The organism is Halomonas chromatireducens, from assembly GCF_001545155.1.
GTDB lineage: Bacteria > Pseudomonadota > Gammaproteobacteria > Pseudomonadales > Halomonadaceae > Halomonas > Halomonas chromatireducens.
The window spans coordinates 3,143,001-3,371,067 of the sequence record NZ_CP014226.1 but is presented as its reverse complement, the minus strand read 5'-3'; the positions used below and the strand labels follow the sequence as shown (position 1 = coordinate 3,371,067).

General features: G+C 63.9%; 205 protein-coding genes, 2 tRNA genes, 8 pseudogenes and 1 riboswitch (2 of these 216 only partly in view). Of the genes and pseudogenes, 117 read left to right on the top strand and 98 right to left on the bottom strand.

The genetic code is table 11. The features are described from left to right. Positions 1 to 658 carry the 5' portion of a galactonate dehydratase gene (gene dgoD / locus LOKO_RS15570; protein WP_066451427.1) on the bottom strand. 491 nt of this gene lie to the left of the window's left edge, so 658 of the gene's 1,149 nt are visible here — the first part of the coding sequence; its start codon is at positions 656 to 658; its stop codon lies off the left edge, out of view. Between the two features lie 163 nt (positions 659 to 821). Here dgoD and LOKO_RS15565 point away from each other — a divergent pair, with 163 nt between their 5' ends. Continuing rightward, entirely contained in the window at positions 822 to 1,592 is a 771-nt protein-coding gene (locus LOKO_RS15565; protein ID WP_066451424.1) for an aldolase/citrate lyase family protein, read from the top strand. Positions 1,593 to 1,644: 52 nt separating this feature from the next. Here LOKO_RS15565 and LOKO_RS15560 read toward each other — a convergent pair whose 3' ends face one another. Continuing rightward, positions 1,645 to 3,078, bottom strand: a complete 1,434-nt coding sequence (locus LOKO_RS15560) for an FAD-binding oxidoreductase (protein ID WP_066451422.1) — start codon at positions 3,076 to 3,078, stop codon at positions 1,645 to 1,647. A 1-nt stretch (position 3,079) separates the two neighbouring features. After that, complete coding sequence (locus LOKO_RS15555; protein ID WP_066451419.1) at positions 3,080 to 4,381, bottom strand: L-fuconate dehydratase; 1,302 nt, start codon at positions 4,379 to 4,381, stop codon at positions 3,080 to 3,082. Positions 4,382 to 4,623: 242 nt separating this feature from the next. Between LOKO_RS15555 and LOKO_RS15550 the strand changes: the two genes are divergently transcribed. Both LOKO_RS15550 and nanR read left to right on the top strand, forming a co-directional pair. Continuing rightward, positions 4,624 to 5,496, top strand: coding sequence for an Ldh family oxidoreductase (locus LOKO_RS15550; protein ID WP_235588885.1), 873 nt, complete (start codon positions 4,624 to 4,626; stop codon positions 5,494 to 5,496). Between the two features lie 65 nt (positions 5,497 to 5,561). After that, on the top strand, positions 5,562 to 6,284 hold the full coding sequence (gene nanR / locus LOKO_RS15545) for a transcriptional regulator NanR (RefSeq protein WP_066451417.1): 723 nt from the start codon (positions 5,562 to 5,564) through the stop codon (positions 6,282 to 6,284). Positions 6,285 to 6,365: 81 nt separating this feature from the next. On the opposite strand, the gene LOKO_RS15540 is transcribed toward nanR, so the two are convergent. From LOKO_RS15540 to LOKO_RS15495, 10 genes and pseudogenes are all read right to left on the bottom strand, one after another. After that, positions 6,366 to 7,442, bottom strand: coding sequence for a hypothetical protein (locus tag LOKO_RS15540; RefSeq protein ID WP_417935373.1), 1,077 nt, complete (start codon positions 7,440 to 7,442; stop codon positions 6,366 to 6,368). Between the two features lie 97 nt (positions 7,443 to 7,539). Then, positions 7,540 to 8,847, bottom strand: a pseudogene (locus tag LOKO_RS15535) (TonB-dependent receptor domain-containing protein); the annotation flags it as partial. 206 nt (positions 8,848 to 9,053) lie between these two features. Further along, positions 9,054 to 9,296, bottom strand: a riboswitch (cobalamin riboswitch). Next, positions 9,296 to 9,790 carry a bifunctional adenosylcobinamide kinase/adenosylcobinamide-phosphate guanylyltransferase gene (locus tag LOKO_RS15530; protein ID WP_066451415.1) on the bottom strand — a complete coding sequence of 165 codons (495 nt, stop codon included), beginning with the start codon at positions 9,788 to 9,790 and terminating at the stop codon, positions 9,296 to 9,298. Its footprint overlaps the riboswitch before it by 1 nt. Next, positions 9,742 to 10,383, bottom strand: a complete 642-nt coding sequence (locus LOKO_RS15525) for a histidine phosphatase family protein (RefSeq protein WP_066451412.1) — start codon at positions 10,381 to 10,383, stop codon at positions 9,742 to 9,744. The genes LOKO_RS15530 and LOKO_RS15525 overlap by 49 nt, the downstream gene beginning before the upstream one ends. A gap of 19 nt (positions 10,384 to 10,402) precedes the next feature. Continuing rightward, positions 10,403 to 11,179 carry an adenosylcobinamide-GDP ribazoletransferase gene (cobS, locus tag LOKO_RS15520; RefSeq protein ID WP_066451408.1) on the bottom strand — a complete coding sequence of 259 codons (777 nt, stop codon included), beginning with the start codon at positions 11,177 to 11,179 and terminating at the stop codon, positions 10,403 to 10,405. After that, positions 11,176 to 11,721 (bottom strand): bifunctional adenosylcobinamide kinase/adenosylcobinamide-phosphate guanylyltransferase, encoded by a 546-nt coding sequence (locus tag LOKO_RS15515; RefSeq protein ID WP_066451405.1) that lies wholly within the window; start codon positions 11,719 to 11,721, stop codon positions 11,176 to 11,178. Before LOKO_RS15515 ends, cobS begins: the two co-directional genes overlap by 4 nt. Further along, positions 11,718 to 12,809: a threonine-phosphate decarboxylase CobD gene (gene cobD / locus LOKO_RS15510; RefSeq protein WP_066451401.1), complete on the bottom strand. Its 1,092-nt coding sequence runs from the start codon at positions 12,807 to 12,809 to the stop codon at positions 11,718 to 11,720. Before cobD ends, LOKO_RS15515 begins: the two co-directional genes overlap by 4 nt. Further along, positions 12,806 to 13,786: an adenosylcobinamide-phosphate synthase CbiB gene (gene cbiB, locus LOKO_RS15505; protein ID WP_066451398.1), complete on the bottom strand. Its 981-nt coding sequence runs from the start codon at positions 13,784 to 13,786 to the stop codon at positions 12,806 to 12,808. The genes cobD and cbiB overlap by 4 nt, the downstream gene beginning before the upstream one ends. Further along, positions 13,783 to 14,859 carry a nicotinate-nucleotide--dimethylbenzimidazole phosphoribosyltransferase gene (gene cobT, locus LOKO_RS15500; RefSeq protein ID WP_066451395.1) on the bottom strand — a complete coding sequence of 359 codons (1,077 nt, stop codon included), beginning with the start codon at positions 14,857 to 14,859 and terminating at the stop codon, positions 13,783 to 13,785. Before cobT ends, cbiB begins: the two co-directional genes overlap by 4 nt. 83 nt (positions 14,860 to 14,942) lie before the next feature. Further along, the gene (locus LOKO_RS15495) at positions 14,943 to 17,225 is read right to left on the bottom strand and encodes a heavy metal translocating P-type ATPase (RefSeq protein ID WP_083517620.1); all 2,283 of its coding nucleotides are present in this window, start codon (positions 17,223 to 17,225) and stop codon (positions 14,943 to 14,945) included. Between the two features lie 98 nt (positions 17,226 to 17,323). On the opposite strand from LOKO_RS15495, the gene LOKO_RS15490 reads away from it, so the two are divergent. Beyond that, positions 17,324 to 18,406: a PA0069 family radical SAM protein gene (locus LOKO_RS15490; protein ID WP_066451386.1), complete on the top strand. Its 1,083-nt coding sequence runs from the start codon at positions 17,324 to 17,326 to the stop codon at positions 18,404 to 18,406. A gap of 2 nt (positions 18,407 to 18,408) precedes the next feature. On the opposite strand, the gene LOKO_RS15485 is transcribed toward LOKO_RS15490, so the two are convergent. From LOKO_RS15485 to LOKO_RS15440, 11 genes and pseudogenes are all read right to left on the bottom strand, one after another. Next, positions 18,409 to 19,119 (bottom strand): glutathione S-transferase family protein, encoded by a 711-nt coding sequence (locus LOKO_RS15485; RefSeq protein ID WP_066451384.1) that lies wholly within the window; start codon positions 19,117 to 19,119, stop codon positions 18,409 to 18,411. Positions 19,120 to 19,188: 69 nt separating this feature from the next. Then, entirely contained in the window at positions 19,189 to 20,052 is an 864-nt protein-coding gene (locus LOKO_RS15480) for a DUF2797 domain-containing protein (RefSeq protein ID WP_066451381.1), read from the bottom strand. After that, positions 20,036 to 20,320, bottom strand: a complete 285-nt coding sequence (locus tag LOKO_RS15475) for a YeaC family protein (RefSeq protein ID WP_066451378.1) — start codon at positions 20,318 to 20,320, stop codon at positions 20,036 to 20,038. Before LOKO_RS15475 ends, LOKO_RS15480 begins: the two co-directional genes overlap by 17 nt. Positions 20,321 to 20,335: 15 nt before the next feature. Further along, complete coding sequence (locus LOKO_RS15470) at positions 20,336 to 21,181, bottom strand: rhomboid family intramembrane serine protease (RefSeq protein ID WP_066451374.1); 846 nt, start codon at positions 21,179 to 21,181, stop codon at positions 20,336 to 20,338. A 263-nt stretch (positions 21,182 to 21,444) separates the two neighbouring features. After that, positions 21,445 to 22,431, bottom strand: coding sequence for a metallophosphoesterase (locus LOKO_RS15465; RefSeq protein WP_066452399.1), 987 nt, complete (start codon positions 22,429 to 22,431; stop codon positions 21,445 to 21,447). A gap of 19 nt (positions 22,432 to 22,450) precedes the next feature. After that, positions 22,451 to 23,332 (bottom strand): NAD(+) kinase, encoded by an 882-nt coding sequence (locus tag LOKO_RS15460; protein WP_144439680.1) that lies wholly within the window; start codon positions 23,330 to 23,332, stop codon positions 22,451 to 22,453. Between the two features lie 59 nt (positions 23,333 to 23,391). Further along, positions 23,392 to 24,261 carry a carboxylate/amino acid/amine transporter gene (locus LOKO_RS15455; RefSeq protein ID WP_066451368.1) on the bottom strand — a complete coding sequence of 290 codons (870 nt, stop codon included), beginning with the start codon at positions 24,259 to 24,261 and terminating at the stop codon, positions 23,392 to 23,394. A gap of 131 nt (positions 24,262 to 24,392) precedes the next feature. After that, positions 24,393 to 26,033, bottom strand: a complete 1,641-nt coding sequence (locus tag LOKO_RS15450) for a glycerol-3-phosphate dehydrogenase/oxidase (protein ID WP_066451366.1) — start codon at positions 26,031 to 26,033, stop codon at positions 24,393 to 24,395. 197 nt (positions 26,034 to 26,230) lie between these two features. Then, positions 26,231 to 27,736: pseudogene (locus tag LOKO_RS15445) on the bottom strand (ABC transporter substrate-binding protein); the annotation flags it as partial. After that, a pseudogene (locus tag LOKO_RS18970) lies at positions 27,721 to 28,380 on the bottom strand (FGGY family carbohydrate kinase); the annotation flags it as partial. The pseudogenes LOKO_RS15445 and LOKO_RS18970, both read right to left, overlap by 16 nt. Before the next feature lie 369 nt (positions 28,381 to 28,749). After that, positions 28,750 to 29,259, bottom strand: coding sequence for a YqaE/Pmp3 family membrane protein (locus LOKO_RS15440; RefSeq protein ID WP_066451364.1), 510 nt, complete (start codon positions 29,257 to 29,259; stop codon positions 28,750 to 28,752). A 210-nt stretch (positions 29,260 to 29,469) separates the two neighbouring features. Here LOKO_RS15440 and LOKO_RS15435 point away from each other — a divergent pair, with 210 nt between their 5' ends. Beyond that, complete coding sequence (locus LOKO_RS15435) at positions 29,470 to 29,877, top strand: CBS domain-containing protein (protein WP_066451362.1); 408 nt, start codon at positions 29,470 to 29,472, stop codon at positions 29,875 to 29,877. A 437-nt stretch (positions 29,878 to 30,314) separates the two neighbouring features. Beyond that, positions 30,315 to 30,388: transfer RNA gene (locus LOKO_RS15430), tRNA-Gly, on the top strand. Here LOKO_RS15430 and LOKO_RS19700 read toward each other — a convergent pair. After that, complete coding sequence (locus tag LOKO_RS19700; protein WP_158509952.1) at positions 30,354 to 30,491, bottom strand: hypothetical protein; 138 nt, start codon at positions 30,489 to 30,491, stop codon at positions 30,354 to 30,356. The genes LOKO_RS15430 and LOKO_RS19700 overlap by 35 nt on opposite strands. On the opposite strand from LOKO_RS19700, the gene LOKO_RS15425 reads away from it, so the two are divergent. The 4 genes from LOKO_RS15425 to putP all read left to right on the top strand — a co-directional run bounded on the left by LOKO_RS15425 (position 30,490) and on the right by putP (position 36,642). Beyond that, the gene (locus tag LOKO_RS15425; RefSeq protein ID WP_066451359.1) at positions 30,490 to 30,870 is read left to right on the top strand and encodes a hypothetical protein; all 381 of its coding nucleotides are present in this window, start codon (positions 30,490 to 30,492) and stop codon (positions 30,868 to 30,870) included. The two genes, LOKO_RS19700 and LOKO_RS15425, sit on opposite strands and share 2 nt — an antisense overlap. A gap of 56 nt (positions 30,871 to 30,926) precedes the next feature. After that, on the top strand, positions 30,927 to 31,745 hold the full coding sequence (locus LOKO_RS15420) for a helix-turn-helix transcriptional regulator (RefSeq protein ID WP_066451356.1): 819 nt from the start codon (positions 30,927 to 30,929) through the stop codon (positions 31,743 to 31,745). Positions 31,746 to 31,926: 181 nt separating this feature from the next. Further along, positions 31,927 to 35,118 (top strand): bifunctional proline dehydrogenase/L-glutamate gamma-semialdehyde dehydrogenase PutA, encoded by a 3,192-nt coding sequence (gene putA / locus LOKO_RS15415; RefSeq protein WP_066451354.1) that lies wholly within the window; start codon positions 31,927 to 31,929, stop codon positions 35,116 to 35,118. A gap of 45 nt (positions 35,119 to 35,163) precedes the next feature. Further along, on the top strand, positions 35,164 to 36,642 hold the full coding sequence (gene putP, locus LOKO_RS15410; RefSeq protein ID WP_066451352.1) for a sodium/proline symporter PutP: 1,479 nt from the start codon (positions 35,164 to 35,166) through the stop codon (positions 36,640 to 36,642). Between the two features lie 124 nt (positions 36,643 to 36,766). Here the strand turns inward: putP and LOKO_RS15405 are convergent, their stop codons facing one another. Further along, a complete protein-coding gene (locus tag LOKO_RS15405; RefSeq protein WP_066451349.1) occupies positions 36,767 to 37,063 on the bottom strand; it encodes a hypothetical protein in 297 nt (98 codons plus the stop codon). Between the two features lie 272 nt (positions 37,064 to 37,335). Between LOKO_RS15405 and LOKO_RS15400 the strand changes: the two genes are divergently transcribed. Beyond that, positions 37,336 to 37,944, top strand: coding sequence for an OmpW/AlkL family protein (locus tag LOKO_RS15400; protein ID WP_066451347.1), 609 nt, complete (start codon positions 37,336 to 37,338; stop codon positions 37,942 to 37,944). A 220-nt stretch (positions 37,945 to 38,164) separates the two neighbouring features. Continuing rightward, positions 38,165 to 38,794, top strand: coding sequence for an OmpW/AlkL family protein (locus LOKO_RS15395; RefSeq protein WP_066451337.1), 630 nt, complete (start codon positions 38,165 to 38,167; stop codon positions 38,792 to 38,794). A 65-nt stretch (positions 38,795 to 38,859) separates the two neighbouring features. Here LOKO_RS15395 and LOKO_RS15390 read toward each other — a convergent pair whose 3' ends face one another. Both LOKO_RS15390 and LOKO_RS15385 read right to left on the bottom strand, forming a co-directional pair. Beyond that, positions 38,860 to 39,360, bottom strand: a complete 501-nt coding sequence (locus LOKO_RS15390) for a gamma-glutamylcyclotransferase family protein (protein WP_066451335.1) — start codon at positions 39,358 to 39,360, stop codon at positions 38,860 to 38,862. Between the two features lie 20 nt (positions 39,361 to 39,380). Then, positions 39,381 to 39,713 carry a YqcC family protein gene (locus tag LOKO_RS15385; RefSeq protein WP_066452398.1) on the bottom strand — a complete coding sequence of 111 codons (333 nt, stop codon included), beginning with the start codon at positions 39,711 to 39,713 and terminating at the stop codon, positions 39,381 to 39,383. Between the two features lie 258 nt (positions 39,714 to 39,971). On the opposite strand from LOKO_RS15385, the gene LOKO_RS15380 reads away from it, so the two are divergent. The 4 genes from LOKO_RS15380 to LOKO_RS15365 all read left to right on the top strand — a co-directional run bounded on the left by LOKO_RS15380 (position 39,972) and on the right by LOKO_RS15365 (position 42,923). Continuing rightward, positions 39,972 to 40,994, top strand: coding sequence for a DUF3549 family protein (locus LOKO_RS15380; protein WP_066451332.1), 1,023 nt, complete (start codon positions 39,972 to 39,974; stop codon positions 40,992 to 40,994). Positions 40,995 to 41,018: 24 nt separating this feature from the next. After that, the gene (locus LOKO_RS15375; RefSeq protein ID WP_066451326.1) at positions 41,019 to 41,456 is read left to right on the top strand and encodes an ATP-dependent zinc protease family protein; all 438 of its coding nucleotides are present in this window, start codon (positions 41,019 to 41,021) and stop codon (positions 41,454 to 41,456) included. 32 nt (positions 41,457 to 41,488) lie between these two features. Further along, positions 41,489 to 42,397, top strand: coding sequence for a 30S ribosomal protein S6--L-glutamate ligase (rimK, locus tag LOKO_RS15370; RefSeq protein ID WP_066451324.1), 909 nt, complete (start codon positions 41,489 to 41,491; stop codon positions 42,395 to 42,397). Positions 42,398 to 42,479: 82 nt separating this feature from the next. Further along, positions 42,480 to 42,923, top strand: a complete 444-nt coding sequence (locus LOKO_RS15365) for a hypothetical protein (protein WP_066451320.1) — start codon at positions 42,480 to 42,482, stop codon at positions 42,921 to 42,923. A 16-nt stretch (positions 42,924 to 42,939) separates the two neighbouring features. Here the strand turns inward: LOKO_RS15365 and LOKO_RS15360 are convergent, their stop codons facing one another. From LOKO_RS15360 to LOKO_RS15330, 7 genes are all read right to left on the bottom strand, one after another. Next, a complete protein-coding gene (locus LOKO_RS15360) occupies positions 42,940 to 43,680 on the bottom strand; it encodes a SanA/YdcF family protein (RefSeq protein WP_066451317.1) in 741 nt (246 codons plus the stop codon). Between the two features lie 84 nt (positions 43,681 to 43,764). Further along, positions 43,765 to 44,337, bottom strand: coding sequence for a putative Fe-S cluster assembly protein SufT (sufT, locus tag LOKO_RS15355; protein WP_066451314.1), 573 nt, complete (start codon positions 44,335 to 44,337; stop codon positions 43,765 to 43,767). Between the two features lie 2 nt (positions 44,338 to 44,339). Continuing rightward, positions 44,340 to 45,599 (bottom strand): aminotransferase class V-fold PLP-dependent enzyme, encoded by a 1,260-nt coding sequence (locus tag LOKO_RS15350; protein WP_066451312.1) that lies wholly within the window; start codon positions 45,597 to 45,599, stop codon positions 44,340 to 44,342. A 15-nt stretch (positions 45,600 to 45,614) separates the two neighbouring features. Beyond that, a complete protein-coding gene (gene sufD, locus LOKO_RS15345) occupies positions 45,615 to 46,973 on the bottom strand; it encodes a Fe-S cluster assembly protein SufD (RefSeq protein ID WP_066451310.1) in 1,359 nt (452 codons plus the stop codon). Next, the gene (gene sufC, locus LOKO_RS15340) at positions 46,970 to 47,722 is read right to left on the bottom strand and encodes a Fe-S cluster assembly ATPase SufC (protein ID WP_066452397.1); all 753 of its coding nucleotides are present in this window, start codon (positions 47,720 to 47,722) and stop codon (positions 46,970 to 46,972) included. Before sufC ends, sufD begins: the two co-directional genes overlap by 4 nt. 97 nt (positions 47,723 to 47,819) lie before the next feature. Next, positions 47,820 to 49,262 carry a Fe-S cluster assembly protein SufB gene (gene sufB, locus LOKO_RS15335; RefSeq protein WP_043512194.1) on the bottom strand — a complete coding sequence of 481 codons (1,443 nt, stop codon included), beginning with the start codon at positions 49,260 to 49,262 and terminating at the stop codon, positions 47,820 to 47,822. Positions 49,263 to 49,333: 71 nt separating this feature from the next. Then, a complete protein-coding gene (locus LOKO_RS15330) occupies positions 49,334 to 49,798 on the bottom strand; it encodes an SUF system Fe-S cluster assembly regulator (RefSeq protein ID WP_066451309.1) in 465 nt (154 codons plus the stop codon). Between the two features lie 323 nt (positions 49,799 to 50,121). On the opposite strand from LOKO_RS15330, the gene LOKO_RS15325 reads away from it, so the two are divergent. The 3 genes from LOKO_RS15325 (at position 50,122) to LOKO_RS15315 (ending at position 52,973) form a co-directional block, all read left to right on the top strand. Beyond that, on the top strand, positions 50,122 to 51,162 hold the full coding sequence (locus tag LOKO_RS15325; protein WP_083517617.1) for a TAXI family TRAP transporter solute-binding subunit: 1,041 nt from the start codon (positions 50,122 to 50,124) through the stop codon (positions 51,160 to 51,162). A 401-nt stretch (positions 51,163 to 51,563) separates the two neighbouring features. Then, positions 51,564 to 52,037, top strand: coding sequence for an Lrp/AsnC family transcriptional regulator (locus LOKO_RS15320; protein ID WP_083517746.1), 474 nt, complete (start codon positions 51,564 to 51,566; stop codon positions 52,035 to 52,037). A gap of 27 nt (positions 52,038 to 52,064) precedes the next feature. Further along, positions 52,065 to 52,973, top strand: a complete 909-nt coding sequence (locus tag LOKO_RS15315) for a complex I NDUFA9 subunit family protein (RefSeq protein WP_066451304.1) — start codon at positions 52,065 to 52,067, stop codon at positions 52,971 to 52,973. Positions 52,974 to 52,988: 15 nt separating this feature from the next. Here the strand turns inward: LOKO_RS15315 and LOKO_RS15310 are convergent, their stop codons facing one another. The 3 genes from LOKO_RS15310 to LOKO_RS15300 all read right to left on the bottom strand — a co-directional run bounded on the left by LOKO_RS15310 (position 52,989) and on the right by LOKO_RS15300 (position 55,491). Next, a complete protein-coding gene (locus LOKO_RS15310; protein WP_066451298.1) occupies positions 52,989 to 53,669 on the bottom strand; it encodes a phosphate signaling complex PhoU family protein in 681 nt (226 codons plus the stop codon). A gap of 26 nt (positions 53,670 to 53,695) precedes the next feature. Then, entirely contained in the window at positions 53,696 to 54,904 is a 1,209-nt protein-coding gene (locus LOKO_RS15305) for a Na/Pi symporter (RefSeq protein ID WP_235588884.1), read from the bottom strand. A gap of 149 nt (positions 54,905 to 55,053) precedes the next feature. Further along, positions 55,054 to 55,491 (bottom strand): nucleoside deaminase, encoded by a 438-nt coding sequence (locus tag LOKO_RS15300; RefSeq protein WP_066451295.1) that lies wholly within the window; start codon positions 55,489 to 55,491, stop codon positions 55,054 to 55,056. Between the two features lie 169 nt (positions 55,492 to 55,660). Here LOKO_RS15300 and LOKO_RS15295 point away from each other — a divergent pair, with 169 nt between their 5' ends. Beyond that, positions 55,661 to 56,254, top strand: a complete 594-nt coding sequence (locus LOKO_RS15295) for an NADPH-dependent FMN reductase (protein ID WP_066451292.1) — start codon at positions 55,661 to 55,663, stop codon at positions 56,252 to 56,254. 37 nt (positions 56,255 to 56,291) lie between these two features. On the opposite strand, the gene LOKO_RS15290 is transcribed toward LOKO_RS15295, so the two are convergent. Beyond that, positions 56,292 to 56,843, bottom strand: a complete 552-nt coding sequence (locus LOKO_RS15290; protein WP_066451289.1) for a hypothetical protein — start codon at positions 56,841 to 56,843, stop codon at positions 56,292 to 56,294. Between the two features lie 325 nt (positions 56,844 to 57,168). Between LOKO_RS15290 and LOKO_RS15285 the strand changes: the two genes are divergently transcribed. The 6 genes from LOKO_RS15285 (at position 57,169) to phoR (ending at position 65,250) form a co-directional block, all read left to right on the top strand. Beyond that, positions 57,169 to 58,122, top strand: a complete 954-nt coding sequence (locus LOKO_RS15285; RefSeq protein ID WP_066451280.1) for a PstS family phosphate ABC transporter substrate-binding protein — start codon at positions 57,169 to 57,171, stop codon at positions 58,120 to 58,122. A 139-nt stretch (positions 58,123 to 58,261) separates the two neighbouring features. Further along, on the top strand, positions 58,262 to 60,565 hold the full coding sequence (locus LOKO_RS15280; RefSeq protein WP_083517616.1) for an ABC transporter permease subunit: 2,304 nt from the start codon (positions 58,262 to 58,264) through the stop codon (positions 60,563 to 60,565). A 15-nt stretch (positions 60,566 to 60,580) separates the two neighbouring features. Continuing rightward, entirely contained in the window at positions 60,581 to 62,257 is a 1,677-nt protein-coding gene (pstA, locus tag LOKO_RS15275) for a phosphate ABC transporter permease PstA (RefSeq protein ID WP_066451279.1), read from the top strand. Positions 62,258 to 62,374: 117 nt separating this feature from the next. Then, positions 62,375 to 63,133: a phosphate ABC transporter ATP-binding protein PstB gene (pstB, locus tag LOKO_RS15270; protein WP_470303299.1), complete on the top strand. Its 759-nt coding sequence runs from the start codon at positions 62,375 to 62,377 to the stop codon at positions 63,131 to 63,133. Positions 63,134 to 63,251: 118 nt separating this feature from the next. Continuing rightward, positions 63,252 to 63,941 (top strand): phosphate regulon transcriptional regulator PhoB, encoded by a 690-nt coding sequence (gene phoB, locus LOKO_RS15265; RefSeq protein WP_066451277.1) that lies wholly within the window; start codon positions 63,252 to 63,254, stop codon positions 63,939 to 63,941. Between the two features lies 1 nt (position 63,942). Beyond that, the gene (phoR, locus tag LOKO_RS15260; protein ID WP_066451275.1) at positions 63,943 to 65,250 is read left to right on the top strand and encodes a phosphate regulon sensor histidine kinase PhoR; all 1,308 of its coding nucleotides are present in this window, start codon (positions 63,943 to 63,945) and stop codon (positions 65,248 to 65,250) included. Here phoR and phoU read toward each other — a convergent pair. The 7 genes from phoU to LOKO_RS15225 form a co-directional block, all read right to left on the bottom strand. After that, a complete protein-coding gene (phoU, locus tag LOKO_RS15255) occupies positions 65,234 to 65,962 on the bottom strand; it encodes a phosphate signaling complex protein PhoU (RefSeq protein WP_066451271.1) in 729 nt (242 codons plus the stop codon). The two genes, phoR and phoU, sit on opposite strands and share 17 nt — an antisense overlap. 19 nt (positions 65,963 to 65,981) lie before the next feature. Then, positions 65,982 to 66,839, bottom strand: coding sequence for a phosphate ABC transporter ATP-binding protein PstB (gene pstB / locus LOKO_RS15250; protein ID WP_083517614.1), 858 nt, complete (start codon positions 66,837 to 66,839; stop codon positions 65,982 to 65,984). A 19-nt stretch (positions 66,840 to 66,858) separates the two neighbouring features. Beyond that, the gene (pstA, locus tag LOKO_RS15245) at positions 66,859 to 68,442 is read right to left on the bottom strand and encodes a phosphate ABC transporter permease PstA (RefSeq protein ID WP_066451268.1); all 1,584 of its coding nucleotides are present in this window, start codon (positions 68,440 to 68,442) and stop codon (positions 66,859 to 66,861) included. Further along, the gene (locus tag LOKO_RS15240) at positions 68,439 to 69,572 is read right to left on the bottom strand and encodes an ABC transporter permease subunit (RefSeq protein WP_066452392.1); all 1,134 of its coding nucleotides are present in this window, start codon (positions 69,570 to 69,572) and stop codon (positions 68,439 to 68,441) included. Before LOKO_RS15240 ends, pstA (LOKO_RS15245) begins: the two co-directional genes overlap by 4 nt. Positions 69,573 to 69,615: 43 nt before the next feature. Next, entirely contained in the window at positions 69,616 to 70,482 is an 867-nt protein-coding gene (locus LOKO_RS15235; protein WP_083517744.1) for a PstS family phosphate ABC transporter substrate-binding protein, read from the bottom strand. A 184-nt stretch (positions 70,483 to 70,666) separates the two neighbouring features. Further along, a complete protein-coding gene (locus LOKO_RS15230) occupies positions 70,667 to 71,053 on the bottom strand; it encodes a response regulator (RefSeq protein WP_083517743.1) in 387 nt (128 codons plus the stop codon). Positions 71,054 to 71,075: 22 nt separating this feature from the next. After that, complete coding sequence (locus LOKO_RS15225) at positions 71,076 to 74,375, bottom strand: chemotaxis protein CheB (protein WP_066451264.1); 3,300 nt, start codon at positions 74,373 to 74,375, stop codon at positions 71,076 to 71,078. Positions 74,376 to 74,680: 305 nt separating this feature from the next. On the opposite strand from LOKO_RS15225, the gene LOKO_RS15220 reads away from it, so the two are divergent. Continuing rightward, a complete protein-coding gene (locus LOKO_RS15220; RefSeq protein ID WP_083517613.1) occupies positions 74,681 to 75,625 on the top strand; it encodes a 2-dehydropantoate 2-reductase in 945 nt (314 codons plus the stop codon). A gap of 124 nt (positions 75,626 to 75,749) precedes the next feature. Continuing rightward, a complete protein-coding gene (locus tag LOKO_RS15215; RefSeq protein WP_066451255.1) occupies positions 75,750 to 76,517 on the top strand; it encodes a class I SAM-dependent methyltransferase in 768 nt (255 codons plus the stop codon). A 16-nt stretch (positions 76,518 to 76,533) separates the two neighbouring features. Here LOKO_RS15215 and LOKO_RS15210 read toward each other — a convergent pair whose 3' ends face one another. The 4 genes from LOKO_RS15210 to LOKO_RS15195 all read right to left on the bottom strand — a co-directional run bounded on the left by LOKO_RS15210 (position 76,534) and on the right by LOKO_RS15195 (position 80,253). After that, on the bottom strand, positions 76,534 to 77,499 hold the full coding sequence (locus LOKO_RS15210; protein ID WP_066451254.1) for a zinc-binding metallopeptidase family protein: 966 nt from the start codon (positions 77,497 to 77,499) through the stop codon (positions 76,534 to 76,536). 273 nt (positions 77,500 to 77,772) lie between these two features. Further along, positions 77,773 to 78,417, bottom strand: coding sequence for a transglycosylase SLT domain-containing protein (locus tag LOKO_RS15205; RefSeq protein ID WP_066451253.1), 645 nt, complete (start codon positions 78,415 to 78,417; stop codon positions 77,773 to 77,775). A 201-nt stretch (positions 78,418 to 78,618) separates the two neighbouring features. After that, positions 78,619 to 79,527, bottom strand: a complete 909-nt coding sequence (gene thpD / locus LOKO_RS15200) for an ectoine hydroxylase (protein WP_066452390.1) — start codon at positions 79,525 to 79,527, stop codon at positions 78,619 to 78,621. Positions 79,528 to 79,776: 249 nt separating this feature from the next. Then, positions 79,777 to 80,253 carry a YbhB/YbcL family Raf kinase inhibitor-like protein gene (locus LOKO_RS15195; protein ID WP_066451251.1) on the bottom strand — a complete coding sequence of 159 codons (477 nt, stop codon included), beginning with the start codon at positions 80,251 to 80,253 and terminating at the stop codon, positions 79,777 to 79,779. A gap of 131 nt (positions 80,254 to 80,384) precedes the next feature. Here LOKO_RS15195 and LOKO_RS15190 point away from each other — a divergent pair, with 131 nt between their 5' ends. After that, complete coding sequence (locus LOKO_RS15190) at positions 80,385 to 80,846, top strand: flavodoxin family protein (RefSeq protein ID WP_066451249.1); 462 nt, start codon at positions 80,385 to 80,387, stop codon at positions 80,844 to 80,846. A gap of 122 nt (positions 80,847 to 80,968) precedes the next feature. On the opposite strand, the gene LOKO_RS20670 is transcribed toward LOKO_RS15190, so the two are convergent. The 3 genes from LOKO_RS20670 to fadB form a co-directional block, all read right to left on the bottom strand. Then, entirely contained in the window at positions 80,969 to 81,154 is a 186-nt protein-coding gene (locus tag LOKO_RS20670) for a CCGSCS motif protein (RefSeq protein WP_066451246.1), read from the bottom strand. A 136-nt stretch (positions 81,155 to 81,290) separates the two neighbouring features. Then, complete coding sequence (fadA, locus tag LOKO_RS15180) at positions 81,291 to 82,469, bottom strand: acetyl-CoA C-acyltransferase FadA (RefSeq protein ID WP_066451243.1); 1,179 nt, start codon at positions 82,467 to 82,469, stop codon at positions 81,291 to 81,293. Positions 82,470 to 82,497: 28 nt separating this feature from the next. Beyond that, on the bottom strand, positions 82,498 to 84,687 hold the full coding sequence (fadB, locus tag LOKO_RS15175; protein WP_066451241.1) for a fatty acid oxidation complex subunit alpha FadB: 2,190 nt from the start codon (positions 84,685 to 84,687) through the stop codon (positions 82,498 to 82,500). Positions 84,688 to 84,887: 200 nt separating this feature from the next. Between fadB and LOKO_RS15170 the strand changes: the two genes are divergently transcribed. Together LOKO_RS15170 and slyA are read left to right on the top strand one after the other, a co-directional pair. After that, complete coding sequence (locus tag LOKO_RS15170) at positions 84,888 to 86,165, top strand: DUF5924 family protein (protein ID WP_083517612.1); 1,278 nt, start codon at positions 84,888 to 84,890, stop codon at positions 86,163 to 86,165. Between the two features lie 103 nt (positions 86,166 to 86,268). Next, on the top strand, positions 86,269 to 86,712 hold the full coding sequence (slyA, locus tag LOKO_RS15165) for a transcriptional regulator SlyA (protein WP_066451238.1): 444 nt from the start codon (positions 86,269 to 86,271) through the stop codon (positions 86,710 to 86,712). Positions 86,713 to 86,720: 8 nt separating this feature from the next. On the opposite strand, the gene LOKO_RS15160 is transcribed toward slyA, so the two are convergent. After that, on the bottom strand, positions 86,721 to 87,275 hold the full coding sequence (locus LOKO_RS15160; RefSeq protein ID WP_066451236.1) for a hypothetical protein: 555 nt from the start codon (positions 87,273 to 87,275) through the stop codon (positions 86,721 to 86,723). A 106-nt stretch (positions 87,276 to 87,381) separates the two neighbouring features. On the opposite strand from LOKO_RS15160, the gene LOKO_RS15155 reads away from it, so the two are divergent. Beyond that, complete coding sequence (locus LOKO_RS15155; protein WP_066451234.1) at positions 87,382 to 87,837, top strand: universal stress protein; 456 nt, start codon at positions 87,382 to 87,384, stop codon at positions 87,835 to 87,837. A 110-nt stretch (positions 87,838 to 87,947) separates the two neighbouring features. On the opposite strand, the gene LOKO_RS15150 is transcribed toward LOKO_RS15155, so the two are convergent. Next, complete coding sequence (locus LOKO_RS15150; protein WP_066451232.1) at positions 87,948 to 89,873, bottom strand: ATP-binding cassette domain-containing protein; 1,926 nt, start codon at positions 89,871 to 89,873, stop codon at positions 87,948 to 87,950. Positions 89,874 to 89,999: 126 nt separating this feature from the next. On the opposite strand from LOKO_RS15150, the gene LOKO_RS15145 reads away from it, so the two are divergent. Both LOKO_RS15145 and LOKO_RS15140 read left to right on the top strand, forming a co-directional pair. Further along, the gene (locus LOKO_RS15145) at positions 90,000 to 90,896 is read left to right on the top strand and encodes a TatD family hydrolase (protein ID WP_066451229.1); all 897 of its coding nucleotides are present in this window, start codon (positions 90,000 to 90,002) and stop codon (positions 90,894 to 90,896) included. A gap of 1 nt (position 90,897) precedes the next feature. Further along, on the top strand, positions 90,898 to 91,377 hold the full coding sequence (locus LOKO_RS15140) for a hypothetical protein (RefSeq protein WP_066451227.1): 480 nt from the start codon (positions 90,898 to 90,900) through the stop codon (positions 91,375 to 91,377). 6 nt (positions 91,378 to 91,383) lie between these two features. Here the strand turns inward: LOKO_RS15140 and LOKO_RS15135 are convergent, their stop codons facing one another. Both LOKO_RS15135 and LOKO_RS15130 read right to left on the bottom strand, forming a co-directional pair. Further along, positions 91,384 to 92,439 (bottom strand): acyl carrier protein, encoded by a 1,056-nt coding sequence (locus LOKO_RS15135; RefSeq protein WP_066451223.1) that lies wholly within the window; start codon positions 92,437 to 92,439, stop codon positions 91,384 to 91,386. Beyond that, on the bottom strand, positions 92,436 to 94,670 hold the full coding sequence (locus tag LOKO_RS15130) for a thiamine pyrophosphate-dependent enzyme (protein ID WP_066451221.1): 2,235 nt from the start codon (positions 94,668 to 94,670) through the stop codon (positions 92,436 to 92,438). The genes LOKO_RS15135 and LOKO_RS15130 overlap by 4 nt, the downstream gene beginning before the upstream one ends. A 107-nt stretch (positions 94,671 to 94,777) precedes the next feature. Between LOKO_RS15130 and LOKO_RS15125 the strand changes: the two genes are divergently transcribed. Beyond that, positions 94,778 to 95,686: a LysR family transcriptional regulator gene (locus tag LOKO_RS15125; protein WP_083517611.1), complete on the top strand. Its 909-nt coding sequence runs from the start codon at positions 94,778 to 94,780 to the stop codon at positions 95,684 to 95,686. Here the strand turns inward: LOKO_RS15125 and LOKO_RS15120 are convergent. Then, positions 95,611 to 96,171, bottom strand: a complete 561-nt coding sequence (locus LOKO_RS15120; protein ID WP_066451219.1) for an elongation factor P hydroxylase — start codon at positions 96,169 to 96,171, stop codon at positions 95,611 to 95,613. The two genes, LOKO_RS15125 and LOKO_RS15120, sit on opposite strands and share 76 nt — an antisense overlap. Positions 96,172 to 96,324: 153 nt before the next feature. On the opposite strand from LOKO_RS15120, the gene LOKO_RS15115 reads away from it, so the two are divergent. The 3 genes from LOKO_RS15115 to LOKO_RS15105 all read left to right on the top strand — a co-directional run bounded on the left by LOKO_RS15115 (position 96,325) and on the right by LOKO_RS15105 (position 99,651). Beyond that, positions 96,325 to 97,773 (top strand): MATE family efflux transporter, encoded by a 1,449-nt coding sequence (locus LOKO_RS15115; RefSeq protein ID WP_066451211.1) that lies wholly within the window; start codon positions 96,325 to 96,327, stop codon positions 97,771 to 97,773. A 31-nt stretch (positions 97,774 to 97,804) separates the two neighbouring features. Continuing rightward, a complete protein-coding gene (locus LOKO_RS15110) occupies positions 97,805 to 98,803 on the top strand; it encodes a DUF3080 family protein (protein ID WP_235588883.1) in 999 nt (332 codons plus the stop codon). Between the two features lie 137 nt (positions 98,804 to 98,940). After that, positions 98,941 to 99,651: a hypothetical protein gene (locus tag LOKO_RS15105; protein ID WP_066451199.1), complete on the top strand. Its 711-nt coding sequence runs from the start codon at positions 98,941 to 98,943 to the stop codon at positions 99,649 to 99,651. A gap of 105 nt (positions 99,652 to 99,756) precedes the next feature. Here LOKO_RS15105 and tusA read toward each other — a convergent pair whose 3' ends face one another. After that, positions 99,757 to 100,008 carry a sulfurtransferase TusA gene (tusA, locus tag LOKO_RS15100; RefSeq protein WP_066451194.1) on the bottom strand — a complete coding sequence of 84 codons (252 nt, stop codon included), beginning with the start codon at positions 100,006 to 100,008 and terminating at the stop codon, positions 99,757 to 99,759. Positions 100,009 to 100,039: 31 nt separating this feature from the next. Here tusA and LOKO_RS15095 point away from each other — a divergent pair, with 31 nt between their 5' ends. Next, positions 100,040 to 100,327, top strand: a complete 288-nt coding sequence (locus LOKO_RS15095; protein ID WP_043512077.1) for an antibiotic biosynthesis monooxygenase family protein — start codon at positions 100,040 to 100,042, stop codon at positions 100,325 to 100,327. Between the two features lie 68 nt (positions 100,328 to 100,395). Here LOKO_RS15095 and rlmM read toward each other — a convergent pair. From rlmM to sdhC, 7 genes and pseudogenes are all read right to left on the bottom strand, one after another. After that, a pseudogene (gene rlmM, locus LOKO_RS15090) lies at positions 100,396 to 101,004 on the bottom strand (23S rRNA (cytidine(2498)-2'-O)-methyltransferase RlmM); the annotation flags it as partial. Further along, the gene (locus LOKO_RS15085; RefSeq protein WP_269465395.1) at positions 100,977 to 102,035 is read right to left on the bottom strand and encodes a sigma-54 interaction domain-containing protein; all 1,059 of its coding nucleotides are present in this window, start codon (positions 102,033 to 102,035) and stop codon (positions 100,977 to 100,979) included. The pseudogene rlmM and the gene LOKO_RS15085, both read right to left, overlap by 28 nt. Before the next feature lie 112 nt (positions 102,036 to 102,147). Beyond that, a complete protein-coding gene (locus LOKO_RS15080) occupies positions 102,148 to 105,009 on the bottom strand; it encodes a valine--tRNA ligase (RefSeq protein ID WP_066451191.1) in 2,862 nt (953 codons plus the stop codon). Positions 105,010 to 105,364: 355 nt separating this feature from the next. Further along, a complete protein-coding gene (locus tag LOKO_RS15075) occupies positions 105,365 to 105,820 on the bottom strand; it encodes a DNA polymerase III subunit chi (RefSeq protein WP_066451189.1) in 456 nt (151 codons plus the stop codon). A 223-nt stretch (positions 105,821 to 106,043) separates the two neighbouring features. Next, entirely contained in the window at positions 106,044 to 107,078 is a 1,035-nt protein-coding gene (locus tag LOKO_RS15070; RefSeq protein ID WP_235589032.1) for a branched-chain amino acid aminotransferase, read from the bottom strand. Continuing rightward, entirely contained in the window at positions 106,967 to 107,320 is a 354-nt protein-coding gene (gene sdhD, locus LOKO_RS20315; protein ID WP_235588882.1) for a succinate dehydrogenase, hydrophobic membrane anchor protein, read from the bottom strand. The genes LOKO_RS15070 and sdhD overlap by 112 nt, the downstream gene beginning before the upstream one ends. Beyond that, entirely contained in the window at positions 107,314 to 107,691 is a 378-nt protein-coding gene (sdhC, locus tag LOKO_RS15065; RefSeq protein ID WP_201025332.1) for a succinate dehydrogenase, cytochrome b556 subunit, read from the bottom strand. Before sdhC ends, sdhD begins: the two co-directional genes overlap by 7 nt. A 455-nt stretch (positions 107,692 to 108,146) precedes the next feature. Between sdhC and gltA the strand changes: the two genes are divergently transcribed. Beyond that, a complete protein-coding gene (gene gltA, locus LOKO_RS15060) occupies positions 108,147 to 109,433 on the top strand; it encodes a citrate synthase (RefSeq protein ID WP_066451181.1) in 1,287 nt (428 codons plus the stop codon). A 142-nt stretch (positions 109,434 to 109,575) separates the two neighbouring features. Then, positions 109,576 to 110,466: an NAD(P)-dependent oxidoreductase gene (locus tag LOKO_RS15055; RefSeq protein ID WP_066451179.1), complete on the top strand. Its 891-nt coding sequence runs from the start codon at positions 109,576 to 109,578 to the stop codon at positions 110,464 to 110,466. Between the two features lie 480 nt (positions 110,467 to 110,946). Here LOKO_RS15055 and LOKO_RS15050 read toward each other — a convergent pair. Then, positions 110,947 to 111,022 (bottom strand) — tRNA-Glu (locus tag LOKO_RS15050). A 196-nt stretch (positions 111,023 to 111,218) separates the two neighbouring features. Between LOKO_RS15050 and LOKO_RS15045 the strand changes: the two are divergent. The 7 genes and pseudogenes from LOKO_RS15045 to LOKO_RS15015 form a co-directional block, all read left to right on the top strand. After that, positions 111,219 to 111,518: pseudogene (locus tag LOKO_RS15045) on the top strand (TroA family protein); the annotation flags it as partial. 9 nt (positions 111,519 to 111,527) lie between these two features. Further along, on the top strand, positions 111,528 to 112,496 hold the full coding sequence (locus LOKO_RS15040) for a FecCD family ABC transporter permease (protein ID WP_066451177.1): 969 nt from the start codon (positions 111,528 to 111,530) through the stop codon (positions 112,494 to 112,496). Further along, the gene (locus LOKO_RS15035) at positions 112,496 to 113,263 is read left to right on the top strand and encodes an ABC transporter ATP-binding protein (protein ID WP_066451174.1); all 768 of its coding nucleotides are present in this window, start codon (positions 112,496 to 112,498) and stop codon (positions 113,261 to 113,263) included. The genes LOKO_RS15040 and LOKO_RS15035 overlap by 1 nt, the downstream gene beginning before the upstream one ends. Before the next feature lies 1 nt (position 113,264). Continuing rightward, complete coding sequence (locus LOKO_RS15030) at positions 113,265 to 114,590, top strand: cobyrinate a,c-diamide synthase (protein WP_066451172.1); 1,326 nt, start codon at positions 113,265 to 113,267, stop codon at positions 114,588 to 114,590. Between the two features lie 3 nt (positions 114,591 to 114,593). Then, complete coding sequence (gene cobO, locus LOKO_RS15025) at positions 114,594 to 115,205, top strand: cob(I)yrinic acid a,c-diamide adenosyltransferase (protein ID WP_066451169.1); 612 nt, start codon at positions 114,594 to 114,596, stop codon at positions 115,203 to 115,205. A gap of 4 nt (positions 115,206 to 115,209) precedes the next feature. Beyond that, positions 115,210 to 116,676 (top strand): cobyric acid synthase, encoded by a 1,467-nt coding sequence (locus LOKO_RS15020; protein ID WP_066451159.1) that lies wholly within the window; start codon positions 115,210 to 115,212, stop codon positions 116,674 to 116,676. Positions 116,677 to 117,055: 379 nt separating this feature from the next. After that, positions 117,056 to 118,477 (top strand): xanthine/uracil/vitamin C permease, encoded by a 1,422-nt coding sequence (locus LOKO_RS15015; RefSeq protein WP_066451151.1) that lies wholly within the window; start codon positions 117,056 to 117,058, stop codon positions 118,475 to 118,477. A 65-nt stretch (positions 118,478 to 118,542) separates the two neighbouring features. On the opposite strand, the gene nadE is transcribed toward LOKO_RS15015, so the two are convergent. Then, on the bottom strand, positions 118,543 to 119,883 hold the full coding sequence (gene nadE / locus LOKO_RS20525) for an ammonia-dependent NAD(+) synthetase (RefSeq protein WP_083517610.1): 1,341 nt from the start codon (positions 119,881 to 119,883) through the stop codon (positions 118,543 to 118,545). Positions 119,884 to 120,004: 121 nt separating this feature from the next. After that, positions 120,005 to 120,772: a glycerophosphoryl diester phosphodiesterase gene (locus LOKO_RS15005; protein WP_066451149.1), complete on the bottom strand. Its 768-nt coding sequence runs from the start codon at positions 120,770 to 120,772 to the stop codon at positions 120,005 to 120,007. Positions 120,773 to 120,910: 138 nt separating this feature from the next. Between LOKO_RS15005 and LOKO_RS15000 the strand changes: the two genes are divergently transcribed. Continuing rightward, positions 120,911 to 121,471 (top strand): hypothetical protein, encoded by a 561-nt coding sequence (locus LOKO_RS15000; RefSeq protein WP_066451147.1) that lies wholly within the window; start codon positions 120,911 to 120,913, stop codon positions 121,469 to 121,471. Between the two features lie 117 nt (positions 121,472 to 121,588). Beyond that, positions 121,589 to 122,566, top strand: coding sequence for an NADPH:quinone reductase (locus LOKO_RS14995; RefSeq protein WP_066451145.1), 978 nt, complete (start codon positions 121,589 to 121,591; stop codon positions 122,564 to 122,566). 78 nt (positions 122,567 to 122,644) lie between these two features. Here LOKO_RS14995 and LOKO_RS14990 read toward each other — a convergent pair whose 3' ends face one another. Further along, complete coding sequence (locus LOKO_RS14990; RefSeq protein WP_066451143.1) at positions 122,645 to 123,571, bottom strand: MurR/RpiR family transcriptional regulator; 927 nt, start codon at positions 123,569 to 123,571, stop codon at positions 122,645 to 122,647. Positions 123,572 to 123,867: 296 nt separating this feature from the next. On the opposite strand from LOKO_RS14990, the gene LOKO_RS14985 reads away from it, so the two are divergent. The 4 genes from LOKO_RS14985 (at position 123,868) to LOKO_RS14970 (ending at position 129,775) form a co-directional block, all read left to right on the top strand. Continuing rightward, positions 123,868 to 124,674: an enoyl-CoA hydratase/isomerase family protein gene (locus LOKO_RS14985; RefSeq protein ID WP_083517609.1), complete on the top strand. Its 807-nt coding sequence runs from the start codon at positions 123,868 to 123,870 to the stop codon at positions 124,672 to 124,674. 20 nt (positions 124,675 to 124,694) lie between these two features. After that, the gene (locus LOKO_RS14980; protein WP_066451141.1) at positions 124,695 to 126,899 is read left to right on the top strand and encodes an acetate--CoA ligase family protein; all 2,205 of its coding nucleotides are present in this window, start codon (positions 124,695 to 124,697) and stop codon (positions 126,897 to 126,899) included. Further along, a complete protein-coding gene (locus LOKO_RS14975) occupies positions 126,896 to 127,705 on the top strand; it encodes an enoyl-CoA hydratase-related protein (protein WP_066451140.1) in 810 nt (269 codons plus the stop codon). The genes LOKO_RS14980 and LOKO_RS14975 overlap by 4 nt, the downstream gene beginning before the upstream one ends. A gap of 138 nt (positions 127,706 to 127,843) precedes the next feature. Next, a complete protein-coding gene (locus tag LOKO_RS14970; RefSeq protein WP_066451136.1) occupies positions 127,844 to 129,775 on the top strand; it encodes an SLC13 family permease in 1,932 nt (643 codons plus the stop codon). A 65-nt stretch (positions 129,776 to 129,840) separates the two neighbouring features. Here LOKO_RS14970 and LOKO_RS14965 read toward each other — a convergent pair whose 3' ends face one another. Next, positions 129,841 to 132,288, bottom strand: a complete 2,448-nt coding sequence (locus LOKO_RS14965; protein ID WP_066451133.1) for an acyl-CoA dehydrogenase — start codon at positions 132,286 to 132,288, stop codon at positions 129,841 to 129,843. A 210-nt stretch (positions 132,289 to 132,498) separates the two neighbouring features. Next, a pseudogene (locus LOKO_RS14960) lies at positions 132,499 to 133,842 on the bottom strand (choline dehydrogenase); the annotation flags it as partial. 88 nt (positions 133,843 to 133,930) lie between these two features. Between LOKO_RS14960 and LOKO_RS20310 the strand changes: the two are divergent. The 9 genes from LOKO_RS20310 to LOKO_RS14915 all read left to right on the top strand — a co-directional run bounded on the left by LOKO_RS20310 (position 133,931) and on the right by LOKO_RS14915 (position 143,064). Then, positions 133,931 to 134,098, top strand: a complete 168-nt coding sequence (locus tag LOKO_RS20310) for a hypothetical protein (protein WP_235588881.1) — start codon at positions 133,931 to 133,933, stop codon at positions 134,096 to 134,098. Positions 134,099 to 134,229: 131 nt separating this feature from the next. Then, positions 134,230 to 134,757 carry a TRAP transporter small permease subunit gene (locus tag LOKO_RS14950; protein WP_066451126.1) on the top strand — a complete coding sequence of 176 codons (528 nt, stop codon included), beginning with the start codon at positions 134,230 to 134,232 and terminating at the stop codon, positions 134,755 to 134,757. Further along, positions 134,754 to 136,076: a TRAP transporter large permease gene (locus LOKO_RS14945; RefSeq protein WP_066451123.1), complete on the top strand. Its 1,323-nt coding sequence runs from the start codon at positions 134,754 to 134,756 to the stop codon at positions 136,074 to 136,076. The genes LOKO_RS14950 and LOKO_RS14945 overlap by 4 nt, the downstream gene beginning before the upstream one ends. 63 nt (positions 136,077 to 136,139) lie before the next feature. Further along, positions 136,140 to 137,204: a TRAP transporter substrate-binding protein gene (locus LOKO_RS14940; protein ID WP_066451120.1), complete on the top strand. Its 1,065-nt coding sequence runs from the start codon at positions 136,140 to 136,142 to the stop codon at positions 137,202 to 137,204. A gap of 104 nt (positions 137,205 to 137,308) precedes the next feature. After that, a complete protein-coding gene (locus LOKO_RS14935; RefSeq protein WP_066451117.1) occupies positions 137,309 to 138,688 on the top strand; it encodes a glutamine synthetase family protein in 1,380 nt (459 codons plus the stop codon). Positions 138,689 to 138,861: 173 nt separating this feature from the next. After that, positions 138,862 to 140,247, top strand: coding sequence for an aldehyde dehydrogenase family protein (locus LOKO_RS14930; RefSeq protein ID WP_066451114.1), 1,386 nt, complete (start codon positions 138,862 to 138,864; stop codon positions 140,245 to 140,247). Positions 140,248 to 140,274: 27 nt separating this feature from the next. Next, a complete protein-coding gene (locus tag LOKO_RS14925) occupies positions 140,275 to 141,459 on the top strand; it encodes an iron-containing alcohol dehydrogenase (RefSeq protein WP_144439678.1) in 1,185 nt (394 codons plus the stop codon). 109 nt (positions 141,460 to 141,568) lie between these two features. Next, positions 141,569 to 142,285: a glutamine amidotransferase-related protein gene (locus tag LOKO_RS14920; protein WP_066451112.1), complete on the top strand. Its 717-nt coding sequence runs from the start codon at positions 141,569 to 141,571 to the stop codon at positions 142,283 to 142,285. Between the two features lie 227 nt (positions 142,286 to 142,512). Then, the gene (locus LOKO_RS14915) at positions 142,513 to 143,064 is read left to right on the top strand and encodes a hypothetical protein (RefSeq protein ID WP_235588880.1); all 552 of its coding nucleotides are present in this window, start codon (positions 142,513 to 142,515) and stop codon (positions 143,062 to 143,064) included. On the opposite strand, the gene LOKO_RS14910 is transcribed toward LOKO_RS14915, so the two are convergent. From LOKO_RS14910 to LOKO_RS14895, 3 genes are all read right to left on the bottom strand, one after another. Next, positions 143,049 to 143,426, bottom strand: a complete 378-nt coding sequence (locus LOKO_RS14910; protein WP_417935405.1) for an amidohydrolase family protein — start codon at positions 143,424 to 143,426, stop codon at positions 143,049 to 143,051. The genes LOKO_RS14915 and LOKO_RS14910 overlap by 16 nt on opposite strands. 280 nt (positions 143,427 to 143,706) lie before the next feature. Continuing rightward, positions 143,707 to 146,322 carry a heavy metal translocating P-type ATPase gene (locus tag LOKO_RS14900; RefSeq protein WP_066451101.1) on the bottom strand — a complete coding sequence of 872 codons (2,616 nt, stop codon included), beginning with the start codon at positions 146,320 to 146,322 and terminating at the stop codon, positions 143,707 to 143,709. Then, the gene (locus tag LOKO_RS14895; protein ID WP_066451098.1) at positions 146,319 to 146,765 is read right to left on the bottom strand and encodes a MerR family transcriptional regulator; all 447 of its coding nucleotides are present in this window, start codon (positions 146,763 to 146,765) and stop codon (positions 146,319 to 146,321) included. Before LOKO_RS14895 ends, LOKO_RS14900 begins: the two co-directional genes overlap by 4 nt. Before the next feature lie 281 nt (positions 146,766 to 147,046). On the opposite strand from LOKO_RS14895, the gene LOKO_RS14890 reads away from it, so the two are divergent. The 8 genes from LOKO_RS14890 to LOKO_RS14855 all read left to right on the top strand — a co-directional run bounded on the left by LOKO_RS14890 (position 147,047) and on the right by LOKO_RS14855 (position 155,431). Next, complete coding sequence (locus tag LOKO_RS14890; protein WP_066451096.1) at positions 147,047 to 148,381, top strand: OmpP1/FadL family transporter; 1,335 nt, start codon at positions 147,047 to 147,049, stop codon at positions 148,379 to 148,381. 197 nt (positions 148,382 to 148,578) lie between these two features. Continuing rightward, positions 148,579 to 149,677, top strand: a protein-coding gene (prfB, locus tag LOKO_RS14885; protein WP_144439677.1) for a peptide chain release factor 2 whose coding sequence is annotated in 2 segments (ribosomal slippage) — positions 148,579 to 148,653 and positions 148,655 to 149,677 — 1,098 coding nt in all. Because the reading frame shifts where the segments join, the coding sequence is not laid out codon by codon here. A gap of 55 nt (positions 149,678 to 149,732) precedes the next feature. Next, positions 149,733 to 151,283, top strand: coding sequence for a lysine--tRNA ligase (gene lysS / locus LOKO_RS14880; protein WP_066451091.1), 1,551 nt, complete (start codon positions 149,733 to 149,735; stop codon positions 151,281 to 151,283). Positions 151,284 to 151,670: 387 nt separating this feature from the next. Next, complete coding sequence (locus tag LOKO_RS14875) at positions 151,671 to 152,057, top strand: hypothetical protein (protein WP_066452386.1); 387 nt, start codon at positions 151,671 to 151,673, stop codon at positions 152,055 to 152,057. A 213-nt stretch (positions 152,058 to 152,270) separates the two neighbouring features. Next, positions 152,271 to 153,680, top strand: a complete 1,410-nt coding sequence (locus tag LOKO_RS14870; RefSeq protein ID WP_066451088.1) for an MFS transporter — start codon at positions 152,271 to 152,273, stop codon at positions 153,678 to 153,680. A 35-nt stretch (positions 153,681 to 153,715) separates the two neighbouring features. Then, positions 153,716 to 154,024: a BolA family protein gene (locus tag LOKO_RS14865; protein WP_066451086.1), complete on the top strand. Its 309-nt coding sequence runs from the start codon at positions 153,716 to 153,718 to the stop codon at positions 154,022 to 154,024. Next, positions 154,021 to 154,878, top strand: a complete 858-nt coding sequence (locus LOKO_RS14860) for a hypothetical protein (RefSeq protein ID WP_066451084.1) — start codon at positions 154,021 to 154,023, stop codon at positions 154,876 to 154,878. Before LOKO_RS14865 ends, LOKO_RS14860 begins: the two co-directional genes overlap by 4 nt. Further along, on the top strand, positions 154,871 to 155,431 hold the full coding sequence (locus tag LOKO_RS14855) for a GNAT family N-acetyltransferase (protein ID WP_083517607.1): 561 nt from the start codon (positions 154,871 to 154,873) through the stop codon (positions 155,429 to 155,431). The genes LOKO_RS14860 and LOKO_RS14855 overlap by 8 nt, the downstream gene beginning before the upstream one ends. 6 nt (positions 155,432 to 155,437) lie before the next feature. Here LOKO_RS14855 and LOKO_RS14850 read toward each other — a convergent pair whose 3' ends face one another. Beyond that, the gene (locus tag LOKO_RS14850; RefSeq protein ID WP_066451081.1) at positions 155,438 to 155,629 is read right to left on the bottom strand and encodes a cell division protein ZapB; all 192 of its coding nucleotides are present in this window, start codon (positions 155,627 to 155,629) and stop codon (positions 155,438 to 155,440) included. A gap of 120 nt (positions 155,630 to 155,749) precedes the next feature. Then, the gene (gene rsmD / locus LOKO_RS14845) at positions 155,750 to 156,388 is read right to left on the bottom strand and encodes a 16S rRNA (guanine(966)-N(2))-methyltransferase RsmD (protein ID WP_066451077.1); all 639 of its coding nucleotides are present in this window, start codon (positions 156,386 to 156,388) and stop codon (positions 155,750 to 155,752) included. An 88-nt stretch (positions 156,389 to 156,476) separates the two neighbouring features. Here rsmD and ftsY point away from each other — a divergent pair, with 88 nt between their 5' ends. The 4 genes from ftsY to rpoH all read left to right on the top strand — a co-directional run bounded on the left by ftsY (position 156,477) and on the right by rpoH (position 160,573). Continuing rightward, positions 156,477 to 157,847: a signal recognition particle-docking protein FtsY gene (gene ftsY, locus LOKO_RS14840; protein ID WP_066451074.1), complete on the top strand. Its 1,371-nt coding sequence runs from the start codon at positions 156,477 to 156,479 to the stop codon at positions 157,845 to 157,847. Then, positions 157,844 to 158,512, top strand: a complete 669-nt coding sequence (gene ftsE, locus LOKO_RS14835; protein ID WP_066451071.1) for a cell division ATP-binding protein FtsE — start codon at positions 157,844 to 157,846, stop codon at positions 158,510 to 158,512. The genes ftsY and ftsE overlap by 4 nt, the downstream gene beginning before the upstream one ends. Continuing rightward, positions 158,509 to 159,492, top strand: a complete 984-nt coding sequence (ftsX, locus tag LOKO_RS14830; RefSeq protein ID WP_066451068.1) for a permease-like cell division protein FtsX — start codon at positions 158,509 to 158,511, stop codon at positions 159,490 to 159,492. Before ftsE ends, ftsX begins: the two co-directional genes overlap by 4 nt. A gap of 214 nt (positions 159,493 to 159,706) precedes the next feature. Beyond that, positions 159,707 to 160,573, top strand: a complete 867-nt coding sequence (rpoH, locus tag LOKO_RS14825) for an RNA polymerase sigma factor RpoH (protein ID WP_066452385.1) — start codon at positions 159,707 to 159,709, stop codon at positions 160,571 to 160,573. A gap of 102 nt (positions 160,574 to 160,675) precedes the next feature. On the opposite strand, the gene slmA is transcribed toward rpoH, so the two are convergent. The 5 genes from slmA to coaBC form a co-directional block, all read right to left on the bottom strand. Next, positions 160,676 to 161,287, bottom strand: coding sequence for a nucleoid occlusion factor SlmA (gene slmA, locus LOKO_RS14820; RefSeq protein ID WP_066451066.1), 612 nt, complete (start codon positions 161,285 to 161,287; stop codon positions 160,676 to 160,678). A gap of 76 nt (positions 161,288 to 161,363) precedes the next feature. Next, positions 161,364 to 162,284: an acetylglutamate kinase gene (gene argB / locus LOKO_RS14815; protein WP_066451063.1), complete on the bottom strand. Its 921-nt coding sequence runs from the start codon at positions 162,282 to 162,284 to the stop codon at positions 161,364 to 161,366. A 31-nt stretch (positions 162,285 to 162,315) separates the two neighbouring features. Then, entirely contained in the window at positions 162,316 to 163,701 is a 1,386-nt protein-coding gene (locus LOKO_RS14810; protein WP_144439676.1) for a phosphomannomutase/phosphoglucomutase, read from the bottom strand. Between the two features lie 111 nt (positions 163,702 to 163,812). After that, positions 163,813 to 164,307 carry a dUTP diphosphatase gene (gene dut / locus LOKO_RS14805; protein WP_066451058.1) on the bottom strand — a complete coding sequence of 165 codons (495 nt, stop codon included), beginning with the start codon at positions 164,305 to 164,307 and terminating at the stop codon, positions 163,813 to 163,815. A 46-nt stretch (positions 164,308 to 164,353) separates the two neighbouring features. After that, positions 164,354 to 165,625, bottom strand: a complete 1,272-nt coding sequence (gene coaBC / locus LOKO_RS14800; RefSeq protein WP_066451054.1) for a bifunctional phosphopantothenoylcysteine decarboxylase/phosphopantothenate--cysteine ligase CoaBC — start codon at positions 165,623 to 165,625, stop codon at positions 164,354 to 164,356. Between the two features lie 127 nt (positions 165,626 to 165,752). Between coaBC and radC the strand changes: the two genes are divergently transcribed. From radC to LOKO_RS14735, 12 genes and pseudogenes are all read left to right on the top strand, one after another. After that, complete coding sequence (gene radC / locus LOKO_RS14795) at positions 165,753 to 166,427, top strand: RadC family protein (RefSeq protein WP_066451051.1); 675 nt, start codon at positions 165,753 to 165,755, stop codon at positions 166,425 to 166,427. Positions 166,428 to 167,064: 637 nt separating this feature from the next. Then, complete coding sequence (rpmB, locus tag LOKO_RS14785) at positions 167,065 to 167,301, top strand: 50S ribosomal protein L28 (RefSeq protein WP_066451038.1); 237 nt, start codon at positions 167,065 to 167,067, stop codon at positions 167,299 to 167,301. 27 nt (positions 167,302 to 167,328) lie between these two features. After that, entirely contained in the window at positions 167,329 to 167,484 is a 156-nt protein-coding gene (rpmG, locus tag LOKO_RS14780) for a 50S ribosomal protein L33 (protein ID WP_066451035.1), read from the top strand. Positions 167,485 to 167,615: 131 nt separating this feature from the next. Continuing rightward, the gene (gene mutM / locus LOKO_RS14775) at positions 167,616 to 168,443 is read left to right on the top strand and encodes a bifunctional DNA-formamidopyrimidine glycosylase/DNA-(apurinic or apyrimidinic site) lyase (protein WP_066451034.1); all 828 of its coding nucleotides are present in this window, start codon (positions 167,616 to 167,618) and stop codon (positions 168,441 to 168,443) included. Between the two features lie 93 nt (positions 168,444 to 168,536). Next, positions 168,537 to 169,727, top strand: coding sequence for a class I SAM-dependent rRNA methyltransferase (locus LOKO_RS14770; RefSeq protein WP_066452384.1), 1,191 nt, complete (start codon positions 168,537 to 168,539; stop codon positions 169,725 to 169,727). 1 nt (position 169,728) lies between these two features. Next, a complete protein-coding gene (locus tag LOKO_RS14765; RefSeq protein WP_066451032.1) occupies positions 169,729 to 170,043 on the top strand; it encodes a putative signal transducing protein in 315 nt (104 codons plus the stop codon). Between the two features lie 9 nt (positions 170,044 to 170,052). After that, positions 170,053 to 170,487, top strand: coding sequence for an acyl-CoA thioesterase (locus LOKO_RS14760; RefSeq protein ID WP_066452383.1), 435 nt, complete (start codon positions 170,053 to 170,055; stop codon positions 170,485 to 170,487). Positions 170,488 to 170,658: 171 nt separating this feature from the next. Then, a complete protein-coding gene (ald, locus tag LOKO_RS14755) occupies positions 170,659 to 171,774 on the top strand; it encodes an alanine dehydrogenase (RefSeq protein ID WP_066451031.1) in 1,116 nt (371 codons plus the stop codon). Positions 171,775 to 172,101: 327 nt separating this feature from the next. Beyond that, a complete protein-coding gene (locus tag LOKO_RS14750) occupies positions 172,102 to 173,127 on the top strand; it encodes a tryptophan--tRNA ligase (protein ID WP_066451028.1) in 1,026 nt (341 codons plus the stop codon). 182 nt (positions 173,128 to 173,309) lie between these two features. Next, positions 173,310 to 174,514, top strand: a pseudogene (locus LOKO_RS14745) (YeeE/YedE family protein). A gap of 96 nt (positions 174,515 to 174,610) precedes the next feature. Then, positions 174,611 to 176,290, top strand: a complete 1,680-nt coding sequence (locus LOKO_RS14740; protein WP_066451026.1) for an NAD-dependent malic enzyme — start codon at positions 174,611 to 174,613, stop codon at positions 176,288 to 176,290. A gap of 183 nt (positions 176,291 to 176,473) precedes the next feature. Further along, positions 176,474 to 178,357 carry a sensor domain-containing phosphodiesterase gene (locus LOKO_RS14735; protein WP_066451023.1) on the top strand — a complete coding sequence of 628 codons (1,884 nt, stop codon included), beginning with the start codon at positions 176,474 to 176,476 and terminating at the stop codon, positions 178,355 to 178,357. Positions 178,358 to 178,437: 80 nt separating this feature from the next. Here the strand turns inward: LOKO_RS14735 and acnA are convergent, their stop codons facing one another. After that, positions 178,438 to 181,188 (bottom strand): aconitate hydratase AcnA, encoded by a 2,751-nt coding sequence (gene acnA, locus LOKO_RS14730; protein WP_066451021.1) that lies wholly within the window; start codon positions 181,186 to 181,188, stop codon positions 178,438 to 178,440. 175 nt (positions 181,189 to 181,363) lie between these two features. On the opposite strand from acnA, the gene LOKO_RS14725 reads away from it, so the two are divergent. Then, positions 181,364 to 181,573 carry a CPXCG motif-containing cysteine-rich protein gene (locus LOKO_RS14725; RefSeq protein ID WP_066451018.1) on the top strand — a complete coding sequence of 70 codons (210 nt, stop codon included), beginning with the start codon at positions 181,364 to 181,366 and terminating at the stop codon, positions 181,571 to 181,573. Between the two features lie 147 nt (positions 181,574 to 181,720). Then, complete coding sequence (gene trxB, locus LOKO_RS14720; protein WP_066451015.1) at positions 181,721 to 182,671, top strand: thioredoxin-disulfide reductase; 951 nt, start codon at positions 181,721 to 181,723, stop codon at positions 182,669 to 182,671. Between the two features lie 214 nt (positions 182,672 to 182,885). Here trxB and LOKO_RS14715 read toward each other — a convergent pair whose 3' ends face one another. Next, positions 182,886 to 183,164, bottom strand: coding sequence for a SlyX family protein (locus LOKO_RS14715; protein ID WP_201025331.1), 279 nt, complete (start codon positions 183,162 to 183,164; stop codon positions 182,886 to 182,888). A 118-nt stretch (positions 183,165 to 183,282) separates the two neighbouring features. On the opposite strand from LOKO_RS14715, the gene LOKO_RS20455 reads away from it, so the two are divergent. Both LOKO_RS20455 and ltrA read left to right on the top strand, forming a co-directional pair. Beyond that, positions 183,283 to 183,747 carry a cold-shock protein gene (locus tag LOKO_RS20455; protein ID WP_066451010.1) on the top strand — a complete coding sequence of 155 codons (465 nt, stop codon included), beginning with the start codon at positions 183,283 to 183,285 and terminating at the stop codon, positions 183,745 to 183,747. 654 nt (positions 183,748 to 184,401) lie between these two features. Further along, complete coding sequence (gene ltrA / locus LOKO_RS14700; RefSeq protein ID WP_083517606.1) at positions 184,402 to 185,790, top strand: group II intron reverse transcriptase/maturase; 1,389 nt, start codon at positions 184,402 to 184,404, stop codon at positions 185,788 to 185,790. Positions 185,791 to 185,864: 74 nt separating this feature from the next. Here the strand turns inward: ltrA and LOKO_RS14695 are convergent, their stop codons facing one another. From LOKO_RS14695 to map, 7 genes are all read right to left on the bottom strand, one after another. After that, the gene (locus LOKO_RS14695) at positions 185,865 to 186,251 is read right to left on the bottom strand and encodes a hypothetical protein (protein WP_066451005.1); all 387 of its coding nucleotides are present in this window, start codon (positions 186,249 to 186,251) and stop codon (positions 185,865 to 185,867) included. A gap of 8 nt (positions 186,252 to 186,259) precedes the next feature. Continuing rightward, on the bottom strand, positions 186,260 to 187,426 hold the full coding sequence (dapE, locus tag LOKO_RS14690) for a succinyl-diaminopimelate desuccinylase (RefSeq protein WP_066451004.1): 1,167 nt from the start codon (positions 187,424 to 187,426) through the stop codon (positions 186,260 to 186,262). Then, on the bottom strand, positions 187,413 to 188,438 hold the full coding sequence (dapD, locus tag LOKO_RS14685; protein ID WP_066450997.1) for a 2,3,4,5-tetrahydropyridine-2,6-dicarboxylate N-succinyltransferase: 1,026 nt from the start codon (positions 188,436 to 188,438) through the stop codon (positions 187,413 to 187,415). Before dapD ends, dapE begins: the two co-directional genes overlap by 14 nt. A 32-nt stretch (positions 188,439 to 188,470) precedes the next feature. Next, complete coding sequence (locus tag LOKO_RS14680) at positions 188,471 to 188,815, bottom strand: Spx/MgsR family RNA polymerase-binding regulatory protein (RefSeq protein ID WP_066450995.1); 345 nt, start codon at positions 188,813 to 188,815, stop codon at positions 188,471 to 188,473. Next, positions 188,815 to 190,041: a succinyldiaminopimelate transaminase gene (dapC, locus tag LOKO_RS14675; RefSeq protein WP_066450993.1), complete on the bottom strand. Its 1,227-nt coding sequence runs from the start codon at positions 190,039 to 190,041 to the stop codon at positions 188,815 to 188,817. The genes LOKO_RS14680 and dapC overlap by 1 nt, the downstream gene beginning before the upstream one ends. 154 nt (positions 190,042 to 190,195) lie before the next feature. Further along, complete coding sequence (locus LOKO_RS14670) at positions 190,196 to 192,877, bottom strand: [protein-PII] uridylyltransferase (protein WP_066450991.1); 2,682 nt, start codon at positions 192,875 to 192,877, stop codon at positions 190,196 to 190,198. Between the two features lie 11 nt (positions 192,878 to 192,888). After that, positions 192,889 to 193,680, bottom strand: a complete 792-nt coding sequence (map, locus tag LOKO_RS14665) for a type I methionyl aminopeptidase (RefSeq protein WP_066450989.1) — start codon at positions 193,678 to 193,680, stop codon at positions 192,889 to 192,891. Positions 193,681 to 193,993: 313 nt separating this feature from the next. On the opposite strand from map, the gene rpsB reads away from it, so the two are divergent. The 18 genes from rpsB to tilS all read left to right on the top strand — a co-directional run bounded on the left by rpsB (position 193,994) and on the right by tilS (position 214,913). Then, on the top strand, positions 193,994 to 194,740 hold the full coding sequence (gene rpsB / locus LOKO_RS14660) for a 30S ribosomal protein S2 (protein ID WP_066450987.1): 747 nt from the start codon (positions 193,994 to 193,996) through the stop codon (positions 194,738 to 194,740). Positions 194,741 to 194,914: 174 nt separating this feature from the next. Continuing rightward, positions 194,915 to 195,784, top strand: a complete 870-nt coding sequence (gene tsf, locus LOKO_RS14655; protein WP_066450986.1) for a translation elongation factor Ts — start codon at positions 194,915 to 194,917, stop codon at positions 195,782 to 195,784. A gap of 116 nt (positions 195,785 to 195,900) precedes the next feature. Continuing rightward, entirely contained in the window at positions 195,901 to 196,677 is a 777-nt protein-coding gene (gene pyrH / locus LOKO_RS14650; protein ID WP_235588878.1) for a UMP kinase, read from the top strand. Between the two features lie 4 nt (positions 196,678 to 196,681). Next, positions 196,682 to 197,239 (top strand): ribosome recycling factor, encoded by a 558-nt coding sequence (gene frr / locus LOKO_RS14645; protein WP_066450984.1) that lies wholly within the window; start codon positions 196,682 to 196,684, stop codon positions 197,237 to 197,239. 66 nt (positions 197,240 to 197,305) lie between these two features. After that, a complete protein-coding gene (gene uppS / locus LOKO_RS14640; RefSeq protein WP_066450982.1) occupies positions 197,306 to 198,082 on the top strand; it encodes a polyprenyl diphosphate synthase in 777 nt (258 codons plus the stop codon). After that, positions 198,075 to 198,875, top strand: a complete 801-nt coding sequence (locus tag LOKO_RS14635; protein ID WP_066450979.1) for a phosphatidate cytidylyltransferase — start codon at positions 198,075 to 198,077, stop codon at positions 198,873 to 198,875. The genes uppS and LOKO_RS14635 overlap by 8 nt, the downstream gene beginning before the upstream one ends. Beyond that, entirely contained in the window at positions 198,876 to 200,051 is a 1,176-nt protein-coding gene (gene ispC / locus LOKO_RS14630) for a 1-deoxy-D-xylulose-5-phosphate reductoisomerase (protein ID WP_066450974.1), read from the top strand. Between the two features lie 49 nt (positions 200,052 to 200,100). Beyond that, positions 200,101 to 201,459 carry a sigma E protease regulator RseP gene (gene rseP, locus LOKO_RS14625; RefSeq protein ID WP_066450971.1) on the top strand — a complete coding sequence of 453 codons (1,359 nt, stop codon included), beginning with the start codon at positions 200,101 to 200,103 and terminating at the stop codon, positions 201,457 to 201,459. A gap of 131 nt (positions 201,460 to 201,590) precedes the next feature. Beyond that, complete coding sequence (gene bamA, locus LOKO_RS14620; RefSeq protein WP_235588877.1) at positions 201,591 to 203,933, top strand: outer membrane protein assembly factor BamA; 2,343 nt, start codon at positions 201,591 to 201,593, stop codon at positions 203,931 to 203,933. 25 nt (positions 203,934 to 203,958) lie between these two features. Next, positions 203,959 to 204,459 carry an OmpH/Skp family outer membrane protein gene (locus LOKO_RS14615; protein ID WP_066450968.1) on the top strand — a complete coding sequence of 167 codons (501 nt, stop codon included), beginning with the start codon at positions 203,959 to 203,961 and terminating at the stop codon, positions 204,457 to 204,459. A gap of 47 nt (positions 204,460 to 204,506) precedes the next feature. Then, complete coding sequence (gene lpxD, locus LOKO_RS14610; RefSeq protein WP_066450966.1) at positions 204,507 to 205,547, top strand: UDP-3-O-(3-hydroxymyristoyl)glucosamine N-acyltransferase; 1,041 nt, start codon at positions 204,507 to 204,509, stop codon at positions 205,545 to 205,547. A 122-nt stretch (positions 205,548 to 205,669) separates the two neighbouring features. Next, positions 205,670 to 206,113: a 3-hydroxyacyl-ACP dehydratase FabZ gene (gene fabZ, locus LOKO_RS14605; protein ID WP_066452379.1), complete on the top strand. Its 444-nt coding sequence runs from the start codon at positions 205,670 to 205,672 to the stop codon at positions 206,111 to 206,113. Further along, the gene (lpxA, locus tag LOKO_RS14600; protein WP_066450961.1) at positions 206,110 to 206,877 is read left to right on the top strand and encodes an acyl-ACP--UDP-N-acetylglucosamine O-acyltransferase; all 768 of its coding nucleotides are present in this window, start codon (positions 206,110 to 206,112) and stop codon (positions 206,875 to 206,877) included. Before fabZ ends, lpxA begins: the two co-directional genes overlap by 4 nt. A 12-nt stretch (positions 206,878 to 206,889) precedes the next feature. Beyond that, a complete protein-coding gene (gene lpxB / locus LOKO_RS14595) occupies positions 206,890 to 208,176 on the top strand; it encodes a lipid-A-disaccharide synthase (RefSeq protein WP_083517605.1) in 1,287 nt (428 codons plus the stop codon). Continuing rightward, positions 208,173 to 208,784 (top strand): ribonuclease HII, encoded by a 612-nt coding sequence (gene rnhB, locus LOKO_RS14590; protein WP_066450959.1) that lies wholly within the window; start codon positions 208,173 to 208,175, stop codon positions 208,782 to 208,784. The genes lpxB and rnhB overlap by 4 nt, the downstream gene beginning before the upstream one ends. A 184-nt stretch (positions 208,785 to 208,968) precedes the next feature. Then, positions 208,969 to 212,469, top strand: coding sequence for a DNA polymerase III subunit alpha (gene dnaE / locus LOKO_RS14585; RefSeq protein WP_066450957.1), 3,501 nt, complete (start codon positions 208,969 to 208,971; stop codon positions 212,467 to 212,469). Between the two features lie 202 nt (positions 212,470 to 212,671). After that, positions 212,672 to 213,625 carry an acetyl-CoA carboxylase carboxyl transferase subunit alpha gene (gene accA / locus LOKO_RS14580; RefSeq protein ID WP_066450955.1) on the top strand — a complete coding sequence of 318 codons (954 nt, stop codon included), beginning with the start codon at positions 212,672 to 212,674 and terminating at the stop codon, positions 213,623 to 213,625. Then, positions 213,609 to 214,913 carry a tRNA lysidine(34) synthetase TilS gene (gene tilS, locus LOKO_RS14575; protein ID WP_066450952.1) on the top strand — a complete coding sequence of 435 codons (1,305 nt, stop codon included), beginning with the start codon at positions 213,609 to 213,611 and terminating at the stop codon, positions 214,911 to 214,913. The genes accA and tilS overlap by 17 nt, the downstream gene beginning before the upstream one ends. Before the next feature lie 34 nt (positions 214,914 to 214,947). On the opposite strand, the pseudogene ppx reads toward tilS, so the two are convergent. Further along, positions 214,948 to 215,913: pseudogene (gene ppx, locus LOKO_RS14570) on the bottom strand (exopolyphosphatase); the annotation flags it as partial. Between the two features lie 481 nt (positions 215,914 to 216,394). On the opposite strand from ppx, the gene rho reads away from it, so the two are divergent. From rho to LOKO_RS14540, 7 genes are all read left to right on the top strand, one after another. Beyond that, on the top strand, positions 216,395 to 217,654 hold the full coding sequence (rho, locus tag LOKO_RS14565) for a transcription termination factor Rho (RefSeq protein ID WP_066450947.1): 1,260 nt from the start codon (positions 216,395 to 216,397) through the stop codon (positions 217,652 to 217,654). A 365-nt stretch (positions 217,655 to 218,019) separates the two neighbouring features. Beyond that, entirely contained in the window at positions 218,020 to 219,519 is a 1,500-nt protein-coding gene (gene ubiD / locus LOKO_RS14560) for a 4-hydroxy-3-polyprenylbenzoate decarboxylase (RefSeq protein ID WP_066450945.1), read from the top strand. Continuing rightward, positions 219,516 to 220,295, top strand: coding sequence for an NAD(P)H-flavin reductase (locus LOKO_RS14555; protein WP_066450943.1), 780 nt, complete (start codon positions 219,516 to 219,518; stop codon positions 220,293 to 220,295). Before ubiD ends, LOKO_RS14555 begins: the two co-directional genes overlap by 4 nt. Then, on the top strand, positions 220,292 to 221,005 hold the full coding sequence (gene folM, locus LOKO_RS14550) for a dihydromonapterin reductase (protein WP_066450938.1): 714 nt from the start codon (positions 220,292 to 220,294) through the stop codon (positions 221,003 to 221,005). The genes LOKO_RS14555 and folM overlap by 4 nt, the downstream gene beginning before the upstream one ends. Before the next feature lie 83 nt (positions 221,006 to 221,088). Further along, entirely contained in the window at positions 221,089 to 221,211 is a 123-nt protein-coding gene (locus LOKO_RS20420; protein ID WP_256379981.1) for a hypothetical protein, read from the top strand. A gap of 531 nt (positions 221,212 to 221,742) precedes the next feature. Next, positions 221,743 to 222,834 carry a 3-deoxy-7-phosphoheptulonate synthase gene (locus LOKO_RS14545; RefSeq protein ID WP_066452378.1) on the top strand — a complete coding sequence of 364 codons (1,092 nt, stop codon included), beginning with the start codon at positions 221,743 to 221,745 and terminating at the stop codon, positions 222,832 to 222,834. A gap of 106 nt (positions 222,835 to 222,940) precedes the next feature. Further along, positions 222,941 to 223,453: a DUF3087 family protein gene (locus tag LOKO_RS14540; protein WP_066450935.1), complete on the top strand. Its 513-nt coding sequence runs from the start codon at positions 222,941 to 222,943 to the stop codon at positions 223,451 to 223,453. Here LOKO_RS14540 and hemB read toward each other — a convergent pair. Beyond that, the gene (gene hemB / locus LOKO_RS14535; protein WP_410505379.1) at positions 223,440 to 224,447 is read right to left on the bottom strand and encodes a porphobilinogen synthase; all 1,008 of its coding nucleotides are present in this window, start codon (positions 224,445 to 224,447) and stop codon (positions 223,440 to 223,442) included. The genes LOKO_RS14540 and hemB overlap by 14 nt on opposite strands. Positions 224,448 to 224,672: 225 nt before the next feature. Between hemB and elbB the strand changes: the two genes are divergently transcribed. Continuing rightward, positions 224,673 to 225,335 (top strand): isoprenoid biosynthesis glyoxalase ElbB, encoded by a 663-nt coding sequence (gene elbB / locus LOKO_RS14530; RefSeq protein ID WP_066450926.1) that lies wholly within the window; start codon positions 224,673 to 224,675, stop codon positions 225,333 to 225,335. Positions 225,336 to 225,395: 60 nt separating this feature from the next. Here the strand turns inward: elbB and tatC are convergent, their stop codons facing one another. The 5 genes in view from tatC to ubiB are tightly spaced (at most 46 nt apart) and all read right to left on the bottom strand, a layout consistent with a single transcriptional unit that may run on beyond the window. After that, positions 225,396 to 226,184, bottom strand: a complete 789-nt coding sequence (gene tatC / locus LOKO_RS14525) for a twin-arginine translocase subunit TatC (protein ID WP_066450923.1) — start codon at positions 226,182 to 226,184, stop codon at positions 225,396 to 225,398. Next, a complete protein-coding gene (gene tatB / locus LOKO_RS14520) occupies positions 226,181 to 226,636 on the bottom strand; it encodes a Sec-independent protein translocase protein TatB (RefSeq protein ID WP_066450920.1) in 456 nt (151 codons plus the stop codon). The genes tatC and tatB overlap by 4 nt, the downstream gene beginning before the upstream one ends. A 6-nt stretch (positions 226,637 to 226,642) precedes the next feature. Continuing rightward, the gene (gene tatA, locus LOKO_RS14515; protein WP_066450917.1) at positions 226,643 to 226,909 is read right to left on the bottom strand and encodes a Sec-independent protein translocase subunit TatA; all 267 of its coding nucleotides are present in this window, start codon (positions 226,907 to 226,909) and stop codon (positions 226,643 to 226,645) included. A 46-nt stretch (positions 226,910 to 226,955) separates the two neighbouring features. Then, on the bottom strand, positions 226,956 to 227,291 hold the full coding sequence (locus tag LOKO_RS14510; protein ID WP_066450914.1) for a phosphoribosyl-ATP diphosphatase: 336 nt from the start codon (positions 227,289 to 227,291) through the stop codon (positions 226,956 to 226,958). Between the two features lie 30 nt (positions 227,292 to 227,321). Next, positions 227,322 to 228,067: the 3' portion of a ubiquinone biosynthesis regulatory protein kinase UbiB gene (gene ubiB, locus LOKO_RS14505; protein WP_066450910.1), read on the bottom strand. 877 nt of this gene lie beyond the right edge of the window; only the last 746 of its 1,623 coding nucleotides appear in the window; its start codon lies beyond the right edge, outside the window — the gene reads right to left on this strand; the stop codon is at positions 227,322 to 227,324.

Below are 228,067 nucleotides of genomic sequence, written 5' to 3'. Positions count from 1 at the left end.
GGCAGGGCAGGGGCTCGGGGGCCACCGGCTCCTCGACGAACATCGGGTGGAAGGGCTCCAGCTCGCGCAGCAGGGCCTTGGCCATGGGGCGATGCACCCGGCCATGGAAGTCGATGGCGATGCCCACATCCGGACCCACCGCCTCGCGTGCCTCGGCCACCCGGGCAACGGCCCCGTCAATCCTGTGGTGGCTGTCGACGATCTGCATCTCGGCGGTACCGTTCATCTTGAAGGCAGTAAAACCCTGCTCCACCAGCGCCCTGGCGCCGGCGCCGACGTCATCGGGGCGGTCGCCGCCGGTCCAGGCGTACATGCGCATCCGGTCGCGCACCGCGCCGCCCAGCAGTTGGTGGACCGGCACGCCGAGGTCGCGACCCTTGAGGTCCCACAGCGCCTGGTCGATGCCGGCGATGGCGCTCATCAGGATGGGGCCGCCGCGGTAGAAGCCGCCGCGGTACAACAGGTTCCACAGGTGCTCGATGCGGTGAGGATCCTGGCCGACCAGATAGTCGGCCAACTCGTGGACGGCGGCTTCCACGGTGGCGGCACGGCCCTCGATGACCGGCTCGCCCCAGCCGTAGCAGCCCTCGTCGGTCTCGATCTTTAGGAACAGCCAGCGCGGCGGCACCTGCCAGGTCCTGAGTCGGGTGATCTTCATCGTATGCCTCGCGTAGAACAGGCGTCACTGATGGGTGGCTGTCCGAGTGTTGGCTGTTGTATGTCAGTCCATTTCTAGAGCATGTATGCTTGTATGACAAGTTGCGTCAGTGAAAAACCCAAGGCTCGGATCTTGTCGACTTGCCCTATACAGGAGGGTCTCCATGCACTTGGCACGAAACGATTTCAAGCGGCGACTGCTGGGCGGTGAGCCCTTGGCCGGTATCTGGCTGGGGCTGGCGAACCCCTATGTGGCAGAGCTTGCGGCCACTGCCGGCTTCGACTGGCTGCTGGTGGATGGCGAGCACGCTCCCAATGACCTCGCCAGCCTGCTCGGCCAGTTGCAGGCCATCGCGCCCTATGCCAGTGCACCCGTGGTGCGCCCACCCGAGGGCAGCGCGGCGCTGCTCAAGCAGTACCTCGATGTCGGGGTGCAGAACCTGCTGATTCCGATGGTGGAAACGGCTGATCAGGCCGCCGAGCTGGTGGCCGCTACCCGCTACCCACCGCAGGGTGTCCGTGGCATGGGCAGTGCGCTGGCCCGTGCCTCGCGCTGGGGCCAGATTGAAGATTACCTGGAGCGTGCCGATGACGAGATCTGCCTGATCCTTCAACTGGAGAGCCCCCGAGCGCTCGCCAATCTGGAGGCCATTGCCGCCGTGGACGGGGTCGACGGCCTGTTCGTGGGGCCGGCGGACCTCTCCGCAGCCATGGGCTATCGCGGTGATCCGGGGCATCCGGAGGTTCGCACGGTCATCGACGATGCCATCGTGCGTATTCGTGCCGCCGGCAAGGTGGCGGGAATCATCTCCCTGTGCGAGGAGGAGGCCCGCGGCTACCAGGCGGCAGGGTGCGGCTTTGTCGGGGTGGGGGTCGACGCCCTGCTGCTGGCCCAGGCGCTACGTGACCTGGCCGGGCGATTCCGCCCGGCCTGATGCTTTGGGCTGCTGCTGGGCCGTAGGCCGGGACAGGCGTCGAGGTGGCGCTTCAGCGGTGCGCAGGCAGGATCCGGCCTGGATTCATCAGCCCCTCAGGGTCGAACAGCGCCTTGATGCCCTCCGCCAGTTCACGCTCAACCGGCGAGAGACGTGCTAGGTAGGCGGCCTGCTTGGTACGGCCGATGCCATGCTCGGCGCTGATACTGCCGCCGAAGTCGTCGAGAATCTCGAACAGCCGCACCTCCAGCGCGTGGAGGTGCGGCTTTTTCTCCTCCTCAGGCATGTCGGTCGGCGGCAGGATGTTGAAGTGCAGGTTGCCGTCGCCCACATGGCCGTAGGCGATGATCTCGCAGTCGGGTGAGCGCTCGAGTATCGCCTGGCTGGCCTGTATCACGAAGGCGGAAATCGCCGAGATGGGTACCGAGATGTCGGTGCGCAGGTGTTCGCCACGTCGCCGCTGCCCTTCCAGCATGCTCTCGCGGAACTGCCAAAGGCGTGCGGCCTGGGCCTCGCTTCCGGCCAGGGCACCGTCCAGCACCAGCCCGGTTTCCATCCCTCGTTCCAGCAGCTGTTCGAGCATGACGTCCAGGTCCAGGGCACCGCTGGCGCTCACTTCCATCAGTACGTACCAGGGGTAGGAGGTGCCCAGAGGGTCGCTCAGCTCGGGGCTAGCCTCCATTGCCAGCTCCAGGCAGCGTCGCGGCATCAGCTCGAAGGCGCTGAGCAGGTCGCTGCACTCGCGGCGTGCCCGGCCGTAGAGGTCGACCACTGCGCCCACCGAGGGCAGTCCGAGTAGCGCCGTGCGGCTCTGTGTGGCGCGGGGCGAGAGCTTGAGCACGGCACCGGTGACGATGCCCAGCGTGCCCTCGCTGCCGAGGAACAGCTGGGACAGGGCGTAGCCGCGGTTGTCCTTGTGCAGGGCGGTCAGGCCGTTCCAGATGCGTCCGTCGGGCAGCACCACCTCCAGGCCCAGCACTAGCTGGCGCATCATGCCGTGGCGCAATACGTTGAGGCCGCCAGCGTTGGTGGCGACGTTGCCGCCAATCTGACAGCTGCCCTGGGCGCCCAGCGAGAGGGAGAAGTCGCAGTCTTGCTCGGCAGCGAGCTGCTTGACGTGTTCCAGGATGCAGCCGGCGTCCACCGTCATGGTGAAATTCACCGCATCGATCTCGCGGATTCGATCCAGGCGTTCCAGGCTGATCACCAGCTCGCCGCCGTCAGCCGCGGGCATGGCGCCGGCCACCAGGCCGCTGTGCCCCCCCTGGGGTGTCATGGCCACGCCGTGGGCATGACAGAGTCGCACTGTCTCGGCCACCTCCTGGGTGGTGGCTGGCCGAGCCACCGCCAGGGGCAGGCCAAGACGGTCACCCGCCCAGTCGCTCAGATAACGGGCCATGGCCTCGGGGTCGCGGAGCAGGCCGCGGGCCCCCAGGCGCTGGTGCAGGGCGTCGAGCAAGTCGCCGTGCGAGGTTGAACGGGACATGTCAGGCCTCCTCCTGCCAGGCGGCGCCATCCGGGTAGCGGTGCCGGACCAGGGACTCGGGGTGCATGGTGATGCTGTAGCCCGGCGCTTCGGGCACCCGGTAGCGACCGCGCTCGATCACCACAGGATCGAGAAAATGATCGTGCAGGTGGTCGACGTATTCCAGCACTCGTCCCTGGAGGCTGCCGGAGACAGCGATGTAGTCGAACAGCGAGATGTGCTGGGTGTACTCGCAAAGCCCCACGCCGCCGCCATGGGGACAGACCGGCACACCGAACTTGGCGGCCATCAGTACCACCAGGATCACCTCGTTGAGGCCGCCCAGGCGAGCGGCATCCAGCTGGCAATAGTCCAGCGCCTCGGCCTGGAAGAACTGCTTGAACATCACCTTGTTGTGGCAGTGCTCGCCGGTGGCCACGCCGATGGGCGATACGCGCTGACGAATCTCGGCATGGCCGAGGATGTCGTCGGGGCTGGTGGGTTCCTCGATCCAGAGGGGATGGAATTCGGCCAGGCGGCGCATCTTGGCTACCGTCTCGTCGACCTCCCACACTTGATTGGCATCCATCATCAATACGTTGTTCCAGCCGATCTCCTCACGCAGCAGCGCGGCCCGGCGAGCATCCTCCTCGATGTTGCCACCGATCTTCTGCTTGAAGTGGGTCCAGCCCTCGGCCAGGGATTCGCGAGCCAGCCGCCGCACCTTGTCATCGTCGTAGCCGAGCCAACCCGCCGAGGTGGTGTAGCCGGGATAGCCCTCGCGACGCATCTCCGCCTCCCGGGCGCCCTTGCCGGCAGCCTGGCGGCGGAGCAGGGCAATGGCCTCCTCGGGCGTCAGCGCATCGGTCACGAACCGGAAGTCGAGGCAGCGCACCAGGGCCTCCGGGGTCATGTCGGTCAGCAGCTTCCAGACCGGCTTGCCCTCGCACTTGGCCCACAGGTCCCACACTCCGTTGACCAGTGCGGCCGTCGCCAGGTGAATGGCACCCTTGTCGGGCCCAATCCACCGCAGCTGGCTGTCACCGGTGATCTCGCGCCAGAAAGCACCCATGTTCTCGGTGATGGAGGCCAGCGAGCGTCCTTCCACCAGTGGTGCCAGCGAGCGAACGGCGGTGACCACGATCTCATTGCCGCGGCCGATGGTGAAAGTGAGCCCGTGCCCCTCAGGGCCATCGTCATCGGTATGCAGGATCACGTAGGTGGCGGAGTAGTCAGGCGCGGCGTTCATGGCGTCAGAGCCGTCCAGCGAGAGCGAGGTGGGGAAGCGAATGTCCTGAATCTCGACGCGGGTGATGGTGGGCATGGGGGTCTCCTGTGGTGGCCCAGGCCGATGTCATCCGGCCTGGGCCCGCCGGCTTGCGGGATGGAAAGCTGGCGTCTGGTCAGCCTTGGGCTAACATGCTATTGATGTCGTCTTGTATGACAGGTATGCCATGAGCACTATAGCAACGAGTCGCGATCCTTCGATAGTCAGTCTGGCCGTCGCGTCTGCGGCTCACTGACAACACGGGATGGCCCGCATCGGGAGAGACGCATGTTCGACGAGTGGAGAGGCAAGCGGGTGCTGGTAACCGGCGCCTGCCGGCCACGGGCTTCCTGGACGCCGGTGATGGCGTTGGCCACCTGGCCGGTTACACGGCCATGGAGCATGCGGTAGCCATGGCCGGAGAGGTCGGCATGGGCGCGGTGGCGTTGGGGCGCTCTTCCCACTTCGGGGCCGCCGGCTGCTATGCACTGGCCGCCGCCGAGCGTGGCATGATCGGCCTGGCGTTTTGCAATTCGGACCCTTTCGTCCTGCTTCACAATAGCTTGGCACCCTTCCATGGCACGAATCCTATCGCCTTCGCGGCGCCGGTAACGGGACAGTCGCCCTTCCTGCTGGACATGGCCACCAGTTCGGTCCCCTGGAACCGTGTCCAGCAGTACGGTGCCATTGGACGCGAATTGCCGGACCAGGTTGCCGCCGATGGCGAGGGGCGTGTCACCCGGATACCGGCCGAGGTCGCTGCATTGCTGCCGCTGGGTGGCAGCGACTTCGGCTTCAAGGGAGCAGGACTCGGCGGCATGGTCGAGGTCCTGAGTTCGACGCTGTCCGGCATGCTCAATGGCTTCCGCCTGTTGCCCATGGGAGGGGCGGACATGTCGACCCCCCGCGGTGTCGGACACTTCTTCCTGGCGTTGAATCCGGCGGCCTTCGTCGACGAGGTGACCTTCGCGTCTTGCCTGGCCGACTACCTGGCCGATCTGCGCGCCCAGCCGGCCTCGGATGGTGGCGAGGTGCTGGCGCCGGGGGATCGCGAGTGGCGCTGCCTGGCACGGCGAGATGCCGAGGGAATCCCCCTGGATAGCGCCAACCAGGTGGCCTATGCGACGTTGGCCGAGTCATTGAGTGTCCAGCCACTGCGTCCGCTGGCCTGAGCGTGGAGGGGCCAGATTGCGGTAACATGGCTACCCAATACCGGGTCAACCAGGAGAAATAGCCCATGTCCCGATACCGGATCGAGCGAAAGACGCTCTCCGAGCAGGTCGCCGAGCAGCTCGAGGCGGACATCCTCGAGGGCCGGCTTGGCGAGAACGATCAGTTGCCCTCAGAGCGTGAACTGATGGAGCAGTTCGGCGTGGGACGCCCGGCGGTGCGAGAGGCGCTGTTCTACCTGCAGCAGCTCGGTCTGATCGCCATCAATAGCGGAACTCGGGCAAGGGTCATCCGGCCCACCGCCGAGGCGGTGATGGCACGGCTCTCCGGGGTGACCCGCCAGCTGCTTTCCAAACCCGACGGTCAGCAGTATTTCCAGGAGGCCAGGGCGCTGTTCGAGATTTCGCTGGCACGCTATGCTGCCCGCCACGCCGACGACGAGGACTTGGCTCGCCTGCGTGCGGCGTTGCAGGAGAACCGCGATGCCTTGGGTGATGAGGCGCGTTTCAAGCGCTCCGACAACGACTTCCATGGCGTGCTGGCCAGCATCGGGCAGAATCCCATCTTCGATGCCATTCACGTCGCGCTTTCCGAGTGGCTCGACGACCGCAGGGCCCAGGTATTGCAGCAGAAGGATGAGGACAAGGCGGCGCTGGCGGCCCATGTCGAGATCGTCGCGGCCATCGAATCCCGTGACCCGGACGCCGCCGAGGCGGCCATGCGCCGGCACCTCGATCGTCACTACGGCACCTATATGAAGCTCAAGAAGCGTCTCGCTACCGATGAGTGATCGGTGCCTCAGCATCGAGTACCGCCACCATGGAGAAGGCCCGCAGCCTGAGCAGCGGGCCTTCTCCATGGTGGCGCCTCACTAGAGAGACACGCCACGCTTCCAGGGAATGAAATCGTACTGGGCCAGCTCCACCGCACGCGGCCGGTAACGCCCCGATGCGGTGTCAATGCACAGCGTCAGCAACTGCTCCGCCAGATCGGCAATGCTCCTTTCCCCTCGGATGATGGGGCCGGCATCGAAGTCGATCACGTCGCTCATACGTGAGGCCAGCTCGCTGTTGCTCGAGATCTTGAGTACCGGGGTGATGGGATTGCCCGTGGGTGTACCGAGTCCAGTGGTAAAAAGGATGAGGTTGGCGCCGGAGCCAGCCAGTGCCGTGGTGGATTCCACGTCGTTACCCGGGGAGCAGAGCAGGTTGAGCCCGGTCCTGGTGAGGGGCTCGGTGTAGTCGAGGACGTCCTCCACCGGGCTGTCACCACCCTTCTTCGCCGCGCCGGCGGACTTCATGGCGTCGGTGATCAGGCCGTCACGGATGTTGCCGGGGGAGGGGTTCATGGAGAAGTCCGCGCCGACCCGGGCGGCATGACGCTGGTACGCGTCCATCAGCTCGCTGAAGCGCCGGGCGACGGCGTCGTCGCGGCAGCGGGCGATCAGCTCGTGCTCCACGCCACACAGCTCGGGGAACTCGCTGAGAATGCCGCTCCCGCCCAGCGCCACCAGGCGGTCCACCACAGCGCCCACCAGAGGATTGGCGGAGAGGCCGGAGAAACCGTCCGAGCCGCCGCACTCCACGCCCAGGGTTAGCGCCGAGAGCGGCGCCGGGGTGCGCTCGACCCGGTTCGCCTCGGCAAGGCCAGCGAAGATGGTCGTCAGTGCCTCACGGATCAGCGCCGACTCGCTGAGGCTTGCCTGCTGCTCCAGGTAGTGTACCGGGCGCAGCCCGCCGGGATCGCGATCTGCCACGGCGGACTTGAGCAGGATCTGCGCATCGACCTGTGCCCAATCCACCTCAATGGTGTCCCGTAGCATGTCTTCTACCATCACGGCACCCGTCAGGAGTCCGGACAATACGCCAAGCACGCAGAGCTGGGGCAGGGCGTCCNAGCCGGCCTCCCGCCTGCCGCGCCTGCTGCCCCGGAATGTGCCGCTGCACATCCTGCTGCCGTCGCTGGTCGTTGCTGCTGCCATGCTGGTGCCGCTGCTCTATCTGGGCCTGCGGGCCTTCGAAGCTGACAGCGCCACGCTTGTCGATCTGGTCTTGCGTCCCAAGCTCCAGCGTCTCGGAGGTTTCCGCTTCCAGGTCAGGATTGCCAAAGCCCGGAAAGTAAAGATCGTTGAAGGTCGGTGCCTTGAAGGCCGTGCCATAGCTGGCGCGCAGCGTATGGTAGCCATCTAGATCGTAGCCCAGCGCCAGGCTGCCGGTCACCTCTTCACCGTAGGCCTCGTTATCGTCGAAGCGCAGGCTGGCCTGCACCGCGAAGGGCGTAAAGTCCAGCAATCCCTGTGCGAAGACCGCGGTATTGTCGCGGCTTGTCTCAGCGTAGTCGGTGCTGCTTGTGATGCGGTCTTCGCTGAACTCGGCACCGGTGATCAGCTCATGCAATCCAAAGCCCAAGGTATTATCCCAACGCACTGCGCGTGCCTGGCTATCAAAAGTGGAAGCGCCAAAGGCCTGCACGCTGTCACTTTCATCTCTTGACTCGCTGATTGTAAGCCGGCTAGTCCAACGCTCGGTAGCCTGCAGCTCGCCGTAAATACCGGCCACCTGCTGGACGAAGTCCGTCTCGCCACCGTCGAACTCGTTGCTGCCGCGGGCGCGCAACGCCAGCACGCCCACCTCGGCGCCACTATCGAAGGTGTGTGAGACACGTGCCAGTGCCGAGGTGTTGTCGTAGCCCTTGTCCTCTCCACCACGGCGCACCGGCGTGCCGTCGGTACTGAAATGGCTGCCAGCGAAACTGTAGCGGGTGCCGCCGCTGCTGCCGGAGAGACCTGCGCTGTAACGCTGGCTGTTGAAGGAGCCACCACCAACGGAGACACGCGGATGCGGGCCGCCCTCTTCGGCCTCATGGGTGAAAAGCTGCACCACCCCGCCCACGGCGTCGGCACCGTACAAACTGCCGCGAGGGCCGCGCACGATCTCGGCGCGATGGAACATGCGCGGGTCGAGGTAGTGCCAGGCAGCACCGCCGGTGGTCGCCGAGCGCAGGCGAATGCCGTCGATCAGCAGTACATTCTGGTCGTTACCGGTGCCGCGGAGATAGACGCTGCTGTTCTTGCCGTGACTGCCGTTCGAGGTAACATCCACCCCCGGCTGGCCGCGAAGCATATCGGTCATGCTGGTGGGGTCCTGACGGCGCAGGGTGGCCTCGTCGAGCAAGGTGACGGAGGAGAGCGTCTCGTCGGCGGTGCGCGGCGCCAGGGTGGCGGTGACTACCATCGGGTTGAGCGCGACGGTATCGTCGTGCTCGGCGGTGGTGGTCTGGGCCTGGACGGCCAGCGGAAGTGCAGCCAGGCTGAAGGCAGCCAGGCCAAGAGAGGCGTTGGTTCTGGTTTTCATGGTATTCCCTTGCTCGCCGTGCCTACCCGCACGGTCTTCTCTGTGAAGCCGGGGCGACGTGAAGGGACGAGGAGAGGGAAAACGTGAAAACCATGCCTGCCCTGCCCCTGGTCGCCCACCGCAACCCGGCATAAGGGAAACGCCGCAAGAATGACTGAACGGACGAAGCGCAGTGATACGCGTCATTCCGTTCATCGACAGATGTGCGTTTCCTGAACTCTCAGGCCGGTCTCCGGGCTTACGAGCGAAGCGGCATGTAGAACAGGCCAGCTTCAGGACCATCGCCTTCCCATGCCAGTGCACAGTGGCGTAGTGATGGACCCAGACTCGATCACCGTTGCGGGGGCAGCGTCGGATTGTTCTCCGTTCATCATGAAGAGCGGAGCGATCACCGACTTCCCGATTAACCTCAGATAACGTGATGAGGCACCTGAAAGGTGGACGTAAGCTAGCAATCGCTCCGAGGGGCGTCAATCTCAATCACCCGAGTATTGACCTGGCGCAGTGGTTGAACGAGCCCGTGGCGCACGTACCACACCCGTTCCGCCAGTGACGCTGCATCTTGGGCCAGCCAACCAGCAAGATCACGCAAGCGCCTATCCCGATGCCCCATCGGCACGATTCCACGCCCTATTTCGACAAGACCCAGTATCATGGGCAGTCCGAGATCCCGCTCGGCTTCAAGGATAACCGCCAAGGCTGCGGCTAGTTCATGCCGTAGTCGGTCATCATCGGGTTCCCGAACCAGGGCCGCCTCCAGCCAGGCGAGCCAGCCCGTCACGACCAGTACTCCTCCTGGCTCCAGCAACCCTCCCGGCTCGGGTGCCTCCCGCCAGTCGGATAGGCCCGCCTGTGGATCGAGGCGATACCAGGCAGCCGTAGGAAAATGACGGACTACGGCCGCACGCTTGCCGGCGCAGGCACCGCCGATGAAGAGCTGCATGACCAGCCTCCCTGCCGATGGGTAAAGATCAGCCGGCGCCCCTGGGCCTGGCTGACGCTGCCCTCCCAGAAATCGATGGCCTCGAAGCGCCGGCGCAGTTCGCGAATCACCCCGCCATGGGTCACGGTCAGTATCCGGCGGTGCCCTTCGATCTCGGCGGCCTGGAACAGCTCCGTCAGCCAGGCGCCAAGCCGCTGACGCAGCTGTGCCGTGGATTCTCCGCCGGGCGGGGGCTGCTCACCGCGGCTGTCGATCCACTCCCGATAGAGCGGCTGATCCTTGAGGTCCGCATAGCGCATGCCTTCATAGTCACCGAAGTCGAGCTCACGCAGTCGGGCGTCGAAGCGGGGTTCGCAGGACGCCTCACCGGCACTCCACACATGTGCCAGGGTCTGTCGGCACCGGGTAAGATCACTGCAGTACACCGCTTCGAAACGCTCACCGGCCAGCTGGTCCCGAAGCCGATCCATGGCATCGAGGGCATCGGGCAGCAGCAGCGGGATATCGCGCTGCCCCTGGTAACGCTGCTCGCGGTTCCAGTCGGTGAGCCCATGCCGAACGATCACCAGTTCCAGCGTTGTCGGTTCCATCATCCTTCCTCCTTTCGAGCAGTCAGCCCGACACCCACCAGACCCAGACAATCAGCAGCAGCCATAGCTCCGCTGCCTCGATGGCGGCCCCGACGATATCGCCATTGATCCCGCCGAAGGCGCGGCTCATGAGCAGGCCATAGCCCAGCAGGAAAAGCAGCAGGCAACCCAGCAGCAGCGCAGCCAGCCCACTCGCCAGGAAAAGCCCCCCCGGCAGCAGCCAGAACACCGCCGCCAGGGGCACCAGCGAGAACGCAAGATCGCGGCGTTGCAGGTGCTGTCGCCAAGCCCAGGCCAGGCCCTCGCGCCGTGCACAGGGTGCAAGCAACAGCAACGCGACACCACCCAGGCGACCCAGGGCTGGCACCACCACCAGCACGACCAGACTCACTCCCGCCTCCAGCAAGGTCCAGAGCAGCGTCACCTTCCAGGCCAGCAGGAAGACCAGCGCCAGGATGCCGAAGCTGCCCACCTGGGGGTCCTTCATGATCTCCCAGCGCCGCTCCAGCGGCGCATTGCTGCCCAGGGCGTCGGCAACGTCCATCAGGCCATCCAGGTGCAGCCCACCGGAGAGCGCCACCCACAGACTAAGCAGCAGCAGCGCCAGCATTGGCGTGGGTAGAACACTCTGCAGCAGCGCCCCGATGCTGGCAAGGATCGCCCCGAGCAGCAATCCGACAAGCGGGTAGCAGCGCAGCGCCCAGCGGCTGGTGGCAGGCGTCCAGGGGCATGCAACCGGCACCGGCAGCCGGGTCAGGAACTGGATCGCCAGCAGCAGGCCATAGCCGGCTTCTCTCATGGTGCGGGCTCCTCATCGGTTTTCCATTCGATGGCCATGCCCGCCACCACCTCGACCACGCGATCCGCCTCCATGGCCAGCTGACGGTGCAGCCGCTGCAAGAAGGCCAGATAGCGCCAGGTCTCGGCATCCCTGGGCGGCAGGTCCTCGTTGAGGTCGTTGGATACCACCACCAGGGCGATCTGTCTTTTCCCGGCGTCGAGTAGCAGCTCCGCCAGCTCTGCGCATCCCTCTTCTTCGTCGAAGCCGGCTTCATAGAGCGCTCGGCTGGCCCAGAGCGTCAGGCAGTCGAGCAGCACGGTGGCCCCGGCCGGCACCTCCGCGAGTGCCTTGCCGAGCGCCAGCGGAACCTCCCGGGTGGTCCAGCCGCTGGCTCGTTCGCGTCGATGACGCTCGATACGAGCCGCCATCTCGCTGTCCGAAGCCGTGGCGGTGGCCAGGTAGAAACGTGGCCCACCACGCCGCTGCTGCCAGGCGAGGGTCAGCCGCTCGGCCACTGCGCTCTTGCCCGATCGGGCCCCGCCGCTGACGAAGGCGGTCATCGCGCCGCCTCCGCCGTCAGCGCCGCAAGCAGTCGATCGTTGTCGGCGCGTCCGCGCAGCGCCAACCGAACCCAGCCTCCGTCGAGGCCGGGGAAATTATGCGTATGGCGGGCCAGGATGCCGGCCTGCAACAGTCGCCGAAGCAATGCATCGCCTGTTGGCGAGCCACTGCCCTGGCGCACCAGAAAGAAATTGACCCGGCTCGGCACCACCTCGAGGCCCAGCGACAGCAGGCCCGACTGAAGGCGCGGACGCTCCTCACGCAGCCAGGCATGGGTGCAATCGAGGAAGTCGCTATCCGCCAACAGGGGCGCCACCAGGGCAGCGGAAAGGTGATTGACGCTCCAGGGGGGCTGGCCAGCCTGGAGCCGACGGATCGTCTGCGCGCCTGCCAATAGATAGCCCAGCCGCAGTCCCGGCAGGGTATACAGCTTGGTCAGGGAGCGCAGCAGGATAAGGTTGTCGAAACGTGCCAGCAGCGGAGTCAGCGCTTCCCCTGGCTCATCGACGAAATCGATGAAGGCCTCGTCCACCACCACCGTGACGCCCTGCTGCCGCGCCGAATCGAGCAGCCTCTCCATGGTATGCCATGGCAGCAGGGTGCCGGTGGGGTTGTTGGGTCGGCAGAGAAACAGCACGTCGGCCTGGCGGAGCGGGGAGGCGAGCCTGTCCGGGTCCAGGTCGAAGGCCGGCGCCGCCAGGGGAAGCGAGGTGATCTGGAGACCATGTGCCGCGCAGGCCCGGGCATACTCCGAGAAGCTTGGCTCGACGATGACCGCCTGGCCACGGGCATGCAGCCCGGCGGCCAGAAAGATCGCCTCGGCACCGCCGTTGGTCAGCAGTACCTGATTCGGGTCAACGCCTTCGTGACGGGCGATCGCCTCGCGGGGCTCTGTGTAGCTCGGGTCGGGATAGCGGGCTAGTCCCACCATCGCACCGGCAATGGCATCGCCCAGCCAGTCGGGCGGCCCCAGCGGATTGAGATTGGTACTGAAGTCCACCAGGGGCTGGATCGCCGGCAGGCCGAAGCGTTCCAGCAGGGCTGACGCCTGTCCGCCGTGACTCGGCCAGGCACTGTGTGACGTCATGCCAGCCCCTCCTTTACCACTATCATGAGCGCCATCAGCAGAACGAAGAGCAGCCAGGTTCCATGCAGGTGGCGGATCGACAGCGCGATATGACGAACCTCCAGCGCCGCGAGCGGCCGCCCCAGCGTGGCACGATGGGAAGCGACCCCGGCATAGTGGTTGGTGCCGCCCACCTGAACGCCCATCAGGTTGGCCATCATCGCCTCCGGCCAGCCGCTGTTGGGACTGGCATGGCGTGGAGCCTCGCGCCAGGTGGACGCCAGGGCACCGCGGGTACCTGTGCCGGGAATCGTGAAGGCCGCCAGCCACATCGCCAGCGCGGTGAGCCGTGCCGGCACCCAGTTGGCCGTATCGTCGAGCCGGGCCGATGCCCAGCCGAAGTCACTGTAGCGCTCGTTGCGATAGCCGACCATGGAGTCCAGGGTATTGACCGCCTTGTAGGCCAGGGCCAGGGGAGCCCCGCCGAGCAGGGCCCAGAACAGCGGCGCGGTGACACCGTCGACGCTGTTCTCGGCCACCGTCTCCACTGCCCCCCGTGTGATCTCGCTCTCGTCGAGCGTTGCCGTATCGCGCCCAACGATCATCCGCAGGGCACGGCGCGCCCCCACCAGGTCACCGGCGACCAGGGGCCGAGCCACGTCCCGTGCGGCATCCTGCAGTCCCTTGATGGCCAGCGTGGAGGCCAGCAGGCCGATCTCCGCGGCCAGCGCCAGCAGGGGGTGAAACCATGCCAGCCCCGTCAGCAGCCCCCAGGCCAGGAGATAGACGCCCATGACCACGAGAAGGGTCATGATGGCTCCCTTGCATTGGCGCGCCCGTGGCGAACCGCGGTTCCAGGCTCGCTCCAGCCGGGCGATCACCCGCCCCATGCCCACCACCGGGTGGGGCAGACAGCGTGGATCGCCAATCATCAGATCGAGCAGGATCGCCATCGCCACCAGGGCAAGCAGGGCCAGAGAGAACGGCTCTGCCGTCATGCGCCTTCGCTGCCCGCAACCCCGGCAGAGGCGAAGGTGGCCATATCAGCCAGCATGCGGGTCGCCGCTTCCAACAGCGGAAACGCCAGCGCCGCCCCGGTGCCCTCTCCCAGGCGCAGCCCGAGTTCCAGCAGCGGGTCACCGCCCAGCGCCGTCAGGGCATGCACGTGGCCCGGCTCCCGGGAACGGTGGCCAAAGACAAGGTAGTCGCGCACCTTCGGGTCGATGCGACAGGCCAGCAACGCCGCCACGGTGGCAATGAAGCCATCCACCAGCAGTGGGACACGTCGAGACGCCCCGCCCAGGTAGGCGCCGGCCATGGCGGCGATCTCGAGCCCTCCCAGCTTGGACAGGATATCCAGCGGATCCTGAGGGTCCGGCGCCCGGGCCTCGATGGCACGCTCGATGACGGCTTGCTTGTGGGCCAGCCGGCTCTCGGGAATGCCGGTGCCCTGCCCGGTCAGGTCGGCTACCGGCTCACCGGTCAGCACCGCCAGCATGGCGCTGCTTGCGGTGGTGTTGGCAATGCCCATCTCCCCCACGATCAGGCAGCGACACCCGGCGGCCACGGCCCGTTCGGCGGCCCGAATGCCCACCTCGATCGCCTGCACCGCCTCGCTTCTCTGCATGGCGTCCTGCTCGGCAAAATTGGCGGTGCCCCTGCGCACCTTGTCGTGCACCAACCCACTCTCGCCGCCCCGCGCGGCGCTGTCCCGGGAGAGTTCGCTGGCCACACCCACGTCAATGACCTCGAGCCGCGCACCGATCTGGCGGGCGAAGACATTGATGGCTGCCCCGCCGGCAACGAAATTTCCCACCATCTGGGCGGTCACCGCCTGGGGAAACGCCGAGACGCCCTCGGCGGCGACACCATGGTCGGCGGCGAATACCAGCACGCCGGGCGGGGTGATACGGGGCAGCTCCTCGCCCGTGATGGTGGCGAGGGTGATTGCCAGCGATTCCAGCCGGCCGAGACTGCCCGGCGGCTTGGTCAACTGATCGAGGTGATCGGCGACGCGGCCAGCGATGTCCCTGTCGGTGGACTGGAGGCGGGCAAGGGGATCGGCGAGCATCGTGGCATCCTGCGTGGGGGGGGGGAAAGGAACATGGCAAGGGGCACCATATTAGCAAGGGCAGGGCATGGTGCGCATGCCGCTCAGGAGACCCGCTTGGTCTCTATCGCGAACTCGCCGCCCCCTGGCCTTAACGGTTCCCCTGCCTCGCCAGGCTCGGCTGCCGGCCCCGCGCTGTCATGCCATGCCAGCCGAGCGGAGTTGCCCATGACGCTCAGCGAACTCACCACCATGGCCAGCACGGCGATCAGGGGAGGAATCGCCATGCTCGCCGCCAGCCCCAACGCCAGGGCATTGTAGAGCCCCGAGAGCACCAGGTTCTGGCGCATCACCCGCCGGGTCCGACGGGCCAACCACCATGCCGAGGCCACTCCCTCGATGCCCGGGCGCATCAACACCACGCCGGCCCCTTCCCGGGCGGCCGAACTCGCACCCAGGGGTGCAATGCCTACCGTTGCGGTCGCCAGGCCCAGCACGTCATTGATGCCGTCCCCCACGTAGAGCGAGGGCTGGGGCAGTGCACCGACGAGCCTTGCCTTGGCTTCGGGGCTCCGCTCCGGGTAGCACTCCTCGGCCGACAGGCCCAAGGTCCTGCCAAGGCTTTCGACGGCACCTCGCCGATCGCCGCTGATCAGAGCCAGGGCCAGGCCGGCTTCACGCAGCCCTGCCAGCGTCTCGCCGGTGCCGGGTAACGGCTGCTCCCCCAGGGCAAAACTCCCCAGCCAGCGGCCATCGCAGGCCAGCAGTATCTCGCTGCTCGACGCCTCGCCGTATTCAGGCGCACGAATGCCCTGCTCCGCCAGCCACGAACGACTGCCCAGCAGCAGCTCACGGCCATCATCGAGTCGAACCCGTCGCCCACGTCCGGCCAGCTCCTCCGCCCGGGTGACGCCCTCCGCCTCCGCCTTTGTCACGGTCACGCCTTCATCACGCAGATGACGTCGCAACGCCCTTGCCAGCGGATGCTGGCTATCCCGGGCCGCCTTGGCCGCGAGCGACAGCAGCGTCGCCCGTACGACATCGGGTGCCACGTTGACGCCGAGCACCCTCGGCTCCCCGGGCGTCAGGGTACCGGTCTTGTCGAACGCCGCGGCCCGGATGCCCGCCAGGCTCTCGAAGGTGCTCGGGTCGCGAAACACCACGCCCCGGGCGAGTGCCTGACCACTGCCCGCCAGCCCGGCCAGGGGCACCGCCAGGCCCACGGCGCAGGGGCAGGCCACGACCAGTACCGACAGCGCCCGCACCAGGGCTTCCTCCCCCGGCACGCCCGCCAGCAGCGCCATGCCCCAGGTGAACAGGGCCAGCGCCACGGCCAGCGGACTCAGCCAGGCGGCGAAGCGGTCGGCCAGGCGCTGTAGCTCCCCCTTGCGCGCCTGCTGCCACCACATCTGCTCACGCAGCTTGTCCAGTCGGCACTCACCGGCGACGGCCGTCACTTCCAGTATCAATGGCCCACCCAGGTTGCGACAGCCAGCTGCCACGGCGTCACCCGGCAGGCAACGACGTGGCGCACTCTCCCCGGTCAGCGGCGCAAGGTCGAGCAACGCCTCCCCCTCCCTGAGCACCCCATCCAGGGGAAGCACCTCGCCTTGATCCACACAGAGACAATCCCCCGGCGCTACGACCTCCACCGGGCAGCTCCGCCAGCGGCCCCGGTCCCGTCGTCGCACGTCAGCCGGTGGCGTATGCAGGGCATGCAGTGCACGCAGGCCGCGATGACGACAGAGGGTCTCGACCAGCCGACCCGCCAGCAGCAGCAGGATCAGCATGACCGCCGTGTCGAAGTAGACCTCTGCCGAGCCTTGATAGAGCAACCACAGCGAAACCCCTACGGCCCCCAGGGTGCCCAGCGAGACCAGCGCGTCCATGCCGGGGCGCCTGGCGCGCAGGGTTCGCCAGGCGGCACGATAGAACGGCAGCCCGGCATAGGCCACCACCGGCAGGGCAAAGGCCCCCGACACCCAGGCCAGTACCTGCTCCAGTCCGGCATCGGGCAACGCCCCCGCATAGATCAGCAGCGATGCGATCATCGTCCACATGCCGAAGGAGGCGGCGATCAGCAGCCGCAAGATGAGGTAGCGGCTCTCTTTCTCGAGGCGTGCCTCGGCATCGCCGGCCGCCTCCGGTGGTCCCAACCGATAGCCGATGCGGCGTACCGCGCTGGCCAGGACGCTCTCGTCGAGAGCCTCGGCATGGCCGCACACCAGCAGGGTCGCGCTGGGATAATGCAGGCTGGCGGACGTCACGCCGGGCAGCCGTTCCAACTGCGCCTCCACCGCAAGGGCACAGCTGGTGCACCAGAGCCCCTGCACTGAAAAGAGTGCTTCGGCGAGGTCCCGGGATTCACTGTGGGTAGATGACGTCATGCCAACAAGCGTAATGGGCTGCCGTCATTTATCCAGCATTGGCACTTCATAGGCTGGCCTCTATACTGTACATAAATACAGTTAACGGAGTCGTGACCATGCCGCCATCCGACCAGCAGCCGCCACGCAAGGGGCGCGGTGCCACCTTCAATCCGGATAACCGCTTCGCCCCCACTCACAGCGAAACCGAGGACGATGGCTGGTGGCAGGACGCGACGCCTCAGCGCCTCGCCACACTGGTACGCGACGAAACCGCCCGCAGCGCCCTGTCATGGAACCGCTCCCCGGACCTGCCCTTCGACCGCTCGCTAAACCCCTACCGGGGCTGCGAGCATGGCTGCATCTACTGCTATGCCCGGCCCAGTCACGCCTACTGGGACCTCTCGCCCGGGCTCGACTTCGAAACCCGACTGATCGCCCGCAGCGGCCTGGTGGAGCGCCTGCGGGAGGAGCTATGCCAGCCGAGCTATGTCTGTCGGCCGATCAGCCTCTCCGGCAATACCGACTGCTACCAGCCACTCGAGGCCGAGCGCGGCACCACTCGCCGGCTGCTCGAATTCCTGCTCGAGTGCCGCCATCCGGTTTCGATCATTACCAAGAGCGCCCTGATCCTGCGCGATCTCGACCTGCTGACCGCGCTGGCCGGCCACAACCTGGTTCGCGTCATGATCAGCCTGACAAGCCTGGACCGTGACCTCAAACGCACCCTGGAGCCGCGAGCCGCCTCCCCCACCGCCCGGCTGCGAACCATCGAGGGACTCGCCCAGGCCGGCGTACCGGTCGGCACCCTGATCGCCCCGGTGATTCCCGGGCTCACCGACCATGAAATGGAGCGACTGCTGGAGGCGGCCCGAAAGGCCGGCGCCGACTGCGCCGGATGGACCCTGCTGCGACTTCCCCACGAGGTTGCACCGCTGTTCGAGGAGTGGCTGCATGCCCACTACCCCGAGCGGGCCGGCAAGGTGATGAGCCTGATGCGCCAGTGTCGCGGCGGCATGACCTATGACGCCCGCTACGGCAAGCGCATGCGTGGCCAAGGGGTGTTTGCCGACCTGCTGGCCCAGCGCTTCGGTCATGCCTGCCGGCGACTGGGATTCAATGAACCGGCCGCACGCTCGGCGCAGCGGCTGGATGTCACGGCCTTCCGGCCGCCCCGCGACCAGGGCGACCTGTTCGAATAAAGTCAGTCGGCCTGTGGCGGCGATTCTTCCGTCACCTCGCGCCGATCCTCAAGCACGGTGCCGCTCCTGTGCAGCTCGGCTTCATGGTCCGCTTCGCGCCAGGGCTCGGCCAGTGCCTCGGTGTACCATTGCCGCATGGCCGGCAGTGCCAGCAGGCGCTCGGCATAGGCCAGTGATGGCTCGCTCAGCTCCAGGCCGAAGGTCTGCACGCGAAATGCCACCGGGGCGAAGAAGGCATCCACCGCCGTGAAAGCCTTCCCCGCCAGGAAGGGCCCGCCAAAGCGCTCGAGCCCCTGATGCCAGAGCTCATCGAGCCGGGCCAGGTCGCGCGCCAGCTTCGGCGACACCTCATGCAGCCGCATCCGCACCCCGCAGTTCATGGCGCACTGCCCACGCAGCGCGGAGAAGCCGGCGTGCATTTCGCTACTGGCGCAGCGGGCCCAGGCCCGGGCATCGTCGTCGGCAGGCCATACGCCGGCATGCCGCTCCGCCAGGTACTCGATGATGGCCAGCGAGTCCCAGATCGGGCGGGCGCCATCTTCCAGGCAGGGCACCAGGCCCGAGGGCGAGAAACTGCGAAACGTGGCCCAGCTGGTGCCGGGGTCGAAGGGGGTCAGGCACTCCTCGAAGGGGATCTCGAGCTGGCGCATCAGCACCCAGGGGCGCAGCGACCACGAAGAGTAGTTCTTGTTGGCGATATGCAGGCGATACATGGTCCTTCCCTGAGCTATCGGTGTCGGAAGCACAAGCATAGCCTCTTGCCGCAACACTGCGACACCGTTTCAGGCCACCGCCACCTCGTAGCCGGTGAACTTGCGCAGGTTGATCACGCCACTGTCGAGGATCAGGTACTGCCCCTTCAGGCCCAGCAGGGTGCCGGCGACGACGGGGTTCTTGTCGAAGTTGTGGGAGACGATCTTGCGGGGAAATTCCAGGACCGGGTAATCGAATGCCATCGGCGAGGCCTCGAGCACCTGAATCGCCTCGGCCCCGAAGCGCTCGTGCAGGTTGGCGAGCCCCCCTTCCAGGCGCGCCAGCAGCCGATCTCGCTCGGCGCAAAGATCCAGCGGCTCGATCTCGCCCTTGAGCATGGCACGCCAGTTGGTGCGATCGGCCACCTCCTCCTTGAACAGCATCTCGACGAAGCCCGACTGCTGTCGCGTATCGACCTGCAATACCGGCAGGGCCTGGATCGCTCCCTGGTCCAGCCAGCGGGTCGGTACCTGGGTGCCGCGGGTGATGCCGACCTTGAGGCTGGAGGAGTTGGCCAGGTAGACCACATGGGGCTGGAAGCAGTGGCGCTCCCCCCACTCCGGCTCGCGGCAGGTGCCGGCGAAGAAATGACAGGTCTCCGGCTTCATGATGCAGGTATCGCACTGGGCCAGCTTCTTGAAGCAGGGATAGCAGTGACCCTGGGCAAAGCTCTTCTTCGTCGCACGACCGCAATGGGTGCAAGCGATGGCGCCCGTCCAGGTCAGCCGCAGCGGCTCGCCCAGGCGCGCATTAAGGTCGAGACGCTGCTCGCCGGCGCGCAGGGTATAGCGTACCGGTTCGCCCTGTTCACCGGGGACGATAGCCATCTTGCTCAGGCAGCCCTGACGCGTTGTCTCGGCCTCGATCAGGCGGGCCTCAGTCACGGGTGGCATCCCGGGCCAGTCCAGCCAGCTCCGGCGGCACATCGGCACCGGAGCTGGCGCTACCGCAGGTGCGCTGCTCCAGATAGCCGACCCGCTGCGCCTCGGGCACGTTGTTCTCCCCCTCGTAGCGCATCACCGCCTCGAGACAGAGTTCGGTCTGGTCAGGGGTCAACATCCGGCCATCCGGCCATTTGCGCAGGGCCACCGCCTGCTTGAGGCTATCGTAGATGGCCGGGGTCATCTGCTGGATCATGCGCTCGAAGGTCATGTCGCTCATTGCAAACTCTCTTGATCAAAGGCGGCGGGCACGCCCGGAATAATACCACCCCATGGCCAGCCCCACGACCAGGCCGCCAAGATGCGCCTCGTTGGCCACATTGCCGAAGCCCACGGCGGCGGCGGCATCGGTCATGGTGAAAACCATCCAGCCCAGCATGAAGACCACCAGCATCTGGGGCACGAAGAAGCCGCTCTGGGGCGCTCGCCGTGACATCAGCCAGACGTAACCCAACAGGGCGAAGTCGACCCCGGACATGCCGCCGAACAGCACCGTGCCGGTGGCGTACTGCGCCAGGTTGGCGCCGATGCCGGCCACCAGCAGGATCGTCAGCATGCGCCAGGAGCCCTGCAGGGCCTCGACCTGGCGTCCGAAATACCACAGCCACAGCATGTTGAAGATCAAGTGCATCCAGCCGAAATGCAGGAAGGCTGGAGAGAGCAGCCGCCATACCTGTCCCGAGGCCATGGCATCGCCCAGACTGCCGAACATGACGCTACCGTTGACAATGCCCACAGGCACGATGGTCAATGCAGCCACCACGATATCGCCCATCACCGCCATCAGCGCGAACACCAGCAGGGAAAGAGCCAATGCGGTAGCCGTGACCGGTGCCTGGCGGAATGGCACCGCCAGCGAATTGCCGCCCGACGCCTTCCGACGCCGCTCGGTGGTGAGCCGCTCGCCCCGCTGCCAGCGCGACAACAGCTGCATCATGGCGTCGTGCTGATCGGGGTTGGCCAGCCACAATACCTGCCCCTCCTCCTCTTCGGTGAAGCGGTGGCCGATCCGGTGGGCCCAAAGCGCTCGGCGCAGCTCTCCGATCTCGGCATCATGGGGAAACAGCATGATGCGGTACATGAACACTCCCTGAAGTCATTACGGGTTCAATTCTGCTTCGCAACGGCGAGCGCCACAATGGCTTGTGCTGGAAATGATGGTTTGTACGGAAGAATCGTGCCGACGCAAAGAAAAAATCCGGCGGAGGGGGCCGCCGGATAAGAGCAAGGGATCATTCAAGGGAACACTTACTCTGATGGACATAGCAGCGGGAAGTTCAGGGCCGAGAGAAAAAATGTTGTTATTCTTTGTAATGGTATTGCCAGCCTTCCGAACGGCACCGCTCAGTCGAAATCGATCTCCCATGGCCTGGGCCTTGCCGCCTCCTCCTGAGGCCCCCGAACCCAGACGAAATGGTTGGCGTCGAGCCGCGCCTCGCCGCTCCAGCGGTAGGCGACCAGCCGCCCGAACTTCACGGCACTGTAGTCAAGGCAGGCGATGTTGGCCGTCGGCAGGGCCGGAATTCCCTCGCACCAGTAGTGACCAATGAACAGCGGCCGCTCCTCCAGACCATAGTGACTGAGCAGGGCCTGGTCTTCTTTGGTCAGGGCGCGTGCCTCCAAATCCCCCGGCAGATTATCAGGCTGAAAGATGACGTCGCCCCAGGTTCGTGGCTCCCTTGCCCAGAAGTGAGCGCGAAAACTGCGCCGGGTAAAGCCATCCCCCGAATGAATTTCGACGCCTTGCGGCAGCGGCAGATGCGTCCCGCGGGTCAGCCTGTCCAGAATTCGGAACTCCCGGGTTCCCGGTATGACCGAGGCTTCAAGGAAGGCTTCGTCGATCTGTCCATGCGGGTGGCTCTGTCTCAGCGAATCGATCAGAGGCTGGTCCCAGCAGGCATGCACCACTCGCAGGCCGGGAAGCTCCAGGAACAACGGGATTTCCAGGAACCAGGCGAGCGCCTCCTCCCACTCGGCGGGGTGATCGCGGTACTGGTCCAGCGTCTCCTTGATGATGCGATTATGTCGCGGCGAATGCTCGCGCAGCCACTCCCGGCCCAGTCGGCGGGGAGCACGGTGGCAGTAGGCCAGGGCATTGTACTCGTGGTTGCCCATGACGATATGCGCCTCGCCCTCCTCCACCATGCGTCGGGCGATGCTCACCGCCAGGCGGATGCGGGGGCCTCGGTCGATCAGGTCACCCAGGAAGATCACTCGGCGTCGCGGGTGACGGTAGACGCCACCGCGCTGGTGATAGCCAAGCTTCTCCAGCAGGGCGCCCAGGGTGGCGCCGCAGCCATGCACGTCACCGATTAGATCGTAGCCTTCGATTGCTGCCTGTCTCGTCACATCAGTCCCCCAGCCGATTGCTCCAGCCCAGCTTGCTGCGCAGGACATCGTAGAAATTGTGGCCCGGGGGATGCACCAGGTGAACCCGCTGAGGCTTGCGCTTCACGACCAGGACATCGTCGGGCTTGGCCACAGCACGGGTCTGGCCATCGCAGCTGATATGGGGGTAGGTCTGATTGGTCTCGCCGATATGCACGCGAATTTCGCTGGCGGCATCGATCACGATCGGCCGGCTGGAAAGGGTATGGGGAAACATCGGCACCAGCTCGATCACGTCCAGCTTGGGATGCATGATCGAGCCACCCCCTGAAAGGGCATAAGCGGTAGACCCGGTCGGCGTGGCAATGATCAGGCCATCGCTGCGCTGGCTGTAGACGAACTGGCCGTCGATGAACAGCTCGAACTCGATCATCCGCACCGCCTTGCCCGGATGCAGCACGACCTCGTTGAGCGCATCGCCACTGCCGACCTGGATACCATCCCGGTAGAGTTCGGCGTCAAGCAGGAACCGCTCTTCCACCTCGTACTGCCCGGCCAGTACCTGACTGACGCGCTCCTCGAGCTCGTCCGGGGAGATATCGGTCAGGAACCCCAGGCGACCACGGTTGACGCCCAGCACCAGTGTGCCGCTATGGCAGAGCGTACGAGCCGCACCCAGGAGGCTGCCATCGCCGCCCACCACGATGACCAGATCGCAGAGTTCACCAAGGGTGCGGCGACTGGCTTCCGGATGCCCATGGTCGAGCAGCACGGTAGCGGTGCGATCCTCGATGATCACATGGTAATCCCGCTCGTCGAGAAAGTGCATCAGGCGCTTGAGGGTGTCGACCACCTTGGTGCTACCCAGGCGACCGATCAGACCGATGTTCTTGAAGGTTTGCATGCCCTGGCCTCTCGGATCACGGCCGGCCATTATGGAGGCTGACAGCAGGCCGGGCAAACTCAAGCCGCAACCGTGGCCCGCCGGCGCAGCCACCACTCGTTGAGAAACAGCGAGCCGACGATAATGGCTCCGCCGACAGCCAGGCGCGGCAGGTCGGCCTCACGATTCCAGATCACCAGGTTGACCAGCAGCCCCGCGGGGATCAAGGCGTTATTCATGATCGCCAGGGCGCCGGCATCCACCCGGGTTGCCCCCAGGTTCCACAGGAAGTAGCCAACGCCGGAGGCCACCAGGCCAAGCCAGGCAAGCACGCCCCACTGCAAGCTCGTGGTGGGCATGGCAGATGTATTGCCCATCAGGGCAAAGGCCGGCAGTGCAACCAGCAATGCACCGAGATAGAACCAGGCGAAGACACTATGCCGCGGCAGCGATGCTGGCAAGGTCACCGAGAGACGGCGATAACCCACCTGGCCCAGGGCGAAACAGAGATTGGCGCCCTGGACCACCAGGAATCCGAGCCAGAAACCGCTATCGAGACCCTGATAGCGAATCACCGCCGCACCCAGCACGGCAAGGGCCGCCGTCAGCAGGTAAAACGGTGTGAAGCGGCCGAACAGCGCATCGTCCAACAACGTGACATACAAGGGCGTGAAGATGGTGAAGAGCAGGACTTCCGGCACTGACAACAGCAGAAATGACTGGTAGAAGAAGATATACATTACGCCGAGCTGCACGGCTCCCAGCGCCATCAGCGTCATGCGTTGCCGCCCCTGCAGAAGCGACGGCCGCAGGAAGGGCAGGAAAATCAGGGCCGCCAGGGCAACCCGCACCAGCACGGCGAAATAGCTGTCCACCTGTCCGGCGAGGTAGACGCCGATCAGCGAGAACGAAAAGGCCCATAGTGCGGTAACGCCAATCAGATAGCCCACGGTAAACTCCATAGAGCGAAATAGTTGACAGCGATTATACGCACAACCGAACCCGCATCAATTCCCTGTCGCTCTCTTTCCCCTCTGGCCGAGCCCCCTTTCCCCTGGCCGAGACCACCCGAGGCCTTTTCTTACTCACCGGTTGTCGGCAGGACTGCCTCTTCACCACGGCTGACAGCAAAATACTCCTCGAACCGGGCCTCGGCCTGATCACCGAACAGGATCGCACAGGCTTCTCTCAGCCCGGGCGAGTCACGTATCGCCGACTCATGCACGACGAGGGCGATCTTTGAGCGTCGACGCAGGAAATCCTCCAGACGGGTGACCATTTCGCGACGCTGCGCATGACGCAGTTCGCAACGCAGGTATTCGGTTCCCTCTATCAATACCTCAGCCTGTCGCGGGTCCTCGCGGATTTCCTCGAGCATCTCCAGGGCATGGGTGCCGTAGCGGCGCCACAGGCGGGTCGACAATGGCTCGGAGGCCTCCGGTGCCGTCATGGCATCGAGCCCCATCAGCGCGGCCTGATGCATGAACTCTTGCCGGACTTCTGCCGGCGGCTCGCCATACCAGCGGTAGCCCGGGTGAGGTATCGTCACGCCCATGTCACGAACGGCTTCGACCACTTCATCGCCGACATTGAGGCAGTCGGTGAGCTTGCCGCCGAAAATGCTCAGGTGGGCCTCCTCGGAATTGATGTCGATGGCATGCTTGCGGGAAAGCTGCAGAAAATCACGATCCCCGCCGCCGTTGGCCCGCACGGCCAGGGGGCGAACGCCGCAGCGGGTGGAGATGATATCGTCGGTGGTCAGGGGCCTATCCAGGGTAAGACGCTTGTTGATGTTGTCCAGGACGAAGCGGATGTCCTCCCCGGTGACACCGACTTCCGGCTTCTCGACCCGGGTGTCGGTGGTACCGATACAGGTTCTCGGCCCCATGGGGATGACGAAGAAGAGGCGGCCATCGTCGGCGAAGAAGGCCAGTACGCGCTGACTGTCGGTCAGTCGCGGCACGATCAGGTGAATGCCCTTGGAGTAGACGTGATGATAATCCGTCTGCTGCCCCGTCAGGGCGTTGTGCTTGTCTACCCAGGGTCCCGCCGCATTGATCATTACTCGCGAGCGCACTTCCAGCGTTCTGCCATCCATTACGTCGCGCAACTGGGTGACCCAAAGCCCGTCCTCCCGTTTTCCACCCAGTGACTCGACGTAATTGACCGCAACGCCACCATAATTGAGCGCCCCGCGCACGAAGTTGAAGACGAAGCGGGCATCGTTGTCATGCAGATAGGCATCCGAATACTCGAACCCACCGATGGCCTCTTCCACGTCAACGATCGATTCGCCCTGCTTGATTGCAGAGGGCGTCAGGAAACGGGGAATTCGGGTAAAGCCATTGCCAATCAGCCAGTAGAGCCAGCTGCCGGCCCAGAGATAGCGGGGGTGGTAGCGAAAGCCCCTGGAAATAGTGGTCAGGAAACGAATCTCCTGCACCGTCGACGGGTAGCTCTTGATCAGGTGATTACGACTCTTGCAAAGCTTGCGAACCAGGGCGAAATCACGGCTCTCCATGTACTTGATGCCGCCCCAGACCAGATTGGAGGAGTGCATGCTGGTGCTGCCGGCGAAGTCACCACGTTCGACCAATGCCACCCTGGCACCCTTTCCAGCCAGGGCCGCCGCGGCGGCTGCACCGTTGATGCCCCCACCGACGATCAGGACGTCGAAGACCTCGCCAGTCAGCTTGTTGATATTACTGCTGCGCAGTTGCATGTGCGGACCTATAGAAAAATCGGACCTTTTCGGAAACAAAACCCCGCTCGGCAAGCGCCGAACGGGGCAATAGTTGACCCGGTCAGGCTACCGGAAACACGAACAGCGGATGTCGGGCTCGGGCGCGGCAAGTCGGTACGGGCTTGCCGCGCCGGTAAAAGTGGTCTCGGTCAGGCACCACCGCCCGACAGGAGCCCTCAACGTGTACCGGCGGCCATCCACTCCTCCATCATCTGGTCATAGGGAACGGTGGTGCCCTGCGGCATCTCGTCGTCGAGCTTGGCCTTTGGCGCACCATCCTGCGACAGCCAGTACTCGGGGTCCTGCTCCTCGTTGAGCACCGGTGCATAGGCCTCGAACACATTGGCCCGGGCCAGGCGGGCCATGATGTTGTCCATCGCCTCGGCCAGATTGTCGAGACCTTCCTGGGGCGTGATCTCGCCACTGATGACCGGCGCGAGGTTCTGCCACCAGAGCGGCGCCATGCGCGGATAGTCAGGCACGTTGGTGCCGGTTGGCGTCCAGTTGGACTCGTTGGGGCTGCGATAGAACTCCACCAGGCCGCCCAGCTTCGGTGCCATCTCGGTCATCTGGTCGGAGAAGATGTCGGATTCACGGATTGGTGTGAGGCCGGCAAGCAGCTTCTCCAGGGAAACCGACTTGGCCACGGTGAACTGCCCGAACAGCCAGGCGGCGGTGCGGCGATCCTCCGGGGTGGAGTCGAAGAAGGTCCAGGAGCCCACGTCCTGATAACCCACCTTCATGCCCTCATCCCAGTACGGACCCACCGGTGACGGCGCCATGCGCCACTTGGGATTACCTTCTTCATCGGTGACCGCAACGCTTGGGTCGGTCATGTCGGCGGTGAAGGCCGTGTACCAGAAGATCTGCTGGGCGATCTGGCCCTGGGCAGGCACCGGGCCGGCCTCGCCGAAGGTCATGCCCTGGGCTTCGGGCGGCGCGTAGTCGCGGAGCCAGTCCACTGCCTTCTGCATGGCAAATACCGAGGCAGGCGCGTTGGTGCCACCGCCGCGGGTCACGCTGGCACCCACCGGGCGGCTCTCTTCATCGACACGGATACCCCAGTCGTCCACCGGGTTGCCGAACGGTACGCCCGGGCTGCCCATGCCGGCCATGGAGAGCCAGGAGTCGTGGAAGCGCCAGCCAAGCGACGGGTCACGACGGCCGTAGTCCATGTGCCCATAGACCTGCACACCGTCGATCTCGCCAACGTGCTCGGTAAAGAACTCGGCGATGTTCTCGTAGGCCGTCCAGTTGGTCGGCACGCCCAGGTCATACCCGTAGATATCGCGGAACTGCTCCTGAAGATCCTCGCGCTGGAACCAGTCGTAGCGGAACCAGTAAAGGTTGGCGAACTGCTGCGCCGGCAACTGGTAGATGCTGCCATCGGGTCCGGTGGTGTACTGGATGCCGATGAAATCATCGAGGTCCAGGGTCGGCAACGTGAAATCCGTCCACTCGTTCTCCATCGCTTCGGAAAGATTGATGGTGGTGCCATAACGTATATGAGTACCGATGGCGTCCGAGTCATTGATGAAACCGTCGTAGATATTCCGGCCGGTCTGCATCTGGGTCTGCATGTTGTCGACCAGGTCACCCTCGCCGATAATGTTGTGCGTCACGCTGATGCCCGTGAGCTCCTCGAAGGCCGGTGCCAGCACGTCGCGCTCCCAGACGTGACTTCAGGTAGCAATGCGGCGGGAATATCAAACAGTTCGAGCAGCCTTTCGTCCCACGCCTGGGTATGGATATTGAAGAGCAGAGTGCGTGACGCATTGGTCGCATCGGTGAGATGCTGCCTGCCACCGGTCAACCGCCAGATCAGGAAGGTATCAATGGTGCCGAAGGCCAGCTCACCGCGCTCTGCGCGCTCACGTGCGCCGGGGACTTCGTCGAGAATCCAGGCCAGCTTGGTGGCGGAAAAATAGGGATCGATCAATAGCCCGGTACGTGCCTGAACATCCTCGGCGTGGCCGGCAGCGTTCAGGCTCTCGCACTGCTGCACGGTCCGCCGGTCCTGCCAGACAATTACCGGGTAGATTGGCTCACCAGTGGCGCGATCCCAGACCAGCGTGGATTCGCGCTGATTGGTAATACCAACGCCAGCGAGATCACCAGCCCTGACATTGCCTTTTCTAAGCACATCACGGCAGATGAAAAGCACCGACTCCCAGATCGATGACGGATCGTGCTCAACCCATCCATCTGCAGGAAACGACTGGGCGAGTTCCTGCTGGGAGGTAGCGACAGGACGTAGATCACGATCGAAAAGAATCGCCCTGGAGCTGGTGGTGCCCTGATCGATGGAGAGAAGATAGGAAGACATACACTTCGCCCTGTTATTGTTCTGGGTCGGTTAAGCGTAAGAGGCAGCGTTCATTGCGACCAATGTTCGTTTTCAATCATTCTTGACCGAAAATGTTCGATTTCGATACCGAGACTAGCGCAGGACCCCGTCATGGGCAACGATTACGATCATCACCTGCCTTATACCTTCGTCTACATTCGAGACACTGACTGGAAAGCAACCTGACAACCAACTGATGTTAATAAAGAAATTAGCTGTCAACGCTATTGGTTTCGCACACAACCTTTCGCTTACGAACATTTCTGGCGCTTTTTTCACCGGAAATGCACATGCGTGGGCAAATATCAGAATGAGGAGGGAACTGGGGCAAGGTTTATGGCCAGAGGTTCAGCCAAGGGGGCGCCTCAGCCAAATAAAGGCATGGACCACTCCGGGGACCCAGCCCAGAAGGGTCAACGCCAGACTCACCGCAACACGCCGCCCGCCACCGTGGGAGAGCCCCACAGCCAGCGGCGGCATCAATATCGCCAACACCTTGAGGGCAACGCGAAGTTCCGCGGTGTCGGCCAAGGTCGCACCTTCAGGCCGAGGCGCGCTATCGCCGTGGGGATGATCGTGAACCTGCGGGGTAAAAGTGCGAACCGCATCGCGTGATTCCCGCTCGGATGCATGGAGGTGGGCATCATGATCGATCTTCTGTTCGATGGACTCGGCCCCTTCGGCCAAGGCGTCGTGGAAGCGCTCCCAATCCTCCCAATCATGAGGCGTTCCGGCATGCGGCTGACGATGGCCAGCGCCGCGGGCTCTCTCCCAAGCCTTCTCTTCCAGCGTAATGGGGCGCTCTTCCTCTCGCCCCTGGCCTATGCCTTTTTTGGCCAGATATTCACGGGCATCCATCGCATTCTCCTCTGGTAAGGCGACTCATCCGCAAGGCAAGCCGACCTTGAAGGTAGCGTACAGGTTTGGAGTCATGGCATGGGCACCATGTTCCCGGACAAGATCACATCAGCGTTGGAAAAAGTGTTTATGACCACTGGCCAGACCCGGGCTCCTCTCGGCTATGATGGTTACATAACCTGCCACGTGCCACCGGCCAAGGAGATGCCAATGCCCAACAAGGCTCCCACCATCGTTCGCGATATCATGTCTCGGGACTGCTACCGGGTCACCGCCACCACCTCCGTTAGCACCCTGGCTGAAGGGTTGGCCTTGCATCGACTGCCGGGTGTCCCCGTGGTCGACAAGAGCGACCGCCTGATCGGCTTCATATCCGAACAGGACGTGCTGGGAAAGATTCTCGAGAGCGCCTACCTCAACGATGAACCGCCGCTGGTCGGGGACCTGATGCGGAATGAGGTTCTTTCGGTTTCACCCAACAAGAGCATCACCGATCTTGCCCAGGAGATGCTTGGGCACAAGCCCAAGGTCTTTCCCGTCGTGGAGCAGGAGCGACTGGTAGGCATCGTTACTCGTCGCGACGTCCTGACGGCCGTTGTACGTATGCGGCACAAATAGGTCTGCGACCATTTCCCCATCAAGCCAGACAAGGCACCCGGCAATTGGCGGGTGCCTTTTTACTCTCCTTCGGCCATGGGCCAGCAGCCTCCTGGCTCGAAGGCACAGAAACGTAGTGCCGGAACAAAAGAAAGCCGCCACATGTGAACATGGGCGGCAAGATCGAAACTGCGAGCCAGAGCAACAGTGTTAGCGACTGCCATCGCGCTGCTGTCTGTACTAGATCAGACAGCGCAATCGAAAAAAGTTCTCTCCCCAAGAGATTTTTCTTGCCAACCGCTGCTTTTTTGCACTCTGCCCCAGAAGCTGCTCGCATCAACCACTGCTCGACGCTCACGCCCACAGCGATAAAACAACCACTTAGGCAAGCCGTGTCGACAAAGAAGATGGAGAACTTGCGTAACATAAGGCATTGAGTTTACTATCGAATCCGGACAGCGGGTGTAGCTCAATGGTAGAGCAGAAGCTTCCCAAGCTTAAGACGAGGGTTCGATTCCCTTCACCCGCTCCAGTTCGCCGCAGGTATACTGCCAATCGTCACCCGGCAACATCGGCCCTGCCGATGAGCCCTCTTCTGCTACGACCCTGACGTCTACCGGTGCGAGCAACTGCATGGCCCTTTTCCTTCTCATCTTCGCCGTCTGCACGCTGATCATTGGCGGCATGCTGCTGATTCTGCTGTTTTCGCGGACTGCGCGCTATCGCACCGAGCCCGAGCACCTGCTGGAGCTCTTCGACAAGGCACTGGAAAACCGCCTCAGCCAGCACGAGTGGGATACCATCATCAACTACCCGATTCGTCATGACGACTATCTGGACGGAGTGAGGCGCCGGGCGCACCGCCTGATGGAGGCCCACGGTCGAGCCTGGCGCATCCCCCAGGGCAAGCCGTTGCTGGACGCTACCGGACAGGAGGAGCTGGCCGCACTGCGTGACCATCTTGCCGCCCACACCCGACTCAGAAACCAGCGGCGTGACCAGGACGAAAGCTGACAGCTTTTCGAGTATGGTATGCTTTGAAATAATGCCAGTCAGGCCGGGAGGTTCCCATGCCCAGCGCCATACGTCAGATTCCGCTCGATACCGCCACTCAGCACCACGCCCACGACTTCCACCAGATCGTGATTGGCCTGCAGGGCAAGGCCGAGTTCGAGATCGAAGGTCTCGGCGGTGCCATCTCGGCCCTGTCCGGCTGTATCGTGCCGGCGAACCACGTGCATTACTATGTCGGCCAGGGTGAGAACCGCCAGTTGATCCTCGATCTGCCTGCCGATGCACCGTCGCTGACCGGGTATCATCATGAGCTCTCGCGCCTGTTCGATGCCCCGCGCTTCTTCTCCCTGGACGACCCACTGAAGCGCTACCTCGATTTCCTGCTCCAGGAGTTGGCGATTACCCAGGCAAGCAATAGTGTCGCTGCGCAGAGCGACCGCCTGTCGGCCACCCTACTCGGCTGTCTTCATGCCCGCCTGGGTAGCGACACGACTCCGCCAGCCGGTGGGCGCCGTCTGGATCTGCAGAAGCTCGACCAATATATCGACCAAAACCTGGCCCGCTCCCTGACGGTGGGCGCTCTGGCCAGACAAGCCTGCCTGAGCGAAGCACATTTTCGCAGCTGCTTTCGTGAGCAAACCGGTCTGTCCCCCTGGCAGTATGTTCGCCGACGTCGGCTGGAAGCAGCCCGGAGGCTGCTGGAAGAGAGTCGCCTTCCACTCTCGGAGATCGCAGCCAATACCGGCTTTGCCCATCAGAGCGCACTATCCCATGCTTTCCGAAGCACGTTTGGCTGCCCCCCAAGTCAGCTGCGACGAGCAAATAGCGAGCGAGCCAATACCGCGCTTATTGCCCAGCCTCAGCATACGACTTAAGTCGAAAATCCAGCCTTGTAACTGCGATTAGCCACGGAATCTATAAAGAAACCCGGGAAATTGGCAAGCGCCCTCTACCCTGGCCCCCTACAGTCAAAGCTATCTATCGGTACCAGGCAAGATCGCCTGGTGAAGCCGTGGATTTGCCGTTTGATGGCGGACGACACCCGGGGGACCTCTGATGCTCAATGCCAATAACATGCTGGATTCTGCCACCTGGCAGCAGGAACTCGACGCCTTGTTCACTCGGATCAGTGAGCACTATGCGGTCGATGAAGATGCTTTTGTACACGAACTCGTCCGCGTGCTGAGTGCCGATACTGATGACTTCCGGCGCATTGCTGGCAAGACCGCCGACCTCGTGCGCGAGGTGCGCGAGATGGACACCGCCGTGGATACTATCGATGAGCTGCTGCAGCAGTACAGTCTCGATACCCACGAGGGCCTGATGCTGATGTGCCTGGCTGAGGCCATGCTGCGCATTCCCGACAAGGCTACCGCCGATGCCCTGATCGAAGACAAGCTGGGCCCCGCCGACTGGCAGGCGCATATGGGACAGAGTGAGTCCTGGCTGGTCAACGCCTCAACCTGGGGCCTGTTGATGACAGGCCGCGTGGTCTCTCTAGACAAGCCACGCGAAGGCAAACCATCGAGCTTCATCAACAAGTTGGTCAATCGCATGGGCGAGCCGGTCATCCGACGCGCCATGGTTGAAGCCATGAAGATCATGGGCAAGCAGTTCGTTCTCGGCCGTGACATCGACGAAGCCCTGAAGCGCTCCAAGCCGCTGTTCAACAAGGGCTACACCTACTCCTACGACATGCTCGGCGAAGCGGCACGCACCCGGGCCGATGCCAAGCGCTACTACGCCGACTACGCCCGTGCCATCGAGCGAGTCGGCAAGACCTGTCAGTCGCTGCCCGCCGGCACTCCCTCTCCCTCGGTTTCCATCAAGCTTTCGGCACTTCACCCACGCTACGAATTCGGCCGGCGCGATCAGGTGTTGGTCGAACTGGTGGACACCGTGCGGGCACTTGCTGCCATGGCCCGAGAGCGGGATGTGGCCCTGACCATTGATGCCGAAGAAGTGGATCGCCTGGAAATCTCGCTGGAGGTCTTCCGCGCCATCTACGAAAGCGACACCTGCAAGGGCTGGGGACATTTTGGCCTGGTGGTGCAGGCCTATTCCAAGCGCGCCCTGCCGGTATTGCACTACCTTAATCGCCTGGCCGAGGGTCAGGGAGACGAGATTCCGCTGCGCCTGGTCAAGGGCGCCTACTGGGACAGCGAGATCAAGGAGTCACAGCAGCTCGGCGTCGAGGGCTATCCGGTCTTCACCCGCAAGGCAAGCACCGATGTGGCCTACCTGGTCTGTGCACGCTTCCTGCTCTCGAACCAGACCCGCGGACGAATCTTTCCCCAGTTTGCCACCCATAACGCCCACACCATCAGCACCATTCTCGAACTCTCGAACGAGGCTGGGCGCTCGTTCGAGTTTCAGCGCCTGCATGGCATGGGCGAGGCACTCTACGATGCCGCCCTGAAGCGCGCACCCGAAGGCACCTACTGCCGAATCTATGCCCCGGTTGGGGCCCATAAGGACCTCCTCCCCTATCTGGTGCGTCGACTGCTCGAGAACGGCGCCAATTCCTCCTTCGTACATCAACTGGTCGACCCCAAGGTTCCGGTGGAGTCACTTTGCGTACACCCGGTGGAAAGCCTGCGTCAGTACGCCAGCTATGCCAATCCTCGCATTCCGCTTCCCAAGGACATCTTCGGCGAAAAACGCCGCAACTCAAAAGGGGTCAACCTTAACGTGCGCAGCCATTATCAGCCCCTGATGGACGCCATGGCCGGTTTCATGGACAAGACCTACGAGGCGGTACCGCTACTTGCCTTCGAAGTACCCAGGGATGCTGCCAATACCCATGTAGTGAATAGTCCCTATGACCGCAACCGCCAAGTCGGTAGCGTTCAGTGGACCAACAAGGAACAGGCATCACGAGCGGTGGATGCCGCCTGGGCCGCCTTTCCACGCTGGGACGCTACGCCGGTCACCGAGCGGGCCGCGATCATCCGTCGCCTGGGCGACCTCATGGAGGAGAACCTGGCCGAGCTGATGACGCTCTGCTCCCGCGAAGGTGGCAAACTGCTCACCGACGGCGTCGACGAGATACGAGAAGCCGTCGACTTCTGCCACTACTATGCCATGCGAGCGGAAGAGCTGTTCGAAGCGCCAACCGTGCTGCCAGGACCCACCGGCGAATCCAACGAGCTGATGCTCAGCGGCAAGGGCGTCTTCGCCGCGATCAGCCCCTGGAATTTTCCGGTGGCAATCTTCTGCGGCCAGGTCGTTGCCGCCGCGGTGTCGGGCAACACCGTACTGGCCAAGCCTGCCGAGCAGACCTCCATCGTGGCCCATCGTGTGATAGAGCTGCTGTACCAGGCCGGCATGCCCCGTGACGTGGTGCAGCTGCTGCCCGGCGACGGCCCCACCGTGGGTAGCGTCCTGAGTGCCGACACACGAATCACCGGCGTTGTCTTCACCGGCGGCACCGATACCGCTCAGATCATAAACCGTGCCCTGGCGGCCCGAGAAAATGCACCGCTGCCCACCCTGATCGCCGAGACCGGGGGCATGAACGCCCTCATTGTCGACTCCACCGCCCTGCCCGAGCAGGTCGTGAGCGACGTGATTCAGTCAGCGTTCCAGAGTGCCGGCCAACGCTGCTCCGCTCTGCGCATACTCTACTTGCAAGACGACGTGGCCGACCGGGTGATCGAGATACTCAAGGGCGCCATGGACGAGCTCCATGTCGGCGATCCCCGGGACCTCGGCACCGATGTCGGGCCCGTTATCGACGAAGATGCCCGCAAGGGGCTAATGGCTCACATCGATCGGCTCAAGGGCGAGGGCCGGCTGCTGGCAGAGACTCGGCTTGACCCGGCGTTCACCGCACTTGGCACCTTCGTGCCGCCGGTGGCCTTCCGCATTGACAGCATCGACGCCCTGGACCGGGAACAGTTCGGCCCGGTACTGCATATCGTGCGCTACAAGGCCAATGAAATCGATCGGGTCATTGACTCCATCAACAAACGGGGATATGGACTGACATTTGGCGTCCACAGCCGCAATGAATCCTTTGCTAATGCCATTGCAGAGAAAATTCGCGTTGGCAATGTGTACATCAACCGCAATATCATCGGCGCCGTCGTAGGGGTCCAGCCCTTCGGTGGTCAGGGGCTTTCCGGCACCGGCCCCAAGGCGGGCGGGCCACACTACCTGCTGCGCTTCGCCACGGAAAAGACCGTGACCGTCAATACCGCCGCGCTGGGCGGCAATGCGTCATTGCTCGCGCTTGGAGACGAGTGAATCGCCCACTCGTCTCCACGACAACAACACTGAAGGAACCTTCAAATGGTTGACAACAATATGGCCATCGGCTTCACCTTCCTGGCGTACCTGCTGCTGATGCTCGGCGTCGGCATCGTCGCCTATCAACGAACCACGAACCTCTCCGACTATATCCTCGGCGGACGTTCACTGGGTCCTTGGACCTCGGCCATCTCCGCCGGCGCCTCCGACATGTCGGGCTGGTTGCTGCTTGGCCTGCCGGGCGCCGCCTACGTCAGCGGCATCTCGGCCAGCTGGATCGCCGTGGGCCTGCTGATCGGCACCTGGCTAAACTGGCTGGTCGTGGCGCGCCGGCTGCGCCTCTACAGCTTCAAGGTCAGCGATGCCCTGACCCTACCGGAGTATTTCGCAAACCGCTTCCAGGACAAGACGCAGCTCTTGAGGGTGATCTCTGCCATTTTCATCCTCATGTTCTTCCTGTTTTATACCAGCTCCGGGCTGGTGGCAGGTGGCCGGCTGTTCGAGACGGTCTTTGGCTACGACTACACCGTTGCCGTAACCATCGGCACCATTGCGGTCATTTCCTACACCTTCTTCGGCGGCTTCCTGGCGGTTTCCTGGACTGACCTGATCCAAGGCCTGATGATGGCAGCAGCACTTGCCATCGTGCCGGTTATCGCCTTCAGCGACCTGGGCGGTGCCAGCGGCGCAGGCGCCGCACTGGCGGCTGAGAGCGAGTACATGCTTTCCTGGTTCCGTGACGCTTCCACCGGCGAGGCGCTAACCACCATTGGCATCATCAGCTCGCTGGCCTGGGGCCTGGGCTACTTCGGCCAACCCCATATCCTGGCTCGCTTTGCCGCGATTCGCAGCGATCGCGACATCCCAGCGGCCCGTCGCATCGCCGTTTCCTGGACTGCCATCGCCCTGGTCAGCTCCATCGCCGTGGGCCTTCTCGGGGTGGGGTTCGTGCAACGCGACCTGGCAGACGGCGAAACCGTCTTCATGGTAATGGTCAACATCATCTTCCACCCGGTGATCGCCGGTATCCTGCTGGCCGCCATCCTGGCCGCCATCATGTCCACCGCCGACTCCCAGCTGCTGGTCTCTTCCTCGGCACTGACCGACGACTTCTACAAGGCAATCTTTCGCAAGGATGCCAGCCAGACAGAACTCGTCTGGGTCGGTCGCTTTGCCGTCATTGGAATCGCGGTACTCGCCTATCTGCTGGCGCTCAATCCCGATGCCACTGTTCTAGACCTGGTCGCCTATGCCTGGGCCGGCTTCGGCGCTGCGTTCGGCCCGGCCCTGATCATGTCGCTCTACTGGCGCCGTATGAACAAGTGGGGCGCGCTAGCCGGCATCGTGGTTGGCGGTGTGACCGTAGTGGTGTGGGCGGAAATTTCCGGCGGTATCTTCGATGTGTATGAGATCGTGCCGGGCGTGATCCTGGCTTATATCGCCATCGTGGTGGCAAGCCTGGCCACCGAAGAACCCAATCTGCGGGTCACCGCCGATTTCGATACCTTCGAAGAGGCCTGACGGCCTGTATCGGTGGAAGCACACCCGTCAATGACCGCAACAGGCCGCCCTTGGGCGGCCTGTTCGTTACTACGCCAGAAAATCATGCCAGCCATTTCATGCTGGCTTTTTCATTCCAACCACATCATGCCAACCACAGGGCACGCACCAACACGATCATCGTGAAAACACCCAAGGCCACCAGGCTCCAGGGCGGCGTAGTGGCACGCCTCTGCCAGTGGCGCCTCAGCTCCAGCCCCATGGGCTGCATGAAGGCAGCGCCGAGCGCCCAGACTCCCAGGCCAATGACCGGGAGACGCAGGGGCATGGGCAGGCCGCTGATCAGTTCAGGATGCAGCAACAGCCAGAGAGCAAGAACTGCGGCAAGCAGCATGGCTCCCATCGCCAACCAGACAGGCCGCTCTTTCGCCAAACTCTTCATCACCCTCTCCTTCCGATCGACTATAGACAAGGCTTAGCCCCTCACGCTCCTTCACGCCAATATTGCGCCACAGCAATACTTATACACACTATTGCCTTGAGCGTTCCATCCCAGAAGGAAAAGAGGCGCTTAATTTAGGAAAATGTCACTATGCATCCGGCCTATCGCGCTAATAACAAAATTAAACAAGACTTTTAGAAACAGTGTTTCTATACTTAACACAGTTCAATAGCCGGCCTCTTCCGGCCAGCGTCGACCAGGAGAACGCACTGATGAAAACGACTCGCTTGATTCCCGTGGCCGTGATTGCCGCCAGTTGCGCCTTCGTCAGCCAGGCGGCCCTGGCGTACAGCGCCGGCGACACCTTCGTCCGCGGTGGCTTTGCCAAGTCCGATACCCGCTCCGACAGTGGCAACATCGGTGATGCCGACTTGGGCATCAGCAGCGGAGAAACCGGCTTCACCTTTGGCGCAGGCTACCTGTTCCACGACCAGATCGGCATCGAGCTCAATAGCTCCGAGAAGATCGAGCACAGCCTCAGCGCCGACGGAGCCGATGCCGGGACCATCGATCGCATGCCGGTCAACCTGCTGGTGAACTACTATCCGCTGGGCGGGCTTGATTCCCGCGTGCAGCCCTATGCCGGTGCCGGCCTCAACTACACTCGTTTCTCCGGCGAGCCCGAGGGGATCAACGCTCGCCGCTCCTACGGCGCTGTGGGCCAAGTAGGTGTGGACCTGGCGGTCACCGACAACGTCATGCTCAACGGCTTCGCCAACTATGCCGACGTCGACTCCCGCCTCTCCAGCGAAGGCGAGCGTATCGGCACGGCCAAGGTGGACCCGGTGACCATCGGCGGCGGCGTCACCTTCCGCTTCTAACGCTGAGCAAACCGATAGCAATACAACGCCGGGCCATGTGCCCGGCGTTTTGCATCATGCGCGCGTATCAAGGCCGTGCATATAAGGAGTATTTTAAATACCCTTTAGTTGTCGGGGTCAACTATTGTCATGGGTCAATAATCCACTCCCAACCACTGAGTAGACTGGCTTCGTTCATGGCAGCCAGAGGCTGCCTCTTTGCAACGACAGGAGTCAACCCATGCGCAAGCACGCACTTCCCACCCTGCTGACCGCCGGCCTGGCCGCCACTGCCTTCTTTGCCAGCAGCCAGGCGCTCGCCTACAGCGAAGGCGATTTCATCACCCGCGTGGGCGTTGCCCATGTCGACCCCAAGAGCAACAACGGCAGCCTGGCGAATGGCACCATCGATGTGGATGTGCGTAGCGACACCAACCTCGGTTTCACCCTGGGCTACCTGTTTCACGATAATTTTGGCGTGGAACTGCTTGCGGCCCTGCCCTTCAAGCATGATATCCACCTCGATGGTGCCGATATTGCCTCCACCAAGCATCTCCCGCCGACCCTGACCGTACAGTACTACCCGCTGGGCGGTACCGGTTCGCAGGTCCAGCCCTACGCCGGCGTTGGCCTCAATTACACCAACTTCTTCAGCGAAGAGATCGAGGGCGATGCCGCTCTTGACCTGAGCAGCTCCTGGGGGCTGGCCGGCCAGCTTGGGCTCGACGTGCGTCTCGACGATAGCTGGGCTCTAAACGCCGCCGCCTGGTATATCGATATCGATACCGACGCCAGCCTCGATGGCACTGACATCGGCAAGGTAAGTATCGACCCTTGGGTGTTCATGGCCGGCATCAGCTATCGCTTCTGAGTCAGGCATGACAAATGCGTGAGGCCCGCCTGAGAGGCGAGCCTCACGCCGTTCTGCCCAGCCGTTTAACGCGGGCTGTGACGCGACAGCCCCAGAAGGTGAAGCGTAGCATCGTCAAGGCCGGAAACGACCTCCACGCGGGACAGCTGCCGGTAGTACTTGACGCTGAGAAAGGCCTCGCCAGCGAGCAGATGCGCCAGGTACTCACGGGCCGGCTTGAGTGAAGGAGAGGTGGTGCCGGGCGCAGCGATATAGACCCACGACGGAATGGCGCCCTCCTCGGTGACGACTGGTAGCCGATGGCGCTCATACTCATGTGGATAACCTTCGTAGGGATCCATCAGCTCGATCTGCTCGGGCTCTGTGAGTTCGAACAGCGCTCCCTCGACCCGCCCACCGATCGAAGGGACAACATTGGCATGGGCGATGCCGGCCACCCGCGATGCCTTGTCGAAGCGCAGGTCGTACTGATGAAGCACACCGGGCAACGACCGTCGAGTAGCCCCGATGCGCGCTGCGACCCGGGCCATATTCATATTGCTGCCATAGGCAAAATAGTAAGGCATTAGCGTCTCGCTATCCTGCGTCAGTTGTCCGTCACCAGTTGATCGATCTCTTCCACCGCCTTGCAGAGCAGCAGCCGGTCGGGAGCTCGGGTCCCCTGCTGAGTCAGGTAGGCCTCCACCGCCGGGGCCACGTCACATTTCGCCGGCATCGGGCCACCCGCCTCCACCAGGGCATCCAGCCGCGCAATAAAGACAAAACGCAGCCACTGGGGCAACGCCATGGTGTCGATGCAGAACGGCTGCTGACTGTCGAAGGCCTCGGCCTCGGGTCGCTCCAGCCGCCACATGTTGGTGGCCTTCATGGTGGCCTCCAGCCGGCGCAGAGCAACATCCAGCTCCTCATGAACGGTCATGTCGGTTACCTCGCTTGCGTTAGGTTCCATTATCTCGCTCCTGTTCCGGCCTGGCCACCCCGTCTGCGCCGCACTATGCACAGATATCCTGCAAGAGCCTGTGGATAAACTATGGAAAGCTGCTCTCGCCCCTGATGGCCAGGGAGCAGGGCACATGTGGTCAATTTTTGATCAACCTCTCTCCTGCCTGCCCGCTGCCAATGGCTGACAAGCCCCCGGGGGGCAAGGTAGAGTGCATGCTTCAAGAAGGGAGCCGACATGCAGCCGATCCATACGCTTCACGACTTTTTCGTGCGCACCGGCGCCGAAGTGCGAGCCTATCATCTTGGGCGACGGGTCGAGTCCTGTAGCCTGGAGACCCTGGCAGAATTCGAAGCCGGCGAACTCCCGTGGCCCTACCCATGGCAGAGCCAAGCCAGGATAAGTCTGGTGTTTCGCCTGGGCGACGTAAGCGACCCTTTGATCTGGTTCCTCGCCTTGCCACTGGACGAGCAGGGGCAACTTGTCCCGGCCTCTCGTGACGCTTTCCTTCAGCGGTTGCTTGAGACCCTGGGACGTAGCGTGCAGCAGGTAGGCCGCAGCGAGCCAGATGAGTCGATCGAGAACCTGATGAAGGATAATCCGCTGGCCTTCACACCTTCGCTGCACTTCCAGGCCATGCTGCATGCCAGAGCCAGCCATGATATGGGCAAGCCCGCGAGCCCTCACCTGGAGCCTGTCGAAGCGTATCTCAGCGGTCAACAGGTTCTGGACTGGCGAGCCTTGGGCCTGCAGGGGCTCGCCGACTTTGCAATACGCCTGGATGAAGAGGCGAGTCAGGAGCTCGCCGGGCAACTATCCGCGCTGCCCCACGAGGTGTTCACATCGCTATGCTACTGTCTGGAACATGTCGATATTCCCGACACCTTGGCATTGGCAATACAAGATCGGGGGGAGAGCGCCGCTGCCGATGGCGAGATCGAAGCATTCTGTGCCTGTGTTCGCGCGATAAGCGGTGCCGCCATGGCCGGGGAGTGGTTCGATACCCTGCTGGAGGACTCCAACGCCTGTGGCCCGGACCTGCTCGCTGCCATGGTCGGCCGCGGCTGGCGACATCTGGAGCATGCCGAGCGCCTGCCACGCTTTCTGACCCGATTGGCAGAGACTCCCCAGGCCGATTTTGCCGCCGTGGCTCGGGATCTCGCAGTAATACCACGCCTGCGGCTGCCAGTGCTGATGGCATTGCGCGAAGCCGCGCCCGACTCGGCGATCGGCCGGCGACTGGCGGGACTTGGCCACTGAGCATGGAAACCAGGACGTGAAACGATGAAGGAACTCCCTTATACCCCCAAGGCCGTGATCGGTCGGCGTGAGATGGTAACGCTACCGGAGATGGGCATGACGGTTTGCGCCAAGATCGACACCGGCGCTCGCACGTCAGCCCTGCATGCCGAGGATATCGAGATCGACGAGGAAGAGGGTCATCTGTGGGTCAGCTTTACCACTCGCAGCGGGGGCCAGGAGACGCCGCCCCATCACTTTCGCACACACCTGCATGACCGCCGCCGCGTGACCAGTTCCAATGGTCACAAGGAGTGGCGCTATGTGATACGCACCCCCCTGCAACTCGGCAAGCTCGAGATGATGGTGGAATTGACCCTGACCGATCGCCGTAATATGCGCCACCCAATGCTGCTGGGCCGCCGCGCCCTACGCCGCCTGCTGGTAGCGCCCGGTGTCACTTTTCTGCACGGCGAACCTTGACCCTACCCGCCAACTCGACTTCGGAGTCTTCGATGCATATCGCAATATTGTCACGCAATCGTAATCTCTACTCCACACGTCGCCTGGTGGAGGCTGCCGAACAACGTGGCCACAGCATCCGGGTCGTCGATACCCTGCGCTGCTACATGAGCATCGCTGCACACCACCCCTCGATCCACCTCAAGGGGCAGGAACTCGAACATTTCGATGCCGTGATTCCACGCATCGGTGCGTCGGTGACCTTCTACGGCTGCGCCGTGCTGCGCCAATTCGAGATGATGGGCACCTATGTAGTCAACGACTCGGTTGGCATCACCCGCTCCCGGGACAAGCTCCGCTCGCTCCAACTGCTCTCGCGCAAGGGCCTGGGGCTGCCGATCACCGGCTTTGCTCACTCGCCCGATGACATCCCCGACCTGATCACCATGGTCAAGGGCGCCCCGCTGGTGATCAAGTTGCTCGAAGGAACCCAGGGCATCGGCGTGGTGCTCGCCGAAACGAATCAGGCCGCCGAATCGGTGATCCAGGCCTTCATGGGGATGAAGGCCAACATCATGGTGCAGGAGTATATCAAGGAGGCGAAAGGCGCCGACATTCGCTGCTTCGTGATCGGCGACAAGGTGGTGGCCTCCATGAAGCGTCAGGCTGCCGAGGGTGAGTTTCGTTCCAACCTCCATCGCGGGGGTAGCGCCAGCGTGATTCGGATCACCCCCGAGGAGCGCTCCACGGCCATCCGTGCCGCCAAGGCAATGGGGTTGAGAGTTGCCGGTGTCGATCTGTTGCGTGCCAACCATGGGCCTGTGATCATGGAGGTCAATTCCTCGCCCGGATTGCAGGGCATTGAAACCGCAACCGGCAAGGACATCGCAGGCCTGATCATCGAGCATCTGGAAAAGCATGCCAGCACGCCCCGCAAGACCCCGGCCAAGCCAAAGGGTTGAATAGACAATTAATTAACCGGTGGGGGTGGCAAAAGGACGGCGAGACCCCCACAATCTGCGTCACCGGAGGAGGTGACCGCTCATGTTTCTCGACAATCGCCAAGTGGCGATGGACAGCGTTCTGGAAGCGCTGGCCGACAGCATCGATTATTTTCAGGACAACCTGGAGCGCCTGCGCCCGTCGCTGCGCGAAACCCTGAAGCCGCATTACGAGGCCAGGGTCAAGGCAATGCGCCAACTCCAGGAGCTTGCACGGCATCATCTGAAGATGTTGCCTCGAGATGCGGATGTCGAGCGCGACGACTACATGTGGCTATGGAGCCGGCTGAAAAGCTTCGTCGGTAACGAGAGTCAGGTCGTGATCGGCGAACTGCTGGAACAGGAGCGCGTGCTGATGCAGGCGCTTTCCACCCTCTTCACCCACCCCCTTCCCGATCCCCTCGAACCCATCGTCGAAGAGTGTTGGCAGCAGTGCCGCGCCCTGATCCGCGAGCTCTACCGACTCCAGAAGCAGCGCCAACGCTAACGGCAAGTCGCCTGCGCTACTCCCCCGGCTCGTCACCGTCAGACCCGACCCCGTTGAGTGTCCCGTCAATCATGATGGCATTCCATATCTGCGGTGCGATCTCCAATGGCTCGACGGGACCCAGAAAATAGGGTTCCCGGCCCCAAAGATAGAGATCCCCCACGGTCGACGCCCTGGCCAGCCACTCCCTGACCTGCAGCCGCCACAATCCGGCCACCGGTCGTTCCGGGGCTGCACAGCCAACCGCTTCAACGCCCAGCGCATCGGCAATGAACAGCGCCCGGGGAAGATGCCAGGACTGGGTTACCAGCAGGGCCTGTTCGACGCCGAAAACATCCCGCGCCCGAGCCAGGGTGTCGAAGGTGCTGAAGCCCGCATAGTCGAGCGTCATGTCCTCATGACGCACGTGCTGCCCACGTAGATCGCGCCACATGGTAACGGGCTCATTGTAGTAGCGGGTCCGGTTGTCACCGGATAACAGAAGATGCTCTACCCTGCCCAGCCGTATCAGGCGGGAAGCGGCATTGATGCGCGCATCGAAGTGGGGATTGCGCACGCCGCTACGGGTCCAGTGCGACGTGCCGAAGACGATGCCGACCTGCTCGGGCCCGCAGAGTGGCAGGGAGTGCTGTATACGGGCCTGGGTCTGAGCCAGCACCCAGGCGTTGGCTCCCAGGAACAGCAGCGACGCCAGGAGCAACGCAGCCCCCAGCGCCATCAGCAGTATCTTGAAGACCTTCCACAACAGCGCAACCATCGATATCCCCGGGACGAAAATGGGGAAGCAGAAGTATCGAACAAATTAAGCGCATGAGTACCGCAACTTTGAGTCGCGCGGTGGCTAGAACATGCCCAGCTCGAGCTTCGCCTCGTCACTCATCATCTCACGGCTCCAGGGTGGATCGAAGACGATTTCGGTATGTACTTTGCTGATCTGCGGTGCGCCGAGGATCTTGTTGCGTGCATCGGCAGCGATGACGTCACCCATGCCGCAGCCCGGTGCGGTGAGGGTCATCCGAATGGTGACGAGCCTCTCGCCGGTGATCAAGCGCTCGATGCGACAGCCGTAGACCAGCCCCAGATCGACAATATTGACCGGGATCTCCGGGTCGAAGCAGGTGCGCAATTGATCCCAGACGAACTGTTCGATCTCTTCTTCCGTGGCATCCTCATGCAGTGTGGGTCGCGGCAGTGCCTCCAGCCCCAGCGCATCGAGGTTGGCCCCTTCGATCAGGTAGAGGCGGCCCTCATAGCCGACGCTGACGGAGCTGCCCTTGGCCTGCATTACGCTGACGACGCTGTCCTCGGGCAGGGTGATGGTCTTGCCGAAGGGAATGGAAATCGCCGCCACGTCACGCTGCAAGGGCAGCGTCTGCCCCCGCTCCAACCTTGCAATCTGTTCGATATCGCTCATGCTCAGCGCACCATCCCGATGACCCGCTCCAGGGCAGCCACGAAGGCGTCGACCTCTTCCAGGGTGTTGTACACCGCAAAGGAGGCCCGGCAGGTGGCATCGACACCGAAGCGTGCCAGCAGCGGCTGGGCACAGTGGTTACCGGTGCGGATTGCCACGCCCAATTGATCGATCAGCAGCGCAATATCCTGGGAGTGGGCACCATCGACGACGAAGGAGAGCACGCCGGCCTTGTCGGGGGCGGTGCCGAGCAGGCGCAGCCCATCGATACGCGAAACCCCCGCCGTGGCGCGTGCCAGCAGCTCTGCCTCCCAGGCACCGATACGGGCTAGCCCCACGTCGCTGACCCAGTCGAGGGCCACGCCAAGCGCGATGACTTCGGCAATGGCCGGGGTACCCGCCTCGAACTTGTGGGGAATCTCGGCGAAGGTAGTCGGCACATCGAAGGAGACGCTCTTGATCATCTCGCCGCCGCCCTGCCAGGGTGGCATCGCCTCAAGTAGCTCAGCCTTGCCGTAGAGTACGCCTGCACCGGTGGGGCCGTAGACCTTGTGGCCCGAAAAGGCGTAGAAGTCGGCATCGATCTCGCGCACGTCCACCGTCTGATGCGGCGTCGCCTGGGCACCGTCGATGAGAATCCTGGCGCCATGTTCATGGGCGATGGTTGCCATTTCACGCACCGGGTTGATGGTGCCGAAGGCATTGGAAACGTGGTTGACCGCCACCAGCCGGGTACGCTCGGAAAATAGCGCCCGGTAGGCGTCGATATCAAGCACGCCACGCTCGTCCACCGGGATAACCTTGACAACGATCCCTAGCTGGCTGGCCAGAAGCTGCCAGGGCACGATGTTGGAGTGATGCTCGAGCAGCGACACCAGCACCTCGTCACCCGGCTTGAAGTTGGCCCGGCCCCAGCTGTTGGCCACCAGGTTGATCGCTTCGGTGGTTCCGCGGGTGAAGATGATCTCGCGCCGATCGGCCGCATTGAGAAAGGCCCGCACCGTTTCGCGGGTGCCCTCGTAGGCCGCCGTGGCCTCGTCGGCCAGGGTATGCAGCCCGCGGTGGATATTGGCGTTGTAGCGGCTGTAGTAGTCGCGGAAGGTATCGATGACGCACAAGGGCGTCTGGCTGGTGGCGGCGTTGTCGAAGTAGATCAGCGGCTTGCCATGCACCTGTCGCTCGAGAATCGGAAATTGCGCACGGATCCCGGCCACATCCAGGGACGGGGTCTCGAGCACGCGATCGGTGGCCAGGTGGTTCATGATTGACTCCTCGACTCAGTCGTCATGCAGCGATATGGCGGCTTCCACCAGACCGGAAAGGTTGAAGCGCTCCGGCAGCTTGCCGGCTACCGCCAGTTCGACTCGCTCGGCAACGGCCGCCAACTCCACCAGATCCATCACTTCGCCGGCGAAGGCGAGGGTCAGCAAGCCCCGGGCCGTCTGCTCGTCAATGCCACGGGTACGCAGAGCAAACACGGCCTCTTCGTCGAGCTGGCCGGTGGTGGAACCGTGTGAACACTTGACGTCGTCGGCGTAGATCTCGAGCTCGGGCTTGGTATCGATCTCGGCCCGATCGGAGAGCAGCAGATTGGCGTTGCTCTGGAAACCCTCGATCTTCTGGCTGTCGCGCTTGACCACCACCTTGCCGTTGAACACACCGCGGGCACGATCGTCCAGAATCCCCTTGTAGTTCTCGTTGGAGAAGGTGCGCGGGGCATTGTGGTTGGCCAGGGTGTGATTGTCGATGTGCTGGCGACCCTGACCGTAGAACAGCCCGTAGAAGTTGGCCTCGGCCCCTTCGCCGTTGAGTTCGCTGATCAGGTCGTTGCGCACCAGCCCACCGCCCAGGTTCAGGTTGAACGAGGTGTAGCGGCTGTCGCGGTTCTGTTCGACGTGGATGCTGGCCACGTGGAGATCGGAAAGCGGCGCCTCCTGAAGCTTGTAGTGAGTCAGGATCGCCCCGCGGTCGAGCATCAGCTCGGCCACCAGATTGGTGAAGTTGGCCGCCTCGCTCTCACCGACGTGATGCTCGATTACCGTGGCCTGGCTTCGGGCTCCGGCCTCGACCAAGACCCGCGGATGGCTCATTACCGGCTGCGCATTGGCGCGGGACAGAAACTGCAGAAGGATCGGCTTTTCCACCACGCTGCCCGGGGCCAGGCGCACCACGGCGCCCTCCTCCATGAAGGCGGTATTGAGGGCCGAGAAAGGCGAGAACTCCACCCCGGTCAAGCGCCCCAGGGGACCGCCCACGGCTTCGTGATTCTCGGCCAGCGCCCGGGACAGCGGCAGCACAGCGACCCCGGCCGGCAGCTCGCCAAGATCGGAGAGTGCCGCGGAGAATACGCCATCGACGAAGGTGAGCCGGTGCGCCGAGATGGGCAGCGTCAGCGCTGCCGCCGAGGCAGGCGAGAAATCGGCACTGTCGGTCAGGGCAAAGTCGCCCCGGGCGATGGCACGCACATCGGTATACTTCCACGCCTCGACACGACGATGGGGAAAGCCCATCGCCTCGAAGCGCGCGGCACCCGCCTGGCGCCGAGCGGCGATCCAGGTCGGCTCCGGCCCATGTACCTGGCGCCGGGCTTCGGTGCGCTCGGCCAGGCGATCGAGAAAGGTCTGAACATCGCTCATGCAGCGGACTCCTCCACCACCCAGTCATAGCCACGCGACTCGAGCTCATGGGCCAGTTCCTTGCCGCCGCTCTTGGCGATGCGGCCATCGACCAGCACATGGACATGATCGGGAATGATGTAGTCGAGCAGGCGCTGGTAGTGGGTCACCAGCAGGATACCGCGGTCGGCGGCGCGAAGACTGTTGACCCCATCGGCGACGATCCGCATGGCATCGATATCGAGGCCGGAGTCGATCTCGTCGAGCATGGCCAGCTTGGGCTGCAAGACCAGCATCTGCAGGATCTCGTTACGCTTCTTCTCCCCGCCGGAGAAGCCCTCGTTGACGGCACGCTGCAGGAAGCTGGCGTCCATCTTCATCTCGGCGATCTTCTCCTTGATCAGCTTCATGAACTCCGGTGCCGGCATGTCGCCCAGCCCGTTTGCCGCCCGCTGGGCATTGAGCGCCGCCTTGAGCAGATAGATGTTCTTGACGCCGGGGATCTCCACCGGGTACTGGAAGCCGAGCAGCATGCCGGCCAGGGCCCGCTCCTCGATCTCCATCTCGAGCACGTCCTGGCCTTCGAAGGTGATGGTACCACTGGTCACCTCATAGCCATCCTTGCCGGCTATCACTGCCGACAGGGTCGACTTGCCGGCCCCGTTGGGGCCCATGATGGCGTGAACCTCACCGGCATTGACGGTCAGGCTGAGGCCCTTGAGGATTTCCTTCCCTTCCACCGTGACGTGCAGATCCTTGACTTCGAGCATCTTGATACCTTTTCGATTCTGGCGAGCCGCCGCGGCGACCCGATAAAAGTGTCTTTCCATCGCCCTTGAAGCGCATCATGAGCGAGCGCAATAGCGCCTAGCCCACGGCGCCTTCGAGGGTCACGTTCAGCAGCGCCTCGGCCTCCACCGCGAATTCCATCGGCAGCTCCTGGAAGACGTCCTTGCAGAAGCCGTTGACGATCATGCTCACCGCATCCTCCTCGGAGATGCCCCGGCTCTGGCAGTAGAACAGCTGGTCCTCGCCGATCTTCGAGGTGGTCGCCTCGTGCTCGACGGTCGCGCTGCTGTTGCCGATCTCCTGGTAGGGGAAGGTGTGCGCCCCGCACTGGTCGCCGATCAGCAGCGAGTCGCACTGGGTGAAGTTGCGCGCACCCTTGGCCCTGGGGCCGATCTTGACCAGCCCACGGTAGGACTGGTTGCTGCGGCCGGCGGAGATGCCCTTGGAGACGATGTAGGAGCGGGTCCCCTCGCCGATATGGATCATCTTGGTGCCGGTGTCGGCCTGCTGCCGGCCATTGGTCACTGCCACCGAGTAGAACTCGCCGATGCTGTCCTTTCCACGCAGCACGCAGGAGGGATACTTCCAGGTGATGGCGGAGCCGGTCTCGACCTGGGTCCAGCTGATGCGCGAACGGTCGCCGCGGCAGTCGCCGCGCTTGGTCACGAAGTTGTAGATGCCACCCTTGCCGTCCTCGTCGCCCGGGTACCAGTTCTGCACCGTGGAGTACTTGATGTAGGCGTCCTCGAGGGCCACCAGCTCGACCACGGCGGCGTGGAGCTGGTTCTCGTCACGCTGCGGCGCGGTACAGCCTTCCAGGTAGGAGACCTGGGCGCGGCTCTCGCAGATGATCAACGTGCGCTCGAACTGGCCGGTATTGGCGGCATTGATGCGGAAATAGGTGGAGAGCTCCATCGGGCAGGTCACGCCTTCCGGCACGAAGACGAAGGAGCCGTCGGTGAAGACTGCCGAGTTGAGCGCGGCGAAGTAGTTGTCGGCCACCGGCACTACCGTGCCCAGGTACTGCTTGATCAGCTCCGGGTAGTCGCGGATCGCCTCCGAGATGGAGCAGAAGATCACGCCCGCCTCGCCCAGCTTCTCCTTGAAGGTGGTAGTCACCGACACCGAGTCGAATACCGCATCCACCGCCACGCCGGCCAGCGCTGCACGCTCGTGCAGCGGAATGCCCAGCTTCTCGTAGGTCTCCAGCAGCTTGGGGTCGACCTCATCAAGGCTCTGCGGACGGTCTTCCGGGCGCTTCGGCGCACTGAAGTAGGAGATCGCCTGGTAGTCAATGGCCGGATAGTCGAGGTGTGCCCAGGAGGGCGGCGTCATCTTCAGCCATTGATGGTAGGCCTTGAGGCGCCACTCCAGCATCCACTCCGGCTCCCCCTTCTTCTGGGAAATGAAGGCGATGGTGCCTTCATCGAGCCCCGGCGGGATAGTGTCGCTCTCGATATCCGTGACGAAGCCTTCCTTGTATTCGCGACGGACAAGCTGTTCCATTTCCTGACTTGCCATGATGGTTCCCCTCCCGGGCGGTTGGGTCGGCGAGCAGCGAGCCCGCACGGGTAAATGTTGGCTTGCGCGTCTCAGGCCGAGTCGGCGGCCAGACTGATGCTCTGTATGGGCAGCTGTACCGGCAGCTTGATTGGCGAAGAGTCGGCAAGGTGCGCGAGTGTCACGCTGTCGAGCAGGGTGCGTACCGCCAGCGAGACCCGCTGCCAGTTGTCGGACACACCACAGGTGGCGAGCAGTTCGCAGTCGCCATCCACATGGCTGCATTCGGTCATCGCCACCGGCCCCTCGATGGCAGTGATGATGTCGCGGGCAGTGATACGCGACGCCGGCCGCGCCAGGGAATAGCCGCCCTGCGCGCCGCGGCGGGATTCCAGCAGCCCGGCCCGGACCAGCATCTTCAATGTCTTGCTCACGGTCGGATGAGGCAGTTGCACCGCCTCGGCCAGCTCAGCCGCTGCGTGGGGCTGCTCCGGGTGACGGGCGATCTGCGCCATCACCACCGCGGCATAGTCGGTCAGCCGAGAAAGCTTGAGCATGCCTGACTCCTAACGATTCGCCGCCAAGCCCTGTACGAGCTTCGCATTCGATTGAGGACCATTTTAGTCCTGTATGGATTCGATGTGAAGTCCCCTCTGGCCATTTGGCCAGGGCTAGCGCCACGATACCGGCAAGATCGATGCCGATAGCACAAAAAACAACAATCATTCTCATTAAAATGAAACGCCGCAGGCGTGCTGCACCACATCATCGAAAGCAATGCGCGAGCGCATCAAGGGCTATTTCCATTCGCCTGCTAGACTCAAACAAGTACACAACAAAGATACAAAACGTCTAAGCGAGCCCCTCCAGGGAGATCCTCATGAAACCATGTGGAACAGTGACGAAATCGACCGCAGGATTGGCCAGCCTTGGCGGCGGCTTACTGGTAGTCCTGGCCCTGTCACTGCCGGCCCAGGCAGCGGAAGATCAGATCGTCATTGGAACGGCCAGCTCAACCGGCGTCTATCACGTTACGGGCCAGGCTTTTTGTCGCCTGCTTGAAGGCCCGTGTCATGCCCGCCCGTCGGAAGGATCTGTCGCCAATCTGCGCGATATCCGTCGTGGTGAAGTGCCGATCGCACTGGCCCAGTCGGACCAGCAGTACTATGCCGTGGAGGGTCGGGAAGGCTTCGCAGACGCCGGCCCGGATGACACGCTTCGCGCTCTTTTTTCAGTACATAGCGAACCCTTTACCCTGGTGGTACGCCGGGAGTCCGGCATTCAAGGCTTCGACGACCTGGAGCAGCGTGCGGTCAACATTGGCAACCCCGGTTCCGGGCAGCGGGCCACCATGCTGCAGCTGATGTCCGCCAGGGGCTGGACACTGGACAATTTCGCCCTGGTCAATGAGCTGCCCGCCGATCAGCAGTCGCTGGAACTGTGTCATGGCAATATCGATGCCATGGTCTACACCGTGGGGCATCCGGACCTGAGCATTCGCCAGGCCGTGGATCTCTGCAACGCCGCCGTGGTCGGCGTCGAGGGGGATTTCGTCGCGTCCCTGGTGGACGAGGCACCCTACTACAGCCTGGCCGAAATCCCCGCCGGACTCTACTACGACGACCAGCCGGAAGTGCAGACCTTCGGCGTCCGCGCCACCGTCGTGGCCAGCGAAGCCACCGATCCGGATCAGGTCTATACCCTGGTCGCTGCCGTGTTCGACAATTTTGAGCGTTTCACTGACTTTCATCCCGCCTATGCGATTCTCGAGCCCGAACGGATGATCAAGGATGGTCTCTCGGCACCGCTTCATGAAGGCGCCCTGCGCTACTACCGCGAGCGTGGCTGGATCGAGGAAGCGTCCAACGGCGAAGACAAGGACGCAACCGAGGAGGCGGAGACCAACGCTGCGACGGACTAGCAGCCTAGGCGTTGCCCGAAAAGTCGGCGAGCGAAGGCCAGGACCGTTCCCTACGGGCCAACGCACTTCCCACTTCTCTGTGGGTCGCAAGGCAAAATCGGCGTGAAGACGGACAGGGCTCGCGTGCGAGTTTACGGGGTGTAAATGCGTACTTTGAGCCGATTTTTAACGTCTGGCCGAGCGCAGCCAGTTTTCGGACTGAGCCTAGCGCTTATACCTTCTTGACGAACACAGACTTTCACTTCATCGATCCGATGCCATCGACCTCTAGACCACAAAGGAGTAGCCGGCGGTGTGGGCCAACTCCACTGGCGAACATGGGCAATATTACCCAGAATCAAAGGGACTATTAGCCGCCCAAGCCAAGAAATAACGGAATGTTACATTGATGAGGCATGGCCATGCGCACCTTGAAACTCGACCGCATCGACCGCCTGCTGCTGGAAGCCCTGCAGCAGGACGCCCGCCTGACTACCGCGGAGCTGGCGGAGCGTGTCAACCTATCGCCCTCCCCCTGTGCCAGACGTATTCGACGACTCGAGCAGGACAACCTGATCACACGCTACCGCGCCGAACTGGATAAGGAACGACTGGGGCTCGATCTCACCATATTCGTCCAGGTACGCCTCAGCCAACATCAAGACTCACTGGTCGAACAATTCGAAGCTGCGGTCAGCGAGATGCCAGAAATCATTAATTGTCATACCATTTCCGGGGCCTTTGATTATCTGCTTCAGGTGGTCACCGCCGACCTGCGCGGCTACGAACGCTGGGTACGGCGACTACAGAAGCTGCCCATGGTCAGCAGCGTGGACAGCAGCTTCGCCATACGCGCTGTCAAGGAGAACGGTGCGCTGCCCCTGCCAGCGGGCTGAAAGCTGCAATCTCGAAAGGAGGCAATGATGTCGTTCGGCTGTGTCACCGTCTTCGGCGGCACCGGCTTTCTCGGCAGCCACGTGGTCCGTGAGCTGGCGGACGCCGGTCGGACGGTACGCATCGCCGCCCGTCGGCCCGCCCTGCCCGACTGGGCGGAACCCGGCGATCCGCTGGAGCTCGTAAGCGTCGATATTCGCAGCAAGGCCGATATCGCCAAGGCGCTGGAAGGGGCCGATAGCGTGGTAAATGCGGTCAGTCTTTATGTGGAAAGCCGCAGCGCGCGCTTCCAGACCATTCATGTGGAGGCCGCCGGGCAACTGGCGCAGCTTGCCCATGAGGCAGGCATCCAGCGGCTGGTACAGCTTTCGGGCATCGGGGCCGACCCGGCCTCGCGCTCGGCCTATGTCCGTGCGCGAGGCCGTGGCGAAACGGCAGTGGTCACGGCGCTTCCCAAGGCAATCATCCTGCGGCCCAGCGTCATGTTCGGCCCCGATGACGCCTTCCTGTCGACCCTGGCGGGCTTGACGAGGCTGCCGGTCATTCCCCTGTTCGGCCATGGCGAGACGCGCCTGCAGCCGGTTCATGTGGTGGACGTGGCCCGCGCCATCGGCAGGCTGCTGGGCAGCGACCCGCCCGAGCGACGCCTCTTCGAACTCGGCGGCCCCGATATCATTCGCTACCGGGAAGCGGTGGAACTGGTCATGCGCGAACTGTCGCGGGAACGGCCTCTGCTTCCCATCCCCTTCCCGCTGTGGCACCTGCTGGCGCTACTGGCCTCACCCCTGCCCAATCCACCGCTGACCCGCGACCAGGTGGTCTTGATGGCCCAGGACAATGTCGCAAACGACGCCATTGGCAGCTTCGATGACCTGGGCATACTGCCACGCTCGCTACGAGACAGCCTCCCACTATGTTTAGCGGTTGATGCGGTTTGACCCTACCCTGCCCGCTCAGCCGTCGTCGTCGGCATCGGAATAGAAGTCCAGGTCTTCCAGCCGCCCCAGAACGGCCGTGGCGATGTTGGCCAGATGTGCTGCGACACGCTTGTAATGCCGCGCCAGCAGTGAGTAGGCCACCGCCTCGTGAAACGCGATATGGTGCTCGTCGCGAAACAGCTCCTCGATCAGGCGGTCACTGCGCTGACGCACTTCCACCGCCTTGGTGAGCGCCTGGCGGGCCTGCTTTTCGTCGGAATTCCGCGTCGCCTTGATCACCTTGTCGAACATGTCACCCATCTCGAGCGCCATGTTGTCGAGGGGCTCCTGGTACTTGGGCACATGGAAGCCTTCGGTGTAGAAATGCCCCACCTCGAAGACATTCTTGCAGTAGTCGCCAATGCGCTCGGCATCCTTGGCCACGCTCATCAAGGCCAGGCAAATGGCGACATCATGCCCCGGATTGACGGTCAGGTGACGCAACACCTTCCGGCGAATCGAGCGCTCCAGCTCGTTGATCGCCTGGTCACGGTCATAGAGCGGCTGACGCACCTCATCGGCCGACGCCTGACTGTGCAGCACTTCATTGGCGCGGTCGAACATCCAGGCGCCATGCTTGAGCATCTGGGTCAGATCCTCGAAGGCCAGATTGAGCGTGTTTTCCGAGGTCAGGGCGCTGTAAAGCTGTCGAAACATGGTAGAAATCTCCTGAGGCGCCGCGCTCAGCGCAGGCTCGTGAACAGTTCGGTGGCGCCGATTCCCAGCAGCGGTATCACCAGGAATACGCCGATCAGGAAGACGAAGGCGTAACGGGTCTGGCGGGCGGCCAGCCGGCCATACCAGGTGGCAATCCGCAGCGGGATATAGCGCAGCGGGTACCAGACGGCGGTGCCGGTCAGATTGAAGATGACATGAAACAGGGCCACGGTCATCGCGGCAGCCACAGGGTTCGCCGTGGCCGCCAGCACACTGGTGACCGTGGTGCCCAGGTTGGCACCCATCATGAAGGGCAACACGCGGCGCAGGCGAACGACCCCGGCGCCTGCCAGCGGCACCATCAGGCTGCTGGTGATGGTGCTGGACTGGACCAGTACAGTGGAGACCAGGCCGACACCGTAGGCACGAACGTCACTGCGAAAGAAGTAGGTGCGGAACAGGCCATCCATGTGACGTAGCAGGGCACCCCGCAGGTTCTGCACCATGAAGATCAGCGCAGCGAACATCAGCAGCATGCCAAGACCGGCCACCACCAGCCCCTGGGCAGCCGGGGTGGTCGTCAGCAAGGTGGCGACACCGTTCGCACCATCGACCACCGGCGCGGTGATCACCTTGACCGGGCTGTCAGGGCGAGCCACCTCCTCCATGCCGATCAGGTCGGCCAGCCAGCCGGCCAGCCGGGTAAAGATCCCCCTGCCAGCTTCGTGGAAGAACCCGCTGATGAACTCCAGGGGAAAGACGATCGCCACGGTCAGGATATTGAAGAAGTCATGCATTAATGCCGCCGTGAACGAGCGGCGGAAATTGCGCTTGATCCGCACGTTGGCCAACGCCACGATCACCCCGGTGACCGCCGTCCCGATATTGGCCCCCATGATGGCGAACACCGCCGTGCCCAGCGTCATCTCGCCGCTGGCGACCAGCGTCACGATCAGCGCCGAGGTGAAGGATGAGCTCTGCACGATCATGGTGACCAGAACGCCGGCCAGCAGAGCGATGAAGGGGTTCTCGCCGTAGGCGAAGAGTTGGGTCAGGAAGTCGCTGGCCCGGCCAAAGGTACCCAGCCCCGAGCCGAGTACGTTGAGTGCCGCCAGGAAAAAGTAGAGGCAGAGACCGGCATAGATGCCGCGCAGCCAGGCCGGTACCTCACGGATATCCTCGCGGGTGAGAGCCGCTCGGTTCGTGTCGGGCGAAGAGGAATCTGGTTTCGACATGAAAAGGCCGTTGAGAGGTTACACGTTCAGGATGACGGGTGTGTGACACCCACGTTACTGTCCGCGCACGGTAACCGGGACATGTGACAGTTTCATGACAGCCAGGCATATCGCCTCGCCGACATGGGTCCACCTTCCGGTACGGCGCGCTATTCCCCGATGTCTTCGTTCCAGAGGTCGGGCGATGCCTCGATGAAAGCGGACATCATGTCGATGCAGGCCTGCGACTGCAGCACCTCGACATCGACGCCCCGAGAACGCAGCTGCGCCTCCTCACCCATGAAGGTCCGATTCTCGCCAACGACCACCCGGGGAATGCCGTAGAGCAGGATGGCGCCGCTGCACATCGGGCAGGGTGACAGCGTCGTATAGAGCACGCAATCCCGATACACTGAGGCTGGCTGGCGCCCCGCATTCTCCAGAGCATCCATCTCGCCATGCAACACCGTGCTGCCCGACTGCACCCGCCGGTTATGGCCTCGCCCCAGGATGCGTCCACGGTAGACCAGTACCGAGCCGATGGGGATACCCCCTTCCGCCAGGCCCCGGCGGGCTTCGTCCAGGGCAGCTTGCATATACTTGTCCATGGAAGGCTGACTCCAAGTCCATGAGATGGGAAAACACCGGTCGCCGCGTGACCATAGCAAAACAGCGGCAACTCTGCGCGGTGACCGGCCGGCGAAGCGGGAAGCGCAAAGTGTAGCAACCTGCCGGCCGGGCTCATCCAAACGACGAAATGGCACAGGGAGATCCAAGATGTCAGACCAGACTACCGCAGCTCGAATCCTGGTATTCGCCGGAAGCACCCGGGAAGCGTCCTTCAACAAGCGGCTGGCCCGCCTGGGTGCCCGCCGCCTGGACGCGCTGGGCGCCCAGGCCACCTTCATCGACCTGCGCGACTATCCGATGCCGCTCTACCAGGGTGACCTGGAGGCCGAACATGGCCTGCCCGAAAACGCGCTGGCCCTGCGCAAGCTGCTGGCCGAGCATAGGGGCCTGCTGATCGCCTCCCCGGAGTACAACGGCTTCATTACCCCATTGATGAAGAACACCATCGACTGGATCTCGCGCCCCCATGAAGGCGAGAGCGGCCTCAAGCTGTTCGCGGGCCGGGTCGCTGCGCTGCTCGCCGCCTCGCCCGGTGGACTGGGCGGCATGCGCAGCCTGGCGCTGATGCGCCAGCTGCTGAGCAATGTCGGGGTGACGGTACTCCCGGACCAGCTGGCCGTAGCCAAGGCGGGTGACGCCTTCGATGACCGCGGCGCCCTGACCGACGAGAGCCACCAGCAGAAATTGGACGCCATCTGCCAGCGGCTCGCCGAGACAACGAAGCTGTTCGACCGGGCATGAGCGAGACCGCGCGAAGCCCTGGCAAGGCCAGCAGCAGTTACTCCCAGCGCCAGCCGTGCCGCTGCCACCACGCCAGCGCTATTTCACGGTTCTCGCGGTTGGTGCTCTCCGTCAGCACCGTACCCAGTTGGATGTAGTCGCCGCCGGTTTCCGCCATGAGCGCGGAATCCTGGGTGGCCAGCTGTAGCGCGTAGAGCACCAGCATCAACTCATAGGCATCGGTAGTGTCGATCAGGCCGAACAGCAGCGGCACCGCCGGCTCACCGATCTGTCCAAGCCGCTCCGCGGCGATGTACCAGACCCGCGGGTGCTCGTCGCCCCCATAGGTGTCGATGAAGCGCCGATCCGCCAGCCGGCTTACGTAGTAATGCGCCTCATCTACCTCGGTGGCGAACAGGGCCGGCAGCCAGTAGCGATCTTCCCTTGCCGTGCCGCTTGGCGGCGGTTCGGCTTGGGAGGAAGGCGGCGGTGCCTCCGCCTGCGGTGGCGCCGGCTCATCCGCCGGTGGCGGCTCGGAACGCCCGGCACAGCCAGCGGCCAACAGCGCGGTCAGCAAGCCCAGGCCGGCGAAAAACGTGCGAACTGACATAATGCCCCTTCTCCCTACGTTCGGCATGTCATTGCCGGTAACTTTCAAGCCGGCCACCGCCCCTCCCTGCCGGTAAAAAAGAGGGGCGGAACCAGCCGGATTCTATCGCGGTCGCGGCAAGCCGCACAGCACTTCACGGGCACTCACGAGCGCTTGCCGTTACACAGGGCTGTCCCACAAGGCTGTCACAGAAGGTTCATCAAACCCCCGGCTTTTGTCACCGAAGTGTCATCCGCTCTCCCTATAGTCGTAGCCATCGGTCATCGCGAATGTGATCGAGATTCCAAGCTGGATGCCAGCGCTGCGAAATAGTGGAGAGAGAAACATGAAACTGAAGGTAATGGCTGCTGCCGTCATCGGCGCCTCGTTCATTTCGATGCCTGTCCTGGCGGATGTCGATCCCGATCTGCCCGACTACGAGACCGTCAGCGGTATCTCCGGCAACATGACCAGCATCGGCTCCGATACCCTAAACAACCTGATGACCTTGTGGGCCGAAGAGTTCGCCGGCTACTACCCCAACGTCAACATCCAGATTCAGGGCGCCGGCTCCGGCACCGCGCCGACCGCGTTGACCGAGGGCACCGCCCAGTTCGGCCCCATGAGCCGCGAGATGCGCACTTCCGAGATCCAGTCCTTCGAGGAGCGCTTCGGTTATCCGCCGACCATGGTACCGGTGGCCATCGACGCCCTGGCGGTCTACGTCAACCAGGACAACCCGATAGAGAGCCTGACCATCCCGCAGATCGACGCGATCTTCTCCGATACCCGCCGTTGCGGCTACGACGAGGACATCACGCGCTGGGGTCAGCTGGGGCTGGACGGCGCCTGGGAGAACCGCGATTTCACCCTCTATAGCCGTAACGCCGTCTCAGGCACCTACGGTTTCTTCGCCGAAAACGCCCTTTGCGGCGGCGACTTCAAGGCCTCGATCAACGAGCAGCCGGGCTCCGCCTCGGTGGTGCAGGGCGTCAGCGAGTCGGTCAACGGCATCGGCTACTCCGGCATCGGCTACATCACCTCCCAGGTGCGTGCGGTGCCGGTAGCACGTGACGAAGGTGAAGAAGCCTTTACCGTGGACAACGAGAACTACCCGCTGGCGCGCTACCTGATGGTCTACGTCAACAAGCACCCCAATGAGGACCTGGATCCGCAGCAGGCCGAGTTCCTGCGCATGATCCTGTCGCGTCAGGGCCAGGAAGTCACCAACCGTGATGGCTATATCCCGCTGCCCGAGGCGGTTGCCAGCCGCGTGCGCGGCGAGCTGGGCCTCGACTGATCCAAATGATTCAGCTGGCCATGAAAGGGGCGCTTCGGCGCCCCTTTCGCATGCATGAGGGCAGCACTGTCATGGATCTGTCATCTACGCCCCTTACGCTTGCCCTACCTTTCGCACTCGCCGGGACTGCCAATCCATCATGAATGACATTTCCCAGTCACCACAACGTCGTCAAATCGCCCCTGGCGGGCAGCGCTCGCTGCTGCCCTCACCCGAGCAACGCGAGCGGCTGCGCAAGCGGCGCGCCTTCAAGGATCACTTTTCACGCTACGGCATCGGCATTGCCGGGATCGGCGTGGTCGCCGCCCTGGCGATGATCTTCGTCTATCTGTTCTCCGAAGTGGCGCCGCTGTTTCGTTCGGCGAGCGTCGCCCCCCAGGCCAGCTACAGCGTGCCGGGTGTCGGCGCCGACGACGAACTGGTGCACCTGACCCTGGAGCGCTATAACCAGCTGGGTACCAGCTTCTCCCAGCTTGGTAACGTCACCTTCTTCGAGACCGAGGACGGTGCGATCCGCACCCAGTTCGCGCTGCCGATCCCGGAGCAGGCGACGACCATGGCGGTGGCCACCGCCGTCGCCAATGCCAATGCGGTGGCCTACGGCTTCGATAACGGCCAGGTGTCGCTCGGGGTACTGGAGTACGCGCTTTCCTATCCCGATAACCTGCGTCATATCGAGCCCGACCTGGCGCTGCCGCTGGGCGATGAGCCGATCACCCTCGACGAGCAGGGACGTGCCATAGAGGTGCTCGGCGTGCAGGTCAGCGATCGCGGCACCTACATTGCCGCGGCCACCGAGGACGGCGAGCTGCTGCTGGCCTCGTTCGAGCGTCGCGAGAACCTGATGACCGGCGAGGTCAGTATCGAGCAGGACACGGTCACGCTGCCGGCCTTCGACGGCGAGCCGCGCCAGATCCTCATCGACGGTCGCTTCCGCCACCTCTACGTGGGCGATGACGCTGGTCGGATCCACCACTACGACATCGGCAACCTCGACAGCGTCGACTACCTGGGTGCCGTACAGGTCACCGACCAGGGCCAGGTCACCAAGATGGCCTATCTCAACGGCACGGTGTCGATCATTGCCGGGACCAGCGACGGCCAGGTGCGCCAGTACTTCCCGGTGCGCCAGAGCGGCGGGCAGCACAGCCTCGAGCACATCCGCGACTTCGCCCGCTACCAGGGCGCCATTACCCATATCGAGCCGGAGTACAACCGCCACGGGTTCCTGGTCGGCGACGATCAGGGCTACCTCGGTATTCACCACACCACCGCCGGGCAGGATGTCTTTCAGGCCCGCATGACCGAGGGGCCGCTGAGCCGGATCGCGGTCTCGCCGGTGAATACCATGGCGCTGATCGTCGATGACCAACGCCAGCTGCAGCGCGCCGAGGTGGCGAATCGCCACCCGGACATCTCGCTGTCGTCGCTGTGGGGCAAGGTCTGGTACGAAGGACGCAGCGAGCCGCGCTATATCTGGCAGTCCACCGCATCCACCGATGCCTTCGAGCCCAAGATGAGCCTGATGCCGCTCACCGTCGGCACCCTCAAGGCGGCCTTCTACGCCATGCTGTTCGCCACCCCGCTGGCGCTGATGGGAGCTGTCTATACCGCCTACTTCATGACCCCCAAGCTGCGCGGCAAGGTCAAGCCGACCATCGAGATCATGGAGGCACTGCCGACGGTGATCCTCGGGTTCCTCGCCGGCCTGTGGCTGGCGCCCTTCATCGAGGGCAGCCTGCCCGCGGTGTTCAGCGTACTGCTGCTGATGCCGCTGGCGATGCTGGCCTTCGCCTACGTCTGGAGCCGACTGCCGGAGGGTATTCGTCGGCTGGCGCCGGAGGGCTGGGAAGCGGCGCTGCTGGTGCCGGTGATCCTGCTGGTGGGCTGGTTCTGTGTGGCCATGAGCCCGCACCTGGAGATCTGGCTGTTCGACGGCAATATGCGCCAGTGGTTGACCGACATCGGCATCGTCTACGACCAGCGCAACGCCCTGGTGGTAGGCATCGCCATGGGCTTTGCGGTGATTCCGACGATCTTCTCGATCGCCGAGGACGCGGTGTTCAACGTGCCGCGCCACCTGACCCAGGGCTCGCTGGCGCTGGGCGCCACCCGCTGGCAGACGGTGCTGGGCGTGGTGCTTCCCACCGCCAGCCCCGGGATGTTCTCGGCGGTGATGATGGGCTTCGGGCGCGCCGTGGGCGAAACCATGATCGTGCTGATGGCCACCGGCAACAGCCCGATCATGAACTTCAACATCTTCGAGGGCATGCGCACCCTGTCGGCGAATATCGCCGTCGAACTGACCGAAACCGCGGTGGGCTCGAGCCACTTCCGGGTGCTGTTCCTCGCCGCCCTGGTCCTGCTGGCCATGACCTTCGTGGTCAACACCCTGGCCGAAATCATTCGTCAGCGCCTGCGCAAGCGCTACAGCAGTCTCTAATTCCAGGAGTCGATGATGAAGCAATGGTACAAGAGCGGCGCCCCCTGGATCTGGCTGAATGCCGGGGCTGTCGCGATCTCCGTGATCATGGTCGTGGGCCTGATTGGCCTGATCGCCGTGCGCGGCCTAAGCCACTTCTGGCCGGCCGAGATCGTCGAGTTTCAGGTCGGTGACCCTGAGCTGGGATTGGGCCAGATGGTGGTCGGCGAGCACGTGCGCTCCCAGACCATTCCGGTCCAGGTGGCGCGGGATGCCGGCATCGCCGTGCCGCCGGAACTGGGCGAGGGCGACCTGGTGACTCGCCACCTGATCAAGCAGGGCAACCGCGACGTCACCGGACGCGACTTTGCCTGGTACCCCGAACTGCAGATGAGCGAATGGCAGACGCCCCCCGACGCCATGGTGCTGGAGCGCCGCGAGTGGGGGGACTTCTTCGGCTATCCGCTGCGGCTGCTCGAGAATGGCGAGGTGGTCGCCGAGGGCGAGGGACTTTGGGACGCGCTGCAGGAACGCATCGCCCGTGGCAATGACCTGTTTCGCGAGATCCGTCGCATCGAGCGCCGCGACGTGGGAGTAATCAGCGAGCGCATGGAAGCGCTGCGCCTGCAGCAGCGCGGACTGCAGCGTGACCCGGATATCGCGCCGGAGGCACTCGCCGATGCGCTGGAGCGCATCGAGAGCGAAGGCGCCTCGCTGCAGGCGGAGTTCCAGGTGTTGCGCCAGGAGCTCGATGTACTGCGCCAGGCGAGCCGCCGGGACGTGCTGGTGGCCAGTGTGGCCGGTGGCGAGGAGGTCGAGATCAGCGTCGGCGAGATCGTGAGCGCGGTGCAGCCCAACAGCCTGAGCCTGAGCGCCAAGGCGGCGGCCTATGTGCAGCAGTTCTGGGCCTTCGTAAGCGGTGAGCCCCGCGAGGCGAATACCGCCGGCGGCATCTTTCCGGCGATCTTCGGCACCGTGACCATGGTGCTGCTGATGTCGCTGATCGTCAGTCCCTTCGGCGTACTGGCGGCCATCTACCTGCGCGAGTACGCCAAGCAGGGCCCGCTGCTCAAGTTGATCCGGATCTCGGTCTACAACCTCGCCGGGGTGCCCTCCATCGTCTACGGGGTGTTCGGCCTGGGCTTCTTCGTCTACACCCTGGGCGGCTCCCTCGATGAGCTGTTCTATTCCGACCGCCTGCCCTCGCCCACCTTCGGCTCGCCGGCGCTGATCTGGGCTTCGCTGACCCTGGCGCTGCTGACCCTGCCGGTGGTGATCGTCTCCACTGAGGAGGGCCTGGCGCGGATTCCCTCCTCGGTGCGCCAGGGCAGCCTGGCCCTGGGGGCGACCAAGTCCGAGACGCTGTGGAAGGTGGTGGTGCCGCTGGCCACCCCGGCGATGATGACCGGAATGATCCTGGCCATTGCCCGGGCGGCGGGCGAGGTGGCGCCGCTGATGCTGGTGGGCGTCGTCAAGCTGGCGCCGACGCTGCCGGTGGATGGCAGCTTCCCCTTCGTGCATCTGGATCGCCAGATCATGCACCTGGGCTTTCATATCTACGACGTCGGCTTCCAGAGCCCCAACGTCGAAGCCGCGCGGCCGCTGGTCTACGCCACGGCGCTGGTGCTGGTGATCCTGATCATCGTGCTCAACATGACCGCCATCAGCATCCGTAACCGGCTGCGCGAGCGCTACCGCGCCGCGTCCGATTGACGCCAACCCGACTGCATGGCGACGGCCTGGGCCGTCGCCACAACACCCAAGAGGCGAGAGATGACTACCATGACGTCAGCCATGACCACCGCCAGCCATCGCGACGCCATGCTCGGCATGGGCAAGACCACCTTCAAGGTGCGCGACCTCAACCTGTTCTACGGCAAGGACCAGGCGCTCAAGGGCATCGACCTGGATATCCCGGCCAACAAGGTGACCGCCTTTATCGGCCCCTCGGGCTGCGGCAAGTCGACCCTGCTGCGCTGCTTCAACCGCATGAACGACCTGGTCGACATCTGCCGCATCGAGGGCGAGATCCTGCTCGACGACGAGAATATCTACGCCCGCGGCGTGGATGTCGCCGAGCTGCGCCGCAAGGTGGGCATGGTGTTCCAGAAGCCCAATCCCTTTCCCAAGTCGATCTACGAGAACGTCGCCTACGGCCTGCGCCTGCAGGGCGTCAACAGCAAGTCGGTGCTCGACGAGGTGGTCGAGCGCTCGCTGCGTGGCGCGGCGCTGTGGGACGAGGTCAAGGACCGGCTCGGCGACAACGCCTTCGGCCTCTCCGGCGGCCAGCAGCAGCGCCTGGTGATCGCCCGGGCCATCGCCATCGAGCCGGAGGTGATCCTGCTCGACGAACCGGCCTCGGCGCTGGACCCGATCTCGACGCTGAAGATCGAGGAACTGATCCACGAGCTCAAGGAGCAGTACACCATCCTCATCGTCACCCACAACATGCAGCAGGCGGCCAGGGTCTCCGACTACACAGCCTTCATGTACCTGGGCGACCTCGTCGAGTTCGGCGAGACCAACACCATCTTCACCGAGCCCGAGAAGAAGCAGACCGAGGATTACATCACCGGACGCTATGGATGATGCCGGCACCCACCGTCGTCACTTCCATTGGGTCGCCGGGTGCGATAGCGCTGTCATCGAAATGACATGATATCGTGCTGTTATCGTCATCGACCCGCTACTGAGCTAGAGGCCCCGAATGACAGCCAAGACCGTTCTGATCGTCGATGATGAAGCGCCGATCCGCGAAATGATTGCCGTGGCCCTGGAAATGGCCGACTACCGTGTGCTCGAGGCCGACAACGCCCAGACCGCCCACGCCATGGTCGTCGACCACCAGCCCGACCTGCTGTTGCTCGACTGGATGATGCCCGGCACCAGCGGGATCGAACTGGCCCGTCGCCTCAAGCGCGAGACCGCCACCAGCGAGCTGCCGGTAATCCTGCTCACCGCCAAGGGCGAGGAGGACAACAAGATCCTGGGGCTCGAGGCCGGCGCCGACGACTACATCACCAAGCCCTTCTCGCCGCGGGAACTGGTGGCCCGGCTCAAGGCCGTGCTGCGCCGTTCCACCCCGAAGGGGGTGGAAGACCTTGTCGAGGTCGAGGGGCTCGAGCTCGACCCGGTCAGCCACCGGGTCAGCGCCAACGGCAAGTCGCTGGAAATAGGGCCCACCGAGTACCGCCTGCTGCAGTTCTTCATGACCCACCAGGAGCGAGCCTATACCCGCGGCCAGCTGCTGGACCAGGTGTGGGGCGGGAATGTCTATGTCGAGGAGCGCACCGTGGACGTGCATATCCGTCGCCTGCGCAAGGCCCTGGGCGATGACCACCAGCATCTGATCCAGACCGTGCGTGGCACCGGCTACCGTTTTTCCATCAAGGTCTGACATGCGCCTATGGAGCCATGAAATCTGGCGGCTAGGGCTGTTGGCCGGGGCCGGCGGCCTGATCGGCTGGTTCTTCTCGGCCTTCGGGCTCGGCCTTGCCGCCGGCATGGGCGTCTACCTTTACCGCCACCTGCGCCGGCTTCGCGCCCTTCACCGCTGGCTCACCCGCAACCCCCAGGCCGAGCCACCCGCCGCCAATGGCCTGTGGGGGGAGCTGTTCGATCGGCTCTACCGCTATCAGAAAGGCCAGCGCCATACCCAGGAGCGGCTACGTACCACGCTCAAGCGCATCCAGGAGTCCTCCGAAGCCATGCGCGACAGCGTGGTGATGCTCGACCAGCATGGCGACCTGGAGTGGTGGAACGGCGCCGCCGACCGCATGCTGGGCCTGCGCACCCACCAGGATCGCGGCCAGCACATCACAAATCTGGTACGCGATCCGCGCTTCGTCGCCTACTTCAATGCCCGCGACTACCGTGACCCCCTCACGCTGCCCTCGCCCATCGACGAGCGGATGGTCCTGCAGATCCAGATCACCCTCTACGGTGACGACGAGCGCCTGTTGATGGCGCGGGACATCACGCGCCTGCATCGCCTGGAGCAGATGCGGCGCGACTTCGTCGCCAACGTCTCTCACGAACTGAGGACCCCGCTGACCGTGCTGGCCGGCTATCTCGAGACCTACGCCGACAACGCCGACCAGCTGCCACCCCGCCTCGCCCGCAGCCTCGCCCAGATGCAGGGACAGACCACGCGCATGCAGAGCCTGGTCAACGACCTGCTGCTGCTGTCACGACTGGAGCTCGAGCAGAGCGGTGACGACCACGCGCCGCTGGACATGAGCGAGCTGCTCGAGAGCGTCCGCCACGATGCCGCAGCGCTCGCCAACGGCCAGCAGCAGATCTCGGTGGAAATCGACGAGCAGCGGCCGCTGCTCGGCAGCGAACAGGAGATACGCAGTGCGGTATCGAACCTGGCTTACAACGCCGTGCGCTACACCCCGGCAGGCAGCCAGATCGTCCTGCGCTGGAAGGCGTGCGGCCCAGGTGCCTGTATCGAGGTAGAAGACGACGGCGACGGCATCGACCCGGAGCATGTGCCCCGGCTCACCGAGCGCTTCTACCGGGTCGACAAGGGCAGGAGCACTGCCACCGGCGGCACCGGCCTGGGGCTGGCCATCGTCAAGCATGTGCTGCTGCGCCACGACGCCAACCTGGAGATCGATACGCGCCCCGGCCAGGGGGCGCTATTCCGCTGCGTCTTTCCCGAAGGGCGGCTGGTCTCACCGCGCCTCAACCACGACGCTTGAGCGCATCCTCATCGATCTGGTCCGGGTCCATGTGACGAATATCCAGCCCCTTGACCAGGTAGATGACGTACTCCGCCAGGTTGTCGGCATGATCACCGACCCGTTCCAGGGCACGCAGTATCCACATCACGCTTAGCACCGGACCGATGGCGCGGTTGTCCTCCATCATGAAGGTCATCAACGAGCGCATGGCGCTGCCGTATTCGTCGTCTACCGCCTCGTCCTCGCGCACCACCTGCAGCGCCAGCTCGGTATCGAAACGGGCGAAGGCCGTCAGCGCATCGCGCAGCATCTTGCGCACGTGCTCGCTGATGTGGCGCACTTCCACCAGTCCGCGCACGGTGGTGCCGCTCTCGATCAGGCTCAGGGCGTTGCGGGCGATCTTGCTCGCTTCGTCGCCGATCCGCTCCAGGTCCGCCGTGGCACGGATCACCGCCAGTACCAGGCGCAGGTCCGACGCCGCCGGCTGCCGGCGCGCCAGCACCCGGGTACACTCGTCGTCGATCTTGAGCTGCATGTCGTTGACCTGGCGATCTCTGTCGCGGACCTTTTCGGCCAGCCGGCTGTCGCCCTCGAGCAGGGCCCTGACCGCCTCCAGGACCTGGTTCTCGACCAGCCCCCCCATGGTCATCAGGTGGGTCTTGAGCTCCTCCAGCTCCTGATTGAACTGCCGGGAGATATGCTGGCTATGGGTGTCGCTGGTGATGTCCATGTGACTCTCCTGGTGACCGTCAGGCCATGCGGCCGGTGATGTAGTTTTCGGTGCGCGCCAGGCGCGGGTTGGTGAACAAGCTGGCCGTGGGGGCGTACTCCACCAGTTCACCGTCGTGGAGGAAGGCGGTGTAGTCCGAAACCCGCGCTGCCTGCTGCATGTTGTGGGTGACCAGCACCAGGGTCAGCTGCGACTTCAGGCTGCGAATCAGCTCCTCGATCTTCAGCGTCGAGATCGGGTCCAGCGCCGAGGCCGGCTCGTCGAGCAGCAGAACCTCGGGGCGAACGGCCAGGGTCCTGGCGATCACCAGGCGCTGCTGCTGGCCGATGGAGAGCGACCAGGCCGAGGCACGCAGGCGATCCTTCACCTCATCCCACAGCGCCGCCGCCTCCAACGCCCACTCGACGATGTCGTTCATCCGCCGCCGCGTCAGGCCGCCCTGCAGCCGGAGTCCGAAAGCCACGTTCTCGTAGATCGACATGGGAAACGGGTTGGGTGCCTGGAACACCATCCCCACCCGGCGCCGCAGCTCGTCCACCGCCACCTCGGGTGCATGGATCTCCTGTCCCTCCAGGCGGATGCTGCCCTGCCGACTCACCGCCTCGTTGAGATCGTGGAGCCGGTTCAGGGCCCGCAGCAGGGTCGACTTGCCGCAGCCGGAGGGTCCGATGAAGGCCGTGACCCGGTGCCGCGGCACCCGCAGGGTCAGGTCGCGAAGCGCCGGCTTGCCACCGTAGGCCAGGCTCAACCCCTCGACATCGAGACAACTGACGTCGGGGGCGAAGTCGATGATCGGCCCCGCTGTGTTGGGGCGATCCGAATCCAGACGAGTGGCATCCGATCGCTGGCTTGGCTGTGAGAGCGGCAGTTCGGGCATCGCTTGGCTCTATCCTCCGTCAGTGGCGCGACAGCGCACCGTGACGCGCCCTGAAATAATGGCGCAGAAATATTGCAGTCAGGTTAAGCACCACCACCACCAGAACCAGCAGCAGCGCCGTGGCATAGACCACCGGCATAGCCGCCTGGATATCGTCGCCATGGAACGCGGTATCGTAGACGTGATAGCCCAGGTGCATGAACTTGCGATCAAGATGCAGGAAGGGAAATTCGCCGTCCACCGGCACCTGTGGCGCCAGCTTGGCGACACCCACCAGCATCAGCGGCGCCACTTCACCGGCGGCACGGGCGACGGCCAGGATCACGCCGGTCAGCATGGCGGGTACGGCCATGGGCAGCACCACCCGGGTCAGCATCTCAAGACGCGTGGCTCCCAGCGCCAGCGCGCCTTCCCGCTGATGCTCGGGAATCCGGACCAGCCCCTCTTCGGTGGCCACGATCACCACCGGCAGGGTCAGCAGCGCCAGGGTCAGCGAGGCCCACAGCAGGCCCCCGGTGCCGAAGGTGGGCGACGGCAGCTCATCGCTGAAGAACCACTCATCGAGAGAGCCGCCAATCCCGTAGACGAAGACCCCGAGGCCAAACACGCCATAGACGATGGAGGGCACGCCGGCCAGGTTGCGTACCGCAATGCGTACCCAGTTCGTCAGTCGGCCCTGGTGGGCCACCTCGTTGAGGTAGACCGCCGCCAGTACGCCGAAAGGCGTGACCAGCAGCGACATCAGCATCACCATCAGCACGGTACCGAAGATTGCCGGCCATACGCCGCCGGCGGTATTCGCCGCCCGCGGCCCCTCGGAAAGAAAGCGCCACACGCCCCGCGACCAGGCGCCGATCTTTTCCGGCAGCGGCATGGCATTGGGCCGCCAGGCCCTGAGCACCTCGTCCAGGGTCAGGAGCAGTCGCCGGCCATCGGCGCTCTCCAGCACGACCACATCCCGCCGCATGCTCTCCTGAAGCTCGCGAACCCGCTCGTTGGTCTCGGCCAGCCTGCGCTGCGCCGCCCTATCGCCGGGGTCCTTCTCGAGTCGGCGCACCAGCGGCTGGATCACGCCGTGCTGGAGGTCATCGCGTTCGCCACGCAGCGCACCGACCGTGGCTAGGCGCGCCTGGAGCGCTGCCCAGGCCGCTTCGCCGCCTTCGGCTGTCCGAGCCCCTGTCTGCCCCGAGGGTCGCACGTCGACCAGGCGGCCGATGAAGTCACCATGGCGCAGACGCTCCATGACCACAAGCTCACGGGGGCGGTCGCTTTCGACGATGCGGTCGACCTCCACCCACTGCCAGACATGGCCGTCGAGATCGCGATTGCCGGTAAAGTAGAGCCGCTCCCTGCCCCCGCTTGCGCCATCCGCTGCCGGCAACGGGAGTTCGCGCACCGCACGGCCCGCGAACACCTGGCCATCGTCGAGTTCCACCAGCGACACGGATGCCGGCCAGAAGTGTGCGAGGCCGCGCACGGCGATCAGCGTCAGCAGTCCCCCGAGCAGCAGCAGCGACAGGGCCACGCTGCCGGCGGCCAGCCAGGCCCAGGCCCCCTCGCCCCGTGGCAGCCGGGCGCGCCCCGTCACCGCGGCCGGACTCATGACAGGTCTCCCAGCCGACGATAGCGGCGCCGCAGCCGGCTGCGCACCACCTCGGCCAGGGTATTGACCAGGAAGGTGAACAGGAACAGCAGCAGTGCCGCCAGGATCAGCAGCCGGTAGCTATCGCTGCCCGGTACCGCCTCGGGCAATTCGATGGCGATGCCCGCCGCCATGGAGCGCATCCCCTCCAGCGGGCTGAGGCTCATCAGCGCGGTATTACCGCTGGCCATCAGGACGATCATGGTCTCGCCCACGGCTCGGCCCGCGCCGATCATCACGGCGGCGAAAACGCCAGGCGCCGCCGCCGGCAGCACCACCTTCCACAGGGTCTGCCACCGGGTTGCCCCCATGGCCTGGGCGCCCTCGCCCAGGCTGCTCGGCACCCCCGACAGGGCGTCTTCCGCCAGGGCGTAGACACTGGGCATCACCGCAAAGCCCATGGCCAGGCCAACGATCAGGGCATTACGACTGGCATAGTCGATGCCCAGCTCGGCATCCAGCCAGCCGCGAAGGTCACCGGCGAAGAGCCGTGCCTCCAGCCAGGGGGCCAGTTCCAGCGCAGCCAGCCCCAGCATGGCCAGCCAGGGCGCCAGCCATAGCCCGGCCCAGGCTAGCGGCAGTCGCTGCCGTAGTGTAGGGCTCAGCCATCGCCAGGCACCACCCGCCATCAGGATGCCCAGCGGCATCACCAGCAGCAGGACGAAGGCCCCGGCCAGGTGGCGCTCCACCCAGGGGGCCAGCACCAGGCCCGCCACGAAGCCGATGACCACCCCGGGCAGGGCTTCCATCAGCTCCAGTGTGGGCTTGATCCGGCTGCGCAGCCGTGGAGACATATACACGGAGGAATGAATGGCCGCCCCCAGCGCCATGGGGACGGCGAATACCAGCGCCCAGAAGGCCGCCTTCAAGGTCCCCCAGGCCAGCGGCGACAGCGACAGGGTGATCTGCTCCTGGCCAAGTGCGCCGCTGAATAGTGACGGCACCACCTCGATTGCCAGGAAGGCGCCGATGGCCAGCACCGCCAGGATCACACCGATACCCCCCGCCGCGATCAGCCCCGTCGCCAGGCGATCGAGCAGATGGCGCCGCGGAGACCGGTGTGCAGGAGAAGCGGGAAAGGGCTTGGTCATGAGCAGGAGAATATAACGGCTTGATGACAATTGGATGACAAGCTCACGGCGTCAGGCCGAGGTCATGCCGCTGGCGCGAGAGTGTCTCCTCGGGCAGTGCCACAAAGCCAAGGGACGCTACCGTCTCCTGCCCCTGCGGGGAAAGCACCAGGTCGAGAAAGGCCCGCTCCGGCGCCGGCAACACGTCACCCGGGGGGAGGTTGAGGTAGAGGTAGAGCGAGCGCCCCAGCGGATAGTCACCGCGTTGCACGCTCTCGGTGTCCGGGGTATGCAGCGCTCCCTCGGCATCCACCAGGCCCAGTGCCTTGACCCCGGGGGTCAGGTGGTTGAGGCCGGCATAGCCGATGGCGTCGAGGCTCTCGGTGACCGCCGCCACTACGGCCGCCGAGCCGGGGTGCTCGTTCAGCCTACGGCGGTACTGGCCGTCGCACAGCGCACGCTGGCGGAACAGGCCATAGCTGCCCGATGCCAGGTTGCGGCCATGCAGCTCGATGCGTCGGGTAGGGAAGTCGAGGCCTAGTTGTTCCCAGCGATCAACGGCATGCTCGGCGCCACAGCGACGGGTACGCGAGAAGATCGCATCGAGCGCCTCCAGCGGGAGGACATCGAGTGGATGATGGCGATGTACCACCACCGCCAGGGCATCGCGGGCTACCTCGACCTCCAGTGGCGGATAGCCATGACGCGCCATGAACGCCTCGCGCTCCTCGTCGGTCATGGGACGCGACATGGGGCCCAGCCGGGTGGTGCCGGCGGTCAATGCGGGCGGGGCACTGGCGGAACCGCTGACCTGCAGTTGCAGGCGCACGCCGGGATAATGATGGGTGAGCTGTTCGCCCCAGCGCAGCATCAACCCGGCCAGGGTATCGGAGCCCACCGTACCCAGCGTTCCCATGGGCATATCGGGCATATCGCCACGCAGCGGAGCCTGCCCCAGTGACTGAGCCTGCACCGGCAACCAGGCAAGGCCAACCAGCAGAGCCAGCAGGCCGCGCCGCCAGCGCAGAAGCCACCGCCCAGATGCTGGCCTCACTCCTCCCTATCCAGCATCAACCGGCCATGCACCCGACTCTCAAACAAGATACCCCCTTAATTTACAAGGTTTTACTGACATAGCGCCGACCCTGCATCATCTGCCGAATGGAACCCGGCAGCTCGTCCGGGTCACCCTTGAGGATATACCCCTCGGCGCCGGCCTCGAAGGCCTGATCGACATAGTGACGCTCCCCGTGACCAGAGAGGATCGCGCACTTCATCGCCGGGTATTTCACCTTGATCGACTTGATCAGATCCAACCCATTGATTCCACCCAGGGAGAGGTCGACCAGCACCAGGTCAGGTGTCATCTCCTTGAGGCTTTCCAACGCAACCTCCCCCGACTCGACGGTCTCGCAGACCTCCAGGTCCTCCTCCTGGTCGATGAACTCTTGCAACATGTCACGCATGAAGGCGTGATCCTCGACGACAAGGACTTTTATCATGGCATCCATGCTCCCGATATAGTCAGGTTTTCGCTGTAGAAGTCCCATGGGCCTCCTGTAACCATTCCGGCCGAGCCGGTACCTTTATCAGGATAGATGTTCCCACGCCCGGCGTGGTCTCTATCTGCATGCAGCCGCCCATTAGCCGAAGGCGCTCGCGGCTGGTGACCAGCCCGAAGCCGGGGTGCGTTTGCTGCTCCGCCTCCACCATTGGCAGGTCAAATCCGCTGCCCGTATCGCTGACCCGGATGAGAATGTGCGTATTCGTCTGGTCGAGCTCGATATGTGCCCGATGCACGTCGGAGTGTTTCTTGACGTTGAACAGCAGCTCGCGAACGATCTGGAAGAGCAGTACGCGCAGATCCTTATCGGGAGTGTGGGGCGGATGCTGTATGGTCAGATCCACCGTCAGCTCGTGGAGCTCCAGCATCTGGCGCTGCAACCATTCCAGTGCTTCGGCCAGCCCCTCGGACTTGAGAATGGGGGGGCTGAGATCGACGGTGAGCTGACGTGTGGTTTCGATGGCCTGCCGAATCCATAATAGGGTGCCCGCGACCAGCTCGGTCAACTGCTGGTGCCCTGCCTCGCTGAGTTTCTTCTGAACCAGGAGCTGCTTGATCTGCAGGCCATAGAGCAGCTGCTGCAGGTCATCGTGCAGCACCTGTGACACCCTGCGCCGCTCTTCCTGCTCGGCCATGGTCAGCTTCGACGCCAGCTCGCTGTCCAGCCTGATACGCTCTTTGACCTCCACCTCCAGCGCCCGGTGGGCCTCGGACAGCTCCTCTTCGAAACGCTTGCGCTCGGTGATGTCAACGAAGGTGATCACCACGCCAGCGATCTGGTCGCTGGTGCTGCGGTAGGGGCGCACGCGGGTGAGATACCAGTTTCCTTCGATATCCTCTACCTCACGGTCGATCGGCTCCAACCTGGCGAGTACCTCCTGCGAGTCGCCGATGAGCTGGTCATAGCCGAGCCGGTGGGTCAGGTCCGATAGCGGCCGGCCGATGTCAGCCACGCGAATATTGAATAGCCGGCCCACCTGCGGGGTGAAACGCAGGATGTGAAGCTCAGGGTCGAGGAAGATCGTGGCGATCCCGGTAGCACTGAGCAGGTTCTGCAGGTCATTGGAGAGCTGGCTGAGCTCTTCCACCTTGTCGCGATTTTCCTGGCTGACCGTTGTCAGCTCCTCGTTCATCGACTGCAGCTCCTCCTTGGAGGTCTCCAGCTCCTCCATGGTAGAGCGCAGCTCCTCGTTGGCCGACTGCAGCTCCTCATTGGCCGCTCTCATATCCTCCTGACCCGACTCATAGTCTTCGATCACCGTCTGCAGTCGCTGCTTGTTGAGCTCCAGTTCCGCTTCGAGCTCCGCCGTCGATGAAGCATCCCCCGTAGGCCGCCCGGCGGCCTCTACCCTGGACTCCGTTCGCTCCTCGAAGATGACAAGAGCGAGGCCCTGCTGCTCCTGGTCCTCCTGCTCTCCGGCGGGGCGCACATGCATGATGACTTGGCGCCGCTCCCCGTCGAGACGAATTCGTATGGGCTGGGAGCGAACCGGCCTGCCCCTCTGGTTCGCCGTAGCCAGGGCTGCACGCAGCTCAAGGCGCAGCTCCTCGCGTACCAGCTTGAAGACGCTGAAGGTGGGTTCACCGCCCGGATGCACCAGAAAGCGTCCGACGTTCTCGGAAAAATGGACGACCATGCCGGCGGCATTGAGCAGAAGGCTCGGTGGTGCATAGCTTTCGACGATCTTCTGGTGCAGGGCGCCATAGGTGGCCAGAGGCTTGGTATCTGCCACCGACTGATTGTTCGCCTGGCCAGGGCGCCCCCCTGTACGGGGAAAGACCGGAAGTTTCAGGGCATGGGTGGGCACGTCTCGCTTGCGATAGACGCAATGCTGCTTATCCTCGATATGGAACAGATCGGAGCGGCTGGTTGTCTCCGAGGCACCCAGTATCAGGTAGCCGGAGGGGTTGAGGGCATAATGGAAGACCTGGATGACATCCTGCTGCACATCGCGCTGCAGGTAGATCAACACATTGCGGCAGGTGATCAGGTCGAGCCTGGAAAAGGGGGGATCGCCCATCAGGTTGTGGGACGCAAAGACCACCAGCTCCCGCACATCCTTGCGAACCCGAAAGCCGCCATCCTCCAAGGTGAAAAAGCGGCGTATTCGCTCGTCGGAGACGTCGATCTGGATATCGCCGGAGTAGAGCCCTTCTCGCCCCATTCTGAGCGAAGGCTCATGCAGATCGGAGGCGAAAACCTGCAGGCCAGGCGGGTTGTCGACGCGTGCCGCCTGCTCCATCAGCAGAATCGCCAGTGAATAGGCCTCCTCACCGGTGGCACAGCCAACCGTCCAGACACGAATCTGGTCCTCAGGCCCCTTGCCCTCGAACAGCTTGGGTATGACATCGTTTTCAAGCCCTTCGAAGACCTCACGGTCGCGGAAGAAGTTGGTAACGTTGATCAGGAACTCATCCGCCAGCGCTCGGACCTCATCCGGTTGCTCGCGCAGCAGCTCAAGATAAGGGCCCAGCTCCTCGACATGGTTCAGCTGCATTCGCCGCCGGATACGGCGCATCACCGTAGAGTGCTTGTAGCGGCTAAAGTCTCTGCCGGTACGGGCACGAATCTGAGTGAAAATCTGCTGCTGGATCTGCCGCTGCGCCTCATCGAAATCGTCGCTCTCATCGTCAGGCACCACGACGCGAGGCTGTGTGCGCGCATAGCGCATGATCTCGTCAGGAATTTCCGCCACCGGCAGCACCCGGTCGATGAGGCCAGTCGAGAGCGCACTCTGCGGCATGCCGTCGAACTCGGCCTCGTTGGGGTCCTGCACGATCGTCAAACCGTTGCGCCCCTTGATTTCCTTGATGCCCAGCGTCCCGTCCGACCCCGTACCGGTCAGAATGACCCCGACCGAGCGGCCATCGTGGGTGGATGCCAGGGTGCGAAAGAAATGATCGATTGCCGCACGGTCGCGGCGCGCCTCCTCCAGATCGGAGAGCCGCAGGTGGGTATCGACGGAATTGAGGTTGCGCCCCGGCGGGATGACATAGACCTGATCGGCTTCAAGGACGACGGTCTCGTTCACCTGGCGGACGGGAATCTTGCAGTAGGCCTGGAGGAGGTCGGCCAGCTGGCTCTCGTGATCCGGTGAAAGGTGCATCACGACGACGAAGGTCAACCCGGTCTTCTCCGGCACATTGGCAAAGAACGTCTTGAGCGCCGCCAGGCCCCCGGCCGATGCCCCGATGCCTACCACTGTCGGTTTTTCATCCCCATTCTTGACTGGGCCATCAGCCTGGTCCGATCCTTTCATCCAATCAATCCTCGTTCTGGGAGCACCCACAGCGATAAGTATCCTGTTGCAAATCAGCCGGCATTTCCAGCGCCAGCGGCGTCCATCATGGCGGAGCCGGCCAACCCTGAAGGCTGGCCTCGCACCAGGGGGAATACAGCGTGGGGTAGCAAAAGGCTAGGCCATAATCGAGCCATGCGCCGGGACACCATCGCCCTGTTGCAGGGTCGCGCTGCACCAATGGAGCCGATGGGTATAGTTTTGGCATTACCACTATCCTGATAACTCTGATGCTTATAGGAAGACGCCGAGTCGCAGGAGACAAGATGAGATTTGCAATCATGGGTAGCGGTGGTGTGGGAGGGTACTTCGGAGCCCGCCTGGCGGAAGCGGGCGAGGACGTGACCTTCATCGCCCGTGGCGAGCACCTGGCCGCCATCCGCCAGGATGGGCTGATCGTTACCAGTATCAAGGGGGACGTCTCGATCAAGCCTGCCCAGGCCACCGACGACCCGGCCAGCGTCGGCGTAGTGGACTGCGTGATCGTGGCGGTAAAGGCGTGGCAGGTGCGTGAGGCAGCGGAGGCGATCCGCCCGATGATCGGCCCGCACACCATCGTGCTGCCGCTGGAGAACGGCGTGGAAGCCGCCGACACCCTGATCGATGTGCTGGGTTCGGCGCCGGTGATCGACGGCCTGTGCGGCATCCTGGCCTGGCGCGAGGCCCCGGGGCATGTGCGCCACGCCGGGGTGGATCCCTTCGTGCGCTTCGGCGAGTGCGACAATCATGCCAGCGAACGAATCAGCCAGCTCAAGGCCGTCTTCGATGGGGCTCGGGGTGTCAGCGCAGAGATCCCCGATGACATCAAGGTCGCCCAGTGGAGCAAGTTCCTGTTCATCTGCGCCATGAGCGGCATCGGCAGCATCACCCGCGCGCCCATCGGGGTAACGCGCCAGTTGCCGGAGACACGGGCCATCATCGAGCGCATGCTCGAGGAGATCGATGCCGTCGCCCGCGCCCATGGGGTGGCCTTCCCCGAGGACGCTGCCGTCCGTGCCATGCATTTCATCGATGCCATGCCGGCGGAAAGTACCTCCTCCATGCAGCGCAATATCATGGCCGGTCAGCCCTCGGAGCTGGAATCGCAGAACGGTGCCGTGGTGCGTCTCGGCCGCGCCGTGGGCGTCGCAACACCGACCCATGAGCTGGTCCATGCCGCCCTGCTGCCCCAGGAGCAGGCCGCTCGCGACAAAGAGGCGAGCGACCGGTAGGCCGGTCCGCGATGGCAGCCTGCCCGACAAACGTTGCCCCAGTCACTGGAATGAGCGCCACGGATGGCGGGATCGCGTGAATGCGGTAATCTAGGTGAAAGAACAACCCACTCCCGGAGGCACCATGAACGACGTTCCCCACAACGCCCCCGGGCAACATTGGCAGGCCAGTGGCTATGCCCATCACGCCGACTTCGTTCCCGCCCTGGGCGAGGAAGTGGCTGCGCTGCTGGCGCCAAAGGCCGGTGAGCGCATCCTCGACCTGGGCTGCGGCGACGGCAGGCTGACCGAGGTCCTGGCCAAGTCCGGTGCCACGGTCATCGGCGTGGATGCCTCCCCCGACATGGTCGAGGCCGCCAGGGCACGCGGCCTGGACGCGCGAGTGGTGGATGCCCACCACCTACCCTTCGATCATGAGTTCGATGCAGTATTCAGCAATGCCGCGCTGCATTGGATGCTCAATCATGAGGCCGTCATCGCCAGCGTGCATCGTGCACTCAAGCCCGGGGGACGCTTCGTCGCCGAATTCGGCGGTCACGGCAACGTCGCCGCCATCTGCACCGCCTTGCTGGCCGCGCTCCAGGCTCGCGGCATCAGCGGCAAGGCGCGTTTCCCCTGGTTCTTCCCTACCGTGGAGGAGTACAGCACCAGCCTGAAGGCGGCCGGCTTCACCATTGATTCCATCGAACTGATTCCACGCCCCACCCCCCTGCCCACCGGAATGGCCGGCTGGCTGGCCACCTTCGCCAACCCCTTCCTGCATGGCCTAGAGGAAGAGGTGCGCGAAGCCATTCTCGACAACGCCGTCGACCTGCTGTCCCATAGCCTGAGCGACAGCCACGGTAACTGGACCGCCGACTATGTCCGCCTGCGTCTCAAGGCGTACCGCTGAGGGATCGAAAAAGCGCTCATAACCCCTGGGCGCCTCGACGCAGCCAGTCATGCATGAAAGCTAGCTTGCGGCGCGACACTTCGGAAAGCACGAAGGGATACAGGTCCAGCAACCCCATTGAGCGATTGATGTGATTGACCCCCATGACCAGATGAGTCGCAACATGGATCAAGCGCTCGGCATCCGCCTCCATGTAGGGATCCCACCCGTGATGCGGCAGGTCGGCAGAGGAAAGGCCTGCGGCAACAAAGCTGTCGGCGATATCCGTGAGATGCAGCAGATGGGCAGCGGTTTCTGCCCAGTCCTCATGGGGATGAGCGGAGGCATAGGTGCTGACAAAGCTCGAGCGCCAGCCCGCAGGCGGGCCTTGTCGGTAGTGCCGCTGCAGGGCCTCCGCATAATCTTCTCGCTCGTCTCCAAACATCGCCCGGAAGGCGTCGAGAAAGTCGTCTCGCAGGCTGAGTCGCCACCAGAGCATATGCGAAACCTCGTGCCGCATATGGCCGATCATGGTCCGGTATGGCTCTTCAAGCGCCTCACGCCGGGCGGTTCTCAGCACAGGGTCCGCTTCCGCCACGCTGATGGTGACCACCCCCCCTACATGCCCCATGGCAACCGGCGTTGGCCCTTCGGCCAGCAGATGGAACACCGGGGGAGCCCCGGGATCTTCCGGCCGGAACCAGTTCCACCGGCCCAGGTTATCGATCACCCAGCGCTTGGCAGCCTCGGTTTTGGCCCAGTGGGGCATGGCATTGGGTATGGAAGGGTCCGGGGCAAGTGCCGTCATCGCACAAGAGCGACAGAATCCCCCCTGCTCGGGGGCAATCCAGTTGCATCCTATCACGTCGCGATTGGCGCAGAACGGCGGCATGGTAATGAAGGCCCTGGCCTGCGGGTCATAGGCAACAGGCGTACCCGTGGCTGTAGCGAGGTTGTCAAACCACAGAGACCCGCGACCGACCGGATTGGCATAGACACGCATAGGCAATGACTCCTGGACTCCGCCAGAGCGTGCGCAGGATAAGCGCGCTGTTCGCTGGCGCAGTACTCTGGATAAGGAGCGCGGCTGAATGCCGAACTCCACCTTTCAGCCTATCACTTAAGCAGCAAGTGCCCAGGCATCTCTTGTTACCCAAAGTAAGAAGCCGCAGTCCCGGTTGGCGGTACCAACTGGCCTGAGCTGCAGAAACGCTGTCACCTCGTTGGATTACCGCGAGCTATCGGAAAGCATGGCACCATACGTCAGCATGAATCATCACGCCGAACAGAAGGGGCCGAACTGGTAAAAGCGACGGCATCGCAGCTCGGCTTCGCAGGCGGGAAGCTGTGCCTGGTAGCGGGCGGCTCGTGAACTGACCTGATTGGCGGCTTGAAGAACCTGGGGCTTGTTCTGGTAAGTACCTCGGCGATAGCCACCTTGGCCTTCATGATAGGCGAGGTAAAGATGCTCTGGATTATGCAGCGATATACCGAGCTGGTCGTGGGTGCGCCGGTTGTACCAGCCAATGAAGTCAGTGGCATGCTTCATATTGCTGCGGCGTGCCAGCGTACTGCCGGCTTCCTCCCGGTACTCGCCCCAGACAGGATCCAGGGCCTGCGCATAGCCTCGGGCCGAAGAGGGTCGGCTGCCGGGAATGAAGCCCAGGATGCGATTCCTGGGCGGGCGAGCATGGCTCCGGAAGGACGATTCCTGCTGAATGAAGGCCATCTGGGTGGCGATGGGCGTCCCCCAACGCTCTTCCGCAGCACGTGCGTGATCGTACCACCTCGGATGCTCATCAAAGATCTGGCAAATATTGGTCTGATCCTGTGGTGGCGCAGGCGCCATCATGGCACAGCCCGAAGCCAGCAGGCCGATGGCCACTACGCCTAGTCGAGGCACTATACATAATCGAGGCATTAGCCATAGCCGAGACGCTAACCACCATGAGCCGGGTCGAAGCCGCCTCTGGCGGCTCCGGTTCCTGTCTATCTGAGCCACACAGCCCTGCTTCATCGCACACCCAACGGTCAGCTTCTTCAGCCAGGGAGCCTACTGCAGAGTCGGCAGGCCGGCAAACCCGGCGGAAAGGCAGCCGTGCCGGGCTTGCCGGACCCTGTGCTACCGGACCGGCCTCAAAGGGCTCCAGTCCTTGCGGTTGGCCAGAAATTCAGGCCGTGGCCGGTTACCGCAGAAAGGGTTGAGCAAGCCGTTCTCGACGCTGTTGTAGACGAAGAACAGGTTGCTCCTGGGCCAGCAGGACATATTCATGTTGGAACCGTGCATGGTATTGCACTCGAACAGCACCAATGATCCCGGCCCCCCCTTGGGCGCCTCGATGTCCCCCTCCAGCATCAGCGTGCGCAGGCTGGCATTGTCCGGCACGCCCACGTCCTGACTCTTGAGGGACTCCTTGTAGTTGTCCTGAGGAGTCCGCCCCACACAGGGAATAAAATAATTGTGGGAACCAGGCACCAGCATCAGCGGGCCGTTGAACTCGCCGTTCTCGGTCAGGATGATCGAGCAACTCAAAGAGCGCATGCGGGGCATGCCGTCTTCGCTGTGCCAGGTCTCGAAATCGGAGTGCCAGTTGAAGCCCTTGCCCTTGAAGCCCGGTTTGTAGTTGATGCGTGACTGATGGATATAGACGTCGCTGCCCAGCAGCTGCTGGACCATCGCCAGCAGGCGCGGATCCCGGGTCAGGCGGCTGAAGCGTTCGGATATCTCATGGATACCGAAGATCGAGCGGATCTCATGGCGGCCGGGCTCGAGTACCGTACCCTCGGAAAGCTTGAGGTCTTCATCCTCCTCGTAATCGGACAACTCCTGAATAAAGGCATCCATCTCGTCCTTGTCGAAATAGTCCTCGAAGGAAAGAAAACCCTTTCGTTCGTACTCCCTCAATTGCTCCTCATTCAGCGGCCCGTCCCTGCGTTGCGCTCCCTCGCTGTGTACAACGGGGTCGAAACGCTCGAACATTCCCAGCTTACGCTCCAACCGAGTCGGAAATAGATCCTGAGCGTCATTCATTGCATGTTCCTCCTTGATCATCTTTCACCACCAATCTCCTGATTGGTAATCCCACCCTAGACAGTCAAGCAGAGCCATGCAAAGCGACTTTGTTTCACCACATTGCGACTGTAATGGCTTGGTGTATCTTCCCTTTCTTCCGTGGTGAACATGCGATGAAATCAATGCTTCGTCAATTTAACCTCTCAAGCTACCGGCCCAACTCGCGACGCTGGGCCGCGAGTGGGGAATTACCAGACGCGCCCTGCCTCAGGCGCGCTGGTAGGTTCCGATCAGTCGGTTCATGCCCAGCAGATGGGGCTCGAGCTGATTGAGCAGCTCGGACAGGCCGAGGCCTTCCGGAAGATCGGTTGGCTTGTCCAGAGCCAGTACCCAGAAATAGTAGTGATGCTGACCATGCCCCTCCGGCGGCATGGGACCGCCATAGCCCATCTTGCCGAAATCGTTCTTGCCCCGGGTGCCGTCACCGGTGTTCTCCGCCAGGGAGGTGGTCGACCCCGGCAGGTTGTAGAGCAGCCAATGAACGAACCCGTAGCCGCCGTTCTGCACCAGGGGCGCATCCGGGTCGTGGCATATGATGGCATACCCTTTCGTGCCGTCCGGGGCATCGCGCCAGCTCAGTGATGGCGAGACATCATCCCCCTCTCCGGTAAACTTTTCGGGTATGGCGCCATGGGCGTTGAAGGCGGAACTTTCCAGCTGCATATTCGAAAGTGCAAAGGCCATTGCAGTTGTCCTCCTTGGTTCCAGTGATAGTTCCTACGCTTGTTCTTACGATAGTCTCAGCAATTTCTGCAATCGAAAGAGAAAGGGCGAGGTGCCGAAACAGCGTCGGAAAAAGGCATTAGACTGTCAATATGAAACAGCTTCTGATCGTGGCCCATGCGCCCTCCCCCAATACGCAGAGACTCCGCGACGCCGCCGAACGCGGGGCGCGACACCCAGAAATCGAGGCGCTAGAAGTCATCGTCAAGCCCCCGCTGGAAGCGGAGCCCGATGACGTGCGGGCCTGTGATGCCATCCTGCTCGGCACCACCGAAAACCTGGGCTACATGAGCGGTGCCCTTAAGGATTTCTTCGACCGCTGCTACTACCCGGTGCTGGAAGAGAAACAGGGGCTTCCCTGCGCCCTCTATATCCGCGCCGGCCACGACGGCACCGGCACACGCCGGGCGGTAGAGAGCATCGTTACCGGGCTGCGCTGGAAATGGGTACAGGAGCCGCTGGTATTGCGGGGCGAATGGCAGGATGGCTTCGTCGACCAGGTCGAGGAGCTAGGCCTCTATCTGGCCGCAGGGCTCGAAGCGGGGGTGCTATAGCCCATTGGCCTTGCGCCCACCTGCCGAAGCAATTGCGGGCATGCCCGGAAGGCATGCCCGCTGTTTCTGGCCTGGCGGTGGCTATTGCGTACCCAACGGTCGCCGGCTAAGCGCTCCCCGGGTTAGTGGCAGGAACCGCAGCAAACACCAGGCTCCCCGTGCTTCGCCTGCTTTTGTACCTCGGCGCTGGCACTCTCACCTGTCGTGGCGTCGGTGCCCGGCGCTGGTGACGCCTCAGGCTCAAACGTCTGAACGGCTGGCTTGTCTTCCGTCTTGTCTTGCTTGAAAAGGTTCTTGAGACGCCCCATGGGAGTCACCTCGCAGTGGATTCAATAAAGAGTATGCAAAATGCATCTTATTGTTCATCCACCAAGGCGTCAACGGCTCAAACGAAAACGGCCCCGTACTTGTAAAGGTACGGGGCCCCAGTTCCTGCAAGAACGCTTACTTCAGTCGTTCAAATACCGTGGCAACGCCCTGCCCCATGCCAATACACATGGTGGCCAGTCCCAGCGTGGTATCGCGCTGCTGCATCACGTTGAGCAGCGTGGTGCTGATACGAGCACCGGAGCAGCCCAGCGGATGGCCCAGGGCAATGGCACCGCCATTGAGGTTGACCTTCTCATCCATGGCGTCGAGGAAGCCGAGGTCCTTGAGCACCGGGATCCCCTGGGCGGCAAAGGCCTCGTTGAGCTCGACCGTCTGGATGTCCGCAGACGAGAGACCGGCTGCCTTCAGCGCCTGCTGAGAGGCCGGCACCGGGCCATAGCCCATGATCGAGGCGTCACAGCCGGCAACGCCGGTCGACAGCACCCTGGCGATCGGCTCGAGGCCCAGCGCCTGGGCGCGTTCGTAGCTCATCACCGCCATGCCCGCGGCACCCACGGAGAGCGCAGAGGAAGTGCCTGCGGTGACAGTGCCACCCCGCGGGTCGAAGACCGGCTTGAGCTCTGCCATCTTCTCCAGGCTGGCATCGCTGCGCACGACTTCATCATGCTTGAACAGAGTCCTGAAGCCACGCTGATCGTGGCCTTCGACGCCGATGATCTCGTTGTCGAAATAGCCCTTCTCGTTGGCCGCCAGGGCGCGCTGGTGCGAACGCACGCCGAACTTGTCCTGCTCCTCGCGGGTGACACCGTGCATCTTGCCCAGCAGCTCGGCGGTGAGGCCCATCATCATGGCCGCCTTGGCGGCATACTTGCTGGCCGCCGGGTTGACGTCAACGCCGTGGGCCATGGGCACGTGCTCCATGTGCTCGACGCCGCCGATGATATAGAAATCCCCCATGCCGGCCTTGATGTTGGCAGCGGCGATATGCAGCGCGGTCATGGACGAGCCACACAGGCGATTGACGGTCTGGGCCGGCACGCTGCGGGGAATGCCGGTCATGATCGCCGCGTTACGGGCAATGTTCATGGCCTGTTCGAGGGTCTGGTTGACGCAGCCCCAGATCACGTCATCGACTTCGGACGGATCAAGGTTGGGGTTGCGATCGAACAGCGCCTGCATCACCGCGGCGGAGAGGTTCTCGGCACGCACATTGCGGAAAGCCCCGTTCTTGGCCTTCGCCATGGCAGTGCGGACGCAGTCGACCACCACGATGTCTCTCGGATTCAAACTCATATCAACTCACCTCCTGATCGTGGTGGATTCAGCTCTGGGCCTGGGTGGTATAGAAGCGTTCGCCGGCTTCGGCCATCTTGCGCAGCTTGTCGGTGGGCGCGTAGAGCGGCCCCAGCTCGTCGGCCAGGCCATCGGCCAGCTTGACGAACTCACCGATTCCCATGGCGTCGATGTAGCGCAGCGCACCGCCGCGGAACGGCGGGGAGCCGATGCCGTAGATCAACGCCATGTCCGCTTCGGCCGGTGTCTCGACGATGCCATCCTCCAGGCAGCGCACGGTCTCCAGGCACAGCGGCACCATCATGCGGGCAATGATGTCCTCGTCGGAGAACTCCTGCTCCGACTTGACCACCTGCTTGACCAGCTCATAGGCCTTGTCGTCGCTGACTTTCTTCGGCTTGCCCTTCTTGTCTTCCTCGTAGGCGTAGAAGCCCTTGTCGTTCTTCTGGCCCAGGCGCTCATTCTCATACATCACCTGGATGGCGCTCTTGCTTCCGTCACCGCCCATCTGGCCCATGCGTTCGGGGAAACCCTCGGCCATCACTTCACCAGCATGAACAGCGGTATCCATGCCAACCACGTCGAGCAGGTAGGCGGGACCCATGGGCCAGCCGAACTTCTCCATGATCTTGTCGACGCGCTGGAAATCGGCGCCCTGCTCCACCAGCAGACTGAAGCCGCCGAAATAGGGGAACAGCACCCGGTTGACCAGGAACCCGGGGCAATCGTTGACCACGATGGGGGTCTTGCCCATGGCGCGGGCATAGGCCACGGTGGCCGCCACGGCGGCGTCACCGGTCTTCTCGCCACGGATGACCTCGACCAGCGGCATGCGGTGCACCGGATTGAAGAAGTGCATGCCGCAGAAGTTCTCGGGCCGCTTGAGGTTTTCGGCCAGGCGGGTGATGGAAATGGTGGAGGTATTGGAGGTGAGGATGGTCTCCTCGCCGACCAGGCCTTCCACTTCGGTCAGCACCGCGTCCTTGACCTTGGGGTTCTCGACTACGGCTTCGACTACCAGGTCAACGTGGCCAAAGTCGCCGTAGGAGAGGGTCGGCCGGATCAGGGTCAGCTTCTCGGCCATCTGCTCGGTGGTCAGCTTCTTCCGTTCCACCTGCTTGGCGAACAGCTTGCGCGACTCCTTGAGACCTAGTTCGACAGCCTCTTCCTTGATGTCCTTCATCAGGATCGGCGTGCCCTTGGAGGCGCTCTGGTAGGCGATGCCGCCGCCCATGATGCCCGCACCCAACACGGCGGTCTGCTTGACCGGCCGGGCCTGTTTCTCGTACTTGCTGGCCTTCTTCTTGACCACCTGATCGTTGAGGAACAGCCCCACGAGGTTGAAGGCAATATCGCTCAGCGCCAGCTTGGCGAAGGCCTTGGCCTCGATGGCCTGGGCCCGCCCGCGCTCTTCGCCGGCGCCCTTCTGGATCACCTTGATCGCTTCTACCGGTGCCGGGTAGTGCGGCCCCGCCTTGCCCTTGACGTAGCCCTTGGCGGTCTCGAAGGCCATCATCTGTTCGATGGGATTGAGCTTGAGCGGCCCTGTCTTCTCGTCCCGGCGCGCCTGGTAGTCCAATTCGCCGCTGTAGGCACGCGCCAGAATATCCAGCGCGGCGTCTTCGAGGGATTCATTCGGAACCACCGCATCGACGGCACCCATCTTGAGCGCGGCATCGGCACGGTTCTCGGTACCACCGGCGATCCATTCGATGGCGTTGTCGGCCCCGATCATCCGAGGCAGGCGCACGCAGCCACCCCAGCCCGGCAGGATGCCCAGCTTGGTCTCGGGCAGGCCGATCTTGGCCTTCTCGCCCATGACACGGAAATCGGTGGTCAGCGTGACTTCACAGCCGCCGCCCAGCGCCAGGCCGTTGATGGCGGTAACCGTGGGGAACGGCAGGTCCTCGATGGCGTTGAAGATGTCGTGAACCTTGAGGTTCATCTCGACCAGATACTCCTCGCCCTTATCGAACAGGCCATGGAATTCGGTGATATCGGCACCCACGATGAAGACATCCTTGGCGCTGCCGATAACCAGCCCCTTGAGGCCGCTCTCGCTCTGGATCGCCTTGACGGCATCGCCCAGCTCGGTCACGACCGCGCTGGACAGCTTGTTGATGGACTCACCCTTCAGGTCGAAGGTGAGCATGGCGATGTCGTCGCCCCCGGTCTTGGTACCGCGTGCCACCGAGATGGCATTGCCTTGATAAATCATCCACGAATCTCCACACAGAGGTTGGCGTTGGAGGAGTGCCCAATTTCATACGGCCGTTTGATTCCTCGAAGCTTGGTGCACTACGGCCAGTACGTCAAGCCCCGGGTGCATCACCAATGGTCTAGCAGCCAGCACTTCGAATCACCGGCGATACAGGATGGCTGTTAGGATAGTCGCAATGTCCCGCCAAGGTGTCGTCCATGAATCTGCCCGATACGGCACCCTCCACGCCTCCGCCCGGCACATCGCCACGGATGCGGCGTTTCCATGATCGGGTCGAACGGCTGGTCGAGCTTGTCCATCCCTGGCGCAGGCTGTGGCCACCCCTCGCCTTTGCCGCCGGAGTCGGCAGCTTCTTTTTGGTGGATCGCCAGCAGTGGTTAGGGGCCGTACTGGCATTGAGCATGCTGCTGGCCTGGGCCCTGCTGCTCTCCGAGAGCCTGATTGCGCGCCTGCTGGCCCGCCGTGGCCACCCCAGCCTGCCCAAGGGCATCACCACCTTCATCGCCCAGATGGTGCATCAGGAGACGCTGTTCTTCTGCCTCCCCTTCGTGCTTGCCACGACTGTCTGGGCCAGCGGCCAGGGCCTGTTCGCCCTGCTGGTGCTTGGCATGGCTTTTTTCTCCATTCTCGACCCGCTCTACTACAAGCTGGCCGAGCGTGCCCGCTGGCTCTATTTCGCCTTCCATGCCCAGTGCGTATTCCTGGTTGTACTGGTGATCATGCCGCTGATGCTTCAATTGACGACAGGCCAGAGCCTGAGGCTCGCCCTGGCGTGCATGCTGATAGTCAGCGTGCCCAGCCTGCTGCAGCTCTTGCGACCGATGACCCTCCAGCGCTGGGCCATCGCATTGGCCATGCTGCCGCTCTTGACACTGCTGGCATGGACCGGACGCGCCTGGGTTCCGCCTGCCAACCTCTGGATATCGGCCAGCGCCCTGTCACCGGCCTTCGATGTCGCACAGCGAAGTCCTCAAGGCAGCGCCCTGCTGACGCCCGACACCCTCCGCAGCCAGGGACTCTATGCCTACACGGCCATTCGCGCCCCTCGGGGCCTGCGGGAAGAGGTCTTGCACGAGTGGCGGCATGAAGGCGAGCTGGTCGACCGCATTCCGCTGACCATCAACGGGGGGCGCCAGGAGGGCTACCGGGCATGGACCCACAAGATGAACTTTCCCGAGGACCCCACCGGAAAGTGGCGCATCGATGTGATGACGGACAGCGGGCAGCGCATCGGGGTGCTGCGCTTTCAGGTAGCGCAGGATGCATCGGAGGCCACCCTGGCCGATGGGCAGGCCTCGCCGCCGCCGGGGCTGCCTGGACTCGACCTGCAGCGTCTGGTTCCGGGAAATCGCCACAGCCAGAGCGAACGACCCGCTGAGCGGAATACACCAGTTGAATCCGCCTCTCATCCCCGGGAAGGTAACGAATCCGACGCGGGTGACACGGAGACACTGGAGGCAGAGACAGACTTCTAGCGCCTGCTTGATAGTCACTGTCTCCTGTCGCCTGTCGCTTGGAGTTGCATTACACGCTGCGGGTCCGGACAATTCGGCAAATTCAACGCAATTGCGGAGTCCCATGCACCAGAACATCGGTTTCCGGCTCTCCCGCCTGCCCCGGCTGTGGCGGGCCATCATCGACGAGCGACTGGCGCCCCTGGGCCTGACTCAGACGCGCTGGATCACCCTCTACCATCTCTGGCGTCTAGGCGATGGGCAGCCCCAGTGCGACCTGGCCCGCGCCATCGGCGTGGAAGCGCCATCGCTGGTACGTACCCTCGACCAGCTCTCGGAACAGGGACTGATCGAGCGGCGGCCCTGCGAACAGGACCGCCGCACCAAACGGGTCTTCCTTACCTCAGAGGCAACCCCACTGCTGGAGCAGATCGACGAGGTAGTGACCCAGGCGCGTCGCGAGATGCTGACAGGCCTCAGTGACGATGACGTCAAGCAACTGGATGCCCTGCTGGCCCATATCGAAAACAACGGCCTGGCAATCCAGGCCCGCGAAAGCGGCGTCTGACCCTCCCGCTAAAGGTCAGGCTTTGGAGGGATTGCGCCTTCTCCCTCGCCAAAGGCACGGGTGGCCGGCGGCCGGTCGGCATGGCCGGCCAGGGCATCGCGCAGGCGGCGAAAGTCGGCCACGTAGGTTAGAAAACGCTCGGCGCCCTGGGACTCCCACCACCAGAGCGTGATGCCAAGCTCGCTGGACTCGACCACCAGGGCATCCTGGGGCAAACGCATGAGCAGAGCCTCGAGCGGCTCCCGGGCATCGTCCGGCAGGGCGCGGAGAGGCTCGATACGCCAGCGCCAGCCTGCCAGAAAGGGCTTTAGTGCGTTGCTGGCGTCACTGTCACGCACCAGCAGGAACCGGGGACCGGGTGACTCGACCGGATAGGACCAGCGATAGCCAGGCATGGCCGTACCGATGCCATGCAGCGGCGGTGTCTCCAGCTTCACCTTGACCCCGGCTTTCGCTGCGGCATTGCGCAGTGGTGCAATACGGCGCTGCCTCGGGCTGGGCTTGAGCCACATCACTGGTGCGACCATCAACAGCAGCACCCCGATTATCATTGCCCAAACCATCGGCTTCTCCTGAATGAATCTTGACGCAAGTCGTTGTCTTGGCTCGGCAGTCGTCCTAGAGTGTTGGCATGACACCAATGACCATGCCGTTTCGCAGGAGCCTGCCATGAGCAATGAATACCGCCACATCCTGGTCGCCGTCGACCTGACCAAGGATTCCCACAAGGTCCTCGAGCGTGCCATGCAGATCGCCGAACGCAACCAGGCGAAGCTTTCCATCATGCATACCCTGGAACCGCTGGGCTTCGCCTACGGTGGCGATATCCCCATGGACCTCACCAGCATCCAGGATCAGCTCGACGAGCACGCCAAGCAGCGCCTGGCCGAGATTGCCGACCCTCACGTCGCCAAGGAGAACCAGCACGTGGTGGTGGGCATGCCCGATACAGAGATCCACCGCTTCGCGGATGAACATACCGTCGACCTGATCGTGGTGGGCTCCCATGGCCGACATGGCTTCGCCCTGCTGCTGGGATCCACCTCTACCGGGGTGCTGCACGGCGCCCAGTGTGACGTTCTTGCCGTGCGTGTCGGCAAAAAGGGGGAAAAGAGCGCCGAATAACCAAACTCCTGCTCCCGCCCAACAACCTTTTTCGGCTTGTGGAAACGCAGGCGTCGCGTCACTAGCGAAAAGGCGTTGGTCGCCGCCGGCACGTAGTAGCGAATCATCGCTTACTCACCGGCGGCCAGCGCCTCCAATTCCATCCAGCGCTCCATGGCCATCTCCAGCTCGGCCTGCTTGTCGTTCAGCGCCTGCAGAGTGGCGGTGACGCTGTCGGCGTCCTGCTGGTAGAAGCCAGGATCACCCACTCGAGACTCGAAGTCAGCCACTTCGGCCTCCAGGGTCTCGATCCGTGACGGCAGCGTATCCAGCTCGCGCTGCAGCTTGTAGGAGAGCTTGACCGCTTTCTTTGCCGCTTCGGGCTGGGATGTTTTCTTGTCCTCGGCCGGCTCGGCCGCCTGGCGGGTGGGTTCGACCCCCTGGCGGGCGGCGCCTTCCCAGGGCGCCGGCGGCAGGCTGCCGCCCTGGCGCACCCAGTCGGTATAGCCACCCACGTATTCGCGAACTTGGCCGTCGCCCTCGAAGGCCAGTACACCGGTTACCACGTTATCCATGAAGGCACGGTCGTGGGAGACCAGCAGCAGCGTGCCCTCGAAGTTGAGCAGCAGTTCCTCCAGGAGCTCCAGCGTCTCGACATCGAGGTCGTTGGTCGGCTCGTCGAGCACCAGCACGTTGGCCGGCTGGGTGAACAGCTTGGCCAGCAACAGGCGGTTGGATTCACCCCCCGAAAGCGCCTTGACCGGCTGGCGGGCACGCTCGGGGGTGAACAGGAAGTCCTGCAGGTAGCTGATGACATGCTTGTCCTTGCCGCCCACGGTGACCCGATCGCTGCCCTGCGCCACGTTGTCGTAGACGGTCTTTTCCGGCTCCAGGCCGGCGCGCAGCTGGTCGAAATAGGCCACCTGCAGGTTGGTGCCGAGCCGCACCTCTCCTTCGCTCGGCTCCAGTTGTCCGAGCAGTATCTTGAGCAGTGTGGTCTTGCCGGCACCGTTGCGACCGATCAGGCCAATACGGTCGCCGCGCTGTATCTCCAGGCTGAGGTCGCGGATCACCACCTCGTCGCCGAAGCGCTGGGTGACATGCTTGAGCTCGACGACCCGCTTGCCGCTGCGCTCGCCGCTGTCCACGCTGAGGTTGGCCTTGCCCTGGCGCTCGCGGCGCTGGCTGCGGTCGCGACGCAGCTGCTCCAGGGCACGTACCCGGCCCTCGTTGCGGGTGCGACGAGCCTTGATGCCCTGGCGAATCCATGCCTCCTCCTGGGCGAGCTTCTTGTCGAACTCGGCGTGCTCCCGGGCCTCGACCTCCAGCTCGTGGTTCTTCTGCTCCTGGTACTTGGCATAGTCGCCGGGGTAGCGCCCCAGGCGGCCGCGGTCGAGCTCCAGGATTGCCGTGGCCAGCTTCGACAGGAAGGCCCGGTCGTGGGTGATGAACAGCACCGATCCGGGGAAGGCGGCGAGCTGCTCCTCCAGCCAGGCGATGGTATCCAGGTCCAGGTGGTTGGTGGGCTCGTCGAGGAGCAGCAAGTCCGGCTCGGCAACCAGCGCCCGGGCCAGTGCCACGCGCCGGCGCCAGCCACCCGAGAGCGAGGCCATCTCGTCGTCGGCGGGTAGCCCGAGACGGGTCAGCACCACGTCGATGCGCTGGTGGAAGGACCAGCCGTCGATGGCCTCCAGCCGGGTCTGGAGCTGGGCCATGCGGTTCATGTCCGGGTCGGGATCCTGGATCAGATGATGGTATTCGGCGAGCAGCTTGCCGGCCTGGGGCAGCCCTTCGGCCACCACATCGAAGATGGTCTCGCCGGAAGCCGCCGGCAGGTCCTGGGCCAGCACGCCTATCTTGAGTCCCGGCGCCCGCCAGATGCTGCCACCATCCGGCAGGATCTCACCGGCAATCAGCTTGAGCAGCGTCGACTTGCCGGTGCCGTTGCGGCCCACCAGCGACAGCCGCTCGCCCCTCTCCAGCACCAGGTCGGCGCCGTCGAGCAGCACATGATTGCCATAGGCCAGTTGCAGCCGTTCCAGACGTAGCAGGGTCACTCGCACACCTCATCCAGTCATCGAGGCGGCTAGTGTAACGCATGGCCGGCTCGGCGTGGTCCTGTACAATACGATGCATTCCGGAGGCACTCGCCCCGATGCCCTGACGACAGTAGGAGTTCTGCCTTGGTTGACCCGACCGAGACCAGCGATGATTTTCTGCCCGAGGCCCTGCGGTTCCGCTCACCTGCTCCGCTGGTGGATATCGGCGCCAACCTGACCCATGAGAGCTTCGCCCGCGATCTCGACGCGGTGATCGCCCGCGCCAGGGCGGCCAACGTCACCGGCCTGATCCTGACCGGCACCGACCGTGAGCATGCCGAGCAGGCCGTAGCGCTGGCACGATGCCATGCGGGGCTTTATGCCACCGCCGGTGTCCATCCCCACGATGCCAGCCGCTGGGACGCCTCACTGCAGCAGGCGATGCGCGAGCTGCACCGGCAACCCGAAGTGGTGGCGGTGGGCGAGTGCGGGCTGGACTTCAATCGCAACTTCTCGACACCTGCAGAACAGGAGCGGGCCTTCGAGGCGCAGCTGGGCCTGGCGGTGGAGTGCGGCAAACCGCTGTTCATCCACGAACGCGACGCCGGCAAGCGCATGCGTGACACCCTGCATGCCGGGCGCGACGATCTCCCGGGGGCCGTCATCCACTGCTTCACCGCCGATCGCGAGACCCTCTACGGCTACCGTGACCTCGACCTGCATATCGGCCTGACCGGCTGGATCTGCGATGAACGCCGCGGCCATCACCTGCGCGAACTGGTCGGCGAAGTCCCCCGGGATCGACTCATGGTGGAAACCGACTGCCCCTACCTGCTGCCGCGCAATTTACCTGCCAAACTCAAGGGCAGGCGGCACGAGCCGTCACTGCTGCCCTGGATCGTGAGAGAGATCGCCCATTGGCAGGGAGTCAGCGAAGTCGAGCTGGCCCAGGCCACGTCCCAAACCGCTCGGGCCTTCTTCCGGCTGGCAGAGACCGAGGATCCCAACGTTGCTGGCACTTTCCAGCAGGAGGAGCACTGAGATGGCCGATATTCCCGGATTCATTGCCGTGGAGACCGGCGACGACAGCGACCTGCCCCTGGCCATTGCCTGGGTGCTGTCTGACGGACGCATCAAGCACACCCTGATACAGCCGGATGATGACTGGCTTGACGAGGAGATGAATGCCCTGAACGGCTACAGCATGGAAGAGCTGACCAGCTTTGGCGCAAGCCCGCTGGACGTGATCCGGGAGTTGGAGAGCGACCACTTCAACGCCACGCTCTTCACCGCTGGCATCAGCGACGACGAGGCCGCCCTGGCACGCCTCTTCGACACCTACGGCATCGACCCCTTCGTCGAACTGGCCCCGGCCGACAGCCTCTACCCCGCCCTGGCCGGCGGCGAGTGGAGCCGTGCCCGCAACGAGCTGTTCGGCGAGATGGGGCTCGAGCCGATGCGGCCCGAGCACGAGGTCGAAGTCATGCTGCGGCTGCACGAGCGCCTGGGCCTGGCGGAATAGCGAGCATCAGCGCAGCAGCCAGTCACGCTGCTCAGGCATGCCCATGCAGATCAACAGGGGGTCGTCGGCCTGTCGGGCCTGGAAGGCTTCCTTGCTGTCGAGCCCTTTCCAGCCCAGCTGAATCAGCGCCTGGGCGGTGGCACCGCCCAGCGTCGCGCCCGGCCCCGGAATGACGATACGGTCCGGCGCAAACTCCCTTATTCCGACCCGCAGGGCCGCCGTGTAGTCATAGGGCGCCACCAGCTGTTCACCGAGGGTATAGTCCCACAGTGCCTGGGGAGCAGTGCTCCAGGGCGTCCAGACATGGCCACGCCCGTCGATCATCGGCACCCTGGGCACCCGGAACGGGGCGTCCGTCAGCCGCTGGCGAGCCGCCTCCCGCACCTCCTGCTGCAGTGGCGTGTGAAAGGCCGAGTGTTGATGCAGCCGCATCGGGAAACGCTCCCGGGGCGGCAGCGCCTCGGTCAGCCTGGCCAGCCCGACCTCATTGCCGCCGAAGACCAGCATGCCGCCCAGGTCGATGGAGAGGTAGAGCGCCGCGCCCTGTTCACCATGCAGCCGCTCCACCAGCCCCAGCAGGTCACGGCGTAGCGACCACTGCGGCCGCCACTGCTCGTCCACCCAGGGGTAGAGGACCTGCCCGCCGACAAGGGTCTCCTGCATCATCTGGCCCATGGTGCCGATCAGGTGGTGGGCATCCTCGGGCGTCAGGGCACCGCTGCCCGCCAGGGCGATATACCAGCCCATGGAGTTGCCGGTGACGGCGACGACTTCATAGCGCTCGGGATCGATGGCCTGCATATCGGCCAGGGCACAGGCATAGATCAGCGGCGAGGCGTGTTCACCTCTCCCATGCAGGCTCTGGCGAAAGGGAATCTCGCCGTCCAGCTCGCGGAGACTCGGCAGTCCCGCCTCGCGGCGCTGGGCATCGAAGCGGGCCAGCCACTCGCTGCCTGACGCCTGGCGCTTGAGGCTGCCCCACTCCGGGGCATTGTAGGTACCGCGGCCGGGGCAGACGAGCAATAGCCGTTCGCGTGTCACTGTCGTATTCGAGGCTGTCATTCGCTGTCGCTCCCTGCCGATACCTTGCCGCTGGACGCTGCCGCCGGCACGCCGGAGACTGCCGAAACCGACCTGCCGACGGCTCGCCGCGCCCGTTCGACGATGGCATCCGCCGAGGGCAGGGTCACCGTGGCCGCCCGGCCCAACGGAATGAAGCTGTCCTCGGCCGTCAGCCGATGCAGGCGGTGGCTTTCCATGCCGCGCTCCACCAGGCCGGTGATCAGCTCTTCGCTGACCGAGCCGCTGCGGCGACACTCATCCACCACCAGTACCTGTCCGCACTCGGCAACGTGGCGATGCACGGCGTCATGGTCGATGGCGGTCAGCCAGCGCAGGTCGATAATGCGCAGGGCAATGCCTTCGGCTTCCAGACGCACAGCGGCCTGCCGAGAGAGGTAGACCCCGTTGCCGTAGGTCAGGATGGCCAGGTCGCGCCCTTCGCCCCATGCACCGAGCTCACCCACGTCGAGGCGATGCTCCGGCCCCGGATCGGCGAAGCACCACTCCTGGTCCCCCTCTTCATGCAGGTCGCGGTTGTGGTAGAGGGCAATGGGCTCGAGCATGACCACGACGCGCTGCTCCTCATCGGCCAGGCGCACCGCCTCCTGCATCAGCCCAACGGCATCGGCGGCATTGGAGGGGCACGCCACCAGCAGGCCGGGGATGTCGCGCAACACGGCGATGGCGTTGTCGTTGTGGAAATGGCCGCCGAAACCCTTCTGGTAGCCGAGCCCGGCAATGCGCACCACCATGGGATTGGTGTACTGGCCGTTGGAGAAGAAGCTGAGCGTCGCCGCCTCGCCGCGCAGCTGGTCCTCGGCATTGTGCAGGTAGGCGAGAAACTGGATCTCCAGAATCGGTACCAGGCCGTTGTGACCCAGGCCGATCCCGAGCCCGAGGATGCTCTGCTCATCGAGCAGGGTATCGATCACCCGGTGCGGGCCGAACTGGGCCTGCAGCTTCTGGGTGACGCCGTAGACGCCGCCCTTGCGGCCGATATCCTCGCCGGCCATCACCAGGTGGGGATGGCGGGACATCAGGCGATGCAGCGACTGGTTCAACAGCTTCGCCATCGGCCCGGGGGAGGTGTCGACGTCCCCCTCCCACGGCCGCTGACGCCCTGGCCGCAGCGGCGGCACGATGCTGGCCATGACCTGCGCGGCAGTTTCGAGCCGAGGCCGGCGAATCGCTTCTTCGGCGACCCGGGCCACGCGCTCCCCCACGGCCCGGTAGAGCTCGCCGATCTGCCCCTTGTCGAGCACCCCATGGCGCTGGAGCAGCCCGGCGCTGACCAGCAAGGGGTCACGCGCCTCGTCGGCCTTGATGCGCTGGGGCGTCATGTAGGCCTGCTGGGCATCCGAGCCGGCATGGCCAAACAGCCGCACGCAGCGCATGTGCAGGAACACCGGCTGCTTGCGACTGCGCGCGATGCGCTCCGCCTCCCGGGCGGCGCGCCAGGTATCGAGCAGGTCGAGCCCGTCACAGCTGAGATAGTGAAAGCCGGGGCGAGCGCGCATGCTCGCCTCGATCCAGCCATCGGGCGTGAGGGTGGAGATGCCGATGCCGTTGTCCTCGCAGACCATCACCAGGGGCATGGGCGAGCCCTGGTAGGCGGCCCAGCCGGCGGCGTTGAGCGCACCCTGGGCGGTGGAGTGGTTGAACGAGGCGTCGCCGAAACTGCAGATCGCCACGCTATCGGCCGGCCATTCGCCACCGCCGCCCAGGCGTCGCCACAGGCCGAGGCCGTAGGCGGCCCCCATCGCCTTGGGCAGGTGCGAGGCGATGGTGCTGGTCTGGGGCGGAACATGCAGCGCCTTCGAACCCAGCACCTTGTGCCGGCCACCGGAGATCGGGTCGTCGGCCGAGGCAGCGAAGCTCAACAGCAGGTCCCAGAGCGGCGTCTGTCCCGGCACGCTGCGGCTGCGCTGGATCAGGAAGGCGGCGTCGCGATAATGCAGGAAGGCGGGATCGGTGTGACGAAAGGCCCGGGCAATGGCGGCATTGCCCTCGTGGCCGGCGCTGCCGATGGTATAGAAGGCCTCGCCCCGGGCCTGCAGCCGCCGGGCATGCAGGTCCAGGTGGCGGCTCATGAGCTGGGATTCGAACAGCTCGGCCAGGCCGGCGGGGCTGAGTCCGGCCTCGTCGAGCGTCCACGCCTGCTCGGGTTCGGGCCAGTCGCCGGAACGCAGGGCAGAGAAGAACAGTTTTTCCTGGGGCAGCGGGTCGGCCACGGTAGCGGGCTCCTGTCGGCATTCGCGAGAGTGAATGCCTACAGCCTAGCGCGCCTGCTTGCTAAAGGGATAATATCGATATCCTGGATCAGGTATAGGTAACCTTTATGGATGTGCGCAGCCTGCGCTACTTCATTGCGGCCTACGAGAGCGGCTCGATCAGCGCCGCCGCCCGGCGCTGCCATGTGGCCCAGCCCTCCATCTCCACGGCGCTGGCCCAGCTGGAGGAGCGGCTCGGCACGCCGCTGTTCGAGCGGCACCGTCGTGGCATCACCGCCACCGAGGAGGGGCACCGGCTCTATCCACTGGCGCGCCAGGTCAGCGAGAACCTGGACGCCATCAGCCGCCTGTTTCGCACCGACTCGCCCCCCACGCCGGTTCGTCTGGGCCTGATGCGCTCATTGGGCGCCAGCCGCATGACGACGCTGCTCAAGGAGTACATCGGCCGTGGCGACAACTTGGCCCTGACGCTGGTCAATCCGGAAGAGCGCTGCGATGCCCGCATCATCGGCGAACAGGACCTGGCCCATGGAGAGCGCTTTCAGCCGATCTGGCACGACAGCTATCGCCTGGCGCTGCCGAGCGGACACCCATTGGCCATGCAGGCGTCGATCGCGCTGGACGACCTGGATGGGCTGCCCTTCATCTGGCGCCACCCCTGCGCCGCCATGGAGCAACTCGCCGCCGCGCTGAACTCGGTGGAAGTGCGCTGCCAGATCCGGGCGCGCCTGCGCACCATCGAGTACACCCTGGGCCTGGTCGCCGCCGGGGTCGGGGTCTCCCTGGTGCCGGCCTGGCCCGAGATCCTCGCGCGACACGACGTGCAGTGCCGCCCCATCGATGGCCTGGTCATCCATCAGACCATTGGCGTCGCCTATCCGACCCACCAAACCCCACCCGCGCTGGCACCGCTGCTGGCCCTGGGCAAGGAAGCATGGGCTCAGGCCGGCAGCGACACCGGTAGCGAAGTGCGCCCTGACACGACGGCGTCGTCCAGGCTTCGCCCCTCGCGGTAGAACGCCCCCAGCGCAGCCTGGAACGCCGCCGCCCGGGGCGGCAAGCCCTCTCGTTCATAACGAGAAGCCCTCGCCTCGACCCGGGCCAGGAAGGCGGCACGGTCCACCTCCGCCTCGCCACCCAGGTTGTCGACGCTGACATTGAACTGCCGGCCGCAGGCGCGCGTGAAGAGCAACTCCAGGGCCTGGGGAGCCACCTCCGCGGCCTCGAAGGCGCGCTGCTGCTCAGCATCGCGGCCATCGGGAAGGTACCAGTAGCCGTAGTCTTCAAAGCGACGACGCCGCTCCCCGGCGATGCACCAGTGGCTGATCTCATGCAGGGCGCTGGCATAGAAGCCATGCGCGAAGATCACCCGATGAAAGGAGCAGCCGGCATCGGCCGGCCGGTAGAGCGGCTCATCGCCACCGCACACCAGCCGCGTATTGAAAGTGTCCTGGAAGAGTCCGTCGAACAGCGCGATCACATCGTCGAGTCGGTGGGTCACGTGGGCTCCGGGTCATAGAGAAGGATTCATTATAAACACGTGGTACAGCGGGCGAAAATCACCGCCAATTGCTAACATAACCGGTTTCCTCGGTCGTTGAGACCAGGCTTTACGACGTTTTGGCGGCATTATCGCCTGCATGGAGCATGACCCTTGGCCACCTTTTTCACCCAACTCGCCGGCGTCAGCCGCAAGGAAACGCGGCCGCTGATCACCCTGGCGCTGCCGATCTGCGGCGCCCAGCTGGCCCAGGCCGGCATGAGCGTCGCCGATGTGATGATGACCGGGCGCCTCAGCGCCACCGACCTGGCGGCGGTTTCCGTGGGCTCCAGCATCTGGCTGCCACTGATGCTGTTCATGACCGGCACCCTGATGGGACTCACCCCCATCGTCGCCCAATTGCTGGGCGGCGGCACCACCGCTCGCATCCGCCCCAACGTGCACCAGGCGCTGTGGGTGGCCCTGGCACTAGGCCTGGGCGCTGCCCTGCTGCTGTGGTTCACGGTGATGCCGATCTTCCGGCTGATGGAGGTGCCTGATGAGGTGGCACGACGCTCGGCCGCCTACCTCTCCGCCGTGGCCTTCGGCATGCCCGGGGTCGCCCTGTTCCAGGCCCTGCGGGCCTTCTCCGACGGCATGAACCACACCCGCCCTGCGCTGTGGATCAGCCTGGTGGGCCTGGCCGTGAACATACCCAGCAACTATGTGCTGATCTATGGCGGCGACGGGCTCACCGAGCTGTTTGGCGAGTGGTTGCCCGCATGGGTACAGGCAATTCCTGCACTTGGCGCCTTCGGTTGCGGTATCGCCACCGCGCTCTCCATGTGGGTGATGAGCCTGGCGATGATCGCCTATACCCGGCGCTCCCGGGCCTACGGCGATGTCGAGCTCTGGTGCGACCCCGCGCCGCCGCAATGGAAACTGATCGGCGAGCTGCTCTATGTCGGCGTACCGATCGGCGTGGCGATCTTCGTCGAAGTGACGCTGTTCACCCTGATTGCACTGTTCATCGCCAGCCTCGGCGAGGTGACGGTCGCGGCACACCAGGTCGCACTCAACTACACCTCGATCCTATTCATGCTGCCGCTGTCGCTGAGCATGGCGCTGACCGTGCGGGTCGGCAACACCCTGGGCCAGGGACGCCCCGACCATGCCCGCCTGGTGGCCTGGAACGGTATCGCCATCTGCCTGCTGGTGGCCGGGTTCAACAGCCTGGTGCTATGGTTCACCGCCGAACCGGTCATCGCCCTCTATACCCACGACATCGCGGTGCAACGCCTTGCGGTTTCACTGGTCATACTGGCCATGATCTATCAGGTTTCCGACTCGCTGCAGGTGAATCTGGCCGGCGCGCTGCGTGGCTACAAGGACACCCGCATCGTCATGGTGATCACGCTGGTCGCCTACTGGCTGGTCGGGCTGGGCGGCGGACACTGGCTGGGCATGCATGGCCTTGCCGGCTGGAGCGGCCCCCTCGGGGTGCACGGCTACTGGATCGGGCTGATCGCCGGCCTGACAGTGGCGGCCCTGCTGCTCGGCGAGCGACTGCGGCGACTGGCCAGGGGAGTGGCGAATGGCGCAATCGAGATCCCGCGCAGCTGAGTGCTGCCTGAAGCGATGCTTGGCCGGCCTGATGACCGCGGCTTTGTTGGTCGGCTGCGGTGGTAGTGGCGAAGGTGAAGCCCTGCTGACGAGCTACCAGCGCGACCTCGCCGAGGCGCTGGGGCAGCCAGAGCCACACCCCGGAGCCCCCACCAATATCGGCGCCTTTCCCGAACGGCGCGAGCGTCTGTTCGAGATTCCCGAAACCCGAGAGGGCATGCTCGATGTCTACGCCCTGCGAGAATGTCATATCACCTCGCTGGTGGCTGCCAGGAACAATCAGCTAGGCCGGGTCGCTCCACCCAGCCAGCGCTGGATCTACGAACTGGAGCTCTGGCGACGCCTGCACGCCTGCTGGCACAGCGACGTGCCAGAGGCACTTTCCGAGAATAACCGTGACCGCCTGGCACGACTCACCATTGCCAAGACCGAGCAGCTGCCACTGGTCAGCTGGAATACCCTGTTCGACTCCGATGAGTGGACCGGCAGCTTCTCCCGGGCCAGCTCTCCTCTGGAACCCGATTCACGTGACGCCATCGATGAGCAATTGTCAGCCATCGAGTGGCTGCAAGCCGCCACGCTGAACCAGTTCAGCCAGGAGTGGCAGCATGCGTCGTCAACCCTTGAGGGGCACCTCGACACCCTTCGCCGCCGGCCACTGACAGCAGAAGTGCTGCGGGCTCTAATGCTGGCCGAGCAGCGCCTCGGTGAAGCCAATGCGCTGCTGGAAGCCAGCCTGGCCGATACAGCAAGCTGCCAGAGATTGACTATGCGCGGCTCCGACCTGAAGTCGCTGTTCCAGCAGAAGCCGGCAATCGAATGGCTGGACGACCTCGAAGCACAAGCCAACCACTGGCTGAGCGCCATCGACGCGCTGCTGGAGAGCCATGTCACCCCTCCCGAAGCCGTCGCGCTCTACCGTGACCGCTGGCTGTCGCTGGACAATCCCGAAGCGCCTTTTCCTGCCTTGCTCGCGACACGCAACGCGCATCAACGTTACTGGCAGGCGCTCGCTGAGCGCTGTAAGTGAAAAACCTTTCGTCAGGCTTAACTTACACGGTGACTCTGTGATATTGGTGGGAACAAGTAGGTAGGTGTGGATCCCGTCAGCCTTGCCGCAGCCGTGACACTTTACAGCTCGGCCCATGCAGAATCTGGAGGGAGATCATGGGTATGACAATGTCACCCCGCCCTGCCCGGGTCATCGACCTGGAAACGATGCGCCAGAAACAGCTGGCCAAGCGACGCCTGATACGCCTCTCTCCAGAGCTCGACGGCCTGGAGATGATCTATCGTCTCGCCTCCGACCCCGACTCCTTCTACGGCATGCCGATACTCGCTTGGGGCCTTCGCGAGGATGGCGAGGTGGTGGGCCTGGTCCCATGGATGGAGGCGCTCACGCCCTGTCATTATATTGACGACGCCGAGCATGGCAGTTTCGTGGGTTACCGAGATCCGGAAACCGAGGAACTGATGGAGACGGCCCCGCCTCACAAGGTATACGAACTGGAGCATGCCGCCGCCTACTTCGATTACGAAGAGACCCGAGACATCACCCTCATCCAGCAGCTTCCAGACACCCTTGGCACCCATGCCCTATGCGTCGATGACGACCATGGCCCGTGGCAGCTTAAGCAGGTATTCGGCTGGCGCCTATACAGTGACGGTAACGTCGAGGCCCTGCTGGCCGATGAAAAACTGATCGAGTCTACCCCCGTGCTTCCGGGAGACCCCTGCCTTTACCCCGGCCACAGCCGCCACCGAATGGTGTACTTCTTTCAGCGCAGCATCGCCAGTCGCATCCGCGAGCAGGACCCCGGCACCCTGGAAGCCCTGGCACTGATGGTAATACCCGAAGCGTCGGCGACCTCCGGCTGAGGCGAACAGCCATACGCCATCCCCTACCCAGCCCCCAGCCCCCAGCCAGACCCTGTACAAGAGCCATTTAGCACAGGCGCTTTTCCTACAAGGTCTGGCGATACATCAGCCTAAGCGGATAAAGTAGAGGTAACGTTCGCCCGACTCCTGCTGAGCCAGCAGCTCATGTCCAAGAAAGCTGCAGAACTTCGGCACGTCCCGGGTAGTGGCCGGATCAGTGGCCACCACCTTGAGTACCTCGCCGGACTGCATGTCACGGACTTTGTTGTGCATCAGCATGACGGGTTCCGGGCAGTAGAGACCGCTAGTGTCCAGTTCAGCCTGAAAATCCGGCGGCGAGTCGGCAGTATCAACCATCGATTGACCTCGGTGTAGGGAGCCAGCTTAGATGATCAAGATCATTATCGAACGTCGCATCATGCCCGGCCTGGAAGAAGAATATGAGGAGGCCGCCCGTGAGGCCATCCGCTGGTCCTTGGGAGCCAGGGGCTTCGTGGGCGGCGAGACGCTCATGGAACTCGGGCACAGTGACAGACGCCTGATGATCACCAAATGGCGCGACCTTCGTGCATGGAAGGAGTGGTATAACAGCGAAGAGCGCTCCAGGGTCATGCAGCGCATCTGGCCGTTGCTGACCGAGGATGAATCCATCCGCATCTACGAACCGTCCTACTAGACCCGTCGCCCCGGATCGCTTTCAACTCATCCGACTGATTCTATCATCAACCGTCGTTGCCAATGGAATCAGTCCAGCAACCTGACGTGAACGGTGACCTCTTCTCGATCATGATAAAGATGCCGGCAACGTATCTCCGCCCGAACGCCGGCTTCAGACAGCGACGCTTCCAGCCCCGACAGGCACCGCGACACCTCCTCCCAGCGACGTTTCATCGGCAGCTTCAGGTTGAATACCGCCTCCCGACACCAGCGTTGCACAAGCCAGCGCTGCACCATGGCAGTGACCCGTGAAGGCTTGTCGACGATATCGCACACCAGCCAGTCGAGCCGCTCCGGAGGCTGCCAGACAAAGCCATCCTCGCGCAGGTGCTCCACCAGCCCCGAAGCCATCAAAGCCTTGTCCATCGGTCCGTTGTCGATGGCAAAGACGTTCATGCCTCGCGCGACCAATTGCCAGGTCCAGCCACCCGGCGCCGCGCCAAGGTCGGCGGCCTGCATGCCCTCCGCCAACCGATCATCCCACTGATCACGCGGCACGAACTCATGCCAGGCCTCCTCCAGCTTGAGGGTCGAGCGACTTGGCGCAGCATGTGGAAAACGCAGCCGACGAATACCACCCGGGAGTTCGCTGCGATTGCCAGGGAAGCTCATCCCCAACTGCACCCGATCGCCAGTCGCTCGCGTAGCGGAGGCACGCGAATGCGCAGCACGTTGAGCCGATAGTAGAGGTCGGAGCGGAAGCGACCTTCTGCCACCATGGCCTCCAGGTCACAGCTGGTGGCGGCAATCACGCGGACATCCACCCGCTTGACCTCGTTGGAGCCCAGGGGCTCCACCTCGCCCTCCTGCAGGGCCCGCAGCAGCTTGGCCTGTACGGCCTGCGGCATGTCCCCCACTTCATCGAGGAACAGAGTGCCGCCATCGGCAAGCTGGAATTTTCCCTGGCGTGGACGGCGGTCGGCGCCGGTAAAGGCTCCCGGAACGACACCGAAGAACTCCGCTTCCAGCAGGTTCTCGGGCACGGCGGCCACATTGACGGCAACGAACGGGAGGTCGCCGCGTGGCGAGGCGCCATGGATGGCCTGGGCCAGCACCTCCTTGCCGGTGCCCGTCTCGCCCAGGAGCAGGACCGGCGTGGCGCGGGCGGCGGCCAGCCGGGCACGACGCTTGACCTCCAGCACGGACGGGCTGGCGCCGATGAAGTCGCCCATGTCGTAGCGGGCGCCGCGCTTGGCCAGGGCGCGCCGAGCCACTGCCAGGTCTTGTTGCAGGCGCCGATACTTGCCGATCAGCGGAGTGAGGGGCTCCAGGTCATCGAAGACGATAAAGGCCACGGCACCGCTGACGGCACCGCTCTCCCTGTCGTGCAGCGGCAGGCGCATTACCACCAGCTGGTGCTCTTCGAACTCCATGATGTCGAGCAGGATAGGGCGACCGCTACGTACCACCTCGGGCATCCGCGTATGGGGGACGACCTCGGCGACCGGTCGGCCGATGGCGCTGGCAGGATCCTCGATGCCCAGCAGCCGGCAGTAGCTGTCGTTGATCCAGGTGAGCCGCGCCTCGGCGTCCACCGAGATGGCCCCGGTGCTGGCATGCTCGAAGAGAGGAAAGAGCGGGCGGATAGCCTCCAGCGTCAAGCCCTCTCCCAGCGAACCGGGCAAGAGCCTCTTGACGTCGCTACTACTTCGGCTGTCCCGACGCATATCCGCTGCCTCCAACATGGCCGCCATTCATTGGCGGCGGTTTCGGGCCGCTAAATCAGAACGCGGCGGTTTCGGGCCGCTAAATCAGAGCGCGGCGGTTTCGGGCCGCTGATCAAAGCGCGGCGATCTTGTCGTGCTGCTCCACCAGCAGGCGACGGGCGGCCTGAAAATCGGCCAGCTTGGTGCGTTCCTTCTCCACCACGGCATCAGGCGCCTTGGCGATGAAGCTCTCGTTGCCGAGCTTTTTCTCGATGCCACCGATCAGCTTGTCCTGCTTTTCGATCTCACGGGCCAGGCGTGCCAGTTCGGCATCCTTGTCGATCAGGTCGGCCATGGGTACCAGCACTTCCATTTCGCCTACCAACTGGGTGGCAGACAGGGGCGCCTGCTGGGGATCGTACAGCCAGTCGACGCTCGCCAGCTTGGCCAGCTTGGGCAGGAACCGGCGGTTGGCCTCCAGGCGCGCCGGGTCGTCCGGGCCGCCCTTGGTCAGCAGGACCTCCAGCGGCTTGCCCGGGGCAATGTTCATCTCGGCGCGGATATTGCGTACCGCCACGATCACGCCCTTCAGCCACTCGATATCGCGGGTGGCGGCCTCATCGATCTTGCCCTCTTCGGGTAGAGGCCAGGGCTGATTCATGATCGACTCCGACCCGTCGCCGGTGGCCTTGCCCGCCAGCAGTGCCACCCGCTGCCAGATCTCCTCGCTGATGTAGGGCATCATCGGATGGGCCAGGCGCAGGATCGCTTCCAGTACACGCACCAGGGTGCGCCTTGTGCCGCGCTTGGCGGCGGGGCTGGCGTTGTCGTCCCACAGCACCGGCTTGGAGAGTTCCAGGTACCAGTCGCAGTATTCGTTCCAGACGAACTCGTAGAGCGCCTGGGAGGCGTGGTCGAAGCGGAACTCCTCCATCGCTCTGGTCACCTGGGTTTCGGTCTGCTGCAGGCGCGAGACGATCCAGCGGTCGGCTAGCGACAGCTCGACGTCGCCACCCTGACCTTCGAAAGAGGCGCCGCAATCCTCGCCCTCGGCGTTCATCAGCACGTAGCGGGAGGCGTTCCACAGCTTGTTGCAGAAGTTGCGGTAGCCGTCCAGGCGGCCCATGTCGAACTTGATGTCCCGCCCGGTGGTGGCCTGGGAGAGGAAGGTGAAGCGCAGCGCGTCGGTGCCATGGGGTTCGATGCCCTCGGGGAACTCGTCGCGGGTGGCCTTGGCGATCGCCTTGGCCTTCTGCGGCTGCATCAGGCTGCCGGTGCGCTTCTCCAGTAGCTCGTCCAGCTGGATGCCGTCGATCAGGTCGATGGGATCGAGCACGTTGCCCTTGGACTTGGACATCTTCTGGCCCTGGCCGTCGCGCACCAGGCCGTGGACGTAGACCTGCTTGAAGGGCACCTCGCCGGTGAACTTCAGGGTCAACATGATCATTCGCGCGACCCAGAAGAAGATGATGTCGAAGCCGGTGACCAGCACGTTGGAGGGGTGAAAGGTTTCGAGCTCCGGGGTCTTCTCCGGCCAGCCCAGGGTGCCGAAGGTCCACAGGCCCGAGCTGAACCAGGTGTCGAGCACGTCCTCGTCCTGGGTCAGGGCGAGGTCGGCGGGCAGGCCATGCTTCTCGCGGGCCTCGGCTTCGGTGCGGGCGACATAGACGTTGCCCGTGCTGTCGTACCAGGCGGGAATGCGGTGCCCCCACCACAGCTGGCGCGAGATGCACCAGTCCTGCAGGTCGCGCATCCACGAGAAGTACATGTTCTCGTAGTTCTTCGGTACGAACTGGATGTCGCCGTTCTCCACCGCCTCGATGGCGGGCTTGGCCAGGCTCTCCACGGCGACGAACCACTGGTCCGTGAGCAGCGGCTCGATGACGTCGCCACTGCGGTCGCCGTAGGGCAGGGTGTTGTTGACCGCCTCGACCTGCTCGAGCAGGCCGGCGGCCTCCATGTCGGCGACGATCTGCTTGCGCGCCTCGAAACGATCCAGCCCGGCGTAGGCCTGGGGCAAGATGGGGCCGATCTCGGGCAGCGGCCGGCCCTGGATATCGAAGGCTTCGGCCTGGGCAAGGATCGCCGCGTCCTGGGTGAAGACGTTGATCAGCGGAAGATGTTGGCGGCGGCCGACTTCGTAGTCGTTGAAGTCGTGGGCCGGGGTGATCTTCACGCAGCCCGAGCCCTTCTCCATGTCAGCGTGTTCGTCGGCGACAATGGGGATGCGGCGGCCGACCAGCGGCAGCTCGACGTACTTGCCGACCAGCGAGGCGTAGCGCGGGTCTTCCGGGTTGACCGCCACGCCGGTGTCGCCGAGCAGGGTCTCGGGACGGGTGGTGGCGACGACCAGATAATCGAGGCCCGCGTCGGTGGTGACGCCGTCGGCCAGTGGGTAGCGGAAGTGCCAGAAGCTGCCCTGCTGGTCGCGGTTCTCCACCTCGAGGTCGGAGATGGCGGTGTGCAGGGTCGGGTCCCAGTTGACCAGGCGCTTGCCGCGGTAGATCAGGTCCTCTTCGTAGAGGCGCACGAAGACTTCCTGCACCGCCTTGTAGAAGCCGTCATCCATGGTGAAGCGCTCGCGGCTCCAGTCGACGCTGGCGCCCATGCGGCGCAACTGGCGGGTGATGTGGCCACCGGACTCGTGCTTCCACTCCCACACCTTGTCGATGAAGGCGTCACGGCCGAGGTCATGGCGCGTCTTGCCCTCTTCGGCGGCGACCTTGCGCTCAACCAGCATCTGGGTGGCGATGCCGGCGTGGTCGGTACCCACCTGCCACAGGGTGTTGTTGCCCTGCATGCGCCGCCAGCGGATCAGGGTGTCCATGATGGTGTCCTGGAACGCGTGGCCCATGTGCAGGCTGCCGGTGACGTTGGGCGGCGGGATCATGATGGAGTAGGGCTCGCCCTCGCCCGAGGGGGCGAAGCGGCCGTCGGCCTCCCAGCGCTCGTACCAGCGGGTTTCGATCTGCTCGGGTTGGTAGGTCTTGTCCATGGGGGCGTTCCGGGTCCAGAAATGATCGCCGCCGGTCGTGGCGCCGGGCGGCAGGAAGTCGTAAGAAGAGTGTTCGAAAAATGGATGCGATTATAGCGCGATGAGGTACTTGGCGTCAGCCAAGAGCGGCACGATAGAACTTCAGAGGGGGGCGGGGAAGCTTCGTCAACGGGGCTGATCCGGCGGCAGCCTAATTCGAAGTTGATCCGGCGGCGGGTCAAGGGGGCGCCAGGGACAGGCCGAAGAGGAGGTCTTTTGCCATGGATGGCAAAAGTAGCGCCCAGGGATGGGTTTACAGCGCCTCCTTGTAGGCCTGTCCCTGGTTAGCCCCGCGCCAGGGCCTTGAGTGAGTCGGTCAGCCGCGAAGCTGATGCGCCTTTACCGGATAGCCGCGCTGCTTGTAGGTCTGCCAGCACTCGCGCTTGGCGGTGAGCACCTGCTGGTGCTGGTTGATGATCTCGGCGACCCGATCGAAGCGCGAGAACCACTCGGGGATGCCGGGGTCGAGGTTGAGCATCGCCATGGGTGTATCGGGAACCGGTTCGGGGGGATGCTCCCAGCCGATGGTCACCGCCACGCTGTCAGCCATGTCGCTGCCGAGAAGGGTACTGTCCACAAGGGCATGGGGCAGGTAGGCGTCGGGGCGGAAGGTCCACAGCCTGTCGTCGAGGTCGCGGGCCATGGCCTCGTCCTCGGCGTGCAGGTGCAGCCGGTAGCCCTTGCCGGCGATGGTCTCGGCCAGGCGGCAGGCGAAGTCGAGGCGTGCCTCGAGGGTGGTGTCGGGAAGGATGTAAAAGTCTACCTGGGTCATGGGAACTCGCTGACCTGGGGGCGGAGGGGCTCTGTCGTCGACAGGGTTACGAGGAGGCGCTGTGGCTCGAGGCTATGCCGCAAGCAGGCCTACGAGGAGGCGCTGTGAACCCATCCCTGGGCGCTACTTTTGCCATCCATGGCAAAAGACCTCCTCTTCGACCTGCTCCCGGCCGCCTCGCGAGGCGTTGGCCGGCTCCTGGCGTAGCGAGAATCTGCTTTTTTCAGACCAGCTTGGTCAACCAACCATGCGTGTCTTCCGCACGACCGTACTGCAGGTCGAGCAGCTTGGTGCGCAGGCGCTTGGCGATGGGGTTGTCGCTGCCGGCGGCCAGCCGGATATGGCCCTCTTCGGTGACCAGTTCGCCCACCGGGGTTATCACCGCGGCGGTGCCGCAGGCGAAGACTTCGGTGATCTCGCCGGAGGCGGCGCCCTCGCGCCACTCGTCGATGCTGATCGGCCGCTCCTCGGGGGAGAGCCCTTCGTCCCGGGCCAGGGTCAGCACCGAGTCGCGGGTCACGCCCTCGAGGATGGTATCGGTGAGGCGCGGGGTGGCGATGCGACCGTCCTTGAAGACGAAGAACAGGTTCATGCCGCCCAGCTCCTCGATCCACTTGTTTTCGCGGGCGTCGAGGAAGGCCACCTGGCCGCAGTCGTGGGCGCTCGCCTCCTTCTGGGCGGCCAGGGAGGCGGCATAGTTGCCGCCGCACTTGGCGAAGCCGGTGCCGCCGGGGGCGGCGCGATTGTAGTGGCTGGAGAGCCAGATGGAGACCGGCTCCACGCCACCCTTGAAGTAGGCAGCCGCCGGCGAGGCGATGACGTAGTAGTCGACCTCGTGGGCTGGACGCACGCCGAGGAACTTCTCGCTGGCGATCATGAAGGGGCGCAAATAGAGGCTGCATTCGTCAGCCGCGCTCTTCGGGGTAGGCACCCAGGTGTGGTCCTGGGCCAGAAGCGCCTTGAGCGAGCCGATGAAGTCCTCGTCGGAGAGTTCCGGCAGTGCCAGGCGACGGGCGCTGCGGCGGAAGCGCTCGGCGTTCTTCTCGGGGCGGAAGGTCCACACCGAGCCGTCGGCGTGACGGTACGCCTTGATGCCTTCAAAGATCTCCTGGGCGTAGTGCAGCACGGCAGCCGCGGGGTCCAGCGTCAGCGGGCCGTAGGGACGCACCTCGCGGCCGTGCCAGCCGGTGTCCAGCGTCCAGCGCACATGCGCCATGTGATCGGTGAAGTAGCGACCGAAGCCGGGATTCTTGAGGATATCCTCACGGATCGGCGTCGCCGTGGGGGTGGCGTTGGGGTGTAGGTCAAAGCTTGCAGTGAAAAGATGCGCATCCAGGTCTGGGCGAACAGGCCGCTCCAGGTGTAGTAGTCGAGTCCCGGATTGAACAGCAGGTAGGCGACGATAAACAGCGTATAGAGTGCCAGGATGACCGCCGACACGCGCTGGATCAGCCAGTCGGACAGGCCACTCCGCCCCAGATTGGTGATGTTGGTTACCATACCCAGACTCCCGCCAGAATGATCAGGACGGCACTGATGACCACGGTGGCCTGTGCCTTCTTGACGCCCCCCTCCAGGGTCACGCCGATATCGGCATCCATCAGCATATGCTTGATGCCGGCGACAAAATGGAAGGCCAAGGCCGACAGCAGACCCCAGGCCACCAATTTCGCCAGAATATTGTTGGCCAGGGCATCACTGACGGCAGCGAAGCCGGCCGGGGACGACAGAGACCTGTCGAGGGCCCAGAAGGCGAAGATCAGGCCGATGAAAAGAATGACGCCAGTGATACGGTGGGCGATCGACGTCAAGGCGGGAAGTGGAAACTCTATCGTGGTGAGGTCGAGGTTGACGGGTCGTTTGCTATTCACGGCTCTATACACACTCTCTTGGCTCGCTCCTGTGCCGAACGGACTTTGGCTGGAATGCGGGCGGTGGTTTGAGGTAGGGGGCTCGCCGCTGCCGGGACGGGCATGACAACGAGTACCTGCCAGTCGCGCGCAGTGGATTATAGGGATATGAACCCCTAGTGACAAATGAACACCCACCGAACTCGACCATGGTTCAAGCCCGTTGCCCATGACGGCCCAGCCAGCGACGCGCCAACTGACCGACGCATGCAGCATCCATGGTGCATAGCATCAATTATTGTACAGTTACTTATACGTCTCAACATTTTTGTACAGCCATGCTGTCGCTTAAGGTTAATTGACAATCCCGGGAACGCTTCTATAGTGGGCGAACCTTTTTCGCGGCCCAACATAAGAAAACACTGTTTGCGAAATAACGACTTAACGTTTCAATTCGACTTCGAGAGGAGGCCAGCATGGCTGACAGGAAAGCGACACTGACGGTAGACGGACTGGATAACCCGGTCGAACTGCCGGTCTACTCGGGCACCCTTGGGCCCGATGTGGTAGATGTGCGCGGCCTCGGCGCGGAAGGCCTGTTTACCTACGACCCGGGCTTCATGGCAACCTCCTCGTGCCAATCTGCCATTACCTATATCGATGGTGCCAAGGGGGTGCTGCTGCATCGGGGATACCCCATCGAGCAGTTGGCCAAGGAGTCCAACTTCGTCGAGATGTGCTACCTGCTGCTGTTCGGCGAACTGCCGGACGATGCACAGTATGCCGATATCGAGAAGCGCATCAGCAACCACACCATGGTCCACGACCAGATCAACAACTTCTTCAAGGGTTTCCGGCGTGACGCGCACCCGATGTCGATCCTTTGCGGCGTGGTCGGCGGCCTGGCGGCCTTCTACCATGACCACATGGACATCACCAAGGCCGAGGATCGCGAAATCAGCGCCATCCGCCTGATCGCCAAGATGCCGACCATCGCCGCGATGTCCTACAAGTACAACATCGGCCAGCCGTTCAACTATCCGCGCAACGATCTGAACTATGCAGAGAATTTCCTCTACATGATGTTCAGCAACCCCTGCGAGGAGTACAAGACCAACCCAGTGTTCGCCAAGGCGATGGATCGTATCTTCATGCTCCACGCCGACCATGAGCAAAACGCCTCCACCTCCACGGTGCGCCTGGCCGGCTCCACCGGCGCCAACCCGTTCGCCTGCATCAGCGCCGGCATTGCCGCGCTATGGGGGCCGGCTCACGGTGGCGCCAACGAAGCTGTCCTGAACATGCTCGATGAGATCGGCGACGACTCCGAAGAAAATATCCAGCGCTTTGTCGACAAGGCCAAGGACAAGGATGACCCCTTCCGCCTGATGGGCTTCGGCCACCGCGTCTATCGTAACTTCGACCCCCGCGCCAAGGTCATGAAGGAGACTTGCGACGAAGTGCTGGCCGAGTTGGGCATGGCCGATGACCCGCAGCTGAAGATCGCCAAGCGCCTGGAGCAGATCGCGCTGGAGGACGAGTACTTCATCGAGCGCAAGCTCTACCCCAACGTCGACTTCTATTCCGGCATCATCCTCAAGGCCATGGGTATTCCGACCAACATGTTCACGGTAATCTTCGCCGTGTCGCGCACGATTGGCTGGATCTCCCACTGGCACGAGATGATCACCGGAGACTACAAGATCGGTCGCCCGCGCCAGCTCTATATTGGCCATCCGCAGCGCGACTACCCAGCCAAGTAATCTATCCTGTCACTACCCGGCAGGATGCGGCCAAGGCCGCTCGGTACCGCAAGGCCGCCCATCGGGCGGCCTTTCGCGTACAGCCCCAGAGACTTTACCTGAGCGGACATATACCTCCGTCACCAACGAGAAGGAATCATCAATGCACCAGACGATCTCGACTGTCGCCTTTATCGGCCTGGGCGTCATGGGCTATCCCATGGCCGGCCACCTCGCCAGGCAGGGCCTGACGGTACGCGTCTACAACCGAACCACCGCCACAGCCGAGGCCTGGGTCGCCGAACATGGCGGCAGCCACCACACAACCCCTCAGGAAGCGGCCCAGGGGGCCGATCTGGTAATGGTCTGCGTGGGTAACGATGATGACGTTCGCCAGGTAACAACGGGCTCACAGGGCGCCCTGCACGGCATGGCCGCCGGCAGCCTGCTGGTCGACCATACTACCGCTTCATCCGATCTGGCCGAAGAGCTGTCCAACATCTGTCACGCGCAAGGCATCGGCTTCATCGATGCTCCGGTTTCCGGCGGCCAGCAGGGCGCGATCAATGGCGCTCTGACCATCATGTGCGGCGGCGAAGAGCGCGAATTTTCCCGGATCGAGGCCACTCTCGCCCATTACGCCCGCGCCGTGGCTCTGATGGGCCCTGCCGGCAGCGGCCAATTGACCAAGATGGTCAATCAAATCTGCATCGCCGGCCTGGTGCAAGGCCTTGCCGAGGGTCTGCACTTCGCCGAGCAGGCCGGACTGGACCAGCAGCGGGTCATCGATGTGATCGCCAAGGGTGCCGCCGGGTCCTGGCAGATGGAAAATCGTCACAAGACCATGGCTGCAGACGAGTATGAGCACGGCTTCGCGGTGAACTGGATGCGCAAGGACCTGGGCATATGCCTCGAGCAGGCTCGCCGCCTACAGGCCCGTCTGCCGGTGACCGCACTGGTGGACCAGTTCTATGGCGACGTGCAAGCTATGGGTGGCGGCCGCTGGGATACTTCATCGCTGCTTCGCCGTCTTCGCAGCCATGGCCGCGATTAGAGGTTCAACTCGGGCGTCACTCCTGCAGTGACGCCCTCGCCCCTCTCTAACGGCCAAGCATAAAAAACGACAATTCAGTGCTTGACTTGCCACTCCCATGAGGCACGAATCGCCGTCCATCAGCACGTCGGGACGTTTTCCACACATTCTGTGGATAACCCTGTTCACAACCGTCAGAAAACGCCATCGAATCGGCATGAACAGAGGCTTGCCGTTAGATTGGTTAATTTTTGACCTATTGCAACCTATTGAAATATATAGATTTTATCGAAAACATCAAGGGTGCAGCGAGATGGTCAAAACTGCACACAGGGGACCCCTGGGTGACTTGGACGAGTGGACAAGTCAAGCCCTAAATAGCGAAAAACCGGCGGTTCAATGCCTTTTACACGCAAGCGAAAGCCGCCGTCGTCCTGAGCGTGACGCGGCAATAAAAAAAGACGCACCAGGCGCCTTGGGGAGATAGATTGCAGAGCAGAATGGCGTCCCATAGGGGGTTCGAACCCCTGTTCCCGCCGTGAAAGGGCGGTGTCCTGGACCACTAGACGAATGGGACGCAGCCGTCTCGCTTCAACGAGGTGGCGCGAATCTTACTCAAGCGCCCCGGAGCTGTCAACCGTCGACCTTGAACGCCGCGGGGCTGGAAATCCCAGGCACATCCGTTGTTTGATNGCGTTACCGCTCAAGCGGTCGAGACGTGCTCCACCTAAGTCGATCTCGCCGTCACAGGGCGTGAGTCTTAGTAGTGCCATGGCCAGGTGGTCTCCCTGTGCGGCGGTATCAACGTCTTCGGCGAACTGCCGCGACTGGTGCCGCGTATCGATGACGAGTCGGTACTGGCCGCCGATCCCGAGGCGATCATCGCCGGCGGCATGGGCGAGGAGAATCGCCACTGGCTGACACACTGGGAGCAGTATCCGACGCTGACGGCGGTGGCCCGGGGCAATCTCTTCTTCGTTCCTCCATCGCTGATCCAGCGTCCGACGCCGCGTCTGCTGGAAGGCAGCCGGGTCCTGTGTGAGAAGCTGGAGGTGGCACGTGGCAGACGGTAGACCAGCCTGATGCGACAGTTGAGTTTCCCCCTCGGGATATTGCTGGCGGCATCGCTGGCGGCGCTGGCGTTGTCAGTCAGCGTCGGCAGCGTCAACGTGGCGGCCGGCGAACTATGGGCGGTGCTGCGTGGCGGGGGAGAGGCCCTGTCGCGCACGCTGGTCCTCGAATTGCGGGTACCGCGTTCCCTGTCGGCCTTCGCGGTGGGCGGGCTGCTGGCGGTGGCGGGTGCGCTGATGCAGGTGCTGTTGCGCAACCCCTTGGCCGACCCCTACGTACTGGGGCTATCCGGCGGCGCGTCGGTGGGCGCCCTGGCGGCGATGTTAGGGGGCATGGGAGGCATGGTGATCTCCGGCTCGGCGTTTGGCGGTGCCCTGCTCTCCACCCTGCTGGTATTCGGCCTGGCCCATGGCACCGGCAGCTGGACTCCCTCGCGGCTGCTGTTGACCGGGGTCGTGGTGGCCGCCGGCTGGGGTGCGGTCATCACCCTCATGCTGGCGATCAGCCCCGCCGAACGGCTCCCGGGAATGCTCTACTGGCTGATGGGCGATCTCTCCTACGCGCGCACGCCCTGGCCGCCATTGACGCTGCTCATGGCAGTCTGCCTGCTGGTGATACCGCTGGGGCGAAGCCTCAACGTACTGGCGCGTGGGCCGCTGCAAGCCGCGGCGCTGGGGGTGTCGGTTCGCCCGCTGGAGTGGTTGATCTATATTGCGGCAAGCCTGCTCACCGCCATGGCGGTGACCACCGCCGGTAGCATCGGCTTCGTCGGCCTGGTGGTGCCGCATATGCTGCGCCTGGTGCTGGGCAACGATCAACGCCTCATCCTGCCAGCCTGCGCTTTGGCCGGCGGTACCCTGCTGGTGCTGGCGGATACCCTGGCACGTACCATGATCGCCCCGGAGCAATTGCCGGTAGGCGTCATCACGGCGTTGCTCGGCGTTCCGACCTTCCTCTACCTGCTCTACCGGAGCCGCTGATGAGCCGTCTCGAGGCGAGAAAGCTGGTCATCGACGTGCCGGGCCGTGCCGATGGGCAGCCACTGGATCTCTGTCTCGAGCCAGGCCAGGTCTGGGGGGTGTTGGGTCCCAATGGTGCCGGCAAGACGACCTTGCTACACACACTGGCCGGCCTGCGTGCGGTGCGTGCCGGCCAAGTGTCCCTTGATGATCGTCCGCTCTTTAGGCTGGGCCGCCGCGAGATAGCCCAGTCGCTGGGCCTGGTATTCCAGGATAGTCAGGATGGCTTCCCAGCCACGGTGCGTGAGACCGCTCTGATTGGCCGTCACCCTTTCCTGTCGCCATGGCAGATGGAGAGAGGAGAAGACCTGCGCCTGGCCGAGGCGGCCCTGACCCGCCTGGACGTGGCACACCTGGCCGACCGGCTGGTGAACACCCTCTCCGGCGGCGAGCGTCAGCGCCTGGCCATTGCCACGGTGCTGACCCAGGGGCCGAAGATATGGCTTGCCGACGAACCCACCAACCACCTGGACCTTCACCACCAGACCGCTGTCATGGCATTGCTCGCCGAGCAGGCCGCTTCAGGGCATGCGGTAATGATGTGTCTCCACGACCTCAACTTGGCGGCACGCTGGTGCGACCATCTGTTGCTGCTCTATCCCGGCGGCGAGGCCTGCTGGGGCCCTCGCGAGACCATGCTGGTGCCGAGTGCCCTGGAGCGGCTCTATGGCCAGCCCCTGGCTACCGCCGAGATCGACGGTTCCCCCGTTTTCGTTCCTGCGAGGTGATATGACAACCACAACCATTCGCGGCGAGTGCCACGCCGCCTTGATCACCGCCCCAGGCTCCGGCCAGGGCAAGTCCATGGTCACCGCGGCGCTGGCGAGACTGCACCGCAATGCGGGCCGCAAGGTTCGTGTCTTCAAACATGGCCCGGATTATCTCGACCCTATGGTGCAGGAAGTGGCCTCGGGCCAGCCGGTCTATCAGCTGCATCCCTGGATGACCGGCGAGGCCGAGTGTCGCTGGCGGCTGGCCGAGGCCGCCCGGGAAGCCGACCTGATCTTGGTCGAGGGCTCCATGGGGCTGTTTGACGGCGACCCGTCCAGCGCCGATCTGGCGATACTCGCCGGGCTGCCGGCGCTGCCGGTGATCGATGCCTGGGGCATGGCCCAGACCTTCGGTGCCGTGGCCCAGGGGTTGGCCAACTATCATCCCGGCCTGGCCATTCACGAGGTGATCGCCAACCGGGTCGGCAGCCCGGGTCACGGCAGATTGCTGGCGGAGAGCATGCCGGTGGGGCTCTCCCTGCTCGGTGCCATTCCGCGACATGAGGCGATGACCATCCCCGACCGCCACCTGGGACTGGTGCAGGCCGGCGAACTCGCTGGCTTGGATGCGCAACTTGATGCCGCCGCCGAGGTGCTCAAGGAGGCGGGCCTCGACCGCTTGCCGGCACGGGTGACGCTCGAGGCCGAGGCCCCCGAGCCGCCGCCGCGCCTGCTCGATGGCGTACAGATCGCCGTGGCTCGGGACGACGCCTTCGCCTTTCTCTATCGCGCCAACCTCGATCTGCTGACGCAGATGGGCGCCGAGCTGCATTTCTTCTCGCCGCTGGTCGAGTCCGAGCTACCCGCATGCGACGCCCTCTGGCTGCCTGGTGGCTACCCTGAGCTGCACGCGGCAAAGCTCGCTGCCAATGCGCCGATGCTTGGCGCGATTCGCGTCCATCGAGAGGCAGGAAAGCCGATCCTCGCCGAGTGCGGTGGCCTGATGGCGTGTATGGAGTCCCTGGTGGATGGTGAGGGGCGCAAGCATCCCATGCTGGGGCTGTTGCCCGGCACCGCACGCATGGCCGGCAAGCTGACGGCCCTGGGCCTGCAAAGCCTGACGACCGAGAGCGGGGAGCTGCGTGGCCACACCTACCACCACTCGCTGCTGGAAACACCTCTCGAGCCGGCGGCCCACGCCCGGCGCCTGGCTGGCAGTCCTGCCGAGCCGGTCTTTGTCGAAGGCAGGCTGGTAGCAAGCTATTTCCATGGCTATTTTCCTTCGGCGCCGGCATTGACCGCTGCCATCTTTTGCGGCGAACCGCTGCGTTTCACTAAGGAGTGACCCATGCGAGAGAATGCCAAGGACCCCCAGCGTCACGCCCAGCGCATGGCTGCCAAGCAGAAGATCATGCACGAGCGCATTGCCAGCGCCCAGAAGGAGCAGGGGCTGCTGCTGGTGCTCACCGGCCCCGGCAAGGGCAAGAGCAGCTCAGGCTTTGGCATGTTGGCCCGGGCGCTTGGCCACGGCATGAAGGTGGGCGTGGTGCAGTTCATCAAGGGGACGCGGGAGACCGGCGAGGAGGCCTTCTTCCGCCGGCAGCCTGGCGTCGAATACCACGTGATGGGCGAGGGCTTCACCTGGGATACCCAGGACCGTGAGCGAGACACCCGCGCCGCCGAGGCCGCTTGGGAGGTGGCCCGCGGCATGCTGTCTGATGCCAGCTTCGACCTGGTGCTCCTCGATGAGCTCAATATCGCCTTGCGCTACGAGTACCTCGATCTTGACCGAGTTCTCGATGATCTGCAGGCACGGCCGGAAATGCAGCACGCCGTGGTTACCGGTCGCTATGCCCCCCAGGAGCTGATTGAGCTGGCCGATACCGTGACCGAGATGAAGGTGATCAAGCACGCCTTCAAGGAGCAGGGAATCAAGGCCCAGAAGGGAATCGAGCTTTAATCCCATGGCGACATTGATGATCCAGGGCACCACCTCGGATGCCGGCAAGAGCACGGTGGTGGCGGGGCTGTGCCGGGTATTGGCGCGGCGGGGCGTGTCGGTGGCGCCATTCAAGCCCCAGAACATGGCGCTGAACAGCGCGGTAACGGTGGACGGCGGCGAGATCGGCCGCTCCACGGCGCTTCAGGCGCTGGCGGCAGGCGTCGAGCCCCACAGCGACATGAACCCGGTGCTCCTCAAGCCCGAGAGCGACCGCGGCGCCCAGGTGATCCTGCGGGGCCGGGTCCTCGGCCACATGGATGCGCTGGACTACCACGCCTACAAGCGCACGGCGCGGGAGAGCGTGCTGGCGGCCTGGCAGGCGCTCTCTTCTCGATATGACGTGATCATCGCCGAGGGCGCGGGCAGCCCGGCGGAGATCAACCTGCGCGCCAACGATATCGCCAACATGGGCTTCGCCGAGATGGTCGATTGCCCGGTCGTGCTGGTGGGCGATATCGACCGCGGCGGCGTTTTCGCCCAGCTGGTCGGCACCCTGGAGCTGCTCAGCGAGAGCGAGCGCTCACGTACCCGCGGCTTCATCGTCAACCGCTTCCGCGGCGATATCGCTCTGCTCGAGCCGGGCCTCGACTGGCTCACCGAGCGGACCGGCAAGCCGGTATATGGCACGCTGCCCTATCTGCAGGGATTGTTGCTCGACGCCGAGGACAGCATCGGTCGCAGCGGCCGGGTGGGGCAGGGGGATACCCTCAAGGTGTTAGTGCCGGCGCTGCCGCGCATCAGCAATCACAACGACTTCGACCCGCTGCGCCTGCATCCACAGGTCGAACTCAGCTTTATCGGGCCGAATCAGGTCGGAACGGGCCGGTCCCTTCCCCCTGCAGACCTGATCATCCTGCCCGGCAGCAAGAGCACCCAAGCCGACCTCGCCTGGCTGCGCGCCCAGGGCTGGGAAGCGGCGATTCAGCGCCATCTGCGCTACGGCGGCAAGGTGCTGGGCATCTGTGGCGGCTTCCAGATGCTGGGCCGGATGGTTCACGACCCCGACGGGTTGGAAGGGCCAGCCGGCTCGTCGCCCGGGCTCGGCCTGCTCGATGTCGAGACGCGCATGGTGGCAGGCAAGCAGCTGCGCAACGTGAGTGGGCGCTTGCTACCCGAAGGCATGCCGATCAGCGGCTACGAGATCCACAATGGCATGAGCGAGGGACCTGCCCTGGCGCGCCCGCTATGTGAGCTGGACGGCCGACCCGACGGCGCGGTCAGCGACGACGGCCAGATCATGGGCACTTATCTCCACGGCCTGTTCGACTGTCCGGCAGCGTGTGAGGCGTTGCTGGCTCGCTGCGGGCTGGATGCCCAGGGTGCGGCGGTGGATCACCAGGCCCATCGGGAAAGTGAACTTGACCGGCTGGCCGACTGCCTGGAAGCGCAGTTGGACATGGCGGCCATCGAACGCCTGCTTGGGGGCTGAATCCACGTCGCCCTCTCATTCTTTAGTTCTACACTCATTCCAGCCGGCTTTGTTGCTGTCGCGTTACCATAGCTTCTCGGCGGATTCAGTCGTCGGAGTCGTGGCTTGACGTTAACGTTAACTTCCCTAATTTTGCTGTAATCTTGTCGACAACTCCCCTCATATTTCTCGGTAACTGCCCGCAGCTGCGGCGTTGGTGCCAAATCACCACGTTATATTCTGTAATGTTGTCGACAAGTTTCATCAGTTTTTCACTTGTCCATATGTCAGATGGTCGAATGTTGCGCCGCGTCAGACATGCGTACAACCGAGATCAGCCAAGAATAACAACAACCGACCAAGAGGACCGCTCAACAAACAGAACCGCTGAGGTGTCGACGTGCTGCTCAAACGCGAATACGGCCAGGAACATCCCTATTGGCCACTGGGACCCTTCAAGGTCCGCCTGCCCTTCATCCACTTCAAGTGGGCCATACCCGAAACCATCCAGGCCATGGTGATGTTCGTCATCTCCCTGGGGATGATCCCGCTGCTGGAGCAGTACCTGGGCGTGCCCTATGAGGTCGGCCTGGCATTCGTGGTGGTTTGCGGCATCGGCTTCATTCTTCCGCCGCTGTTGGGGGTACCGTTCATCGCCGGCTGGATCACTCCGGCCATTCCCGTGGTGCTGCTGTTCATCGGCCAGTTTGAGCCAGGACCCGAGGCGATTCGCGCCATGGTGGCGCTGCAGTTGATGGTGACGGCGATCTTCCTGTTCATGGCCGTTACCCGGCTGGGCAGCAAGCTGGTCAACAACGTGCCGGCTTCGATCAAGGCCGGTATCCTGCTCGGCGCGGGCATTGCGGCCATCAGTGGGGAGATCGTCGAAGGCGGCCGGCTCTACAACACGCCGATTTCGCTGGGCATCGGCGGACTGATCACGCTCTACGTGCTGTTCTCGCTCTCCTTCCGCGATCTGGCCGAGAAGTATCGCTGGGCCCGCAACATCGTCGCCTTCGGCATGGTGCCGGGCATGCTGATTACCATGGCGATCGGCTGGGGTGTCGGTGAGTACTCGATGCCCACGGTGGAGTGGGGTATTGCTGCGCCCGATTTCGCCGGTATCTGGGCCTATCTGCCGTTCTCCATCGGTGCGCCGCCCATCGAGCTGATGGTGGCGGCAATTCCCACGGCGATCATTGCCTACATTATCGCCTTCGGCGATATCGTGGTGGGCCAGACGCTGCTCAAGCGGGTCGACCATCTGCGCCCGGACGAGAAGATCGAGGTGAATATCGACCGGGTACACCTGATCACCGGCCTGCGCAACCTGATGCACTCGCTTCTGGCCCCCTATCCCGGCCTGGCCGGGCCGCTCTTCACCGGTGGCATGGCTACGGTAACCGAGCGCTACCGCTACGGACGCAAGACCATGGATACCATCTACTCTGGTACCGGCGTGTTCTGGATCGTCGGCTTCTTCGCCCTGTTCCTGCTGCCGCTGGTGACTTTCTTCCGTCCGGTGCTGCCGATCGCGCTCTCCATTACGTTGCTGATCACCGGCTATCTGTGTATCGCCGTGGCCGTGGAGCAGATCAAGAACGCCACCGCCATGGGCGTGGCGGGCATCATGGGGGTGGTGCTGGCCACCCACGGTGCGGCCTGGGGCCTGGGCATTGGCCTGATCCTCTACTTCCTGATCGAACACCGCGCCCGCGGCGCCCGCGAGGCTGAGGAGCAGGAGCCCATCTCGGTGGAGGACGACATGGTGGTGGAGCGGGACGAGGAAGACGCTGCGCACTCCCGGCCGGCGACGCAATGACCCCACGCTAGTCACGGCAAGCGGGCCGTCACCCAAGGTGTCGGCCCGCTTGCGTTGTAGCCTGTTCAGTCCGGGACGATCGGGAGATCGCGCTTGTGCGCGGTGCGTCTATAGGTGGTCACGATGGTCTCGAAGGCTTGTGAGGAGACCTCCCGGTTCTCGAGGAAGGCATCGATCTCCTCGTAGCTGACGCCAAGCGCCTCTTCGTCGAGCTTCTGGGGCGCGAGCGATTCGAGATCGGCGGTGGGTGCCTTGGTCACCAGTGCTTTTGGCGCACCCAGTTGCATCCCCAGTTGGCGCACTTGGCGCTTGTTCAGCCCGGTCAAGGGCGCTACGTCGCAAGCGCCATCCCCGTACTTGGTGAAGAAGCCCATCAGTGCCTCTGCGGCCTGGTCGGTGCCGATGACCAGGCCCCCCCGAGCGCCGGCCACGGCGTACTGGGCGACCATGCGCTGGCGTGCCTTGATGTTACCCAGCACGAAATCACGCTGGCCGGCGTCTTCGATCGTCAGGCCGCCGCTTACCAGCGATTCCAGCAGCGTATCGCTGGCTCCCTGAATGTTCACATCGAACACGTCGTCGGGCTGGATGAAGTCCAGCGCCTTGTCGGCATCGTCGGCATCCTGCTGTACGCCGTAAGGCAGGCGCATGGCGATGAACCTGGCCTGCCCGCCCTGCTCGCGGCGCTTCTCCACGGCAAGCTGGGCCAGGCGGCCAGCTACGGTGGAATCGACGCCGCCGCTGATCCCCAGCACCAGTGTCGTCTGGCCGCTCTCCTGCATCTTCCGGCAAAGGAAATCGCGGCGCCGCTCGATTTCATGCTGGGGATCGATCTCGCTGCGGGCATGTAACTGGACACCGATGGCCCGCTGGCGGGCTTGCCGTGAGCGCGCCTCTTCCGAGCCTTTGGCTGCACTCTCCAGGCACAGCCGATGGTAGTGGGGAAGGCGTTCGAGGGCGTAGTGGGCCGCGGCAAGGCGCACCTCGTTTCGCGTGCCGTCGAAGCGTCGGGTTTCGCAATAATGATGGTGGTCGCCGTTCTGACGGAACGCCCAGGCAAAGCAGACGGTACCGATGGGCGTATCGTCGTCGCCAGGGTTGGGGCCGGCGATGCCGGTGTTGGCCAGAGCCACGTCGGCATCGTTGTTGTTCAGGGCACCGGCGGCCATCTCGCTGGCCACGGCCTCACTGGTCAGGCCGTGGCTCTCGATGGTGTCGAAGCTGACGCCGAGATAGCGGTTCTTCGACTGGGGTGAATAGACCCCGAGGCCGCAGTCGATGCTCTGGCCGCTGCCGGGAACCCGAGCCAGCTCCGAGATAATCAGGCCCGCGGTGCAGGACTCGGCGGTGGCGAGCGTGAGTTCATTGTCGATCAGGTAGTCCGTGATGCGATCCAGCAGTTCCATTGCCTCTTCTCCTGTTAGCCAACTCGCTTTATCAGCGTGGGATGCACCTCATACCGTAGGCCACAATGGCCGATGTCGCCGGCCCATGATCCATGGGTCCTGCAGTCCTGGGCTCGGTTGGTCAAGCCAGGGCCGGGGGCGGTGCAATGCTGGCGAAACAGGGCGGATCATCGCTGATGGCGCTGTCGACGCCCCAGTCCCAATGGCGGGCGAAGGCAGCTGGGTCGTTGGGGGTATAGCAAAGTAGCCGGTAGCCGGCCGCCTTGATCTCCCGGGCGCGCCGGGCAGTGAGCCGTGTCCAGTCGGTATGAACGCTGAAGGCATCGAGCGTCTCGCAGCGGGGCTGCCATTTTTGTGGAATGCTTTCGGTGAGCACGCCGATCGGTAGGCGTGATGCATCGGCCAGCGACCTGGCGTATTGCAGCGAGGCCATGTCGAAGGAGGAGAGGATGATGCGTTCAGGGGGGAGTGCCTTGAGCAGGTGGGGAACCACGCTATCGGCCAGCTCGATGCCACTGCGGTTGCGCCCGACCTTGAGCTCCAGATTGACCCCCATGTCCAGGCTCGCCAGCAGCTTCAGCATCTCGGCAAGGGTGGCCATGCGCTCACCGCGAAAGGCATCACTGAACCAGGAGCCAACGTCGAGCCCACGTGCCTCGTCCAGGCTGAGTCGGGATAGCTGACCATGGCCATCCGAGCAGCGCTTGAGGGTCGGGTCATGCCAGATCACCGGGGTGCCGTCGCCCAGCAGTTGTACGTCCAGCTCCACCCAGTGGCAGCCGGTGTCGAAGGCGGCACGTACGGCAGCCAGAGTGTTCTCGGGTGCGTGAGCGGAAAGCCCCCGGTGGGCGATAAGACGGGGCAGGGTGATGTCGGGATGTTGCGGCATGCAGTGACTCCGTGGGCGGCCTGACTAGTCTATTGGCTACAGGTGACAGAATAGCGACTCTCAAGGTCCATGGCACGGGCGGAGACGAGCCTGATTGTGCTAGGCTTTCGGGCTTTGAACGATGCAGCGAGGCATGGCATGAAGGTGATGACCCCCGAGCGTGACGAGCAGCGCAATGCCTGGCTGGCCAGGCTCTGTGCCGACATCTACGGCCGAGAGGCAGGGCTGACGCCCCTGGTCACTTTTTCGGGGGTGCGGCAGGTACTCTTCGCTCATGAAGCCGCTCGCCTCTGGGGGCTGGTTGACGATCAGGAGCGTCCCGGTGCATTGGCGCTGCTGGTGCTCGACGAGTCGGGGACCGGCATGGTGCTGGGGCTGAGCGCATCGCCCAGCGGTGATCGTGAAAGTGAGCGACGGCTGATTCGTGAGCTTGCGCTCAAGGCGCCGCTGCGCGTGGAGGCAACTGACCCGGACACCGAAGCCTTTTACCGGCGCTGTGGCATTTCGCGCTGGTTTGCTGCTCCCGGTGGGCGCCGAATCGGCCTGGCCCAGGGGCACCCGGCACAGGCCATCAGCGACGTGGAACCGGCGTTGGATTTTGATGAGGCGGCGATCCTGCGGCGATTCAAGCACGATCCCCGCTTCTTCGAACAGGAGAAGGGCCTCTTCGTCGCTGCCTTGGCGGCATTTCCTGCCTGAGAATGGCTCGAGTGCGGCCACCGGTAGCCACGACCCTTGACCGTTGCCGTATTCGGCGTTTGGATAGGACTCTACCCTGACTAAACACCCATCAAACGAAGAAAGGAATATAGCGCCATGGCCAAGCGTATCCAGTTTTCCCGCACCGGTGGGCCGGAGGTTCTTGAACTACTCGAGGTAACCCCTGCCGAACCGGGACCCGGCGAAGTTCGCATCCAGAACCACGCCATTGGCCTCAATTTCATCGATATCTACTTCCGTACCGGGCTGTACCCGGCGCCGTCGCTGCCGTCCGGCATGGGGACCGAAGGCGCCGGCGTGGTCGACGCCGTGGGTGATGGTGTGACGCACCTTGAGGTGGGAGACCGTGTCGCCTACGCCCAGGGTCCGCTGGGCTCCTATGCCGACTATCATGTATTGCCCGCCGCCAAGGTGGTGGTGCTGCCTGAGGGCGTCGATGTGGAAACCGCGGCCGCCTGCATGCTCAAGGGGCTGACGGTTCAGTACCTGCTGCGCCAGACCTGCCCTCTCAAGGGTGGCGAGACGATTCTGTGGCACGCAGCGGCCGGGGGTGTGGGCTCCATTGCCTGCCAGTGGGCGAAGGCGCTGGGCGTAAAATTGATCGGCACCGTGAGTTCGCCGGAGAAGGCCGCTCTCGCCGAGAAGAACGGTGCCTGGGCGACCATCGACTATACCAAGGAAGACGTTGTCGAGCGGGTGCGTGAGCTGACCAATGGTGAGATGGTGGATGTGGTCTACGACTCTGTGGGCAAGGACACCTGGGAGATCTCGCTCGACTGTCTAAAGCCCCGTTCACTGATGGTCAGCTTCGGCAACGCCTCGGGAGCGGTCGAGGGCGTCAACATCGGCATCCTCAACCAGAAGGGCTCGCTGTTCGTGACCCGTCCCAGCCTGAATGGCTATGCCGACACCCGGGAGCGCCTGGAGATGATGGCCAATGAGCTGTTCGACATGCTCAAGAGCGGCAAGGTCACGATCGATATCGGCCAGAAATATTCCCTGGCCGAGGTGGGCAAGGCCCAGGAGGACCTGGCAAGCCGCAGGACCACCGGTTCCACTATCCTGATTCCCTGATCGGTATCGCCCACAACCCTTTCTGATTCGCCTTGCGCCGCCGGTTCCCGTTCCAGGGCCGGCGGCGTCTTGTGTGCGCTACTCATTGCTGACATAGGCACCCATCTCACGCATTCGCGATTCGAAGCTCGCCACGTTATCGACCAGGCGGTCGGGGCCGAAGGCCACGCACTCGGCGAGCAGCACTTCGATCAGGGTGATGGCGGAAAGGATCGAGGGAAAGAAGTGTGGTGTGGCATTGGCCACGGTGAAGGTGATGGCGGCGCCGGGCACCAGGGGGGAGCGCAGCGTGTCGGTCACCACGATGGGCCGGACGCCATTGGCCCGGGCGATATCGAGGGCGCGCACCGTTTCGCCGCAATAGGGCTCGAAGCCGAAGGCCACCACCAGGTCCTTTTCGCCGAAGGGGGCCAGCTCGGTCAATAGTCCGCCTTCCTGACCCCGTATGAGCTGGATGTTGGGCATGGCGATACGGCCCACGTAGGCGAAGTGGTAGGCACAGGCGAAGGTGTCTCGAAATCCCACCACGGCGATCTTTTCGGCGCCGAGCAGCATCCTGGCCGCATCGCGGACCCGGGCCTGGGTATCGGCGGTGAAGAGCCGGCCGATATTGTCGAAGGCCGCGTCGCCCACGTCGAGAAAGACCTGGTCATCGGTCTGACTGGCCAGGTTGCGCAGATTGCTGGCCCGCCCGGAAAGTTCCACCGGACTCGCCTGCACCGCCGACTGGAATACCTCGCGAAACTGCTCATAGCTGTCGAATCCCAGTCGCTTGGCCAGGCGCACCAGAGTCGAGGCGGTTACCCGTGCCGCCGCGGCCGACTTGCGGATCGACTGGAAGGCGATTTCCACCGGATGTTCCAGCACATAGCCGGCGGCAAGCTTCAGCTGCGGGCTGAGCTCCGGATAGGCGGCGGCCAGCTGCTGGTTCACGGTATCCAGATCCGATGGTGGACTGGTCTCGTTATTCTGTGCGTCGGCGTTCTGCGGTTCCTGTTCCAGCACGTCGGTCTCCTGCAGGGGAGCGGTACCCCCAGTGGCATGATGCGGGCGGCCGGTAGCCGTCGCTCGGCATTGTAACGCATGGACTTCGTCAATGAATGAAACATTTGTTCCCTGTTCTGTTATTTTTCAATACGTGCGTATTGACGAGGATCCGTGGCTTGGCTAGGATGCCCACAATACATCTGTACCAATATGTTTTTCATAATGGTACGTTTGTTTCCAGCGGAGGTTGCGCTATCGGGTGTTATGCAGCCATCCACAGCCATCGTTCGATCACGAGAGTACCCGGTTAGCCCATGACTCAAGCCAGTTCCAGCCCCAGTCCCGAAACCCTGAATATCATCCATACGGGTGGCGTCTTGGAGATACGCTTCAATCGCCCCCATCGGCTGAATGCCGTCGTGGAGACCCTCTATACCGATCTGCTGGCGGCGCTGGCCAGCGCCGAAGCGGATGACGACATTCGTGCCGTGATCCTGACCGGTGAGGGGCGCGCCTTCTGTGTTGGCGCCGACATGAAGGAGCATGGAGGTGCCAAGCGCACGCTGTTCCAGCGTCGTCAGTACCTGCAGCTCGGCAACGACGTCTGCGAAGCGATCCTGCGCCTGCGCAAGCCGGTGATTGCGGCCGTCAACGGCTACGCCCTGGGCGCCGGCGCCGAGATGGCGGTTTCCTGCGACTTCATCGTCATGGCCGACGAGGCACAGATCGGCTTCCCGGAGACCAGTATCGGTACCTGCGTCGGCGGCGGTGTTTCCAAGCTCCTGCCCCAGCTGGTGGGGCTGAACATGGCGCGCCAGCTGCTGTTCACCGGCAGGCGTATCGATGGCGAGGAGGCGAAGCGGATCGGCCTTGCCACTTCGAGCTGGCCCCAGGATTCGCTGTTGAACGAGGCCCACCGCCTGGCAGGCGATCTGGCGAAGCAGGCGCCTGTCTCAATCGCCATGCTCAAGCGCCTGGTGAACCAGGGCGGACACACCGACCTGGAAGGGCAGTTGCAGCAGGAGCTGGACGCCGTCTTCACCTGCTCGACCACCGAAGACTGGCAGGAGGGCGTCGACGCCTTCGCCGAGAAACGTACCCCGAACTTCAAGGGCCAGTGACAGGCCAAGGTAAGCGAAACATGAATCCCATCGAAGGACATCTGCCGACCCGCAGCCCGCTCCACGATATCCTGGCGCCGACCGGCATTGCCGTGGTCGGGGCTTCGAGCGATCCCACCAAGCGCGGCTACAAGGCCATGGTCGGCCTGATCAAGGACGGCTACAAAGGCGAAATCTACCCGGTCAACCCCAAGGCCGACATGATCCTGGGAATCAAGGCCTGGCCCTCTGTGACGGCTATCCCGGGCAACCCCCAGCTCGCCCTGATCTGTACCCCGGCGGCCACCGTTCCTGCCCTCATTGCAGAGTGCGGACGGCGTGGCATCAAGGGGGCGATCATCCTGGCAAGCGGCTTCGCCGAGACCGGCGACGAGGGGATCGCCCTCGAGCGCGAGATGATGGCCAGGGCCGAGGCACACGGCGTGCGTATCATCGGTCCCAATACGTCGGGCGTGTTCAATCTGCACCACAGGATCAACCTGCTGGCGCTCGACAACGTCAAGGCGGGCGATGTGGGCATCATCTCCCAGTCCGGCAACATGCTGCTGTCGCTGGCGCTGGAGGCACAGCACAACGGACAGGTAGGCTTCAGCACCTATGTGGGCCCGGGAAACCAGAGCGACATTGGCTTCAACGACTACCTTCGCTACCTGGGCGAGGATGAGAACACACGGGTCGCCGCCCTCTATGTGGAAGGCTTTCGCGACGGTCGCAAGTTCCTGGAAGTCGCCCGCGATGTCACCGCCATGAAGCCGGTGGTGGTCTACAAGTCCGGCTCCACCGAGCAGGGCCAGAAAGCCGCCAGCTCCCACACAGGCGCCCTGGCCGGCAGCTACGCCATGACCGTGGACCTGCTGCGCCAGGCCGGAGTCAGCGTCGTGCAGTATTCCGACGAGATCCTGCCGGTTGCCGAGGGGCTGGGGTTGTTGCAGAAGGCGCGGGGCAAGCGCGTGGCGGTGATCTCGGACGGTGGCGGCCAGGCGACCATCGCCTCGGATCGCCTGGCCGAGGCGGGACTCGAACTCGCCGAACTCTCCAATGCCACCCGTCAGCGCCTGCGCGATATCCTGATTCCCCAGGCTTCCACGGTCAATCCGGTGGACGTGGCCGGCTCCACGGACGCCCACCCCTCCCTGTTGGCCACCTGCATGGAGATCGTCGCCGAGGACGATAATGTCGACAGCGTGTTCCTGGTCGGCATGTTCGGTGGCTACAGCATTCGCTTCGCAGAGTCGCTGCTGGGCGATGAGATGCGCGGCGCCGAGGCCATGGTGGATCTTTCCAAGGCCACCACCAAGCCGCTTGTGATCTACAGCCTCTATACGCCGATCAAGCCGCCTGCCCTGCGCCGTTTGCACGAGGCTGGCCTGCCCATCTACGCCTCCATCGAGCAGTCGGTCAGGGTGCTGGCGGCCCTGGGTGAGCGTGGCCAGTACCTGGCGCAGAGCCATGGCCAGCCACCCGAAACCGCCGTGGAACCGAAGCCGGCGCTTTCCGCCCTGTTCGCGCAAGCCCAGGCCGAGGGGCGCGATCTCTTCGAGTACGAGGCCAAGCAGCTCCTGCGCGATCATGGCATCGATGTGCCCCTTGAACTGGTGGTTCGTAGTGAAGAGGAGCTGGTCGAGGCCGCCGCCCGGTTCCGTGGGACCGCCGGTGATACGCCGCTGGCCATGAAGGTGGTTTCAAGGGACATCCTGCACAAGTCCGACGCCGGTGGCGTCAAGCTCAACCTGGTTGGCGAGCAGGCGCTGCGCCAGGCCCGTGCGGAGATACTGGATGCCTGTCGGGCCTACGATCCCGATGCCGAAATCGAAGGGTTGCTGGTGACACCCATGGCCAGGAAGGGGGTGGAGGTGATCGTCGGCGTGATCCGGGACCCCATCTTCGGCCCGGTGCTCATGTTCGGCCTGGGTGGCATCTTCGTCGAGATACTCGAGGACGTGGCCTTCCGCTCGATACCGCTGACGCGCCAAGATGCCTCCAGCATGGTCGAACAGATCAAGGCGAAGAAGATCCTTTCCGGGGTGCGTGGCGAGTCGGCTGTGGATAAGGGGGCTCTGGTCGACCTGCTGTTGACGGTATCGCGGATCGTCGAAGCCTATCCCCAGCTTTCCGAGCTGGACCTCAACCCAGTGATTGCCCACGCCGATGGCTATGCGGTGGTGGATGCTCGGGTTATCGTGGATCGCACCATAGAGAGCACTGACAAGGAAGCCCACGCATGAGCCACTCCACGTCTCAACCGACTCTGACCGACGCGCGCCTGAGCCTGGAAGGGCGGGTGGCGACCCTGACCCTTGACCGCCATGACGTGCGTAACGCCCTGACCGGCACCGCCCTGGTGGATGACATCGTCGCCACCGCCGAGTGGGTCAACCACTGTGACGATGTCTCGGTACTGGTGATCACCGGCGAGGGCAGTGCCTTCTCGGCCGGTGGCAACGTCAAGGACATGGCCAACCGCGGCGGCGACTTCGCCGGCGACGTGGCCGAGGTCGCCGCTCGCTACCGGCGTGGCATCCAGCGTATCCCGTTGGCGCTTCAGGCGGTGGAGGTGCCGATCATCGCCGCGGTCAACGGCCCGGCCATCGGTGCCGGCTTCGACCTGGCCAATATGGCGGATATCCGCATCGCCTCGAAAAGGGCGAAGTTCGGCGAGACCTTCCTCAACCTGGGCATCATTCCCGGAGACGGCGGTGCCTGGTTCATGCAGCGACTGATCGGCTATCAGCGCGCCTTCGAGCTGACTCTCTCCGGCCGCGTGATCGATGCCGATGAAGCGAAGACGTACGGCATCGTGCTGGAAGTCACCGAACCGGAGGCCCTGATGGCGCGTGTCGGAGAGCTTGCCACCCGAATGGCCACCCAGCCCCCCAGGGCGACTCGCTTGACCAAGCGTCTGATGAAGATGGGCAGTCGCATGGAGCTCAAGGACTTCCTCGACGTCTGTGCCGTCTTCCAGGGTATGTGCCACAACGAACCGGAACACCTCGATGCGGTAAATGCCATGCTGGAGAAAATGGCGAAGTAACCACCTTCAGGCAGAGAACCCGGCTCAGTCCGGGTTTTTTTGTGCCTCAGCGTAGGGCGGGATCCTGCGGAAAAGGCTGGATTTTTTCCCTGACTGCTGTTGTGCTGGAACGCATTGCAATCACAGGGAGGTGACCGGATGGCCGACCATACGCTGGTCTTCATCGTTCTCGGCCTGACCCTTGCCGCCTTCGTATGGGGGCGCTTCCGTTACGACCTGGTGGCGCTGACGGCCCTGCTGGGGTCGGTCATGCTGGGCCTGGTGCCCGGCGAGGAAGCATTCCTCGGTTTTGGCCATCCGGCGGTGATTACCGTGGCAGCCGTGCTGGTGCTGAGCCGCGGCTTCGAGCGCTCCGGGGTGGTGGACGTGATCGCCGAGCAGGTGCTCAAGGTAGGCGATCGTCTATTCCTGCAGCTGGTGGCGTTGAGTGGCACTGTCGTCGTGCTCTCGGGCTTCATGAACAATGTCGGCGCACTGGCTCTGCTGCTGCCCGTGGCCATGCGCCTGGCGCGGGAGCACGACACCTCCCCCTCACTGCTGTTGATGCCGCTGGCCTTCGGATCACTGCTCGGCGGCTTGACGACTCTGATCGGTACGCCACCCAATATCATCATTTCCAGTTATCGCGGCTCCATCACCGGGGACAACTTCGGTATGTTTTCCTTCTTTCCGGTCGGGGCGGCGGTTGCCCTGGCAGGCTTGCTGTTCATTGTTCTGGTTGGGTGGCGGCTAGCGCCGCAGCGTGCTGGCAAGGCATCCACTGAAGACATGTTTGATACCGCCCACTATCTGGTCGAAGTAAGGGTGGAGGAAGAGTCCAAGGCAGTGGGCTGGACCCTGCGTGAGCTGCAGCAAGAGCTGGAGGAAACCATCCCGGTGCTGGCGGTGGTGCGGGACGACAAGCGGCGTGCCGGTCACGCGGTTCTGAGTGTCCTGAAAGAGGGGGACATACTGCTGGTCGAAGCGGGGCCGGAGGAGATGAAGCTGCTCGAAGACAAGGCCGGATTGCGGCTGGGTATCGACCCGAAGGACGCGGAAGCAGTAGACGAGGAAGCTGAAGACGAAAGCCAAGAGGGGGAAGAGGACGACGTATCGAAAGAGCAACCCAGAACTTCCAAGCAGCCTGCGTCGGGCGTGGAGCCGCATAGCAAAGAGAGCAACAAGCCAGAGAAGGAAAGGACGAAGAAGAAAGAGAAGAGGGGGATCGATACCGAGGGGCTTGAACTGGTCGAAGCGGTGGTGCGCAATGACTCGATGATGGTCAATCGAACTGTCACCCAGCTGCGTCTGCATAACCAGTATGGCTTGCATCTTGTTGCTGTGGCTCGTGACGGCAGTCGGCTCAGGCAGCGGTTGCGCGATATTCGCTTTCGTGCCGGCGATGTCCTGTTGTTGCAGGGTGGTGAGAGCAACCTGACCGAGAGCCTGGCTACGCTGGGTTGTTTGCCTTTGGCGAGCCGCAATCTGACCCTTGGCCAACCGCGCTTGTTGGCTGTATCGGTCCTGATCTTTGCGGCGGCGATCCTTGCCATGATGTTCGACCTGCTGCCGGCTGCGGTGGCGTTGGCATCTGCAGCGCTGCTTGCGCTGCTGGTTGGGGTGCTGCCGCTGCGTGAAGGCTATCAGGCCCTGGACGGCCCGGTGATCGTGCTGCTTGCGGCAATGATCCCGGTGGGGCAGGCGCTGGAAACCAGCGGAGGGGCGGCACTGATTGCCGAGAACCTGCTGGTTCTCGGCGTTGACTGGCCCATCGTGGTGACGTTGGTGGTGCTGTTCCTGCTCGCGATGCTGCTCTCCAACGTGATCAACAATGCCGCTGCCGCCGTTCTTATGGCACCGATAGCGGCAAGTCTGGCCGGTGGCTTTGAGGCTTCTCCCGACCCCTTTCTGATGGTAGTGGCAGTCAGCGCCTCCTGCGCCTTTCTGACGCCCATCGGGCATCAGTCCAATACTCTGGTGATGGGTCCCGGTGGATATCGTTTCGGCGATTACTGGAAGTTCGGCCTGCCGTTGTCACTTGTAGTGCTGGTGGTGGCAATTCCCATGATTCTATTGGTCTGGCCACCCTAGCGCAAAATGAAAGCGCCCCGGCACGGTGAGTGTGCCGGGGCGTTTTTTTAGAGCGCCGTAAGCGATCAGGCAGCGTTGTGGCGCAGGATATTTTCCTTGTCGGTGGCGAATTCGTCGTATTCGAAGTCGTCGACGGTGAGCATTTCCAGCACTTCCGCCTCGAAGGCCCGCATGAAGACCGCATCCTCTTCGGAAATGATCCCTGCCTCGAGGCCCGCTTCCACACGCTGTTCCGGATGGAGTGCATACATCGGCAGCTCGCCCTTGGCGAAGGCCTTGTTGAGCGTGCGATAGAGCGCTTCGGCGCGGTCGTACTCGTGCAGCAGGGCGTTGTAGTGGGCGAGAGGATTGTCCTTGACGCCATCCTGGGCGTCCCAGGTGTTCCGCAGCAGCTTGGTGCGGAGCGCGCTGTCACGGGATACCGCCTGGGCGATCTCTCGGGTCAGGGTATCGTGGGGGCGCTTCCAGCGACGCCCCAGCGGCATCACCACCGCACGCAGTGTGCCCGCAAGAATGCGATTCGGCATATTGTCGAACAGTTCGTCCAGTGCCTGTTCGGCACGCTCCAGCAGGAAGGTGCAGCTGTAATGCAACAGCGCGGCCTCACCCTCGACCTTGTCGCCTTCCTTCCAGCTCTTGAGCACCATGGAGGCCAGGTAGAGGTTGGAGAGCACGTCGCCCAGCCGCGCCGACAGCAGCTCGCGCTGCTTCAATGAGGAGCCCAGGCTGGCCATGGCGGCATCGGCACAGAGCCCGAAGCCGGCGGAAATCCGGTTGATGTCCTTGGCATAGGGCGCGGCGGCGGCATCGAAGGGGACACTGCCCTTGCCGATACCAAAGGCCAGAGTGAACGCCCGCGCCACGTTGCCGAAGATCAGCCCGGCATGGCCGAAGAAGGCACGGTCGAAGGCCTTGAGGTCGTCGGCATTCATGGCGGCCAGTTCCTCCAGGACGAAGGGGTGGCAGCGTATGGCGCCCTGCCCGAAGATCATCAGGTTGCGGGTCATGATATTGGCGCCCTCCACCGTGATGGAGACGGGGTTGCTGCTGTAGCCGATGCCGATGTAGTTGCGTGGCCCCAGGGTCACGGCCTTGCCGCCGTGGATGTCCATGGCGTGGGAGAGAGCGTCCCGCTGGAACTCGGTGAGCTGGCTCTTGAGGATCGCCGAGGGTACCGATGGCTTCTCGCCGCGATCGATGGTGTTGGCGGTCTGGTAGACGGCAGCCTGGGCGATATAGCCCAGGGCAGCCATGCGGGCCAGGGGTTCCTGTACGCCCTCCATTTCGGCCACGGGGACATTGAACTGGCGGCGTACCCGGGCGAAGCCCCCGGTCCAGCCGATGGCGTAGCGAATGGTGCCGCTGGCGCCGGAGGGGAGGGTGATGCAGCGGCCGATGGAGAGGCACTCCACCAGCATGCGCCAGCCCTGGCCGATCATCTCGGTGCCGCCGATGATGGTATCCAGCGGCACGAAGACATCCGTGCCCTTGATGGGGCCGTTCAGGAAAGGACTGCCGATGGGATGATGACGGCGACCGATCTCCATGCCGGCCGTATCGCGGGGTACGAGCGCCAGTGTGATGCCGCGGTCTTCCTCTTCACCCAACAGGTGGTCCGGGTCGAACAGGCGAAAGGCCAGCCCGACCACGGTGGCGATGGGTGCCAGGGTGATCCAGCGCTTCTCGAAGTTGAGTCGCAGGCCCAGCACCTCCTTGCCGTCGACGACCTCCTTGCACACGATGCCGGTGTCCGGCAGTGAAGTGGCGTCGCTCCCGGCGCGAGGGCCTGTCAGGCCGAAGCAGGGGATCTCGCGGCCATCGGCCAGCCGTGGCAGGTAGTGGTCCTTCTGCTGCTGGGTGCCGTACTTCAGCAGCAGCTCGCCCGGTCCCAGGGAGTTGGGTACGCCCACGGTGATCATCAGCATTTCGCTGACGGTCAGCTTCTGCAGCACCATGGACTGCGCCTTGGCGGAGAAGCCCAGGCCGCCATACTCCTTGGGAATGATCATGCCGAAGAAGCCCTCTTTCTTGAGGTACTGCCATAGCTCCTCCGGGAGGTCGGCGCGCTCCTTGGCGATTTCCCAGGTATTGCACATGCCGGCGGCAACCGAGCACTGGTTGTCGAGAAAGGCCTGCTCTTCGTCGCTCAAGCCGTCATCGCGATAGCGCATCAGGCTGGTCCACTGTGGCCGTCCCGAGAACAGCTCCCCATCCCAGGCAACGGTACCGGCTTCCAGGGCGGTGCGTTCGGTGTCGGAAACCCGGGGAGCGACCCGCTTGAACATCGCGAAAAGCCGCGGCGACAACCACTGGATGCGCAGTGCCGGGAGGCCGGCGGCGGCCACGATGACAGCGCCGATCAGGAGCAGCACGCCAAGCACCGGCGACCCGAGGAGCAGGCCGGCCAGGCCGAGCACGGCCAGGACCGTCAAGGCGGGCACGGCGCCGGCTTCGCGGCGCATGACCACCAGGATTCCGACGATCGTCAGCAGGAGCAGTATCAGGGTGAGCATGCCTCGTCTCCGTTGAGAATGGCGTTTCGAACAAATGTTTGAATCTATCAGCCTAGCCGATGATGCAGAGAGTGACCAGCCCCTACTTGTAGCAGCTATGTCAATTGGCGGCCATTTCCTGGAGGGTCCAGTCTTGCTGGGGCGTGTCGGATACACACATTCAAGAGCGCCCCGCAGGGCGGGGCGCCAACGGTGGGACAGGCTTGCGTTTCAGTAGAGTCGGCGTTCAGGCGCCTTGCGCGCCGGGATGCCTTGTGCGACGAAGTAGGGGGCGTCCGAGGGGGGCAGCGGTTCACGCCCGCGTATCCTGTCGGCCAGCTTTTCGGCCAGCATGATCGTCGGCGCATTGAGGTTGCCGGTGGGGATCACCGGAAACAGCGAGGCGTCCACGACGCGCAGCCCCTCGAGGCCGTGCACGCAACCGCTGCCATCGACCACCGCCATCTCATCGTTCCCCATGCGACAGCTGCCGCAGGGGTGATAGGCGGTTTCGGCGTGTTCGCGCACGAAGGCGTCGAGCGCTTCATCGGATTCGACATCCGGACCCGGTGACACTTCCCTTCCGCGGTAGGCATCCATGGCGGGCTGGGCAATGATCTCCCGGGTCAGACGGATGGCGTCGCGAAACTCCTGCCAGTCCTTTTCCTGCGACATGTAGTTGAACAGAATGCTGGGCGCGGCCTCGGGGTCCCGGGAGGTCAGCCGAATCCTGCCCCGGCTCTCCGAGCGCATGGACCCGACGTGGGCCTGGAAGCCGTGGGCCTGTACCGCGCTCTTGCCGTTGTAGCTGATGGCGATGGGCAGGAAGTGATACTGAAGGTTGGGCCACGCTTCGTTGTCGTTGCTGCGAATGAAACCCGCTGCCTCGAACTGGTTGCTGGCGCCGACGCCGGTGCCCTTGAACAGCCACTCGGCGCCGATCTTGGGCTGGTTGTACCATTTCAGTGCGGGATAAAGGGAGATCGGCTGCGTGCATTCGTACTGGATATACATCTCCAGGTGGTCCTGGAGGTTCTCGCCGACGCCGGGCAGGGCGTGGACCACCGGGATGTCGAGCTCACGCAGGTGATCGGGGTTGCCGACGCCGGAGCGTTGCAGGATCTGCGGCGAGGCGATGGCGCCGGCACACAGCAGCACCTCGCGGTGGGCGCGGACCTGGTGGGGCTGGCCGCGGCGCAGATAGCGCACGCCCACGGCGCGCTTGCCCTCGAACTCGATCACGTCCGTGGTGGCGTGGGTCTCGATGGTGAGGTTCTCCCGCTGCTTGGCCTGGTCGAGATAGCCGCGAGCGGTGGAGGCGCGGCGCCCCTTGGGGGTGACGAAACGGTCCATGGGGCCGAAACCCTCCTGCTGGTAGCCGTTCACGTCAGGTGTCTCGGGGTAGCCGGCCTGCACGGCGGCATCGATAAAGGTCCGATACAGCGGATTGTTGCCGGGCTTCGGGGTCGTGACAGAGACAGGGCCGTCGCCACCATGGTAGTCGTCGGGTCCGATATCGCGGCATTCGGCCTTGCGGAAATAGGGCAGGCAGTCGGCATAGGACCAGTCGGTCAGTGCCGGGGCCGGCTGGACCATCACCACGCCGCTGTGTCTCTATCAGGCCGGGCTCGAGAATCTCAATGTCCGGGTGGCGCCGCTGCCGGTGGCGCCGCTTACCCGGGAACTGACCCTGGTCGCGCGGCGAGACGAGCTGGGCGACCTGCCCGCGCTATTGGCCCGGGACAGCCGCCGCCTGCTGGAGCAACGTTTCCGCCGCCAGCTCGACCAGGCCCTGCCATGGCTCTCCGAGGCGGTTTCTACCCGCTCCTGAGCCCTCACATGGTGCACTATCGTTTTTATCGATAGTCCCAGTCCAGTCAACACCGATGCTCTTTGCAGTCCGGGGAAAGAGCGGCCAAGACTGAAACGCAATGTTTCAAGCCGCACAGGGTTTTCCCCGAGATGCCAAGAACAATAAGACGCTATGTGCGCCTCGTCGACCGCCTCAATCGCGGGGTGGGCCGGGTGATCATGTACCTGGTCTTCGTCATGATGGGGCTGCTGCTCTATGCCTCCTTCTCGCGTACGGTGCTCAACAGCCCGCTGATGTGGGGCGTTGAGATGTCCCAGTTCATGCTGGTGAGCTATTACCTGCTGGGCGGAGCCTATGCGATGCAGATGGGAGCCCATGTTCGCATGGACCTCTTCTATAGCCGCTGGACGCCTCGCACCCAGGCGCTGGTCGACGCCATCACCATCCTCTTCCTGATCTTCTTCCTGGTCACGCTGCTGCTTGGCGGCATCTCCAGCACCCAGTACGCGTTGCAGTACGGGCAGCGCAACTACTCGGCCTGGGCGCCGCCGCTGGCGCCGATCAAGATCATCATGTGTATCGGCATCCTGCTGATGCTGCTGCAGGCCGTCGCGACCTTCTTCAAGGATGTCGCCATTGCCCGCGGGGTGGACATCTATGCGGAGGATGCCGAATGAGCTACGAGATGATCGCGCTGATGATGTTCTCGAGCATGATGCTGCTGCTGTTGACCGGGCAGCGGGTGTTCGGCGTCATCGGCTTTGTCGGCGCCGCCTCGGCATTGCTGCTGTGGGGAGATGGCGGCGTGGAGATGCCGTTCAACGCCAGCTTCGTGCTGATGAACTGGTATCCGCTGCTGACCCTGCCGCTGTTCGTGTTCATGGGCTACATGCTCTCCGAGTCGGGCATCGCCGGTGACCTCTACGAGATGTTCCATGTCTGGATGGGCTCGCTGCGGGGTGGCCTGGCGGTGGGTACCATCGGCCTGATGGTGGTGGTCTCGGCCATGAACGGCCTGAGCGTGGCCGGCATGGCGATCGGGGCCAGCATTGCCCTGCCTGAATTGCTGCGTCGGGGATACGACAAGATCATGGTCACCGGTGTAATCCAGGCGGGAAGCTCGCTGGGGATCCTGGTGCCGCCCAGTGTGGTGCTGGTGCTCTACGGCATGATCGCCCGCCAGCCGGTGGGCAAGCTGTGGCTGGCCGGGGCCATCCCTGGGCTCATCCTGGCCGCCATGTTCGTGATCTATATCGTGGTGCGCTGCCGGCTGCAGCCGAGCCTGGGGCCGGCCTTGCCGCCGGAGGAGCGCGACATGAGCCTGGGCGCAAGGCTCAAGCTGCTGCGTGCCGGCATCCTGCCGCTGCTGATCTTCTTCTCCATGACAGGCCTGTTCCTGATGGGGGTCACCAGCCTGGTGGAGAGTGCCGCCTATGGTGCCTTCGCGGCGACCCTGGCGGCGCTGTTCAAGGGTCGCCTGACCCGGGCAGTGATCGAGGTCACGGTGCGCCGCACCCTGGGCATCAGCTGCATGTTCATGTGGATCATTCTTGCCGCGCTCAGCTTCGGAGCGGTTTTCGACGGCCTGGGCGCGGTACGTGCGATCGAGAATGTCTTCCTCGACCGCATGGGCCTCGGCCCCTGGGAGATCCTGCTGATGATGCAGCTCTCCTACATCCTGATGGGCATGTTCCTCGACGATACCGCAATGCTGGTGATCGTGGCGCCGCTCTACGTGCCGCTGGTGGTGAGCCTGGGCTTCGACCCGGTGTGGTACGGGGTGCTCTACACCATCACCGTGCAGATCGCCTACATGACGCCACCGTTCGGCTACAACCTGTTTTTGATGCGGGCCATGGCGCCCCCGGAGGTGTCCCTTGGTGACATCTATCGCAGCGTCTGGCCGTTCGTGCTGATCATGCTGCTGGGACTGGGCCTGATTACCGTTTTTCCGCAGCTGGCGCTATGGCTGCCGGAACTCTACTACGGCTACTGACGCTTTCCTGGCGCCTGGCCGTGGACAAGTGAAACAACAACAAACCAGATCGGGAGAATCATTATGACCAATCGCAACAGGCGGGACTTCCTCAAGAAGGCCGGGGTCGCCACCGCCGCCACCGTAGGGGCGGCCACCGTCGGCGCCCCCTATGTCCACGCCCAGTCCCGCGCCCCCATTCGCTGGCGCATGCAGACCTATGCCGGACCGGCGCTGGCTGCCCATGTCATCAAGCCCTCCATCGACGCCTTCAACAAGGCCGCCAACGGCGAGATGGAGATCGAACTCTTCTATGCCGACCAGCTGGTGCCCACCGGTGAGCTGTTCCGTGCCATGCAGCGCGGCACCATCGACGCGGTTCAGAGCGACGACGACTCCATCGCCGCACCGGTGGATGTGTCGGTCTTCGGTGGCTACTTCCCCTTCGCCTCCCGCTACAGCCTCGATGTGCCGGTACTGTTCAACCACTACGGCCTCAGGGAGATCTGGGAGGAAGCCTACGCCGAGATCGACGGCGTCACCTGGCTCGGCGCCGGCGCCTGGGATCCCTGCAACTTCGTGACCCGCGACCCGATTCGCAGCATCGAGGACCTGCGCGGCAAGCGCGTCTTCACCTTCCCCACGGCGGGACGCTTCCTGAGCCGCTTCGGTGTGGTGCCGGTGACGCTGCCTTGGGAAGACATCGAGGTTGCCATGCAGACCCGGGAGCTCGATGGCATCGCCTGGGCGGGGATCACCGAGGCTTACACCGTTGGCTGGGCTGACGTTGCCAACTATTACCTGACCAACAATATTTCCGGCGCCTGGGCCGGCTCCTACTTCGCCAATTCGGATCGCTGGAATGAGGTCCCCGAGCATCTGCAGACGCTGTTCAAGCTGTGCATGGACAACTCCCACTACTATCGGCAGCACTGGTACTGGTGGGGGGAGGCGCACTATCGCACCACCGGTGGCAAACTGGAGCTGACCTCCATCCCCGAAGAGGAGTGGCAAACCCTGGAGGATGCGGCGCTGGAGTTCTGGGACGAGATCGCCGAACAGAGCGATCGCAATGCACGGGTGGTGCAGATCCTCAAGGATTATCGCCAGACCATGCAGCAGGCCGGTCCTCCCTACCGCTACAGCTGAGTGTCAAACAGTGAAAGCGTGGGGCAAGCGGCGCCTGCCGCTTGCCCCGTTCAGCCATCGCCGGGGTGTCGATAGACAACAATAAGGTAGCCAAGGGAGAGACCATGAGCCGACTTCAGGCAAGAGAGATCAAGAGTGCGGAGGATGCCCGGCGCATCGTCGAGGAGCGCGGCCTGAGCCACGTCAAGGTCGGCCTGTTCGATATCGACGGGATCATGGTCGGCAAGTACATGCGCTGCGACAAGTTCTTCCATGCGCTGGAAGAGGGCTTCGCCTTCTGCGACGTGGTGCTGGGCTGGGACAGCAAGGATGAGCTCTACGACAACGTCAAATACACCGGTTGGCATACCGGCTACCCGGATGCCGGCCTGAGAATTCTGCCCGACAGCTGTCGCGACCTTGCCTGCGAAGGTGACATGCTGCTGTTTCTCGCCGAGTTCACCGGCCCCGCCGAGGCGATCTGTCCGCGCGGGCTGCTTCGCCGCGTGCTGGCCAAGGCTCGCGAAATGGGATTTATTGCCCATGGTGCGCTGGAATACGAGTTCTTCGTGTTCCAGGAGACACCGGAGTCGATCCGTGAAAAGGGCTTTCGCAACCTCAAGCCGCTGACGCCGGACATGATGGGCTATTCGATGCTCAGAAGTTCGGTCCACAGCGAGCTCTATCACGAACTACTGGCGCTCTCCGAGGCGATGGATTTCCCCATCGAAGGCCTGCATACCGAGACCGGCCCCGGCGTGCTGGAAGCGGCCATCGGCGTCGACGAGGCGCTGGCTGCCGGCGACAAGGGCGCGCTGTTCAAGACGTTCACCAAGGTGTGGGCGCAGCGTCGCGGCCTGATGGCCACCTTCATGGCCAAGTGGTCGCCGGACTACCCCGGGCAGAGCGGTCATATTCACCTGTCGCTCAATCACGCCGACAGCGGCGAGTCGGCTTTCTTCGATGCCCACAAGCCGCACCAGATGAGCGAAATCCAGCGTCACTTCGTGGCCGGGCAGCAACAGCTGATGCCGGAGTTCCTGGCCATGTTCGCTCCGACCGTCAACAGCTATACCCGCCTGATCCCCGGCTTCTGGGCGCCCACCGATGCCACCTGGGGGGTAGAGAACCGTACCACGGCGCTGCGGGTGATACCGGGCAGCGCCAAGTCGCAGCGGGTGGAATATCGCCTGGGCAGTGCCGACGCCAACCCCTACCTGGCCCTTGCCGCGGCGATCGGTGCCGGGCTGCATGGCATCGAGCAGCGGCTCGAGCCGGGCGAGCCGGTGAGCGGCAACGCCTACGAGCTGACCCACCCCGCCAGCCAGGCCCTGCCGCAGACCCTGTGGGAAGCCGCCCAGCGGCTCAAGGCCTCGGGGCCGGCACGGTCCCTGTTCGGCGACGACTTCGTCGAGCATTTTGCAGCGACCCGCGAATGGGAGGAGCGGCAGTTCCGGCGACATATTACTGACTGGGAGTTGGATCGCTATTTCGAAATCATTTGAGAAACAAGTAACACGCTATTGCGCTCCGCATCTCGCACGCGGGCGGTGCTCGGAATCCTCACATACTGAAGTATGCTCCGGTTCCTGCGCTCCGGCCGCGCACGACCTGCGTTCGCTCATGACGCGTCTTCCCTTGTTTCTCTCGATGCAATGAATCAGCAGGAGAACGCCAAGTGGCCTTACAGAAGACGATTTCACCGGTGGATGGCTCCGTCTATGTGGAGCGGGAACAGGCCGATCCGGCCCTGGTGGAGGCGACGCTGGCGCGGGCGGTGACGGCGCAGCGGGCCTGGCGCGACGTGCCGCTCTCCGAGCGTGCCCGGTATTGCTCGCGCATGGTGGATGCCTTCGTGGCGCGCCGCGACGCGATGGCAGAGGAACTGACCTGGCAGATGGGGCGGCCAATCGCCGCCGCTGCGGGCGAGATCGGTGGCTTCGAGGAGCGGGCGCGCACCATGATTGCGTTGGCGGACGACGCGCTGGCCCCCATCGTGCTCGAGGACAAGCCTGGCTTCACCCGCTACATCACCCGCGAGCCGCTGGGGGTGTCGTTCATCGTCGCGCCCTGGAACTTTCCGTTCATGACCGCGGTGAATGCGGTGGTGCCGGCGATCATGGCCGGCAACACGGTGATCCTCAAGCACTCGGCGCAGACACCGCTTTGCGCCGAACGATTCCAAGAGGCCTTCGACGAGGCCGGGCTGCCGGAAGGGGTCTTCCAGCACCTGCATCTCTCCCACGAGGCCACCGAAGGCCTGATCCAGGACCGCCGCATCGCCCATGTCTCCTTCACCGGATCGGTTCCCGGCGGGGCGATGGTCGAGCGCAACGTCGCCGGGCGTTTCATTGCCACCGGGCTCGAGCTGGGCGGCAAGGACCCGGCCTATATCCGTGCCGACGTCGACCTGAATGCCGCCGTCGACGGGGTGATGGACGGTGCCTTCTTCAATTCGGGCCAGAGCTGCTGTGGCATCGAGCGTCTCTACGTGCATCGCGACATCTTCGATGCCTTCGTCGAGCGTGCCGTGGCCTGGGTCAGGCAGCTTCGGCTCGGCAATCCTACCGACCCGGCCACCTCCCTGGGCCCGCTGGTGCGGCCGGCGGCGGCGGATTTCGTGCGCGGCCAGATCGAGGAGGCGGTTGCCGCCGGGGCCAGGGCCTGGATCGACCCCGGCGACTATCCGCTCTCGGTGCCGGGCAGCGCCTACCTGGCACCCCAGGTGCTGACCGGGGTCGACCACTCGATGCGGGTGATGACCGAAGAGAGCTTCGGTCCGGTGGTGGGCATCATGGCGGTGGACTCCGACGACGAAGCCGTCGCATTGATGAACGACAGCGACTTCGGCCTCACCGCGGCGGTGTTCACCCGTGACAGGGCCATCGGCGAGGCGCTGGTCCATCGGCTCGACGCCGGCACCGTCTTCACCAACCGCTGCGACTACCTCGACCCGGAGCTGGCCTGGACCGGGGTCAAGCAGTCGGGGCGCGGCTGTTCCCTTTCGCGGCTGGGCTACGAGACGCTGACGCGGCCCAAGTCCTTTCACCTCAAGCATGCCTGAACGGGCAGCACCGCCCAGGAGCTCAATATGAATCATCCGGATATGCAGCCGTTCACCACGGGCTGGAACTACCCCGCCAATATCCTCACCGGGGTGGGACGCATTCGTGAGCTGCCCGCGGCCTGCAAGGCGCTCGGCATGCAGGCACCGCTGCTGATCACCGACCCCGGCCTCGCCGCGCTGCCGATGGTGCAGGAGAGCGTGCAAGCCTGCGAGGACAGCGGGCTCGGGATTGCCGTCTTCAGCCAGGTGAAGGGCAACCCCACCGGGAAGAACGTCCTCGACGGCATGGCAGCCTTTCGGGACGGCGGCCATGACGGCGTGATCGCCTTCGGCGGCGGTTCGGGGCTGGATGCCGCCAAGGCCGTGGCGCTGATGGCCAATCAGCGGGAAGGGCTATCGCTGTGGTCGCTGGAGGATATCGGCGACAACTGGAAAAACGCCGATGCCGAGGCCATTGCGCCCATCATTGCCGTGCCGACCACCGCGGGAACCGGTTCGGAGGTGGGGCGTGCCTCGGTGATCACCGACGAGGTCGAGCACGTCAAGCGCATCATCTTCCATCCTGGCATGGTGCCGGCCACGGTGATCCTCGACCCCGAGCTGACCGTGGGACTGCCACGGGCGATGACCGCCGCCACCGGCATGGATGCCCTGTCCCACTGCATGGAAGCCTGGTGCTCACCGCTCTATCACCCCATGGCCGAGGGCATCGCGGTCGAGGGGATGCGACGCATCCATCACTATCTGCCCCGCGCCTATGCCGACGGGCACGACCTGGAAGCGCGCATGAACATGCTGGTGGCGTCGAGCATGGGCGCTACCGCCTTCCAGCGCGGTCTGGGGGCGATGCATGCCCTGGCGCATCCGCTCGGCGCGCTGCATGATGCCCACCACGGAACGCTCAACGCCATCCTGATGCCCTATGTGCTGCGTGCCAACGAGCGCGCCATCGGTGAGCCCATGGTGCGCCTGGGCCGCTACCTCGATCTGGACCAGCCGGGCACGGCGGCGGTGATCGACTGGGTTCTGGAAATGCGTGAGCGGCTGGGCATACCGCACACCCTGGCCGACCTCGGCATCGATACCCGCCAGGCCGACAAGGTGGGCAGGATGGCCGTGGCCGACCCGTCATCGGGCTCCAACCCGATCAAGTTCACTGCCGACGACTACTGCGATATCTTCGTTGCCGCCGTAGCAGGGCGACTGTAATCAGCAGGGCGACTGTAATCAGCAGGGCGACGGTAAGCAGTAAGAAAGGCGGTGAACAGGATGGACGACCGTAAACAGAGTGGCCGTAACCCCACAGGGAGACTGAGCGATGCGTATAGGGCTTCTGCAGTGCGATGATGTGGCGCCTGAGCTGCGCGAGGCCCATGGCAACTATCCGGGGATGTTCGCGGCGCTCTTCCATAAGGTCGACCCGGCGCTCGAGTTCGTCGTCTGGCGCTGCCAGGATGGGGAGATTCCCGACGATATCGATGCGGTGGATGCCTGGCTGACCACCGGCTCCAAGCACGGCGTCAATGACGGCCTTGCCTGGGTCGATGACCTCTGCGGCTTCGTGCGGCGGCTGTGGGAGGCGGGCAAGCCGCTGGTGGGCATCTGCTTCGGCCATCAGTTGATGGCCAAGGCACTGGGCGGCGCAGTGGTGAAGAGCCCCAAGGGCTGGGGCGTGGGGATGTCGTTCAATCGTGTCGAGACAGGAACGGAGTGGATGGCGCCCTGGCAGCCGAGCCTGGACCTGCTGGTCAGCCATCAGGATCAGGTCAGCGAATTGCCACTACAAACCCGGGTGCTCGCCGGTAGCGACTTCTGTCCCTTCTATCTGATCCAGATCGGCGCGCACTTCCTCGGCGTACAGGGACATCCGGAATTCACCAAGCCCTATTCGCGGGACCTGATGGCGCTGCGCGCCGAGCTGGTGGGCGAAGAGCGAGTACGCGAGGGGGAGGCCTCGCTCTCGGCGCCAGTGGATGACACCCTGATGGTGCGCTGGATCCTCAACTTCATGAGGCGTGCCATGGAGGGCAGGTGAGCTGACAGCTGACGAGACCAGGCAGTGGCCCCGAGCCGCTAATCCAGCTGACACGGGTCATGGTGACCATCCAACTGGGTGGCGTGGCCGGTGTGCGAAGCGATGTGCCAGAGTCGCACAAGAGCCTTGAACCATTCTTGAGGGAATCAATGCCAGACAGGAACGTTCCTGCGTACTATTCACAGTGGGTTTCTAGTGAACTTATCCCCGGCTTTCTCGACGGGAACATGAACGCCTCCGACGACCCGCGCTGGGCGGAATCCGGCGCTGCAAGCGCCACTGAGTATGCCAGCTGGGCAAGGCACATCTGTGGTATGGCTTGCACCAAGATGCTGCTGGAGGACCTGCGAGGTGAGCGGCGAAGCCTCTTTGAGCTGTTGACGCAGTGCCGTGAAGCGGGTGGTTACGTTATCACCGAGGAGGGCATCAAGGGGCTCTACTATCGCCCGCTGGTTCAGCTATTGAGGGAGTGGCATCAACTGGACGCCGGAGTGATAGAGCATGTGGATACGGGGCATTTTCTACAGTGGCTCGGTGAGGGGCATCGTATTATCGCTTCGGTACACCCTTCCATTCGCACGCCCGAACTGAGCCCGCCACATCGGGGCGGGCATCTGGTCTACCTTTTCGGCCTGGATGGGCGCAGACGCCTGCGCTTCCATAATCCATCCGGGCTATCCGGCACTAGCCAGGCGGATGCCCGCCTCGAGCCCGCGGTCTTCGAACGTTTCTTCGCCGGGCGCGGCATTCTGGTACGTTCCCATCAGCCCCGCCGATAGACCCTCCGACCCATTGCCCACACTTCATCGGTGGCCCATTCGTCTTCGGCCAACACCAGCAGATCGGCGTCGCTGCCCACCTGCAGGCGCCCCTTGCGTGGGAGCTTGAGGGCGTCGGCGGCATGGGTGCTGGCGACACCGATGGCGCGTTCCAGCGGAATGCCGTGGTCGTTGATGCACTGGCCCAGCACCTCGAACAGGCTGCCCAGGCGACCTGCCCTCAGGCCGACGAAGCGGCGTGCCTCGTCGAACTGGGGCAGTGAGGCGTTGGCATCCGAGGAGAGGGTGATTCGCGAGGGCTCCACGCGGGCCTCCAGAGCCCGGGCTACCGCTTCGGATGCCGGAACCTCGCCGCCGGCCAGCAGCTCCGGCGTGGTGCTGGTGGTGAAGTCGATGGTCGGCGTTGAAGGGTTCCAAGCCCATCACGCCTTCGAAGAAGACCCGCGCCCGATCCATGTCGTCGACGTAGAGCGCGGTCTCGAGTACGCCGTTGAGTCTAGGCATGGCGTTCTCCCTGCGGCTTTATTCCTATAGCGTAGCAGCTCCCCTTCCGCCTACCTGCGAGCCAGGCTCAGCGGCGCCACCAGAACCACCAGACGATGGCGGCGATCATTGCCAGGCCGGCAAAATTGACGATCCAGCTCATGACAGTGCCTCCTCTGTCTCGGCAGGGGCTGGCTGGCAGCCTGAGCGAATATCGCCGCGAGTCTTGAGCAGCCTCAGCCGGTTGGCGTTGCTCACTACCGTGATCGAAGAGAGCGACATGGCCGCCCCGGCGATCATCGGCGACAGCAGCATGCCGGTGAAGGGGTAGAGCACCCCGGCGGCGATGGGGATACACAGCACGTTGTAGCCGAATGCGCCGACCAGGTTCTGCTTGATGTTGCGCAGGGTCATGCGACTGATCTCGATGGCATCGGCGATACCGTGCAGGGAGCTGCGCATCAGCGTGATACCGGCGCTCTCGATGGCGACATCGGTGCCCTGGCCGATGGCGAAGCCCACGTTGGCCCGGGCCAGGGCGGGGGCGTCGTTGATGCCGTCGCCCACCATGCCGACCACTTCGCCGGCCTGCTGCAGGCGCTCGATTTCGGTGTGCTTGTCCTCGGGCAGCAGCCCCGCGCGGAAGTCGTCGATGCCGACCTCCCGGGCGATGGCCGCGGCGGTGTGTTCGTTGTCGCCGGTGAGCATCACCACCTTCAGGCCGTCGGACTGGAGCCGCTTCACTGCTTCCACGGTATCGGCCCGCAGCGGATCGCTGATGCCGAACAGGGCGGCCAGGCGGCCATCCACGGCGAGGTAGACTACGGTGCGCGCCTTGCGCTCCAGTCCAGCGGCAAACTCCTCGCCGGCGGAGAGGTCGAGCCCAGCCTCTTGCAGCAAGCGCGCATTACCCAGCAGCAGCACTTCGCCCTGCGGCCCAGTGGCCTTTACGCCGCCCCCGGTGACGCTGTCGAAATCGCTGATCGCGGCTGCCTCGGCGCCGGCTTGCTCGGCGTGCTGCATAAGGGCGGCAGCCAGCGGATGCTCCGAGCCGCGCTCCAGTGCCGCCACCAGCCCGAGCAGCGTCGCCTCGTCGTCGGCAAGCCTTTCGCCGGGAAGTCCTTCGCCAGAGTGCCCATTGTCAGTGAGAAAATGCGCCTCGGTGACCCGGGGCTTGCCTTCGGTCAGGGTGCCTGTCTTGTCTACCACCAGGGTGGTGAGACGGCTGGCAGTCTGCAGCGCCTCGCCGTTTCTCACCAGTACGCCGTGCTCGGCGGCCTTGCCTACGCCGATCATGGTGGAGATGGGCGTGGCCAGGCCCAGTGCGCAGGGGCAGGCGATGATCAGCACCGTGGTGGCGGTCACCAGCATGTGGATCAGCCGCGGCTCGGCGCCGAAGTTGAACCAGGCCAGCGCCGTGAGCACGGCAATAATCATCACCGTGGGCACGAAGATGCTCGACACCTTGTCGGCCAGCTCGCCGATGGGTGGGCGCGAGTTCTGCGCCAGGGCCACCTGCTCGGTGATTTGCCCCAGGCGCGTGTCGGCGCCGACACGGGTGGCGCGATAGATCAGGCCGCCCCGGCCGTTCACCGTGCCGGCATTGACCTCGTCGCTCTCGCCCTTGCTCACCGGCAACGGCTCGCCGGTGAGCATTGACTCGTCGATATGGCTGGCACCGCTGGTCACCACGCCGTCCACCGGCAGGCGCTCGCCGGGTCGCACGCGGATATGGTCGCCCTCACGTACTTCCTCGATGGGCAGTTCGCGCTCGTCGTCGCCGCGAATCACCCGCGCCGTGCGGCTCTGCAGGTCGAGCAGGCGCTTGAGCGCCTCGCTGGTGCGTCCGCGGGCGCGCAGCTCCAGTGCGTTCCCCAACAGCACCAGGCCGATGATCATCGCCGAGGCTTCGAAATAGATGCCGTGGGCCACGTGTGGCAGCCAGGGTGCGAAGGCCACCACCGCCATGGAGTAGAGCCAGGCGGTGCCGGTGCCCATGGCGATCAGGGGGTCCATGTTGGCCTGGTGATGCTTGAGGTTCTTCCAGGCATTGACGAAGAAGTGTCGACCCGGCACGACGAGAACCGCCAGCGTCAGCAGGCCGATCACCAGCCAGAAGAGCCGGCCGGTGCCGACGGGGTGGGGGTGGTAGAAGAACATGCTGGCCATCAGCGGCACGGCCAGTGCCAAGGACCAGAAACTGCCGCGCAGGCGGCGGCGATAGGTCTCGGCATCCTTGGCGGTGCGGGCCTCTTCGGCCTGGCGCAGGTCGACGATGGGCTCGGCATCGTAACCGGCCGCCTGTATGGCTGCGACCAGCGCGTCGGCATCGACACGGCCATGTACCTGGGCCACGCGGGTGCCGAAGTTCACCGATGCGTTGGCCACACCCGGCGTGCGCGAAAGCGCCTGTTCCACGCTTTTCACGCAGCTGGCGCAGGTCATGCCCGAGACCGACAGGCGGTGGGTCACGCCGCCTTCGCTGCGTGCTGCCGGCTCGGCTTCGCTTTCCTGGAACAACGCGGCGGTGGGCGCCTCGCCTGGTGTCTCGTCGGACTCGCCGCCGGGTGCTGCCCCGGGCGGATAACCTGCTGCATTGAGGGCATCATCTAACTCGGCGTCGTCGAGGGTGGTGTTCACTACCAGGCGCTTCTCGGCGGGAAAGCCGGTGACCTCGGCCTCGGGGTCGAGCGCCTGGATCGCCTCGCGCATGCGCTTCACGCAGCCCTGGCAGTTCATGCCCGGCACGTTGCGCTCGAGATCAGAGAGGGTCATGTGCGTTCCTCGTCGGCGTGGAGGCATGCCTCGGGAGCTGCCTCGGGGAAACTTTCGATCAGGCGGCACAGGCTGTGACCGTCAGGGGTGCCGTCGGGCATCTCGGCCCAGGCGTCGAGTGCCTGCTCCATGCGCGCCGCCAGCGCTTGCAGCTCGGCAATGCGGGCGCGGATCTGCGGCAGCCGGCTGGCCAGCAGGTCGCGCACCATGGGGCAGGGCGAGTCGCCCTGGTCGGCATGGGAGAGGATGTCGGCGATTTCAGCCACGCTGAAGCCCAGCGTGCGGGCACGCTGGATGAAGCGCAGCCGCTCCAGGTCGGCCTGGTCGAAGAGCTGGTAGCCGTTGTCCGGGTCGCGGAGGGGGCTCAGCAGCCCCTCTCTGGTGTAGTGACGCACCGTCTCGGCGGTGACGCCGGCACGCCGGGCCAATTCGCTGACCTTCATGAAAACACTCCTAGCATCTGTGCGATGTGAGCAGTGTAAAACCTATGGGTGACACAAAGGTCAAGGGGCTGCGCGACCCGGACATGTATTGCCCTGGGCCTTGAAAGTTCATGGTTAAGGCGATGGGTTAGGCTAAAGTATGAGGAAAATCGGCATTAAAACGAACGTTTGGCCTTGATCCCGACCCCCCTTTGGGCGAAAACTGTGTTCAGTAGCAAAGCACCCCGGCGAGGGTGCATTTCATAACCAGCTCCAGCTCGTCTGGAAGAGGACGTCGAGACATGCACAACAAGTTCAACAAGCTTACCTGGGCCGTGGCGGTTGCTGCCGCTGCCTTCGCCAGCCAGGCCAACGCTGGCGGCTACCAGATCAACGAGCAGAGCGTCAGCGGCCAGGGTTACGGCCACGCCGGGCGTAGCTCCAACGTCAACGACGCCACCATCGTCTTCGGCAACCCGGCGGGGATGTCCTTCCTCGACCGCGCCCAGCTGACCGCGGGCGGGACCTACCTGAACGTCAACAGCCGCATTCGCAATGCCGAGGCGACTCGGACTCTTGGCGCTGGCCCCGCGGTAGATGTAGAAGGTACTTCTGAAGGCGATATGGTGCCGGGCACCCTGATTCCCTTTGCCTTCTATGCCCATCCCGTCAATGAGCAGCTGGCCTTCGGTTTCGGCGTCTATGCGCCGTTCGGCTCCAAGACCGAATACGAGGACGGCTTCGTTGGACGCAACCTGGGCAACTATACCGAGCTGCGAGTCATGAGCGCCCAGCCGACGGTGTCTTATCGCTTCAACGATCAGTGGTCGGTGGGTGCCGGTATTACCTATAACCGCGTGGATGGGGAGCTGCATCGCAGAGTGCCGGCGCCTGGCACTGCTCCTGGTGCAACGGAAGAGCTTGATGCGAGAATCGAGGGTGACGACGATGGCTGGGGCTATAACCTGGGGGTGATTTACCAGCCTGTGCCGGAAACCACGCTTGGCCTGACCTATCGCTCCAAGGTCAGCTATACCCTTACGGGAGATTTTCGTGCGACAGCGACTGGGGATATATTCGATGGCGTTGGTGTAGTACCTGAAGGTACAGTTATCCCTCGCGATGCTCAGTTGGACTTGACGACCCCTGAAACCATCAACTTTTCTGTCACTCAACAAATGAGTGACCGCCTCAAGCTGATGGCGGGCGCCTCCTGGACCCGCTGGAGTCGCTTCGATGAAATCCGCGTCATCGACCCCAACGACCCGGGCGGCGATCCCATCACGTTCGAACAGCAGGATTACTCCAACGCCTGGGCCTACGCTCTAGGCGGTGAGTATCAGCTCAATCCGCAGTTGGCGCTGCGTGCTGGCATTACCCTCGACTTTACGCCGACCAGCGACGAGTTCCGCAGTGCACGGATTCCTTCCGATGACAGGCGCATCTTCTCCGTTGGCGCTGGCTGGACCCCGGTGGATAACCTGACCGTCGATCTTGCCTACTCCTACCTGACCGAGCGCAGTACGCATGTCGATCAGGAGCGACAAGATGCAGGTGGAGCGATTACTTCTACCTATACCGCCGACTACAAGAACGAGGCCCATGGCTTCGGTGCTCAGCTGACCTATCGCTTCTGAGTCAGTCAAACGATTGATATAAATCAAGCGTTCGTACAGGACCCGGCTTCGGCCGGGTCCTTGCATTGAGGCCGTGCGGTGGATGCGTCCCATTGGCGAATTCGCTACACTAGCTGCCTTTTCCGCGCCGCTGTGGCTCAGGTTGACGCCTGTGACGCGGCGGCCGTTTTTCCCATGCGATTCAGGCGAGCGAGCCCATGCTGGAAACCAACCCCATTCATAACCTCATCAAGGACCTGTCCGAGCGGACAGATGTCCTGAGGGGGTATCTTTGACTATGCCGAACGCAAGGATCGGCTAGAGGAAGTCTCACGCGAGCTGGAGGATCCAGCAGTCTGGAACGATCCGGACTATGCCCAGAAACTGGGCAAGGAGCGCGCCTCGCTGGAGCAGATCGTCCAGACCATCGATGAACTCGACCAGGGCCTGGCGGATAGCCGCGACCTGCTCGAGCTGGCCGAGATGGAGGCGGACGAGGACACCGTCGCCGAGGTCGAGAAGGAGTTGAATGGCCTCAACGCCAGCCTCGAGAAGCTCGAGTTCCGGCGCATGTTCTCCGGCGAGATGGACGAGAACAACGCCTACCTGGATATTCAGGCGGGCTCCGGCGGCACCGAAGCCCAGGACTGGGCCAACATGCTGCTGCGCATGTATCTGCGCTGGGCTGAGCATCACGGCTTCAAGGCCGAGATCACCGAAGTCTCCGCCGGCGAAGTGGCGGGCATCAAGTCGGCTACCGTGCATGTGCAGGGCGACTACGCTTTCGGTTGGCTGCGTACCGAGACCGGCGTGCATCGGCTGGTGCGCAAGAGTCCCTTCGACTCCGGCGGCCGTCGCCACACCTCCTTCGCTTCGGTATTCCTGTCGCCGGAAGTGGACGACAGCTTCGAGGTCGAGATCAACCCGGCGGACCTGCGCACCGACACCTATCGCTCCAGCGGCGCGGGCGGCCAGCACGTCAACACCACCGACTCGGCCGTGCGCATCACCCACGAGCCTACCGGCATCGTGGTGGCCTGCCAGAGCCAGCGCAGCCAGCACGCCAACCGCGACTTCGCCATGAAGCAGCTGAAGGCGAGGCTGTGGGAACATGAGATGCAGAAGCGCAACGCTGCCAAGCAGGAGGCCGAGGACTCCAAGGCCGATATCGGCTGGGGCAGCCAGATCCGCTCCTATGTCCTCGACGACCAGCGCATCAAGGATCTGCGCACCGGCGTGCAGACCAGCAACTGCGACAAGGTACTGGATGGCGACCTGGATCAGTTTATCGTCGCCAGCCTCAAGCAGGGTCTATAGCGCCCCGGATGTGCAGCAGTTCCACCGAATATTGTGATTTCAAACAGGTAGCGACATGGCCGACCCCCAGAGCCCTTCCGAATCCCCCCTGCAGGACGAGAACCGCCTGATCGCCGAGCGTCGTGCCAAGCTGGCCGATCGCCGCAAGCTGGCCGATGCGCGGGGCGAGAGCGCCTTCCCCAACGACTTTCGCCGTGACAGCCAGGCCGCCGAGCTGATCGCCGAGCTCGGTGACAAGGAGAAGGAGGCGCTGGAGACCCTGGGGCGCGAGGCCGCCGTGGCCGGGCGCATCATGCGCAAGCGGGGCCCCTTCCTGGTCATCCAGGATGCCACTGGGCAGATCCAGCTCTATATCGACAAGAAGGGGCTGTCGGAAGAGACGCTGGAGGACATCAAGGGCTGGGACATCGGCGATATCGTGGCCGGCCGTGGTCCGGTACACAAGTCCGGCAAGGGCGACCTCTACGTGATGATGGCCGAAGCCAGGCTGCTGACCAAGAGCCTGCGTCCGCTGCCCGACAAGTTCCATGGCCTGACCGACATGGAAGCGCGCTACCGTCAGCGCTACGTCGATCTGATCATGAACCCCGACTCGCGCAAGGTGTTCGAGACCCGGGCCGGGGTGATCAGCGCCATGCGTCGCTTCTTCGAGGAGCGCGGCTTCATGGAGGTGGAAACCCCCATGCTGCAGCCGATTCCCGGTGGCGCCACCGCGCGCCCTTTCATCACACACCACAATGCGCTGGACATCGACATGTACCTGCGCATCGCACCGGAACTCTACCTCAAGCGCCTGGTGGTGGGCGGCTTCGAACGGGTCTTCGAGATCAACCGCAACTTCCGAAACGAGGGGCTCTCTACGCGGCACAACCCCGAGTTCACCATGATCGAGTTCTACCAGGCCCATGCGAACCACAACGACCTGATGGACCTCACCGAGGAGATGCTGCGCAGCGTCGCCCGGCAGGTGCTGGGCACCACCACCGTGATCAACACCGTACGCAACAGCGAGGGCGAGGTGCTCGAGACCTTCGAGTACGACTTCGGCAGCCCGCTGAAGCGTATCACCGTGTTCGACGCCATCCTCGAATACAATCCGGACATCCACGCCGAGGCGCTGGCCGATGCGTCCGCCGCGCGCCAGATCGCCGAGCGCCTGGATATTGACGTCAAGGATGGCTGGGGGCTGGGCAAGGTTCAGATCGAGATCTTCGAGAAGACCGTCGAGCACCGCCTGAAGCAGCCGACCTTCATTACCGAATACCCCACCGAGGTGAGCCCGCTGGCGCGGCGCAAGGACAGCAACCCCTTCGTCACCGAGCGTTTCGAGTTCTTCGTCGGTGGACGCGAGATTGCCAACGGCTTCTCGGAGCTCAACGACGCCGAGGACCAGGCCGAGCGCTTCCGTGAGCAGGTGGCCGAGAAGGAGGCCGGCGACATCGAGGCGATGTACTACGACGCCGACTACGTCCGCGCGCTGGAGTACGGCATGCCGCCCACCGCGGGCGAGGGCATCGGCATCGACCGGCTCGTCATGCTGTTCACCGACAGCGCCTCGATCCGGGATGTACTGCTGTTCCCGGCCATGCGCCCTGAGGTGGATTGAAGGGGCTGTGCTTCGGCCTGGCCTTTCCTCGCCACTCTCCGCTACTTGCTGTGCTAAGCGAGGGGCGCTGGGGATCAAGCCGAAGAGGAGGTCCTACGCCAGGGATGGCGTAGGTAGCGTACAGGGATGTATTCACAGCGCCTCCTCGAAGGCTTGTCGCCAGTTCAGCCCACGAGCGTCGGGTTATGCGATAGCGGTGGCGAGCGGGGGGAGGAGGTCATTTGCCAAGGAAGACAAATGTAGCGCCCAGGGATGGGCTCGGTGCGCCTCCTCGTAGCCCTGCCCCTGGATCAGCCCCGAGCCTGCTGTGCCCCCAAAGCAGAAGTATTGGTAAGCAGCGGCACTAGCACCCATAATGATCACCGTTTCGACGTCGAGGAGACCGTGATGAAACTGCTCAACCGCTCCGCCCTGAGCGTCAGGCCGACCCGGCATTTCGTGGAATGGATCAATGCGCTGGAACCCACGGTGGGGGACGACGACCTCACTCTGGCCGACGTCGAACGCGAAAGCACCGTCTACCTGATCCCCGAGATGGACACGCCGGAGTCGCTGGAAGGCTTCGTCCGGGAGCGCTACCTGGAGATCCTCGAGACAGAGTTGAGGGCCTGGGAAGAGGACGAGCGTCAGTGGCCCGAGGCCGTGGACTGGGCCCTGTTCCAGCGTTTCCTGCAGGTCGAGCACAGCTATCTGGCCATTGACCTGGACAATGAGGCGGCGCTGGAGATCTCCGAGGTGGACGACTCGCTTTTGCTGGAAACCGACCAGGACTGAGGAAAGTCCCGATTTGCTGCTGCGCTTGATATCCCGCTCCCCGGCGGGGCTCGCAATCCTCATTTAGCAGGCTGTAAACTCCGGTTGCTGCGCTCCGGCGGAAAGCGGGCTCTCTTCGCTCGCAACGCAAATCGGCGCCTTTCCGTTCTTAAAGGTGCGAAAACCGGCTGCGGCCGGTTTTCTCGTTACGGACCCCGCTGTGATGGAAACAGGATGAGCCGACTCTTCGAGACCCGGCCTGGCGACGATGGGCTACCGGGCCCCGAGCGGCGCCTGGCGGTACTGGCGCTGATTCTCGGCACGCTGATGGCCGTGGTGGACACCACCATGATCAACCTGGCGCTGCCTTCGATCGCCCGCGACCTGGAGGTGTCCGCCGCGCGTGCTGTCTGGGTCTCCAATCTCTACCAGATCGTCTGTGCCGCCTTCCTGCTGGTGTTCGCCTCCTTCAGCGAGATGATCAGCCGTCGCCGGCTCTACGTGGCGGGCCTGGCACTCTTCGTGATTGCCTCGCTGGGTGCCGCCCTGGCGCGCAGCCTGGAGCTGCTGCTCGTCTTTCGCGCTCTGCAGGGGCTTGGCGCCGCGGCGACGCTCTCCATCGGCCCTTCGCTCTATCGTTCCATCTTCCCCACCCGACTGCTGGGCTCCGCGCTCGGGCTGAGCGCGCTGATGGTTGCCGGGGGCTATGCGTCCGGCCCTGCCCTGGGTGGATTGGTCTTGTCGGTGGCCAACTGGCCCTGGCTGTTCGCCCTGCATATACCGTTAGGCCTGATCTCGCTGTGGCTGGCGTGGCGGGCGCTGCCGCGGGAGCCGGGTCGGCGCGGTGGCTTCGATGGCCGGGGGGCGCTGGGCTCGGTGATCATGCTGGGCAGCTTCTTCCTGGCCCTGGATGCCCTGGGGCACAACGCACCGGCCTGGCAGTGGCTGGGCTGGCTGGCCTTGAGCCTGGTGGCCGGGTATCTGTTCCTGCGTCGTCAGCGGCGCGCCAGCCATCCGCTGCTTCCTCCCAGGCTCTTTCAGGAGCCCCGCTTCAGCCTTGCGGTGTCGGCCTCCGGGCTCGCCTTCGTGGGGCAGGGCCTGGCCTTCGTGGCATTGACGTTCCTCTATCAGCAGGAGATGGGCTTTACACCGCTGGAGACCGCCTGGCTGTTCACCCCCTGGCCGCTCGCCATCATGCTGGTCGGCCCCTTTGCCGGCCGGCTGGCGGACAGGGTCAATCCCAGCATTCTGGCCAGTACCGGGCTGCTGCTGCTGCTGCTGGGTCTGGCCTCGCTGGCGCTGCTGGAGAGTGACGCCAGCGTGCTGGACAGCCTGTGGCGAACGGCGCTTTGCGGCATGGGTTTCGGGTTGTTCCAGCCGCCCAACAACCGCGAGATGATGACCAGTGCCCCGCGGGAGTTGAGTACCGCCGCCTCGGGGGTGCTCAGCACCACTCGCACCGTGGGGCAGTCGCTCGGCGTGGCGCTGGTGGGTGCTTTCCTGGCTGCCAATGCGCCGGTACAAGCTACCCTGTGGATCGGCTGTGTGGCCTGTATCCTGGCCCTGGCCGCGAGCCTTGCTCGAATGCCGCTGGCCGGCGCCGCCCAGGTGAGCTCGCGGCAGACGACGTCGCCACCTAGATAGTACAATGAGGCCTTATCCTTCTCCATGGAGCCCCTATGAGTGTCCAGGCCGATATCGAAGCGAAACTGCAGGCCCTCGAGCCCACGTTTCTGACGGTGGAGAACGAGAGTCACCGGCATGCCGTGCCGGCCAATTCCGAGACCCACTTCAAGGTCACGTTGGTTTCCGCGCATTTCCAGGGGTTGATGCCGGTGAAGCGCCATCAGCGACTCTATGCGGTGCTCTCCGATGAACTTGCCGGCCCTGTGCATGCCCTTGCGCTGCATCTCTATACCCCGGACGAGTGGGAAGCTCGCGGCGGTGCCAGGCCTGAATCGCCCGACTGTCGTGGCGGCAGCGCGTGACATCGGAGCCGCAGCGGCTGCAGTATCTGGAAGCCATGGGCCTGACCGTCTGGGTGGCCAGATACCGACTGCCCAATGCCCGGCCCTCCGAGGCGTGTGAGTGGGTCACGCAGGCTCCCGCCGCCGCGGTTGCGCCTGCCGAGCGCCTGCATGCGCTGCTGGAGGAGGCCGAACCGCCAGCAGCGAAGCAGCCCGCCAGTGTGACTTCCCCACCGCCCAGCTTGCGAGCCGTGCAGCCGGGTCGAGCCCGACAGATGCTGGGTGGAGGTGCCGGGGAAGCTGGATCCGGCCCGGAGGCGGGCATCGAGGCAGCCGGCCCGCCGCGTGAAACCCCGCTAAACCAGGAGCCGCTGCGCTTCTCCTTGCAGGTGGCGTGCCTGGATGACCGCTGGCTGCTGCTGAAGCCGGGGGACGAGCCGCCGACGGAAGTTCACCTGAACCTGCTCGGCAATCTGCTGCATGCCGTGGGGATTTCCCTGTCACGCTCACCCCGCTTCCAGGGCTTGCGCTGGCCTCCGGTGGAAGGGCTGCCCGCAGAGGCGCCACTGGAAGAGGCGAGGGAAGGGGTCCAGGCCTTCATTGCGGGAGCGGGTCGGCACGGCTGGGCACCGGAGCGGGTCTTGCTCTTTGGCAGCGACGAGACGCTCGAGCAGGTACTCAACCTGGACGGCGAGCACTGCGAGCTGCTGGACCTGCCCGGCTGGCGGGTACCCGACCTCGAGGAGCTGGCGAACAGCGCCGAGGCCAAGCGCGGCCTTTGGCCATCGCTGGTTGCGTGGCGTGAGGCCTGGTGCAGCAACAGCAAGGGTGGAGCGCCGTCGGACACTGGTGACGAGGCTCCGGGGCATGATTGAAAGCGTACTCCGGCGCCTGGGTGTGGCCGACCTGGAGCGCCTGGTGGCGCTGGAGCGGACCCGCCCTCGCCCCTGGGGCCGCGATCAGCTCGAAACGCTCCTGACTGACGAAGCGGTTTGCGTTCTGGGTGTCGAGGCGGAGGGACAGCTCGCCGGGCACGCCGTGGTGGCTCGCCTGCCTTTCGAGGCCGAGCTTCAGGCCATGCTGGTGGCACCGCCCATGCGTCGCCGCGGCCTGGCTGCGAGCCTACTCACGGCAGTGATCGACCAGGCGCTGCGCTGGGAGAGCGAGCGATTGCTGCTGGAAGTCAGGGAGAGTAATGCGGGCGCCATCGCCCTATATCGCCAGGCGGGTTTCGACGAGGATGGCAGGCGTCGTGGCTACTATCCCGCCTTGTCGCTCCCTGGGCTGGAATCGCCCGATCATGACGCTATCGCTCAGCCGCCGGCCGGCGGGAGAGCCGTCATGCCATCAGGATCAGGGCCAGAGGGGACTTCGGGCGCCGGCGCGGGGCGTGAGGATGCGATACTGATGTCGCGCCGGCTGCTGTAGGCTGGATCAGTCGTTGCTTGTTTCTACCTCTTCGAACTTGCCCAGCAGCGCGGTTAGCCGACGCTCCCACTCCTCGCGCTCCTGCTTGAGGCGGCTGTTCTCCTCGCGCAGCTCCTCGGCTTCCATCTTCAGCAATTCCAGTGCTTCTACGGCGCTGGCGACTTTCTGTTCGAGCCGATTGAAGAGTTCGGTGCTCATCCTGTCCTCCTGAAAAGACGTCCTGTGCGGCGGGCCCATGCCCGCCGTCGATCTCCGACGCGCAGCGTAACGCCGAGGGCCTCGGCTCGGCAAGCGTTGCCGAAAGGCGACGATGAAGCGTCAACTGCCGTCGGCCGGAAGCCGTCGATAAAGCCGCCCGGTGCTGTCCCCGGCGCGTATCTCCCGGTGGAGCTGCCAGCTGACCGGCACCTGGGGAGCCAGCTCCGATTCGGTTTCAAGATAGATATAGGCCTCCTCTGCCAGCCAGCCTCGCTCCAGCCACTCGCAGCAGGGCTGGGCCAGCTGTTGGCGAAAGGGTGGGTCGAGAAATACCAGCGTGAATGGAGGGGTGGCGTCGGTGGGGGGAGCGGCCAGAAAAGCGAGCGCATCGGCGTTAACCACTCGGCCGCGCTGAGTAGCGCCGAGGGTCTCGAGGTTTGTGCAAAGTGCCTGGGCGACGCGGGCGTCGCGTTCGACGAACAGCGCCTCCCGGGCGCCGCGGGAGATAGCTTCCAGGCCCAGGGCGCCGGTGCCGGCGAAGAGGTCCAGCGCACGCGCCCCCGGTGTCACTGGTGCCAGCCAGTTGAACAGCGTTTCCCGAACGCGGTCGGGGGTCGGGCGCAGGCCGGGACTGTCGAGCACCGGCAGCAGGCGGCGACGATACTCGCCACCAATGAGGCGCAGGCGACCGCTGCCATGACTCTTGCGGGGCTCGCTGGCAGTGCGGCGGGAGCGGGAAGGCGTACGGTGTCGTGTCATGGCCGAATTGTACCCCTCGACTTGTCCACAGTCATGGTGCGCGGTGGTAGGATGTAGCGATCATTCACCCGTGAGGCTGAATTCCCCCATGTTCGGTTTTTTCAAGCGCAAGAAGCAGCAGGAAGAGCAGCAGCAGCGGCCAACGGATTCGGAGCACCTGGCCGAGGAGGAGGCATCGGCGACACCGGCCCCGGCGGCTGAGGAAACCTCCCCCGAGCCGGCCCCTTCGGAGCCGGCAATCACCGAAGCTCAGCGGCCCGAGGAGGTCGCCATGGCCGGCCCGGCGGCCGGCGAGGCGCGTGAGGGGACCGATGCGGTCGATTCCCTCGGCCAGGAGGAGGAGAATGAGGTGCTGCGCGAGGAAGCGTTGTCGCCCGAATCCCAGCCCGCCACAACCCAGCCCGAGCCACCGACACCTGAGCCGTCTGGGTCCGAGCCCGAAGCCGAACCGTCGACACCCGAGCCTGAGCCGGCCCGCACGCCGCTGCAGGAAAAGCCGGTCTCCGAGAAAAAGGGCTGGTTCGCACGTATTCGCTCTGGCCTGGGCAAGACCCGCGCCAACCTCACCGATGGTATCGCCGGGCTCTTCCTGGGCAAGAAGCAGATCGACGACGAGCTGATCGAGGACCTGGAGACCCAGCTGTTGATGGCCGACGTGGGCATCGAGGCCACCACCGAGATCATCGACCGGCTTACCGAGCGTGTATCGCGCAAGGAACTCAAGGACCCCCAGGCACTGTATCGGGCGCTGCAGGACGAACTGGCCGTGATGCTCGATGCGGTGGCGCAGCCGCTGGCGCTGCCGCCCAAGGGTGAAGGCCCCTTCGTCATCCTGGTGGTGGGGGTCAACGGCGTGGGCAAGACCACCACCATCGGCAAGCTGACCCAGCGCTTCCAGCGCGAGGGCAGGAGCGTGATGCTGGCTGCCGGCGATACCTTCCGTGCCGCCGCGGTGGAGCAGCTCAAGGTATGGGGCGAGCGCAACAGCGTGCCCGTCATCGCCCAGCACACCGGTGCCGACAGCGCGTCGGTGATCTATGACGCCGTCGCCGCCGCCAAGGCGCGCAAGGTGGACGTGCTGATTGCCGATACCGCGGGCCGGTTGCACAACAAGGGGCACCTGATGGAAGAGCTCAAGAAAGTGCATCGGGTGATGGGCAAGCTGGACGGCACGGCGCCCCATGAGGTGATGCTGGTGCTCGATGCCGGCACCGGCCAGAACGCCCTCTCCCAGGCGGCCACCTTCAACGAGGCCGTGCCGGTGACCGGGATCACCCTGACCAAGCTCGACGGCACCGCCAAGGGTGGCATCATCTTCGCCCTGGCCAAGCAGCTCGGCACTCCGATCCGCTTCATCGGGGTGGGTGAGAGCCTGGACGACCTGCGGCCCTTTGCGGCGCGGGACTTTGTCGACGCTCTCTTCGACCAGGACAACGATAGCGACGCTGCCTCCGCATGATCGTCTTCGAACACGTGGGGAAGCGTTACGGTGGGCGTTTCGACGCCCTGGCCAACCTCGACTTTCGCGTGCATCGAGGCGAGATGGTCTTTCTCACCGGCCACTCCGGTGCGGGCAAGAGCTCGCTGCTGCGGCTGATCATGCGCCTGGAACGGCCGACCCGGGGGCGGGTGCTGGTGGCGGGCCACGATATCGCCCGGCTGCACGCCAGCCAGGTGCCGTTCTACCGTCGCCAGATCGGCGTGGTCTTCCAGGACCACCAGCTGCTGCTGGACCGCTCCATCTTTCACAACGTGGCGCTGCCGCTGGAAATCCGCGGCGTGGAGCCCCGCGAGGCAGCGCGCCGGGTGAGGGCGGCATTGGACAAGGTTGGCCTGTTGCATCGTGAACGTGCGCTGCCCATTGAACTCTCCGGCGGCGAGCAGCAGCGGGTGGGCATCGCACGTGCTGTGGTCAACAAGCCATCGCTGCTGCTGGCCGATGAGCCTACCGGTAATCTGGACCCTCAGCTTTCTGCCGATATCATGGCCCTGTTCGAGGACTTCAATCGGATAGGTACCACCGTGGTGATTGCCAGCCACGACCTGGCCCTGATCACCCGGCTGCGGCATCGCATGCTGCGGCTGCGGGATGGTCGACTGGTGGCCGACGAGGAGGCAGCATGAGCCGAGGTGCCGCTCGTCAGCCACCACGGGGGGCGCGCAGCCAGGGCCAGGGTCCGCGCGCCGGCAGTCGGCTGCGCGCCTGGGGGCGCCACCATCGTGCCATGTCCCTGGACAGCGCCCGGCGCCTGCTAAGGCACCCGGTGGGCAGCCTGCTGACCATGCTGGCCATCGCCATCGCCCTGGTGTTGCCGGCGGCACTGTGGCTGGCGCTGGACAGCGCCAGGCTGCTGGACGCCGAGCTGGAGGAGAGCGCCACCCTGACCGTCTACCTGGCACATCAGGTCGATGAAGCCCAGGCTGGACGCATCGACGAAGCAATCGCTGCCCATGAGGGAGTGGCGCGTACCCGCCTGATCACTGCCGCCGAGGGCATGGCCGAGTTCCAGCAGGCGCTGGGCCTGGCCGACGCCCTGGGTCGACTCGACGACAACCCGCTGCCGGCAAGCGTGGTGGTGACGCCGGTGGATCCGGCGCCTGAGGCGGTACGCGAGCTGGCCGAGTCGTTGCAGGATATGACCGGGGTGGATGAGGTGCGCCTCGACCTGGCCTGGCTGGAGAGGCTGCGCCACTTGGCCGAGCTCGGCAGTCGCGTGGCCCTGGCGCTGGGCGTGCTGTTCGGGCTCGGAGTGCTGCTGGTGGTGGGCAACACCATTCGCCTGGCGGTGGAGAGTCGTCGCCGGGAAATCGAGGTGGTGATGCTCATCGGCGCGACCCACGCCTTCGTGCGCCGCCCCTTTCTGTATAGCGGTGCCTGGTACGGCCTGGGAGGTGGCCTGCTCGCCTGGGGGCTCCTGGGCCTCGGCAGCGAGTGGCTGGCGGCCCCCGTGAGCGCCCTGGCGGCCAGCTATGGTGCCACCTTCCGTTTACCCCAGTTGGGCGCCGCGGGCTCGGCAACGCTGCTGATCTGCAGTACACTATTGGGCTGGCTGGGTGCCTGGATTGCCGTGAGTCGCCACCTCGCGGAAATACGGCCGCGATAAAGACCGGAGATACGGCCGCGATAATGGGCGGAGGTTCGACCGTGGTAAAGAGCGGAGATACTGCCTCGGTAAGGGCCAGTGTGTCGGCTCGCTGGCACACACCCGCGGAATCTGCCACGCTAGCCAGTAAATGCGGAACATTCTGTGGTCGTGGCCGTCAAATATGGCGGTCACGAACAGTACGCACCAGGGTTTCGAGGGAGACAACCTGCATATGAGCACCAGTCTTCTACCGGTGGGACAGTTATCACCGGGCCATGACCTAAACGGGTATATTCAGGCGGTAAACGGCATCCCGATGCTGACTGCGGACGAGGAGCGCGAGCTCGCCTATCGCCTTTATGATGAGGGCGATCTGGAAGCGGCGCGCCGGCTGGTGTTGTCGCATCTGCGCTTCGTCGTGCATATCGCGCGCAGCTACTCCGGCTATGGCTTGCCCCAGGCCGATCTTATCCAGGAAGGCAATGTCGGCCTGATGAAGGCGGTGAAGCGCTTCGACCCGAACCAGGGTGTACGCCTGGTCTCCTTTGCAGTGCATTGGATCAAGGCGGAAATCCACGAGTTCGTTCTGCGCAACTGGCGGATCGTCAAGATCGCCACCACCAAGGCCCAGCGCAAGCTGTTCTTCAACCTGCGCAGCGCCAAGAAACGCCTGGCCTGGCTGAGCAATGATGAAGTCAATGCCATCGCCCAGGACCTGGACGTCAAGCCTGAAGTGGTGCGCGAGATGGAAGGCCGTCTCTCGGCTCACGATGCCGGCTTCGATGCCTCGCCCAGCGATGATGAAGAGTCAACCTACCAGTCGCCGGCACACTATCTCGACGATGCCGGCTCCGATCCGGCCACCCTGCTCGAGGACAGCGACTGGGAAGACGATGCCAGTCGCCGGCTGCAGTTCGCCCTCGAGGCGCTGGACGAGCGCTCCCGCGACATCCTGCAGCGCCGCTGGCTGGCCGAGAGCAAGGCCACCCTGCACGAGCTGGCCGACGTCTACGGCATTTCGGCCGAACGTATTCGCCAGCTCGAGAAGAACGCCATGAAGAAGATCCGCCAGCAGCTGGGTGATACGCTGGCCGCTTGAGCCGCATCGCTCCCGCTCGCATGGACATCGAAGCCCCGGTCACTGACCGGGGCTTTGTACATAGGGGCTACGTGAATAGGGATTACGGACGGGGGCGTGGAGTCAGGCGCTCTGCCGGGCCTGGCGCATCAGCTGCGCCGAGAGCAGGGCCCACTGGTCCTCCCAGTGTTCGGTGGGAAGGCGCCGGAAGTCGCTGCGAACATACTGGGAGATGCGCCCCTCTACCTGGGCCATCAGCAGGTTGGCTGTCGCCGACACCGGCAGGGTGGGGCGGAAGCCTTCCCGCAGCTCGGCTTCTCGCAGCACCTGCTTGAGCTGGGTCTCCAGGCGCTCGAAGAGCTGATGGATACGCAGGCGCAGCCGGGCAGTCTCGCCGGTCAGGACATCGCCGCCGAGCAGGCGTGACAGGCCTGGATTCTTCTCGGTGAAGGCGAGCAGCAGGGTGAGGATCTGCCCGCAACGCGGCACGGCGTCGGGGACTTCCTCGAGAATGCGGGTAATACGTTCGAACAGCGTCTCTTCGATAAAGGCGATGAGCCCCTCGAACATACGCGCCTTGCTAGGAAAGTGGCGGTAGAGCGCCGCCTCGGACACGCCCACCTGGCGTGCCAGCGCCGCAATGGTGATGCGCTTGCCGCTGTCTTCCTCCAGCATCAGCGCGAGCGCCTGCAGAATCTGCTCGCGGCGGCTGGGTGGGGGAGTTGCCTGCGTCATGTTGGTATCTTTTTTTGGTTGTATTGCGGTACTGAAGGTGTGTCCGCCACGGCACGGTGCCGCGCGGACATCGCGTTCAGCCGGCGTCGTTGCCGTGGCGTTCGGCATCGGTGATCAGGGTGCCGACACCGGCGTTGGTGAATATCTCCAGCAGGGTGGCATGGGGGACGCGGCCGTCGATGATATGGGCGCTCGCCACGCCCCCCTTGACCGCATCCAGGGCGCAGCGAATCTTGGGCAACATGCCGCCATGTATGGTGCCGTCGGCGATCAGCGCGTCCACCTGGACGGTGGTCAGCCCGGTGAGCACTTCGCCCTCTGCATTCATCAGTCCGGCGACATTGGTCAGCAGCATCAGCTTCTCGGCGCCCAGTGCCTCGGCGACCTTGCCGGCCACCAGGTCGGCGTTGATGTTGTAGCTGTTGCCCTTGGCGTCGACCCCGATGGGGGCGATCACCGGAATGAAGTCGCGTTCGGCGAGCATCTCGATCAGGTCGGTGGAGATATGCTCGACCTCACCGACATGGCCGATATCGATGATTTCGGGAGCGGTCATCTCGGGGGTCTGGTGTTCCACCTTGAGCTTGCGCGCCCGGATCTGTGAGCCATCCTTGCCGGTCAGGCCGATCGCCTTGCCGCCGGCCTGGTTGATCAGGTTGACGATGCCCTTGTTGACCAGGCCGCCAAGGACCATTTCCACCACATCCATGGTCTCGGCGTCGGTGACCCGCATGCCGTTGACGAAGCGTGACTCGATCTTCAGCTTGGTCAGCAGGTCGCCGATCTGCGGGCCGCCACCGTGGACCACCACCGGATTGATCCCGACCTCTTTCATCAACACCATGTTGCGGGCGAAGGAGTCGATCAGGGTGTCCTCGGTCATGGCGTTACCGCCGTACTTTACGACGACGGTCTTGCCGGTGAAGCGCTGGATATAGGGAAGTGCTTCGGAGAGCACTTCCACTACCAGGCGCGGATCACGCGTTGTTTCGGTCATGTTCCTTCCTTAAATGAACGGGGTGCTGCCGTCAGCTCGGCAGCGTCAGCGCCGGGTCGACCTGCTTGAGGGCGTCGGCAAACCGTGCATGAATGCGGGCCAGCGCGTCATCGCTCTTGCCTTCGAAACGCAGGACCAGGACTGGCGTGGTGTTGGAGGCACGACACAGGCCCCAGCCGTCCGCGTAGTCGACTCGAATGCCGTCCAGGGTGGTCTTGACGCCATCGTCACCGAAGTCACCTTCGCGAGCCAGCTTCTCGACCAGCTCGAACTTGGTCTCGTCGGTGACGTGAACGTTGATTTCCGGCGTGCCGATATCCTGGGGGTAGCGTGAGAAGAAGGTGTCGGCGTCCTGATCCTGCCTGGACAGGATTTCCAGCAGCCGGGCGGCGCCGTAGATGCCGTCGTCGAAGCCGTACCAGCGCTCCTGAAAGAAGATATGACCGCTCATCTCGCCGGCCAGCAGGGCGCCGGTCTCCTTCATGCGCGCCTTGATCAGCGAATGGCCGGTGCGCCACATTTCCGGCGTGCCCCCGGCCTGCTCGATCACGCCGGCCAGGTTGCCCGTACACTTGACGTCGAAGATCACCTTCGCGCCCGGGTTGCGTGACAGCATGTCTTCGGCGAAGGCCATCATCAGGTGGTCGGGATAGATCAGCTGGCCGGTCGGCGTCACCACGCCGAGCCGGTCGCCGTCGCCATCGAAAGCCAGTCCGATATCGGCACCGCTTGCCTTCACCTCGCGGATCAGGTCCTGCAGGTTCTCGAGCTTGCCCGGGTCCGGGTGGTGGTTGGGGAAGGTGCCGTCGATTTCGGCGAACAGGGGGATGGTATCGGCACCGAGCCGTTCGATCAGCTTCGGGCCCAGCTCGCCGGCCACGCCGTTGCCGCAGTCCACCACCGCCTTGAGCGGGCGCGCGAGCGTAATGTCGCCGAGAATTCGCTCCAGATAGGCGTCGCGCAGGTCGTCCTGGCGCACGCTGCCCTGGCCCTCGCTGAGGTCCCCCGACGCGATGCGCTGGTAGAGCGCAGTGATGGCCTCACCGGAGAGGGTCTCGCCGCCCAGCACGATCTTGAAGCCGTTGTAGTCCGGCGGATTGTGGCTACCGGTGACCATGACGCCCGAGGCGGTGCCTTCCAGAACGTGGGTTGCGAAGTAGAGTACCGGTGTGGGCACCATGCCGATATCGATCACGTCACGGCCGGCGGCGGTTAGTCCGCGGGTCAGCGCCTCGCTCAGCCGGGGGCCGGAGAGGCGTCCGTCCCGTGCTACCACCACGGTGGATTCGTTGCGGGCAGCGGCTTCCGAGCCGATGGCACGACCGATCAGCTCGACGGTCTCCTCGGTGAGGGTGTCATCGACGATGCCGCGAATGTCATAGGCACGGAAGATGGAGGCCGGTACGGGGCTGTTCATGACTGGGCTCATAGCGGTTCCTTGTCAAACAGGTGTGTTTTCATGTGCCAGGTTGCGAGGACCCTGCCGGGCGGCCCGCTCCATGGGACGGCCGGCGCGGTGTTTCGACTATCAGCGACGCCCCGAGCTGCCGAAGCCGCCTTCGCCGCGCAGGCTGGCCTCGAAGCCATCGACGATCTCGAGTTCGGCTTGCACCACCGGGACCAGTACATACTGGGCCAGACGCTCGAAAGGCTCCAGTACGAAGGTAGTGGTGCCGCGGTTCCAGGTCGAGATCATCAGTTCGCCCTGGTAGTCGGAGTCGATCAACCCCACCAGGTTACCGAGTACGATGCCATGCTTGTGACCCAGCCCGGAGCGGGGCAGGATCATGCCGGCAAGATTGGGGTCGCCGATGTGAATGGCGAGACCGGTACGTACCAGTTCGCACTGGCCGGGTTCGAGGGTCAGCGGCGCATCGAGCAGCGCACGCAGGTCCATGCCCGCGGAGCCCAGCGTGGCGTAGCGGGGCATGTAGTCGTGCAGGCGCTCGTCGAGTAACTTGACCGCAAGCCTGGGCCTGTCGGTCGGTGGGGTGACGGGCGGTATAGGCTGAGTCTCGGGCATGGTGGTTCCGTTGTGTGCGGCTACATTCAGTTTGCGTTTGTCGCGTTCAGTGCGTCGGGCCGTCGGGCAGGCAGCTCAGGGCTCGCCTCAGAATAGCGTCGGCCAGCCGTGTCTTGGTCTGAGCCGGCAGGCTTTCGCTGCTTTCTCCTTCGCCATCACGCCACAGCAGCAGGGCGGCATTGTCATCGGCACCGAAGCCGAGACCTTCGGCAGAAACATCATTGGCGACGATCATGTCCAGCTGTTTGCGCGTCAGCTTGTCCCGGGCGTAGGCCTCCAGGTCGCGGGTCTCGGCGGCGAAACCCACCACCAAGGGGCGGTGGCTGGCCGGTTCGCGCTTGAGGGCGACATCGGCAATGATATCCGGATTCTTGATCAGCTTCAGCGTCAGGCCATCCTCGCCTTCCTGCTTCTTGATCTTGTGCTCAGCGACTCCGTCGACGCGATAGTCGGCCACCGCCGCACAGCCAATGAAAATATCGCACCCGGCGATCAGCCGGAGGCAAGCCTCATGCATCTCCCGCGCCGTCTCCACGTCGATACGCTCGACCCCCTCGGGGGTCGTCTGGGTCACCGGGCCGCTCACCAGGGTGACCCGGGCGCCCAGTCGAGCGGCGGAAGCGGCCAGGGCATAGCCCATCTTGCCGGAACTGTGGTTGGAGAGGTAGCGCACGGGGTCCAGCGGCTCCCGGGTGGGGCCGGCGGTGATCACGATATGCAGCCCCCGCGCCGGCAGCTCCTGCGGCGGCGTCTCGGCGGGCTGAGCGAGGAGTTCTGCAACGATGGCTTCGGGCTCCAGCATGCGCCCCGGCCCCACGTCGCCGCAGGCCTGGTCACCGCTGTCGGGCCCCAGCAGGCGCCAGCCATCCTGCTGCAGGCGCTCGGCGTTGCGCTGGGTGGCCACGTGGCGCCACATGGCCTGGTTCATGGCCGGTGCCATGACCTTCGCGGCCTCGCTGGCCAGGCACAGGGTCGTGAGCAGGTCGTCCGCCATGCCCGTGGCCAGGCGCGCCATCAGGTCGGCGGTGCCGGGGGCGATGAGCACCACATCCGCCCAGCGAGCGAGCTCGATATGGCCCATACCGGCCTCGGCCTCGGGGTCGAGCAGAGAGGTGCGCACCGGCTCTCCCGTCAGCGCCTGCAGCGTCAACGGGGTGATGAAGGCCTGGGCGCCCTCGGTCATGACTACGCGCACCTCGCAGCCCGCCTGCTTGAGTAGACGGGCGAGCTGAGCGCTCTTGTAGGCGGCAATGCCGGCGCTGATACCGAGAAGGACGCGCCGACCAGCCAGCCCGTTGCCTGAAGGAAGCGTTGACATGGCTGATTCCTGAACTGAAATCCGACCGCTTACCATACCATCGTGAGGGGCTTGGCGCAGCCGCGGTAATCTTTTGTGTTGCGTCTATAATGCCTTGTTAACAAGGATGCATGAGGAGAGGGCAGGGATGTCGATTCGTGATTGGCCCGAGGGCGAGCGCCCGCGGGAGAAGCTGCTGGCGCTGGGTGCCGAGGCACTGTCGGATGCCGAACTGCTGGCAATCTTCCTGCGGGTGGGGGTGGCCGGACGCTCTGCCGTCGACCTGGCCCGCGACCTGCTGCTGGCGTTTGGCGGGCTGCGCCAATTGCTGGAGGCCGACCAGTCGCGTTTCTGCGCCGAGCGGGGGCTGGGCACGGCAAAGTTCGTCCAGCTGCAGGCGACCCTGGAGCTCTCCAAGCGCCATTTGGCCAGCCAGCTTGCCCGTGGCGATGCCCTGACCTCGCCGAGCCTGGTGCGGGCCTATCTGGCCGCACAGCTGCGTCACCTGGGGCACGAGGAGTTCGCCGCGCTGTTTCTCGATACCCAGCATCGGGTCATCCAGTTCGAGTCGCTGTTTCGCGGCACCCTCGACAGCGCATCGGTCTATCCCCGTGAAGTGGCACGACGCGCCCTCGAGCTCGGTGCCGGTGCCATCATCTTTGCCCATAATCACCCCTCCGGCGTGGCCGAGCCCTCTGATGCCGACCGGCGTATCACCCACCGGCTGTGCGAGGCGCTGGGGTTGTTCGAGATCCGGGTGCTGGATCACTTCGTCGTGGGCGACGGTGAGGTGGTGTCCTTCGCAGAAAGGGGTTGGCTTTAACTCTTCCTGATTACGCATAAGACTCAGCAGGCGCCTGGTGGAGGCCGACGCGTTGGCGGTGATCGTTGGCGTCGGCAACACCGCCGGGAGGCTTGTGCCTCCAGTCGTGAGCTGAAGCTACTCCTACAGCGGCGTGGCAACGTTGGTGGAGAAAGCCGCTGTTGGAGCGCTGGTCCCCATCGCGACTGGCGCCGCCAGGCGCCTCGGCGGAGGCCTCAGCGCTGGCGATGGCCGCCAACCTCGGCAACATTGCCGGGAGGCCTGCGGCCTCCAGTCGTGAGCTGAAGCTTCCTCCTACAGCGGCGTGGCAACGTTGGTGGAGAAAGTCGCTAAGGGAGGACGATTTATAACGTCTTGACCATCCGAGCTCTTTCAGTGTGGTTCAAGATTGGCCCGATGGCTGATCGAGGCGGGTAACTCGTTGTCGCCGGCAAAGCCCTAGGGCATGAAAGCTTGCGGGAGTAGGGGGCAAAGAGTGTAGAATACGCGGCTGCTATTGCCTGACGGGGTGTACTCTGCTATAAAGTGCAGCCTTTGAATTCCCTTGGGTCAAATGACAACGGGCTCGTTCCCGGTTTGCCCGACAGGTTTTGAACACTCAGGTTGAAATCACCTGGCCAAGCGGTTGGAGGCTCCCATGTCCAAAGTATGTCAGGTTACCGGCAAGCGCCCGGTGACTGGTAACAACGTTTCACACTCCCAGCGCAAGACCCGTCGTCGCTTCTTGCCGAACCTGCACTCCCACCGCTTCTGGGTGGAGTCAGAGAATCGCTTCGTGAAGCTGCGCGTCTCTTCCAAGGGTATGCGTATCATCGACAAGAAAGGTATCGACGCTGTGCTCGTCGATCTGCGCAAGCGCGGCGAAGCCGTCTAAGCGATACAGTCCAGGGAGAGAGCAGTCATGCGTGACAAGATCAGAATGGTGTCCAGTGCCGGTACCGGTCACTTCTACACCACCGACAAGAACAAGCGGAACACTCCGGACAAGCTGGAAATGAAGAAATTCGATCCGGTGATCCGCCAGCACGTGATGTACAAGGAAGCCAAGATCAAGTAAGCCTTGGTCGTTTTCCGCAGGTGTTCAAACCTGTTTTCTGAACCCGGCCTATGCCGGGTTCAGGCGTTTGTGAAAACACCACTGATGGGCGGCGTAGGGCAGTCCATCGACCGAGTTGAGCGAGCGACCCCATGCCCGAGCTTCCCGAAGTCGAGACAACCCGCCGCGGCATCGCCCCTCACGTGGAGGGCCGCGAGATCGTGGAGGTCATCGTGCGCCAAGGGCGCCTGCGCGTGCCTGTGCCCGAAGACTTCATCGATCGCCTGGTAGGCTCGCGCATCGGCAATCTGACGCGGCGCGCCAAGTACCTGCTGCTGCCGATTGAGTCCGGCCAGCCGGCCGGCAGTCTGATCTGGCACCTGGGCATGTCGGGCAGCCTGCGCATTGCAAGGCTGGGCGAACTGCCAAAGAAGCATGACCACATCGACCTGGTGTTCGACGATGGCGGGCTGTTGCGCTACCACGATCCCCGCCGCTTCGGTTTCGTCGACTGGCTGGCCGGTGGGGTAGAGCAGGACCCGCGCCTGGCACGCCTGGGTCCCGAGCCACTCTCCGGCGCTTTCGACGGGGAACGGCTATATCGCCTCTCCCGCGGCCGGCGCATGGCGGTGAAGCCGTTCCTGATGGACAACGCGGTGGTCGTGGGCGTGGGTAACATCTACGCGGCTGAAGCGCTCTTCCTGGCCGGTATCGACCCGCGCCGTTCCGCCGGGCGGATTTCCCTCGAGCGCTATGAGTGGCTGGCGGCGGCGGTTCGGGAGGTGCTTGCGGCCGCCATTACGCAAGGCGGGACTACCCTGCGTGACTTCGTCAGCGGTACCGGCGAACCCGGCTATTTCAAGCAGCGGCTCAACGTCTATGGTCGTCATGGGCAGGCTTGCCGGCGCTGTGGCGGCGAACTGCGACTGGTGACCCTGGGGCAGCGTGCCAGCGTTTTCTGTATCGAGTGCCAGCACTGATCGACGGTTGCCGTCGACCGGTACCTTTTTTCTGAACTTCCGGGTGCTGCCAGGCATCGCCCGCACTTGCCGAGAAGCATCATGACGAACAACGTGACCCAGAACCTGCGCCTGAAGAAGAACGCCGATCGCCGCCTCAAGGCCGGCCACCTGTGGCTCTATTCCAACGAGATCGACATCGAGGCAACGCCGCTGAAAGGCATGGAGCCGGGCGCTCAGGTGATTGTCGAGGCGGCCAACGGCAAGGCGATGGGCGTGGCCTACGTGAACCCCAACTCGCTGATCAGCGCACGGGTCGTCTCTCGCGACCCCAGCATGCGGCTTGACCGCTCGCTGCTGGTGCATCGCTTCAACCAGGCGCTGGCGCTGCGCGAGCGGCTCTACGCCAAGCCCTTCTATCGGTTGGTACACGGTGAGGGCGACCTGCTCCCCGGCCTGGTCATCGATCGCTTCGACGACGTTCTGGTGGTTCAGCTCAACACCCTTGGCATGGAGCGGCTCGGTGAGGAGGTCGTCGCTGCGCTGGACAAGGTGCTCTCGCCGCGGGTCATCGTGTTCAAGAACGACTCCTCGGGCCGTCGCCAGGAGCAGTTGGAACGCCAGGTCGAAGTGGTCAAGGGCGAGCTCTCCGGCCCGGTATTGATGGAAGAGAACGGCGTGCGCTTCAGCGTGCCGGTGCTCGACGGCCAGAAGACCGGCTGGTTCTATGACCACCGCGCCAATCGCGCCTGGCTCAATGGCCTGGTGGCCGGCAAGCGGGTGCTCGACGTATTCAGCTATGTGGGCGGCTGGGGCGTGCAGGCGGCGGCGAACGGGGCCAGCGAAGTGCTCTGCATCGACAGCTCCGCCCAGGCGCTGGAGCATGTCGCAGAGAACGCAGCCCTCAACGGCCTGCAGGAGCAGGTGGCGGTAGGCGAGGGTGACGCCTTCGAGGCCCTGGCGGCACTCAAGGCGGATGGCGAGCAGTTCGATGTGATCGTCCTCGATCCGCCTGCCTTCATTCGCAAGCGCAAGGATATCCCCAACGGTGAGCGCGCCTATGCCAAGCTCAATCGTGAAGCGATGCGGCTGCTGGGCCGCGATGGCCTGCTGCTGTCTGCCTCCTGCTCCATGCACCTGGCGCCGGAGCGGCTGATGGAAGTCGTGCGGGGAGCGGTGCGTCATCAAGACCGCCATGGCCAGGTGGTATTCCAGGGGCATCAGGGGTCGGATCACCCGGTGCATCCGGCGATTCCCGAAACGGCCTATCTGAAAGCCTTCGGTGTCAGGGTGTTCAGGGATTGACATGAACGCCTACGTTCGCGTCTTCGCCCACTCCAATGCGCTGCTGGTCAGCCACGTTCGCAACGTGCTGGCCGCGGCGGATATCCCGGTGGAGCTGCGCAACATGACCCTGGGCGGTGGCGCCGGCGAGCTGCCCCTGGGGGAGTGCGAACCGGAGGTCTGGGTGGCACCCCACAATCGGGCGCGTGCCGTGGCGCTGATACAGGATGCCATGGCAGAAGGCGATGATCGCGCCGACTGGACTTGCCCGGGGTGTGGTGAAACCCTTGAGGGGGTCTTCGAGTCCTGTTGGCAGTGTGGAACGGCAAGGGAGTGATGGATGAGCCTGGATTGGGATCTGCCTACCCCGTTCGTGATCGATATCGAGGTCGATGCCACCGATATCGATGAGTATGCCCACGCCAATAATACCGCCTACCTGCGCTGGGTCGAGCGGGTCAGCTGGGCGCATTCGGAATGCCTGGGCCTCGATCTGGATCGCTACCGGGCGCTGGACCGGGCCATGGCCGTGCATCGTCACGAACTCGATTACCTGGCACCGGCCTTCGAGGGTGAGCGCCTGAAACTGGCGACCTGGATCGTCGGTTGCGACGGCCGCCTGACCCTGACTCGCCGCTTTCAGCTGATACGCCCGGCCGACGGCCGTACCCTGCTGCGGGCACGGACACGCTTTGCCTGCATTGAACTCTCCACTGGCCGTCCACGGCGGCTGCCGGCCGAGTATGCGGCGACCTATGGCGATGCGCTCGTGGCCGAGTAAGTCTTCGTTGATTTCCTGATAAATGCTTTTCTGATGAGATGATTTTCTGCACAAATTCTGAGGTTTGCGAATTTTTATCGTATTGATTCGTGGATACTTCGTGTATGGACTGACTGTGCTGTAATAAAAGCCTATAGCAACAATAATGCTGTCCATGCCTCAGGAGTTTCCATGAAGATTGCCGTGCCGAAGGAAATCAAGAACCATGAATATCGCGTCGCGCTGACCCCGTCTGGGGCGCGGGAGCTGGTGGCCCGTGGCCATTCGGTTGCCGTTCAGTCCGGCGCTGGCGAAGGCGCCGGCTTTCCCGATGCCAGCTACGAGGCGGCGGGCGCCAGCCTCGAGGCAAAGGTGGACACCCTCTGGCGTGACGCGGAGCTGATCCTCAAGGTCAAGGAGCCCCAGGCGGAGGAGGTGGCGCGTCTGGCAGCTGGCCAGACGCTGTTCACCTACCTGCACCTGGCTGCCGAGGAGATGCTGACGCGGGGCTTGATGGCGAGCGGCGCTACCTGCATTGCCTACGAGACCATCACCGACCGCCAGGGTGGCCTGCCGCTGCTGGCGCCGATGAGTACCGTGGCTGGGCGTATGGCGGTTCAGGCCGGGGCGCACTGCCTGGAGAAGGCCCAGGGCGGTGCCGGCGTGCTGCTACCCGGCGTGCCCGGCGTTGCTCCCGGGAAGGTGGCGGTAATCGGTGGCGGGGTGGTGGGCGAGAACGCGGCGCGCATGGCACTGGGGCTGGGCGCCGAGGTCACGGTACTCGACAAGTCCATTGAACGCCTGGAAGTCCTTGACGACCGTTACCAGGGGCGCATGAAAACCGTATTCTCCACTGCTGATGCGCTGGACCAGGTGGTGCGGGAAAGCGATTTGATCGTGGGGGCCGTTCTGATTCCCGGTGCCGCCGCCCCCAAGCTGATCACTCGTGCAATGCTCGCCGACATGAAGCCCGGCAGCGTGCTGGTGGATGTCGCCATCGACCAGGGCGGCTGCTTCGAGACCAGCCGTGCGACGACCCACGCCGATCCGACCTATATCGTCGATGGCATCGTCCACTACTGCGTGGCCAACATGCCGGGGGCGGTGGCCCAGACATCCACGCTGGCACTGACCAACGCCACCATGCCCTTCGTCATCGCCCTGGCCGACAAGGGCTGGCAGCAGGCGCTTGCCAACGATGCGCACTTCCTGCCGGGGCTCAACGTCCACGACGGCCAGGTCACCTACCGTGCCGTGGCCGAGGCCTTTGGGCTGGAGAGCGTCGACCCCACGCGGCTAGTGAGCTAAGCGCTTAGTACCTAGACATTCCAACCTTGGTGAGCGGCGCCGGGGATAGGCCGTAGTGGAGGTCCGGTGCCATGGAAGGCCTCTTGCTCTTGTGGGGCAACAAGCCCAACTGGCTGTTTACAGCTGAGCCGCAGCCAGCGGGGCTGTTCCGGCGGCAAAGGTTGCCAATGAGGCGCTGTAAATCCTTCCCTGGACGCTACATTTGCCTTCCCTGGCAAATGACCTCATTGGCAACCTGCCCCCGGCGCCCCGCTATCCTGGCCAGTCGCCTTGTCCGCCTCCTCGCGTTACCATAGCGGGCATTTCCGCTAGCAGAGTCCGCCTTTCATGAGTGCAGCATCCCAGAAGACACGCGTTCTCACCGGCATCACCACCACCGGTACCCCCCACCTGGGCAACTATGTCGGGGCGATCAAGCCCGCCATCGCCGCGAGCCAGGATCCCACCGTCCAGTCCTACTACTTCCTCGCCGACCTGCATGCGCTGATCAAGTGCCAGGATCCCCAGCGGGTGCAGGAGTCGCGCCTGGAAATTGCCGCCACCTGGCTGGCGCTGGGCCTGGATACCGACAACGCCATCTTCTATCGTCAGTCCGACGTGCCCGAGATTCCCGAACTGACCTGGATGCTCTCCTGCGTCTGCGCCAAGGGGCTGATGAACCGTGCCCATGCCTACAAGGCGGCGGTGGCCGAAAACGAGGCGGCCGGCAACCAGGATCCGGACAAGGGCATCACCATGGGGCTGTTCGGCTATCCGGTCCTGATGGCCGCAGACATCCTGATGTTCAACGCCCACAAGGTGCCGGTGGGCCGCGATCAGATCCAGCACATCGAGATGGCCCGCGATATCGCCGGGCGTTTCAACCATCTCTACAAGGGCGACTTCTTCACCCAGCCCGAGGCAGTGGTGGACGACAACGTCGCCACGCTGAACGGACTTGACGGACGCAAGATGTCCAAGAGCTACAACAACACCATTCCGCTCTTCGTCGCCGAGAAGAAGCTGCTCAAGCTGGTGCGCAAGATCAAGACCAATTCGCTGGAGCCGGGTGAGCCCAAGGATCCGGACACCTGCACCCTGTTCCAGATCTACTCGGCCTTCGCCAGTGTCGAAGAGACGGCGGCCATGCGCGCGGAGTACCAGGCTGGTATCGGCTGGGGCGAGGCCAAGAACCGGCTGTTCGAGATGCTCAACGAGCAGTTGCGTGAGCCCCGGGAGCGTTATCTGGCGCTGATGGAGGATCCGGGGCATATCGAGCAGGTGCTGCTCAAGGGTGCAGAGCGGGCGCGCGTCGAGGCCGCGCCGTTCATGGATCGTCTGCGTCATGCCGCGGGGCTTGGCCGCTTCGTCTGACGGCCCAGGCCAACCGCATCACCATGAGGGCGCCCTACGGGGCGTCCTCGCGCTTTCAGGCTGCACTTATCCGTCGCACTGTTCCCGCGCATTCCGAGCGGCTAGGCTTAACGAGTCGCAGTATTCGCGAATAGGTATCGTTGCCTGAGCCATTCGGCTGCATCAATCGAGGGAGTCAGCTAATGAACACGACGCTGGAGACGGGCAGGCCGCTGGTCGCCTCCCAGGTGCTGGCTGTGCTGCTACTGACGGGTGCGCTGGCGATCGGTATCGCCTTCGAGGCAAGAATGGGTGTGCTGATGGTGGTGGGGGCCGCCCTGGGCGTGGCGCTCTACCATGCCGCCTTCGGCTTCACGGCCGCCTGGCGGGTCTTTATCAGCGAGCGCCGTGGCCGTGGCCTGCGTGCCCAGATGGTGATGCTGGCCATTGCCGTGCTGCTGTTCTTTCCTGCGCTGGATGCCGGCACCCTGTTCGGTCGCGAAGTGACAGGATTCGTCGCGCCCATCGGCGTTTCGGTGGTGGTGGGTGCCTTCCTGTTCGGCATCGGTATGCAGCTGGGTGGCGGCTGCGCCTCGGGCACCCTGTTCACCGCCGGCGGCGGCAATGCCCGCATGATGATCACCCTGCTGTTCTTCATAGTCGGCTCGGTGATCGGCAGCGCCCATTTCAGCTGGTGGATGGTGCTGCCGGCATTCCAGCCGACTTCCCTGGTGAATGAATTAGGCACCGGCGGCGGGATTCTGGTCAGTCTGGCCCTGTTTGCGGCTATCGCCTTGGTCACCGTCATCATGGAGAAGCGCCGTCATGGCCAGCTCGAAGAGGCGCCGAGGGTCAATGTTCTCAACCAGCGCTGGCTCGTGGGTCCCTGGCCGCTGCTGGCCGGGGCCGTAGCGCTGGCGCTGCTCAATTTCGCCACGCTGGCCTTGGCCGGGCGGCCCTGGGGTATTACCTCGGCCTTTGCACTGTGGGGTGCCAAGGGTTATGAGCTGCTGGGCGGCGACGTCAGTGGTTGGGGCTACTGGCAGGCACCCGGTAATGCCGCGGCGCTTCGCGCCAGCGTATGGAGCGACATCACCACGGTCATGAACGTGGGCATCATCCTCGGCGCCATGATGGCGGCCACCCTGGCCGGGCGCTTCGCCCCCAGCTTTCGTATTCCACTGAAATCATTGGCTGCCGCAGTGATCGGCGGGTTGATGCTTGGCTACGGGGCTCGCTTGGCCTTCGGCTGCAATATCGGCGCCTATTTCAGCGGCATTGCCTCGGGTAGCCTGCACGGTTGGTGTGGCTGGTGGCGGGCTTCGCCGGCAACATGGTGGGTGTCAGGCTGCGCCCCCTCTTCTTTTCCGGTGGGCCGAGCCAGCCGCCACGGGTAAAGGGTAGTTGAGCCGGCCCCGCACGGGGCGGAGCATGATAAAGTTGGTGGCAAGGCGCCGTTAGAGCGCCCGTAGCCCGGATTCCAGTCAACGCATCGAGATCACAGATGACCACCGAACAAAGACGCCCACTCTATATTCCCTATTCCGGCCCTTCGCTGCTCGAGATGCCGCTACTCAACAAGGGCAGTGCTTTCAACCAGGAAGAGCGGCTGGAGTTCAACCTGATCGGCCTTCTGCCGCAGAACGTGGAGTCCATCGAAGAGCAGGCCGAGCGAGCCTATCTGCAGTACCGTCAATGTCACAGCGACCTGGATCGCCATATTCACCTGAGGGCCATTCAGGACGACAACGAGACGCTTTACTACCGACTGGTCTCCGAGCATCTCGAGGAGATGCTGCCAATCATCTATACCCCTACGGTGGGACAGGCTTGTGAAGAGTTCTCCAATATCTATCGTAACCACCGGGGCCTCTTCATTGCCTACCCGGACCGGGAGCGAATGGACGACATCTTGCGCAGTGCTACCAAAGACAGGGTCAAGGTCATCGTCGTGACAGATGGCGAGCGAATTCTCGGCCTCGGTGACCAGGGCATCGGCGGCATGGGGATTCCCATCGGAAAGCTGGCGCTCCATACCGCCTGTGGTGGCATCAGTCCCGCCTATACGCTGCCGATAATGCTCGATGTGGGCACCAACAATCAGGCGCTGCTGGACGATCCCATGTACATGGGCTGGCGGCACCCGCGAATCTCCCAGGAGGAGTACGACGCCTTCGTCGATTCGTTCATCGATGCGGTGAAGCGTCGCTGGCCCAACGTTCTGCTGCAGTTCGAGGATTTCGCCCAGGCCAACGCTGTCCCGTTGCTGGAACGCTATCGTCATGAGCTGTGCTGCTTCAACGACGACGTTCAGGGCACGGCATCGGTATGCGTCGGCACCCTCATGGCTGCCTGCCAGGCGCGGGGGGAGACCATGGCGGATCAGCGTGTCGTCTTCGTTGGCGCCGGGTCGGCGGGCTGCGGCATTGCCGAACAGGTCGTGGTGGCAATGCAGACGGAAGGCCTCTCCGAGCGAGAAGCTAGAGGGCGCGTGTTCATGGTGGACCGGGAAGGCCTGGTCACCAGTGACCAGGCCTGGCTGCGCGATTTCCAACGCCGGCTGGCACACGACCCCGCCATGACCGAGGGCTGGGATGGGCAGGCGCTGGCCGAAGTGGCTCGGCAGGTGAAACCCACCGTCATGATCGGTGTCTGCGGCCAGAAGGGCATCTTTACCGAGGAGGTCGTGCGTGCCATGCATGCCGGCTGTGAACGGCCACTGATCATGCCGCTCTCCAACCCAACCTCCCGCGCCGAAGCGACACCCTGGGATGTCCTGAACTGGACCGACGGCCAGGCGCTGGTAGCCACCGGGAGCCCTTTCCAGCCGGTGGTCTACGATGGCAAGACCTACCCCATCGCCCAGTGCAACAACGCCTATATCTTTCCCGGCATCGGCCTTGGGGTCGTGGCCAGCGGGGCCAGGCGCGTCACCGATGCCATGCTGATGGCCGCCTCACGTGCATTGGCACGGGAAGCACCGCTGGTCAAGGACGGGGAGGGTGCCCTGCTGCCGGCGCTTTCGCAGATCCGCGAACTCTCCAAGGCCATCGCCTTTGACGTCGCCGCCCAGGCCCAGGGTGAAGGTGTCGCGCTCAAGACCGACGGCATCAAGCTGCGTCAGGCCATCGAGCGCAGCAGCTGGGCGCCGGAATACAGGCGTTACCGCCGCCGTTCTTTCTGAGCGGAACTTGACAGCGCTGCGCCACGCCGAGGTTCGGCGTGGCCTTTCCTGGTCTCATGCCAGTCGACGCGCCGCGCGTAGCGTTGATTCAATGCAGCGCGTTGGCCGGCAATCGGACGCCAGCTGTTCTAGGCTGCAAAGAAAGGCTGGCGATTATCCAAGGAAGGCCGGCAGGGGGGTAAGGTGGCAGAAACAGACGAAGGGGACAGCACTACCGCCTACATGGCACCCGATATACCGTCCGACGAGGCAGTGCGGCTGGAGGAGCTGCACAGCCTCAAGCTTCTCGACAATACCTCCGACCTGCGATTTGACCGCTATACCAATCTGGTCGCGGATATCTTCGACTTCCCCATCGTACTGATTACCCTGGTCGATCGTGATCGCCAATGGTTCAAGTCCTGCTGTGGGCTGAATATGCGTGAAACCAGTCGGGACATATCGTTCTGTGCCCACGCGATCAATACCCCGAGTGTCATGGTGGTACCCGATACCCATGAAGATCGACGATTCGCTGATAATCCTCTGGTAACGGGCGATGCGTGTATCCGCTTCTATGCCGGCGCCGTGGTCCATGGTCCTACCGGACAGCCGCTGGGGACTCTCTGCGTGCTGGACCGCAAGCCACGTTCGTTCGACGAAGCGCAGTGTCGCCGACTGAGGGAATTTGGTGATCTACTCGAAAGTGAAATCGCCCACCGCCATGATCTGGAAAATTTACGCGCCTCGATTCAGTTTTCAGCCTACTACGACCCTCTCACGGGCCTGGCCAATCGCCGCCTGCTGCAGGACCGCCTGAGTCAGTTGATCGAGTGGGCCGACAGCGAGGAACGCTCCATCGGTGTGCTGCTGTTCAATATTTCAGGGCTGCGCTTGATCAATCAGAGCTTTGGAAGCGAGGTCGGCGACGACCTGCTCTGCCAGTTTGGTGAACGCCTTCAGGCCCTGTGCCCACCGGGCGGTACGCTTGCGCGCCTTCAGGCGGATGAATTCATCATCTGTTTCTCGCCCCACAAGGGTGATGATCGCTACATCGACGCCAAGGCCAGTCACGCTCGAGAAAGGCTGAGCCGTCCCTTTCTGGCTGGCGGGCGCCAGCACTACCTGCAGGTCAAGATCGGTGCCAGTGTCTTTCCCCAGCATGGTACGACGCCGGCGGGGCTGATCGAGCGGGCATCGGCGGCGATTCGTTTCACGGCAAGTGGAGAAACGCCGGGCATCTGCTTCTTTACCCATCAGGAGGCGCTGGATATCTCGGAACGGTTGAAGATCGAGTCACGACTTCAGACCGTTATTGAGGATCGTGGCCTGGAGCTGGCCTTCCAGCCCATCATCGACCTGTGGACCGGCCAGGTTGCTGCTGTGGAAGCGCTTTGTCGCTGGGAAGATGCGGAGCTGGGCAGGGTCGGTCCGGACCGCTTCATTCCCATTGCCGAGCAGAGTGGCTTGATCCAACTGCTGGGAGGCTGGGTCCAGCAGGCAGCCTGTGAACAGATTCGGCAATGGCAGCAATTGGGCCAGTGCCGGATACCGGTTGCCATCAACGTGGCCGCAGCGGAGCTGCAGCATCCGGATTTTGCCAGAGACCTGCTGGCCATGCTGGATGCCCAAGATATCGATGCCGGGCTACTCTGGCTTGAAATCACGGAACACTCCCTGGTGTCGGATAGTCCGCTGCTGGCACGCAATCTGGCATTACTGACACAAGCGAAGATCCATCTGAGTATCGATGACTTCGGCACCGGATATTCGTCGCTTTCCTATCTATGCCGCCTTCCCATCAGCGGCTTGAAGATCGATCGATCCTTCATCGAGCGTCTGCCCGAGGGAGAAAAGGAGCTGGCACTTGCCCGGTCGATTATCCGCATGGCTGATGCATTCGGTCTCGAGACGGTGGCAGAAGGGGTTGAGGATGAGCAGCAGCTGGCATGCCTGATTGATCAAGGGTGCCGTTTTGCCCAAGGGTTCCTCATTGCCCGACCTGTCTCTGCCGGGGAGATACCCGCATTGTGTCGACGTGCGTTGGTCCCTGGGCTCGCCCCGCCCGGCTCTTCAGGCAAGCGGTAGAAAGCTCGAGAAGGGCGTCCTTGTACTCTGACCTGACCTCGGCGGAAACCGGCGAGGTCAGGTCTCTCCAGGGATGTGATTCAGGCCGTCCCGATCATTTTCCTCAGCACGTAGTGCAGGATGCCGCCGTGACGGTAGTACTCCAGCTCGTTGGCGGTGTCGATACGGCACAGGGCCTCGAGTTTCTTCTCGCCCTTGTCACCATTCACCGTGACCTTCACCTTGCCTCCCGGGGTGAGGGCGTCCAGGCCTTCGATGGAGATCGTTTCATCGCCGGTCAGCCCCAGGGTCTTGCGGTCCTCGCCTTCCGGGAACTGCAGTGGCACCACCCCCATGCCGATCAGGTTGGAGCGGTGGATGCGTTCGTAGGACTCGGCAATCACCGCACGCACGCCGAGCAGCCGGGTGCCCTTGGCCGCCCAGTCACGGGAGGAGCCAGTGCCGTACTCCTTGCCGGCCACCACTACCAACGGTGTTTCTTTCTCCTGGTACTTCATGGCCGCATCGTAGATGGCCATCTGTTCGCCCGTCGGCACATGGCGGGTCTCGCCGCCGACCACGCCGTCGAGCATCTCGTTCTGGATGCGCACGTTGGCGAAAGTGCCTCGCATCATCACCTCATGGTTGCCGCGACGTGAGCCGTAGGAGTTGAAGTCCACCGGCTTGATTCCCCGCTCCTGCAGGTAGCGCCCCGCCGGGCTGTCCGGCTTGATCGAACCGGCCGGCGAGATGTGGTCGGTGGTCACCGAATCGCCCAGGATAGCCAGGATGTTGGCGTCCTTGACGTCCTCGATGGGGTCGGGGTGGCGCCCCATGCCCTCGAAGAAGGGCGGGTGCTGGATATAGGTGGAGCCCTCCGACCACTGGTAGACCTTGCTCTGGGGCACCTTGAGCGCCTTCCAGGTCGCGTCGCCCTCGAACACCTCGGCATATTCACTGCGAAACATCGAGGTCTTGACCTGCTCGACGGCGTTGGCGATGTCAGCCTGTGACGGCCAGATGTCCTTCAGGTAGACCGGCTTGCCGTCCTTGTCCTCGCCCAGCGGCTCGCTGGAGAGGTCGAGGCGGACGTTACCGGCCAGGGCGTAGGCCACTACCAGCGGTGGGGAGGCGAGCCAGTTGGTCTTGACCAGCGGGTGGATGCGGCCCTCGAAGTTGCGGTTGCCCGAGAGCACCGAGGCCACGGTAATGTCGCCATCCTCGACCGCCTTCTCGATGGGCGGCGGCAGCGGGCCGGAGTTGCCAATGCAGGTGGTGCAGCCGTAGCCGACCAGGTTGAAGCCCAACGCATCGAGGTCATCGCTGACCCCGCCGGCCTCCAGGTACTCGGTGACCACCTTGGAGCCGGGCGCCAGGGAGGTCTTAACCCAGGGCTTGGTCTTGAGCCCGCGGGCCAATGCGTTACGGGCCAGCAGGCCGGCGGCCATCATCACACTGGGGTTCGAGGTATTGGTGCAGGAGGTGATGGCGGCAATCACCACGGCGCCGGGATTGAGCTTGAAGGATTCGCCGTCGTACTCGACATGCTGGCTGTCGTGGTGCTCGTAGCTGTCGTGGACGCCCACGGCAGTCTGGCCGCCCTCGGAGAAGAGCTTGCCCTTCTCTTCGCTGTGGGGCTGCTTGCCCTGGTCCCCCTCCTCCATCAGTTTCTCGAAGGTGGCTTTCATGTCCTTGAGCGCGACCCGGTCCTGAGGACGCTTGGGGCCGGCCAGGCTGGCTTCGACCTCGCTCATGTCCAGATGCAGGGTGTCACTGAAGATCGGCTCGTGGCCGGGTTCGCGCCAGAGGCCCTGCATCTTGCAGTAGGCCTCGACCAGTGCGATCACATCGTCGTCGCGGCCGGTCAGTCGCAGGTAGCTGAGGGTCTCCTCGTCCACCGGGAAGAAGCCGCAGGTGGCCCCGTATTCCGGTGCCATGTTGGCGATGGTGGCACGGTCGGCCAGCGGCAGGTCGGCCAGGCCGTCGCCATAGAATTCGACGAACTTGCCCACCACGCCACGGTTGCGCAGCATCTGGGTGACGGTCAGCACCAGGTCGGTGGCGGTGATGCCCTCCTTGAGCTTTCCGGTGAGCTTGAAGCCGACCACCTCGGGAATCAGCATCGACACCGGCTGCCCAAGCATGGCTGCTTCGGCTTCGATGCCGCCGACGCCCCAGCCGAGCACGCCCAGGCCATTGATCATGGTGGTGTGGGAGTCGGTGCCCACCAGGGTATCGGGGTAGGCAAAGATCTTGCCGTCTTCCTCCTTGGTCCACACCGTCTTGCCCAGGTATTCCAGGTTGACCTGGTGGCAGATACCGGTACCGGGCGGCACGACGCGAAAGTTATCGAAGGCGTCCTGGCCCCAGCGCAGGAATTCATAGCGCTCGCGGTTGCGCTCCATCTCGATGGCGACGTTGTCCTTGAACGCGCTGGGGTTGCCGAACTTGTCGACCATGACCGAGTGATCGATGACCAGGTCCACCGGCGACAGCGGATTGATGCGGGCGGGATCTTCGCCGAGCGCTTCCACCGCCGCCCGCATGGAGGCCAGGTCCACGACCCCGGGCACGCCAGTGAAGTCCTGCATGAGCACCCGTGCCGGACGATAGCCGATCTCGCGGTCGGAGCTGCCCTGCTGCTGCCAATCGACCAGTGCCTGGAGGTCCTCGCGGGAGACACTGTCGGCGTCAGAGAAACGCAGCTGGTTCTCCAGCAGGATCTTCAGTGTCATCGGCAGGCGGTCGATGTTGCCCAGCGCCTCGGCTGCCTTCGGCAGGCTGTAGTAATGATAGGTGGTGCCGTTCGCGTCCAGCGTCTGCCGGGTGTCCGGTATCTCGTCACGGCTCATGTAAGCCTCCTGTCACGGTAGTGAACGGTCCTTTTCTTCGAACTCGTGTTTAGAACATGGTCATCATAGGCTCCCCTTTCAAGCGCTGCCCAGGCTTTCTATGCTGAACGAAAGTTCGTTGTGTGGCGCCGACGTTCCGCCGGAAGGAGGAGCTGGCGCTCAGGGAGACCTGGTTATGAATGAAGAGCGCCTCGATACGCGGCCGATACACTGCCCCTACTGCAACATGCCCTTCGAGCTGCTGGTGGATGCTTCTCAGGGGAGTCACGAGACCTGGGAGGACTGCCCCTACTGCTGCGCACCCATCCAACTGCGCATTATCGTCTCACCCTACGATGGGGAACTGGAGGACGTCCTGGTGGGGCGTGACGACGAGGTCCTTTAGCGGGTCGGTGCGGGATGCGCCGCCCGGGGGGTTGGGCTGCTACAATGGCTCTCTTTGCTTTCGGGGGTCCGGCGCTGGCGGTTGCCATGCCGCAAGAACAGGGCCGGCAACCGATACTCATCTATCCAGCGAGTCACGAGGTTCTCCATGAGCGAAGCGCGTCACGAACGCCTGATCATTCTCGGATCCGGCCCGGCCGGCTATACCGCTGCGGTCTATGCGGCCCGTGCCAACCTCAAGCCGGTGCTGATCACCGGGATCCAGGCCGGCGGCCAGTTGACGACCACTACCGACGTCGACAACTGGCCCGGCGACGACGCCGGGGTACAGGGCCCCGAGCTCATGGAACGCATGAAGCGCCACGCCGAGCGTTTCGATACCGAGGTGCTGTTCGATCACATCCATGAGGTCGAGCTGCGCGAGCGCCCCTTTACCCTCAAGGGTGACAACGGCGCCTATACCTGTGACGCGCTGATCATCGCCACCGGTGCCAGCGCCCGCTACCTGGGGCTGGAGTCCGAGCAGAAGTTCATGGGGCAGGGGGTCTCGGCCTGCGCCACCTGCGACGGCTTCTTCTATCGCAATCAGGAGGTCGTGGTGGTGGGTGGTGGCAACACCGCCGTGGAGGAGGCGCTCTATCTGTCCAATATCGCTTCCAAGGTGACCCTGGTGCATCGCCGCGACACCCTGCGCGCCGAGAAGATCCTGCAGGACAAGCTGCGCGAGAAGGCCGAGAACGGCAACGTGGTACTCGAGTGGAATCACGTGCTGGAGGAGGTGCTGGGTGACAATACCGGCGTCACCGGGGTGCGGATCAAGTCCACCCAGGACGGCAGCACCAAGGAGATCGCCGCGCCGGGCCTGTTCATTGCCATCGGCCATAGCCCCAATACGGGCATCTTCGAGGGACAGCTGGACATGGCCGGCGGCTACATCAAGGTGCAGTCGGGCCTGGCGGGCAACGCCACGGCCACCAGCGTGCCGGGCGTGTTTGCCGCCGGGGACGTGATGGATCACGTCTACCGGCAGGCGGTCACCTCTGCCGGTACCGGTTGCATGGCGGCACTGGATGCGGAGCGTTATCTGGACGAACTGTAACGACACGAGGTGAATACGTGTTGCCGTAAAAAAGAGCCAAGGATAGGCTTTGTGGTATCAGTCCGCGGCTTGTCCGGCGAAAGGCCTTTGAGGAGGCGCTGTAAACCCTTCCCTGGGCGCTACTTTTTCCATCCTTGGAAAAAGACCTCCTCTTCGGCCTTTCCCCGGCGCCGCTTGCAGGGTGTCGACGCTACTCTTTTTCTTTTTCGCGGCGCTAGTAATGCGGCGGCACCTCGTCCTGTGGGGACGGTGCCGCCATATCGACCTCCTGAAGCGCCTGCTGCTGGTCGCGCAGCTTCTGCTGCATCACGCTGTTGATCCTTTCCAACTGCATCAGGCGCTTCTCCTGGGCCGCCACGGCTTCATCCAGCGTATCCAGCCAGTGCTCCTGGTGAGCGATGCGGCTTTCCAGTGCCTCCAGGCGCGATAACAGCCAGGCGGACGTCTCATCGGGGCTCATGCTAGAATCGTTGCGCTGCGTGTCTCTGTTCATCGTGACACCTTCGTCCGGCGATGTGGCCATATGTCGTATCGTCGTCTGAGAACCTGTCGTTTCACCAACAAGATTTCACCAATAACATTTCACCACAACAAGTGAGCATTACGGATCCATGAATCGCAAGGTTATGTTTCGTTGCACTCTCGTCAGTCTGCTGCTGGCCGCTCCGGCGCCGCTGCTGATTGCCCTGTTCATCTACTTCACCGGCGGCGATACGTCGCGCCAGCTTTTTGCCACCCTGGAAGTCGGCGGCGTCACAGTGGTTTATCTTGCCACCTTGGCAGCCGTTTTCCTGCTGCTGCTGGCTGCCACGCTTTTCGTGCATGACGTGAGCCCGCAGCTTGCCGCCATCGCCGATGTCGAGAACGACGATCGCGAGATCGGCGAGGTCAAATGGTTCAATGTCAACAAGGGGTATGGCTTCATCAAGCGTGACAGCGGGGAGGACGTCTTCGTCCATTTCCGCGCCATCCGCGGCCGCGGGCACCGGACCCTGGCCGAGGGACAGAAGGTACGTTACTACGTGATCGAGAATGAGAGGGGGTTGCAGGCCGACGACGTCACCGTGATTACTTGAATCGAAGCGCCTGCGCTCGCCCAGGCGTTGTTGGAAGCGCGACGCGAGATGCTCATTTACTAAAGTAAACTCCGCTCTCTCGCCGCGCTTCCGCCTAGCCTGGCCATCGCTCGGCAGCTTCGAGCTTGTAGACACCGCTGGTTTCAAGTCTTTCAAGGCATCGCCCCGCTTCTGCGGGGCGATGTCGTTTGGTGCGCCAGGCATGGCGCGCAGCGCCTGACTGGCGCTGTTCCCGAGGGTGGTGCCTCGGGATGACTCGGGGGTGAAAGTCCCCTGCACGCCCGGCAAGGGGAAGTGCTAGCCGACGGCAAGGGTGTCTCCTGCGAAGGGGAATCTCAAGGCAGCCCGAGGCAAAACGCTGGCCTGACGAACAGGAAGCGGATACGAGGCGGCATGGCGGGGTGAGATGGCCAAACTCATCAAAGCCCGATACTTGCACGGAACGCCATGACGTATATCCGACAGGCATAAGCGGGAAGGTCGCGCGTCTTACCCTGGGAGGTCTGGTGGTCTGCCACGGTGCTACCGGCGCCGAGAGGCGACGGGATGGGCCACCAGACGTCAGCAGAGGCCATAGTAAGTGCCGGTTCACCGCGGCACCAAGGGCCGAACATGAAGAACCGCGAGTAGGCGATGACGTCTCGAGGATCGATCATGAAGACAGAGCCTGACGCTAATACCGTCACTCACCCAGAGGGGCAGGGGCAGTACCCCGCGTCCCGGCCGGTGGGCGTCGAGACGGTCCCGGCGTCGTCATCGTGGACGAAAGCGGAGCCCGCCCCGCTCATGGAGGCCGTGATAGACAAAGCCAACATGGCGCGGGCTTACCGTAAGGTGGTCGCCAACAAGGGCGCGCCGGGTGCCGATGGCATGACGGTGCATCAGCTGGCGGATCACCTGAAACAGCACTGGCCGACGCTGCGCGAGCGGCTGTTGGCCGGTGAGTACCACCCCAGCCCAACCCGAGCTGTCGAGATCCCCAAGCCCAAGGGCGGGACGCGGCAGCTCGGCATCCCCACGGTCACTGACCGGCTGATCCAGCAGGCGCTGCTTCAGGTACTGACGCCGATCTTCGATCCGGGCTTTTCCGAATCGAGCTACGGCTACCGCCCGAAACGCAGCGCCCAGCAGGCTGTCTCGGCCATGAAGGCCCATGTTGGCGCCGGCCACCGCTGGGTGGTCGACCTCGACCTGGAAGCCTTCTTCGACCGGGTGAACCATGACCTGCTGATGGCGCGGGTCGCGCGTCGCGTTCGCGACAAGCGAATGTTGCGCCTGATCCGTCGCTACCTGGAAGCGGGGATGTTCCAGCACGGCCTGACTGCGCCACGCCGGCAGGGCACGCCCCAGGGCGGGCCACTGAGTCCGCTGCTGGCGAATATCCTGCTGGATGACGTGGACAAGGAACTGGAACGCCGGGGCCACCGCTTCTGCCGCTACGCCGACGACATGCAGATCTACGTACGCAGTCGACGGGCGGGCGAGCGGGTCATGGCCAGCCTGAGTGATTTTCTCGAGAGCTCGCTCAGGCTTAAGGTCAATCGTGCCAAGAGCGCGGTGGACCGGCCGTGGCACCGGGGGTATCTGGGCTACACGCTGACCCGACACAAGCTGCCACGACTGACGCTGGCCAAGGCCAGCCTGCAACGTCTGATGCAGCGCGTCCGTGAGATCCTCAGGCGCGGAAGAGGGCGCCACATACGGCGAGCGATCGACGAGCTGACCCCGGTCCTGCGGGGCTGGGCCAGCTACTTCGCCCTCGTCGACGTGAAGCGCCCGCTGGAAGCGCTGGATCAATGGATGCGCCGCCGACTGCGCTGTGTAATCTGGCGGCAATGGAAGCGTCCAGCGACTCGGCGCCGCAAGCTGAGGGCGCTGGGCCTGGACACCTACCGTGCCTGGAAATCAGCGGGGAATGGACGAGGGGCCTGGTGGAATGCGGGAGCCTCGCACATGAATCAGGCCCTGCCGCGGAAGTGGTTCGATCAGTTAGGCCTGATCTCGGTACTCGATACGGTAAGAAGGCTTACCCGTTCTTCATGAACCGCCGTGGTACGGAACCGTATGCCCGGTGGTGTGGGAGGGCGCCGGGGGTGACCCCGGCCCCTACCCGATGGTCACTGGCCGGGATCGGGCCATTCGATGACCGCTTCGCTGCCGTCGGGTAGCACGCGCCAGAAGCGGTCGGGGTCGTCGCCGGGCTGCCAGCTGCCCAGTGAGCAGCGCACCTCGCAGCCGAGGCGGGCGGCGGCTTCCCCGGCGCAATCGCAGTCGCGCGGCCAGGGCGTATGGGCACTATCGAACCACAGGCTGGCGTAGCCGTCGGCGGCGTTCTCCACCAGCAATACCGGCACGCAATGTCCGTCATGGCGGCCACGGGTCTGCCACCTCCTGCGCCCTGCTGCGCTCAGTGGAGCGCAGTCGAGGCGCTCGCCGAGCCAGGCATTCAGTGCTTCCAGTGGAGCCTTGGCCAGGTAGATCTCGATATCCGGGTAGTCAGTCATGCGAACCCTCAGGGCTTGGCGGTGCCGTTGACGAAGAGCTTGGCCAGGATCGCTTCGTAGATCCGGCTCAGATCGTCCAGGTCGGCGGCTCGGACCTGCTCGTTGGCCTGGTGAATGGTGGCGTTTTGCGGCCCCAGTTCCACTACCTGGCTGCCCAGGGTGGCGATGAAGCGTCCGTCCGATGTGCCGCCGGAGGTCGAGAGCCTTGGCGTGCGGCCGAGTACTGCCTCGACGCCATGCACGGCGGCGTCTACCAGCTCCCCCTCCGGCGTCAGGAAGGGCTCGCCATTGAGCGTCCAGTCAATATGGTACTCGATGCCAAAGTCGCCAAGTATGGCAGCGGTGCGTTCACGCAACTGCTCATGGGTCACTTCAGTGGAGAAGCGGAAGTTGAAGACCACTTCCACGTCTCCGGGTATCACATTGGTGGCGCCGGTGCCCGCGCGGATATTGGAAATCTGGAAACTGGTGGCGGGAAAGAAGTCGTTCCCCGCATCCCAGTGCTCGCGGACGAGTGCGTCCAGTGCCGGCATGGCCTGGTGAATGGGATTTCGCGCCAGGTGCGGATAGGCCACGTGGCCCTGTTTCCCTTTGACATGCAGCACGCCGCCCAGCGAGCCGCGCCGGCCGTTCTTGATCACATCGCCGAGAAAATCCGTCGAGGAGGGTTCGCCCACCACGCAATAGTCGAGCCGTTCGTTGGCCTCGCGCAGGTGCTCGACCACGGCGCGGGTGCCATCCACCGCAGGTCCCTCTTCATCGGAGGTGATCAGGAAGCCGATCTTGCCGTGGTGGTCGGGATGGGCCGCGACGAACCGCTCGACAGCGGTGATCATCGCCGCCAGGCTGCCTTTCATGTCGGCGGCCCCCCGCCCTCGAAGCATCCCCTGGTCATCGATGCAGGGCTCGAAGGGGGGATATTCCCAGTGTACATGTGGGCCGCTGGGTACGACGTCGGTATGGCCGGCGAAGGCCAGCACCGGGCCGTGATGGCCACGTGTCGCCCAGAAATTCTCCACGTCACCGAACGGCAACCGCTCGATATGGAAGCCGATACGCTCGAGCCGCTCGATCATCAGCGCCTGGCAGCCAAGGTCGTCGGGGGTCACCGACGGGCGACGCATCAGCTCGATGGCCAGCGCCAGTGTCGGAGAGAGGGACTCAGTTGTGGGCATGCAGCGCCTCGTTGAGTGCTATGGCACTCTTGTTGGTCAGGCACTCGATGCGACCGTTCTGCGAATTTCGGCGCAGCAGCAGGTCATCATGTCCGGCAAGGTCGCGGGCGGCCACGGTCTTGACCTCCTGGTTCTGGTCGTCGAGCAGGGTGACCTTGGCACCGGCAGTGATGTAGAGCCCAGCCTCGACGGTGCAGCGGTCGCCGAGCGGAATACCAATCCCCGCATTGGCGCCGATCAGGCAGCCCTCGCCCACCTTGATGACGATGTTGCCACCGCCGGAGAGGGTTCCCATGGTGGAGCAGCCGCCGCCCAGATCGGACCCCTTGCCGACCGTGACGCCGGCGGAAATGCGACCCTCGATCATGCCTGGGCCCTCGGTACCGGCATTGAAGTTGACGAAGCCCTCGTGCATCACGGTGGTGCCTTCACCCAGATAGGCACCCAGTCTGACCCGGGCCGTGTCGGCGATACGCACGCCGCTGGGCACCACGTAGTCGGTCATCTTGGGAAACTTGTCGACACAGTCCACCGAGAGTGATCGCCCCTCAAGCCGGGCCTTGAGGCGACGGGCGGGCAGCTCCTCGATGTCGATGGGGCCTTCGCTGCTCCAGGCGATGTTGCGCAGCAGGCCGAACATGCCGGTCAGATCGAGCTGGTGAGGCTTGGCCAGGCGATGCGACAGCAGATGCAGCTTGAGATAGACCTCGGGTGCGCTCTGTGGCGGCAGGTCGCTCTCCAGGAACATGGCGACCAGCGGCCGCTGGCTGGCGGCAAAGGCGTCGACCAGCTCTGCCTGGGCGGTATGGCCGGCGGCCTTGAGGGCCTCTCCCAGCGCGGTGCAGTGCTCGGGCAGGAAGCTGACCGTGGCGTTGCCGGCGGGGACGTCGAGTACCTTGCCGACGGCGTCGATCAGGCTTTTGTCAGGATTGAGCAGGGGGGCGGGATAGTAGACTTCTAGCCAATCGCCCTGGGTGTTCTGGGTGCCGATTCCGAAAGCAAAGCTCAGCATGGGGTGTCCTCGTGGAAGGTAAGGGGGAGTCGTCAGCCCTTCAGGGCGTCATAGTCGCCGTCGTGATAGCCGACGATGATAGAGTCACCGGTATCGAGCATCGGGCGCTTGAGCAGGGTGGGATTGGTCATAATCAGCGAGCGGGCCTTGTTGGCGTCGACCTCCTTCTTTTCCTCTTCGGGAAGGTTGCGCCAGGTGGTGCTGCGCCGATTGAGCGCTTCCATCACCGGTACACGCGCGAGGATATGTTCGAGCAATGCCGCCGACAGGCCATCCTCGCGCAGGTCGTGAACCTGATAGGGTAGGCCCTTCTCATCTAGGGCCTTGCGCGCCTTGCGGCAGGTATCGCAGTTCTTGATCACGAAAAGGGTAAACATCATGCCCTCCTTTCAATGAAGCGGCGAATGCGTTGCGCCGCTTCTACTGTTGGCTCGATTTCAGCCACCAGGGCCAGGCGTATGCGTCCCGCGCCGGGGTTGTCGCCATCGGCCTCTTCGCAGCCCATCCCATCGCGAGTAGCTGGGCGACCCATATAGGAACCTGGCAGCACGCTGACATGCGCCTCGGCGAACAGCGCTCGGGTAAAGGCCTCGTCGTCGCCCCCCGGCACCGCGGGCCAGAGGTAGAAACTCGCCTCGGGGACCGGGAATTCCATGACCGGTGCGAGTATCTCGGTGACGGCGGCGAACTTTCCGCGATAGGCGTCTCGGTTGGCACGCACATGGGTTTCGTCGTTCCATGCGGTGATCGAGGCGTGCTGCAGCGGCAGTGACATGGCGCAGCCATGGTAGGTTCGGTAGCGCTTGAAAGGGGCGATCAGCTCGGCGTCGCCGGCGACGAAGCCGGAGCGCAGCCCCGGCAGGTTGGAGCGCTTTGATAGCGAGTGGAACACCAGGCAGCGGCGGTAGTCGTGTCGTCCCAGGGCGGCGCAGGCCTCGAGCAGCCCCGGTGGCGGCGCGCTCTCGTCCAGGTAGAGCTCCGAGTAGCACTCGTCCGAGGCGATGATGAAGTCGTGCTGATCTGCCAGGGCAATGAGTGTCTTGAAATCATCCAGCGGCGTCACCGCGCCGGTGGGGTTACCCGGCGAACAGAGGAAGACGATCTGTACCTCGCGCCAGGTCTCGGCGGGCACGGCGTCGAAGTTGGGGCGAAAGCCGTTCACGGCCCGACAGTCCAGGTAGAGCGGCCGGCCACCGGCAAGCAGGGTGGCGCCCTCGTAGATCTGGTAGAAGGGATTGGGTACCGCGACTCGGGCCGGGCGCGAGCGATCCAGCGCGGCCTGGACAAAGGCGAAGATCGCCTCCCGGGTGCCGTTGACCGGCAGCACCTGGTGCTCGGGATCGAGCCCCTCGAGGCCGAAGCGCCGGCTCGCCCAGCCGGCGATGGCACCGCGCAGTTCGGCAACGCCGGCCGTGGCCGGGTAGCGGGCGAAATCGAGCTGGTGTTCGTAGAGGGTCTTCAATGCCCCGGCGAAGGGGGCATGCTGCGGCTCGCCGATAGTCAGCGGGATGTGGGTGAGGCCCGTTGGGGGCGTCACGCCAGCCTTGAGCTTGGCAAGCCGCTCGAAGGGGTAGGGCTTTAGAGCGTCGAGATCGGGATTCATCGGTGTCCAGGGCGCCGTGGGCCGGCGTCGTATTTGCGTTGTCATGCAGGGCACGGCGCTACGGGCGTGCGGGCAGAACGCCGATTATAGGGAAGGCCCCGGCTTGCCTCAAACCCGCGAGCCGCAGCAGATCCGTGTTAAGTCCGCCAGGCTGCTAGCCGGAAACGTCCAGCACCTCAATCAGGCGCTCACGCAGGCGCTGCTGACGCTCGGGGTCGGTCAGTGGCATCCCACCCTTGTCGGTGATGAAGAAAACATCTTCAACCCGCTCCCCCAGGGTGGCGATCTTGGCCGCCGAAAGGGCGATGTCCTGCTCCATGAAGATACGCCCCACCCGGGCCAGCAGGCCTGGGCGGTCCGGAGCGGTGAGCTCCAGCAGCGTGCGGTCATTGGCTGGGTCCTGTTCGATCCGCACTTTTGTGGCGACATGAAAGTGACGCAGCTGGCGCGGCGTGTGGCGGGTAACGATCTGGGGATAGTCTTCCGGATCGTCCAGCTCCTCCACCAGGTGGCGGCGGATTGCCTCGATGCGCTCGGCATCACGTATCGACTCGCCTCGGCTGTCGAGAACGATGAAGGTGTTGAGCGTCCAGTCATTGCTCGAAGTGGCGATGCGGGCGTCGTGGATGGAGAGCCCCAGCTGTTCCATGGCGGCGGCGGTGGCGGCGAACAGGTCGTCCACCGATCGGGTGTGAATGAACACCTTGGTCCCGCCGTCGGACATGTCATCGGTAGGGGCGCTGATCAGGATCAGCGGCAGCTGTGAGTCGCCGTGGGCAAGAATGCCCATGGTCTGCCAGGCGATCTCGCTGGGCGCGTACTGGAGGAAATAGTCCTCGCCGAGGGACTCCCAGAGGCGGTCTACCCGCGGCAGCTCTGCCCCCACCGTGGCCAGCAGTGAGCGTGCCTCGCCCCGGGTCTCGCTTACCCAGTCCTCGCGATCCAGGGGATTGTCCAGGCCGCGGCGCAGGGCACGCTTGGTCTCGGCGTGGAGCTGGCGCAGCAGCGAGGCGCGCCAGCCATTCCATAGCGTCGGATTGGTGGCGTTGATATCGGCTACCGTCAGCACGTAGAGGTAGTCCAGGCGGATTTCGTCGCCGACGCGGGAGGCGAACTCGCGGATCACGTCGGGGTCGGTGATGTCGCGTTTCTGGGCCACCATCGACATTACCAGGTGATTTTCCACCAGCCAGCTGACCAGCCGTGTGTCGCGGCTGCTCAGGCCATGGCGCTCGGCGAAGCGCTCCACGTCGCGGGCGCCGAGAATGGAGTGGTCGCCGCCGCGGCCCTTGCCGATGTCATGATATAACCCGGCGATCCACAGCAGTTCGAGCTTTGGCAGTTGATGGACCAGGGCGGCCGCCACGGGGAATTCGTCGTGGGCATCGGGTTCGCGAAAGCGCTGAATGAACTTCAGCAGGCGCAGGGTATGCGCATCGACGGTATAGATGTGAAACAGGTCGTGCTGCATCAGCCCCACGGCCTGGCCGAACTCCGGCAGGTACTTGCCCAGGACGCCGTAGCGATTCATGCGCCTCAGCTGCCGCGCCACGTTGCCGCCGGAGCCGAGCAGCGACATGAACAGATGTTGGTGGTGGGGGTCGTCGCGGTAGAGGTCGTCGATCTGATGACGGTGGTCGCGGATCAAGCGAATGGTGTCGGCGCGTACCCCCTCGATCTCGGGGTGTTCCGCCATCAGCAGGAAGAGCTCGAGAAGTGCCGAGGGGTGTTCACGGAAGACCGCCCGGCTGCGGGCCTGAATATACCCGCCTGCTATCTCGAAACGCTCGTTGAGGGGTACCGGTTCCAGGCGCTCGCCGCTGCGCAGGATCGCCTCGTCGAAATGCTGCAGCAGCATGTCGTTAAGGCCCGCCAGCGCTGTGACGTGGCGGTAATAGCGTTTCATGAACTGCTCGACGGCCAGCCGCTCGGGGGTATCGCGGAAGCCGAACAGCTCGGCGATGGTGCGCTGATGATCGAACTGCAGACGGTCCTCGGCGCGATCGGTCAGCATGTGCAGCGCGTATCGCACCTGCCACAGGAAGGCCTGGCCCTGGCTCAGAATGCGCAGCTCTGCGTCATTCATGAAGCCGTTGGCCACCAGATCCTCGTAGCGCTGGCTGCCGAAGTGGCGCTTGGCCACCCAGCCAATCATCTGAATGTCCCGCAGCCCGCCCGGCGAACTCTTGATGTTGGGCTCCAGGTGATATTCAGAGTTGTTGAATCGGTGGTGGCGGGTAATCTGCTCCTGCCACTTGGCCTCGAAGAACTGGTCGGCGGGCCACATGCGGTCGGCGGAGATGCGGGCTTTCATCGCGTCGCGAAGCCGCTCCGGGCCGGCCAGGGTGCGTGACTCCAACAGGTTGGTGATCACCGTGATATCGCCGGCAGCCTCGCGCTCACAGTCGGAGAGCGAGCGCACGCTGTGGCCGATCTCCAGGCCGATGTCCCACAGGAAGGTGATGAAGGCGGTCAGCGGCTCCCGATAGGGCAGGTCGTCATCGTGCTCGAGCAGTAGCATCAGGTCGACATCGGAGTGCGGGTGCAGCTCGCCTCGGCCGTAGCCGCCCACGGCGAGCAGCGCCACGCCATCATCCAGCCATGGCTGCAGGGACCAGGCGATGGCGAGAAGGCGGTCGAGACACCAGGCACGGCCATGCACCAGGTCGCGGATGTCGGCGCCGGCGTGGAAGCGCTTGTCCAGCCGAGCCTGGATGTCGCCGAGGGCCGCTTTGAAAGGGGCGATGGGCGACCGGTTGCCGGTCAGTTCACTGCGAAATGCCTCGGCGTCGAATAGCGACTCATCCGGCGCATAACGATAGTGGTGCAGGAGCATGGGCGAGCGACTCAGTGGTCGAGGAAGGCGAGATCTTCTTCGCCGCGGGCAGTGAGTACCTCGACGCCGGTTTCGGTGACCAGCAGCGTGTGCTCCCACTGGGCGGACAGGCTCTTGTCCCGGGTCACGGCGGTCCAGCCATCGCGCAGCACCTTGGTCTGGTGCCCGCCGACATTGATCATCGGTTCGATGGTGAAGCACATGCCGGCTTCCAGCACGGCGTCGGCCTCGGGCGCATAGCCGTCATAATGCAGCACCTGGGGGTCTTCATGGAAGGTGGCGCCGATGCCATGGCCGCAGAAGTCGCGTACCACCGAGTAGCCGTTGGCCTCGGCGTGCTGCTGAATGGCGCGGGCCAGCGCGGAGAGGCGTACGCCGGGGCGGACCAGGGCGATGCTGTGGTAGAGGCACTCCTGGGTGACGCGGCACAGGCGCTCGCCCTGGATGCTCTCGCCGATGATGAACATCACGCTGGAGTCGCCGTGGTAGCCGTCGGCGGTCTTCACGGTGACATCGATGTTCATGATGTCGCCCTTCTTCAGCTTCTTGTCGCCATCCGGGATGCCATGGCAAACCACATGATTGATCGAGGTGCAGATCGACTTGGGAAAACCGTGGTAGTTGAGCGGTGCCGGGGTGGAACCCAGCTCGTTGACGATGTAATCGTGGCACAGGCGGTCCAGCTCGCCGGTGGTGACTCCGGCCTTCACATGCGGTGCGATCATCTCCAGCACGCTGGCGGCCTGACGGCCGGCCTCGCGCATCATCTCGATCTCGTCGGGCGTCTTGATGGGAATGTTCATGGGGTCTCGGTTCTGAGGGGTTGTCGCGCCCGGCAAATAGCGGGTGTACGCGGCGGGCGACTTCATCTCGTCGGCGAACTATGGTATAAAGCCGCGCGCTATCCTGCAATCGTCGACCCTCGCTCAAGGCCGTGGCTCGGCTGAGCGTCGACAGCAGTGAGAGCGTGACAACGAGGCGCATACCGCGTTTCGACAATATAGCCTTGAAAAACACACACGCACCGGCACATGGTCCCGGGTGCTGCCGCGGCGCCGCCTCGGTAGTCGGATCCATGGGGTGCGTGGAGGCCTAACCCGATTTTCAGGAGTCATCATGGCACACGTCAATATGCGCGATCTGCTGAAGGCAGGCGCTCACTTCGGTCACCAGACCCGTTACTGGAACCCGAAGATGAGCAAGTTCATCTTCGGCGCCCGTAACAAGATCCACATCATCAACCTCGAGCACACTCTGCCGGCCCTCAATGAGGTGATCGACGTGGTCGAGAAGATGGCAGCGTCCAACAACAAGATCCTGTTCGTTGGAACCAAGCGCAGCGCCAGCAAGATCATCAAGGAAGAGGCCAACCGCGTCGGCCATCCGTTCGTCAACCACCGCTGGCTCGGCGGCATGCTGACGAACTACAAGACCATTCGTCAGTCGATCAAGCGCCTGCGCGACCTCGAGACCATGCGCGAGGATGGCACCTTCGAGAAGCTGACCAAGAAAGAGGTCCTGATGGCGACCCGCGAGCAGGACAAGCTCGAGCGCTCCATCGGCGGTATCAAGGAAATGGGCGGCCTGCCCGATGCCCTGTTCGTCATCGATGTCGATCACGAGCGCATCGCCATCAACGAAGCGAACAAGCTGGGAATCCCGGTCATCGGTGTGGTAGACACCAACTCCGATCCGGACGGCGTCGACTATGTGATCCCGGGCAACGATGACTCCATCCGCGCCATCCAGATCTACGTCAAGGCGATCGCTGACGCTTGCGCACGTGCGAAGGAAGGCCGTCCCGACGAGTTCGTCGAGGTCACCGAGAGTGAAGGCGGCGACGCGACTGCCGCTGCCGAGTAACGGCGAGCCAGCCGGGCAGCGTGCCTGTCCGGTCGCGTCGGGTCTGTTTCAACTCCGGCCCGCTCTTCCGCCCCGGCATCGCCGGGGCGGGAATCCACCGGGCTCCGCAAGGGTCCGGCGCACTTATTTCCAGGTCGAACCGATCCAGGGTTCAACTATCAAGAGGTGAATACCATGGCAGCGATCAGCGCCTCCCAGGTCAAGGAACTGCGCGAGCGTACCGGGCTCGGCATGATGGAGTGCAAGAAGGCTCTCACCGAGGCCGATGGTGACATCGAGGTCGCCATCGAGAACCTCCGCAAGAGTTCCGGTCTCAAGGCCGCCAAAAAGGCTGGCCGCACCGCCGCCGAAGGCGCCGTGGTGACCCGTGTCGCCGAAGACGGAAGCTACGGCGTGGTGGTGGAGATCAACTCCGAGACCGACTTCGTCGCTCGTGACGACAACTTCAAAGCCTTTGCCGACAAGATCGCCGGCGCCTTCTTCTCCGCCAAGAGCGAAGACGTGGCAGCGGTGATGAGCGGCGAGCTCGAGACCGTTCGCGAGCAGCTGGTGCAGAAGATCGGCGAGAACATCAGCGTTCGTCGCTGCGCCGTCGTCGAGGCTGCCGAAGGCGGGCTGGTTGGCGAATACGTCCACGGTGGCCGCATCGGCGTGCTGACCGAGCTCAAGGGTGGCAACAGCGAGGTGGCCAAGGACGTCGCCATGCACGTGGCGGCGATCAATCCGTCCGTGGCACGCCCCGAGGACATGCCCCAGGAAGAGCTCGACAAGGAAAAGGCGATCATCCTGGCCCAGCCCGACATGGCCGGCAAGCCTGAGCAGATCGCCGAGAAGATGGTCGAAGGCCGCCTGAAGAAGTACCTGGCCGAGAACAGCCTGACAGAGCAGCCCTTCGTCACGGATCCGAACCAGTCCGTTGCCGAGTTCGTCAAGGCTGCGGGTGGAGAGGTTCTCGGTTTCATCCGCTTCGAGGTGGGTGAGGGCATCGAGAAGGAAGAGGTCGATTTTGCCAAGGAAGTCATGGAACAGGCTGGCCGCAGCTAAGGTCAGAGGTTCCAGTTCGAAGAACGGCGTGCGCGGAAGCGCACGCCTTCTCGTATCCGGCCGGCGCGTCGGCCGTAGTAGAAACGCTTCATCCCCTTGCGCCCAGGAGAGTTGCCATGCCTACAACCGAACAGGTCGATAGTTCCGCCCTGCCCCGCTCCGAAAAATCCCGCAGTGAAAAATCCAAGTACAAGCGCATCCTGCTCAAGCTCTCCGGTGAAGCCCTGATGGGCGAGCACGAATTCGGGATCGACCCCAAAGTGCTCGATCGCATGGCACTGGAGATCGGACAGCTGGTCGGCATCGGCGTACAGGTGGGTATCGTGGTCGGTGGGGGGAATCTGTTCCGCGGTGCCGCACTCAACGAGGCCGGCATGGATCGCGTCACCGGTGACCACATGGGCATGCTGGCCACGGTGATGAACGCCCTTGCCATGCGCGACGCCCTAGAGCGTTCCAATATCCGCTCGCGGGTCATGTCGGCCATTCCCATGAGCGGGGTGGTGGAGCATTACGACCGACGCACCGCCATTCGCTACCTGACGTCCGGAGACGTGGTATTGTTTTCCGCCGGAACCGGCAATCCGTTTTTTACCACTGATTCGGCGGCCTGTTTGCGCGGCATCGAGATCGATGCCGACGTGGTGGTCAAGGCCACCAAGGTGGATGGGGTCTATGACAAGGATCCGGTGAAACACGCCGATGCGATCAAGTACGACATGCTGAGCTATGACGATGCGCTGGACCAGAAGCTCGGCATCATGGATTTGACCGCCATCTGCCTGGTGCGGGACCATGACATGCCGGTTCGCGTATTCAACATGAACAAGCCGGGCGCCCTGCTGAATCTGGTGATGGGCGGCAAGGAAGGCACGCTGATAGACAGAGGTTGACACTGTGATCGATGACATCAAGAAAGATGCTGAAAGCCGAATGAAGAAGAGCCTCGAGGCCCTTCACAGCAACTTCAACAAGATCCGTACCGGGCGTGCTCACTCCAGCATTCTCGACGCGGTGACGGTGGACTACTACGGTAGCCAGGTGCCGCTGAGCCAGGTGGCCTCGGTCAACGTGGAAGACGCCCGCACGCTCAGTATCGTGCCGTGGGAGCAGGGCATGGTGGCCAAGATCGAGAAGGCGATCATGACTTCCGACCTGGGCTTGAACCCGGCGAGCGCCGGCACCGTGATTCGCGTACCCATGCCGATGCTTACCGAGGAGACCCGAAAGGGCTACATTAAACAGGCGCGTGCCGAGGCCGAGCATGCCCGCGTAGCGGTTCGCAATGTCCGTCGCGATGCCAATGGCGACTTCAAGTCCCTACTCAAGGAGAAGGAGATCTCCGAGGACGAGCAGCATCGGGGTGAAGAGGCGATTCAGAAGCTGACCGACAAGTACATTGCCGAGATCGACAAGCTGCTGGAAACAAAGGAACATGACCTGATGCAGGTCTGAGGAGCGTCGGGCGGAAGCCCCTCGAGGGACTTCCGCCTGGCCCCGCCCATTCCATTGCGAGACATCATGACGTCAGCGCAGACCCCAGGATCCCAGGTGCCGCCGAACGCACCGGGTGGAGACGTGCCGCGACATGTGGCGATTATCATGGATGGCAACAATCGCTGGGCGCGAGCAAGGGGGCTCTCCGGCGTGCGAGGCCATCGTGCCGGCGTCGAGGCCGTGCGTGCGGTGATCCGCCGTGCGGCCGAGCGTGGCGTGGAAACGCTGACCCTGTTTGCCTTCTCCAGCGAGAACTGGCGCCGCCCGGAAGCCGAAGTGCGTGCCCTGATGGAGCTGTTCCTGATCGCCCTGAAGCGTGAAGTGAAAAAGCTCCACGCCAACGGTATCCGGCTATCGGTGATCGGCGACCGCTCCGCCTTCTCCTCCTCCATCCAGAAGTACATTGTCAGGGCCGAGGAGATGACTCGGGACAACCGCCGCATGCATCTGGTGGTCGCCGCCAACTACGGCGGACACTGGGACATCACCAGGGCCGCCCGGCGTCTTGCCGAGCGTGCGGCCATGGGTGAGCTTGATCCTGCTGCCATTACCGAGAAGAGCGTTCAGGACGAGCTCTGCCTTGCTCAGGAAGCACCGGTGGATCTCTGTATTCGCACCAGCGGTGAGCAGCGCATCTCCAATTTCCTGCTGTGGCAGATGGCCTATGCCGAACTCTATTTCACGCCACTGCTGTGGCCCGACTTCGATGGCGCGGCACTTGACCTGGCCATCGACGATTTTCGCCGACGGCAGCGCCGTTTCGGCATGACCGACGAGCAGATCGAGGCCCAAGGTGCTTAGACAGCGAATTATCACCGCGGCCTGGCTGGCGCCGCTGATGCTGGCAGGCCTTTTCGGTCTGCAGGGGGGTGCCTTTGCCGCCTTTACTGCCGCCATCGTATTGCTGGCGGCCTGGGAGTGGACCAATCTTGCCGGAGTCGCGGAGCAGAACCAGCGTCTGGCTCTCGTGGCTGGCCTGGCCGTGCTCATGCTGCTGTTCTGGGCGACAGGTGCCATGCTGGCCGTCTGGCCGCTATGGCTGGCGCTGGTCGGGTGGCTGGCGAACCTCTACTGGGTGATTCACTATCCCGCTAAGGGGGAGCAGTGGCAGTCGACGTTGCTGCGGCTGTGCATGGGCGTGTTGGTATTGTTGCCAGCCTGGGTCGGCTTCAATATCTTGCGCGACGCTGGCGCCGTGTGGCTGCTCTTCGTGCTGTTGCTGGTCTGGGGGGCCGACATCGGTGCCTACTTCGCCGGACGCGCCTGGGGCCGGCGCAAGCTGGCCCCCCGGGTCAGCCCCGGCAAGTCCTGGGAGGGGGTGCTCGGTGGGCTTGCCGTCACCTTCCTGCTGGCGCTGATATTCGCTGCCTGGCAGGGCCTGGGTATGGGCGGTGGCGTGGCCCTGGTGCTCGCTACCGCAGTGGTGACCCTGGTTTCGGTGCTGGGTGACCTGGTGGAGAGCATGCTCAAGCGCTACCGGGGCATCAAGGACTCGAGCAACCTCTTGCCCGGTCATGGCGGTGTCCTCGACCGCATCGACAGCCTGACGGCGGCCGTACCGCTGTTTGCGTTGCTCTCTCTCGGGGTTCTGTAGGTGTTGGCTGTCACGGTACTCGGCGCGACCGGTTCGATCGGTACCAGCACGCTGGATGTGGTCGCCCGTCATCCCGAGCGCTATGAGGTTTACGCCCTCACGGCCCATCGCTCCCGCGAAGCCCTGCTGGCACAGTGCCGGCGCCACCGGCCGAGGGTGGCGGTGCTGGACAGGGAGGAGGACGCCGCCTGGTTGCGCCGTGAACTTGCCGAAAGCGGACTGAGTACGGAGGTGCGCAGCGGCGCCGAGGCGCTGGTCGAGGTGGTCGAGGCGGGCGAGGTGGATGTGGTAATGGCCGCCATCGTCGGTGCCGCCGGGCTGCTGCCGACGCTGGCGGCGGTTCGGGCCGCCAAGCGGGTATTGCTGGCCAACAAGGAGGCGCTGGTGATGTCCGGCGCCCTGTTCATGGACGCGGTGGCTCGGCATGGCGCCCTGCTTCTGCCCATCGATTCCGAACATAATGCCATCTACCAGTGTCTACCTCACGAGCATCGTGGTGGTCTGGCGAAGCACGGCGTCACCCAGCTGCTGCTGACCGCTTCCGGCGGGCCCTTCCGGGGGTGGTCGCCGCAGGCGCTGGCGACGGTGACGCCGGAGCAGGCCTGCGCCCATCCCAACTGGTCCATGGGGCGCAAAATTTCCGTTGATAGCGCCACCCTGATGAACAAGGGGCTGGAGCTGATCGAGGCGTGCTGGCTGTTCGACGCGCGCCCGGATCAGGTAAAGGTGGTGGTGCATCCCCAAAGCGTGATCCACTCCATGGCCGCCTACAGCGACGGGTCGGTGCTGGCACAACTGGGTAACCCCGACATGCGCACCCCCATCGCCTACGGACTGGCCTGGCCGGAGCGCATCGATGCCGGGGTCGAGGCCCTCGACCTGTTCCAGGTCGCACGGCTAGACTTCGAGGCGCCTGACGAAGCGGCCTTTCCCTGCCTGCGCCTTGCCCGGGAAGCCATGGTGGCAGGAGGGACGGCGCCTGCGGTACTCAATGCAGCCAACGAGATCGCAGTCGATGCCTTTCTTGCCGGACGGTTAAGTTTTGGCGGCATTGCCGAGGTGGTTGAAAGGACGCTGGAGGCGCTGCCTGTGGCGCCGGCCGCCGACCTGGAGGCCATCCTGGAGGCCAACGCGCGGGCTCGCCACATGGCCAGCGACTGGCTGCAGCGTCGTTGAGCCAATCACCGGTGGCGACTGTCATCATGTTACCTAGAAGGAGGCTGACTTGGGCCTGATCCAGAATGTGCTGGCCGTCATCGTGGTGCTGGGCCTGCTGATTACTTTCCACGAGTACGGGCATTACTGGGTGGCGCGGCGCTGCGGCGTCAAGGTGCTGCGTTTCTCGGTGGGCTTCGGCAAGCCCATCTGGTCCCGGGTCGACCGCAACGGTACCGAGTTTGCCATTGCCGCCATCCCGCTCGGCGGCTATGTCAAGATGCTCGATGAACGCGAGGCGCCGGTGCCCGACGAGCAGTTGCATGAAGCGTTCAACCGCAAGACGGTGTGGCAGCGCATTGCCATCGTGGCGGCCGGTCCGCTGGCCAACTTTCTGCTCGCCATCGTTGCCTACTGGGCCCTTTTCGTCGCCGGTACCACCACGGTGGCACCGGTGGTCGGCGATGTGACCGTCGACTCACCGGCCGAACGTAGCGGTCTGCGCAGCGGTCAGGAGATCGTCGCGGTGGAGGGCGATGCGGTACGCTCCTGGGACGACATCAATCTCCGTCTGATCGCCCGTATCGGCGCCAGCGGCGAACTGTCGTTCCAGGCGCGTGGCGATACCCGCGAAGAAGCCCGCGAGTTTCGTCTGCCGGTGGAAAACTATCTGGTTCGCCAGGATCCTCCCCAGCCCCTTGCCACCCTGGGTATTACCCCCTGGCAACCGCCATTTCCGGCCAGGCTGGGCCAGGTCATCGACGGTGAGGCTGCCTCCCAGGCCGGGCTTCAGGCCGGCGATGAAGTCCTGGCGGTGAACGGCACGCCGGTCGATGACTGGATGGATTTCGTCAATATCGTGCGCACGAGCCCTGGCGAGAGCCTGGCCCTTGATGTGGCACGCAATGGCGAGCAGCTGAGCCTGACAATGGTGCCCGGCGAACGAGAGCTGGAAACCGGCGTGTCCATCGGCTACGTTGGCGCCGGCGTCGAGAGCGTGGAGTGGCCGGAAGAGTATCGGCGGGAGATCCGCTATGGTCCTGTGGAGGCCCTGGGTCAGGCGGTGGGGCGTACCAGTGACATGACGCTCTTGACCCTGGGCGCTATCCGCAAGATGCTGGTGGGGCTGATCTCACCTTCGAACCTGTCCGGCCCCATTACCATCGCTCAGGTGGCAGGTGATACGGCTCGCACCGGATTGGAAAGCTTTATCAGCTTCCTGGCTTACCTGTCGATTAGCCTGGCGGTGCTCAATCTGCTGCCAATTCCGGTGCTCGACGGTGGCCACCTGCTTTATTATTTCGTGGAAGCGGTCCGCGGCCGGCCGGTTTCCGAGCGGACCCAGGCGATGGGACTGCGTATTGGTTTGGCGCTGATAGCCACGCTGATGTTGATGGCGCTCTATTTCGATCTGATGCGTCTCTGGTAGCGAGCGACACGACCCCCAGCAGGGGGCACAGGGAGAGGTGGAGCCGGACTCCAACCTTGTCAGTCACCCGCACAAATGTATAAGGTGCCTGTCTGGACAGGCAGGCGGATCAACGCGAGCGAAGCGACTGCATGAATATCAAGACCCTCGGACTGGCGGCTCTGCTGCTGGCCGGTTCCAATACGGTGCTGGCCGAATCTTTTGAAGTGACCGACATTCGCGTGGAAGGGCTGCAGCGGGTTTCCGCCGCTTCCGTCTTCAACGCCTTCCCCGTCAGCGCCCGGGATCGGGTGGATGACCGCGAACTGGCGGAGGCGGCACGCAGCCTGTTCGCTACCGGCCTGTTCGACGATATCCAACTGGCCAGGGACGGTGACGTGCTTGTCATCCAGGTGGTGGAGCGTCCCACCATCTCGCGGCTGAACATCAGCGGTAACCGACAGCTATCCGAGGAGGACCTGCGTCGCGGCCTTCGCGAAGGCGGCCTTGCCGAGGGACAGGTGCTGCAGCTCTCCACCCTGGAGGAGATCCAGCGTGAGCTGGAGGGTGTCTACCAGGCGCAGGGCCGCTACAGTGCGCGCATCGAGACCAGCGTGCGTGAAATCGATGAAGGGCGGGTCCAGGTTGATATCGATATCAACGAAGGTGCCGTGGCCAAGATCCGCCAGATCAACGTTGTCGGCAATCGTGATTTCGACGACAGCGAGCTGCGTGATGTCTTCGAACTCAACGACCGTCCTGGCCGCTTCTTCGGCTGGTTCTCGCGTGACGAATACTCCCGTGAAGCCTTGTCCGGCGACCTGGAGCGGCTGCGCTCCTTCTATCTCGACCGCGGCTATGTGGACTTCGCCATCACCTCGACCCAGGTATCGATCAGCCCGGACAAGTCGCGGATCTTCGTTACCGTCAACATCGACGAGGGGCGACAGTATCGTCTGGGCGACATTCGTTTCGCCGGCGACCTGCAGGTCAGTGAACGTGAGGCGCGGGATCTGCTCCAGGTGGAGAGCGGCCAGATCTTCTCGCGCAGCGACGTGACCGCTTCCACCGAAGCACTGCGTGCTCGCCTGGGTGCCGAGGGTTTCGCCTTCGCCCGGGTCGAAGGCGTGCCGGAGCCCGGTGCCGACGGCTCGACGGTAGACCTCACCATCAGTGTTCAGCCGGGACAGCGGGCCTACGTGCGACGTATCAACTTCATCGGCAACACCAGTACTCAGGATGAGGTGCTGCGTCGCGAGATGATCCAGATGGAGGGCGCGCCCGCCTCCACCGAGTCGATCAGCCAGTCGCGTCGGCGCCTGGAGCGCCTGGGCTTCTTCAGCCAGGTGGAGGTGGATACCCAGCCGGTGGCGGGTGAGTCCGACAAGCTGGATGTTACCTATACCGTCGAGGAGCAGCCCTCCGGTTCGATCTCGGCGAGCGTCGGTTTCTCCCAGAGCGCCGGCATCATCTACGGGGCATCGCTGGCGCAGAACAACTTCCTGGGAACCGGCAACCGGGTCAACGTCGGGGCTCAGCGCAGCGATACCTTCACCAGCGTGAACTTCGGCTATACCGATCCCTACTGGACACTGGACGGCATCTCGCGGGGCTACAATCTGTTCTATCGCGAAACCGACTATGCCGATTCGGATATCTCGACCTTCTCCACCGATGCCTACGGCGCGGGTATCAACTTCGGTTACCCGATCAGTGAACTGTCGCGGCTCAACTTCGGTGCCAGCATCGAGGATCTGACGGTCAAGACATACCGCGACACGCCCTCGGAGATCGTGCGCTACGTCGATGAGCAGGGCGCCGACGCCCAGAGCCTCAAGCTCACCGCCAGTTGGACGCGCAATAACCTTAACCGCGGCATCATGCCAACCTCGGGCAACTACCAGCGTCTGTCGCTGGAGACCGCTGCGCCGGGCAGCGATGCGGAGTATTACAAGCTGCGGGCACGGGCGCAGCAGCTGTTCGCCTTGAATGAAGAGGAGACCTGGGCGCTGAAGTTCGGCTCCACCCTTGGCTATGCCGACAGCATCGGCAGCGACCCCCACCCCTTCTACGAGAACTTCTTCGCCGGCGGCCTCGGCTCGGTTCGCGGTTTTACTGCCAACACCCTGGGGCAGCGCACCACGCCCCGAGAGGCGGGGCGAGACCGTACCCTGGGCGGCAACGTCCTGGTCGAGGGTAGTGCGGAACTACTCTTCCCGATGCCCTTCCTCGAGGATCAGAGGTCGCTGCAGACCGGCTTCTTCATCGATGCCGGCAATACCTTCCTGACCAGCTGTTACCCGGTGGTCGATGGCGATGGCCCTTCGAACTGCTCCTCCGGCGTTGACTTGGGCGAGCTGCGTTACAGTGCCGGTATCGGCCTTTCCTGGCTGACCCCGGTGGGCCCGCTGACTTTCAGTATCGCCGAACCACTCAACGACAAGAGCGGCGACGATACCCAGTTCTTCCAGTTCTCACTGGGTCAGACCTTCTGACCCGGCATTGATCAAGGAGCCGCTCATGCGCAAGTTGTCCGCCATTCTCTGTATTGGCCTGTTCAGTGCCTTGGCATTGCCGACCCACGCCGCCGAGGTTGCCGTGCTGGACTGGCGGCAGGCGCTGCTCTCGTCCGATGCGGCGCAGCGCTCCATGGAGCAGCTTGAGAGCCGCCTGCGCGGCCAGCAGCAGGAAGCCCAGGCATTGGGTGAGGAACTACAGGGCTTGCAGCAGCGCCTGCAGGGAGGCAGTTTCTCCGATGCTGAGCGCCAGACGATGATGCAGGAGTTCCAGCAGAAGGGTGGTCGCTTCGAGCAACTGCGCCAGCAGATCATCGAGGAGCAGATGCGCTCGGAGCAGGAATTTCTGCAGCAGTCCGAACCGAAGCTTGAGCAGGCGGTTGAGCAGGTCATCTCCCGGCACGGCATCCAGGTGCTGGTAGACCCCCAGGGTGTGGTTCACTCAGAAGTCGATCTGCCGAACCTGACCAGGGAAGTGACCGATATCCTCAACTCGCTCAACTGAATCGTCACGGCGGCTTGCCGCCGTGCTCTGCTGACTATCGGGCCTTCATGACACAACCTGCTCTCCCACAGTTCACCCTCGCCGATCTCGCCGAAAAGCTCGGAGCGCGGTTGATGGGTGACGGCTCCCGCCGCATCTCGGGGCTGGCAACCTTGCAGGATGCCGGCCCTGAACAGATCGCCTTCGTGGCCAATCTCTCTTACCTGAAGAGTCTTAACAACACTCGTGCCGGTGCTGTCTTGCTCCACCCCGAGCACGCTAGCGAATGCCCGGTGGATCATCTCGAGCTCGACAACCCTTATCTCGGCTATGCCCATCTGTCGCGGCTATTCGATCCGTTCCTGGCCCGCCCGACCGGTGGTATTCACCCGACCGCCGTGGTGGCCGAAGACGCCCGGTTGGGCGTTGGGGTCGAGATAGGCCCCCAGGCCGTCGTCGAGTCCGGTGTTGAACTCGGCGACGAGGTCGTGATCGGTCCCGGCTGTGTCGTCGGGGTGAATTCACGCATCGGTGCCCGGTCACGCCTTCATCCCAACGTGACCGTCTGCCATGGTGTGACCATCGGCGAGCGGGCCATCCTGCACAGCAACTGTGTCATCGGTGGCGATGGCTTCGGTTTCGCCCATGACGGAAAGCGCTGGCACAAGATCGCCCAGCTGGGCGGCGTGGTGCTGGGTGACGATGTTGAAGTCGGCAGTTGCTCCAGCATCGACCGCGGGGCGCTGGACGACACGATCATCGGTAATGACGTCAAGATTGATAGCCAGGTGCAGATCGCCCATAACGTACACATCGGCGACCACAGTGCCCTTGCCGGCTGTGTTGGCATCGCCGGCTCGACCAGGGTGGGGAGCAACTGCATGCTCGGTGGTGGGGTGGGGCTCGCTGGCCATCTGACGATCTGCGACGGGGTACAGGTCACCGGCATGAGTCTGGTCACCAACTCGATTCATGAGCCGGGAGTGTACTCGTCGGGTACCGGCGCAATGCAAAATGCCCAGTGGCGCAAGAATGCGGTGCGCTTCAAGCAGCTCGACGATATCGCCCGCCGCCTGGCCAAGCTCGAAAAGCGCAACCAGGAGGGTTGAGACGAAGTCTGGCGACGTTATAATCCATCGCCTGCCTTTTCTTCCTGCAGGCACTTCGGAAAGCCGGATGCAACATGCCCATGCTGCTCCGGCTTTCCTACTTCCTTTCAGAGGTCGCTACGATGGTAATGGATATCAACGAGATTCGTGACTATCTGCCCCACCGATATCCTTTTTTACTGGTGGATCGGATCACGGAGCTGACATTCGGCGAAATGATCGTTGGCTACAAGAACGTCAGCATCAATGAGCCGTTCTTCAACGGCCACTTCCCGCATCACCCGATCATGCCTGGCGTACTGGTGCTCGAGGCCCTGGCTCAGGTGTGTGGCATCCTGGGTTTCAAGACGGTCAACAGGCTGCCCGCCGATGGCTATGTCTACTACCTCGTGGGTAGCGACAACGTGCGCTTCAAGCGCCCGGTCATGCCGGGGGACTGCCTGGTGCTGGAGGCTCGCGTGGAGCGTGAAAAGCGCGGCATCTGGAAATTCGCCTGCCGTGCTACCGTAGGGGGCGAGCTGGCCTGTGAGGCCGACATCATCTGTGCCGAGAGGAAGGTTGCTTGATACATACCACTGCCATCGTCGATCCCGGTGCGCGACTTGCCGAGGATGTCGAAGTCGGACCTTTTACCGTGATTGGTCCCGACGTCGAGATCGGGGCCGGTAGCCGGATAGGCTCCCATGTTGTGATCAAGGGGCCGACCGTGCTGGGCGCCCGCACTCGAATCTTCCAGTTCGCCTCGGTGGGTGAGGATTGCCAGGACAAGAAGTACGCCGGGGAGCCGACGCGACTGGTGATGGGCGACGATAACGTCATACGCGAAGGGGCAACGCTGCACCGTGGCACCGCCCAGGATCGCGGCGAGACTACCATCGGCTCGCGTAACCTGATCATGGCCTATGTCCACGTGGGGCACGACTGCCTTATCGGCAACGACTGCGTGCTGGCTAACCAGGTGACGCTGGCCGGTCATGTCACCCTGGGTGATTTCGTCATACTGGGTGGGCTCGCCGCGATTCACCAGTTCTGTCATTTCGGCTCCTATGCCATGGCCGGTGGCGGATCGATCATCACCAAGGACACCCCCGCCTTCGTGATGATCAACGGCAACCCGGCCAAGCCCCATGGGCTCAACCTCACGGGCCTCAAGCGCCGCGGTTTTTCGAAAGAGGCGATCCTGGCGCTGAGCGAGTCCTATAAGCTGGTCTATCGGCAGGGATTGACCGTCGAGCAGGCCCTGGCAGCAATTCGCGGCCGTTTCTCTCTCCCTGAAACCGATGCCTTTGTCGCCTCCATCGAGGTGTCGTCCCGTGGCATCGTTCGCTGACGTGATACGGCCATGACGGTAAGACGTGTCTACATCGTGGCCGGTGAGCTTTCCGGTGACAATCTGGGCACTGGCCTGATGCGCGCCCTGAAGGCCCGTCACCCGGACGTGGAATTCCGCGGCATCGGTGGGCCGGGAATGATCGGCGAGGGCATGGATAGCCGCTTTCCCCTGGAAACCCTCTCGGTGATGGGACTGGTCGAGGTGATCAAGCACCTCCCCGAGCTGATCCGCGTGCGCCGCTCACTCAGGGCCGACGCCCTGGCCTGGCAGCCGGATATCATGATCGGTATCGATGCTCCCGACTTCAATCTCGGCCTCGAGCGCCAACTGCGCGAGGCGGGCATCACCACCGCGCACTATGTCAGCCCCCCGGTGTGGGCCTGGCGCCAGGGGCGGGTCAAGGGTATCGCCCGCTCCGTCGATGCCATGCTCACCTTCCTCCCCTTCGAGGCTGCCTTCTACGCCCGCCACCGGGTGCCGGTGGCCTTCGTCGGCCATCCGCTGGCCGACGAGCTGCCGCTGACCAATGATCGCGCCTCGGCCCGGGCCGCGCTGGGGCTGGACGAGGACGCGGCGATTCTGGCCCTGCTGCCGGGGTCCCGTGCCAACGAGATCCGCTTTCTCGGCGACACCTTTCTCGACGCCGCCGAGCAGCTGTGCCGAACCCGTCCCGGGCTCAAGGTGGTGATCCCCGCGGCGACGCCCAAGCGGCTCGAAGAGCTGAGCGAGCTTCTGACGGCACGCCCCGGCCTCGCCGGTCGGGTGGTGCTGCTCGACGGCCTTGCCCGGGAGGCCATGGTCGCGGCCGACGCCGTGCTGCTGGCATCGGGTACCGCGGCGCTGGAGGCGATGCTCTGTCACCGTGCCATGCTGGTGGCCTACAAGATGGCACCGACCACCCACTGGCTGGCCAAGCGGCTGGTCAAGACGGAATGGATCTCGCTGCCCAACCTGATCGCGCGCGAGACTTTGGTACCCGAGCTGATCCAGGAAGATGCCAGCGCGTCGGCCATCGCTGCACGCCTCGGCGAGATGCTCGATGACGACGACTACCGCTTGGCGCTGGAGACGCGCTTCGCCTACATGCATGCCGGGCTGCAGCGCGATGCCAGTCGTCGCGCCTGTGATGCCGTCGAGGCGCTGGTGGAAGGGCGCGCGCTGCCCGAGAGCGTCTCGCCCGCCAGTGCTATCGCCGCTGCCGAGGCGGGGGCGAAACCAGGAGGTGCCCAGGTGGGAGTGGTGGGAGAGGAGAAGAGCCCGGCGCAGGCAGAGACGCGAGAGCGCACAGAGCGATGAAACCATATGACCTGCCACCCTTGACCATCGACTACCAGGGCACCCTGCTGGCGGGTGTCGACGAGGTTGGCCGCGGTCCACTGGTTGGCGCCGTGGTGGCCGCCGCCGTGATCCTCGACCCGGCCAGGCCCATTGCCGGCCTGGCCGACTCCAAGCAGCTCACGGCAGAACGTCGCGAACGGCTGGATGGAGAGATTCGTGAAAAGGCCCTGGCCTTTGCCGTGGCCGAGGCGTCGGTTGCCGAGATCGACGAACTCAATATCTATCACGCCACCCATCTCGCCATGCGCCGGGCCATCGATGCCCTGCCGCTGGCCGCGGAGTACCTGCTGGTGGACGGTAATCGCCTGCCCGGGCATCATGTTCCCGGCCAGGCGGTGGTGAAGGGCGATGCCCGCCACCCGGCCATTGCCGCGGCTTCGATACTCGCCAAGGTGACGCGCGATGCGCAGATGGTGGCGCTCGATGGCCTCTTTCCCGGCTATGGCTTCGCCCGCCACAAGGGCTATCCGACCCGTGAGCACCTGGCCGTCCTGGAGCGCCTGGGGCCGCTGCCTGAGCACCGCCGCTCCTTCGGCCCCGTCAAGCGCCAGCTGGCGCTGCTCTAGGCCAATGTTCAGTACTTCCGATATTGAGGAGCGCCGGGGACAGGTCGTAGCAGGGGTCTTTTGCCATGGATGGCAAAAGTAGCGTACAGGGAGGTATTTACAGCGCCCCTGCGGAGATCTGTCGCCGGATCAGCTCCGAGTAATGTCACCAGCACCACTTTTTGCTGCCAAATCTGAGTCCGCTATGACCACGCCCTTCGTACATCTTCGCGTTCACACCGAGTACTCGCTGGTCGACGGCCTGGTGCGTCTCAAGCCGCTGATCAAGGCCACGGCCGAGCGGGGCATGCCGGCCCTGGCCGTCACAGATGAGGCCAACCTGTTCGGACTGGTCAAGTTCTACCGTGGTGCCCAGGGTGCCGGGCTCAAGCCGATCATCGGCGCCGACCTGTGGCTGGCCAACCCCTTCGACGAGGGCCACCCCTACCGCCTGACCCTGCTGGCCATGAACGATATCGGCTACCGAAACCTAACCGAGCTGATATCCCGTGGCTGGATGGAGGGGCAGCGGCAGGGCCGGGCGCTGCTCGATCGCGCCTGGGTGCTCGAGCAGAGCGAGGGGCTTATCGCCCTGTCCGGCGCCCGCGACGGTGAGATCGGCCGTCATCTGCTCTCCGACCACCGGGACGAAGCCCGGGCGCTGCTGGACGAGTGGAACGCCGCCTTCCCGGGGCGCTTCTATCTGGAGCTGGTGCGTACCGGCCGGCCGCTGGAGGAGGAGTGCGTGCATCTGTCGGTGGCGCTGGCCATGGAGACAGGTACGCCGGTGGTGGCCACCAACGACGTGCGTTTCCTCGAGCGCGACGACTTCTGGGCCCACGAGACCCGAGTCTCCATCGGTGAGGGCCGTGCGCTCGACGACAAGCGACGCGAGCGGCGCTACACCGAGGAGCAGTACCTAAAGAGCCCCGAAGAGATGGCCGATCTCTTCTCGGATATCCCCGCCGCGCTCGAGAACAGCCTGATGATCGCCGCGCGCTGCAGCGTTGACGTGCGGCTGGGCGAGATATTCCTGCCCGAATTCGAGATTCCCGAGGGCATGACCCAGGACGAGTTCTTCCGCAAGGTCTCCCACGATGGCCTGACCGAGCGACTCGACTTCCTGTTCCCGGCCGAGCGCTACCCGCGGGACGGGGCGGAGTATGCCGAGATCGACGCCCGCTACCGCAAGCGCCTGGATTTCGAGCTCGATATCATCATCCAGATGGGTTTTCCCGGCTACTTCCTGATCGTGATGGACTTCATCCAGTGGGCCAAGGACAACAATGTCCCGGTGGGGCCGGGGCGTGGCTCCGGTGCCGGCTCGCTGGTGGCCTACGCCCAGAAGATCACCGACCTCGACCCGCTGGAGTATGACCTGCTGTTCGAGCGCTTCCTCAACCCCGAGCGGGTCTCGATGCCCGACTTCGACGTCGACTTCTGCATGGAGAAGCGCGACCGGGTCATCGAGTACGTGGCCGACCGCTACGGGCGCAACGCCGTGTCCCAGATCGTCACCTTCGGCACCATGGCCGCCAAGGCGGTGGTGCGCGACGTAGCCCGGGCCCAGGGCCGGCCCTATTCGCTCGGCGACAAGCTCTCCAAGCTGATTCCCTTCGAGGTCGGCATGACCCTGGCCAAGGCCATCGAGGCCGAGCCGGCGCTCAAGGAGTTCATCGACAACGACGACGAGGCCCAGGAAATCTGGGAGATGGCGATCAAGCTGGAGGGCATCACCCGCGGCACCGGCAAGCACGCCGGCGGCGTGGTGATCGCCCCCACCAAGCTTACCGACTTCGCACCGCTGCTGTGCGACGAGGAGGGCGCAGGCCTGGTCGTGCAGTTCGACAAGAACGACATCGAGGAGGCCGGGCTGGTCAAGTTCGACTTCCTCGGCCTGCGGACCCTGACCATCATCGACTGGGCGCTGGAGATGGTCGACAAGGTGCGTGCGGCGGCCGGCCAGGGACCGCTCAACATCGACACCATCCCGCTGGATGACGCCCCCACCTTCGAGATGCTCAAGCGCGCCGAGACCACGGCGGTGTTCCAGCTCGAATCCCGCGGCATGAAGGAACTCATCAAGCGCCTGCTGCCGGACTCGCTGGAGGACATGATCGCCCTGGTGGCGCTGTTCCGCCCCGGCCCCCTGCAGTCGGGCATGGTCGACGACTTCATCAACCGCAAGCACGGCCGCGCCGAGATCTCCTACCCCCACCCGGACTACCAGCACGAACTGCTCAAGCCGGTGCTCGAGCCCACCTACGGCATCATCCTCTACCAGGAGCAGGTGATGCAGATCGCCCAGGTGCTGGCAGGGTACAGCCTGGGACAGGCCGACATGCTGCGCCGGGCCATGGGCAAGAAGAAGCCGGAGGAGATGGCCAAGCAGCGTGCCGGCTTCATGGAGGGCTGTGCCGCCAACGGCATCGACAAGGAGCTCGCGGGCAATATCTTCGATCTGGTGGAGAAATTCGCCGGCTACGGCTTCAACAAGTCGCACTCGGCGGCCTACGGCCTGGTCTCCTACCAGACCGCCTGGCTCAAGTCGCACTACCCCGGCCCCTTCATGGCGGCGGTGATGTCCACCGAGATGGACAACCTCGACAAGGTGGTGCCGCTGATCGAGGAGTGTCGCCACCTGGGGCTGACCGTGACCCCGCCGGACGTCAACGGCGGCGGCTACAAGTTCACCGTCGATATCGAGGCGCGGGTGGTCTACGGCCTGGGCGCCATCCGCGGCGTGGGCGAAGGGCCCATCGGTGCCATCGTCGAGGCGCGTGAAGCCGATGGGCCATTCACCGATCTGTTCGACTTCTGCCGCCGGGTCGACCCCCGGCGCATGAACAAGCGTACCCTGGAGGCGCTGATCCGCTCCGGGGCGCTGGACAACCTCGGCCCCAACCGCGCGGTGCTCAGCGCGGCGATGGAAGCCGCGCTCAAGGCCGCGGCCCAGACCCAGGCCAACCAGAACCTGGGCATGATCGACATGTTCGGCGAGGCCTTCGCCGACGAGTCTGAGGTGGATCCCTACGAGGCCTATCGACAGACCCGCGAGTGGACCGACAAGGAGCGCCTGGCCGGCGAGAAGGAGACGCTGGGGCTCTACCTCACGGGTCACCCCATCGACGAGTACGAACAGGAGCTCAAGCGCTTCGTCTCGACGCGTATCAGTGACCTCAAGCCTTCCCGTGAGCCGCAGCGGGTCGCCGGCCTGGTGGTGGGGGTGCGTACCATGAAGTCCAAGCGCGGCGATACCATGGCCTTCCTGACGCTTGATGACCGTACCGGGCGCATCGAGGCCTCGCTGTTTGGCGAGATGTTCGAGGCGCTGCGTGGCCAGCTCGACACCGAGCAGGTATTGATTGTCGAGGGGGAGGTCTCCAGCGACGACTACTCCGGCGGGCTGCGCCTGCGCGGCAAGGAGATTACCCCCATGGTGGCGGCGCGCAGCCGCTACGGCGAGGCCGTGGAGCTCTCGCTGGACGGCGACCGGGTCAACGGGCGGCTGGTCGACAACCTCCGCGACAGCCTCTCGCCCTACTGCGACGCGAGCGGGCTGCCGGTCCGGCTGCGTTATCGCAACGGCGAGGCGGTCGGCTGGCTGGAGCTGGACGAGCAGTGGCGGGTAGCGCCCTGCGACGAGCTGCTGATCGCGCTGCGCGAGGTGCAAGGGCAGGACGGCGTGCGGCTGAAGTATCGCTAGGCATCGACTTGTGCCGGTCCAGCGAGGGGCGAGGGGCGAGGGGCGAGGGGCCCCGGCGCCCTCAAGCAGCGGTCACACTTCATGCCCTGCCTTGCGCAGCGCGTTGAGGGTGCGATAATGCCGACACTCGAATTTATGGCTTCCGGGGCAAGAAGCGGTCAATGTACCCCGGCGACAGCAATGACAAGGCGGCTTAGCCACTATGAATCCCAACTATCTCGATTTCGAACAGCCCATCGCCGAGCTTCAGGCCAAGATCGAAGAGCTGCGCCTGGTCGGCAACGACAGTCAGGTCAACCTCAGCGACGAGATCAGCCGGCTCGAAGAGAAGAGCCGCAAGCTCACGGAGTCCATCTTCAAGGACCTGAGCCCCTGGCAGGTGTCGCAGCTTTCGCGCCACCCGCAGCGGCCCTACACCCTGGACTACCTCGAGCACATCTTCACCGACTTCGATGAGCTGCATGGCGACCGTCGCTTTGCCGACGACCCGGCCATCGTCGGCGGAGTGGCGCGCCTGGACGATCGCCCGGTCATGGTGATTGGCCACCAGAAGGGGCGTGAAGTGAAGGAGAAGGTTCGCCGGAACTTCGGCATGCCCCGCCCCGAGGGTTACCGCAAGGCGTGCCGGCTGATGGAGATGGCCGAGCGCTTCAAGATGCCGGTGCTGACCTTCATCGATACCCCCGGGGCATACCCAGGTATCGACGCGGAAGAGCGCGGCCAGTCGGAAGCCATCGCCTACAACCTGGCGGTGATGTCGCGACTCAAGACTCCCATCCTCGCTACCGTGGTGGGTGAAGGCGGCTCCGGCGGAGCGCTGGCCATCGGCGTCTGCGACGAGCTGACCATGCTGCAGTACTCCACCTATTCGGTGATTTCCCCGGAGGGTTGCGCGTCGATCCTGTGGAAGAGCGCCGAGAAGGCTTCCGACGCCGCCCAAGCCATGGGCATCACCGCCGAGAGGCTCAAGGAGCTGGGTTTCGTCGACACGCTGATTCCAGAGCCGCTGGGTGGTGCCCACCGGCATCCTGTCGATACCGCCGAGCGGGTCAAGACGGCGCTGCTGGACAGTCTCGAGCGCTTGGAGGCCATGGATACTGAGGCCCTCCTGGAGCGCCGGTATGAGCGCCTGATGAGCTATGGCGCACCAGCATAAGAGAGAATCTCTTCAGGCTCTGATCGATGACGCCCTGGCGGAGACCCCGTCGGGGCGTGTCGTCTGGGTGGCCCTTTCCGGCGGACTGGACTCCTCGCTGCTGTTGACCCTGGCGGCGCATGCCATCCAGCGCCATCCCCGCCCGCTCTACGCGCTCCACGTGAATCATGGCCTGCAGGCTGGCGCCGATGACTTCGAGGCCCACTGCCGGCGGCTCTGCTCCCGTCTCGGGGTGCCGCTGTTCGTTGAGCGAGTTGACGTCTCGCTGTCGGGGGGGCTGGGCCTGGAAGGGGCGGCCCGTCAGGCTCGCTATTCGGCCTTCCAGCGCCGGGTCGCCTGCGGCGAGACCCTGTGGCTCGCTCAGCACCGCGACGACCAGGCCGAGACCTTCCTGCTCGCTGCCCCGCGCGGCAGCGGCGTGCGCGGCCTGGCGGGAATGCCGCCAGGCCGCGAGTGGCAGGGAAGGTGCCTGGTGCGCCCCCTGCTGGCGCGCTCCCGTGGCGAATTCGAAGCCGAGGCCCAGCGGATCGGGCTACGCTGGATCGAGGATCCATCCAACGCCGACGAGTCACTCGATCGCAACTTCCTGCGACGCAGCGTGCTGCCGCTGCTGCAGTCACGCTGGCCCCATGCCGGTGAGATACTGGCGCGCTCGGCAAGACAGGCTGGTGAAGCCGATGCGTTGCTCGACGAGCTGGCTGCGCTGGATCTCCAACGGCTGGGGGGGAACCCGGGGCAGCTGCCGGTGTCGGCACTCAACGCCTTGTCGCTCCCCCGCCAGCGGCTGCTGATTCGTCACGCCTGTCGTTCTCTATCGCTACCCACCCCTCCTGAGTTGCGCCTCGCCGCCCTGATGGCGCAGCTGTCGGCACGGCGCGATGCAGGGGTGCGGATCGATTGGCCGAACGGCGAAGCGCGTATCTGGCGAGAGTGCCTATACCTGCTTAGCCCGAGCGGCCCGATGCCAGAGGGGGGGAGGATCGACTGGGACGGGCTGCCACCCCTGGAGACTCATCTGGGACGTTGTGATCTCACGTTGCATCGCCGAGATGGCGGACCTGCCGAGTTTTGGCTCATGCTGCGCCAAGGCGGCGAGCGCCTGCGTCTGGCGGGGCGCGGTTCACGTGACCTGAAGCGCCTGCTCCAGGAAGCCGACTTGCCTCCTTGGGAGCGGGAGCGGCTGCTGGTGGCCTGGCACGGTGATGTGGTCGTGGCGGTGCTGTTGCCGGAGCAGAAACGCTGGCTGTTCGTTGCGGAGGGTTGGGACGCGGGGCCGGAGCATCACTGAAGGCGGCTCAGCTCCTGTCGCCGACGAAATCGCCATTTCGCGCCATCATGTCGTAGAGCACCCCCTCCCGCAGCGCACCATCGGCGTAACGCAGCCGAGTAAGGCCGAAGCTCTCGAAGATGGCACCAAGAATGGCTACGCCGGCAGGAAAGATACGGGTACGGTCGTGCTTGAGTCCCTCCATGGCGACGTTATCGAGATGCCCAAAGGCGATCAGCCGCTGGCGCAGTTCGAGTAACCCCCGGCGTGTGATGGTACCCTCCTCGGCACCGTCAAGATCACCGCTAGCCGCTAGGACTGAGGCGACGGCCTTGATGGTACCGCTGGAACCGACCGGGTCGGCCCATCCGAAGGCCTGATAGGCGCGGCTGACCCGGTTGCACGCGGCTTTCGCGGCTTGCTCGGCACGGCGCATGCTATCTTCACTGAGAGTCCCGTCCGCAAAATGTCGCCCGGTGAAGGTCACACAGCCGATGTCCAGACTCTCCAGATGCAGTGGCGCGAAGTTCTCGCCGATGGCGAACTCGGTGGAGCCGCCGCCGATATCGATGATCAGCCGCTTGCCGTTCTCGGCCAGGGCATGTGCCGCGCCCAGATAGATCAGGCGCGCCTCCTCACGGCCATCGATGATCTCGATGGGGCAGCCCAGCAATGATTCCGCGCGTTCGACGAAGGTCTGGCGGTTGCGTGCCGTGCGCAGTGCGCTGGTGCCCACGACCCGCAGTCGGCCCGGTGCGATGTCGCCCAACAGTGGCACGAAGCGAGCCAGGGAGCGCAGCGCGCGCTGCATAGCCTCCTCGCTCAATCGATTGGCCTGATCGAGTCCGGCGGCGAGCTGGACCTTCTCGCCCAGGCGTGCCACCGCCTGCAGCCTGCCCTCCTGGTAATTGGCGACCAGCAGGTGGAAGCTGTTGGAGCCTAGGTCGATCGCAGCCAGCCGCTGTCGAGGCGTGGCAGCGAGTGGCTTTTGTGGGCGAGGCCGTTCCATTGGCTGAGTCATCGAGGCATCCTGATGGCAGAGAGTCCAAGGTTGCGGCGACTCCCCTGTCGTGTCAATTAGCAGGGTGTGTCGGGTTATGGGGTTGCGTTCGTCGCCGCCCTTGACTAACATCGAGTCGTTCGCCTGTTCCGAATGCTTTCCGACCGAGACACGACGTCCGCGTCGCGGTCCTATATCAAGTCGTCAGACAGCCCCTTTTGTCGCTCGCTATCATGTGCCCGCAAGCCATGTTGGCATTTGAAGACGCCCAGGCGATTGTAGTCCAGGCGACAATTGTGCTGCTCCCTCGAACACGATACCGTTCCGGCGACCCTTCTAGTGCTGGTTAGTGCATGAAGTTAGGTCGTGATTTGCCGGTCATCACCTGCGAGTGGATGCCTTCCCAGGCTCTGAACGCACCCAAGCGGCGTACCGTTTTATCCCCCGTCACATTCACGGCGCCGTGCCGCCACGCTGACATGAGCAACTTCCGAACACACCGATGAATCTTACCGAACTCAAGCAAAAGACCGTCCCGGAGCTCCTGGAGCTTGCCCGCGAAATGGGCATCGACAACCTGGCTCGCTCGCGCAAGCAGGACATCATCTTCGCCATCCTCAAGAAGCACGCCAAGAGCGGCGAGGATATCTATGGAGATGGGGTGCTCGAAATCCTGCAGGACGGCTTCGGCTTCCTGCGCAGCGCCGACAGCTCCTACCTGGCCGGCCCCGACGACATCTATGTTTCGCCGTCGCAGATCCGTCGCTTCAACCTGCGCAAGGGCGATTCCATTTCCGGCAAGATCCGGCCGCCGAAGGAAGGGGAGCGTTACTTCGCGCTGCTCAAGGTCAGCCAGATCAACTTCGACAAGCCGGAAAACGCCAAGCACAAGATCCTGTTCGAGAACCTGACGCCACTGTTCCCCAACGAGCGGCTGCGCATGGAGATCGGCAACGGCTCCACCGAGGATCTGACGTCGCGCATCATCGATCTCACCGCACCCATCGGCAAGGGCCAGCGTGGCCTGATCGTCTCGCCGCCCAAGGCGGGCAAGACGCTGATGCTGCAGAACATCGCCACCTCGATCACGCGCAACGACCCCGACTGTCACCTGATCGTGCTGCTGATCGACGAGCGCCCCGAGGAAGTGACCGAGATGTCGCGCACGGTGCGCGGCGAAGTGGTCGCCTCGACCTTCGACGAGCCGCCGGCCCGTCACGTCCAGGTCGCCGAGATGGTCATCGAGAAGGCCAAGCGCCTGGTGGAACACAAGAAGGACGTGGTGATCCTGCTCGACTCCATCACTCGCCTGGCGCGCGCCTACAACACCGTGGTGCCCAGCTCCGGCAAGGTGCTCACCGGCGGTGTCGACGCCCACGCCCTGGAGAAGCCCAAGCGTTTCTTCGGCGCCGCGCGTAACATCGAGGAGGGCGGCAGCCTGACCATCATCGCCACGGCGCTGGTGGATACCGGCTCCAAGATGGACGAGGTGATCTTCGAGGAGTTCAAAGGCACCGGCAACATGGAAGCCCACCTGGACCGCAAGCTCGCCGAGCGTCGCGTCTACCCGGCGATCAACATTCGCCGTTCCGGCACCCGCCGAGAGGACCTGATCGCCTCCGAGGACGAGATGCAGCGCATGTGGATCCTGCGCAAGCTGCTCAACCCGATGGAAGATACCGCGGCGACCGAGTTCCTGATCGACCGACTCAAGGATACGAAGACGAACCTCGAGTTCTTCGAGGCAATGAAGAGACGCTGATTCTGGCCTGCTGCGCTCGACGATACGGCGTTGGAAAACAGCTCAAGCTGCTCATTTACTAAAGTAAACTCCGCGCTTTCGCTGTTTTCCGCCTTGTCTCGTCTTCGCTCGCGACGGCCAGTTCTCAACTCTTTGAGGACTTTGTCGAGGTGAGCGGTGCCGGGGACAGGCCGGAGAGGAGGTCATTCTTCAGGGATGAAGAATGTAGCGCCCAGGGAAGGGTTTACAGCGCCTTCTCGAAGGCCTTGTCGCCGGGTAAGCCGCGGTTGCTTGACTGGCTTGGATGACGGGACGGCGGGTAAGAGAAAGGGGCGGCATGCTATGCTGCCCCTTTCGTCGTTCGGGTAACGGGATGGGATTGGTTCATGAAATACAAGGATCTACGGGATTTTATCGCCGCGCTGGAGGCTCAGGGCGAGCTGGTTCGCGTCTCGGCCGAGGTCGATCCCTACCTGGAAATCACCGAGATCTGCGACCGCACCCTGCGCGCCGGTGGCCCGGCGCTGCTGTTCGAGAACGTCAAGGGTCACGACATGTCGCTGCTCGGCAACCTGTTCGGCACGCCGAAGCGGGTCGCCCTTGGCATGGGTCAGGACAGCGTCGAGGCGCTGCGCGAGGTGGGCAAGCTGCTCGCCTTCCTCAAGGAGCCTGACCCGCCCAAGGGCATGCGTGACGCCTGGGACAAGCTGCCGATCTTCAAGCAGGTCATGAGCATGGGACCCAAGACGGTGCGCAGCGCTCCGGTGCAGGAGGTGGTGTTGGAGGGCGACGACGTCGACCTCGGCCGCCTGCCGATCCAGCACTGCTGGCCAGGCGATGTCGCCCCCCTGGTGACATGGCCGCTGGTGGTCACCCGTGGGCCGCACAAGAAGCGCCAGAACCTGGGTATCTATCGCCAGCAGAAGCTCTCCCGCAACCGACTGATCATGCGCTGGCTGTCACACCGGGGTGGAGCGCTCGACTTCCAGGAGTTCCAGCAGACGAACCCGGGCGAGCCCTTCCCGGTGGCGGTGGCGCTGGGCGCCGATCCGGCCACCATCCTGGGTGCGGTCACCCCGGTGCCTGACTCGCTCTCCGAATACGCCTTCGCCGGACTCCTGAGGGGCTCGCGCACCGAGCTGGTCAAGTGCGGTCATGCCGACCTGCAGGTGCCGGCATCGGCTGAGATCATCCTGGAGGGCTTCATCTACCCGGACGATACCGCGCCGGAAGGCCCCTACGGCGATCACACCGGCTACTACAACGAGGTCGACGAGTTCCCGGTCTTCACGGTCACGCGCATGACCATGCGGAAAGACGCCATCTACCACTCGACCTACACCGGACGGCCGCCGGACGAACCGGCCATTCTTGGCGTGGCGCTCAACGAGGTCTTCGTGCCAATCCTGCGCAAGCAGTTTCCCGAAATTACCGACTTCTATCTCCCGCCGGAGGGCTGCTCCTACCGCATGGCGGTGGTGACCATGAAGAAGCAGTACCCGGGTCACGCCAAGCGGGTGATGATGGGGGTGTGGAGCTTCCTGCGCCAGTTCATGTACACCAAGTTCGTGGTGGTGCTGGACGACGACGTCAGCGCCCGTGACTGGAAAGACGTTATCTGGGCCATCACCACGCGGATGGACCCTGCCCGGGACACCGTACTGGTGGAGAATACGCCCATCGATTACCTCGACTTCGCCTCCCCGGTGGCGGGACTGGGTTCCAAGATGGGCCTCGACGCCACCGCCAAGTGGCCCGGCGAAACCGATAGAGAGTGGGGCACGCCCATCGTAATGGACGAGGCCGTCAAGGCCCGTGTCAGCGAGCGCTGGAACGATCTGGGCATCGCGCTGCCTTCCAACCCTGATGACAAGAGGCATTCATGACGGCAAGGACCCTGACCTGCCAGGTGACGGCAGTGGAGGATCTCACTCCCGACGTGTTCCGCGTCCGGCTGGAGGGACGCCCCGAGGCCATGGCCCACGACCCCGGCCAGTACCTCGAGCTGGCGCTTGACGATGACACCTGGGTGCCGTTCTCCATTGCCAGCGCCCATGGCGGTGACGGCACCCTCGAACTGCATATTCAGCATTGGCCGGAGCGTGAGAACTCCGAGCGCCTGCGCAACCTGGTCGTGGTTGCCCGGCACCTGACCCTGCGCATGCCGGGAGGCGACTGCGTGCTGGACAGTACCAGCCGGCGGCCGCTGTTGCTGATTGCCGCGGGGACCGGCTTCGCCCAGATGAAAGCCATCGTCGAGGCCTCGCTGCACGAGTCCCCGGAGCGACCCATCGACCTCTGGTGGGCGGCGCGGGAGCGGCGTGACCTCTATCTCGAGGGCCTGGCGCGAGAGTGGGCCGAGAGCCACGAGAATGTTCGCTTCCATGTGGTCACCGAGGTGGCGCCGGAGACGCCGGTAGCCGGTGAGCGCGTCCAGGGGCATCGGGGACGCATCGACCAGGCGCTGGCGGAGGGGCTCGACGATATCTCCGGCCATGACGTCTACCTCTCCGGGTCGCCGGGCATGGTCTACGCTTGCGTCGATGTGCTGGCCTCGCTGGGGCTAACTGCCTCCCGGGTCTTCTCCGATGTCTTCGCCTATGCGCCGCGCCAGCCGCTGGTGCCTACGGCCGGCGTGCTCAGGCGGGAGGGCGGTAGGTGAGCGCCTCGCCGATCCTGATCACCGGTGGCGCGCAGCGTGTGGGGCGCCACTGTGCCGAGCGGCTGGCCGAGGACGGGCATCCCGTGATCATCAGCTACCGCCGCGAGCGGGCCGAGCTGGAAGCACTGCGCGAGCGGGGCATCGTGGCACTCGAGGCCGACTTCTCCACCGAAGCGGGTATCCTCGACTTTATCGCCCGCCTCAAGATCGAGACATCGTCGCTGAGGGCCATCGTGCATAATGCCAGCGACTGGGCGCCGGACTCGGCCGGCGCTCAGGCGGGGGCGACCTTCGAACGGCTGTTCCGCATTCATATGCAGGCGCCCTACCTGGTCAACCTGCACTGCCGTGAGCTGCTGGACGCCTGCGGGGAGCCTCAGCGCGATATCGTGCATATCTCCGATTACGTCGTGCAGAAGGGTTCGAGGAAGCACGCCGCCTATGCTGCCACCAAGGCGGGGCTGGAGAGTCTGACGCTCTCTTTCGCGGCCATGTACGCCCCGTCGATCCAGGTCAACGGCATTGCCCCGGCCCTGATCATGCTCAATGAGGGCGATGATGAAGCCTACATCGAGAAGGTGCGGGCCAAGTCCGCCATGGGCACGGTGCCGGGACCTGGCGTGATCTACCAGAGCCTGCGTTACCTGCTCGACAACCGTTATGTCACCGGGATTACCCTGCCGGTCGATGGCGGCCGGCATCTTCGCTAGACTGTCAGTCATGGACACCAAGCCCTGCCGGCGTCGTACCATGGCAGAGAGCAAACGATCTAGCTGAGGCAAAGGAGACGAACATGGCCCCACTGAAGGAGTATCATGACGACACAGGGCTACTTTGGCTGTTGCCTCTGGCGGTAGTTCTGGCGATCAACCTGCTGCCGCTAATCATTGGTGTGATGCGCGCCGTGGCGGCTTGAATCCGGGCTTGCCAAGGTTGCCGCGATGCGGCACGATGAAAGCAGACCTCAGGGAGACAACCATGACACCGAGCCTTGCTAAGCCCAGCAATTCCTTCAACCGCACTCCCGGCGCGGTGGAATTGGGTGGCATTGGCTTGGGTGACTTCGGTGATCAGTATTGGTACTGGTTTAGCGCCGGTGTGCCGGCGGCCGGGTCCTAGGACACCGCCGCGAAGGCACACCCTAACCGGGTTGCCTCCCACCACGAACCCCCGGTCGGCAACCCGCCCGGGGGTTTTGCGTTATGCAGCCCCGAACACTATCTTTGCAACGCAGTCTTTTGCAATGCAGCAATGAGAGGAGACGCACCATGACCGCACGCTACAGCGCCTTTGCCGCCTACGCCCGGAGCCGCCAGGATTATTTTGGCTGGGGCTATGGCTGGCGATTTAGCGCTACGCGGTCGGGTCAGTGCGCCACCTCCGACCGTGAGATCTCGGGTGGCACGGACGCGACACGATGTTTGCCGATCTCACGGAGTTGACCACCATGAATGCCCATACGACCCTTGCCGAGCGCCAGACGGACCGCCGAGCCGAGTTTGACCTTGCCGCTGAAACGAGTCGGACCGAGATGACGCTGCCCACCCCAGGCGAACTGCGACACACCCTTCCTCTGGGGCCTCAGCTGGTCGAGCGGGTCCACGCCCAGCGCCAGGCTGTCCATGACATCCTGCAGGGCCGTGACGACCGATTGCTGGTCGTGGTGGGTCCCTGCTCGATCCACGACCCCGTGGCGGCGCTGGAGTACGCGCAACGCCTGGCCGAGCTGGCACCCAGGGTGTCGGATCGCCTGCTGCCGGTGATGCGTGTCTACGTGGAGAAACCGCGCACCACGGTGGGCTGGAAGGGGCTTGCCTATGATCCCGGCCTCAACGGCAGTGGCGACATGGCCCTCGGCCTTCGGCTGTCGCGCCAGCTGATGCGCGATATCGCCTCCCTTGGCCTGCCGGTGGCCACCGAACTGCTGCAGCCGATGCTTGCGCCCTACCTGGAAGATCTGCTGGCCTGGGTTGCCATCGGCGCGCGCACCACCGAATCCCAGCTGCATCGCGAGCTGGCCAGTGGCCTGGACGCGGCGGTGGGCTTCAAGAATGCCACCAGTGGCGACGTCAAGGTCGCCCTGGACGCCATGCAGGCGGCGGCGCATCCCCACCAGCACTTCGGCCTTGCCGGCGACGGTCGCCCCGTGATGCGCGAGACGGCGGGCAACCCCCACACGCACGTGGTGCTGCGCGGTGGACACGGCGGCCCCAACCACGACGCCGGTTCTGTGCAAGCCTGCCGCCAGGCGCTGCAAGCCGCTGGGCTGACACCGCGGCTGATGGTCGACTGTAGCCACGCCAATGCCTGCAAGGACCACCGTCGCCAGGGTGAGGTACTGCGTGACGTGCTGGCACAGCGCCTGGCCGGTGAAAACTCGCTGATGGGGCTGATGCTTGAGAGCTACCTTGAGGAGGGGCGCCAGGCCCTCGAGCCCGCCACCCTGCGCTACGGCGTGTCGGTGACCGACGCCTGCCTGGGCTGGGAAGCCACTGAGGCGCTGCTGCTGGAGGCAGCGGAACAGCTCCGCTCGGCTTGATCCGGCCGGTTGGACATGCCGACCTGACCTCTTTGCCTGTACCGTGGCGGTGAATGACGGGATAATCCCGTACTTTCCCGCCGCGAGCCAAGCAGAGGAGGCATCGATGCCGTTCCGTTTCGAGCACCATGACCCGGAGTCCTACCGTCGCAAGGCGCGACTGATCAGCGTGGCCATGGCCGCCCAGCTGATCGTCTTCGGCCTGGTGTTCTCCCAACTGCTGACCGCTACCTTCGGCTCCAGCCTCTGGCTCAATGCGCTGGGGGTGTTTCTGGGCCTTATCGTCACCAGCCTGACCTTTGCCGTACTGCGCGAGCGTCCCTGGATGACCGAGATGCGCTACGTCTGGCAGCTCAAGCATCACCTGTCTCGTGTGAGCGGCTATCTCTCCACCCTGCGTCGCGAGGCGGAGCAGGGCAATGACGTGGCACTCGACCTGTTGACCTTTTACCACCAGGGCATGGTTCAGCTGGCTGAGCTAAATGGCCGCACCATGGATGACGACGGCGAACTCATTGCCGAGCGACAGAAGATCAGGGGACTGCGCCAAGACAGGGGCCTGGCCGAGCGGGTAGAGGGGTTCGATCCGCACGACCTGGCCGCCTTCAAGCGGAGCTAGAAGCCAGCAGCCGGGCCGCGCGCTTGGCGAAGTAGGTGAGGATGCCGTCGGCACCGGCTCGCTTGAAGCACATCAGAGACTCGAGGATCACCTCGTCGGCCTCCAGCCAGCCGTTGTCGAAGGCGGCCATGTGCATGGCGTATTCGCCACTCACCTGATAGGCATAGGTGGGGACCTTGAGCTCGTCCTTGATGCGCCGCACCACGTCGAGATAGGGCATGCCCGGCTTGACCATCACCATGTCGGCCCCCTCGGCCAGGTCGAGAGCCACTTCGTGTAGCGCCTCGTCGCCGTTGGCCGGGTCCATCTGGTAGGTGCGCTTGTCCGCCTTCCCCAGGTTGGCAGCGGAGCCCACGGCATCGCGGAAGGGGCCGTAGTAACGGGAGGCGTACTTGGCGCTGTAGGCCATGATGCGGACGTTGTGCAGGTGTTCCTGCTCGAGTACCTGGCGTATCTCGCCGATGCGGCCATCCATCATGTCGGAGGGTGCCACCACGTCGGCCCCGGCCTCAGCATGGGAGAGCGCCTGCTTGAGCAGGGTTTCCACGGTGCGGTCGTTGAGGACATAGCCGTTGGCGTCGATGATGCCGTCCTGGCCGTGGCTGGTATAGGGGTCGAGGGCCACATCGGTCATGATCCCGAGTTCGGGGACGGCCTCTTTCAGTGCCCGGACGCTGCGCTGTACCAGTCCGCTGGAGCTGTAGGCCTCTTCGGCCAGCTCGCTCTTCAGCGACTGGTCCACCACGGGGAACAGGGCGATGGCGGGGATGCCTAGCGCATGAGCGTCCCGGGCCTCATCGATCAGCAGGTCCAGCGACAGGCGCTCGACGCCAGGCATTGATGGAACGGCCTCACGGCGCTGCTCACCTTCGAGAACGAACACGGGCCAGATCAGGTCAGATGGCGTCAGGGTCGTTTCCCGCATCAGTCGACGAGAGAAGTCGTCACGGCGCATGCGACGCATGCGGGTGGCTGGAAACTGGCGTGTGGTCATGAAGCTCAAGGTTCTTCTCCGGCTGTAGGGGTCCTGATGGTCCCGTGTCGATGCCCTTGAGTATATCAGTGCTAACGGCTGCCGGAAGCGGAGGCTTGTCGCACCCCGCGTGACTCTCTAAAGTGTTGGCTTTCAGCTGACGTGTTGGCTTTCAGCTGACGTGTTGGCTTCAGGATTATAGGCAGTGCTCTTCATTCGAGGCGCCTTCATTACAAGGAGAAAGACATGAGCAAACAGGTGGCGGTCATCCTGTCGGGCTGCGGCGTCCAGGACGGCTCGGAGATCTACGAGACCACCCTGACCCTGCTGCGGCTGGACCAGCTGGGTATCGGCTATCGCTGCTTCGCACCGGATATCGAGCAGCATCATGTCATCGATCATCGCAGCGGAGATGCTGTCGAAGGTGAGCTGCGCAACGTCTTGACGGAGTCGGCTCGGCTTGCGCGAGGCGAAATCAGCTCTCTTGAAGAGCTCGAACCATCCGAGTTCGATGCCGTGATCCTGCCAGGAGGCTTCGGGGCGGCCAAGAACCTGTCCAACTTTGCCTTGGCGGGTAACGAATTGGAGATTCACGAAGGGCTGGTGGAAGCCATTGCGCCGTTTCATGAGGCACGCAAGCCCATCGGCCTGATGTGTATCACACCCGCCCTGGTGCCGAAGCTGCTGGGGCCGGGGATCGCCGTGACCATCGGACACGACCCGGGCGTCTCCGGTGCAATCAGCGCCATGGGAGGGCTGCATCGCAGCTGCGGCGTCGAGGATATTGTGGTCGATTTCGAGAACCGCGTCGTCACCACGCCTGCCTATATGCTGGCTACCCGCATCAGCGAGGCCGCCACCGGTATCTTCAAGCTGGTCGATCGTATCGATGAAATGATGGATCTCTAGGCACTGGCGCAAGCCAATGCCCCCGCCCGATTCGATCGGGCGGGGGCTTTTTAATGCCGGTCAGGATTTGTCGTGCTCCCCGGTTTCGTCTTCCGCTTGGGAGGCCTTGCGGCGACGGTAACGCACCAGGCGGCCGAACAGAATCCCCACCTCATAGAGCAGATACATGGGCACCGCCAGCAGGCTTTGGGAGATCACATCCGGCGGCGTGAGCAGCATGCCCACCACGAAGCAGCCCAGGATCACATAGGGGCGTTTCTTCGACAGACTTTCCACGGTAGTGGCGCCAGAGGCAATCAGCAGGAAGGTGGCGATGGGGATCTCGAAGGCCACGCCGAAGGCGAAGAACAGCTTGAGGACGAAATTGAGGTACTGGTTGATGTCGGTCATCACCGCCACGTTCTCCGGCCCGGTCTGGGTGAAGAACTGGAACAGCAGCGGGAACACCGCATAGTAGGCAAAGGCCGCACCGGCGTAGAAGAGGCCGACACTGGAGGCCAGTATCGGCATGGCCAGGGCCTTCTCATTATCGTACAGCCCCGGTGCGACGAAGGCCCAGGCCTGGTGGAGCACATAGGGGATGGCCACGAATACCGCCACCACCAGGGTCAACTTGAAGGGGGCGAGAAAGGGCGAAGCCACCTCGGTGGCGATCATCTGCGAGCCTTCCGGCAGCAGCGCCATCAGTGGTTGTGCCACGAAAGTGTAGATTTCGTTGGCGAAGGGGTAGAGTCCGAGGAAGATCACGAAGATCGCCACCACCGAGCGCAGCAGACGCGATCGCAGTTCGATGAGGTGTTCGATCAAGGGTGCCTGGCCGAGATCCTGCTTGTCACCGGAGTCGCTCATCGGGAAGCGGCATCCTTCTTGTCATCGTCGGGAGGAGTGGAGCGCTCGTCGGCAGGCCGCTCGTCGGGTTGACGGGCATTGGCCAGGGCGTCGTCGAGCCGGGCGGCGGCCTGCGGCGGCGGCTGTTCGCCAGCTGGGCTGTCGGGTTCGGCTTTTTCGTTGGCGTGACGGCTGGGCGTCGAGGTGGAGTAGGGCTTGGCGATACTCTCCACGTCGCGCTTTGCCCTGTCGAGGCTCTCATCGAGCTTCGACTGCTGCTCCTTGAGTTTCTGGCGCAGCTCTTCCGCCTCGAGCTGCGAGCTGATCTCCCGCTGCATGCTCGAGACGGAGCGCTTGATCTTGCCCACCCACAGGCCGACGGTGCGTGCCGCCTTGGGCAAGCGTTCCGGGCCGAGCACCAGCAGGCCCACGACACCGAGGATCAGGAGTTCGAGAAAGCCGATATCAAACATGAGGGCTTATTTGCGCTCTTCCTGATTATCCACCTTGTCCGCTGCCGCTTTTTCTTCGGCACGTACGTCATAGGTATTGGGCTGTTCGTCATGGACGACCTTGGCCTGTGCCTTGTCCTTGTCGTCCTTCTCTTCCTCGTTCACGGCCTGCTTGAAGCCTTTCACCGCGCCACCCAGGTCGGTGCCGACATTGCGCAGCTTCTTGGTGCCGAAAATCAGGATGATGATGCCGAGTACGATCAGCAGTTGCCAGATACTGATGCCACCTAACATGAATAATTCCTCTGATGCGGGCTTCCGGTCGATCCGGAGCACCTGTTTACTTGGACCTTGCCGCCTTCTCTTCGTGCCCGGAGATACCGAAGCGACGGGCCAGTTCATCGAGTACGTCCTGGTGATCGAGCCCGAGATGCGACAGCATCACCAAGCTATGAAACCACAGGTCAGCGGTCTCGGCGACTAGCGCTTTGCGCTCTGCCTCACCGCCGCCCTCGGCATCCTTGGCTGCCAGCAATGTCTCGGTGGCTTCCTCGCCGACTTTCTCGAGTATCTTGTTCAACCCCTTGTGATGCAAGGCTGAAACGTAGGAATCGTCGGGATCCGCGGCTCTGCGTTGCTCCAGCACTTCGAAGAGTTGATCCAGAATATCACGCATGACAGGGCTTCCGTTTGCGGTGGGTCAAGTTCATTGCCAGGCCAGCAGCAGCAGGCCGATGACGGCGATCAACAGCACGGGCCATGGCTGGCCGGCGGCCCATTCGCTCAGCGGTTGCCAGGCCAGCGCCAGCCCCGCCAGGAGTACGCCCAGCCGTAGCCGACGACTACTGCGGCTGCCGTCTTTTAGCTGTCGTCGTATGCCGTCCAGGGCGAGGGCCTGGCGGTGGCGCTGGCGATGTTCATGCTCAATCCGACTAAGGGCGTGGTGCGCCACCGACGGCAGCTCGGGCAGTTGGCGTGCCAGCTCAGGGGCCTGGCGCTTGAGCGATTCCCAGAAGCCGCTGGCGCCGGCGCGTTCCTTCATCCACTGCTCCAAGTAGGGCTTGGCGGTGGTCCACAGGTCCAGGTCGGGATAGAGCTGGCGCCCGAGCCCCTCGATGTTGAGCAGGGTCTTCTGCAGCAATACCAACTGCGGCTGCACCTCCATGTTGAAGCGCCGGGCGGTCTTGAACAGCCCCAGCAGCACCTGGCCGAAGGAGATGTCCTTGAGCGGCTTCTCGAGGATCGGCTCGCATACGGTTCGAATGGCGGCGGCAAACTCGTTTGCCCGGGTGTTCTCGCCGACCCAGCCCGACTCGATGTGCAGCGCGGCGACTTCATAGTAGTCCTGGTGGAAGAAGGCGAGCAGGTTCCGCGCCAGGTAGTCCTGATCTTCTCGGGTGAGGCTGCCGACGATGCCGCAGTCTATGGCGATGTACTGCGGGTCGTGAGGGT

Bases quoted from the DNA above. Each gene is read 5' to 3' on its own strand.
- LOKO_RS14810 (WP_144439676.1), bottom strand. From the start codon at position 163,701: ATGAACAGCCCCGTACCGGCCTCCATCTTCCGTGCCTATGACATTCGC.
- LOKO_RS15375 (WP_066451326.1), top strand. From the start codon at position 41,019: ATGAAGGAACTCCCTTATACCCCCAAGGCCGTGATCGGTCGGCGTGAG.
- LOKO_RS15230 (WP_083517743.1), bottom strand. From the start codon at position 71,053: ATGATAAAAGTCCTTGTCGTCGAGGATCACGCCTTCATGCGTGACATG.
- mutM (WP_066451034.1), top strand. From the start codon at position 167,616: ATGCCCGAGCTTCCCGAAGTCGAGACAACCCGCCGCGGCATCGCCCCT.
- LOKO_RS15305 (WP_235588884.1), bottom strand. From the start codon at position 54,904: ATGTCGAAACCAGATTCCTCTTCGCCCGACACGAACCGAGCGGCTCTC.
- LOKO_RS15095 (WP_043512077.1), top strand. From the start codon at position 100,040: ATGATCAAGATCATTATCGAACGTCGCATCATGCCCGGCCTGGAAGAA.
- rpoH (WP_066452385.1), top strand. From the start codon at position 159,707: ATGAGCACCAGTCTTCTACCGGTGGGACAGTTATCACCGGGCCATGAC.
- lysS (WP_066451091.1), top strand. From the start codon at position 149,733: ATGGCCGACCCCCAGAGCCCTTCCGAATCCCCCCTGCAGGACGAGAAC.
- cobO (WP_066451169.1), top strand. From the start codon at position 114,594: ATGCGAGAGAATGCCAAGGACCCCCAGCGTCACGCCCAGCGCATGGCT.
- LOKO_RS15040 (WP_066451177.1), top strand. From the start codon at position 111,528: ATGCGACAGTTGAGTTTCCCCCTCGGGATATTGCTGGCGGCATCGCTG.
- LOKO_RS15310 (WP_066451298.1), bottom strand. From the start codon at position 53,669: ATGTTTCGACAGCTTTACAGCGCCCTGACCTCGGAAAACACGCTCAAT.
- LOKO_RS14900 (WP_066451101.1), bottom strand. From the start codon at position 146,322: ATGACCCTCTCTGATCTCGAGCGCAACGTGCCGGGCATGAACTGCCAG.
- lpxD (WP_066450966.1), top strand. From the start codon at position 204,507: ATGACACAACCTGCTCTCCCACAGTTCACCCTCGCCGATCTCGCCGAA.
- LOKO_RS15155 (WP_066451234.1), top strand. From the start codon at position 87,382: ATGAGCAATGAATACCGCCACATCCTGGTCGCCGTCGACCTGACCAAG.
- LOKO_RS14740 (WP_066451026.1), top strand. From the start codon at position 174,611: ATGACCACCGAACAAAGACGCCCACTCTATATTCCCTATTCCGGCCCT.
- ftsX (WP_066451068.1), top strand. From the start codon at position 158,509: ATGAGCCGAGGTGCCGCTCGTCAGCCACCACGGGGGGCGCGCAGCCAG.
- LOKO_RS14980 (WP_066451141.1), top strand. From the start codon at position 124,695: ATGAATCCCATCGAAGGACATCTGCCGACCCGCAGCCCGCTCCACGAT.
- pyrH (WP_235588878.1), top strand. From the start codon at position 195,901: ATGCCTACAACCGAACAGGTCGATAGTTCCGCCCTGCCCCGCTCCGAA.
- LOKO_RS15215 (WP_066451255.1), top strand. From the start codon at position 75,750: ATGAACGACGTTCCCCACAACGCCCCCGGGCAACATTGGCAGGCCAGT.
- argB (WP_066451063.1), bottom strand. From the start codon at position 162,284: ATGACCGAAACAACGCGTGATCCGCGCCTGGTAGTGGAAGTGCTCTCC.
- cbiB (WP_066451398.1), bottom strand. From the start codon at position 13,786: ATGACGGCAGAGCCGTTCTCTCTGGCCCTGCTTGCCCTGGTGGCGATG.
- ftsY (WP_066451074.1), top strand. From the start codon at position 156,477: ATGTTCGGTTTTTTCAAGCGCAAGAAGCAGCAGGAAGAGCAGCAGCAG.
- LOKO_RS15135 (WP_066451223.1), bottom strand. From the start codon at position 92,439: ATGACAGCCTCGAATACGACAGTGACACGCGAACGGCTATTGCTCGTC.
- cobS (WP_066451408.1), bottom strand. From the start codon at position 11,179: ATGAGAGAAGCCGGCTATGGCCTGCTGCTGGCGATCCAGTTCCTGACC.
- fabZ (WP_066452379.1), top strand. From the start codon at position 205,670: ATGGTAATGGATATCAACGAGATTCGTGACTATCTGCCCCACCGATAT.
- tusA (WP_066451194.1), bottom strand. From the start codon at position 100,008: ATGGTTGATACTGCCGACTCGCCGCCGGATTTTCAGGCTGAACTGGAC.
- LOKO_RS15205 (WP_066451253.1), bottom strand. From the start codon at position 78,417: ATGCCTCGATTATGTATAGTGCCTCGACTAGGCGTAGTGGCCATCGGC.
- nanR (WP_066451417.1), top strand. From the start codon at position 5,562: ATGTCCCGATACCGGATCGAGCGAAAGACGCTCTCCGAGCAGGTCGCC.
- sdhD (WP_235588882.1), bottom strand. From the start codon at position 107,320: ATGGTAACCAACATCACCAATCTGGGGCGGAGTGGCCTGTCCGACTGG.
- LOKO_RS14670 (WP_066450991.1), bottom strand. From the start codon at position 192,877: ATGCTCCTGCACCACTATCGTTATGCGCCGGATGAGTCGCTATTCGAC.
- LOKO_RS19700 (WP_158509952.1), bottom strand. From the start codon at position 30,491: ATGCAGTTGCTCGCACCGGTAGACGTCAGGGTCGTAGCAGAAGAGGGC.
- LOKO_RS15285 (WP_066451280.1), top strand. From the start codon at position 57,169: ATGAAACTGAAGGTAATGGCTGCTGCCGTCATCGGCGCCTCGTTCATT.
- LOKO_RS14725 (WP_066451018.1), top strand. From the start codon at position 181,364: ATGAATGAAGAGCGCCTCGATACGCGGCCGATACACTGCCCCTACTGC.
- pstB (WP_083517614.1), bottom strand. From the start codon at position 66,839: ATGCCCGAACTGCCGCTCTCACAGCCAAGCCAGCGATCGGATGCCACT.
- LOKO_RS15030 (WP_066451172.1), top strand. From the start codon at position 113,265: ATGACAACCACAACCATTCGCGGCGAGTGCCACGCCGCCTTGATCACC.
- ubiD (WP_066450945.1), top strand. From the start codon at position 218,020: ATGAAATACAAGGATCTACGGGATTTTATCGCCGCGCTGGAGGCTCAG.
- LOKO_RS15080 (WP_066451191.1), bottom strand. From the start codon at position 105,009: ATGGACAAGACCTACCAACCCGAGCAGATCGAAACCCGCTGGTACGAG.
- acnA (WP_066451021.1), bottom strand. From the start codon at position 181,188: ATGAGCCGTGACGAGATACCGGACACCCGGCAGACGCTGGACGCGAAC.
- rho (WP_066450947.1), top strand. From the start codon at position 216,395: ATGAATCTTACCGAACTCAAGCAAAAGACCGTCCCGGAGCTCCTGGAG.
- LOKO_RS15035 (WP_066451174.1), top strand. From the start codon at position 112,496: ATGAGCCGTCTCGAGGCGAGAAAGCTGGTCATCGACGTGCCGGGCCGT.
- rpsB (WP_066450987.1), top strand. From the start codon at position 193,994: ATGGCACACGTCAATATGCGCGATCTGCTGAAGGCAGGCGCTCACTTC.
- LOKO_RS14975 (WP_066451140.1), top strand. From the start codon at position 126,896: ATGAGCCACTCCACGTCTCAACCGACTCTGACCGACGCGCGCCTGAGC.
- LOKO_RS14750 (WP_066451028.1), top strand. From the start codon at position 172,102: ATGAGTGCAGCATCCCAGAAGACACGCGTTCTCACCGGCATCACCACC.
- pstA (WP_066451268.1), bottom strand. From the start codon at position 68,442: ATGAGTCCGGCCGCGGTGACGGGGCGCGCCCGGCTGCCACGGGGCGAG.
- LOKO_RS15405 (WP_066451349.1), bottom strand. From the start codon at position 37,063: ATGAAGAGTTTGGCGAAAGAGCGGCCTGTCTGGTTGGCGATGGGAGCC.
- LOKO_RS15290 (WP_066451289.1), bottom strand. From the start codon at position 56,843: ATGTCAGTTCGCACGTTTTTCGCCGGCCTGGGCTTGCTGACCGCGCTG.
- dapD (WP_066450997.1), bottom strand. From the start codon at position 188,438: ATGCTGAGCTTTGCTTTCGGAATCGGCACCCAGAACACCCAGGGCGAT.
- LOKO_RS14895 (WP_066451098.1), bottom strand. From the start codon at position 146,765: ATGAAGGTCAGCGAATTGGCCCGGCGTGCCGGCGTCACCGCCGAGACG.
- LOKO_RS14995 (WP_066451145.1), top strand. From the start codon at position 121,589: ATGGCCAAGCGTATCCAGTTTTCCCGCACCGGTGGGCCGGAGGTTCTT.
- LOKO_RS15530 (WP_066451415.1), bottom strand. From the start codon at position 9,790: ATGCAGCTCTTCATCGGCGGTGCCTGCGCCGGCAAGCGTGCGGCCGTA.
- LOKO_RS14945 (WP_066451123.1), top strand. From the start codon at position 134,754: ATGAGCTACGAGATGATCGCGCTGATGATGTTCTCGAGCATGATGCTG.
- gltA (WP_066451181.1), top strand. From the start codon at position 108,147: ATGGCTGACAGGAAAGCGACACTGACGGTAGACGGACTGGATAACCCG.
- sufT (WP_066451314.1), bottom strand. From the start codon at position 44,337: ATGAGCGATATCGAACAGATTGCAAGGTTGGAGCGGGGGCAGACGCTG.
- LOKO_RS15460 (WP_144439680.1), bottom strand. From the start codon at position 23,332: ATGCAAACCTTCAAGAACATCGGTCTGATCGGTCGCCTGGGTAGCACC.
- LOKO_RS14615 (WP_066450968.1), top strand. From the start codon at position 203,959: ATGCGCAAGTTGTCCGCCATTCTCTGTATTGGCCTGTTCAGTGCCTTG.
- LOKO_RS15160 (WP_066451236.1), bottom strand. From the start codon at position 87,275: ATGGTTTGGGCAATGATAATCGGGGTGCTGCTGTTGATGGTCGCACCA.
- LOKO_RS15495 (WP_083517620.1), bottom strand. From the start codon at position 17,225: ATGACGTCATCTACCCACAGTGAATCCCGGGACCTCGCCGAAGCACTC.
- LOKO_RS15470 (WP_066451374.1), bottom strand. From the start codon at position 21,181: ATGTACCGCATCATGCTGTTTCCCCATGATGCCGAGATCGGAGAGCTG.
- dapC (WP_066450993.1), bottom strand. From the start codon at position 190,041: ATGAATCCCGATCTCGACGCTCTAAAGCCCTACCCCTTCGAGCGGCTT.
- phoB (WP_066451277.1), top strand. From the start codon at position 63,252: ATGACAGCCAAGACCGTTCTGATCGTCGATGATGAAGCGCCGATCCGC.
- LOKO_RS15490 (WP_066451386.1), top strand. From the start codon at position 17,324: ATGCCGCCATCCGACCAGCAGCCGCCACGCAAGGGGCGCGGTGCCACC.
- slyA (WP_066451238.1), top strand. From the start codon at position 86,269: ATGCACCAGAACATCGGTTTCCGGCTCTCCCGCCTGCCCCGGCTGTGG.
- LOKO_RS15000 (WP_066451147.1), top strand. From the start codon at position 120,911: ATGAAGGTGATGACCCCCGAGCGTGACGAGCAGCGCAATGCCTGGCTG.
- LOKO_RS15350 (WP_066451312.1), bottom strand. From the start codon at position 45,599: ATGAACCACCTGGCCACCGATCGCGTGCTCGAGACCCCGTCCCTGGAT.
- LOKO_RS15380 (WP_066451332.1), top strand. From the start codon at position 39,972: ATGCAGCCGATCCATACGCTTCACGACTTTTTCGTGCGCACCGGCGCC.
- hemB (WP_410505379.1), bottom strand. From the start codon at position 224,447: ATGACCACACGCCAGTTTCCAGCCACCCGCATGCGTCGCATGCGCCGT.
- tsf (WP_066450986.1), top strand. From the start codon at position 194,915: ATGGCAGCGATCAGCGCCTCCCAGGTCAAGGAACTGCGCGAGCGTACC.
- LOKO_RS15140 (WP_066451227.1), top strand. From the start codon at position 90,898: ATGGCCGATATTCCCGGATTCATTGCCGTGGAGACCGGCGACGACAGC.
- ltrA (WP_083517606.1), top strand. From the start codon at position 184,402: ATGAAGACAGAGCCTGACGCTAATACCGTCACTCACCCAGAGGGGCAG.
- rsmD (WP_066451077.1), bottom strand. From the start codon at position 156,388: ATGACACGACACCGTACGCCTTCCCGCTCCCGCCGCACTGCCAGCGAG.
- phoR (WP_066451275.1), top strand. From the start codon at position 63,943: ATGCGCCTATGGAGCCATGAAATCTGGCGGCTAGGGCTGTTGGCCGGG.
- LOKO_RS20455 (WP_066451010.1), top strand. From the start codon at position 183,283: ATGAATCGCAAGGTTATGTTTCGTTGCACTCTCGTCAGTCTGCTGCTG.
- LOKO_RS14510 (WP_066450914.1), bottom strand. From the start codon at position 227,291: ATGCGTGATATTCTGGATCAACTCTTCGAAGTGCTGGAGCAACGCAGA.
- rpmG (WP_066451035.1), top strand. From the start codon at position 167,329: ATGCGTGACAAGATCAGAATGGTGTCCAGTGCCGGTACCGGTCACTTC.
- fadA (WP_066451243.1), bottom strand. From the start codon at position 82,469: ATGAGTTTGAATCCGAGAGACATCGTGGTGGTCGACTGCGTCCGCACT.
- rpmB (WP_066451038.1), top strand. From the start codon at position 167,065: ATGTCCAAAGTATGTCAGGTTACCGGCAAGCGCCCGGTGACTGGTAAC.
- tatB (WP_066450920.1), bottom strand. From the start codon at position 226,636: ATGTTTGATATCGGCTTTCTCGAACTCCTGATCCTCGGTGTCGTGGGC.
- LOKO_RS15055 (WP_066451179.1), top strand. From the start codon at position 109,576: ATGCACCAGACGATCTCGACTGTCGCCTTTATCGGCCTGGGCGTCATG.
- pstA (WP_066451279.1), top strand. From the start codon at position 60,581: ATGAAGCAATGGTACAAGAGCGGCGCCCCCTGGATCTGGCTGAATGCC.
- sufC (WP_066452397.1), bottom strand. From the start codon at position 47,722: ATGCTCGAAGTCAAGGATCTGCACGTCACGGTGGAAGGGAAGGAAATC.
- LOKO_RS14715 (WP_201025331.1), bottom strand. From the start codon at position 183,164: ATGAACAGAGACACGCAGCGCAACGATTCTAGCATGAGCCCCGATGAG.
- LOKO_RS15385 (WP_066452398.1), bottom strand. From the start codon at position 39,713: ATGACCGTTCATGAGGAGCTGGATGTTGCTCTGCGCCGGCTGGAGGCC.
- LOKO_RS15425 (WP_066451359.1), top strand. From the start codon at position 30,490: ATGGCCCTTTTCCTTCTCATCTTCGCCGTCTGCACGCTGATCATTGGC.
- LOKO_RS14970 (WP_066451136.1), top strand. From the start codon at position 127,844: ATGGCCGACCATACGCTGGTCTTCATCGTTCTCGGCCTGACCCTTGCC.
- LOKO_RS15240 (WP_066452392.1), bottom strand. From the start codon at position 69,572: ATGACCAAGCCCTTTCCCGCTTCTCCTGCACACCGGTCTCCGCGGCGC.
- LOKO_RS15365 (WP_066451320.1), top strand. From the start codon at position 42,480: ATGTTTCTCGACAATCGCCAAGTGGCGATGGACAGCGTTCTGGAAGCG.
- LOKO_RS15485 (WP_066451384.1), bottom strand. From the start codon at position 19,119: ATGTATCGCCTGCATATCGCCAACAAGAACTACTCTTCGTGGTCGCTG.
- LOKO_RS20420 (WP_256379981.1), top strand. From the start codon at position 221,089: ATGGCCCCACTGAAGGAGTATCATGACGACACAGGGCTACTTTGGCTG.
- LOKO_RS14695 (WP_066451005.1), bottom strand. From the start codon at position 186,251: ATGACTGACTACCCGGATATCGAGATCTACCTGGCCAAGGCTCCACTG.
- ald (WP_066451031.1), top strand. From the start codon at position 170,659: ATGAAGATTGCCGTGCCGAAGGAAATCAAGAACCATGAATATCGCGTC.
- LOKO_RS14545 (WP_066452378.1), top strand. From the start codon at position 221,743: ATGAATGCCCATACGACCCTTGCCGAGCGCCAGACGGACCGCCGAGCC.
- LOKO_RS15125 (WP_083517611.1), top strand. From the start codon at position 94,778: ATGGATGTGCGCAGCCTGCGCTACTTCATTGCGGCCTACGAGAGCGGC.
- LOKO_RS15295 (WP_066451292.1), top strand. From the start codon at position 55,661: ATGTCAGACCAGACTACCGCAGCTCGAATCCTGGTATTCGCCGGAAGC.
- LOKO_RS14850 (WP_066451081.1), bottom strand. From the start codon at position 155,629: ATGAGCACCGAACTCTTCAATCGGCTCGAACAGAAAGTCGCCAGCGCC.
- nadE (WP_083517610.1), bottom strand. From the start codon at position 119,883: ATGGAACTGCTGGATCGCATCACGGACTACCTGATCGACAATGAACTC.
- dapE (WP_066451004.1), bottom strand. From the start codon at position 187,426: ATGCCCACAACTGAGTCCCTCTCTCCGACACTGGCGCTGGCCATCGAG.
- LOKO_RS15315 (WP_066451304.1), top strand. From the start codon at position 52,065: ATGTCGTTCGGCTGTGTCACCGTCTTCGGCGGCACCGGCTTTCTCGGC.
- LOKO_RS14875 (WP_066452386.1), top strand. From the start codon at position 151,671: ATGAAACTGCTCAACCGCTCCGCCCTGAGCGTCAGGCCGACCCGGCAT.
- ftsE (WP_066451071.1), top strand. From the start codon at position 157,844: ATGATCGTCTTCGAACACGTGGGGAAGCGTTACGGTGGGCGTTTCGAC.
- accA (WP_066450955.1), top strand. From the start codon at position 212,672: ATGAATCCCAACTATCTCGATTTCGAACAGCCCATCGCCGAGCTTCAG.
- pstB (WP_470303299.1), top strand. From the start codon at position 62,375: ATGGGCAAGACCACCTTCAAGGTGCGCGACCTCAACCTGTTCTACGGC.
- tatC (WP_066450923.1), bottom strand. From the start codon at position 226,184: ATGAGCGACTCCGGTGACAAGCAGGATCTCGGCCAGGCACCCTTGATC.
- tatA (WP_066450917.1), bottom strand. From the start codon at position 226,909: ATGTTAGGTGGCATCAGTATCTGGCAACTGCTGATCGTACTCGGCATC.
- bamA (WP_235588877.1), top strand. From the start codon at position 201,591: ATGAATATCAAGACCCTCGGACTGGCGGCTCTGCTGCTGGCCGGTTCC.
- cobD (WP_066451401.1), bottom strand. From the start codon at position 12,809: ATGACGTCACACAGTGCCTGGCCGAGTCACGGCGGACAGGCGTCAGCC.
- LOKO_RS14915 (WP_235588880.1), top strand. From the start codon at position 142,513: ATGAACGCCTCCGACGACCCGCGCTGGGCGGAATCCGGCGCTGCAAGC.
- LOKO_RS15005 (WP_066451149.1), bottom strand. From the start codon at position 120,772: ATGCCGCAACATCCCGACATCACCCTGCCCCGTCTTATCGCCCACCGG.
- slmA (WP_066451066.1), bottom strand. From the start codon at position 161,287: ATGACGCAGGCAACTCCCCCACCCAGCCGCCGCGAGCAGATTCTGCAG.
- trxB (WP_066451015.1), top strand. From the start codon at position 181,721: ATGAGCGAAGCGCGTCACGAACGCCTGATCATTCTCGGATCCGGCCCG.
- LOKO_RS15440 (WP_066451364.1), bottom strand. From the start codon at position 29,259: ATGGATGCCCGTGAATATCTGGCCAAAAAAGGCATAGGCCAGGGGCGA.
- LOKO_RS15480 (WP_066451381.1), bottom strand. From the start codon at position 20,052: ATGCCACCCGTGACTGAGGCCCGCCTGATCGAGGCCGAGACAACGCGT.
- LOKO_RS15560 (WP_066451422.1), bottom strand. From the start codon at position 3,078: ATGTCCCGTTCAACCTCGCACGGCGACTTGCTCGACGCCCTGCACCAG.
- radC (WP_066451051.1), top strand. From the start codon at position 165,753: ATGTCGATTCGTGATTGGCCCGAGGGCGAGCGCCCGCGGGAGAAGCTG.
- LOKO_RS15225 (WP_066451264.1), bottom strand. From the start codon at position 74,375: ATGAAAGGATCGGACCAGGCTGATGGCCCAGTCAAGAATGGGGATGAA.
- putA (WP_066451354.1), top strand. From the start codon at position 31,927: ATGCTCAATGCCAATAACATGCTGGATTCTGCCACCTGGCAGCAGGAA.
- thpD (WP_066452390.1), bottom strand. From the start codon at position 79,527: ATGAATGACGCTCAGGATCTATTTCCGACTCGGTTGGAGCGTAAGCTG.
- dnaE (WP_066450957.1), top strand. From the start codon at position 208,969: ATGACCACGCCCTTCGTACATCTTCGCGTTCACACCGAGTACTCGCTG.
- LOKO_RS14765 (WP_066451032.1), top strand. From the start codon at position 169,729: ATGAACGCCTACGTTCGCGTCTTCGCCCACTCCAATGCGCTGCTGGTC.
- LOKO_RS15085 (WP_269465395.1), bottom strand. From the start codon at position 102,035: ATGCGTCGGGACAGCCGAAGTAGTAGCGACGTCAAGAGGCTCTTGCCC.
- LOKO_RS14540 (WP_066450935.1), top strand. From the start codon at position 222,941: ATGCCGTTCCGTTTCGAGCACCATGACCCGGAGTCCTACCGTCGCAAG.
- cobT (WP_066451395.1), bottom strand. From the start codon at position 14,859: ATGCTCGCCGATCCCCTTGCCCGCCTCCAGTCCACCGACAGGGACATC.
- lpxB (WP_083517605.1), top strand. From the start codon at position 206,890: ATGACGGTAAGACGTGTCTACATCGTGGCCGGTGAGCTTTCCGGTGAC.
- LOKO_RS14950 (WP_066451126.1), top strand. From the start codon at position 134,230: ATGCCAAGAACAATAAGACGCTATGTGCGCCTCGTCGACCGCCTCAAT.
- LOKO_RS15330 (WP_066451309.1), bottom strand. From the start codon at position 49,798: ATGCTCAAGCTTTCTCGGCTGACCGACTATGCCGCGGTGGTGATGGCG.
- LOKO_RS15420 (WP_066451356.1), top strand. From the start codon at position 30,927: ATGCCCAGCGCCATACGTCAGATTCCGCTCGATACCGCCACTCAGCAC.
- phoU (WP_066451271.1), bottom strand. From the start codon at position 65,962: ATGGACATCACCAGCGACACCCATAGCCAGCATATCTCCCGGCAGTTC.
- LOKO_RS15515 (WP_066451405.1), bottom strand. From the start codon at position 11,721: ATGACCGCCTTCGTCAGCGGCGGGGCCCGATCGGGCAAGAGCGCAGTG.
- LOKO_RS15105 (WP_066451199.1), top strand. From the start codon at position 98,941: ATGGGTATGACAATGTCACCCCGCCCTGCCCGGGTCATCGACCTGGAA.
- LOKO_RS14870 (WP_066451088.1), top strand. From the start codon at position 152,271: ATGAGCCGACTCTTCGAGACCCGGCCTGGCGACGATGGGCTACCGGGC.
- LOKO_RS15475 (WP_066451378.1), bottom strand. From the start codon at position 20,320: ATGAGCGACATGACCTTCGAGCGCATGATCCAGCAGATGACCCCGGCC.
- LOKO_RS15170 (WP_083517612.1), top strand. From the start codon at position 84,888: ATGAATCTGCCCGATACGGCACCCTCCACGCCTCCGCCCGGCACATCG.
- LOKO_RS20670 (WP_066451246.1), bottom strand. From the start codon at position 81,154: ATGGGGCGTCTCAAGAACCTTTTCAAGCAAGACAAGACGGAAGACAAG.
- LOKO_RS14925 (WP_144439678.1), top strand. From the start codon at position 140,275: ATGAATCATCCGGATATGCAGCCGTTCACCACGGGCTGGAACTACCCC.
- LOKO_RS15110 (WP_235588883.1), top strand. From the start codon at position 97,805: ATGACCGCGGCTTTGTTGGTCGGCTGCGGTGGTAGTGGCGAAGGTGAA.
- LOKO_RS14940 (WP_066451120.1), top strand. From the start codon at position 136,140: ATGACCAATCGCAACAGGCGGGACTTCCTCAAGAAGGCCGGGGTCGCC.
- dut (WP_066451058.1), bottom strand. From the start codon at position 164,307: ATGCCCGAGACTCAGCCTATACCGCCCGTCACCCCACCGACCGACAGG.
- LOKO_RS15395 (WP_066451337.1), top strand. From the start codon at position 38,165: ATGCGCAAGCACGCACTTCCCACCCTGCTGACCGCCGGCCTGGCCGCC.
- LOKO_RS14965 (WP_066451133.1), bottom strand. From the start codon at position 132,288: ATGCTCACCCTGATACTGCTCCTGCTGACGATCGTCGGAATCCTGGTG.
- LOKO_RS15280 (WP_083517616.1), top strand. From the start codon at position 58,262: ATGAATGACATTTCCCAGTCACCACAACGTCGTCAAATCGCCCCTGGC.
- LOKO_RS15300 (WP_066451295.1), bottom strand. From the start codon at position 55,491: ATGGACAAGTATATGCAAGCTGCCCTGGACGAAGCCCGCCGGGGCCTG.
- LOKO_RS15195 (WP_066451251.1), bottom strand. From the start codon at position 80,253: ATGGCCTTTGCACTTTCGAATATGCAGCTGGAAAGTTCCGCCTTCAAC.
- LOKO_RS15555 (WP_066451419.1), bottom strand. From the start codon at position 4,381: ATGCCCACCATCACCCGCGTCGAGATTCAGGACATTCGCTTCCCCACC.
- LOKO_RS15525 (WP_066451412.1), bottom strand. From the start codon at position 10,383: ATGATGGAACCGACAACGCTGGAACTGGTGATCGTTCGGCATGGGCTC.
- LOKO_RS14890 (WP_066451096.1), top strand. From the start codon at position 147,047: ATGCACAACAAGTTCAACAAGCTTACCTGGGCCGTGGCGGTTGCTGCC.
- rimK (WP_066451324.1), top strand. From the start codon at position 41,489: ATGCATATCGCAATATTGTCACGCAATCGTAATCTCTACTCCACACGT.
- coaBC (WP_066451054.1), bottom strand. From the start codon at position 165,625: ATGTCAACGCTTCCTTCAGGCAACGGGCTGGCTGGTCGGCGCGTCCTT.
- map (WP_066450989.1), bottom strand. From the start codon at position 193,680: ATGAACATTCCCATCAAGACGCCCGACGAGATCGAGATGATGCGCGAG.
- LOKO_RS14935 (WP_066451117.1), top strand. From the start codon at position 137,309: ATGAGCCGACTTCAGGCAAGAGAGATCAAGAGTGCGGAGGATGCCCGG.
- LOKO_RS15400 (WP_066451347.1), top strand. From the start codon at position 37,336: ATGAAAACGACTCGCTTGATTCCCGTGGCCGTGATTGCCGCCAGTTGC.
- LOKO_RS15435 (WP_066451362.1), top strand. From the start codon at position 29,470: ATGCCCAACAAGGCTCCCACCATCGTTCGCGATATCATGTCTCGGGAC.
- putP (WP_066451352.1), top strand. From the start codon at position 35,164: ATGGTTGACAACAATATGGCCATCGGCTTCACCTTCCTGGCGTACCTG.
- LOKO_RS15020 (WP_066451159.1), top strand. From the start codon at position 115,210: ATGGCGACATTGATGATCCAGGGCACCACCTCGGATGCCGGCAAGAGC.
- rnhB (WP_066450959.1), top strand. From the start codon at position 208,173: ATGAAACCATATGACCTGCCACCCTTGACCATCGACTACCAGGGCACC.
- LOKO_RS15235 (WP_083517744.1), bottom strand. From the start codon at position 70,482: ATGCCCGATATGCCCATGGGAACGCTGGGTACGGTGGGCTCCGATACC.
- elbB (WP_066450926.1), top strand. From the start codon at position 224,673: ATGAGCAAACAGGTGGCGGTCATCCTGTCGGGCTGCGGCGTCCAGGAC.
- LOKO_RS15220 (WP_083517613.1), top strand. From the start codon at position 74,681: ATGAGATTTGCAATCATGGGTAGCGGTGGTGTGGGAGGGTACTTCGGA.
- LOKO_RS15190 (WP_066451249.1), top strand. From the start codon at position 80,385: ATGAAACAGCTTCTGATCGTGGCCCATGCGCCCTCCCCCAATACGCAG.
- uppS (WP_066450982.1), top strand. From the start codon at position 197,306: ATGACGTCAGCGCAGACCCCAGGATCCCAGGTGCCGCCGAACGCACCG.
- LOKO_RS14855 (WP_083517607.1), top strand. From the start codon at position 154,871: ATGATTGAAAGCGTACTCCGGCGCCTGGGTGTGGCCGACCTGGAGCGC.
- LOKO_RS14680 (WP_066450995.1), bottom strand. From the start codon at position 188,815: ATGTTTACCCTTTTCGTGATCAAGAACTGCGATACCTGCCGCAAGGCG.
- sufD (WP_066451310.1), bottom strand. From the start codon at position 46,973: ATGAGCGATGTTCAGACCTTTCTCGATCGCCTGGCCGAGCGCACCGAA.
- fadB (WP_066451241.1), bottom strand. From the start codon at position 84,687: ATGATTTATCAAGGCAATGCCATCTCGGTGGCACGCGGTACCAAGACC.
- LOKO_RS15210 (WP_066451254.1), bottom strand. From the start codon at position 77,499: ATGCGTGTCTATGCCAATCCGGTCGGTCGCGGGTCTCTGTGGTTTGAC.
- LOKO_RS14920 (WP_066451112.1), top strand. From the start codon at position 141,569: ATGCGTATAGGGCTTCTGCAGTGCGATGATGTGGCGCCTGAGCTGCGC.
- LOKO_RS15390 (WP_066451335.1), bottom strand. From the start codon at position 39,360: ATGCCTTACTATTTTGCCTATGGCAGCAATATGAATATGGCCCGGGTC.
- LOKO_RS14555 (WP_066450943.1), top strand. From the start codon at position 219,516: ATGACGGCAAGGACCCTGACCTGCCAGGTGACGGCAGTGGAGGATCTC.
- LOKO_RS15320 (WP_083517746.1), top strand. From the start codon at position 51,564: ATGCGCACCTTGAAACTCGACCGCATCGACCGCCTGCTGCTGGAAGCC.
- LOKO_RS14865 (WP_066451086.1), top strand. From the start codon at position 153,716: ATGAGTGTCCAGGCCGATATCGAAGCGAAACTGCAGGCCCTCGAGCCC.
- LOKO_RS15360 (WP_066451317.1), bottom strand. From the start codon at position 43,680: ATGGTTGCGCTGTTGTGGAAGGTCTTCAAGATACTGCTGATGGCGCTG.
- LOKO_RS15075 (WP_066451189.1), bottom strand. From the start codon at position 105,820: ATGACCCAGGTAGACTTTTACATCCTTCCCGACACCACCCTCGAGGCA.
- sufB (WP_043512194.1), bottom strand. From the start codon at position 49,262: ATGGCAAGTCAGGAAATGGAACAGCTTGTCCGTCGCGAATACAAGGAA.
- LOKO_RS15565 (WP_066451424.1), top strand. From the start codon at position 822: ATGCACTTGGCACGAAACGATTTCAAGCGGCGACTGCTGGGCGGTGAG.
- LOKO_RS15450 (WP_066451366.1), bottom strand. From the start codon at position 26,033: ATGCAACTGCGCAGCAGTAATATCAACAAGCTGACTGGCGAGGTCTTC.
- LOKO_RS15325 (WP_083517617.1), top strand. From the start codon at position 50,122: ATGAAACCATGTGGAACAGTGACGAAATCGACCGCAGGATTGGCCAGC.
- LOKO_RS14985 (WP_083517609.1), top strand. From the start codon at position 123,868: ATGACTCAAGCCAGTTCCAGCCCCAGTCCCGAAACCCTGAATATCATC.
- tilS (WP_066450952.1), top strand. From the start codon at position 213,609: ATGGCGCACCAGCATAAGAGAGAATCTCTTCAGGCTCTGATCGATGAC.